Annotated in this window: 215 protein-coding genes, 3 tRNA genes and 1 riboswitch (1 of these 219 cut by a window edge); of the genes, 80 read left to right on the plus strand and 138 right to left on the minus strand. The window is 31.1% G+C overall.

The features are described 5' to 3' along the window. The first annotated feature begins 523 nt into the window (after positions 1-523). The 3 genes from J1D01_RS00005 to J1D01_RS00015 all read left to right on the plus strand — a co-directional run bounded on the left by J1D01_RS00005 (position 524) and on the right by J1D01_RS00015 (position 2,982). The gene (locus J1D01_RS00005) at positions 524-1,108 is read left to right on the plus strand and encodes a hypothetical protein (protein WP_421149433.1); all 585 of its coding nucleotides are present in this window, start codon (positions 524-526) and stop codon (positions 1,106-1,108) included. Positions 1,109-1,445: 337 nt separating this feature from the next. Continuing rightward, positions 1,446-2,045 (plus strand): hypothetical protein, encoded by a 600-nt coding sequence (locus J1D01_RS00010; RefSeq protein ID WP_372937961.1) that lies wholly within the window; start codon positions 1,446-1,448, stop codon positions 2,043-2,045. Positions 2,046-2,382: 337 nt separating this feature from the next. Then, on the plus strand, positions 2,383-2,982 hold the full coding sequence (locus J1D01_RS00015; RefSeq protein ID WP_372937962.1) for a hypothetical protein: 600 nt from the start codon (positions 2,383-2,385) through the stop codon (positions 2,980-2,982). Positions 2,983-3,251: 269 nt separating this feature from the next. Here the strand turns inward: J1D01_RS00015 and J1D01_RS00020 are convergent, their stop codons facing one another. After that, positions 3,252-4,325, minus strand: a complete 1,074-nt coding sequence (locus J1D01_RS00020) for a PA0069 family radical SAM protein (RefSeq protein ID WP_421149434.1) — start codon at positions 4,323-4,325, stop codon at positions 3,252-3,254. 191 nt (positions 4,326-4,516) lie between these two features. Here J1D01_RS00020 and J1D01_RS00025 point away from each other — a divergent pair, with 191 nt between their 5' ends. Further along, positions 4,517-5,203 (plus strand): hypothetical protein, encoded by a 687-nt coding sequence (locus tag J1D01_RS00025; RefSeq protein WP_421149435.1) that lies wholly within the window; start codon positions 4,517-4,519, stop codon positions 5,201-5,203. Positions 5,204-5,381: 178 nt separating this feature from the next. Here J1D01_RS00025 and J1D01_RS00030 read toward each other — a convergent pair whose 3' ends face one another. The 7 genes from J1D01_RS00030 to J1D01_RS00060 all read right to left on the minus strand — a co-directional run bounded on the left by J1D01_RS00030 (position 5,382) and on the right by J1D01_RS00060 (position 12,028). Continuing rightward, the gene (locus tag J1D01_RS00030; RefSeq protein WP_421149436.1) at positions 5,382-6,164 is read right to left on the minus strand and encodes an enoyl-CoA hydratase/isomerase family protein; all 783 of its coding nucleotides are present in this window, start codon (positions 6,162-6,164) and stop codon (positions 5,382-5,384) included. A gap of 58 nt (positions 6,165-6,222) precedes the next feature. Further along, positions 6,223-7,707, minus strand: coding sequence for a sensor histidine kinase (locus J1D01_RS00035; RefSeq protein WP_372935392.1), 1,485 nt, complete (start codon positions 7,705-7,707; stop codon positions 6,223-6,225). A gap of 176 nt (positions 7,708-7,883) precedes the next feature. Beyond that, on the minus strand, positions 7,884-8,432 hold the full coding sequence (locus J1D01_RS00040; RefSeq protein ID WP_076699033.1) for a CopD family protein: 549 nt from the start codon (positions 8,430-8,432) through the stop codon (positions 7,884-7,886). Positions 8,433-8,434: 2 nt separating this feature from the next. Then, on the minus strand, positions 8,435-9,787 hold the full coding sequence (locus J1D01_RS00045; RefSeq protein WP_421149437.1) for an MATE family efflux transporter: 1,353 nt from the start codon (positions 9,785-9,787) through the stop codon (positions 8,435-8,437). A 15-nt stretch (positions 9,788-9,802) separates the two neighbouring features. Further along, positions 9,803-10,822, minus strand: a complete 1,020-nt coding sequence (hemH, locus tag J1D01_RS00050; RefSeq protein ID WP_372935396.1) for a ferrochelatase — start codon at positions 10,820-10,822, stop codon at positions 9,803-9,805. A 60-nt stretch (positions 10,823-10,882) separates the two neighbouring features. Beyond that, positions 10,883-11,044: a hypothetical protein gene (locus J1D01_RS00055; RefSeq protein WP_372935398.1), complete on the minus strand. Its 162-nt coding sequence runs from the start codon at positions 11,042-11,044 to the stop codon at positions 10,883-10,885. A gap of 87 nt (positions 11,045-11,131) precedes the next feature. Then, positions 11,132-12,028 carry a helix-turn-helix transcriptional regulator gene (locus J1D01_RS00060; RefSeq protein WP_421149438.1) on the minus strand — a complete coding sequence of 299 codons (897 nt, stop codon included), beginning with the start codon at positions 12,026-12,028 and terminating at the stop codon, positions 11,132-11,134. Positions 12,029-12,218: 190 nt separating this feature from the next. On the opposite strand from J1D01_RS00060, the gene hemA reads away from it, so the two are divergent. The 15 genes from hemA (at position 12,219) to J1D01_RS00135 (ending at position 26,226) form a co-directional block, all read left to right on the plus strand. After that, on the plus strand, positions 12,219-13,484 hold the full coding sequence (hemA, locus tag J1D01_RS00065; protein WP_372935402.1) for a glutamyl-tRNA reductase: 1,266 nt from the start codon (positions 12,219-12,221) through the stop codon (positions 13,482-13,484). Continuing rightward, positions 13,477-15,054, plus strand: coding sequence for a hydroxymethylbilane synthase (gene hemC, locus J1D01_RS00070; RefSeq protein WP_372935404.1), 1,578 nt, complete (start codon positions 13,477-13,479; stop codon positions 15,052-15,054). Before hemA ends, hemC begins: the two co-directional genes overlap by 8 nt. A 68-nt stretch (positions 15,055-15,122) precedes the next feature. Further along, positions 15,123-15,488 (plus strand): four helix bundle protein, encoded by a 366-nt coding sequence (locus J1D01_RS00075; RefSeq protein ID WP_372935406.1) that lies wholly within the window; start codon positions 15,123-15,125, stop codon positions 15,486-15,488. A gap of 33 nt (positions 15,489-15,521) precedes the next feature. After that, positions 15,522-16,547, plus strand: a complete 1,026-nt coding sequence (gene hemE, locus J1D01_RS00080) for a uroporphyrinogen decarboxylase (RefSeq protein ID WP_372935408.1) — start codon at positions 15,522-15,524, stop codon at positions 16,545-16,547. A 152-nt stretch (positions 16,548-16,699) separates the two neighbouring features. Further along, positions 16,700-17,458, plus strand: coding sequence for an EI24 domain-containing protein (locus tag J1D01_RS00085; protein WP_372935411.1), 759 nt, complete (start codon positions 16,700-16,702; stop codon positions 17,456-17,458). Further along, on the plus strand, positions 17,448-17,984 hold the full coding sequence (locus tag J1D01_RS00090) for a GNAT family N-acetyltransferase (protein ID WP_372935413.1): 537 nt from the start codon (positions 17,448-17,450) through the stop codon (positions 17,982-17,984). The genes J1D01_RS00085 and J1D01_RS00090 overlap by 11 nt, the downstream gene beginning before the upstream one ends. Before the next feature lie 7 nt (positions 17,985-17,991). Beyond that, positions 17,992-18,675, plus strand: a complete 684-nt coding sequence (locus J1D01_RS00095; protein WP_421149439.1) for a hypothetical protein — start codon at positions 17,992-17,994, stop codon at positions 18,673-18,675. Then, a complete protein-coding gene (gene hemF / locus J1D01_RS00100) occupies positions 18,675-19,580 on the plus strand; it encodes an oxygen-dependent coproporphyrinogen oxidase (RefSeq protein ID WP_372935417.1) in 906 nt (301 codons plus the stop codon). Before J1D01_RS00095 ends, hemF begins: the two co-directional genes overlap by 1 nt. A 31-nt stretch (positions 19,581-19,611) precedes the next feature. Further along, positions 19,612-19,971, plus strand: a complete 360-nt coding sequence (locus tag J1D01_RS00105) for a four helix bundle protein (RefSeq protein ID WP_421149440.1) — start codon at positions 19,612-19,614, stop codon at positions 19,969-19,971. A gap of 24 nt (positions 19,972-19,995) precedes the next feature. Beyond that, on the plus strand, positions 19,996-20,979 hold the full coding sequence (hemB, locus tag J1D01_RS00110) for a porphobilinogen synthase (RefSeq protein WP_421149441.1): 984 nt from the start codon (positions 19,996-19,998) through the stop codon (positions 20,977-20,979). Positions 20,980-21,075: 96 nt separating this feature from the next. Next, on the plus strand, positions 21,076-22,161 hold the full coding sequence (locus tag J1D01_RS00115; protein WP_372935423.1) for a CNNM domain-containing protein: 1,086 nt from the start codon (positions 21,076-21,078) through the stop codon (positions 22,159-22,161). Then, entirely contained in the window at positions 22,161-22,634 is a 474-nt protein-coding gene (locus J1D01_RS00120; protein ID WP_372935425.1) for a methylated-DNA--[protein]-cysteine S-methyltransferase, read from the plus strand. The genes J1D01_RS00115 and J1D01_RS00120 overlap by 1 nt, the downstream gene beginning before the upstream one ends. Positions 22,635-22,692: 58 nt before the next feature. Then, positions 22,693-23,844 carry a serine hydrolase domain-containing protein gene (locus tag J1D01_RS00125; protein WP_421149442.1) on the plus strand — a complete coding sequence of 384 codons (1,152 nt, stop codon included), beginning with the start codon at positions 22,693-22,695 and terminating at the stop codon, positions 23,842-23,844. Next, entirely contained in the window at positions 23,834-24,547 is a 714-nt protein-coding gene (locus J1D01_RS00130) for a 3'-5' exonuclease (RefSeq protein ID WP_372935429.1), read from the plus strand. The genes J1D01_RS00125 and J1D01_RS00130 overlap by 11 nt, the downstream gene beginning before the upstream one ends. Then, entirely contained in the window at positions 24,547-26,226 is a 1,680-nt protein-coding gene (locus J1D01_RS00135; RefSeq protein WP_372935431.1) for an ABC transporter ATP-binding protein, read from the plus strand. Before J1D01_RS00130 ends, J1D01_RS00135 begins: the two co-directional genes overlap by 1 nt. On the opposite strand, the gene J1D01_RS00140 is transcribed toward J1D01_RS00135, so the two are convergent. Continuing rightward, entirely contained in the window at positions 26,221-26,373 is a 153-nt protein-coding gene (locus J1D01_RS00140) for a hypothetical protein (protein WP_157607934.1), read from the minus strand. The two genes, J1D01_RS00135 and J1D01_RS00140, sit on opposite strands and share 6 nt — an antisense overlap. A 246-nt stretch (positions 26,374-26,619) precedes the next feature. Here J1D01_RS00140 and J1D01_RS00145 point away from each other — a divergent pair, with 246 nt between their 5' ends. After that, a complete protein-coding gene (locus J1D01_RS00145) occupies positions 26,620-28,578 on the plus strand; it encodes an acetoacetate--CoA ligase (RefSeq protein ID WP_421149443.1) in 1,959 nt (652 codons plus the stop codon). A 3-nt stretch (positions 28,579-28,581) separates the two neighbouring features. Here J1D01_RS00145 and J1D01_RS00150 read toward each other — a convergent pair whose 3' ends face one another. The 5 genes from J1D01_RS00150 to J1D01_RS00170 form a co-directional block, all read right to left on the minus strand. After that, a complete protein-coding gene (locus J1D01_RS00150) occupies positions 28,582-30,936 on the minus strand; it encodes a penicillin-binding protein 1A (protein WP_372935435.1) in 2,355 nt (784 codons plus the stop codon). A 61-nt stretch (positions 30,937-30,997) separates the two neighbouring features. Further along, positions 30,998-31,519 (minus strand): gliding motility lipoprotein GldH, encoded by a 522-nt coding sequence (locus J1D01_RS00155; protein WP_076702355.1) that lies wholly within the window; start codon positions 31,517-31,519, stop codon positions 30,998-31,000. After that, entirely contained in the window at positions 31,506-32,696 is a 1,191-nt protein-coding gene (locus J1D01_RS00160) for a PSP1 domain-containing protein (RefSeq protein WP_372935438.1), read from the minus strand. The genes J1D01_RS00155 and J1D01_RS00160 overlap by 14 nt, the downstream gene beginning before the upstream one ends. Before the next feature lie 101 nt (positions 32,697-32,797). Next, on the minus strand, positions 32,798-33,028 hold the full coding sequence (locus J1D01_RS00165; protein ID WP_076699001.1) for a ferredoxin: 231 nt from the start codon (positions 33,026-33,028) through the stop codon (positions 32,798-32,800). Continuing rightward, positions 33,028-34,272 (minus strand): peptidase U32 family protein, encoded by a 1,245-nt coding sequence (locus J1D01_RS00170; protein WP_372935440.1) that lies wholly within the window; start codon positions 34,270-34,272, stop codon positions 33,028-33,030. Before J1D01_RS00170 ends, J1D01_RS00165 begins: the two co-directional genes overlap by 1 nt. Before the next feature lie 331 nt (positions 34,273-34,603). Here J1D01_RS00170 and recA point away from each other — a divergent pair, with 331 nt between their 5' ends. The 4 genes from recA (at position 34,604) to J1D01_RS00190 (ending at position 38,196) form a co-directional block, all read left to right on the plus strand. Continuing rightward, the gene (gene recA / locus J1D01_RS00175) at positions 34,604-35,602 is read left to right on the plus strand and encodes a recombinase RecA (protein WP_076698998.1); all 999 of its coding nucleotides are present in this window, start codon (positions 34,604-34,606) and stop codon (positions 35,600-35,602) included. A 112-nt stretch (positions 35,603-35,714) separates the two neighbouring features. After that, the gene (locus tag J1D01_RS00180) at positions 35,715-36,125 is read left to right on the plus strand and encodes a hypothetical protein (protein ID WP_421149444.1); all 411 of its coding nucleotides are present in this window, start codon (positions 35,715-35,717) and stop codon (positions 36,123-36,125) included. 31 nt (positions 36,126-36,156) lie between these two features. Continuing rightward, positions 36,157-36,702 (plus strand): RNA polymerase sigma factor, encoded by a 546-nt coding sequence (locus J1D01_RS00185; protein WP_421149445.1) that lies wholly within the window; start codon positions 36,157-36,159, stop codon positions 36,700-36,702. After that, on the plus strand, positions 36,703-38,196 hold the full coding sequence (locus tag J1D01_RS00190; protein WP_421149446.1) for a hypothetical protein: 1,494 nt from the start codon (positions 36,703-36,705) through the stop codon (positions 38,194-38,196). It begins immediately after the preceding gene. Between the two features lie 84 nt (positions 38,197-38,280). Here J1D01_RS00190 and J1D01_RS00195 read toward each other — a convergent pair whose 3' ends face one another. After that, complete coding sequence (locus J1D01_RS00195) at positions 38,281-39,018, minus strand: lysophospholipid acyltransferase family protein (RefSeq protein ID WP_421149447.1); 738 nt, start codon at positions 39,016-39,018, stop codon at positions 38,281-38,283. Positions 39,019-39,093: 75 nt separating this feature from the next. On the opposite strand from J1D01_RS00195, the gene trpS reads away from it, so the two are divergent. Then, positions 39,094-40,062, plus strand: coding sequence for a tryptophan--tRNA ligase (gene trpS, locus J1D01_RS00200; RefSeq protein ID WP_421149448.1), 969 nt, complete (start codon positions 39,094-39,096; stop codon positions 40,060-40,062). Here trpS and dprA read toward each other — a convergent pair. Further along, positions 40,059-41,162 (minus strand): DNA-processing protein DprA, encoded by a 1,104-nt coding sequence (gene dprA, locus J1D01_RS00205; protein WP_421149449.1) that lies wholly within the window; start codon positions 41,160-41,162, stop codon positions 40,059-40,061. The genes trpS and dprA overlap by 4 nt on opposite strands. A 148-nt stretch (positions 41,163-41,310) precedes the next feature. Between dprA and J1D01_RS00210 the strand changes: the two genes are divergently transcribed. Further along, positions 41,311-42,246 (plus strand): SPOR domain-containing protein, encoded by a 936-nt coding sequence (locus tag J1D01_RS00210; RefSeq protein WP_372937800.1) that lies wholly within the window; start codon positions 41,311-41,313, stop codon positions 42,244-42,246. A 12-nt stretch (positions 42,247-42,258) separates the two neighbouring features. Here J1D01_RS00210 and J1D01_RS00215 read toward each other — a convergent pair whose 3' ends face one another. From J1D01_RS00215 to J1D01_RS00230, 4 genes are all read right to left on the minus strand, one after another. Then, complete coding sequence (locus J1D01_RS00215) at positions 42,259-43,272, minus strand: acyl-CoA dehydrogenase (RefSeq protein ID WP_372937801.1); 1,014 nt, start codon at positions 43,270-43,272, stop codon at positions 42,259-42,261. Then, positions 43,253-43,858: a nicotinamide riboside transporter PnuC gene (pnuC, locus tag J1D01_RS00220; RefSeq protein ID WP_421149450.1), complete on the minus strand. Its 606-nt coding sequence runs from the start codon at positions 43,856-43,858 to the stop codon at positions 43,253-43,255. Before pnuC ends, J1D01_RS00215 begins: the two co-directional genes overlap by 20 nt. Before the next feature lie 46 nt (positions 43,859-43,904). After that, a riboswitch (TPP riboswitch) is annotated at positions 43,905-44,010 on the minus strand. Positions 44,011-44,213: 203 nt separating this feature from the next. Beyond that, the gene (locus J1D01_RS00225; RefSeq protein ID WP_421149451.1) at positions 44,214-44,330 is read right to left on the minus strand and encodes a cysteine peptidase family C39 domain-containing protein; all 117 of its coding nucleotides are present in this window, start codon (positions 44,328-44,330) and stop codon (positions 44,214-44,216) included. A gap of 57 nt (positions 44,331-44,387) precedes the next feature. After that, positions 44,388-45,269: a CPBP family intramembrane glutamic endopeptidase gene (locus J1D01_RS00230; protein WP_421149452.1), complete on the minus strand. Its 882-nt coding sequence runs from the start codon at positions 45,267-45,269 to the stop codon at positions 44,388-44,390. A gap of 751 nt (positions 45,270-46,020) precedes the next feature. Between J1D01_RS00230 and J1D01_RS00235 the strand changes: the two genes are divergently transcribed. After that, on the plus strand, positions 46,021-46,533 hold the full coding sequence (locus J1D01_RS00235; protein ID WP_372937489.1) for an acyl-CoA thioesterase: 513 nt from the start codon (positions 46,021-46,023) through the stop codon (positions 46,531-46,533). A gap of 78 nt (positions 46,534-46,611) precedes the next feature. Next, on the plus strand, positions 46,612-46,830 hold the full coding sequence (locus J1D01_RS00240) for a DUF6515 family protein (RefSeq protein ID WP_372937490.1): 219 nt from the start codon (positions 46,612-46,614) through the stop codon (positions 46,828-46,830). A gap of 45 nt (positions 46,831-46,875) precedes the next feature. Here J1D01_RS00240 and J1D01_RS00245 read toward each other — a convergent pair whose 3' ends face one another. The 19 genes from J1D01_RS00245 to J1D01_RS00335 all read right to left on the minus strand — a co-directional run bounded on the left by J1D01_RS00245 (position 46,876) and on the right by J1D01_RS00335 (position 64,877). Beyond that, positions 46,876-48,105: a murein hydrolase activator EnvC family protein gene (locus J1D01_RS00245; protein ID WP_372937491.1), complete on the minus strand. Its 1,230-nt coding sequence runs from the start codon at positions 48,103-48,105 to the stop codon at positions 46,876-46,878. Next, the gene (locus J1D01_RS00250; RefSeq protein ID WP_372937492.1) at positions 48,105-48,872 is read right to left on the minus strand and encodes a DUF4292 domain-containing protein; all 768 of its coding nucleotides are present in this window, start codon (positions 48,870-48,872) and stop codon (positions 48,105-48,107) included. The genes J1D01_RS00245 and J1D01_RS00250 overlap by 1 nt, the downstream gene beginning before the upstream one ends. Continuing rightward, the gene (locus J1D01_RS00255) at positions 48,872-50,233 is read right to left on the minus strand and encodes a tetratricopeptide repeat protein (RefSeq protein WP_421149453.1); all 1,362 of its coding nucleotides are present in this window, start codon (positions 50,231-50,233) and stop codon (positions 48,872-48,874) included. The genes J1D01_RS00250 and J1D01_RS00255 overlap by 1 nt, the downstream gene beginning before the upstream one ends. A 27-nt stretch (positions 50,234-50,260) precedes the next feature. Next, on the minus strand, positions 50,261-51,280 hold the full coding sequence (locus tag J1D01_RS00260; protein WP_372937494.1) for a sugar phosphate nucleotidyltransferase: 1,020 nt from the start codon (positions 51,278-51,280) through the stop codon (positions 50,261-50,263). A 35-nt stretch (positions 51,281-51,315) separates the two neighbouring features. Beyond that, the gene (gene dut / locus J1D01_RS00265; RefSeq protein WP_421149454.1) at positions 51,316-51,750 is read right to left on the minus strand and encodes a dUTP diphosphatase; all 435 of its coding nucleotides are present in this window, start codon (positions 51,748-51,750) and stop codon (positions 51,316-51,318) included. Position 51,751: 1 nt separating this feature from the next. Beyond that, the gene (locus tag J1D01_RS00270; RefSeq protein WP_421149455.1) at positions 51,752-53,212 is read right to left on the minus strand and encodes an oligosaccharide flippase family protein; all 1,461 of its coding nucleotides are present in this window, start codon (positions 53,210-53,212) and stop codon (positions 51,752-51,754) included. Between the two features lie 80 nt (positions 53,213-53,292). Then, the gene (locus J1D01_RS00275) at positions 53,293-53,745 is read right to left on the minus strand and encodes a hypothetical protein (RefSeq protein ID WP_372937497.1); all 453 of its coding nucleotides are present in this window, start codon (positions 53,743-53,745) and stop codon (positions 53,293-53,295) included. A gap of 189 nt (positions 53,746-53,934) precedes the next feature. Beyond that, entirely contained in the window at positions 53,935-54,795 is an 861-nt protein-coding gene (gene atpG, locus J1D01_RS00280) for an ATP synthase F1 subunit gamma (protein ID WP_372937498.1), read from the minus strand. Positions 54,796-54,866: 71 nt separating this feature from the next. After that, a complete protein-coding gene (atpA, locus tag J1D01_RS00285) occupies positions 54,867-56,444 on the minus strand; it encodes a F0F1 ATP synthase subunit alpha (protein WP_421149456.1) in 1,578 nt (525 codons plus the stop codon). Between the two features lie 27 nt (positions 56,445-56,471). Continuing rightward, the gene (atpH, locus tag J1D01_RS00290) at positions 56,472-57,008 is read right to left on the minus strand and encodes an ATP synthase F1 subunit delta (protein ID WP_372938703.1); all 537 of its coding nucleotides are present in this window, start codon (positions 57,006-57,008) and stop codon (positions 56,472-56,474) included. Positions 57,009-57,018: 10 nt separating this feature from the next. After that, positions 57,019-57,519, minus strand: a complete 501-nt coding sequence (locus tag J1D01_RS00295) for a F0F1 ATP synthase subunit B (protein WP_372938702.1) — start codon at positions 57,517-57,519, stop codon at positions 57,019-57,021. 86 nt (positions 57,520-57,605) lie between these two features. Next, positions 57,606-57,797 carry an ATP synthase F0 subunit C gene (atpE, locus tag J1D01_RS00300; protein ID WP_076698954.1) on the minus strand — a complete coding sequence of 64 codons (192 nt, stop codon included), beginning with the start codon at positions 57,795-57,797 and terminating at the stop codon, positions 57,606-57,608. 45 nt (positions 57,798-57,842) lie between these two features. Beyond that, the gene (atpB, locus tag J1D01_RS00305; protein WP_421149457.1) at positions 57,843-58,916 is read right to left on the minus strand and encodes a F0F1 ATP synthase subunit A; all 1,074 of its coding nucleotides are present in this window, start codon (positions 58,914-58,916) and stop codon (positions 57,843-57,845) included. 116 nt (positions 58,917-59,032) lie between these two features. After that, positions 59,033-59,419 (minus strand): hypothetical protein, encoded by a 387-nt coding sequence (locus J1D01_RS00310; RefSeq protein ID WP_421149458.1) that lies wholly within the window; start codon positions 59,417-59,419, stop codon positions 59,033-59,035. After that, positions 59,412-59,645: an AtpZ/AtpI family protein gene (locus J1D01_RS00315; RefSeq protein WP_421149459.1), complete on the minus strand. Its 234-nt coding sequence runs from the start codon at positions 59,643-59,645 to the stop codon at positions 59,412-59,414. The genes J1D01_RS00310 and J1D01_RS00315 overlap by 8 nt, the downstream gene beginning before the upstream one ends. After that, positions 59,605-60,018 (minus strand): bactofilin family protein, encoded by a 414-nt coding sequence (locus J1D01_RS00320; RefSeq protein ID WP_372936192.1) that lies wholly within the window; start codon positions 60,016-60,018, stop codon positions 59,605-59,607. Before J1D01_RS00320 ends, J1D01_RS00315 begins: the two co-directional genes overlap by 41 nt. 10 nt (positions 60,019-60,028) lie before the next feature. Then, the gene (locus J1D01_RS00325; RefSeq protein ID WP_421149460.1) at positions 60,029-62,590 is read right to left on the minus strand and encodes a tetratricopeptide repeat protein; all 2,562 of its coding nucleotides are present in this window, start codon (positions 62,588-62,590) and stop codon (positions 60,029-60,031) included. A 113-nt stretch (positions 62,591-62,703) separates the two neighbouring features. Next, positions 62,704-63,399, minus strand: coding sequence for an ABC transporter ATP-binding protein (locus J1D01_RS00330; RefSeq protein WP_421149461.1), 696 nt, complete (start codon positions 63,397-63,399; stop codon positions 62,704-62,706). Positions 63,400-63,404: 5 nt separating this feature from the next. Further along, positions 63,405-64,877: a DUF5687 family protein gene (locus J1D01_RS00335; protein WP_421149462.1), complete on the minus strand. Its 1,473-nt coding sequence runs from the start codon at positions 64,875-64,877 to the stop codon at positions 63,405-63,407. A 109-nt stretch (positions 64,878-64,986) separates the two neighbouring features. On the opposite strand from J1D01_RS00335, the gene J1D01_RS00340 reads away from it, so the two are divergent. Beyond that, positions 64,987-66,042 (plus strand): 2Fe-2S iron-sulfur cluster-binding protein, encoded by a 1,056-nt coding sequence (locus tag J1D01_RS00340; RefSeq protein WP_421149463.1) that lies wholly within the window; start codon positions 64,987-64,989, stop codon positions 66,040-66,042. Between the two features lie 8 nt (positions 66,043-66,050). Here J1D01_RS00340 and J1D01_RS00345 read toward each other — a convergent pair whose 3' ends face one another. Next, positions 66,051-67,067, minus strand: a complete 1,017-nt coding sequence (locus tag J1D01_RS00345) for a glycosyltransferase family 9 protein (RefSeq protein WP_372936202.1) — start codon at positions 67,065-67,067, stop codon at positions 66,051-66,053. Positions 67,068-67,131: 64 nt separating this feature from the next. Further along, positions 67,132-67,737 (minus strand): DUF4254 domain-containing protein, encoded by a 606-nt coding sequence (locus J1D01_RS00350; RefSeq protein ID WP_421149464.1) that lies wholly within the window; start codon positions 67,735-67,737, stop codon positions 67,132-67,134. Positions 67,738-67,805: 68 nt separating this feature from the next. Here J1D01_RS00350 and upp point away from each other — a divergent pair, with 68 nt between their 5' ends. Continuing rightward, complete coding sequence (gene upp / locus J1D01_RS00355) at positions 67,806-68,465, plus strand: uracil phosphoribosyltransferase (RefSeq protein WP_372936206.1); 660 nt, start codon at positions 67,806-67,808, stop codon at positions 68,463-68,465. On the opposite strand, the gene J1D01_RS00360 is transcribed toward upp, so the two are convergent. Next, a complete protein-coding gene (locus J1D01_RS00360; RefSeq protein ID WP_421149465.1) occupies positions 68,436-69,377 on the minus strand; it encodes a DUF6427 family protein in 942 nt (313 codons plus the stop codon). The two genes, upp and J1D01_RS00360, sit on opposite strands and share 30 nt — an antisense overlap. 39 nt (positions 69,378-69,416) lie before the next feature. On the opposite strand from J1D01_RS00360, the gene J1D01_RS00365 reads away from it, so the two are divergent. After that, positions 69,417-69,644, plus strand: a complete 228-nt coding sequence (locus tag J1D01_RS00365; protein ID WP_076698934.1) for a DUF6341 family protein — start codon at positions 69,417-69,419, stop codon at positions 69,642-69,644. On the opposite strand, the gene purD is transcribed toward J1D01_RS00365, so the two are convergent. After that, on the minus strand, positions 69,639-70,913 hold the full coding sequence (purD, locus tag J1D01_RS00370; protein ID WP_421149466.1) for a phosphoribosylamine--glycine ligase: 1,275 nt from the start codon (positions 70,911-70,913) through the stop codon (positions 69,639-69,641). The two genes, J1D01_RS00365 and purD, sit on opposite strands and share 6 nt — an antisense overlap. 84 nt (positions 70,914-70,997) lie before the next feature. Between purD and J1D01_RS00375 the strand changes: the two genes are divergently transcribed. Further along, positions 70,998-72,308, plus strand: coding sequence for a phenylacetate--CoA ligase family protein (locus J1D01_RS00375; protein WP_421149467.1), 1,311 nt, complete (start codon positions 70,998-71,000; stop codon positions 72,306-72,308). Here the strand turns inward: J1D01_RS00375 and J1D01_RS00380 are convergent. From J1D01_RS00380 to J1D01_RS00490, 23 genes are all read right to left on the minus strand, one after another. Then, positions 72,295-73,071, minus strand: a complete 777-nt coding sequence (locus J1D01_RS00380; RefSeq protein WP_372936214.1) for a glycosyltransferase family 2 protein — start codon at positions 73,069-73,071, stop codon at positions 72,295-72,297. The two genes, J1D01_RS00375 and J1D01_RS00380, sit on opposite strands and share 14 nt — an antisense overlap. 1 nt (position 73,072) lies before the next feature. Continuing rightward, positions 73,073-74,428 (minus strand): undecaprenyl-phosphate glucose phosphotransferase, encoded by a 1,356-nt coding sequence (locus J1D01_RS00385; RefSeq protein WP_421149468.1) that lies wholly within the window; start codon positions 74,426-74,428, stop codon positions 73,073-73,075. Between the two features lie 3 nt (positions 74,429-74,431). After that, entirely contained in the window at positions 74,432-75,418 is a 987-nt protein-coding gene (locus J1D01_RS00390) for a UDP-glucuronic acid decarboxylase family protein (protein WP_421149469.1), read from the minus strand. A gap of 9 nt (positions 75,419-75,427) precedes the next feature. Further along, a complete protein-coding gene (locus J1D01_RS00395; protein WP_421149470.1) occupies positions 75,428-76,828 on the minus strand; it encodes a UDP-glucose 6-dehydrogenase in 1,401 nt (466 codons plus the stop codon). A gap of 59 nt (positions 76,829-76,887) precedes the next feature. Further along, a complete protein-coding gene (locus J1D01_RS00400; RefSeq protein ID WP_421149471.1) occupies positions 76,888-78,090 on the minus strand; it encodes a WcaI family glycosyltransferase in 1,203 nt (400 codons plus the stop codon). Further along, a complete protein-coding gene (locus J1D01_RS00405; RefSeq protein ID WP_421149472.1) occupies positions 78,083-78,646 on the minus strand; it encodes a putative colanic acid biosynthesis acetyltransferase in 564 nt (187 codons plus the stop codon). Before J1D01_RS00405 ends, J1D01_RS00400 begins: the two co-directional genes overlap by 8 nt. Further along, a complete protein-coding gene (locus J1D01_RS00410) occupies positions 78,639-79,727 on the minus strand; it encodes a glycosyltransferase family 4 protein (protein ID WP_421149473.1) in 1,089 nt (362 codons plus the stop codon). The genes J1D01_RS00405 and J1D01_RS00410 overlap by 8 nt, the downstream gene beginning before the upstream one ends. After that, positions 79,720-80,733 carry an O-antigen ligase family protein gene (locus tag J1D01_RS00415; protein ID WP_421149474.1) on the minus strand — a complete coding sequence of 338 codons (1,014 nt, stop codon included), beginning with the start codon at positions 80,731-80,733 and terminating at the stop codon, positions 79,720-79,722. Before J1D01_RS00415 ends, J1D01_RS00410 begins: the two co-directional genes overlap by 8 nt. A gap of 211 nt (positions 80,734-80,944) precedes the next feature. Continuing rightward, positions 80,945-81,814: a hypothetical protein gene (locus J1D01_RS00420; RefSeq protein ID WP_421149475.1), complete on the minus strand. Its 870-nt coding sequence runs from the start codon at positions 81,812-81,814 to the stop codon at positions 80,945-80,947. 540 nt (positions 81,815-82,354) lie between these two features. Further along, complete coding sequence (locus J1D01_RS00425) at positions 82,355-83,581, minus strand: hypothetical protein (protein WP_421149476.1); 1,227 nt, start codon at positions 83,579-83,581, stop codon at positions 82,355-82,357. Then, entirely contained in the window at positions 83,574-84,794 is a 1,221-nt protein-coding gene (locus J1D01_RS00430; RefSeq protein ID WP_421149477.1) for a hypothetical protein, read from the minus strand. The genes J1D01_RS00425 and J1D01_RS00430 overlap by 8 nt, the downstream gene beginning before the upstream one ends. Positions 84,795-84,799: 5 nt before the next feature. Next, positions 84,800-85,963 carry a cytidylyltransferase domain-containing protein gene (locus J1D01_RS00435; protein WP_421149478.1) on the minus strand — a complete coding sequence of 388 codons (1,164 nt, stop codon included), beginning with the start codon at positions 85,961-85,963 and terminating at the stop codon, positions 84,800-84,802. A gap of 5 nt (positions 85,964-85,968) precedes the next feature. Next, on the minus strand, positions 85,969-86,838 hold the full coding sequence (locus J1D01_RS00440) for an N-acetylneuraminate synthase family protein (RefSeq protein WP_421149479.1): 870 nt from the start codon (positions 86,836-86,838) through the stop codon (positions 85,969-85,971). 26 nt (positions 86,839-86,864) lie between these two features. Next, on the minus strand, positions 86,865-87,914 hold the full coding sequence (locus tag J1D01_RS00445; RefSeq protein ID WP_421149480.1) for a GDP-L-fucose synthase family protein: 1,050 nt from the start codon (positions 87,912-87,914) through the stop codon (positions 86,865-86,867). Positions 87,915-87,920: 6 nt separating this feature from the next. Continuing rightward, on the minus strand, positions 87,921-89,039 hold the full coding sequence (gene gmd / locus J1D01_RS00450; RefSeq protein WP_421149481.1) for a GDP-mannose 4,6-dehydratase: 1,119 nt from the start codon (positions 89,037-89,039) through the stop codon (positions 87,921-87,923). Positions 89,040-89,056: 17 nt separating this feature from the next. Next, a complete protein-coding gene (gene rfbD / locus J1D01_RS00455) occupies positions 89,057-89,851 on the minus strand; it encodes a dTDP-4-dehydrorhamnose reductase (protein ID WP_421149482.1) in 795 nt (264 codons plus the stop codon). Next, a complete protein-coding gene (gene rfbC, locus J1D01_RS00460; protein WP_421149483.1) occupies positions 89,848-90,402 on the minus strand; it encodes a dTDP-4-dehydrorhamnose 3,5-epimerase in 555 nt (184 codons plus the stop codon). The genes rfbD and rfbC overlap by 4 nt, the downstream gene beginning before the upstream one ends. A 1-nt stretch (position 90,403) precedes the next feature. Continuing rightward, on the minus strand, positions 90,404-91,261 hold the full coding sequence (rfbA, locus tag J1D01_RS00465; RefSeq protein ID WP_421149484.1) for a glucose-1-phosphate thymidylyltransferase RfbA: 858 nt from the start codon (positions 91,259-91,261) through the stop codon (positions 90,404-90,406). A gap of 4 nt (positions 91,262-91,265) precedes the next feature. Beyond that, complete coding sequence (rfbB, locus tag J1D01_RS00470; RefSeq protein WP_421149485.1) at positions 91,266-92,273, minus strand: dTDP-glucose 4,6-dehydratase; 1,008 nt, start codon at positions 92,271-92,273, stop codon at positions 91,266-91,268. An 11-nt stretch (positions 92,274-92,284) separates the two neighbouring features. Continuing rightward, positions 92,285-93,358 carry a hypothetical protein gene (locus tag J1D01_RS00475; RefSeq protein ID WP_421149486.1) on the minus strand — a complete coding sequence of 358 codons (1,074 nt, stop codon included), beginning with the start codon at positions 93,356-93,358 and terminating at the stop codon, positions 92,285-92,287. 22 nt (positions 93,359-93,380) lie between these two features. Further along, the gene (locus tag J1D01_RS00480; protein ID WP_421149487.1) at positions 93,381-95,069 is read right to left on the minus strand and encodes a DUF6909 family protein; all 1,689 of its coding nucleotides are present in this window, start codon (positions 95,067-95,069) and stop codon (positions 93,381-93,383) included. A 38-nt stretch (positions 95,070-95,107) separates the two neighbouring features. Continuing rightward, positions 95,108-96,601, minus strand: coding sequence for a GH3 auxin-responsive promoter family protein (locus J1D01_RS00485; RefSeq protein WP_372938428.1), 1,494 nt, complete (start codon positions 96,599-96,601; stop codon positions 95,108-95,110). 7 nt (positions 96,602-96,608) lie between these two features. After that, a complete protein-coding gene (locus J1D01_RS00490; protein WP_372938430.1) occupies positions 96,609-97,469 on the minus strand; it encodes a M23 family metallopeptidase in 861 nt (286 codons plus the stop codon). A 115-nt stretch (positions 97,470-97,584) separates the two neighbouring features. Here J1D01_RS00490 and tatA point away from each other — a divergent pair, with 115 nt between their 5' ends. Further along, positions 97,585-97,767: a twin-arginine translocase TatA/TatE family subunit gene (tatA, locus tag J1D01_RS00495; RefSeq protein WP_421149488.1), complete on the plus strand. Its 183-nt coding sequence runs from the start codon at positions 97,585-97,587 to the stop codon at positions 97,765-97,767. A gap of 70 nt (positions 97,768-97,837) precedes the next feature. Here the strand turns inward: tatA and J1D01_RS00500 are convergent, their stop codons facing one another. The 3 genes from J1D01_RS00500 to J1D01_RS00510 all read right to left on the minus strand — a co-directional run bounded on the left by J1D01_RS00500 (position 97,838) and on the right by J1D01_RS00510 (position 101,826). After that, positions 97,838-98,845 (minus strand): DUF4837 family protein, encoded by a 1,008-nt coding sequence (locus tag J1D01_RS00500; RefSeq protein WP_421149489.1) that lies wholly within the window; start codon positions 98,843-98,845, stop codon positions 97,838-97,840. A 24-nt stretch (positions 98,846-98,869) separates the two neighbouring features. Continuing rightward, positions 98,870-100,450 (minus strand): LysM peptidoglycan-binding domain-containing protein, encoded by a 1,581-nt coding sequence (locus J1D01_RS00505; RefSeq protein ID WP_421149490.1) that lies wholly within the window; start codon positions 100,448-100,450, stop codon positions 98,870-98,872. A 188-nt stretch (positions 100,451-100,638) separates the two neighbouring features. Next, a complete protein-coding gene (locus tag J1D01_RS00510; RefSeq protein WP_372936282.1) occupies positions 100,639-101,826 on the minus strand; it encodes a phosphoglycerate kinase in 1,188 nt (395 codons plus the stop codon). A gap of 166 nt (positions 101,827-101,992) precedes the next feature. Here J1D01_RS00510 and J1D01_RS00515 point away from each other — a divergent pair, with 166 nt between their 5' ends. Beyond that, complete coding sequence (locus J1D01_RS00515; RefSeq protein ID WP_421149491.1) at positions 101,993-103,147, plus strand: ATP-binding protein; 1,155 nt, start codon at positions 101,993-101,995, stop codon at positions 103,145-103,147. 69 nt (positions 103,148-103,216) lie between these two features. Here the strand turns inward: J1D01_RS00515 and J1D01_RS00520 are convergent, their stop codons facing one another. The 5 genes from J1D01_RS00520 to J1D01_RS00540 all read right to left on the minus strand — a co-directional run bounded on the left by J1D01_RS00520 (position 103,217) and on the right by J1D01_RS00540 (position 110,617). Further along, positions 103,217-103,732 (minus strand): OmpH family outer membrane protein, encoded by a 516-nt coding sequence (locus tag J1D01_RS00520; protein WP_372936278.1) that lies wholly within the window; start codon positions 103,730-103,732, stop codon positions 103,217-103,219. 228 nt (positions 103,733-103,960) lie between these two features. Further along, positions 103,961-104,812, minus strand: coding sequence for a class I SAM-dependent methyltransferase (locus J1D01_RS00525; protein ID WP_421149492.1), 852 nt, complete (start codon positions 104,810-104,812; stop codon positions 103,961-103,963). Positions 104,813-104,887: 75 nt separating this feature from the next. Further along, positions 104,888-106,759 carry a tRNA uridine-5-carboxymethylaminomethyl(34) synthesis enzyme MnmG gene (mnmG, locus tag J1D01_RS00530; RefSeq protein WP_421149493.1) on the minus strand — a complete coding sequence of 624 codons (1,872 nt, stop codon included), beginning with the start codon at positions 106,757-106,759 and terminating at the stop codon, positions 104,888-104,890. 74 nt (positions 106,760-106,833) lie between these two features. After that, positions 106,834-107,244, minus strand: a complete 411-nt coding sequence (gene ybeY, locus J1D01_RS00535) for an rRNA maturation RNase YbeY (protein WP_421149494.1) — start codon at positions 107,242-107,244, stop codon at positions 106,834-106,836. Continuing rightward, a complete protein-coding gene (locus J1D01_RS00540) occupies positions 107,237-110,617 on the minus strand; it encodes a DUF4175 family protein (RefSeq protein WP_421149495.1) in 3,381 nt (1,126 codons plus the stop codon). Before J1D01_RS00540 ends, ybeY begins: the two co-directional genes overlap by 8 nt. 79 nt (positions 110,618-110,696) lie before the next feature. Between J1D01_RS00540 and gltX the strand changes: the two genes are divergently transcribed. Both gltX and J1D01_RS00550 read left to right on the plus strand, forming a co-directional pair. Further along, positions 110,697-112,208 carry a glutamate--tRNA ligase gene (gene gltX / locus J1D01_RS00545; RefSeq protein ID WP_421149496.1) on the plus strand — a complete coding sequence of 504 codons (1,512 nt, stop codon included), beginning with the start codon at positions 110,697-110,699 and terminating at the stop codon, positions 112,206-112,208. Between the two features lie 55 nt (positions 112,209-112,263). Next, positions 112,264-113,265 carry an alpha/beta fold hydrolase gene (locus J1D01_RS00550; RefSeq protein ID WP_421149497.1) on the plus strand — a complete coding sequence of 334 codons (1,002 nt, stop codon included), beginning with the start codon at positions 112,264-112,266 and terminating at the stop codon, positions 113,263-113,265. A 28-nt stretch (positions 113,266-113,293) separates the two neighbouring features. Here J1D01_RS00550 and J1D01_RS00555 read toward each other — a convergent pair whose 3' ends face one another. Both J1D01_RS00555 and J1D01_RS00560 read right to left on the minus strand, forming a co-directional pair. Next, entirely contained in the window at positions 113,294-114,409 is a 1,116-nt protein-coding gene (locus J1D01_RS00555) for a glycoside hydrolase family protein (RefSeq protein WP_421149498.1), read from the minus strand. A 25-nt stretch (positions 114,410-114,434) separates the two neighbouring features. Next, entirely contained in the window at positions 114,435-115,124 is a 690-nt protein-coding gene (locus J1D01_RS00560; RefSeq protein WP_372936261.1) for a hypothetical protein, read from the minus strand. Positions 115,125-115,197: 73 nt separating this feature from the next. Between J1D01_RS00560 and J1D01_RS00565 the strand changes: the two genes are divergently transcribed. Continuing rightward, positions 115,198-116,130 carry an SPFH domain-containing protein gene (locus J1D01_RS00565; RefSeq protein ID WP_372936259.1) on the plus strand — a complete coding sequence of 311 codons (933 nt, stop codon included), beginning with the start codon at positions 115,198-115,200 and terminating at the stop codon, positions 116,128-116,130. A 120-nt stretch (positions 116,131-116,250) separates the two neighbouring features. Here J1D01_RS00565 and J1D01_RS00570 read toward each other — a convergent pair whose 3' ends face one another. The 6 genes from J1D01_RS00570 to J1D01_RS00595 form a co-directional block, all read right to left on the minus strand. Next, positions 116,251-116,550, minus strand: a complete 300-nt coding sequence (locus tag J1D01_RS00570; protein WP_372937173.1) for a hypothetical protein — start codon at positions 116,548-116,550, stop codon at positions 116,251-116,253. A 103-nt stretch (positions 116,551-116,653) separates the two neighbouring features. Then, the gene (locus J1D01_RS00575; protein ID WP_372937174.1) at positions 116,654-117,286 is read right to left on the minus strand and encodes a response regulator; all 633 of its coding nucleotides are present in this window, start codon (positions 117,284-117,286) and stop codon (positions 116,654-116,656) included. Then, positions 117,273-118,871 carry an ATP-binding protein gene (locus tag J1D01_RS00580; RefSeq protein ID WP_372937175.1) on the minus strand — a complete coding sequence of 533 codons (1,599 nt, stop codon included), beginning with the start codon at positions 118,869-118,871 and terminating at the stop codon, positions 117,273-117,275. The genes J1D01_RS00575 and J1D01_RS00580 overlap by 14 nt, the downstream gene beginning before the upstream one ends. Positions 118,872-118,955: 84 nt before the next feature. Next, positions 118,956-120,122, minus strand: coding sequence for a GNAT family N-acetyltransferase (locus J1D01_RS00585; RefSeq protein WP_421149499.1), 1,167 nt, complete (start codon positions 120,120-120,122; stop codon positions 118,956-118,958). 68 nt (positions 120,123-120,190) lie between these two features. Beyond that, entirely contained in the window at positions 120,191-120,670 is a 480-nt protein-coding gene (locus J1D01_RS00590; RefSeq protein ID WP_421149500.1) for a DUF1761 domain-containing protein, read from the minus strand. 80 nt (positions 120,671-120,750) lie between these two features. Then, positions 120,751-122,757: a glutamine--tRNA ligase/YqeY domain fusion protein gene (locus J1D01_RS00595; RefSeq protein WP_372937178.1), complete on the minus strand. Its 2,007-nt coding sequence runs from the start codon at positions 122,755-122,757 to the stop codon at positions 120,751-120,753. A gap of 91 nt (positions 122,758-122,848) precedes the next feature. Here J1D01_RS00595 and folB point away from each other — a divergent pair, with 91 nt between their 5' ends. The 3 genes from folB to J1D01_RS00610 all read left to right on the plus strand — a co-directional run bounded on the left by folB (position 122,849) and on the right by J1D01_RS00610 (position 123,944). Then, positions 122,849-123,211, plus strand: a complete 363-nt coding sequence (gene folB, locus J1D01_RS00600) for a dihydroneopterin aldolase (protein ID WP_421149501.1) — start codon at positions 122,849-122,851, stop codon at positions 123,209-123,211. A 92-nt stretch (positions 123,212-123,303) separates the two neighbouring features. Next, a tRNA-Cys gene (locus J1D01_RS00605) sits at positions 123,304-123,375 on the plus strand. Between the two features lie 53 nt (positions 123,376-123,428). Continuing rightward, complete coding sequence (locus J1D01_RS00610) at positions 123,429-123,944, plus strand: ubiquitin-like protein (protein ID WP_421149502.1); 516 nt, start codon at positions 123,429-123,431, stop codon at positions 123,942-123,944. 39 nt (positions 123,945-123,983) lie between these two features. Here the strand turns inward: J1D01_RS00610 and J1D01_RS00615 are convergent, their stop codons facing one another. The 5 genes from J1D01_RS00615 to J1D01_RS00635 form a co-directional block, all read right to left on the minus strand. After that, the gene (locus J1D01_RS00615) at positions 123,984-124,664 is read right to left on the minus strand and encodes a LysE family translocator (RefSeq protein WP_372937181.1); all 681 of its coding nucleotides are present in this window, start codon (positions 124,662-124,664) and stop codon (positions 123,984-123,986) included. A gap of 129 nt (positions 124,665-124,793) precedes the next feature. After that, positions 124,794-125,465 (minus strand): head GIN domain-containing protein, encoded by a 672-nt coding sequence (locus tag J1D01_RS00620; protein ID WP_372937182.1) that lies wholly within the window; start codon positions 125,463-125,465, stop codon positions 124,794-124,796. Positions 125,466-125,549: 84 nt separating this feature from the next. After that, the gene (locus J1D01_RS00625) at positions 125,550-125,876 is read right to left on the minus strand and encodes a YbjQ family protein (RefSeq protein WP_421149503.1); all 327 of its coding nucleotides are present in this window, start codon (positions 125,874-125,876) and stop codon (positions 125,550-125,552) included. Between the two features lie 45 nt (positions 125,877-125,921). After that, positions 125,922-128,120, minus strand: coding sequence for a ribonuclease R (gene rnr, locus J1D01_RS00630; RefSeq protein WP_421149504.1), 2,199 nt, complete (start codon positions 128,118-128,120; stop codon positions 125,922-125,924). 250 nt (positions 128,121-128,370) lie between these two features. After that, positions 128,371-129,129 (minus strand): T9SS type A sorting domain-containing protein, encoded by a 759-nt coding sequence (locus J1D01_RS00635; protein WP_421149505.1) that lies wholly within the window; start codon positions 129,127-129,129, stop codon positions 128,371-128,373. A 711-nt stretch (positions 129,130-129,840) separates the two neighbouring features. Here J1D01_RS00635 and rpiB point away from each other — a divergent pair. Genes rpiB through J1D01_RS00650 form a run of 3 tightly spaced genes read left to right on the plus strand, consistent with a single transcriptional unit; the run spans position 129,841 to position 131,643 of the window. Further along, positions 129,841-130,275 carry a ribose 5-phosphate isomerase B gene (rpiB, locus tag J1D01_RS00640; RefSeq protein WP_372936913.1) on the plus strand — a complete coding sequence of 145 codons (435 nt, stop codon included), beginning with the start codon at positions 129,841-129,843 and terminating at the stop codon, positions 130,273-130,275. After that, positions 130,276-131,193, plus strand: coding sequence for a cation diffusion facilitator family transporter (locus J1D01_RS00645; RefSeq protein ID WP_421149506.1), 918 nt, complete (start codon positions 130,276-130,278; stop codon positions 131,191-131,193). A 3-nt stretch (positions 131,194-131,196) separates the two neighbouring features. After that, on the plus strand, positions 131,197-131,643 hold the full coding sequence (locus J1D01_RS00650; RefSeq protein WP_372936911.1) for a GNAT family N-acetyltransferase: 447 nt from the start codon (positions 131,197-131,199) through the stop codon (positions 131,641-131,643). Here J1D01_RS00650 and J1D01_RS00655 read toward each other — a convergent pair. From J1D01_RS00655 to J1D01_RS00675, 5 genes are all read right to left on the minus strand, one after another. Continuing rightward, entirely contained in the window at positions 131,640-133,049 is a 1,410-nt protein-coding gene (locus tag J1D01_RS00655; protein ID WP_421149507.1) for a T9SS type B sorting domain-containing protein, read from the minus strand. The genes J1D01_RS00650 and J1D01_RS00655 overlap by 4 nt on opposite strands. Before the next feature lie 3 nt (positions 133,050-133,052). Further along, positions 133,053-133,916 carry an OmpA family protein gene (locus tag J1D01_RS00660; RefSeq protein WP_421149508.1) on the minus strand — a complete coding sequence of 288 codons (864 nt, stop codon included), beginning with the start codon at positions 133,914-133,916 and terminating at the stop codon, positions 133,053-133,055. A 114-nt stretch (positions 133,917-134,030) separates the two neighbouring features. Beyond that, positions 134,031-135,665, minus strand: coding sequence for a S41 family peptidase (locus J1D01_RS00665; RefSeq protein WP_421149509.1), 1,635 nt, complete (start codon positions 135,663-135,665; stop codon positions 134,031-134,033). Continuing rightward, on the minus strand, positions 135,643-136,035 hold the full coding sequence (gene rnpA, locus J1D01_RS00670; RefSeq protein ID WP_421149510.1) for a ribonuclease P protein component: 393 nt from the start codon (positions 136,033-136,035) through the stop codon (positions 135,643-135,645). The genes J1D01_RS00665 and rnpA overlap by 23 nt, the downstream gene beginning before the upstream one ends. 100 nt (positions 136,036-136,135) lie before the next feature. Continuing rightward, positions 136,136-138,217, minus strand: coding sequence for a polysaccharide lyase family 8 super-sandwich domain-containing protein (locus tag J1D01_RS00675; protein WP_372936906.1), 2,082 nt, complete (start codon positions 138,215-138,217; stop codon positions 136,136-136,138). Positions 138,218-138,419: 202 nt separating this feature from the next. Between J1D01_RS00675 and J1D01_RS00680 the strand changes: the two genes are divergently transcribed. Both J1D01_RS00680 and J1D01_RS00685 read left to right on the plus strand, forming a co-directional pair. Further along, a complete protein-coding gene (locus tag J1D01_RS00680) occupies positions 138,420-140,270 on the plus strand; it encodes a CBS domain-containing protein (protein WP_372936905.1) in 1,851 nt (616 codons plus the stop codon). 3 nt (positions 140,271-140,273) lie between these two features. After that, a complete protein-coding gene (locus tag J1D01_RS00685) occupies positions 140,274-141,479 on the plus strand; it encodes a succinylglutamate desuccinylase/aspartoacylase family protein (RefSeq protein WP_372936904.1) in 1,206 nt (401 codons plus the stop codon). Positions 141,480-141,560: 81 nt separating this feature from the next. Here J1D01_RS00685 and J1D01_RS00690 read toward each other — a convergent pair whose 3' ends face one another. From J1D01_RS00690 to J1D01_RS00720, 7 genes are all read right to left on the minus strand, one after another. Continuing rightward, positions 141,561-142,775, minus strand: a complete 1,215-nt coding sequence (locus J1D01_RS00690) for a hypothetical protein (protein WP_421149511.1) — start codon at positions 142,773-142,775, stop codon at positions 141,561-141,563. Between the two features lie 104 nt (positions 142,776-142,879). Continuing rightward, positions 142,880-143,719 (minus strand): LytTR family DNA-binding domain-containing protein, encoded by an 840-nt coding sequence (locus J1D01_RS00695; RefSeq protein ID WP_421149512.1) that lies wholly within the window; start codon positions 143,717-143,719, stop codon positions 142,880-142,882. 226 nt (positions 143,720-143,945) lie between these two features. Continuing rightward, on the minus strand, positions 143,946-145,757 hold the full coding sequence (locus J1D01_RS00700) for a M1 family metallopeptidase (protein WP_421149513.1): 1,812 nt from the start codon (positions 145,755-145,757) through the stop codon (positions 143,946-143,948). Positions 145,758-145,868: 111 nt separating this feature from the next. Further along, entirely contained in the window at positions 145,869-147,479 is a 1,611-nt protein-coding gene (locus J1D01_RS00705) for a S8 family peptidase (RefSeq protein ID WP_372935565.1), read from the minus strand. Positions 147,480-147,503: 24 nt separating this feature from the next. Further along, on the minus strand, positions 147,504-148,364 hold the full coding sequence (locus J1D01_RS00710) for an MBL fold metallo-hydrolase (protein ID WP_421149514.1): 861 nt from the start codon (positions 148,362-148,364) through the stop codon (positions 147,504-147,506). 148 nt (positions 148,365-148,512) lie between these two features. Further along, a complete protein-coding gene (locus J1D01_RS00715; protein WP_421149515.1) occupies positions 148,513-150,714 on the minus strand; it encodes a SulP family inorganic anion transporter in 2,202 nt (733 codons plus the stop codon). Next, positions 150,711-151,559 (minus strand): universal stress protein, encoded by an 849-nt coding sequence (locus J1D01_RS00720; RefSeq protein WP_421149516.1) that lies wholly within the window; start codon positions 151,557-151,559, stop codon positions 150,711-150,713. The genes J1D01_RS00715 and J1D01_RS00720 overlap by 4 nt, the downstream gene beginning before the upstream one ends. A 100-nt stretch (positions 151,560-151,659) precedes the next feature. Here J1D01_RS00720 and J1D01_RS00725 point away from each other — a divergent pair, with 100 nt between their 5' ends. Next, on the plus strand, positions 151,660-153,486 hold the full coding sequence (locus J1D01_RS00725) for a cation:proton antiporter (protein WP_372935573.1): 1,827 nt from the start codon (positions 151,660-151,662) through the stop codon (positions 153,484-153,486). A gap of 14 nt (positions 153,487-153,500) precedes the next feature. On the opposite strand, the gene J1D01_RS00730 is transcribed toward J1D01_RS00725, so the two are convergent. From J1D01_RS00730 to J1D01_RS00760, 7 genes are all read right to left on the minus strand, one after another. Further along, on the minus strand, positions 153,501-155,900 hold the full coding sequence (locus tag J1D01_RS00730) for a glycoside hydrolase family 31 protein (RefSeq protein ID WP_372935575.1): 2,400 nt from the start codon (positions 155,898-155,900) through the stop codon (positions 153,501-153,503). 144 nt (positions 155,901-156,044) lie between these two features. Beyond that, positions 156,045-157,952, minus strand: a complete 1,908-nt coding sequence (gene glgB, locus J1D01_RS00735; protein WP_421149517.1) for a 1,4-alpha-glucan branching protein GlgB — start codon at positions 157,950-157,952, stop codon at positions 156,045-156,047. Positions 157,953-157,970: 18 nt separating this feature from the next. After that, positions 157,971-159,911, minus strand: coding sequence for an alpha-1,4-glucan--maltose-1-phosphate maltosyltransferase (locus J1D01_RS00740; RefSeq protein WP_421149518.1), 1,941 nt, complete (start codon positions 159,909-159,911; stop codon positions 157,971-157,973). Between the two features lie 37 nt (positions 159,912-159,948). Beyond that, positions 159,949-161,217 carry a glucose-1-phosphate adenylyltransferase gene (locus tag J1D01_RS00745; protein ID WP_372935581.1) on the minus strand — a complete coding sequence of 423 codons (1,269 nt, stop codon included), beginning with the start codon at positions 161,215-161,217 and terminating at the stop codon, positions 159,949-159,951. Positions 161,218-161,247: 30 nt separating this feature from the next. Then, positions 161,248-162,450: a glycogen synthase gene (gene glgA, locus J1D01_RS00750; protein WP_421149519.1), complete on the minus strand. Its 1,203-nt coding sequence runs from the start codon at positions 162,448-162,450 to the stop codon at positions 161,248-161,250. A gap of 280 nt (positions 162,451-162,730) precedes the next feature. Beyond that, a complete protein-coding gene (lepA, locus tag J1D01_RS00755; RefSeq protein ID WP_372935585.1) occupies positions 162,731-164,527 on the minus strand; it encodes a translation elongation factor 4 in 1,797 nt (598 codons plus the stop codon). Between the two features lie 72 nt (positions 164,528-164,599). Then, the gene (locus tag J1D01_RS00760; RefSeq protein ID WP_421149520.1) at positions 164,600-165,703 is read right to left on the minus strand and encodes a TolB family protein; all 1,104 of its coding nucleotides are present in this window, start codon (positions 165,701-165,703) and stop codon (positions 164,600-164,602) included. Positions 165,704-165,741: 38 nt separating this feature from the next. Between J1D01_RS00760 and J1D01_RS00765 the strand changes: the two genes are divergently transcribed. From J1D01_RS00765 to J1D01_RS00785, 5 genes are all read left to right on the plus strand, one after another. Continuing rightward, on the plus strand, positions 165,742-166,959 hold the full coding sequence (locus tag J1D01_RS00765) for a M20/M25/M40 family metallo-hydrolase (protein ID WP_421149521.1): 1,218 nt from the start codon (positions 165,742-165,744) through the stop codon (positions 166,957-166,959). A gap of 99 nt (positions 166,960-167,058) precedes the next feature. Beyond that, positions 167,059-169,491, plus strand: coding sequence for a hypothetical protein (locus tag J1D01_RS00770; RefSeq protein WP_421149522.1), 2,433 nt, complete (start codon positions 167,059-167,061; stop codon positions 169,489-169,491). Positions 169,492-169,593: 102 nt separating this feature from the next. Then, entirely contained in the window at positions 169,594-170,589 is a 996-nt protein-coding gene (dusB, locus tag J1D01_RS00775) for a tRNA dihydrouridine synthase DusB (RefSeq protein ID WP_421149523.1), read from the plus strand. A gap of 17 nt (positions 170,590-170,606) precedes the next feature. Then, positions 170,607-170,885 carry a SelT/SelW/SelH family protein gene (locus J1D01_RS00780; RefSeq protein WP_372935596.1) on the plus strand — a complete coding sequence of 93 codons (279 nt, stop codon included), beginning with the start codon at positions 170,607-170,609 and terminating at the stop codon, positions 170,883-170,885. A gap of 91 nt (positions 170,886-170,976) precedes the next feature. Beyond that, positions 170,977-172,101 (plus strand): aminopeptidase C, encoded by a 1,125-nt coding sequence (locus J1D01_RS00785; protein ID WP_421149796.1) that lies wholly within the window; start codon positions 170,977-170,979, stop codon positions 172,099-172,101. Between the two features lie 130 nt (positions 172,102-172,231). Here J1D01_RS00785 and J1D01_RS00790 read toward each other — a convergent pair whose 3' ends face one another. Continuing rightward, positions 172,232-173,446 carry an ABC transporter permease gene (locus J1D01_RS00790; RefSeq protein WP_372935873.1) on the minus strand — a complete coding sequence of 405 codons (1,215 nt, stop codon included), beginning with the start codon at positions 173,444-173,446 and terminating at the stop codon, positions 172,232-172,234. Further along, positions 173,447-173,842, minus strand: coding sequence for a 30S ribosome-binding factor RbfA (gene rbfA, locus J1D01_RS00795; RefSeq protein WP_372935871.1), 396 nt, complete (start codon positions 173,840-173,842; stop codon positions 173,447-173,449). 80 nt (positions 173,843-173,922) lie between these two features. On the opposite strand from rbfA, the gene mce reads away from it, so the two are divergent. From mce to J1D01_RS00815, 4 genes are all read left to right on the plus strand, one after another. Then, on the plus strand, positions 173,923-174,327 hold the full coding sequence (mce, locus tag J1D01_RS00800; RefSeq protein WP_421149524.1) for a methylmalonyl-CoA epimerase: 405 nt from the start codon (positions 173,923-173,925) through the stop codon (positions 174,325-174,327). A 50-nt stretch (positions 174,328-174,377) separates the two neighbouring features. Continuing rightward, positions 174,378-174,451: transfer RNA gene (locus J1D01_RS00805), tRNA-Ile, on the plus strand. Between the two features lie 147 nt (positions 174,452-174,598). Continuing rightward, the gene (locus tag J1D01_RS00810) at positions 174,599-175,321 is read left to right on the plus strand and encodes a DNA/RNA non-specific endonuclease (protein WP_421149525.1); all 723 of its coding nucleotides are present in this window, start codon (positions 174,599-174,601) and stop codon (positions 175,319-175,321) included. A gap of 369 nt (positions 175,322-175,690) precedes the next feature. After that, positions 175,691-175,900: a PID-CTERM protein-sorting domain-containing protein gene (locus J1D01_RS00815; protein ID WP_421149526.1), complete on the plus strand. Its 210-nt coding sequence runs from the start codon at positions 175,691-175,693 to the stop codon at positions 175,898-175,900. Positions 175,901-175,903: 3 nt separating this feature from the next. On the opposite strand, the gene J1D01_RS00820 is transcribed toward J1D01_RS00815, so the two are convergent. Continuing rightward, entirely contained in the window at positions 175,904-176,500 is a 597-nt protein-coding gene (locus J1D01_RS00820) for a riboflavin synthase (RefSeq protein WP_421149527.1), read from the minus strand. 65 nt (positions 176,501-176,565) lie between these two features. On the opposite strand from J1D01_RS00820, the gene pdxA reads away from it, so the two are divergent. The 8 genes from pdxA (at position 176,566) to J1D01_RS00860 (ending at position 183,215) form a co-directional block, all read left to right on the plus strand. After that, positions 176,566-177,606 carry a 4-hydroxythreonine-4-phosphate dehydrogenase PdxA gene (gene pdxA / locus J1D01_RS00825; RefSeq protein WP_421149528.1) on the plus strand — a complete coding sequence of 347 codons (1,041 nt, stop codon included), beginning with the start codon at positions 176,566-176,568 and terminating at the stop codon, positions 177,604-177,606. An 80-nt stretch (positions 177,607-177,686) separates the two neighbouring features. Beyond that, the gene (locus J1D01_RS00830; protein ID WP_372935860.1) at positions 177,687-178,229 is read left to right on the plus strand and encodes a YceD family protein; all 543 of its coding nucleotides are present in this window, start codon (positions 177,687-177,689) and stop codon (positions 178,227-178,229) included. 8 nt (positions 178,230-178,237) lie between these two features. Beyond that, a complete protein-coding gene (gene rpmF / locus J1D01_RS00835) occupies positions 178,238-178,438 on the plus strand; it encodes a 50S ribosomal protein L32 (RefSeq protein ID WP_076698813.1) in 201 nt (66 codons plus the stop codon). A 176-nt stretch (positions 178,439-178,614) separates the two neighbouring features. Next, a complete protein-coding gene (locus J1D01_RS00840; RefSeq protein WP_421149529.1) occupies positions 178,615-179,607 on the plus strand; it encodes a beta-ketoacyl-ACP synthase III in 993 nt (330 codons plus the stop codon). A gap of 36 nt (positions 179,608-179,643) precedes the next feature. Continuing rightward, complete coding sequence (gene accB / locus J1D01_RS00845) at positions 179,644-180,129, plus strand: acetyl-CoA carboxylase biotin carboxyl carrier protein (RefSeq protein ID WP_372935855.1); 486 nt, start codon at positions 179,644-179,646, stop codon at positions 180,127-180,129. An 84-nt stretch (positions 180,130-180,213) separates the two neighbouring features. Further along, positions 180,214-181,572, plus strand: a complete 1,359-nt coding sequence (accC, locus tag J1D01_RS00850; RefSeq protein WP_421149530.1) for an acetyl-CoA carboxylase biotin carboxylase subunit — start codon at positions 180,214-180,216, stop codon at positions 181,570-181,572. 83 nt (positions 181,573-181,655) lie between these two features. Further along, the gene (locus J1D01_RS00855; protein ID WP_421149531.1) at positions 181,656-182,765 is read left to right on the plus strand and encodes an NAD(P)/FAD-dependent oxidoreductase; all 1,110 of its coding nucleotides are present in this window, start codon (positions 181,656-181,658) and stop codon (positions 182,763-182,765) included. Continuing rightward, positions 182,766-183,215, plus strand: a complete 450-nt coding sequence (locus tag J1D01_RS00860; RefSeq protein ID WP_372935849.1) for a 3-oxoacyl-ACP synthase — start codon at positions 182,766-182,768, stop codon at positions 183,213-183,215. Here the strand turns inward: J1D01_RS00860 and J1D01_RS00865 are convergent. From J1D01_RS00865 to J1D01_RS00890, 6 genes are all read right to left on the minus strand, one after another. Further along, complete coding sequence (locus J1D01_RS00865; protein ID WP_372935847.1) at positions 183,208-184,122, minus strand: ABC transporter ATP-binding protein; 915 nt, start codon at positions 184,120-184,122, stop codon at positions 183,208-183,210. The two genes, J1D01_RS00860 and J1D01_RS00865, sit on opposite strands and share 8 nt — an antisense overlap. Positions 184,123-184,196: 74 nt before the next feature. Beyond that, positions 184,197-186,353, minus strand: coding sequence for a prolyl oligopeptidase family serine peptidase (locus J1D01_RS00870; RefSeq protein ID WP_421149532.1), 2,157 nt, complete (start codon positions 186,351-186,353; stop codon positions 184,197-184,199). Positions 186,354-186,436: 83 nt separating this feature from the next. After that, on the minus strand, positions 186,437-187,426 hold the full coding sequence (locus J1D01_RS00875; RefSeq protein WP_372935843.1) for an aspartate-semialdehyde dehydrogenase: 990 nt from the start codon (positions 187,424-187,426) through the stop codon (positions 186,437-186,439). 142 nt (positions 187,427-187,568) lie between these two features. Beyond that, entirely contained in the window at positions 187,569-187,970 is a 402-nt protein-coding gene (gene mscL, locus J1D01_RS00880; RefSeq protein ID WP_372935841.1) for a large-conductance mechanosensitive channel protein MscL, read from the minus strand. A 67-nt stretch (positions 187,971-188,037) separates the two neighbouring features. Continuing rightward, a complete protein-coding gene (gene alr / locus J1D01_RS00885) occupies positions 188,038-189,144 on the minus strand; it encodes an alanine racemase (RefSeq protein WP_372935839.1) in 1,107 nt (368 codons plus the stop codon). Further along, positions 189,137-189,784 carry a thymidine kinase gene (locus tag J1D01_RS00890; protein ID WP_421149533.1) on the minus strand — a complete coding sequence of 216 codons (648 nt, stop codon included), beginning with the start codon at positions 189,782-189,784 and terminating at the stop codon, positions 189,137-189,139. Before J1D01_RS00890 ends, alr begins: the two co-directional genes overlap by 8 nt. A gap of 109 nt (positions 189,785-189,893) precedes the next feature. Between J1D01_RS00890 and J1D01_RS00895 the strand changes: the two genes are divergently transcribed. From J1D01_RS00895 to J1D01_RS00915, 5 genes are all read left to right on the plus strand, one after another. Continuing rightward, positions 189,894-190,637, plus strand: a complete 744-nt coding sequence (locus J1D01_RS00895) for a hypothetical protein (RefSeq protein WP_372935834.1) — start codon at positions 189,894-189,896, stop codon at positions 190,635-190,637. 10 nt (positions 190,638-190,647) lie between these two features. Further along, entirely contained in the window at positions 190,648-191,223 is a 576-nt protein-coding gene (locus tag J1D01_RS00900) for a pentapeptide repeat-containing protein (protein WP_421149534.1), read from the plus strand. 9 nt (positions 191,224-191,232) lie between these two features. Next, positions 191,233-191,904 carry a 16S rRNA (cytidine(1402)-2'-O)-methyltransferase gene (gene rsmI / locus J1D01_RS00905; protein ID WP_421149535.1) on the plus strand — a complete coding sequence of 224 codons (672 nt, stop codon included), beginning with the start codon at positions 191,233-191,235 and terminating at the stop codon, positions 191,902-191,904. A 63-nt stretch (positions 191,905-191,967) separates the two neighbouring features. Then, positions 191,968-192,312: a HopJ type III effector protein gene (locus J1D01_RS00910; RefSeq protein WP_372935828.1), complete on the plus strand. Its 345-nt coding sequence runs from the start codon at positions 191,968-191,970 to the stop codon at positions 192,310-192,312. Between the two features lie 92 nt (positions 192,313-192,404). Beyond that, positions 192,405-192,980 carry a uracil-DNA glycosylase family protein gene (locus J1D01_RS00915; RefSeq protein WP_421149536.1) on the plus strand — a complete coding sequence of 192 codons (576 nt, stop codon included), beginning with the start codon at positions 192,405-192,407 and terminating at the stop codon, positions 192,978-192,980. 90 nt (positions 192,981-193,070) lie between these two features. Here the strand turns inward: J1D01_RS00915 and J1D01_RS00920 are convergent, their stop codons facing one another. Beyond that, the gene (locus J1D01_RS00920; protein WP_421149537.1) at positions 193,071-193,706 is read right to left on the minus strand and encodes a toxin-antitoxin system YwqK family antitoxin; all 636 of its coding nucleotides are present in this window, start codon (positions 193,704-193,706) and stop codon (positions 193,071-193,073) included. A gap of 304 nt (positions 193,707-194,010) precedes the next feature. Here J1D01_RS00920 and J1D01_RS00925 point away from each other — a divergent pair, with 304 nt between their 5' ends. Then, positions 194,011-194,169, plus strand: coding sequence for a hypothetical protein (locus tag J1D01_RS00925; RefSeq protein ID WP_372936082.1), 159 nt, complete (start codon positions 194,011-194,013; stop codon positions 194,167-194,169). Positions 194,170-194,194: 25 nt separating this feature from the next. Here the strand turns inward: J1D01_RS00925 and J1D01_RS00930 are convergent, their stop codons facing one another. Next, positions 194,195-194,785 (minus strand): carboxymuconolactone decarboxylase family protein, encoded by a 591-nt coding sequence (locus J1D01_RS00930; protein ID WP_421149538.1) that lies wholly within the window; start codon positions 194,783-194,785, stop codon positions 194,195-194,197. Between the two features lie 54 nt (positions 194,786-194,839). On the opposite strand from J1D01_RS00930, the gene J1D01_RS00935 reads away from it, so the two are divergent. The 3 genes from J1D01_RS00935 to J1D01_RS00945 are packed head-to-tail and all read left to right on the plus strand — an operon-like array spanning position 194,840 to position 198,228. After that, entirely contained in the window at positions 194,840-195,262 is a 423-nt protein-coding gene (locus tag J1D01_RS00935) for an OsmC family protein (protein ID WP_372936086.1), read from the plus strand. Between the two features lie 2 nt (positions 195,263-195,264). Then, positions 195,265-196,956 (plus strand): single-stranded-DNA-specific exonuclease RecJ, encoded by a 1,692-nt coding sequence (gene recJ, locus J1D01_RS00940; RefSeq protein ID WP_421149539.1) that lies wholly within the window; start codon positions 195,265-195,267, stop codon positions 196,954-196,956. 3 nt (positions 196,957-196,959) lie between these two features. Beyond that, positions 196,960-198,228 (plus strand): MFS transporter, encoded by a 1,269-nt coding sequence (locus tag J1D01_RS00945; protein WP_421149540.1) that lies wholly within the window; start codon positions 196,960-196,962, stop codon positions 198,226-198,228. On the opposite strand, the gene J1D01_RS00950 is transcribed toward J1D01_RS00945, so the two are convergent. The 5 genes from J1D01_RS00950 to J1D01_RS00970 all read right to left on the minus strand — a co-directional run bounded on the left by J1D01_RS00950 (position 198,225) and on the right by J1D01_RS00970 (position 201,946). Next, complete coding sequence (locus J1D01_RS00950) at positions 198,225-198,977, minus strand: UDP-2,3-diacylglucosamine diphosphatase (RefSeq protein WP_372936093.1); 753 nt, start codon at positions 198,975-198,977, stop codon at positions 198,225-198,227. The genes J1D01_RS00945 and J1D01_RS00950 overlap by 4 nt on opposite strands. Positions 198,978-198,999: 22 nt before the next feature. Further along, positions 199,000-199,800, minus strand: coding sequence for a hypothetical protein (locus tag J1D01_RS00955; protein ID WP_372936095.1), 801 nt, complete (start codon positions 199,798-199,800; stop codon positions 199,000-199,002). A gap of 44 nt (positions 199,801-199,844) precedes the next feature. Continuing rightward, positions 199,845-200,300, minus strand: a complete 456-nt coding sequence (locus tag J1D01_RS00960; protein WP_372936097.1) for a 6-pyruvoyl trahydropterin synthase family protein — start codon at positions 200,298-200,300, stop codon at positions 199,845-199,847. A gap of 108 nt (positions 200,301-200,408) precedes the next feature. Beyond that, positions 200,409-200,585, minus strand: coding sequence for a hypothetical protein (locus J1D01_RS00965; RefSeq protein WP_421149541.1), 177 nt, complete (start codon positions 200,583-200,585; stop codon positions 200,409-200,411). Positions 200,586-200,611: 26 nt separating this feature from the next. Beyond that, complete coding sequence (locus tag J1D01_RS00970) at positions 200,612-201,946, minus strand: MATE family efflux transporter (protein ID WP_372936101.1); 1,335 nt, start codon at positions 201,944-201,946, stop codon at positions 200,612-200,614. Positions 201,947-202,019: 73 nt separating this feature from the next. Here J1D01_RS00970 and J1D01_RS00975 point away from each other — a divergent pair, with 73 nt between their 5' ends. Both J1D01_RS00975 and J1D01_RS00980 read left to right on the plus strand, forming a co-directional pair. Further along, positions 202,020-202,814, plus strand: coding sequence for a universal stress protein (locus J1D01_RS00975; protein WP_372936104.1), 795 nt, complete (start codon positions 202,020-202,022; stop codon positions 202,812-202,814). A 70-nt stretch (positions 202,815-202,884) separates the two neighbouring features. After that, a tRNA-Ala gene (locus J1D01_RS00980) sits at positions 202,885-202,958 on the plus strand. Between the two features lie 49 nt (positions 202,959-203,007). Here J1D01_RS00980 and J1D01_RS00985 read toward each other — a convergent pair. The 8 genes from J1D01_RS00985 to J1D01_RS01020 all read right to left on the minus strand — a co-directional run bounded on the left by J1D01_RS00985 (position 203,008) and on the right by J1D01_RS01020 (position 215,836). After that, positions 203,008-204,312, minus strand: coding sequence for a TRAP transporter large permease (locus J1D01_RS00985; protein WP_372936106.1), 1,305 nt, complete (start codon positions 204,310-204,312; stop codon positions 203,008-203,010). After that, positions 204,309-204,803: a TRAP transporter small permease gene (locus J1D01_RS00990; RefSeq protein WP_372936108.1), complete on the minus strand. Its 495-nt coding sequence runs from the start codon at positions 204,801-204,803 to the stop codon at positions 204,309-204,311. The genes J1D01_RS00985 and J1D01_RS00990 overlap by 4 nt, the downstream gene beginning before the upstream one ends. Before the next feature lie 2 nt (positions 204,804-204,805). After that, positions 204,806-205,780: a TRAP transporter substrate-binding protein gene (locus J1D01_RS00995; protein WP_372936110.1), complete on the minus strand. Its 975-nt coding sequence runs from the start codon at positions 205,778-205,780 to the stop codon at positions 204,806-204,808. A gap of 72 nt (positions 205,781-205,852) precedes the next feature. Then, complete coding sequence (gene uxaC, locus J1D01_RS01000; protein WP_421149542.1) at positions 205,853-207,265, minus strand: glucuronate isomerase; 1,413 nt, start codon at positions 207,263-207,265, stop codon at positions 205,853-205,855. 170 nt (positions 207,266-207,435) lie between these two features. After that, a complete protein-coding gene (locus tag J1D01_RS01005; protein ID WP_421149543.1) occupies positions 207,436-208,278 on the minus strand; it encodes an alpha/beta hydrolase family protein in 843 nt (280 codons plus the stop codon). Continuing rightward, positions 208,278-211,040 carry a PD-(D/E)XK nuclease family protein gene (locus J1D01_RS01010; protein ID WP_421149544.1) on the minus strand — a complete coding sequence of 921 codons (2,763 nt, stop codon included), beginning with the start codon at positions 211,038-211,040 and terminating at the stop codon, positions 208,278-208,280. Before J1D01_RS01010 ends, J1D01_RS01005 begins: the two co-directional genes overlap by 1 nt. Positions 211,041-211,116: 76 nt before the next feature. After that, the gene (locus tag J1D01_RS01015; protein ID WP_372936118.1) at positions 211,117-212,505 is read right to left on the minus strand and encodes an OmpA family protein; all 1,389 of its coding nucleotides are present in this window, start codon (positions 212,503-212,505) and stop codon (positions 211,117-211,119) included. A gap of 199 nt (positions 212,506-212,704) precedes the next feature. Then, a complete protein-coding gene (locus tag J1D01_RS01020) occupies positions 212,705-215,836 on the minus strand; it encodes a UvrD-helicase domain-containing protein (RefSeq protein WP_421149545.1) in 3,132 nt (1,043 codons plus the stop codon). A gap of 124 nt (positions 215,837-215,960) precedes the next feature. Here J1D01_RS01020 and J1D01_RS01025 point away from each other — a divergent pair, with 124 nt between their 5' ends. After that, the gene (locus tag J1D01_RS01025; protein WP_372938858.1) at positions 215,961-216,569 is read left to right on the plus strand and encodes a superoxide dismutase; all 609 of its coding nucleotides are present in this window, start codon (positions 215,961-215,963) and stop codon (positions 216,567-216,569) included. Positions 216,570-217,120: 551 nt separating this feature from the next. Here the strand turns inward: J1D01_RS01025 and J1D01_RS01030 are convergent. The 6 genes from J1D01_RS01030 to purN all read right to left on the minus strand — a co-directional run bounded on the left by J1D01_RS01030 (position 217,121) and on the right by purN (position 222,595). Then, the gene (locus tag J1D01_RS01030) at positions 217,121-219,019 is read right to left on the minus strand and encodes an amidophosphoribosyltransferase (RefSeq protein ID WP_372938250.1); all 1,899 of its coding nucleotides are present in this window, start codon (positions 219,017-219,019) and stop codon (positions 217,121-217,123) included. Positions 219,020-219,130: 111 nt separating this feature from the next. Beyond that, positions 219,131-220,057, minus strand: a complete 927-nt coding sequence (locus tag J1D01_RS01035; RefSeq protein WP_421149546.1) for a PfkB family carbohydrate kinase — start codon at positions 220,055-220,057, stop codon at positions 219,131-219,133. 191 nt (positions 220,058-220,248) lie between these two features. Beyond that, the gene (locus J1D01_RS01040) at positions 220,249-221,004 is read right to left on the minus strand and encodes a CPBP family intramembrane glutamic endopeptidase (protein ID WP_421149547.1); all 756 of its coding nucleotides are present in this window, start codon (positions 221,002-221,004) and stop codon (positions 220,249-220,251) included. A gap of 57 nt (positions 221,005-221,061) precedes the next feature. Then, positions 221,062-221,253, minus strand: a complete 192-nt coding sequence (locus J1D01_RS01045) for a hypothetical protein (protein WP_421149548.1) — start codon at positions 221,251-221,253, stop codon at positions 221,062-221,064. Positions 221,254-221,394: 141 nt separating this feature from the next. After that, complete coding sequence (locus J1D01_RS01050) at positions 221,395-222,036, minus strand: viroplasmin family protein (protein ID WP_421149549.1); 642 nt, start codon at positions 222,034-222,036, stop codon at positions 221,395-221,397. Further along, positions 222,029-222,595 carry a phosphoribosylglycinamide formyltransferase gene (purN, locus tag J1D01_RS01055; protein ID WP_421149550.1) on the minus strand — a complete coding sequence of 189 codons (567 nt, stop codon included), beginning with the start codon at positions 222,593-222,595 and terminating at the stop codon, positions 222,029-222,031. The genes J1D01_RS01050 and purN overlap by 8 nt, the downstream gene beginning before the upstream one ends. 187 nt (positions 222,596-222,782) lie before the next feature. On the opposite strand from purN, the gene J1D01_RS01060 reads away from it, so the two are divergent. The 5 genes from J1D01_RS01060 to pyk all read left to right on the plus strand — a co-directional run bounded on the left by J1D01_RS01060 (position 222,783) and on the right by pyk (position 227,074). Continuing rightward, complete coding sequence (locus J1D01_RS01060; protein WP_076698750.1) at positions 222,783-223,016, plus strand: acyl carrier protein; 234 nt, start codon at positions 222,783-222,785, stop codon at positions 223,014-223,016. Positions 223,017-223,028: 12 nt separating this feature from the next. Further along, on the plus strand, positions 223,029-224,276 hold the full coding sequence (gene fabF, locus J1D01_RS01065; protein ID WP_372938196.1) for a beta-ketoacyl-ACP synthase II: 1,248 nt from the start codon (positions 223,029-223,031) through the stop codon (positions 224,274-224,276). Between the two features lie 69 nt (positions 224,277-224,345). After that, positions 224,346-225,029 (plus strand): ribonuclease III, encoded by a 684-nt coding sequence (gene rnc, locus J1D01_RS01070; RefSeq protein WP_372938197.1) that lies wholly within the window; start codon positions 224,346-224,348, stop codon positions 225,027-225,029. A 120-nt stretch (positions 225,030-225,149) separates the two neighbouring features. Further along, a complete protein-coding gene (locus tag J1D01_RS01075) occupies positions 225,150-225,632 on the plus strand; it encodes an IPExxxVDY family protein (protein WP_372938198.1) in 483 nt (160 codons plus the stop codon). Next, positions 225,632-227,074, plus strand: coding sequence for a pyruvate kinase (pyk, locus tag J1D01_RS01080; RefSeq protein WP_421149551.1), 1,443 nt, complete (start codon positions 225,632-225,634; stop codon positions 227,072-227,074). Before J1D01_RS01075 ends, pyk begins: the two co-directional genes overlap by 1 nt. A gap of 84 nt (positions 227,075-227,158) precedes the next feature. On the opposite strand, the gene J1D01_RS01085 is transcribed toward pyk, so the two are convergent. Both J1D01_RS01085 and J1D01_RS01090 read right to left on the minus strand, forming a co-directional pair. Beyond that, complete coding sequence (locus J1D01_RS01085) at positions 227,159-228,523, minus strand: hypothetical protein (RefSeq protein ID WP_372937650.1); 1,365 nt, start codon at positions 228,521-228,523, stop codon at positions 227,159-227,161. A 12-nt stretch (positions 228,524-228,535) separates the two neighbouring features. Next, a protein-coding gene (locus J1D01_RS01090; RefSeq protein WP_421149552.1) for a TonB-dependent receptor crosses the window boundary here: on the minus strand, positions 228,536-230,686 show its 3' portion. Its footprint extends 267 nt past the window's final position; 2,151 of the gene's 2,418 nt are visible here — the last part of the coding sequence; the start codon falls outside the window, past its right edge; it ends in the stop codon at positions 228,536-228,538.

The following is a 230,686-nucleotide window of genomic DNA, read 5'->3' on the forward strand; positions in this document are numbered from 1 at the left end:
AAGACAAACTCCATACGTGGACACAATGAAGTTTGCTTCATAAAAAAATATTAAATTTAATTTGTTTTAATCATAGAATACGGAATGATGTATCATTGATTCTTGATAAGCTTTATTGTTTAAAGCCTTTTTTAAGGCATCTATACAACCTTGTGCTGTTAAATCCATCCTAAAGCTGTAACCCATTATTTTTCTTGAATAAGCATCTGTTATTAAACTTAAATATTGACCCGTCCTAAAATAGTTATACAGATTATTACGTAAATTCTGATATTATTAGGTGCAAATAAACTATTTATACAATCTAAGGCTCAACTTTTGAGATTGACTCTATAAAAACCTTATTCACCAAAACTAGCATTAATATATGTGTTATTAACGCTGTTATATGTTATATTAACATTTAGAGTTCTTAACATTAACTTAACAGATAATTTAGCATATAAATTGGCAAATACACATGTTTTCTACATTGTATATGCGCCATAAATTTGCAGTGTAAATGAAAAAGAAATAATAAAACATGAGAAATATCATAGTAAACACAAAAAAAGGAATCTTAATGGTAGCATTATTAGCTACGGTTATAGGTTATGCATCTGAAAACAACATTATTAAAGATGTTAAAAAAACTGATCTTAGAATTAACAATGTAAAAGAAGGAAACTTACTTACTATTAAAGATGTAAATGGTCTTATTTTATATAAAGAGTTAATTGAAAAATCTGGAGTATATACTAAAGGATTTGATTTATCTGCTCTTCCTAATGGTGATTATTTTTTTGAACTTGATAAAGATGTTCAAATAAAAACAATTCCATTTTCAGTAACTAAAAATAAAGTAACATTTAATAAAGCTGAAGAAACTATTGTTTTTAAACCAGTGGCTGTTGTAAAAAACAATTTAGTTACAATCACAAAATTTGCCCCAAACTACGAATCTTTAAAAATAAGCATATACAGTGATAACGGTACAAATGAGTTGTTACATACCGAAACAATTAAAGGTAAGCAAGTTATAGAAAGAGCTTTTAAACTTAAAACTGGCAAATACAAATTAGTTTTAAATTCAAATAATAAAGAGTATATAAAATTCATTAATAATTAGTTTAATGTCTTATTTAGTTTAGTTGGTAAAGTGGGCTGTGGTGGCCCACTTTTTTTTGCATAAACTTTTCTGTATTCTTCTTAAAAGTTTACAACACTACTACATACTACAATTAAGTGTAGGTTATAATTTTAATTGTAAATAAAATTGAAATTGAAAAAGCTAGCGCATTATATGAAAATATATGTAATTAACCCAAATATATGGTATTTTAACTTAACACAAACTTAGCATTAATTTAATGGATAATTTAGCACACATATTAGTCAATATCAATGTTTTACACACTAAAAACCCACCATATATTTGTAGTGTAAAACGTTAAAAACACCAAATCATGAAAAACGTATTAACAAACACTAAAAAAGTAATCTTAACGGTAGCAATGATGGCTACGGTTATAGGTTATGCAAATGAGATTGTTATCAATAATAAAATTGATAAAGACTTAAGAGGAACAGAATTAACCATTGCTGATGCAGCAGAAGGTAATTTACTTTCTATTAAAGATGACTACGGTATTACATTATATAAAGAAGTTATAGAACAAACTGGTATATACTCTAACTATTTTGATTTAACCAAATTACCTGACGGAAAATATTTCTTTGAATTAGATAAAGAAATAAGCATTAAAACAATTCCGTTTACTGTAAAATCTAACAAAGTTACTTTTAATAAAGAGAATGAAAATATTATTTTCAAACCTTTTGTTAAAGAAGAAAACGGGTTAGTATACATTACTAAATTGGCTGCTGATTCTGAGCCTTTAGAAATTAGTGTTTATGGTTTATACGGTAACACTTCAGATCTATTATATTCTGAAACTATTGAAGGTGTTCAAAATATTGAAAGAGTTTTCAAAATAGAAAAAGGAAAATATAAAATTGTTTTTCATACAAATAACAGAGAATTTACAAAATTCATTAATTATTAGTTTAATGTCTTATTTAGTTTAGTTGGTAAAGTGGGCTGTGGTGGCCCACTTTTTTTTGCATAAACTTTTCAAGGTTTCTCTGCTAAAATTACAACTCTATTTACCAATGGAAATTGGCTCCAGATTATAATTTTTTTATTGTAAAAAATCAAAATTTTAAAAAACCCGCACTTTATAAAAATATATGGTATTAACCCTATAATATGGTATTTTAACTTAACGTAAACTTAGCATAAATTTAACGGATAATTTAGCACATAAATTAGTCAATATCAATGTTTTACACACTAAAAACCTGTCATATATTTGTAGTGTAAAACGTTAAAAACACCAAATCATGAAAAACGTATTAACAAACACTAAAAAAGTAATCTTAACGGTAGCAATGTTAGCTACGGTTATGGGATACGCTAATGAAATCATTATCAATAAAATTGGTAAAGATCTCAAAAGAACCGCATTAACTATTGTTGATGTAAAAGAGGGCAACCTACTTTCAATTAAAGACAACTACGGTATTACTATATATAAAGAAGTTATAAATCAAGCAGGTGTTTACACCAAAGGTTTTGATTTAACCGTATTACCAGACGGAAGCTACTTCTTTGAATTAGAGAAAGATATGGAAGTTAAAACCATTCCGTTTACCGTAAAGTCTAATGAAGTAACTTTTAACAAAGAAAAAGAAACTACTATTTTTAAACCTTTTGTAAGAGAAGAAAATGGGTTAGTTTACATTACACAACTAGCTGCAAACTTAGAGCCTTTAAAAATTAAAGTTTACGGACTTAACAATGGTAGTGCTGACATGTTACATAGCGAAACCATTAAAGGTGTTCAAACCATTGAAAGAGTTTACAAACTAGAGAGCAATGGTAGATATAAAATTGTATTTCATACAAACAACAGAGAATTTACCAAATACATAAATAATTAGTTTATTGGCAAAATGGGTCTTGTTTTAAAGACCCATTTTACCTAAACTCTTGTTACAACAAATAAAAACCCAATCACAAAAAAATATACTATGTTCATTTCCTCAACTTATTATTACAGAGAAATACAAAAGAAAAACATTTCTAATTCTAAAAATGAAATCACAAATACAACAGACTTTTTTAATTTTTTAAGAAACTTTAACTGGGGTATTACTAAAAGAAGAAAACTAAATCAAGCTTAAATTTAGTCTATACTTTTAAAGGTATTTCAAAATAATTTTAATTGTCCTTCCTTAAACTGCTCATGCAAATTGCAGTTAAGTTTGGGCATTTTTTTATGTTTAAAATACTTTTGTTTGGCTAATTTCATTAAGCTATTTATGTTATCTGCAATTTTCCCTTCACCATGCATTCTGGTTCCAAATCTACTATCGTTTAAACTCCCTCCGTGGCAACTTTGTATTTGGTGTAGTACTTTATCTGCCCTATCGGGCATTGTTTTTTGTATCCAATCTGTAAAAATTTCACCAATAGCACCATTAAGTCTAACAATAGTGTGCGCCACAGATAGTGCTCCATAATCTGCAGCTGCTTTTGCTAATGGCAAAATTTCATGACTATTAATTGCTGGAATAATGGGTGCTAGCATTACATTAACAGGAATACCGTTATCTGATAAAGTTTTTACGGTCTCCAATCGGCGTTTTATAGTAGCGGTTCTAGGTTCTAAAATACGCCTTGTTTTTTCTGATAATGAAGTTATTGAAATATTAACTCCTATTAAATCATCTTTAGCAAGGGCTTTTAAAATGTCTAAATCTCTAAGAATTAATGCGTTTTTTGTAATTATAGCAACAGGGTGCTTGTACTTTAAAAAAACCTCTAAACACTGCCTAGTAATACTATAAATTTGTTCTGCAGGTTGGTAACAATCTGTATTACCAGACATAACTATGGGGTGCGCTTTCCAGTGCTTCTTTTTTATTAAATTTTCTAACAATTTAGGCGCCTCTTTTTTAACCAAAATGCGCCTTTCAAAATCTAAGCCAGCACTGTAACCCCAATATTCATGTGTGTTACGGGCATAACAATAAACACACCCATGTTCACAACCTTGGTAGGCGTTCATGCTGTACATCATGCCTATATCGGGGCTTTTAACTTTGTTAACTATGGTTTTAGGAAATACCTCTAAGTAGCGGGTGGTATTCTTATCGGCTTTTTCTCCTTCTTTATGGCAATATTCTAGAAAATCATTGCGTATTTCTTGACTAAATTCTAAGAATTTATTTGGAACGTTTAGCTGTGCACCACGCCCTTTTAAAGGAGATTTGGGGTTCATAGTAATAATATTAGAAAGTTTTTGGAATACCTGACTTTATAAAACTACAAAGAATCTCAGCCCAAAAATGTTAAAGAACATATGGGTTATTAACAATTTGAATTTGTACGAAAATTTAACTAATTTCGTTTAACGTTGAATATAAATCTTTGAAAAGATGTACATATTTTTAAGGTGTGCAAAATTATACCATGAATGAAACTGATTCCATACTGTCGAATTTAAATATCAAGAATCAAATACTATCAGATTCGGGTTTAATTAAAATAGACAGTTTGCTCTTACATTTATCAAAAAATCAAGATGAAATTTTATCTGTTATTCATAAGTCTGATGAGAACCGAATTATAGAATTCATGACTAATGATTTATTCTGGGCTCTAGTTGGTGGATTTATAGGAGTTATTTTATCAATCATGATTTGGTTAGGAAAAAGGACAATAGAATCATGTATCTATAAAAAAAGATATGGTAAATATGATGGTTATTATGTTTCAAAAATTGCAAGTGACACTAATGACCCTCATTATGTTATAAAACTCGAACAGAAAAGAAACGAATTCAAACTTAAAGGAGTATCAATAAAGATAAAAAACGGGGAATTAGAGAAAAGATATGAAAATATTACAGGCCACATAACTATGAGTAATGCCTCTAAAATTTTTGGAATTGGTCAATACCAACATGTTCTGGACAAAAAAAATAAAATAAGATCAGGAGAATATCACATACAACTTACTCCAGAAAGGAAAATTATCGTAATTCAGGATATAATTGATAACAATTTGCAACAAAGCAACCCTAAATATATTTGGGAACCTATTTGTAAGAAGAAACATCTAGAGTATTTTGACATCTATAATTCATTGATTAAATAAACTGTTTCACAACATCACCTAAGAAAACACATGGCAAACAGTGATTTCTGGAAGGTTCGTTCTTCGTAGTTATCCTTATCACAGTTAGACAGGAAAATGCTTCGAGTTCCACGTTTCTTAACTGCAAACCGTTAGAAGAGCATACCTCCAGTCTGCACTTCTAACGCTCCCCAAAAACCTACCTCCCTGGAAACTCAGCTTTTCGTTTTTCTAAAAAGGCCGTAGTACCTTCGGTAAAATCTTCGGTTCCAAAGCATTTTCCAAAGCCTTTAATTTCTACGTCAAATCCGTTAACACCATCTTTACTGTTAGCATTTACCGCTTTTATAGCTTCTGCAATAGCCACAGAGGAGTTTTGAGTTATTTTTTGGGCTATGGTTTCGCAAAAAGGCAATAGTTCTTCTTGGGCTGTAACATTGTTTACTAAACCATAGCTTAGGGCTTTATTGGCATCTATCATAGTGGCTGTCATAATCATTTCTAAAGCGCGCCCTTTACCAATTAACTGTGGTAAACGTTGAGTACCACCATACCCAGGAATAACCCCTAGAGACACTTCGGGCAAACCCATTTTGGCATTATTACTTGCTACTCTAAAATGGCAAGCCATGGCTAACTCTAAACCGCCGCCTAAAGCAAACCCATTTACCGCAGCAATAACAGGCGTTGATAAATTTTCTATATAGTCAAATAAAATTTTATGTCCGTTAGCTGCTAAATGTTCACCTTCTTCAACACTAAAGTTTGCAAACTCACTAATGTCTGCCCCAGCAACAAAAGCCTTTTCACCGCTTCCTGTTAAAATAATAACTTTAGTATTAGTATCTAAATTGGCTTCTTTAAATGCATTATGCAACTCTTTTATAGTTTCTTGATTTAACGCATTTAACTTTTTAGGCCTATTAATGGTTATTGTTGTAATACCGTTGTTATAGTTGGTTATTAAGTTATTGTAATTCATTTTTTATGTTTTATAGGTTTTAACCATCACTTGGTGTAGTGGCAGCTAAAATAAATAGTTATTCTTTTGGAAATACAACTTTAAAAGTTGTGCCTTTATTTTTTACAGACTCAAAAGTTATAGACCCTTTGTAAGTTTCTACAATATTTTTTACCATGGCTAAACCAAGTCCCATACCACTGGTTTTGGTGGTAAATTTAGGCTCAAAAACTTTCTCTTTATTTTCTTCTGAAACTCCAGAACCGTTGTCTGCAATAGTTAGCACTACATTATCATTATTTGTGGTTACATGAATTGCCACGGTTGGGGTTCTATTTTCTGGCATTGCCTGAATACTGTTTTTTACCAAATTGGTAACCACTCTTATTAATTGTGTGCGGTCAAATTTAGCTATAATTTCATCATAATCTGAGGTAAATACAATGTAATCTTCATTAAAAATATCTAGCGCTAGTTTAACAATTTTAACCACATTAAGGGTTTCTCTTTGTTGTGCTGGCATTTTAGCAAAGTTTGAAAATGCCGATGCAATAGAACTCATAGTATCTATTTGCTGTATGAGTGTTTTGCTATATTCATTTAACTTAGAATGAATATTTTCATCATTAGGATCAAACTTTCTTTGAAAATTTTGTACTGTTAACCTCATGGGGGTTAACGGATTTTTAATTTCGTGTGCCACTTGTTTAGCCATTTCTCTCCAGGCTTGTTCGCGCTCACTTCTTGCTAATTGTACAGCACTATCTTCTAGTTCATCTATCATGCTGTTATAAGCATTTACAAGAATTGATATCTCTTCGCTAGTGTCATCTATTTCAATTTTTTTATTGCGTTTTTCTAGTCTTGTAGAAATAATTTTATCACTAATAGTTTGTAATGATTTAGTAATAAATTTTGATAACCAGTAGGCAATAGCAATAGCCATTAACAATACTAACATAAAAGCGAAACCAATACGCTTTAAAAACTCTTGAAGTTCATTAGTTAGAAAATCATCTTTCTCTAAATAAGGTAGATTAATAATGGCTATGGCTTTAGATTTATTATCTGTAATAAAAGAATAAGATGATTGAAATGTTTCTCCGTTTTCATTATGCTTATCTACAAACCTATGTTCTGCATTATTAGAAAGATTGTTTAGCTGTATGGTATTGTATATTGAATTTAGTATTTCTGCATTTAAACATTGAGCTGCTATATTATTTTGCAAACCTGCTTTTGATGATATTAGCAAATTGCCTTCTAAATCGTATAAATTAATTTGTAGTTTATGAATGTTGGCAATATTATAAATTTCATCTTTAAAAATTAGAGGAAGGTTTTCGGTTTTTACTTCCCAGGTATTATATCTGCCATTTAAAAACCGCTTTATATGAGCTTTAATGTTTTGTTCTTTACGTACTAAACGTGCTGTATGATAATCTTCACTCTGTTCTTTATATTGATATATAGCTACTGCCGAAATAAGTACCGATGCCATTAACACCAACATTATCATTGCCAAAAAAATACGGGTACGTAAGGAGAGCTTTTTTAATTTCATTTACAATTTTAATGCATTAAATATAGCAATAATCGAACCAAAGAGCTAAGACTGATTTAAAAAATAAATGCCTGTTTTTACGAGTTTTTTTGTGTTAGGGATTGAGTAATTGTTGAAGCTCCTTGAAAAGAGCGACTTACGAAAGCCCGACCCGATAGGGTAACACCCCAATAATTTTAAGCCTCTGGATTTTTTTCACGAATGCGTTTGTAAATTTTAAACCCAAGCATAATTAGCACCCCTAAAACCAGCATGCCTACAATACCCCAAATCCAATTAATACTGCTTTTTAAAATAACTAAAAAGATAACGGCAAACAGGATAAAGGTGGCACCCTCATTCCAGATACGCATATAACTAGATGTTTTTTTTACCACATCATTCTGTAATTGTTTGTAGTATTTATGTGTTATTAGGTGATAAATAAATAGTAAAACAACAAAAGCTAGTTTTACATGCATCCAGGGTTGTTGCAACCAATAAGGGTTAATTATAAGCAACCAAATGGCAAAAATTGTACACAAAATGGCAGATGGCCATGTAATAATATACCACAACCGTTTTGCCATTAGTTTTAGCTGTTTTCCTAAAATTTCCTTTTCTGGTGATGGTTTATGAAAGGCTTCTATTTGATATACAAAGAGTCTGGGAATATAGAATAAACCTGCAAACCAGGTAATTACAAATATAAGATGAAATGATTTTATGTAGTTGTAATATTCCATGATTATTCTGTTCTCAATATAAGGTTTTTTCTTATTTCTTTATTTAAAAAATATGCTGTAACAATGGTAGAAAGCACATCTGCTATAGGAAATGATACCCAAACCCCAAACTCGCCATAAAAATTTGGTAAAAGAAAAATTAATGGAATAAAGAAAAAGCCTTGTCTAGTTAATGTTAATAAAAGTGCCGATTTTGCTTTGCCTATGGCCTGAAAGTAAGCAGATCCTATAAGCTGAATAGCAATTATTGGTGTTGCAGCAAACACCCAACGCATTGCGCTTGGTGTTTGACTTATTACTTCTGCATCTGTTGTAAATAGTTTTGTAATGAATATAGGGAATATCATTAAAAATAAAAACACAATGGTTGCTAAAATAGAAGCATACTTTATGGCCGTATTTATACTTTTTCTTACCCTAGTATAATTTCTGGCACCATAATTAAATCCTGCTATAGGTAAAAACCCTTGTGTAACACCTAAAACAGGAAACATAGCAAACATTAACATGCGGCCAACAATGGCATAAGCCGTAACCGATGTGGCACCTCCTAAATTGAATAAAATATTATTCATGAGTAAATAGGTAACGCTTACTACAGCTTGTCTTGAAAGCGTTACAAAACCAAGTGATGCTATTTCTTTTACAAGGTTTAGGTTTAAACCAAAATGCGATACATTTATTTTTAATTCTGAGTTTTTTGACAGGAAAAACCATAAAAGATAGAGAAATGAAAAACCGTAAGAAATGGTTGTTGCCCAAGCGGCTCCTTGCATACCCCAATCAAATAAATTTATAAAAAGATAGTCTAAAACTAAATTACCTACAGAAGGCATCATCATGGCATACATAGAGAATTTAGGTTTACCTTCGGCACGAGCTACATTGTTACCAACCATACTCATTGCAAGTATGGGAGTTCCGTAAAGTACAATACGATAGTATATTTTGGCAGGTTCAAAAATAATTCCCTTACCACCAAATAGAGGAATTATATCGTCTATAAACCACAAACCAAAAATTACTAAGGTTATGGTTAAAAGTAGGGTTAACGTAATTTGATTTCCAAATGTTAAAAAAGCTTTCTCTTTATCATGAGCACCCATAGCTCTTGATATTATTGAAGAACCACCAATACCAATACTCATGCCTAATGCCGCAATAAAAAATGTTACAGGAAGTACCACATTTATAGCAGCAATGGCTGTTGAACCTATCCAATGTCCTACAAAAATTGTATCTACAAGAATATTAAGAGACATTACTAAAATGCCTATTGAAGCGGGTAATGCTTGCCTAACAAGTAGTTTATTTATTGGTAATACTCCTAAATCTTCAGATTGTATTTTTGCCATTTACAATAATTACATTTAGGCTATTACCCAATTATTAATCCAATTTGAGAGTAAATTCACAAAAGCATCATCATCATTCAAACAAGGAATGGTTGTAAACTCATTACCGCCCATTTCATGAAAAATTTCTTTTCCTTCCATGGCAATTTCTTCTAAGGTTTCAAGACAATCACTTACAAAAGCAGGGGTTACAATAGCCATGTTTTTTACACCTTGTTTACCTAAACGTTCTATGGTTCTATCTGTATAAGGCTGCAACCATGGGTCAAAACCTAAACGCGATTGAAATGATGTTGAATATGTGCCTTCTTTCAATTTTAATTTTTCTGCCACCAATCTAGTTACCTCTAAACATTGGTGACGGTAACAAAACTCATGCGCTTTACTTGGGGTTTTACAACAACTGCCATCTATTTTACAATGGGATTTTGTTACATCGCTCTTTCTTATATGGCGCTCTGGTACACCGTGATATGAAAATAGCAAATGTTCATATTTTTTACCTTCTAAATGGTTTTTTATTGAATTTGAAAGTACTTCAATATAATCTGGTTTATTATAAAATGCTGGAACCGATTCTATTTTTATATTAGGAAAATGCATTTCTTTAAGTTCTTCTGCTTTTACTAAAATAGTTTCGGTGGTTGCCATAGCAAATTGGGGGTACAAAGGAAACAGTAAAACCTCTTCTACACCTTTATCTACCAATTCTTGTAAACCTTTTAATATGGTCATACTACCGTAACGCATAGCCAAAGCCACAGGAACATCAACTTGCTTTTGAATTTTATCTTGAAGTCGTTCTGATATTACAATGAGCGGAGAACCTTCTTCCCACCATATTTTTTTATAGGCTGCTGCCGATGCTTTGGGACGTGTTTTTAAAATAATGCCTCTAACCAATAACGCTCTGGCAGTGTACGGGATATCTATAACCCGTTCATCCATTAAAAACTCGCCTAAATATTTCTTTACATCTTTCGGACTTGGACTATCTGGTGAGCCCAAGTTTACAAGTAAAATGCCTTTTTTCATGCTGTAAAAATACAACACAAATTCTTAACAAAAAGCTACAACTATAAATTTAAACTATGATTAGTCTTGCACTTTCTTATAAAAAGTAGGTGCTTTTTTTTCAGAATAATCACACTCTTGAAAAATTCCACAGGAAGCACTTTGCCTTACTAAAGATTTTTTATTTGTAATTCCATTATGAAGCTTATACAATGCTTCAATTTCTGGTGATAAAAATTTCATGGCTTTGGGGTTTTAAGATAACAATACTTACACTCAAAAATATAAAAAAAACGCTGAATAATAAAAACTTACATGTTGCAAAAAGGTTTAACTTAAAGACATTATATATTTTTTTGGTGTAGTACCATACTTTTTTTTAAAGGCTGCAATAAAATGACTGGCAGTACTGTAGCCTACTTTAAGCCCCACTTCATTTACATTATCATTTCCAGCCTCTAATAGTTTACGGGCTACTTCCATTTTATAATCAAATAAAAAACTAAAAACAGAATCGCCATAAATTTGTTTAAAGCCCTCTTTTAGCTTTTTTAAACTAAGTCCAATTTCATCTGCTAACTCCTGTAAACTAGGTGGCTCTGACATTCTTGACACAATAATATCTTTTGCTTGTCTTATTTTAATAACATTAGCTTCATCAACTAAAAAGGGACATTGTTCTATATCTGCATCTTCACTTCTGTTAAAGTATAAACTCAATAACTCATAAGCTTTTCCTTTAAAATAAATGTGTTTTATAGAACTATTTAAACTGTAATTGATGAGTTGATTTAACACAATTGCCATTGATGGCGTTATTACACCATCTTTATAATATTTTTTATCCTTGTTATCATCATTTAAAAATGAGATATGATCGGCTTCTGATGAAAACAACCCGTGAAATTTTTTAATAGATATTAAAATAGAAACAACCCAAGATTTTGGTTCTACATAAAGGTTAATAGGAAGTTCTCTTTGCGGATTATAAAGCAGTAAAGAACTTTCTTCATGAATATCTAAAGCATAACGCCCTTGATTAAACATAAACTTTGTGGCTCCTTTTACACAAAAATGAAATTGTATATAATCACTATCAATCTCTTTTGCAACGCTTTGAGCGACACTTTTTTCGTTTTTAAAAGTTAAAACTAGAAAACCTTCATCAACATTTGTTTCTTGAAAAGTACTTTTAGCGATACTTTTTACATCAATTTCTTTGTCCATTCTTTAATATTATTTAGATTCATTCTATATTACAATGCTCAAAACAGCCTATTTTACTGTAAAAGTATAACATTTAAACTTTTTATATGTGAAATTCTATTAAAAAACTCGTAACGACACTAAAAGTTCTTTTAGCGTTATTTTTTTCAATTTGAGGATTCTATTTTTGCTACCTGTAGTTAGGTACTAGATGCACAGATATAACATTTCAAGAAGTAAAAATTTTTACGCCATTGGTTTGAGTTATAAAAAAGCCGATGCTGTAATACGTGGTCATTTTAGTTTAAGTGACGACGCAAGACTTACATTATTACAACAAGCTAAAGCAAATGAAATTGAAAGCCTGTTAGTAACTTCCACCTGTAACCGTACAGAAATTTACGGGTTTGCAGAACACCCATTTCAACTTATAAAACTACTTTGTGATAATACTGAAGGTACTGTTGATGAATTTCAAAAAGTTGCTTACGTATATAAAAACAAAGAGGCTATTAGCCACATGTTTAAAGTAGGTTCTGGTTTAGACAGTCAAATTCTTGGTGATTTTGAAATTATAAGTCAACTTAAATCAAGCGCTATACTTTCAAAGAAAAACAATTTATTAAATCCGTTCATAGAACGTTTGGTTAATGCTGTTATTCAAGCCAGCAAACGCATTAAAACCGAAACCGAACTGTCATCTGGTGCTACCTCTGTATCCTTTGCTTCTGTCCAATATATATTAAAGAATATCGAAAATGTTTCTAATAAAAACATTTTGCTTTTTGGCACTGGTAAAATAGGTAGAAACACTTGTGAAAACCTAGTTAAACACACCAAAAACGAACACATTACTTTAATTAACAGAACTAAAGATAAAGCCGAAAAAATTGCTGGCAAGTTCAATTTAGTAGTTAAAGATTACGCCAATTTGCAGGAAGAACTTAGTAATTCTGATATCTTAATTGTTGCCACAGGTGCACACAGACCTACAATTGATAAACACATTATTCAATCTGAAAAACCGCTTTTAATTCTAGATTTGTCAATACCTAAAAATGTAGATGAAAACGTACAAGAATTAAATAATGTTACTTTAGTTCATTTAGATTATTTATCGCAAATAACAGATGAAACTTTAGAAAAAAGAAAAACATATATCCCTGAAGCCGAAACCATTATAGAAGAAGTAAAAGCAGAATTTAACAGCTGGTTAGAAACTAGAAAATTTGCACCTACCATAAAGGCTTTAAAACACAAACTTACAGATTTTGCATCAGCAGAATTAGATACACAACGCAAAAAATTATCAAACTTTAACGAAGAGCAAGCAGAGATAATTAGCAATAAAATCATTCAAAAAATAACCAATCATTTTGCGCATCATTTAAAAGATGATGATATATCTACAGATGATAGTTTAGAACTGATAAAAAAAGTATTTCAGTTAGAAGAACCTCACAAAACAAATGTCTAAAATCATAAGAATTGGAACGCGCGATAGTGAATTAGCACTATGGCAAGCCAAAATTGTACAAAGTTTACTAGAAAAAGAAGGGCATAAAACCAAATTGGTACCTGTAAAATCTACAGGCGATTTAGTATTAGACAAACCCCTATACGAATTAGGAATTACCGGCATTTTTACCAGAACCCTAGACATTGCCATGTTAAATCATGACATTGATATTGCAGTACATTCACTAAAAGATGTTCCTACTATACTACCAAAAGGCATTATACAAGCAGCCGTTTTAAAAAGAGGCAATGTAAAAGATACCCTTGTTTTTAAAGATAATGAAGAGTTTTTAGGTGCTAAAAATGCTGTTATTGCCACCGGAAGTTTGCGCCGAAAAGCACAGTGGCTTAACCGCTACCCAACACACACTGTTGTAGATTTAAGAGGTAACGTAAACTCACGACTTCAAAAGTTAAAAAACAACAATTGGAACGGTGCTATTTTTGCCGCCGCAGGCATTGGACGTATAGGTGTTAGACCCGATGAAGCCATCAATTTAGATTGGATGATTCCCGCACCTGCACAAGGAGCTATTATGGTTACCGCCTTAGAGGAAGACAATTTTATTAAAGAAGCTTGCGCTATACTTAACCACGAAGAAACCGAAATTTGCACCACCATTGAGCGCGATTTTTTAAATAAATTAGAAGGTGGTTGTAGCGCTCCTATTGGAGCCTTAGCCTACATAAAAAACGAAGAAGTACACTTTAAAGGCGTATTATTAAGTAAAGATGGTTCTAAAAAAATAGAAGTTACCAGGGTTGAACCGCTTGGAAAACACAATGATATTGCTACTTACGCTTCTAATTATATCATTGAACGTGGCGGTAAACGCTTAATGGACGATATTAAAAATGAAGGCAAACAAACAAACGTCTATTCAACTAAATCTTTAACTGAAAGCCAGCGCTTACTGTTTAATGAAAAAGTATCTGTAAAAAGTTCAGATTTTATAAAAACGAATCCAAACAGAATTCACAAACAACTAATAAAAGAAAAAATACAAAACGTAATAATTACCAGTAAAAATGCGGTTGATGCGTTGTTAATGAATTTTTCTCCAGAAGAATTACAGTTTAAAAATATTTATTGTGTGGGTAGGCGCACCAAACGCCTTATTGAGAACAAAATTGGTAAAGTGACCCATTCTGAAAAAAATGCTAAAGCCTTAGCCAACTATTTAGTAGAATATATGGAAGGCACCAAAGTCACATACCTTTGCAGTAATTTAAGACTTGATGATTTACCAAGTATACTTGAAACCAATAACATTAAAGTGAACGAAGTTGAAGCGTATCAAACCAAATTTGACGCTGTAAAGATTGATGACTCTGTTGAAAGTGTCATGTTTTTCAGTCCTTCTACCGTAAAGAGTTATAAGCAAAAAAATGATAAAGACGTGATTGCTTTCTGCATAGGAGAAACCACTGCAAAAGAAGCCAAAAAACATTTTAAAGAAGTGAAAATTGCTAAAGTGCCAACGGTAGAAAGTGTTATTGAGTTGGTAAATCAACACTACGTGTTATAGCCATTTGCCATTCACCTTTAGCTTTTGGCTCCATACATCCTATAGTTAAAGGCTATTATAATAACTATATGAGAGATTTTAAAAAATTAGATATTTGGAAAAATGGAATAGAACTTGTAAAGCAGGTCTATCAGTTATCTGATAAACTTCCTTCTGAAGAAAAATTTGGTTTAAAGAGTCAAATCACAAGAACTTGTGTTTCTATACCTTCAAATATTGCGGAAGGTTGTAGCAGAAATAGTGAAATTGAATTTAAACGCTTTTTAGAAATTGCAATAGGTTCTCTTTTCGAAGTAGAAACCCAATTAATTATTTCAAAAGAATTAGAATTTATAGAAGAAAAAGATCTTGAAATCATTTTTAGTCTCATTAATAAAGAAGCAAAAATGATAAATAGCTTAATAAGAAAAATTAAAAACAGTAATACTTTTTAGCTAACTGCTAAGAGCCAAAAGCCAAAAGCTAACATGATAAAAAACGATTTATTTTTAAAAGCATTAAAAGGTGAAACCGTAAACCGTCCGCCCGTGTGGATGATGCGTCAAGCAGGACGCTATTTACCAGAGTTTATAGCCATTCGTGAGAAGTACGATTTCTTTACACGTTGCCGTACACCAGAATTAGCAAGTGAAATTACCGTACAACCCATTCGTAGATTTGGTATGGATGCCGCTATTTTATTTAGTGATATTTTGGTAATTCCGCAAGCTATGAACATTGAGGTACAAATGAAACCTAATTTTGGCCCATACTTACCCAACCCAGTGCGTACCCAAAAAGATGTAGACAACGTAATTGTACCAGATGTTACTGTAGAACTAGATTACGTTTATCAAGCCATAAAAGCCACTAAGGAATTGCTAAACAATGACATTCCTCTAATTGGTTTTGCAGGCTCTCCGTGGACTATCTTGTGTTATTGCGTGCAAGGACAAGGTAGTAAAACCTTTGATAAAGCTAAAGAATTTTGCTTTACAAACCCCATTGCAGCTCACCAAATGCTTCAAAAAATCACCGATACTACCATTGCCTACCTAAAGGAAAAAGTAAAAGCTGGCGTTAATGCAGTACAGGTGTTCGATTCTTGGGGAGGCATGTTATCTCCTACCGATTATCAGGAATTTTCGTGGCAATATATCAATCAAATTATAGAAGCGCTAAAAGACGATGCTCCCGTAATTGCTTTTGGTAAAGGGTGCTGGTTTGCCCTTAATGAAATGTCAAAAAGTAACGCCGCAGCTCTTGGAGTAGATTGGACCTGCTCACCACAAAACGCAAGATATTTAACCGGTGGTAACATTACTTTACAAGGTAATTTCGACCCGTCACGCCTCTTGTCGCCACCAACAGATATTAAACGTATGGTACACCAAATGATTGATGCTTTTGGTAAAGATAAATACATTGTAAACCTAGGTCATGGCATTCTACCAAACATCCCTGTAGATCATGCCAAAGCCTTTATAGATGCCGTAAAAGAATACGGAAATTAAAATATTTTGGGCGTTACCTACTTTTTAATGTAACATTAGGTCTTAAAAACCAACTAATTGCTGTAAAAAGTAGGTCGGGCTTTCGGCAGTCGCTCCCTCCTACGTCGGGGAGCTTCAACAAATGCCTCAATCCCTAACGCAATAGTAACGTTATGATTAAAAACATCATTTCTGGAATAAAAGCCTATTTTGGTGCTTTTGGTTTAATTTCAAAACTTAAACTTTGGAAGTACTTCGCAGTTCCTATGCTAATTAGCATTATAACAGCTATAGCTATTTTTGGTTCTGCCTATGCCCTATCAGATAATATTGGTGGCTTTATTGCTAAAATATGGATTTGGGATTGGGGTCATGAAACCTTTGCCACCATTAGTAATTTTATTGGCGGTTTAATTGTAGTAGCCATTGGGCTTATTTTGTTTAAACATATCATTATGGCGCTTTCTGCACCTTTTATGAGCCCCGTTTCAGAAAAAATTGAAGCTCATTTAACAGGCACTAAACCTCACTCACATAGAAACACATCGTTTATGCAACAACTTTGGCGTGGTGTTAGAATAAATGTTAGAAATTTATTTATGGAGCTGCTTTTAACCATTCCTATTTTACTACTAAAGTTTATTCCAATAATAAATATATTTTCTACTATTTTATTGTTTATGGTACAAGCTTATTATGCTGGTTTTGGTAATATGGACTATACCCTAGAACGCCATTTTCAGTATAAAAAAAGTCTTCAATTTGTTAGGCAACGTCGTGGACTTGCTATTGGTAATGGTATTATTTTTCTATTGCTTTTATTAATCCCCGTAGTTGGTGTTATTTTAGTATTACCTCTATCTGTTACTGCTGCTTCTGTAAAAACGGTAGAAACTTTAAACGCAGAAAACAAACCTCAGCATGTTGTTTAATTCTAATAAATTTAAAATAGAACCCATTCAAACTAAAGACTCTTGGGGCATTTGCAATTTCGTAGCAGCAAACGAAGACCGATTAAAACGTTATTTCCCAAAAACTTTAGCACAAAATTTAAATCCAGAGCTTTCAAAGCTCTTTGTTGGTAAAAAAGTTAAAGAGTTTGAAAACAAAGAAGAATTTTTATTTACCATAAAACCAAAAGATTCTAACAAAATAATCGGGCTTATTTATTTAAAAGAAATTGATTGGAAATCTAAACAAGGGGAGTTTGCCTATGCTATAGACTATAATTTTGAAGGCAAAGGCATCATTACAAAATCGATAAATTATTTATCTCAATTTGCTTTTAAAAACCTAAACATCAAAACACTTCAAATTATAGTTCACAATAGCAATTTAGGTAGTATTAGAGTTGCTAAAAATTGTAATTTCACTTGGGTAAAAACTTTAGAAAAAGAATATATACCACCAAATGAAGTACCTTTAAATATGGAACTTTACGAATTATACAAGCCCTAAACTACAAATGAATATTATTGAAAAATACGATAAACCATTTCAATTTGGTGCTTTAGCCTTAAACTTATTAATGGCATATCAATTTCTTACGCTTTGGTACCAACCCACTCCTTTTGATGTTGATAAAATCACATCATTTATAGGACTCATGATTTTTGAGTTTGTTATGGTACACTCTGGCATTTTTATGGCTGCAATGCCTAAAAAAATCTCACTTTTTGTATTTGTGCCCTTATATGGACTTTTTGCTTTAGTATTTAATAGTTTTACCAACGATAATTCTATTTTAATACTCTATTGTATTGTTGTTTTTAATCGTATGCGATTTGCCTTTTCCGATGTATCATCACATGTAAAAGGAAGAATTCTATTTAATGCCATTATATCAATGATGGTTTATTTTGTTTTAATTTTTGTTGTTTTAATTTTTCAATCACTTATACCTAAACTAGGTTTAACAACCGAATTTTTAAACAATACCAACTTTTTTGAAAACATAGATGCCAGTGGAGAGTTTATAGAAAAGCCACATGTTACCATGTGCTTTGGTTTTTTATATTACATTGGTCTTTCTTTAGTTGAAGCCTATTTTTTAAATAAAAAACCGCCACAACAAACCGTTAAAAAATTAAAAACAATAAAAAGTTTAAACCCTTATAAAGCTTTTAAAAACAAAGAACGTTTTAGATAATGAAAAATAAATTCTATCAATACATACAAGATTTACAAAACACCATTACTTCTAAGTTAGAAGCTATAGACGGTAAAGCCAAATTTCAAGAAGATCTTTGGAAACGACCAGAAGGTGGCGGCGGACGCACACGCGTTATCCAAAACGGAAATGTGTTTGAAAAAGGTGGTGTAAACATTTCTGGAGTTCATGGTAAACTTCCAGATTCAATGCAGAAATATTTTGGTGTGAAAGATGCCAATTTTTTCGCCTGTGGCTTAAGTTTAGTGTTGCACCCCAAAAACCCTATGGTACCAACGGTTCATGCCAACTGGCGGTATTTTGAAATGTATGATAAAGATGGAAACATTGTTGACCAATGGTTTGGTGGCGGACAAGACTTAACCCCATATTATTTATTTGAAGAAGATGCTAAACATTTCCATCAAACATGTAAAACAGCTTGCGATAAACACAATGCAGAATTTTATCCTAAATACAAAGCGCGCTGCGATGAGTATTTTTACAACACACACCGTAATGAAGCCAGAGGCATTGGCGGCTTGTTTTTCGATTATTGTAAAGCCTCAGAGAGTATGACCATGGAAAATTGGTATAATTTTGTGACCGAAGTTGGTAATAGTTTCCTTGATGCCTATGTACCAATAGTAGAAAAACGCAAAGATTTACCTTATACTGAAACACAAAGAAACTGGCAGGAAATCCGTAGAGGTCGGTATGTAGAGTTTAATTTAGTGCATGATAAAGGGACGCTTTTTGGTTTAAAAACAAACGGACGCATTGAAAGTATTTTAATGAGTTTACCACCACATGTACAATGGGTGTATGACCATCATCCAGATGAAGGAAGCGAAGAAGAAAAATTATTAGACGTTTTAAAAACCCCTGTAGATTGGGTTTCTTAGTTAAAAGCTCTATGTTAAAAGTTATAAGCAAATGGTAGATTATAAAAATTATAAAGTATGGCAAAAATCTCATAAACTTGTCATCGCCATATATCACATAACTAATACATTTCCTAAATCTGAACAGTTTAACCTTGTATCACAAATCAATAGAGTTTGTTTGTCTATTCCAACAAATATAGTTGAAGGTTGTGGACGAGAAACTCAAAAAGAATTAGCAAGATTTCTTTATATTTCGTCAGGTTCAGCTCATGAATTAGAATATTTAATTTTAGTTTCAACCGAATTAAATTTTATTTCAAAAAAAGAATCTGAGAAACTACTTAAAGAGATTGATGTAATTAAGAAAATGCTTTTCGCATTAATAAGAACTATTAAAAAAACCCTTTAAACTTAAGGCTTTAAACTTATAACTATGTTAAAAAGAAACAGAAGATTAAGAACCAACGAATCCATTCGCTCGTTAGTACGTGAAACCGCAATAACTCCAAACGATTTTTTAGTACCACTTTTTGTAGTAGAAGGCAAAGGTGTTAAAGATGAAATTCCATCAATGCCTAACTACTTTCGTTATAGTTTAGATTTATTAGAAAAAGAGGTAAAAGAATTATGGAGTTTAGGTTTAAAAGCCGTACTTCTTTTTGTAAAAGTACCCGATAATTTAAAAGACAATAAAGGTACCGAAGCTATAAACCCAAACGGACTCATGCAACGCGCCATAAAAACGGTAAAAAATGCATGCCCAGACATGTTGGTTATGACCGATGTGGCGCTAGACCCCTATTCATCTGTTGGTCATGACGGTATTGTACAAAACGGCATGATTATCAACGATGAATCTGCTGAAGTTTTAGCAAAAATGGCATTAACGCACGCTCAAGCTGGAGCTGATTTTGTTGCACCAAGTGATATGAATGATGGAAGAACGCTACAAATTAGACAATTACTAGAAAACGAAGGTTTTAAAAATACAGGTATTATGGCATATACCGCCAAATATGCCTCGTCGTTTTATGGGCCGTTTCGTGATGCGCTAGATTCTGCACCTGTTGATTTAGTAAATGTTCCTAAAGACAAAAAAACCTACCAAATGGATTTTGGTAACAGATTAGAAGCTGTTCGTGAAACTTTAATTGATATTGAAGAAGGTGCTGATATTGTTATGGTAAAACCAGGACTTTCTTATTTAGATATTTTAAGAGAAATTAAAAATGAAGTAAATGTTCCTGTTGCAGTTTACCAAGTCTCTGGTGAATATGCCATGATTAAGGCTGCTGCCGAAAAAGGCTGGCTAAACCATGATCAAGTTATGATGGAAACTACTATGGCTTTTAAACGTGCTGGAGCAGATATTATAACCTCCTATTTTGCAAAAGATGTAGTTAAGTTAATTCAATAATTCAAATTTTCATTGTCTCCCTGAGCAAAGTTGAAGGGTTACTAAAGATGTTGTTAAATTGATTTCGTAAATTAGCCTTTAATTAAAACCTATTTAATGAGCGCACTATTTTTTTGGGCAACAATTTCAATTTTCTTTTCTTTTTTATGCTCCATACTAGAAGCTGTTTTGCTTAGTGTTACACCAACATTTATTAATGTAAAAAAACAAGAAGGAAAAGACTACGCTTTAACATTAGAAGAATTAAAAAAAGATGTAGATAAACCACTTATTGCTATACTTACCCTAAATACTATTGCACACACTTTAGGTGCTATGATGGTTGGCATTGAAGCCGAAAAATTACCTTATAAAATTGAACTTTGGGGTATTAATACCGTTGGTATTGTATCGGCTATTATGACATTCTTAATTTTAGTAGCTTCAGAAATTATACCTAAAACCATTGGAGCTACCTATTGGAAAGGACTATCTAATTTTGCTTCAAAAGCATTAGTCATCATGATTTTCCCTTTAAAATGGACGGGTATTTTATGGTTCCTACAGCTTACTACTAAACTTATAGGCGGAAAAGGTCATGGTAGTGTATTAAGCAGAGAAGGGTTTATGGCTATGACCGAAATTGCACATGAAGAAGGTGTTTTTAAAGAATCTGAAAGCAAGGTCATTAAAAACCTATTAACTTTTAAAGAAGTTAAAGCAAAAGATATCATGACCCCAAGAACGGTTATGAAAACTGAAGATGAAGACACCACTATAGAAGATTTTTTTAAAAGAAATTTAAACATTCGCTTTTCCAGAATTCCTGTTTATACAAATGATTCAGACAATATTTCTGGCTTGGTTTTAAAAGATGAAATTTTTAAAGAAATGGCTTTAGACAACAATAGCAAAAAGTTGTCAGAAATAAAGCGAAACATCATAGTTGTAAACAGAAGTTTAGCTATTCCTACACTATTTGAAAAACTAGTTGAAAGCAGAAATCATATGGCTTTAGTAGTAGATGAATACGGTTCTGTTAGCGGCTTAGTAACAATGGAAGATGTTATAGAAACACTTCTTGGTTTAGAAATTATGGACGAGAGCGATAACGTATCTGACTTACAACATTTAGCTAGAAAAAGTTGGGAAGCCCGAGCCAAAAAGCTTGGTATTATAGAAGAAGACAACCCCAAAGAATAATGGAATCTTGCATTATTAAATCGCCATTAGGTTTTACCAAAATAACTGGTGATGATGAGGGCATACAATCTGTAACCGTATTAAATTCCGAAGAAAAAATTACAGATATTATTCCCATTGAGTTAGAAGATTGTATTATTCAATTACAAGAATATTTTGAAGGTTCACGAAAACAATTCCAACTAAAACTCAATCCGCAAGGAACCAATTTTCAAAAGAAAGTATGGAAGCAACTAGAGCAAATTCCATACGGAAAAACACAATCATACTTAGAACTATCAAAACAATTAGGAGATATAAAAGCCATTAGAGCCGTAGCTAATGCCAATGGTAAAAATCCAATTTGGATTATCATCCCCTGTCACCGTGTAATTGGTTCTGATGGAAGCTTAACTGGTTACGCAGGTGGTTTACACCGCAAAAAGTGGCTGCTAGAACATGAAAGCCCATACAAGCAACAATCTCTTTTTTAATATTTCTTAAAGTATAGAATTTTCTTATATTTAGTTTCTACAAATTAATCATTAAACTATGAAATTTTTTAAAAAGCTTGTTAAGTGGCTTATCTCAATTATTGCTATTCTAATCATTTTACTTTATGTTTTTGATTATGGATATATTATTAGAGGCGCAAAAATTGTGTATTTTACAGGCCATAAAACAGCTTTTATAGATGATTATCCTTACTTTGAAAACGATACTATTAAAAAAGGATCTCATGTTGATGAATGGCCAATTCATAAAAATTATAATAGCAAAGCACCTACAAAAAAACTTAGTAAAGTAAATCAAGATTGGGGTACCATTGCTTATATTATCATTAAAAATGACAGCATTTGGTTTGAGAAATACTACGATGGTTTTAATAACACCTCTAAAACCAACTCGTTTTCTATGGCAAAAAGTATAACCTCTGCTTTATTAGGAAAAGCCATTATGGATGGTTATATAAAAAGTCTAGACCAACCCATTAGCGACTTTTATCCTCAATACAATTATGCTAAAACAACCGTTGGCGATTTATCATCAATGGCATCTGGTTTAGATTGGGTAGAACACTATACAAGTCCTTTTTCTGTAACAGCAAGAGCTAATTATGACGATAATTTAGCCGAAACCATACTAAACCAAAAAGTAGTAAAAACACCTGGAGAATCTTTTGAATACTTAAGCGGAAGCACACAATTACTGGGTATGATTATACAAAAGGCAACAGGTAAAAGTTTATCTAATTACCTTTCTGAAAGCTTTTGGAAACCTATGGGAGCCGCAAACGATGCCTTTTGGCAAGTAGATGATAAAGATAACCGATTAGCTAAAGCTTTCTGTTGTATTTCTAGTAGTGCCAGAGACTTTGCTAGGTTTGGTAAACTATACAAAGACAACGGAAAATGGAATGGCAAACAACTTCTAGACTCTACTTTTGTTAAAAAAAGTATTACACCACGTTTTAAAGAAAGTCCAGAATACGGTTATGGCTGGTGGTTAAAAGATGTTGGCAACAAACACTTTTTTATGATGCGTGGTCACTTAGGGCAATATGTTTTAGTAGAACCAAACGATAATGTTATTATTGTACGTTTAGGTCATAAAAAATCACCCGATGAAGGTGTTGGTAAATTTACAAATGATATTACCGTTTATATTGAAGAAGCCTATAAAATGCTAGACTATGATCTCTAAATTAAATTTAGAAAACATATTATTTTTAGACATTGAAACAGTTCCAGAGCAGCAATATTTTTCTGATTTAGATGAAGATAAACAGGCACTTTGGGAGAGCAAATCTCAATACCAAAGAAAAGATGAATTTACTGCCGAGGAGTTTTATGACCGAGCTGGAATTTGGGCAGAATTTGGTAAAATAGTTTGTATTTCTGTAGGGTATTTTAATTTTCAAGGCGAGCTTAGAAAGTTTAGAGTTACCTCTTTTTATGGCGATGAGATTACCATTTTAAACAATTTTAAAAATTTATTATCCACGCATTTTAATCAGGCCAAACATTTATTGTGCGCCCATAACGGAAAGGAGTTCGACTTTCCTTATATTGCCCGACGTATGATTATCAATAATATTGAGTTACCCTATAAATTAAACCTTTTTGGCAAAAAACCTTGGGAAGTACCACATCTTGATACTTTAGAGCTATGGAAATTTGGTGATTACAAAAACTATACGTCTTTAAAATTACTTACCAATGTTTTGGGCATACCTTCACCAAAAGATGATATTGATGGTAGTGAAGTATATAGCGTTTATTATGAAGAAAATAACATAGATAGAATCATTCAATATTGCGAAAAAGACACCATAGCAGTTGCTCAAATTTTTTTAAGATTACGTGGTGATGACATTTTAAATGACGATGAAATTATTCATATTTAATGCAGAAAAAACCTATTTTAACAGTTAAAGATTTAACCATTTCGTTTGGTAAAAATACGGTTATTCATAACATTTCGTATCATTTAAATAAAAACGAAATTCTTGGCATTGTTGGCGAATCTGGTTCCGGAAAATCTGTATCTTCTTTAGCCATACTGGGGTTACTTCCTAAAAATATTTCAAACATTTCTTCTGGAAGTATTCTTTATAACAACTTAAATTTAATTTCACTCCCAATAAAAAAATATCAAAAAATTCGTGGCAATAAAATAAGTATGATTTTTCAAGAGCCTATGAGCTCTTTAAACCCGTCTATGACCTGTGGTAAACAAGTTGAAGAAATATTATTTCAGCATACAACATTATCTAAACCTGAAGTTAAAGCAGAAGTTATTTCACTATTCGAAAAAGTAAAACTACCAGAACCTCAGCGCGTATTTAAATCGTATCCACATGAGATTTCGGGCGGGCAAAAACAACGCGTTATGATAGCCATGGCCATTGCTTGTAAGCCCGATATTTTAATTGCAGATGAACCCACTACAGCTTTAGATGTTACTGTACAAAAAGACATTATAAAATTGCTTAAAACGCTTCAAAAAGAAACTAAAATGAGTGTTATTTTTATAACGCACGATTTGGCTCTAATTTCAGAAATAGCAAATAGGGTTTTAGTAATGTATAAAGGTAATATTGTAGAGCAGGGTAAGGTTTCTAATATCTTTAAATCGCCTAAACATAATTACACTAAAGCACTTATTAATTCTCGCCCGTCTTTAGATGTTAGATTAAAAGTACTTCCAACTATTCAAGACTATTTAAATGATACTATTTCAACAGAAATAATAAGTGACGAACAACGAAAACTTCAACACAAAAACATATACAGTAAACCACCATTATTAGAGGTTGTAAATGTTGAAAAAACCTATTTTTCAAAATCTGGTTGGTTTACAAAACCAAAAAGTTTTAAAGCTGTAAACAATGTAAGTTTTAAACTTTATGAAGGAGAAACTTTAGGATTGGTTGGTGAGTCTGGTTGCGGGAAATCTACTTTAGGAAATGCTATTCTTCAATTAGACAAAGCTACGGCAGGACAAATTTTATATAACGGTGTAGACATTACAAAGCTTTCAAAAACTGAGATAAAAAAGCTTAGAAAAGACATTCAAATTATATTTCAAGACCCCTATTCATCATTAAACCCAAGAATTCCTGTTGGTGAAGCTATAATGGAGCCTATGCAAGTGCATAACCTTTTTAATTCTGACAAAGAACGAAAAGAAAAAGTTGTTGAAATATTAAATAAAGTGGGCTTATCTGAAGATTATTTTAACCGCTATCCACATGAGTTTTCTGGTGGTCAACGCCAACGTATAGGTATTGCCAGAACAATTGCGCTGCAACCTAAACTAATTGTTTGCGATGAATCTGTTTCTGCTTTAGATATTTCGGTTCAAGCACAAGTTTTAAATCTGCTAAATGAACTTAAAGCAGATTTTGGTTTTACTTATATATTTATTTCACACGACCTAGCCGTTGTAAAATATATGAGCGACCAATTATTGGTTATGAATCAAGGACAAATTGAAGAATTAGATGATGCCGATACCATTTACAACACCCCTAAAAAAGACTACACTAAAAAATTAATTCATGCTATACCCAAAGGGTTATAGCATGAATATTTTCTTAGTTAAATACAGCAAACTTTTAAAAAACCTAATGTTTTCTTGAAGGGTTTCTTTTAATTTACTTTCATTAAAAGGTATTTGTTCCTCTTCACTAGTTTCAACCGTAGGTAATTCAGGTAGATTTGGTTCCATATTTGTGTAGGTTAAGTTCATGGTAGATTTGGAATAATCTATTAAAAATTTGGTTTATTTGGGGACAGCTAATATCGTAACAATTTTTATTTTTAACGACAAAAAACATATTAAATCGTTAAAATGCATTTTATTTTAACATTTGTAATACAATTTATCTAATCGCAATTAAAATCAACCCTTCATTATGGTCTTTTTAAAAGTTCATATATTTATCTTTGAGAATAGAAACATACTTTTTATTAAATGGAAAAACTTTGGGAAGCTTCATATAATTTCAAAAACAATAGCCACTTAAAAAACTATTGTAATTGGCTAGCAAAACATTATGGTTTAAAATTTATAGACTACCAAGAATTATGGAAATGGTCTGCAGATAACACCGAAATGTTTTGGGAAAGTATCTGGAAATACTTCAATATAAAATCTCATAGTCAGTATTCTAGGGTATTATCATCATACAACATGCCCAACTGCAAGTGGTTTGAAGGCGCTACTTTAAACTATGCCGAACATATTTTTAGACAATCTAAACCCAAAGAAACAGCCATATTTTTTAGTAACGAAACTGGAAAACACATTCAAATTTCATGGGGAGAACTTGAACAAAAAGTAGCTTCCATGATAACCTATTTAAAATCTATAGGTATTAAAAAGAACGATTGTGTTGTAGCTTATTTGCCTAATGTACCCGAAGCTACCATAGCATTTTTAGCCGTAAACGCATTAGGAGCCATTTGGTCTAGTACGTCTCCAGATTTTGGTACAGAAAGTGTTGTAAACCGGTTTGCACAAATTAAACCCAAAGTTTTAATTGCTGTAGATGGCTATAACTACAATGGTAAACCTTATGATAAAACCAATACAGTAAAACAAATTATAAGCTCGCTTCCAACTTTAAAAAAGGTAATTGTATTGCCTTACTTAAATGAAAACGCACTTGATAGTTTTAGTGATGGTTGTATAAACATTAACACCATTTTCAGCACATATACTGGTAAACTACAATTTGAAGCAGTAGATTTTAACCATCCTATTTGGGTGTTGTATTCCTCTGGAACTACAGGATTACCAAAAGCCATTGTACACTCTCATGGAGGTGTTTTATTAGAACACTATAAATACATGGCGTTTCATAACGATGTTCATGAAGGCGAACGCTACTTTTGGTTTACTACCACAGGTTGGATGATGTGGAACTTTTTACAATCAGCACTTCTTATGGGTGCTTCTATTGTATTGTATGATGGCAGTCCAACATATCCTAAATTTGATGCACTTTGGGGCTTTTCAGATGATTTAAACATTAATCATTTTGGTACTAGCGCTCCTTATTTGGTAGCTAATATGAAAAAACAACTTGATATTAAAAACAAACACAATCTATCATCTATAAGGTCTATAAGCTCAACGGGAGCCCCTTTACCTGCCGAAGCTTTTGATTATGTTTACAAAAACATTAAATCTGATGTCTGGTTATGCTCTATGGCCGGAGGTACAGACGTTTGCACCGCTTTTGTTGGGGGTACACCTTTAAATGCTGTTTACTCTGGTGAAATTCAATGTCGTGCTTTAGGAGTGTCTTTATACGCTTTAGATGATTTAGGCAACCCTATTGAAGATGATTTAGGCGAAATGGTAATAGATAAACCTATGCCCTCAATGCCTATTTACTTTTGGAACGATAAGGATAATGCCAGATATAAATCAAGTTATTTTGAAGATTACCCAGGCAAATGGCGCCATGGCGATTTTATTAAAATTAACTCTAAAACGGGCGGACTTGTTATTTACGGACGCTCTGATGCCACTTTAAACAGGCACGGTATAAGAATTGGTACTAGTGAAATTTACAGAGCTGTAAATAAAATAAAAGCTATTGAAGATGCCTTAATAGTTAATCTTGAATTAGAAGGTGGCAAACATTACATGCCACTATTTGTTAAACTTAAAGAAGGAATTGATTTAACAGACGACATTAAACAAGCCATTAATAACCAACTAAAAAGTGATTATTCTCCGCGTCATGTACCCGATGAAATTTTTGAAGTAAAAGACATTCCTTATACCATTAGCGGAAAAAAAATGGAAGCACCCATAAAAAAGATTCTACTAAAAATGCCCATAGAAAAATCTATTAATATTGATGCTATGCGCAATCCAGAATCAGTAAAGTTTTTTATTGAATTTGCTAAAACTATTTAGAACTTAAAACTCTAATTCTTCTGGTATATCATCATCTAAATTATCATCAATAGGATTATCTTTTGACATTTTAGAACAATCAACCACTATTGATAAATCTTTAGGTTCTTCAAAATCTTCTTTTGAAATGTTAAGAGATTCATCAGCGTAACAGCTTTTCATATATAGCGCCCAAATAGGTAATGCCATAGCAGCTCCCTGCCCGTAGGTTATACTTGCAAAATGAGCAGCCCTATCTTCTGCACCAACCCAAACTCCAGTAACTAAATTAGGCACCATACCCATAAACCAGCCATCACTTTGATTTTGAGTAGTTCCAGTTTTACCTGCTATTGGGTTGGTAAATTCATAGGGATACCCTGTAACCACTTCTCTATAATCTGCTCTATAAGAATCTGCTCCCTTAGTTCTTAATCTAGCACCAGAACCATGTTCTGTAACACCTTCCATTAACTTAACAGCTACATAAGCCGTTTCTTCACTTAAAACATCACGAGTTTCTGGTTTAAATTGGTATAATACCGTACCATTTTTATCTTCAATTCTAGTTACCATAACTGGTTTGGTATAAACTCCTTTATTTGCAAAGGCCGAATAAGCTCCTACCATTTCATAAACACTAATTTCTGGAACGCCCAAGGCAATTGCTGGTACAGGAAGAATTTCAGACTCTACACCTAGTTTTTTTACCAAATCTACTACTGGTTGCGGGCCAACCTTATCAATTAACCTAGCTGTAATAGTATTTACAGAATTTGCTAATGCATTTTTTAAGGTTCTTGTTCCTCCGTAATCATTTTCTCCACCAGAGTTTCTTGGACACCATTCTTCTGGGTTTCCGTACTTGTTTGCTTCAATGCAAAATGGCGTGTCTGGAAATTCTTGACACGGCGAATAATGTAATTGATCTATAGCCGTGGCATATACAAAGGGCTTAAAGGTAGAGCCTATTTGACGTTTTCCTTGCATAACCATATCATACTGAAAATGCCTATAATTCATACCACCAACCCAAGCTTTAACATGACCTGTATGTGGATCCATAGACATCATACCTGTACGTAAAAAAGATTTGTAATAGCGCATAGAGTCCCACGGTTTCATAACCGTATCTACTTCGCTAGCTCTACCTTCTTTCCATTCAAAAACCGTCATTTTGGTTGGTTTATGAAAAGAGGCTTCTATTTCTTTATCAGATTTTTTTAAATCGTATTTCATATGCCTCCATCGTTCTGATTGCTTCATAGAACGACGCATTAAAGTGTCTATGGCTCCATGTGTTAAATCTAAAAACGGTGCTGTTGGGTTACGCTTTGGTGTATTTTGATGAAAAAATTCTGCTTGTAGCCTTGGCATATGTTGTTGTACAGCATCTTCGGCATATTTTTGCATACGAGAATCTATGGTAGTATAAATTTTTAATCCATCGTTATATAAATTCCATTTTGAACCGTCTGGTTTCGGATTTTTTTTAATCCAATCTTTCATAAACCCATCTAAATACCCTCTAAAATACGTAGCTAATCCTTCACGGTGAGACTCTGGTGTGTAATTTAAATCTAATGGTGTTTTTTGAAGTGAATCTTTAACTTCTTCTGTAATATAATCGTACTTATACATTTGTGCCAACACCACATTACGCCTATTTTTAACACCTACTGGATTTCTATGAGGTCTTGGATTGTAGAGTGATGAGTTTTTAAACATTCCTACCAACATAGCCGACTCTTTTACAGATAATTCTTTAGGCTCTTTACCAAAATAAATACGTGCTGCACTACGGATACCATCGGCATTATTACCAAAATCGTAAATATTAAAATACTGTGCTATAATTTCTTCTTTGGTATATTGTTTTTCTAATCTGGTAGCAATAATCCATTCTTTTACCTTTTGAAGAATTCTTCCAACTGTATTTTTAGATCCTTCGCCATGAAATAATTGTTTTGCCAATTGTTGTGAAATGGTACTAGCACCTCCGCCTTGACCCATTTTTACAACAGCACGAAGTGTTCCTCTGGCATCTATACCTGAATGGCTATGGAAACGTGCGTCTTCAGTAGCTATTAAAGCATCTACTAAATGTTTAGGTAAATCATCATAACTAACAGGAGTTCTGTTGTCATTAAAATAGAACTTCCCAAGGGTTTCCCCATCAGAAGAAATAATTTCTGTAGCTAAATTTGTTCTTGGGTTTTCTAATACGGTGTGGTCTGGCATATCACCAAAAACACCCCATGAGGCTAATAAAAAAATAAGTACTACAGATAAAATGCCCGCAGAAAACAACATCCAAAACCAACGAACGTATTTTGAAAAATCTGGGGCTGTGGTTTCTTTCTTTTTTGCTTTTGCCATTTATTCTTAAAATATTAAAAACACTTAGCCTAGGCTTAGTGTGACAATTGATTCTCTATTTTTATTTGGTGGTTACTGGTTTTTCAATTCTAAAACCCACATCGGTAATTCCTTCTAATTCAACAACTCCATTTACCTTACCACTTTCTCTCATAGCATGTTGAATATTTACCGTGTACTCTCCTGTTTCGTTAAAAACAACACGTTCTTTATACCAGAGTTTATTTTCTTTAACATCGGTATATCCGGTTCCTAGTAGCTTGCCACTAGGGTCTGCCATTCTATACTCTAAAGTATCTTTTATTGTTTTCCCATGCGGAAAAACCATTTCAACAATTAAAAACAAGTTATTGTATTTGTAAGCATTTGTATTTCTTAAATTAACAAATAAATTGTAGGCATTTGTTGAGTCTGGTGGATTTATTTTAAAGCTAACAATAGAGTCTTTATGCCATTTTTTGGGAATTGACTTATACGTATCAAATACCCTATTAGAATCACATGAAACCAACACAAAAGAAAAAATTAAAAAAAATAGCCAAATACCTGCCTTAAACACAGTCGAAAGATTATTTTGCCGCATTTTTACTGTTTTGAGGTTTTCTTTTGTTTTTACTTCTGTTTCGGTTATTCTTTCTGTTCCTATTGTTTTTACGTCTTTTTTTAGGTTTTGGATTATCAAAACGTGTTAAACTGTCTTGACCTACAACGTTCTCAAACTCTGTTTTAGTATCATCGGCAAGCTCTGCAGCATATTCTTCAAGACTTGCTATTTTTTGTTTTTTATTGTTCAAATCAATAATTTCATTAACCTGTTCTGTGGTTAATTTATACCAATTATTCCATTCGCCTTCGTAGGCAAACCACATATGTCTTTTAAAAATATCGGTTTTTTGGCAAACGGCAACACCTTTTTCTGTTTGTAGTTTGGTGTCTGATTTTGGGAAATCTTTTAAGGCATCTAAATAAGTGTCTAATTCATAATTTAAACAGCATTTTAGTTTACCGCATTGTCCTGCTAATTTTTGAGGATTTAATGATAGCTGTTGATAACGCGCTGCAGATGTACTTACCGAACGAAAATCTGTTAACCATGTTGAACAACACAATTCTCTTCCGCAAGAGCCTATGCCGCCAAGTCTTGAAGCTTCTTGACGGAAACCCACTTGTTTCATTTCTATACGAGTTCTAAACTCACGTGCAAATACTTTAATGAGTTCTCTAAAATCTACACGTTCTTCGGCTGTGTAGTAAAAAGTTGCTTTACTACCGTCTCCTTGAAACTCTATATCAGATATTTTCATTTGCAACTTTAAATCTATTGCAAATTGGCGGGCTTTTACCTTCATAGCCTCTTCTCTATCACGAGCTTTTTGCCAAATATCTATGTCTTTTTGTGATGCTTTTCTATAAATTTTAAGCCCTTCTTCAACATTATCAGAGATATTTTTGCGTTTCATTTGAACGCGCACTAATTCTCCTGTAAGGGTAACCATCCCAATATCATGACCTGCTTTTGCTTGGGTAGCCACAATATCGCCAATACTAAGTGAAATGTTATCTGGGTTATGGTAGTATTCTTTCCGTCCGTTTTTATAACGAACTTCTACCCAATTAAAGGGTTTCTCGCCGCTAGGAAGCGACATATTTGATAACCAGTCAAAAACAGTTAGTTTATTACAACTATCTGTTCCGCAAGTACCATTATTTTTACAGCCTTTGGGTTGGCCATCTTTTGTTGAACAGCTTGCACAAGCCATATTTTTTTATATTGAATTCGTTAATAATTAAATTATTACGAATGACGGTTCATATTTAAATTCGATTTGTAAAGATAAGATTATTATAATTACATTAAAAACTAAACATTTTTAACACTAATAATCTTTACAGGACATGCTTTGGCAGCTTTATCACAATCTTCAAAAATAAATTCATCTTGAGATTTTATAGTGTAAAAGCCTTTTTTTTCTTTTGAATGTAGCAACACACTTTTTCCATCTTTTTTAGACATTTGAAACTGGTTGGGTGCTAATTCTACACAATAATTACACCCAATACACTTTTCGCGCTGCAAAGTTACTACTACCATTAAGCCTCCACTTTGTTTTCTACAATTTTATAAAGCTTATCTGAAGGTCTTATCCTAAACCCTAAAGGAATAGTAACCGAGTCTCCTTTTGATGCTGTTGCTAGTTTTTCATCATTAACTAACATTTCTTCAATATTTAACTCTTTAACTCCTGTAGTAGGGCCTGTTATTAAAATAGTATCTCCTATTTTAAGATCATAAGCTTCTATTTTAAACTCGCCAATTTCTGGCTTTGGAAAATAGTGCATACCCTTGCCAATGTATACTTTCTTTTGGGTTGCATGAGAACCAGAACCTTTGCTCCATTCTCCTAGTTTTTGCCCTAGGTAATACCCACTCCAAAAACCACGATTATAAACGGTTTCTAAAGTTTGCATCCAAGAAATAACTTCCTCTTTATTGTAAGTACCGTTTGCAACACTGTCTATAGCTTCTCTGTAGCATTTAATTACTTTTGCTACATATTCTGGTGCTCTACCTCTACCTTCAATTTTCAAAACTTTAATACCTGCATCAACAACTTGGTCTAGAAAATCTATAGTACATAAATCTTTAGGAGACATGATATATTCATTATCTAGCTCCATTTCAAAACCAGATTCTTGGTCTATTACGGTATACTTTTTTCGGCAATTTTGTTTACAAGCACCTCTGTTTGCAGAAGAGTTATAAGAATGTAAACTCATGTAACACTTACCAGAAACAGCCATACAAAGTGCACCATGACCAAAAATTTCAATTTCTACCAATCTGCCTGATGGTCCTTTTATTTCTTCCTTTTCAATTTGCTCTGTAATCTTTTTTACTTGGCGTAAACTCAACTCCCTACTCAACACCATAGTATCGGCAAACATAGCATAAAACCTAACAGTTTCAATATTTGTTATATTTATTTGAGTAGAAATATGCACCTCCATACCTTGTTCTCTAGCCATACCAATTACTGCTTGATCCATAGCAATAACAGCAGTAATATCTGCCTCTTTTGCTCTTTTTATCAATGTTTTTACAATTGATAAGTCATGGTCATAAATAATGGTATTTAAGGTAAGATAAGTGCGTACATTTTTTTCTTTGCATCTTCTTGATATTTCCTCAAGATCATCCAAAGTGAAATTTATCGATGCTCTTGCCCTCATATTAAGTTGCTCTACTCCAAAATACACTGAATTAGCTCCGTTATCTAACGCAGCTTGAAGCGACTCAAAATTTCCGGCAGGTGCCATTAATTCAATCTGTTGCATAATTTTTTATTTGCTCTAAAAATACCTGACTTACTTTTTTTAGATTTTGCAAAGGTAAGGCTTTTAATACTATATTAATAGCATTGATTTTGTGGTAAGCTTAATTAGTGTTTTTAAAAATAAAAAGGAAAAAGCACTTTAGAGGCATAAAGTGCTTTCCAGTCAGAATTGAGTTAGTTTTAGTTATAACTTAGTAGGCTTATTTCATAGCAAAGTTTTTCCCACTTTAATACTAGATGCAAATTATACAAAAAGGTTGCGTAATAAAAATTGTATTGTGAAAAAAGAAGTAGTATTTTAGCATACAAAACTTCAGAAAAAAAACAGATAAATGAGTAGCGAAAAAGAAGCAAAATTAAAAGCATTAAAGCTTACATTAGATAAATTAGACAAAGCCTACGGTAAAGGCACTGTAATGAAAATGAGTGATGCCGCAGTAGAAGATGTTGATGCTATTTCATCAGGGTCTTTAGGATTAGACATTGCTTTAGGTGTTGGTGGTTATCCACGCGGTAGAGTAATAGAAATTTATGGTCCAGAATCATCGGGAAAAACCACACTAACACTTCACGCTATTGCTGAAGCTCAAAAAACTGGTGGTATTGCCGCATTTATTGATGCAGAACATGCTTTTGATAGATTTTATGCCGAAAAACTAGGCGTTGATATTGATAACCTTATTATCTCTCAACCTGATAATGGCGAACAAGCTTTAGAAATTGCAGATAACTTAATTCGTTCTGGTGCTATTGATATTGTAGTAGTAGATTCGGTTGCCGCTTTAACACCAAAAAGTGAAATTGAAGGCGAAATGGGCGACTCTAAAATGGGGCTTCATGCGCGTTTAATGTCTCAAGCATTACGTAAATTAACAGCATCTATTAGTAAAACTAATTGTACTGTTATTTTTATTAACCAGTTACGTGAGAAAATTGGTGTTATGTTTGGTAACCCAGAAACCACAACCGGTGGTAACGCCTTAAAATTCTATGCATCGGTAAGATTAGATATTAGACGTTCTACCCAAATAAAAAATACTGATGGTAGTATTGCGGGAAATAAAACAAGAGTAAAAGTGGTGAAAAATAAAGTAGCACCACCTTTTAAAATGGCCGAATTTGATATTATGTATGGCGAAGGTGTTTCTAAAGTAGGTGAAATTTTAGACATAGCTGTAGATAATGAAATTATTAAAAAAAGTGGTTCATGGTTTAGCTATCAAGACACTAAATTAGGTCAAGGAAGAGACGCCGTTAAAAACCTAATAAAAGATAATCCTGAACTTATGGAAGAACTTGAAACCAAAGTTAGAGATATTGTAACTTCATAAAAACCATATAAAATCCCGAAATTATCGGGATTTTTTTATTTTCGTACGCAACCATTCTACCTCAGTAGCATCTATAGGTTAAAACATGTATTTAACCCTAAAACCATTTGCTATGAAAAGAGTTATTGCACTGTGTTTAACACTATTGTTTTTTGCATCTTGTAGTGTTGACGATGATGGCGCCAATTATAGTTTTGAAATTTTACCTGTTGAGAGTGTAGATATGCCCACAGAGTTTGTATTAGGAGAAACCTATCCTATTACTATTTCTTATTTTAGACCCTCAACTTGTTATGCTTTTAGAGACTTTTACTATTTAAAAGAACTCAATGAAAGAACAGTGGCACCAATAAACTATGTATTTGAAGATGACAATTGTGAAACTCTTACAGATGAACTTGTAGAAGTTACGCTTAATTTTATAGTAACTAGTAATGGTTCTTATATCTTTAAGTTTTGGCAAGGTGATGACGACAACGGTGAAAGCCAATTCTTAACCATAGAAGTGCCTGTTGTAGAGTAAAAAAGAATAATTAATTAATGCATGTTTTAATTTGAGTTTAAACCAACTCATAGAAAATTGTAAAATTAATGATACTAAAGCTCAAGGAGAATTATACAAGCTTTTTTCAAGCAAACTATTTTCCATTTGCTTAAAGTATTCGCGTAACTATGCCGAAGCTGAAGATAATTTACAGGACGCATTTCTTACAATTTTCAACAAAATAGGGCAATATAAACATAAAGGTTCTTTTGAAGGCTGGATAAAACGCATTACTGTAAACACCGTTTTACAAAAGTACAGAAATGATAAAGTTTTTGATATAGTAAATGAAAACAACATTGAAGACGAAGCAATTGAAGTTGATGATGATGAAAACTTCTCTTTAGATTTTCTTTTACAAATCATTCAAGAATTACCAGATAGGTATCGGTTGGTTTTTAACCTCTATGTACTTGATGGATATTCACATAAAGACATAGCAGACATGCTAAACATAAATGTAGGCACTTCAAAATCTAACTTAGCGCGTGCAAGACAGATTTTGAAACAGAATATAAAAGATTACAAATTGTCTCAAAGTTTACAATCATTATAAATGAGTGATAAAAAACATATTGATAGGTTATTTCAAGAAAGCTTTAAAGATTTTGAAGCTACTCCAAGTGATGCTGTTTGGAAAAACATAGAAGCTAACCTAAACAAGAAAAAGAAAAAACGAGTTATCCCTATTTGGTGGCGCTATGCAGGTGTTGCAGCATTACTTTTGCTTTCACTTACAATAGGCGGTTTTTATTTTAATAAAAGTAGTAATACAGACCCTATTGAGGTAGTAACTGAAGAAGACAATAACACCCATTCCTTAGACTTAAAAAACTCAAACACACCCAATGAGTTAAACAAGAAAAATTCTGCTATTTCTAATTCTAAAGAAAATAATGAAGCCCTTGAAAAATTAGATGAAGCCCTAGCTCCTTCAAACAATTCTGTTCCAGAAAACAAAACATCTATTGCCAAAAGTTCAGAAACAAAAACAAAAAACAATAATGGTGTTGATAAAAAATTAAAAAGCAACTTCACCAATAATCAGAATAACAAAGCTATTGCAAAATCAAAAGAAACCAATAATCAGAATAAAACGCAGAACAACATAAATAATAATGCTTTGGCAAGTATTAAACCTAACGAAGAAATTGATGACGCTGATACTCTTCAAAATAAATCAACAAAAAACAACAGTTTAGCCCAAACAAAAAACAAAGTAACAGAAAAGCAAAACCAAACTGTTGCTGAGAATAAAGAAGAAAAAGCACCTCTTACTATTGAAGAAGCTTTAGAAGAAAACAATGAACTTTTAGAAGAAACCAAAAAACCTACACGGTGGGCAGTTACACCCAATGCAGCTCCTGTTTATTTTAATACCTTAGGGCAAGGTTCTTCCTTAGATCCACAATTTAATAACAACTCTAAAACTGGCGAAGTTAATATGAGTTATGGTATATCTGCTAGTTACGCATTAAATAATAAAGTAAGTATACGTACTGGTATTAATAAGTTAAACTTAGGATATAATACTAATGACGTTGTTATAGTTAATACAGCTGGTGTAGTTCAAAGTTCTTTAAGAAACGTTAAAGAAGGTACTAGTAGTAATAGCACAGCCTCTAATAATGTTTCTTTGGTAAGTGAAGCTACTATAAATAAAGCACCACAATCTTTAACCTCAACCAACACAACCATTAACCAAGCATTTGGTTACATTGAAATACCTTTAGAAATTCAATATGCTGTAATTAATAAAAAACTTGGTCTTAATGTTATTGGTGGGTTTAGTTCATTCTTTTTAAATGACAACGAAATATATTCTGAAACAGAAACTGGTTCTAGAGTATTCTTAGGTGAAGCCAATAACTTAAATAAAGTAAGCTACAGTGCCAATTTTGGTTTAGGACTTAATTATAAATTTACTAAAAAAATAGATTTGAATTTAGAACCCATGTTTAAATATCAATTCAATACATTTAATAATACATCTGGTAATTTTACTCCCTATTTTATAGGTGTATATACCGGTTTTGCTATAAAATTCTAGGTTTTTGGTTAGATCTGGGTAATGAGTTTTCAATTAAGCTCGGAAACCATTATCAAAAAAACTGCTCCTTCCCAGAGCAGTTTTTTATTGATTAAAAGTTTTTAACTGATTCAATATTAACATTCTAGCCTTTTCATTTAAGTACTTAGTATCTTCAACTGTTAAGCCATGAGTTAATAAGAATTTATGAATTTTAACCCGCATTCTACCAGGGCCACCACTAAAAAAAGTATAAGAAAATCGTTTTTTATTATCGGCAAACGTTAAAGGCACTATTGGAATTTGGTGATTTATAGCTAACCTAAAAGCACCATCCTTAAAGTTATCTAGCACAATATGTTCCTCTGGCACGCCACCTTCAGGAAAAATACAAATACTTAAACCCTGCTTAAGCCTTCTTTGAGCCCTTAAAAAAACTGCTTGTCTACTTTTAACAGAACTTCTATCTACTAAAATACAAGTGCGTTTATAGAAAAACCCAAACAACGGTATTTTTGCCAATTCCTTTTTACCTACAAATACAAAAGGATTTTTAACTGATGCTAACATCAACATAATATCTACCATAGACGTATGATTTGCTATAAACATGTAGCTTTTTCCCTTTACCGGAATTTCCTCTTTTATAAAAGAACATCTAAACCCCATACCTATTAAAATAAATTTAGCCCAAAAACGCGCCAATTTAAAAAAGAAAGGATACCATGATTCCTTTGAAATTGATAACAACAACAAAGGAAACAATACTATAATAGGTACCGCCACAAGAATGTAAAACCAAATGCGGTAAAGTGTCCAGAAAATATATTTAAAAACAATCATTCTGGTCAAAAATACACAATTGTATTGAGCATTTCTATTAAAAAAATTACCTTTGCCTGCACATTAAAATTAATTATGGCAAGAATACTAACTGGTATACAAAGTACAGGAACACCGCATTTAGGAAATATTTTAGGCGCAATTATACCTGCAATAAAAATGGCTGAAAAGCCAGAAAACGATTCGTATTTATTTATTGCAAATTTGCATACACTTACACAAATTAAAGATGCAGAAACATTGCGTAATAACACCTATTCTGTGGCTGCAACCTGGTTAGCTTTTGGTTTAGATATAGAAAAAACAGTATTTTACAGACAAAGCGATGTGCCTCAAGTTACCGAATTATCATGGTATTTAAGTTGCTTTTTTCCGTACCAACGTTTAACGCTTGCACATGGTTTTAAAGACAAAGCCGATAGATTAGACGATGTTAACTCTGGCTTATTTACCTACCCTATGCTTATGGCAGCAGATATTTTGTTGTATGATGCCGATATTATTCCCGTTGGTAAAGACCAACTTCAGCATATTGAAATGACTCGTGATGTTGCTTCTCGTTTTCATAATAAAATGGGAGAAACCTTTGTAATACCCGAAGGAAAAATACAGGAAAACATCATGCTTATTCCTGGTACTGATGGTGAAAAAATGAGTAAAAGTAGAAACAACACCATCAATATATTTTTAAATGATAAAAAGCTGCGTAAGCAAATTATGAGTATTCAAACAGATAGCACACCGCTTGAAGAACCTAAAGACTGGAGTACTTGTAATTGTTTTGCTATTTATAAATTATTAGCATCAGATGAGCAAATAGCCGCTATGAAAGCTAATTACGAAAACGGTAATTATGGTTATGGGCACGCTAAACAAGCCTTGTATGAGCTTATTGTTGAAAAATTTGCTAAACAACGAGAAACATATCACTATTATATGAATAACCTTAATGAGCTAGACAAGGTGCTTGGTGTTGGTGCTGAAAAAGCCAAAATAGTTGCTAATAAAGTTTTAAATAGAGTAAGAACAAAAATTGGGTATTAAAGCGCCTCAAACATTTTCCCTGGTAAAGGCCTAACAACCCCTTTTAACTCCATATTCAATAAGGTACTTGATACTTTAAAAATAGGTAGGCTACAATTTAACGCAATAATATCTAGTTGTTGTTTATTGTTTTCTTTTAAGTAATTATATATTAATTTTTCAGTAGCATCAAGCTCTACAAATAATTGTTTTTGTACGGTAGGTTTAGGTTTGTCTTCCAACTGCCAATTTAAAATATACGGAACATCTAAAGGGTTTGAAAGCAACAAAGCCTTTTGTTGTTTAATTAAATTATTACACCCAATACTTTGGGTATCTGTAACCCTACCAGGAACGGCAAAAACATCTCTGTTGTAAGAATTGGCAATATCGGCAGTTACTAAGCTTCCTCCTTTTTCGGCAGATTCAATAACAATAGTGGCTTCACTTAATCCGGCTATAATTCTATTTCGCTTTAAAAAATTATTTCTATCAAAAACATCTGTACTCCAAAAATCTGAGAAAAAGCCTCCGTTTTGTTCTACATCAACCATATATTTTTTATGAGATTTTGGGTAAATTTGGTTTAACCCATGCGCTAAACAGCCCACAGTTTGCAAGTTATTTTTTATAGCTGCTTTATGCGCTGTGATATCAGTTCCGTAAGCAAACCCAGAAACTATTACTGGGTTATAGGGTGTTAATTGTTCTATTAGTTTTTCGCAAAATGCTATACCATTAGTGGTAATTTTACGAGTGCCAACAATACTAATTATTCTATGATTTTTTAAATTAATATTTCCAGATTGAAACAATAAGATAGGTCCATCAATACAATGTTTTAGCCGTTCGGGGTAGCTTTCATCTTTAAAATAGGTAACTCTTATATTGTTGGCTTTAATAAATTCAATTTCGTTTTCAGCAGCCTTTAAGTGATTAGAACTATGAATTCCTTCTAATATTGATAAACCAATGCCATCAATTTTAATAAGATTTTGCTTTTTTTCTTTTAAAACGGCTTCTGCCGACCCACAAAACGAAATAAGTCTTTTAGCTGTAATATCTCCTATTTTAGGCACATGCTGAAGTGCTAGTATGTAAAGCAAATCATTTTCAGTCATTTGTGTAAATGTAATTTTGTAGCTACAAGAAAAGCAATTTTAATTAAAAAAGTAAACCCCAATCTATAAATGGTAAAATACTTGTGTTTGTTAATAAATAGTTTTGAGTAGGCTTTTAAGTAAAACTAATTTTTTTAACTTTGTTTTCATGCAACTTGAAACCTACATTAGCGACTTATTATACCGATACGAATGCGTTACAATTCCAGAATTTGGAGCGTTTTTAACGCAACGTAAATCGGCCTCTATTGATGATTCTACCAACACGTTTTCTGCTCCTAGCAAAAGTTTATCTTTTAATGAGCAAATTCAAAAAAATGATGGTTTATTAGCACATTATATTGCTGATATTGAAAAAATTCCTTTTGAAGAAGCTAATAAAAAAATAGCTAAACGTGTTAAAATATTAAAGTCTTTTTTAACTCAAGGTGAAACGCTTACCTTTAAAAATATAGGTGAAATAGCCTTAAATAATGAAGGTAAAATATTGTTTGAACCTAGTTATCATCTTAATTATTTAACAGATTCATTTGGGCTATCTCAGTTTGTGTCTCCATCTGTTAAAAGAGAGGTTTATAAAAAAGAAGTTGAAGCAATTGAAAAAGTTGTTCCTATTGCTATTACAACAGAGAAACGCAAATCTAAATCTTATTTAAAATATGCTGCTGTAGCTTTAATTGCGTTGACTTTAGGTGGTTTTGCTGCATCTAATTATTATGTAAATGATGTTAAAACGCATAACCAATTAGCGCAAGAAGAAGCCGCTCAAGAATTAGAAAACAAAATACAACAAGCTACTTTTAGTTTAAACCCATTACCTGCTATTAATTTAAAAGTTACTAAACAAACAGGCAAATACCATATTGTAGCTGGTGCTTTTAGAGTTGAAGAAAATTGCATTAAAAAAATTAAACAACTTAAAGCAGAAGGTTTTAAAGCTAGAAAATTAGGTGTTAACAAATATGGTTTACACGAGGTTGTATATGGCAGCTACGAAGACCGATTTGAAGCCTTACGTGCACTTCGTAACATTAAAAAAACACATAACCCAGAAGCTTGGTTAGACGTTAGAACCATAGATTAATTATTAGTTAATTTATTTTTTACTGAAAATGTGATGTTGGGTAGCTGTAAAGTAGTCTTTAAACACATAATGTAATCTACTATCTTGTTTGCACGCCTCAATTCCTAGAAAAGGGTATACTTCTATAATAGCATTTGAAAGTGCTTTTACAGAGTTTGAAGCCTCTTTATGTATTTTATTCATCCATGTTTCTGGTATTAATTTTTCTGAATAAATACAATTTTCTATCTGTAAAGCATATTGCTTTATTTCAGCATCGGCTTTTGTAATAATTGCTAATAATTTATCTAATAAAGCTATGTTTTCTTTAATTACATTTTGAGCTTCTTTATAAAACTGAGCTGCTATACCTAGATAGTTAACCCACAATGTTAAATCTGCAAATACAGCAAAATTAATTTTAAAAATAGGATGGTCATGATGTAATTCATTATATACAAAACTGAACTTTTTAGGCACCCATTTATTTTTCACCTTAAAAGAATGCGTAGCAGTAGCTTTTAAGCCCATAGAGTTCCAATCTTCAATAACCTCTACATCATCCTTACTTATTACAAAAGAACGGATTAAACAGTCTCCATTTTTATTTAACACCTCATTACCATCTTCCAGAATTTTTGCATTTAAAGTAAAATGAGTAAGATAGGGCGCTCCTGTTGCATATTTCCAGGTACCAGAAATAATATAACCGTTATCTTCTTTTTCGGCTGTTCCAAAAACACCTCCGCTACCACCAAAACACGCGGATTTTTCTGGATTTGAAAAAATAGCATTAACAGCATCACTTTTTAAGTTTCCAAAGAAAAAATTAGCACCACTACAAAGCGTAACTGTCCAACCCAAACTCCCATCAATTTCAGATAAAAACCTGAGTTTATTTAATCCTTCAGAAAAAGACATTTCTAATCCACCGTAAGATTTAGGAATCCATATATTCCAAAGGTTTTCTTTTGCAATCCAATTTAAAATGTCGTCTGGAAATACTTCCTGATTAAAACACCTTTTTTTAAGCTGTTCTATAGTCATGTTTGGTTTCGTTTTTAATAATTTTTTTCCACTTTATATATCCAGATATAGCAACAACAAACAAAAAGGTTGTTAAACCAGCGTATACGTATAAATCTTTGTAAATAAGTAAGGGTATAGATATTATATTACTTAGGTTTAAATACACCCAATTTTCTATTTTACGTTTTGCCATAAGCCACATACCAGCCCAAGCAAATGCGCATGCAATAGCATCCCAATAAGGTACATCAGAATTGGTATGGGTACTTAACCAATAAGCCATTAATAAAAAACATCCTAAAACAATACCTAAAGCCACTTTATGTTCTTTTTTATTGGCATATGAAATTGGGGTTTCCTTTTTTTTCTTACCCATTTTCCAGTAAAACCAACCGTAAATACTCATCACCAAATAATAAAGATTTAGCAAAATATCGGCATATAATTTAGATTGGTACAATACCCAAAGGCTAATAAGTATAGAAACTATACCAAATAAGTAGTTATTAATATTATTTTTTCTTGCTAAAAGCACTTGAGTTACTCCAAAAAGGGTTCCTACCCATTGTAGTAAAGTAAGTTGTGAAAGTAGTTCTGTTATCATCAATATTTTGGTTTAAAACATGAGATAACATCTGTGAGAACAGTTACTGCGTTTTCTAAAAAATCCCTACGTTGGCATTATCCAAATCAGGTACGGAGCAAAAACTCCTGGGTATTATCTCAGCCCTTTACAGAGCACCCCATGTTCTTGCAAATGTAAATAATTGTTTAATTAAAAACGCATCATTAAAGAATTTTAAGTAGTTTGAATAACCGTTAAAAACAAAGATTAACATTTCTTTGAACTTGTATTAGGTATTTGTTGCTGCCATAAGTTGAAATAATATTCTTTTTTATCATACAATTCTTGATGTGAACCCTCTTCTAACACCTCACCTTTACCTAATACCACAATTTTATCGGCATTTACATCTTATAATAGGCATTTGTAAATTGTAATGCGCTGCTATGGATGCTAAACAGGCTGCTCCGCAGTCTGTTATATCGTGTTGTTTTATTGTGATTTTTGCCATAATAAATTTTGTATGGCAATATTAAATGGGTATACTGCAAAAAGTTTGCAGTGGGGTTTAATTTTGAAGTTTTTTAGATTTTATTCGTTCGTAATATAAAACTATGACAACAATTAATAATACTTGAACTATAATAGAAAAAATTGAACCCTCAAAACCGAAATCACCACCATTTAATATGTTTTTCTCTTCTATCTTAAACTCTATCAAAGAGTAAAAATCTTGTCCACTTACATTAAAACCTAATAAGGTTTGAAAAAAATTCCAGCTAAAATGTAAAGCGATAGGAAACCATAAATTTCTTGTATAAACATAAGAGATACCTAATAAGATTCCTGCAAGAAATAGATCTAAATAACTAAACCAATCCATATTTGGATTAAACCCATGCGCTAGTGCAAATAAAATAGAAGAGATTATTAAAGCTAAAATATTATTGGATGAAGCCATGAAATTACGTAGGATATAACCTCTAAAAATTGCTTCTTCTACAAACGCAACTATAATATAAACCAAAATGGAGTACACTATTTCTTTAAAGTTATAATTAAACTCATAAAAACTAATTTCGTTTAGCATTAGGAGTGTTAAAAACCCTAATCCCATGATTAAAACACCAAGTAGAATACCCAAAATAATTTCTTTAATTTTATTTTGTATTGAAAAGCCAAGTTTAATAAACTTTTCCTTGTCAACATATTTCATAAAGAGCCACAATAACAAAAAATTACCTACAAAATCAAATAGAGATATAATTAAATGCTGTTCAGTTGTTTTTGAGGCATCTAAATTATTATAATCTACGTTAGAAACTAAAAGACCTATAAATTGAAAAATACCTACTATAAAAAAATAAGAAATCGCGAATAAAATTAAACGAAATATGGTATTAAGTGGTTTTTCAGTTTTATGCGAATCTATTTGTTTCAACCTATACATAGAAGTTTATTTATTATTTTTATTAAATTTTTATTTAGAAAAGCAATAAATTTTAAATGTAATTAAAGAACTTATTAATAAAGCTATTATATCTTTGAAATCGAAATGACCTGTAGGCTTCCCTTAAAACTGAGTATTACCTTCATTTTTAATACATTTTTCAAAATCTTTAATTGCTTCTCAGTAGGTTTTTGAAAAAATGCACTTAATAAAAGCTCTGTAACTTAACCAACTTTTTCGTCATAAAATATGGCATTATCCAAATATTTCATACCTACCTCGTATCTCTTAAATTTAAACTTTTTGTTGTCATAAGTATGTAATTGTAATGTCTTTTAAACCTTCATCAAGACAGGTTTGTTATTCTTGCATTTGGTATCTGTAATTATAGTTTTCGGCACAATATGTAAGGTGATTTTTTACTATTGAATCTTGTCTTTTTCTCTTAGATTCAACAGATTTTATGATTGAATTGTTCTGTCCATCACAATGAATAAAATAAACAGACATGAATATAAAAATTAAATTACACATCATTTAATAGAATTGAGTTTTATAAATTCTCTCAAATATTAAAAAAATAGAAAAATGACACAACGCTATAAATACAAAAAATGACCTATTTTATACTTTTATTAAAAATCAATTGTGGGTTTTCCGTAAAGCCTAAAATTAGAATATTTACACCGTAAAGTATTTTTCTTTCCCAAAACCTAAAAAGAGTACCTTTGCAAACATTAAATAACCTTAAATGAAAGCAAAAACACCAGAACAATCTAAAACAATATTAACTGATATGGTTTTACCCGGTGAAACCAATCCGCTAAATAATTTATTTGGTGGCGAACTACTAGCGCGAATGGATAGAGCTGCTAGTATAGCTGCTAGACGCCATAGCAGACGTATTGTTGTAACTGCATCTGTTAATCATGTAGCATTTAATAGAGCTGTTCCGTTAGGTAGTGTAGTTACGGTTGAAGCTAAAGTTACTAGAGCTTTTAACACCTCTATGGAAGTGTTTATTGATGTTTGGATTGAAGACCGAGAATCTGGTGAAAAAACCAAGGCTAATGAAGCCATATATACTTTTGTAGCTGTAGATGAAACAGGGCGCCCCATTACGGTGCCCGAAGTTATTCCTGAAACCAAACTTGAAAAAGACCGTTTTGATGCTGCTTTACGCAGAAAACAACTTAGTTTATTATTAGCTGGAAAAATAAAACCACACGATGCTACCGAACTAAAGGCTTTCTTTATGGAATAATACCGTTAATAACTAAATTTTAAACTTTTACCTTTTACACAAGTCTTAATAGCATATTAACCTAAATTAAATACTGCTATGAGAACTTTTTTTATTTTAATTTCGGCTTTTTTATTATTTAATTTATCATCTTGTGCAACACGTGTTACCACAACAAGACCTGTAACCAAAGTTACGATTGTAAAAACGCTACCAAAACATTACAAAATTGTAAGAGTTAAAGGTAAACGTTACTATTTCTGGAATGGGAAACATTATAGAAAAACTAGAAAAGGTTATGTTGTTGTAAGGGTTTAAAAAACACCATTCTAAAAATGTAGAATTTCTACACTTTCATAAATTTTACATTTTGTCAATCCAGTTGGCGGGATTTTCTTTATTAGCTCCTTTAGTTAATATAAAACTTAAAATGGTTTCTCCATTTGAGGGGTTTGTATAAATTTCGCCAATTGGTTGTCTAGTAGTAACCTTATCACCTTTTTTAACGTAGATTTTAGATAGGTTCTTATAAATGGTTACGTAATTACCATGTCTAATCATAACAATAGGATTTACGTTCTTCATTTTAAGTATACTACTTACTTCGCCATTAAAAACAGCTAGCGCTTTGGCGCCTTTATTTGTAGAAATACGTACTCCGTTGCTATTAATAATTAAAGATTTATCTATTGGTGAAGGTTGTTTACCATACCTTAAACTAACTCTACCTCGTTCTACAGGCCAAGGCAATCTGCCTTTATTTGCTACAAAATTAGAGGCCAATGCTTTTTCTGCCGGAGTTAAGGCAAAATTGGTTGATGATGCCGATTTACCCGCGGCTTTATTTGTTTTAGCTATTTCGGCTCTAATAATTTTGTCTATTTCTTTATCAATTCTATCGGCTTCTCTTTGCTTTTGCCTTATTTGAGAGGTATATTTTGATAAATTTTTTCTAATAGATTGCATTAATAGTTCATGCTGCTTTCGTTCTGCCGATAAAGATCGTTGTGTAGCTCTATTTTCTGCAATAAGCTTCTTTTTTTGCTCTTGCTGCTTTAATAATGTTTTATTTAATTCTTGTAACTCTAAGGTTTTGGCTTTTATAGTTTCTCCTTGTTGCCTTTGGTGGTTTGCATATTGCTTTATGTATTGTAACCTCTTGTAAGCTTGCTTAAAATTTGTAGATGATAGTAAAAACATTATTCTACTGTGTTGGTTTTTACTTTTATAAGATTTAACCACCATAGCCGCATAATCTTCCTTAAGTTGTGTTAATTCGTTTCTTAAGCTAGTTATTTCTTTTTGATTTGAACTTATTTCTCTGTTAAGGTAATTAGCTTGTTGGTTAGTAACTTTTATTAAGTTATCTAAAACATTAATCTTATAATTATATTCCTCAATTAATGTTAATTCAGACCGTTCTTTTGATTTATCTTGGGCTTTTAACTGACTTATTTTTTGAATTTCTCGCCTAAGTTCTTGTCTTCTAATTTCTAATTCCTTTTGCTTATTACTTTGAGAAAAACTCAACGAAGCAACAAGTAAAACAACTACAATAAAACAGATTTTATATGGTGAAAAGTCTTTAATCATTAAAGTTTTATCTCTTTATAACCTGATGGAATTTTAAACGGAAATCTTAAATCTTCATTTAAAGTTACGTTTTTAAACTCTAACCCTATGGTGAGTTCTTTGTTTTTTTCAACAGCTATGACTTTAACCTTTTCTGGTACTATTTGTTTATCCACTTCTTGGTGTGATAAATAATCAATTTGTAAGTGCCTAAACTCTTCAGGTTGCGATATTTGTTGAGATTTTACTTTAAAAAGTGCAGGATCTAACAAGAAGAAAATTTCAAAAAATTCTCGTTGTTTTTTAGGCTGAAGGATATAGGTGCCATCATTAACAGACACTTTGTAATGACCTTCTTTTAAATTGAAAATAGCATCGCCAAGTAATAAATTCTGAACCTTTTGAAAGTCTAATTCTGTACCCAACAAATCACTTAAATAATTATAATCTCCATCAAAATACGTATTGTCTAGCTTATTATAAAAACTCACCTTTTCTGGAGTTATTAGAGCTTTTACAACTGAAAATGTAGCGCTCATCCATATAGCTTCATCTTTCTTTGCTCTAAAACTAACGGTATGACTTTGAGAGCTTTTACCATCATCATAAGTTATTTTTAAAGTAGATTTTAAAGTTTTATAATTGGGGCTTTTTTTTAAATTCTCCTTTATTAATTGTTTTGAAGATAAATTATAATTAGCCTCTCCTCTGGTTACTGTTTTTGCTGATTTACAACTAAACATTAGCAGAACAAATAAAGCTATTAAGACTTGGGAGCGTACTTGCATTAATTTGTGTTTTGTAATTGTTTTGCCTTATCACTAAACGTTTTTGCCTTAGCGGTATTGTTTAAAAGTGTATAAGCTTTACTTAACTGATTGTAAAAATCTGATTCCATTTTTACATCATCAATAATATAATCTAAACCTATCTCTAACGCATCAATTGCTTTTTGGGGCTGGTTTAACTCATTAAATGACACCCCATTTATTAAATACAACAAAGGCTGTGACGGATAGTTATCTAGTGCTTTACTACTGGCTTCATTGGCTAAATTAAACTTTTTTAAATCTAAATATAAAAGCATAACGTTTTTTAAAACTCCAAAATTATTAGGCTCTAATTTTAAGGCTGCTTCAAAATTTTCTAAGGCTTTTTCTTTGTTGTTCTTAGCCAAATAATACTGTCCTAATTCTGTTAAGGTTTTGCTATTGTTAGTACCTTCTACCAAAGCTGTGGCTTCAACAAGATCTGTTTCATATTGTGGATTTTTACTAACAAATGCCACAAAATCTGTGAGTACTTTTAATTTAGCTTCTGGTTTAATTTCGCTACTTTTTACTACTATTTTCATAGACTCAATGGCTTTTTCGGCATCATTGTCATCTAAATAGAATTTATATAGAGCTAAGTGAACTAATTTTGAATTTGGTTTAATTTTTAAAAGTTCTTTAGCCGTTTCAAAGGCTTTTTCCTTTTGATTATTTTCACTATATCTGTAAATAAGCGCTAAATAGTTTGATTCCTTTTCGGGGTTGTCATCAACTCGTTTTTCTAGGTTTTTAATTTGATCTTTTTTCTTACCGGTGAGCTCATAAATTCTATTACGCATCATATCTCTGGTGATAGAAATACCATGTTCTTCATCTAATTCATCAAGAATATTTAAAGCATCGTCATACTTTTTCATTCTAAGGTATAAAGAGGCTAAATCTTCTTTATAATCAGGATGATACTCTACCAGCTGTTTAACCGTTTTAACAGCTTTTTCATATTCATTTTGAGATACGTAAAACCCATACAGTTCATCTAAAAACCACTCGTTATCTGGGTCTTTACTTACGGCTTTTTTAAAAGCATCTTCAGCAGAACCAAAGTTTTTAATTTTATTATAGCATTTACCTAATTCAAAATATAAAACAGGTATGCTTGCATCTAGCTCAATACATTTTAAAAGCGATTCTACAGCTCTATCATAGTTTTCAATACCTTTTTGTTTTAGGGCTTCGTAAAATGCTTCTTGAAATTGGTCTTCTACATCTCCTAAATCGTCATCTGGTGTTTTATTAAAGTTTACTTGGGCAAAAGTGAGTATAGGAATAAAGATTATCCCGAATAAAAATATTGTTATTTTATTGTTTTTACTCATTACAAAATACACTTAAACCTATAAATACTACTCTAAAACAGAGTAATCTCCAATACTAATGCTTGTAAATTTACCATTAAATTTAACGTTATTACCAATCATAGCATTATCTAAATTAGCATTTTTAATTGATGTATTGGTTTGAATTAAGCTGTTTTTAACAGTTGAATCTTCAATAATAGTGCCATTTCCTATAGAAACGTGAGGTCCTACCGTGGCATTTTTAAGCACTACATTTTCTCCTACAAAACAGGGTTCTATAATTTTGGCATTTTCTAAAGTTACTGAGTTAGCCACTAATTGCTCCTCTCCATCGGCTTTTAAAAAGTCTAACATTTTACCATTGGTTTCAACAGTTATGGCTTTATTACCACAGTCCATCCACTCATCTACAGTGCCTGTTTTAAATATTTTTCCATCGGCCATCATACGTTTAATACCATCATTTATTTGGTATTCACCACCATTCATAACATTTTCATCTAGTACTTCTTGTAATTTGTTTTTTAAAACGGCTACATCTTTAAAATAATAAATACCAATTACTGCTTGATTGCTTACAAAGGTTTCTGGTTTTTCAACCAACTCAACAATTTCTTGATTATCATTAAGTTTTACAACACCATAAGCTTCTGGATTATCAACTTGTTTTGTCCAAATAACACTATCTGCTTGTGGGTCTAAATCAAATTCTGCACGAATTAAAGTATCTGCATAAGCAATAACTGCAGGTCCAGAAAGTGATGGTTTAGCACTCATAATAGCATGCCCTGTCCCTAAGGGTTTATCTTGACGATAAATTGAAGCTTTAGCTCCTAAATCTTGGGCTAATTGCGTTAAACTTTCAACAACATCATCTCCAAACCAAGCGGGGTCTCCTAAAACAAAGGCTACTTCTTCAATAGGTTGTTTTAGTACTTTAGCAATATCTTTTACTAAACGGTGTACAATGGGTTGTCCTGCAACAGGAATTAATGGTTTTGGTACGGTTAAACTATGTGGGCGTAATCGAGAACCTCGGCCAGCCATTGGGACAATTATTTTCATTTTTTAAAGTTGGTTTATTTTATGTGTTTATTAGTTTATTTTGTTCCTGTACTTCCAAAACCGCCAGCACCTCTATCGGTTTCAGAAAGTGTTTCTACTTCTTCCCATTCGGCACGTTCATGTTTAGCAATAACTAATTGTGCAATGCGCTCGCCATTATTAATAGTAAATTCTTCATTTGATAGATTTACTAAAATAACTCCTATTTCGCCTCTATAATCTGCATCAATTGTTCCTGGTGCATTTAGTACCGTTATGCCCTTTTTAGCTGCTAAACCACTTCTTGGGCGTACTTGGGCTTCAACACCCACAGGAAGCTCTATAAACAATCCTGTACCTACAATAGTACGCTCTAATGGTTTTAGAATTCTAGCTTCGGTTAAACTGGCTCGTAAATCCATTCCTGCAGAGGCAATGGTTTCGTAGTGTGGTAATTTATGATTTGATTTGTTTATAATTTTTATCTGCATGTTATCTTTTTAATAATTGATTAATCTGCTGTCTTTCTGAAAAATAAATAACGCCCAAAAATACAATTAACATAGAGATTCCTATAATATAATTGGCTCTAAATTGATAGAAAGATAAACCTGATAATACAATGGATAAAATTAAATAAAGTCCTATCTTTTTTAAGTTGTATGGAATTGGATAATATTTTCTTCCGAAGTAATACGATAAAATCATCATAATACTATACGCCACCAATGTGGCAATAGCAGATGCTTTATAACCATACTGCTTAATAAACATAACATTAATTACTAATGTTACTACAGCTCCAACTATAGATATATAAGCCCCAAACTTGGTTCTGTCTGTTATTTTATACCAAACTGATAAATTATGATAAATACCTAAACAAAAATTTGCTAGTAGTATAATTGGAACCACCCACATAGCTTCCCAATAGGCTTCGCTTCTAACAATAATAGGTTTTAAAATATCTGCAAACACTACAACAGTTAATAAAATAACGGCTCCTAAGGCTACAAAAAACTCAAGTATTCTAGCATAATTTTTTTGTGGGTTCTCTGTTTTAGCATGACTGAAAAAGAATGGTTCTATACCTAAACGATATGCCGTTGCAAATAAGGTCATAAACAACGCCAGTTTATAACAAGCAGAATACATACCTATTTGAGTTTTAGCAACATTTTCGGGTAATAAATAATCTAACAGAATTCTATCAAAAGTTTCATTAATTGAAAAGGCTACACCTGCAATTAAAACAGGAAATGCGTAACGCATCATGCGTTTCCATAAGCTTTTATTAAATACATATTTAACTTTAAAATAAAACGGAAACATAAGTAATAATGTAACTGCACTTGCTACTAAATTAGAAATGAAAATATAGTTTATCTCATAGTTTGGCTTGTAAATAATTTTAAACAAAGAACTATTATCTGCTAGTTCTTTTAAAGCCAAAAGGAAGAACAAATTAAGCCCTAAATTAATAGCAACATTTAAAATTTTTATAATAGCATATCTTACGGGCTTTTGTGTTGCTCTTAGCCATGCAAATGGTATAATTACTAAGGCATCTAACAATAAAATCCAAATAACAAGGTTGATGTATTTTGCGTTTATATTTATGAGAGATGCTATTTGCTCTTGAAAAATAAAGGCTACAATAAAAAAGCCTAAAGAGGAGATTATTAATGAAATTGTAGAAGTACCAATAACAGTATTTTTATCATCTTCTTTATTGAAAAACCTAAAAAAAGCGGTTTCCATACCATAGGCCAGAACCACATTAAACAATACGAAATAAGAAAAAATTACAGAAACTTCGCCATACTCTGCCACGGAAGAAAGCACACCCTTTGTAGTATATAAGGGAACTAATAAGAAACTTAACATTCTTGGTAGCACTGTGGCTAAACCATATATAAATGTTTGCTTAAATAATTTTTTGAGTGCTCCCAATTTTTACCAATTAACAAGGTTAAAAATACGTTTTTAGTAAACGTTAGCCAAACTATGTGTTTATTGTAAATACGCTGTATTTATTTAGACGATTTATCTCCTAAAACGGTTTTATTTTTAGGTGGTGCACTTTGATAACGTTCTAATTCTTTTTTATAAACCTCATTAATTTTAAAATACTTAACCTCACCGTTTTCTGTAAAGCTAACTATACATTCGGTTTCGTTCAATTCAAATGGTGTTTTTTCAGGTAATTTAGGTGCCTTATTTCCATATTCAGCAAATGGTTTATTGCTTAAAATAATATCTTCTTTAGAATTAATATCTGATTTAAATCGGCCAATAAATAAATTATCTTGTTGTTCTAATTTAGCCTTTTTCCCTTTAAAATAAACACTATCTAGCACCGTTTTAGTAGGGTTTGACTTTATAGGAATATAAATATTATATCCAGAACCACCGCCTTTTACTCCAGAAACCCAATGCTGGTAATATACATTTCCGAATTGCATAGGGGGCTTTGTTTTAGCCATTTTAGCGCTTTTACATTGTAAAAAACAGGTTATGGAAAGCAACCAAACCAGCAAAATCGGTATTTTTTTTATTAAAATCATTTTATCAAACTTATTTTATAAAGATATAAATTCAAATTTGATGCCATAAAAAAAGCCTTACCAAAAAAGGTAAGGCTTATGCTTTATAGTAAATTTGATTATATCAAATTAATTGTTAAGTGCTTCTGCTCCTCCAACTATTTCTAAAATTTCGTTGGTAATAGCAGCTTGACGCGCTTTATTGTAAGTTAATTTAAGTTGATCTCTTAATTCTGTAGCGTTATCGGTTGCTTTGTGCATTGCAGTCATACGAGCACCGTGTTCACTAGCAAAAGAATCTCTAACTCCTTTAAATAATTGTGTTTTTAACGATTTTGGAATTAATTGCTCTACAATTTCGGCTTTTGAAGGTTCAAAAATATAATCTCCAGAAGTATTTCCACCATCTTCTACAGGTACAATTGGTAAAAATTGCTCTGTAACAACAATTTGAGTTGCAGCATTTTTAAATTTATTGTAGACTAATTCAATTTTATCAAACTCGCCTTCAACAAATTTATCCATTAAACTTTGAGCTATTTGAGCAACATTATCAAATGTTAAATCGTCAAAAACATCACTATGGTTTGCAATTACTTTTCCAGATTTTCCAAACGCATCATTTGCTTTTTTACCAATAGCCAAGTAAGACACGTCTTTACCTACGTACTTCTCATTAGCTAATCTTGTAACTTCTTTAATGATGTTAGAGTTAAATGCTCCACACAAGCCTCTGTTTGAAGTTATTGCTACAATAAGTACCTTGTTTACTTCGCGTTGTGTTGCAAATTTGCTTCCAGAATCTGCATCTAAAGTGGCGCTTAAACTTTGTAATAACTCAGTTAATTTATCTGCATAAGGACGCATTGCAGTAATAGCATCTTGTGCCTTCTTTAACTTTGCAGCCGATACCATTTTCATGGCACTGGTAATCTGCATGGTAGAAGATACCGATGATATTCTGTTACGTATTTCTTTTAAGTTTGCCATATTTTAGTTATTAGTATTGAGTATTCAGTAGTTAGACTTGTTACATCTTACTACTCAAAACTAAAATCTATTTACGCATATTTACTTGCTAAATCTTTACAAACACTAGTTAGTGTATCTGTAACCTCATCTGTTAATTTACCTGCTTTTAAAGTATCTAAAACATCTCTGTGTTTAGCGTTTAAAAACTCAATAAAATCTCTTTCAAATTCTTTTACTTTCTCTACAGGAACGTCTCTTAACAAGTTTTTAGACCCAGCATAGATAATTGCAATTTGATCTTCAACAGTAAATGGATCGTTTTGTGCTTGCTTTAAAATTTCTACGTTACGTTTTCCTTTTTCAATTACATTCATGGTAGCAGCATCAAGATCTGATCCGAATTTAGCAAATGCTTCTAACTCACGGAACTGTGCTTGGTCTAATTTTAATGTACCTGCTACTTTTTTCATAGATTTAATCTGTGCATTACCCCCCACACGCGATACCGAAATACCTACGTTAATTGCAGGACGTACACCAGAGTTAAATAAATCTGACTCTAAGAAAATCTGCCCGTCTGTAATAGAAATTACATTTGTTGGAATATATGCCGATACATCTCCTGCTTGTGTTTCAATAATTGGTAAAGCTGTTAAAGAACCTCCACCTTTTACCATTGGTTTAAGACTTTCTGGTAAATCGTTCATTTCTTTAGCAATAGCATCATCATTAATCACTTTTGCAGAACGCTCTAATAAACGTGAATGTAGGTAGAAAACGTCTCCTGGGTACGCCTCACGTCCTGGTGGACGACGTAATAATAATGATACCTCACGATATGCAACCGCTTGTTTAGATAAATCGTCATAAATAATTAATGCTGGACGACCTGTGTCTCTAAAATACTCTCCAATTGCAGCTCCTGCCATAGGTGCATATACTTGCATTGGTGCAGGATCTGATGCATTTGCAGCTACAATAGTTGTATAAGCCAATGCACCTTTTTCTTCTAAAACTTTAGAAATGTTTGCTACGGTAGATGCTTTTTGCCCTACAGCAACATATATACAGTATACAGGCTCACCTGCATCGTAAAATTCTTTTTGATTTAAGATGGTATCAATACAAACCGTAGTTTTACCTGTTTGGCGGTCTCCAATTACCAACTCACGTTGCCCTCTACCTACAGGAATCATGGCATCAATAGATTTAATACCTGTTTGTAATGGTTCTGTTACTGGCTCACGGAAAATAACACCAGGTGCTTTACGCTCTAATGGCATTTGGTAAGTTTCTCCTGCGATAGGTCCTTTACCATCAATTGGGTTACCAAGTGTATCAACAACACGACCAACAATACCTTCACCTACGTTAATAGATGCGATACGACCAGTACGTTTAACTGTAGAACCTTCAGCAACTGCTTTTGAGTGTCCTAATAATACAATACCTACGTTATCTTCTTCAAGGTTAAGTACAATTCCTTCTAAACCTCCTTCAAATTCTACTAACTCACCATATTGAGCATTAGAAAGTCCATACGCACGAACAATACCATCACCAACAGTTAAAACAGTTCCTACTTCTTCTAACGAAGCAGACGCCTCAAATCCTGCTAGTTGTTGCTTTAAGATTGCTGATACTTCAGCTGGTTTTACTTCTGCCATCTTTTAATTTATTTATAAAACTATCTTTTAGTTTATTGAAAATTCTCTTTTTAATCTATTTAGTTTGTTTTGAACACTTGCGTTATATTGCTTGTCTCCTATACGTAAAATAAAGCCTCCTATGATGCTTTCATCTACAATGTTTTCTAATTCTACAGCCTTACTTGTTAACTCTTTAATTTTTGTTAACACCTTTTTTTCAAGGTCTTTAGTAAGTGGTATAGCGGTAGTAACTTGTGCTATTTCTTTATTGTTAAGCACATCAAATAACTCCGTATATTTTTGGGCAACATCACCTAAAATACCAATTCTTTTATTGTCTATTAATAAATTAAATAGATCTGAACTGATTTTATTAAGTTTAGGAAAAATTTTAGACAAAGCAGCAGTTTTAACTTCTGTTTTAACTACAGAACTTTTAAGTACTTGGTCTAATTCTTCGCTATCAGAAATGGTTTTTGCAATAGCAATCATATCATTATTTACAGCTTCAGCTGCTTTTTGATCGCTAGCTAAACTAAGTGCTGCTTTTGCGTAACGTATTGCTGCTCTAGTTCCTGCCATTATATAATTATTAGTTTAAAGTTGCTTCACCTAACATAGACTCAACCAATTTTTCTTGTTTGTCTTTGTTAGATAATTCATCACGAACTACTTTTTCAGCTATCTCAATAGATAAGTTTGCTACTTGAGATTTTAACTCAGAAATAGCAGCTTTCTTTTCAGTTTGAATAGTTTCTTGAGCTTGAGTCATTAATTTAGCAGCCGCTTCTTTGGCTTCTTCCTTAGCATCTTCAATCATCTTATTTTTGATGTCTCTGGCTTCTTTTAACATAGCTTCACGTTCTGCTCTAGCTTCCTTCAATAACTTTTCGTTATCAGCTTGAAGATTTTCCATCTCTTTTTTAGCATTTTCTGCTGCTTCAAGAGCGTCTTTAATACCTTCTTCTCTATTGTTTACAGAATCTAAAATTGGTTTCCACGCAAACTTTTTTAATAAAAACACTAATGCTAAAAAAAGTACTGTTTGCCAAAAAAACAATCCTAAAGAAAAGCCTCCAAATAATTCTTCCATAATAATTTATATTTCTAAAAAAACTTTTTGTTTAATTTTAAAAGAACAGCTATAACCAACCGTTATAGCTGTTTCTTTGTTTTGTTTTACACTGCAAATAATGCAGCAAATCCAATACCTTCAATTAAAGCCGCTGCAATAAGCATAGCTGTTTGAATTTTACCAGTAGCTTCTGGTTGACGTGCAATTGCTTCCATAGCTGAACCACCAATCTTACCGATTCCGATTCCTGCTCCAATTACTACTAAACCCGCTCCTACGATAGCTGGAATTTCCATAAATATATATATTTAAAAATTAAACATTCAAGTTAAAAAAAGCGCTTAGTGATGGTCATGGTCTTCTACTGCCATTCCAAAATAAAGTGCCGATAATACTGTAAAAATATATGCTTGTAAAGCCGCCACTAGCAACTCTAATATTCCTAAAACAAAGGCTAATAAAAATGATAATGAGCTTCCTAACCAATTGTTAAAAATAAACATCATACCAATAATACTCATTAACACCACGTGACCTGCTGTAATGTTAGCATACAAACGAATCATTAAAGCAAAAGGTTTAATGAATGTGCCCAACAACTCTATTGGGGCTAATATAATTTTCATAGGCACTGGTACACCAGGCATCCAGAAAATATGTTTCCAATAATTTTTATTACCAGAGAACGTTGTAATAAAGTAAGTAATAAGCGCTAAGCATAATGTTACTGCAATATTATTTGTTACGTTCATTCCTATTGGTGTTAACCCAAATAAGTTAACAATCCAAACAAAGAAAAATACGGTTAACAAATAACTCATGTATTTCTTGTATTTCTTTTCTCCTATATTAGGAATAGCAATTTCATCTCTTACATAAAGTACAATTGGCTCTAGGAAACGCCCCATACCTTTTGGCATACCATTATTTTTTTGGTATGATTTAGCCATTCTACTAAACATAAAGAACATGATAGCAAAAACCATAGCAATTAAAACAACGTTTTTAGTGATTGAAAAATCTAACGGTTTTGCATTTGTTGGATGGTGTTCAGCATCATAATTAATGGTGCCTTCTGCATCTGTTTTATATATTTTGTTGTGGTATAGTTTATAATGATTCCCTCCAACTTCGGCTACAGCTTCTCCGTGGTGGAATTTAGATGAAGAAAACACCTTTAAACCATCATCCCAAAGAATTACAGGTAGCGGAAACCCAAAATGCTTTTCCCCATTCTCATATGAAAACAAATTAAAGTCATAAGAGTCTAGCAAGTGGTGCTGGATGTATTCTTTGATTTCACTTCTTAAATCGCCCTCAGGCTCACCATGTTGTTTGTCTTCTTTAGCAAAAGACGCAAAGGTTATTAAAAGTAGCAATAATGTAATCGGCTTAAAAGCTATTTTTCTACGCATATCACTTTAAATAATAGTGGCTTAAAAATCGGTGCAAAGGTAGCTTTTTATCTCAAAAACAAAAACTATTTTACCTTTTATTTCAATAGATGTATTTCAAGGAGTTATGAAGCGGTTTATTCTAATTTATTTAACCATTTACTTAGACTTATAGTTTCTATAATTAAACCCGTTAAATAAGGCACAAAAAACGAAGCAAATTCTAGTTTAGAAATAAGCTGATCTTGTTTAAAAAGAGGTTGAAAAACAATAAAAAAAACAGCAAATTTTACAACACTTCCTGCTAAAAACAAAAACCCAAGTTGACTTTTGTATTTATTTCTAAACAGATAAAGAACACCAAATACCAAAATTACAAGTACAAGATTTACAGCATAAGAAAGTACAATATAATCTTTAAACAGCACTTTGTTTAATAAACACAAAACCCCTAAATGCAACACAAAAGTTATTACAAATAGTGCCGTAGCTTTAATTATAAAACTAAAAAAAGGGTTAGTCATTATTTAATCGGTAAAGCTGTTTAACTACAGCGTATAGAGACACGCCAACTCCTGCAAGAGTAGTTATAATTATAAAAAGTTTATCGCCGTTATTATATTTAGAATCTAACCATTTACCTAAAAGTACAAACAAGTAAATAGTAATACCCATTTGAATGGCTACTCCAGAAAGTATTGCTGCGTTTTTAAGCTGTTTTTTCGGTTTCCGGTTTTCTTTTTCCGCCATTATTCATTTCTTTAACCGTTCCCTTCATTACACAAGTTACATTAAACGTAGCGCCGGGTTCAACAGCTAATTTGCCAGCAATAACTTCGCCTTCAATATACGCTGATGCCTTTAATGTTAAAGTGCCAGATAATGTTAATTTACCAGAAAATTTACCTTCAAAATAGGCGTCGGTTCCTTGTAAAGTTCCATTTATAAAACCTTCTTTACCAACAACTATTTTTCCTGAGGTTTTTACATTTCCCTCTACGGTACCATCTATTCTAAAATCGCCAGCACTACTTAAATCGCCAACAAATTTAGTGCCTTGAGCTATAATGTTTTGGTGTGGTGTGTTTTCTACCATTTTATTCTTTTTTTTTTCTGAAAACATAAAAATCGGTTTAATTATTATACATGTTTAAAAAAGTATCTAAGTTTTTATGAATTTGAATTATTTGATAGTTTGCTGATGCCATAGCAAAATAAGGTTTTTTTATTTTTTTACTATCCTCTTTACTCAAAAGCTGATTAAACGTTTTGGCTACTTGCCCATTTTTTAAACCATGTACTACTACAAAGGTAGTGTTTTGATTATATACATCTATAGACGATGTTAACTGATAGTACTTAATATTTTTAAGTACCTCATCTAAAGTTTTTTGAAATGCTTTAATGGTTTCAAGTTTTGTGTCATTAAACTTGAAAATAACTTTGTAATGTCCAGATACATCACTGTTTTCATCTACAAATTCTTTATTGGCTATTTTTGGTAAAACGTTAGTTTCTATATTTTGAGCCTGTAACCCTTCTGATGTATTAGCATAAGTTACCGCTACATGATTTATGGCTTTTTGGTACGCTTCAAAACCATATAAACGACCAGTGGCTGTTGCTTTTAAAAGTTCGAATTTTGAAACAATTGGTTCACCATCATAGGTATTTATATATTCTTCGCATTTTGAAATTACCTCGGCATATTCCTGATTTTCATGTTTAATATATAAAGCTTCATACAAACGCTCTGGACTGTTTTCGTCTTTATCTGAAATTAACTCTGGGTTACTTAAAATAGTAGCATATCTGGATTCTGGGTAGTTTTTAATTATCTCTTCTTTAGCTATTAACGCTTCATCATTTTCACCCAAAGCTTCATAAATTTTATACAAATTATATTTTGAAGGCAACACTAAGCGCTCTTCTGGATTGCTGTTTAGTAACTCTTGAAACTTGTCTTTAGCAAGGTTAAGTTCTTTAAACTTCTCTTTATAAATTAATCCTAGTTGATAATAAGCATAGTTTCTTTCTTTTGAAATGCTATCAATTTCTTTTTGTTCTGAAGGAATTTTAGAAATGTAAAAATCTGGATTGTACAATTCATCTTCAGTTGCTGTTGCCAAAACATTGTTTGCTGTTGTAACATTAGCTCCACTAGAATTATTTTTATTAGACCACCTCCAGTTATCTTCTAAAGCTCTATCTCCCCAAACTTTTAGAAATTCATTTTTACCATAAGCTACTGTTGTTGGGTTGTAAAAATAGAATAGTGTTGATTGCCCTGTGCCTCCTGTAGAAGATGTTCTTGCTGTATTATTACCAGTTATTAACCCTGCATTACGCTTTAGTGCCTCTTGTTTTTCTTGGGCTTCTTTTTCTTCTTCAGCTTTTTGTTTTAGTTTATTAATAAACGTTTCAAAATAGGCAACTCTATCGGCTTCTGATAAATTTACTAAGTGTAAAATACTATCGTTTACTTGGGCCACACCTTCATAATAAATAACATCTTCTAAGTTATCTCGCTTTCGTTTTATAATTCTATATGGTTTTGAGTTTAAAACCAAATTTGTCATAGTGCTATCATAATACAAACCAGCATTTCTGTACAAGGATTTGTCAAAATTCATGTCGCCAAGAATTTCATAATTTTTAGCATTTAGAGTTTTATCTCTTGATTTTTCTTGTAATGATTTATTAAAATATGCGGTTGCTAGAGAATCTGATTTATTTTTTAAATGAAAAACGCCTATTTGATGATAAATTTTATCTAGAAAAGGACGGTTTTCTCTGTTTTCTTCTAGCTCTGTAAGTAATTCTGTTGCTTCTAATTTGTTACCGTTTTCAAAATCGAAGTTTTTAATCTTTTCAAGGTGTGCGCTAATCATGTAAATTCTTGGGGTCTTTCGGTTTAATTCTATTACCCTGTCAAAAGCATAGTTAGCACTGTCTTTATATCCTAATTCATTATAAAGTTGTCCCTGAATAAAACGATAACGCCCGCGTTCATCATTACTTTTTGTTGCGTTTGAAGCAATTTCTAATTGTGTTATAGCACTATCTAGAGATTTTGTATTTATGTAAGCCTGCGCCAACATAGAAGTTGCATCTGCTAAATCTTGGCCTTTTAAGTCTTCTTGATATAATAAGCGTTTTAGATTTTTAATTGCAAGTTCGTTATTATCTAAACGAATATTTGTTTTTTCTCTCCAAACTTTGGCTTGATTAATTTTATCACTTGCCGGATATTTATAAAGTATGTAGTTAAACGCTTCTAAGGCAGGAATAAAACGCTGATCAAAATAACGCGCTTTACCTAAAAGCAAATAGGCTTCATCCATTTGAGGGTTTATTTCTTTCCCCTCAATATTCATACTGTGTTTTTGAATGGCTTTAACCGCCTTTTCTTCGGCCCTAGTGAAATCCTGATTTTTAGATTGCCCCGGAAGTACAACTTCATCTGATATTTGCATGCGCTCTATAGGTAGAATATTCCAGTAATCATCAAAATAATTTTGATTAAGATTATTTCTACCCTGTTCTAAAGCATTATATCCGTTATACAATGCATTAAATTCTGCAGTAACAGCATGGTAATTTCTGTTAATAAATTTGTCTTTTTTTCTAGAACAACTAACAATTAAAAAAACAGAAAAAAACGAAACAAATATGACTTTATATGATGTTTTCAAGTGCTGGTTTTTAGTCTATTAAATAACTAAAAAGTATAGTTATTATTATATACAGACGTAAAAATAAACATCTTTTCTAATATACCTATAAAATAGGATGGCTTTTAAGCAATCTATCCTGCAAAATGATCTTCAAGTTCTTTTAAAGTAGCATTACTTGTAATGAGGTCTTTAACAATTTCGCCTTTTTCTAATACCACTATACGTTCACAAACATCGGTTACGTGCATTAAATCATGACTTGAAATTAACACAGTAACGCCTTGTTTTTCGGCTAAATTTTTAACAATACCTTTTAACCTAATTTGAGTTGTTGGATCTAAATTGGCAAAAGGTTCATCTAAAATAATGACTTCAGGGTTTCCTATTAAAGCTGCTACTATACCTGCTTTTTTTTGGTTTCCTTTACTTAAATCTCTTAAATATTTTTTTTGATTTAAAATTTCGCCATGAAAAAAATCTTCGTATTGTGCTACGTGTGCATCAACATCGGCTTTGTTTTGTCCGCGTAATTCACCAATAAAATAAAAGTACTCTTCGGGTGTTAAATAGCCAATTAAAAAGCTTTCATCTATAAAGGCAGATGTAAATGGTTTCCAGTCTTCACTTTTATCTACTTGAACTTCATTATTTATAATGTGTCCTGTTGTGGGTTGAATTAAATCTAGCAACAAACTAAAATAAGTGGTTTTACCCGCACCGTTATTACCAACAAGCCCAAAACTTTGCCCTTTAGGAATCTCTAAAGATTCAATACTTAAAACTGTATTATTATTATATTTTTTTGAAAGATTAGATGTAGTAATCATAATGTTTAATCATTTTGTTTATAAGCTGCTAGCGTTTTGTACTTCTCAGATTTATATATTTTTTCAATAATGTTAAAGACTTTGTTTTTAAATAGTAAGCCAGCAATTCCTGAAATTGCCACTAGGGCAAACCCAAACACTTCACCCAAAGTAAAATGCCCAATAGCATAAATAACCATAGGTAAAACTAATTTTGGAATAGTTAGTAGTAACGTTTTTGCATTGAACGATTTTTTATCTCCAAACGCTTTTTTGTTAGAAGTTAAATCTATAGGTGTTTTAATGTATGCGCCTCCCCAAAGTACCATATGAGAATTTACACCAATGTTATAAATAGCCCCTACAACTACGGCTGCATAGGCTTGCCACCCAAAATATAAATAGAAGGCAGATAATATAGTTGAAACTACCGTAGCTATAACCATTAAATACCATTTAGAAGAAATGTATTCTTTGTATCTAATGTTCTGACTCATCATTAGCGGGTAATAGGCACTATCCCAACTAGGTACAAATTGCCCAAAACTAAACAAGAACCCACCTGAAACAAAAATGCCAGCAAAAATTCTCCAGAAGGGGCCTTTATAGGCTTCAATAGAGTCTGTAAAAAACAAGAGTCCATAAAATAAAAATAAAGCACTCATTAATAAAGTTGTTTTAGAGCGCTTATTTCGTTTTAACAACCTAATATCATTTTTTAAAAAGGTTGAAACACTACCAAACCTGTTTAACCACGCAAAATCTTCACTTTTAACAACGTCTATTTTTTTAGATAAACCCCCATCTAAATAAAAATTAGCCTTAAAATAATTGTAAGCTGTTTTGTAAAGAAATACCAGTAAAAGTATAGGTATTAACGCAGTGTATGGAATATTATAAAAAGCTTGAAAAATGGGTTTTGTGTATAATGTTACATCAAAAATTTCATAATATTTTAACCCTCCAAAAACTAGTAAAGTTGCTAAAACAGTGTAGAAAATACCATCTTTACTATTAACAAACACATTAATAAAATTGTTGCAAAAAATTAATGCCATTATGGCTAAATGCCAACCTAATACATTTAAAAACGGATACCCCTCAATGAGCAACACTACTGAAAATGGCACAAAAAAGAAAGCATGTACAATATTAAAAAAAGACAATACTGTTTTATTTAAAGCAAAGTGAATCACTTTTCCTTTTTTTATGGGTAAATACAGCAATGGCCTTATGTTTACTATAGGCATCTTTTGAAGAAAATACCTAAACAACAAATCTCCTACCACATAAAAAATCAAATAGTTATTAAGAAAAACTAAGGGATCTGTATTTAACTTATTTTTTATAAAAAAATAAGCCCCAACACCCATGCTCAAAAATGAAATAATCATCCATAATGCACTAAAACCTAAAAGAATTTTAAAAACAAGGTTGGTTTTAAATGAAGGTGATCTAAAAAAGGCTTTCCATTCTAAATTTATAAAATGTTTTATCATGGTTAATAGGTAGTGGTTACATTTTGATTAGTAATAATATTATTCTATTTGTTACACTAAAAGTTTAAATTTACAAATCAACTTCATTATTTTTGTCAAAAACATACACATGTCTTCATTCCATAAACTTAGCATTAAAAATATAAAAAGAGAAACAGAAAAAGCTGTTAGTATTAGTTTTAATTTGCCCGAAAATTTAAAAAGCGCCTTTGCTTTTAAAGCGGGACAATACATTACTTTAAAAACAACAATTAACGGCAATGAAGTAAGACGCGATTATTCTTTATGTGTATCTCCAAAAAGTGGTGAACTAAAAGTAGCCATTAAAGAAGTTGTTGATGGTACATTTTCTGCCTATGCAAATAAAGAACTACAAGTAGGAGATACTTTAGAAGTTTCTACCCCTAACGGTAGGTTTGTTTTTGAGCCTAACGATAAAAAAACAAAAAACATTGCCCTTTTTGCTGCCGGCAGTGGTATTACACCTATTTTAAGCATTATAAAATGCGCTTTAGAAGAAGAAGTTAACAGCCACGTAATTTTGGTGTACGGTAATAAAACCACCCAAGACACCATGTTTTTAAATGAACTACTAGAACTTCAACACACCTATAAAGACCGATTCTCTATTCAATTTGTGTTTAGCCAAAAAGATGAAGAAAACGCCATTTTTGGTAGAATTGAAAAAAGCACCGTTAATTATGTAATGAAAAACAAGTATAAACATATTGAAGTTGATGCTTGCTACTTATGTGGTCCAGAAGCCATGATACACACCGTTAAAGATGTTTTAACCGAAAATGGTATTGACGAGAACCGTATTCATTTTGAATTATTTAAAGCCGCAAAGCCCGATGAAATTAACAATGGTAACGCTACCGATGGTAAAACAAAAATAACTGTTATTGTTGATGACGAAGAAGCAACTTTTGAAATGTCTCAAAAACAAACCATTCTTGAAGCTGCCTTAGATGAAGATTTAGATGCCCCCTACTCTTGCCAAGGCGGTATTTGCAGTAGCTGTTTAGCTAGAATAAAAGAAGGCGAAGCTACTATGAGACAAAACAATATTTTAACTGAAAGTGAGGTTGCCGAAGGTTTAATTCTTACCTGTCAAGCACAACCAACAACACCAACAATTGTTGTAGATTATGATGATGTTTAAAATAAACATCAGATTACAGATTTAATTTTATTAATAATCGTTTCTGGAGTTGTACTGCCTGCTGCATCTTTATAACCTTCAGGGAATTTGTTACCATAAACCGATGTTGGTATTTCTGGGTATTGCGTTCTATCTGCCAATAAGCAAAAATCTTCTGGTTGGTTAAATGGTGCAAAACCAGCATACGGGTGTGTTACACCCCACATGGTTATTACTTTAATTCCTAACATAGCAGCAATATGTGCATTCCCAGAATCCATAGATAACATAACATCTAAATTTGAAACAACATCTAATTCTTCGTTTAAAGATAATTTTCCAGCTATATTAACTACGTTATCAAACGCATTTTCAATACCACTAAGAATTTCAATTTCTTTTTTACCACCACCAAATAAAATAATTTGATATTCCTTTGAAAGTTCATTAATTACTTCTTTCATCAAATGAAGCGGATACATTTTACTTTCATGAGCTGCAAAAGGCGCAATGCCTATTTTCTTTTTAAAAGAATCTCCTAAAAGCAACTGCAGTTTATTTGATAAAATACTTTTTTGAGGAAAAATTGGGTTTGACAAGTCTATAGGAAACCCTAATGTACCAAAAACATCAGCATAACGTTGATGCGTTGTTTTAAGTTGTTTAAAATTTTCTCCAGAAATTAGTGCTTTTTTTTCGGCACGTCCTTTATCTATTTGAAAGGTTTTTATTCCGAAGAGAAAGGTTTTTAAAATTTTAGAACGTAACACATTATGTAAATCGGCTACGGCATCTATATGTAATGCTTTTAATTCTTTTGAAAGTTTATACAACCCTAAAACGCCTTTATGTTTTGTTTTTACCTCTGCAGGAAACACCTCAACATTAGGTAAATCTCTAAAAAAAGGTGCAAAAAAGCCCCGAGTTAAAACGGTAATTTTAAGCTCGGGGTATTTTGTAATTAATGCTCTTAAAACAGGAACACTCATAGCAACATCGCCCATAGCAGAGAGTCTTATAACAAGTATGTGCTTGGGTTTTGCCATTTTGTAAATTATTAAAACGAAATATTAAACAACATTTCGGTTAGCTTAATGTATGACACGCTAATTACTTTTGAGAACGTAAAACAGGATTTAACTCGTTGTCGTTATACATTTTCATTTGCTTATACACTTTCATGTATTTATCGCCCTTTTCAATATCATTTAAAAGCGTATCTATGGCAGTAGATAAATCTACACGTTGCTCTAACAAAACATCTAATTTTTTTTGGCAGGCTTCTCTATGAGCATCAGAAGCATCGGTACGAGTAGCTTCTTCATTCATATGATAAATTTTTAAAGCTAAAATAGATAGTCTATCTATTCCCCACGCAGGACTTTCAGTGTTTATTGTTGCATTATCTTTTGGTGTTACATCTTTATATTTTTCTAAAAAATAGCTGTCAATGTACTCCACCATATCGGTTCTATCTTGGTTAGAGGCATCAATTTGTCTCTTCAATTTTAAAGCAGCAACAGGGTCTATTTGTGGGTCTCTAATAATGTCTTCATAATGCCATTGCACGGTGTCAATCCAACATTTTCTGTATAATAAATGCTCTATTAAATCGGCTTTATCATAAGCATTTTTAAAAGGTTGATCTACTGAATCAATTTTATGATATTCTTCAATAACGTCTTGAAATATTTTATTAGCTTTTTTGGTAAACATATTCTAAAAATTTAATGAACAAATATACTTTAATTTAATAACTTTACTTGTGAAATAATATCCTGTTTATGCAAGTTCACAACATTAGCCAGCAAAATTCTATTTTAAATACTTTTCTTTCTGAAATACGAAATATCCATGTTCAAAATGATGCTATGCGCTTTAGGCGTAATATTGAGCGCATAGGAGAAATTCTTGGATATGAAATGAGTAAATCTTTAGATTACAAAACAACCACAGTTGAAACACCTTTAGGAAATTGTAATGTTAATTTATTAGAGAATGATATTGTATTATGTTCTATTTTAAGAGCTGGTGTTCCTTTACATAACGGGTTACTAAACTACTTTGATAAAGCCGAAAATGCTTTTATATCGGCTTACAGACATCATAAAGATAATCCTGAAAGTTTTGAAATTATTGTTGAATATTTGGCTTGCCCCAATTTAGAGGGCAAAACCCTTATTTTGGCAGACCCTATGTTAGCAACAGGACAATCTATGGTTGCAACTTTTGAAGCATTAAAACCTTTTGGTACTCCTAAAGAAATTCATTTAGCTAGTGTTATTGGCGCTCAAGAAGGTGTAGATTTTGTAACAAATTATTTTAATGATAATACACATTTATGGATTGCTACCGTAGATCCCACTTTAAACAGTAAAGGTTATATTGTTCCTGGATTGGGAGATGCTGGCGATTTAGCTTTTGGAGAAAAATTGCAACATTAAAAGAACTATTGGAGTAAGCAATAAAATAGAAAGAAAAACTTCTTTAAACCATTTCTCATTTATAGTTTCAATATAATTAGTTATTATTATAGATAATGGTGCAAATAAAAATAGAAACTCACTACCCGTTTTATTAGGTACCTGAAACACAATAAAAAACGCAACAACTCCTGCAAAAATAACTATTTTAAAAGATGTTCTATACGCTTTTTTCTGTTTTTTAATATTTTGTAAATAAAACACAGAAGACCATACACCAAAAGACAACAGAAGTGTTATGGCAACAATAAATTGTAAAGAATTAAAACCACTAAAATCATAACTAAATGCTGTAGATATATTTAAAGTTTCAAAATAGTTGTTGTGAACAATAATTGAAACACCAACTGAAATTATAAAAACAGTTGCAACCGCAACAAATGGTATTATCCAATGCCTAATATCATTATCAGAATATAAGGCTAAGGCTAAAAGAATTAAAACGAAAAACAAAATAGCCCAAAAATAAAACAATGCGGCAATGGCTATCCAAAATGAGGCATCAAACAATTTTGTTTTTTCACTTTTATGAGATCTTAAACTCATTATACGCCTTAACCCCAGTAAAACGAAAAAATTAGAAAATAAAATATTTGCATTTAAGGTAGTTGCAGGAATAAGTAATAAAAATAAACTAAATAATAATATTTCGTAATTATTAAGCTTTGTTAAACTATTCTTACTAACAATAAAATTTAAAAGCAGTAGAGAAAAATAACAGGTAAAAAGCAATACCAATTGCTTTGAAACAAAGAGTAATGTTATAGGCTCTTTTGTTATGCCAATTCTAGCTGAAAAAAAAGCTAAAAGCATCACAAAAAAAACAATAACAAAATTTATTGGTCTAGATTTACTAAAAATACTTGTAATCATTAACTGTTTTTGTATTTTTGCCTTGTAAATATACTAACAATGAAAGATTTCTTTTACGCAATACAAGATTTATTTGTTGATGTTCTTTTTGCTCCGCTTGATGCATTAAGAGTTTTAGAACTAGATAATTGGTGGTTAGCCAATATAGTATCTTGGATTTTCATAGTAATAGGCTTTGTTGCTATCGTTTACTGGATGAAGCAACTTAAAATATTTAATGACAATAACGAAGAAGACAAAAGCGTTTCTTCGCATTCATTTTTATAAGTCGAAGCCTATATCTTTACGATAATACATCTTATCAAAATGTAGTTTTTCTATACTTTGGTAAGATTTTTTTATGGCCTCTTTATAAGTTTCGCCATACGATGTTATAGATATAACACGTCCTCCAGAGGTAACTACTCTACCATCTTTTAATTGCGCACCAGCATGAAATGGTATAGAGTCTTCAATAGTATCAATACCTGATATTTCTTTTCCTTTCTCATAAGCTTCAGGGTATCCGCCAGATACTACCATAATGGTTGTAGCTGCACGTTCATCAATTTCAATATCAATAGCATTTAATGTACCGTTAGCCATAGCTTGGAGCACTTCTACTAAATCATTTTTAAGTCTTGGAAACACGACTTCGGTTTCAGGGTCTCCCATGCGTACATTGTATTCAATAACTTTTGGATCGTTATTTTCAACTTTAATTAAGCCAATAAATACAAACCCTACATATGGCAAGTTATCTTTTTTAAAGCCTTCAATAGTTGGTTTTACAATGCGTTCTTCAATTTTATTTAAAAACTCATCAGTAGCAAATGGTACTGGAGATACGGCACCCATACCACCTGTATTTAAACCTGTATCGCCTTCGCCAATGCGCTTATAATCTTTCGCCGTAGGCAAAATTTTATAGTTTTCGCCATCGGTTAAAACAAAGCAACTTAATTCAATACCATCTAAAAACTCTTCAATAACCACTTTGGTGCTTGCATTACCAAACTTGGCATCAACCAACATGCTTTTTAATTCGGCTTTAGCTTCTTCTAAATTGTTTAAAATAACAACACCTTTACCAGCAGCTAAACCATCGGCTTTTAAAACATACGGTGGTTTTAAAGTTTCTAAAAAGGCATAACCTTGTTCAACAGTATTTTTTGTGAAGCTTTCATAGGCTGCAGTTGGTATATTATGACGCATCATAAACTCTTTGGCAAACTCTTTACTTCCCTCTAGTTGAGCCGCTACTTTTTGCGGACCAATAACAGGTATGTGTTTTAAGGCACTATCATTTAAGAAAAAATCATGTACACCTTGTACCAAAGGATCTTCTGGTCCAACAACAACCATGTTTATTTGTTTATCTAAAGCTAGATTTTTAATAGCTTCAAAATCTGTAACACCAATATTTACATTGGTTGCAACTTGTGCTGTACCCGAGTTTCCTGGGGCAACATATAAATTTTCACATAACGGACTTTGAGCAATTTTCCAAGCAAAAGTATGTTCTCTTCCGCCTGAACCTAAAATTAGAATATTCATAGTTAATTGAGTTTCCGCAAAAATAGAATTAATGTCTCTAAAACACGAATATTTTTTTCTTACTTTACAAATATTTATAAGCTTGTGAATTTATTTGATGTTTCTTTAAAACTTAAAGGCTTTCCTCTAAAAAAAGCTAAAGAACACTTCATTGATATTCAAAATATTGATGAAAATAGGTATTTGGAATATGTTGAAAGTAAAAAAAGAGACATTATTACTTATCATTTAAAAAACAACCTTTTTTACAAAAATTTTGCTAAAAATATTGATGTTACTAATTGGAATTCTGTACCCATACTCACCAAAACAGCGTTACAACAACCTTTAAAAAATAGACTTTCTCTTGGTTTTAATACTAAAAACATATATGTAAACAAAACTTCTGGCTCATCAGGAACGCCGCTTATTTTTGCCAAAGATAAATTTTGTCATGCCTTAACTTGGGCTAATTTTATTGATAGGTATGGTTGGTTTCATATTGATTTAAACTCCTCAAAACAAGCTAGATTTTATGGTATTCCACTTAACAAATCTGGCTATTATAAAGAGCGTTTTAAAGATTTTTTAGGTAACAGATTCCGGTTTTCGGTGTTTGATATGAGTGATGAAGCGTTAGACGCTGTTTTACAAAAATTCAGTAATACAAAATTCAACTACATTAACGGCTATACCAGTGCTATTGTACAGTTTTCTAAATTTCTTCAAAAGAAAAACATTGTTTTAAAAAACGTTTGTCCAACCTTAAATGTGTGCATTGTTACCGCTGAAATGCTTTTTGCTGATGACAAACAACTGTTAGAAACCCAATTAGGAGTTCCAGTAGTAAACGAATATGGCTGTGCCGAATTAGGTTTGATTGCTTTTAATAGCAAACAAGGTGAATGGGTTGTGAATTCTGAAGATGTATTTGTTGAAATTTTAGATGAAAATAATCAGCCATTGCCTAATGGAAAAGAAGGTAAAATAGTTATAACCGCTCTTTATAACAAAGCGCACCCATTTATTCGTTATGAACTTGGTGATTATGGGGTTTTATCAGAAAAAAGTACTTTAAAAAAACCTATTCTTAAAAATGTATTAGGAAGGACTAATGACTTTGCCATTTTACCAAGTGGAAAAAAAGCCGCTGGCTTAACCTTTTACTACGTTACCAAAAGTGTTATTGAAGATAATGCCAACGTAAAAGAGTTTGTAATTGAGCAATTAGAAAAAAATACTTTTAAGATTATTTACACAAGCATTGAACCGCTAACAAAAGGCAATATAAAGCGCATAGAAGAGACTATTGAAAAATATTTAGAATCTGGTTTAAAAATTATTTTTGAACGAAGAGACCGCCTTAAAAGAACCCAGGCTGGAAAATTAAAACAGTTTACATCTAGATTAAGGTAATTTTCTGTTTAGATTTTATAAAAAAGTGTTCAAACAAAAAGACAATTAAGTAATACACCGATTTTAAAACTGAAAAGCCTAAACCTTTTTTATACACCCAATAATTATACTTCACTAGGTTTAATTTATGTGACGAAATAGAACTTTCTCTAACCCTATAAAACGCTAAAGGCTCTTGAATACTTAGAGCTGGTTTGCCTGATTTTTTTACAGCTTGTAACCATATTAACCAATCTTGACGCTTACGTAAATTCTTAGAGGTTATTTTACCTAAAGTTTTAGCATTGTAAATACCAGTTAAATTGCCTATATAGTTACTTTTTAAAAGCTTTTTGTAGTTAACACTTGGTAACGCTTTTATTTGTTGGTTAAGTGGTTTTCCTTCTTCGTTAATTAAATTGTAGCTTGAAAAACAGACATCGCAATTATGTTGTTGCATGAATTTAAGCTGTTTTTTAAGTTTATTAGGCTCCCAAAGGTCGTCTGCATCTAAAAAAGCTATAAAATCTCCTTTGGCGGCTTCAATACCTTTATTCCTAGAAATAGCGGCTCCCCTATTTTTTGAATTCTGAAGTAAATAAATCTGTGAATTAGATTTAACAAACTGATTAATAATTTTAACCGTTTTATCTGTTGAAGCATCATCTATTAAAATAAGTTCCCAATTGGTATAGGTTTGATTAAGAATGCTTGTTATAGTTAGTTCAATAAACCTCTCAGAATTGTAAGTAGGTGTTATTATTGAAACTTTAAAAGCACTCATATTAGTATGCTTTTTCTTCGCCTTTTATAGCATTTAGAAACGTTTGAATAATTACTTTTAAATCAAGTAGAATTGACCAGTTTTCAACATAAAAAATATCATACTTAACCCTGTTTATAATATCTTTTTCAGTTTCAATTTCACCTCTATAACCACTGGTTTGAGCTAAACCTGTAATTCCAGGTTTCACAAAATGTCTTACCATAAATTTGTCTACACTACGCGCATATTTATTGGTATGACTTACCATGTGTGGTCTTGGACCAACAACAGACATATCGCCAAAAAGAACATTAAAAAATTGAGGTAGCTCATCTATACTTGTTTTTCTAATAAAGGCACCAACCTTTGTAATTCTATTATCACCTTTTGTTGCTTGATGCAAATGAGCATTTTTATTAGGCGTCATAGACCTAAACTTATAGCAATCAAATTCGTTATAATTAAATCCGTTTCTAGTTTGTTTAAAAAACACAGGGCCTTTAGATTCTAATTTTATAATAATAGCTAAAATAGGTGTTAACCAAGATAGAATAAAAACAATTACAAATGATGCGAAAATAATATCAAACAATCTTTTAGCAAATTTGTTTATTGGTTCTTCTAAAGGAATACTTCGTAATGATAAAACTGGTATATAGTCATAATATTCATACTTCAGTTTTTTAGAAAAAATATCTTTATTATCTGGTATGAATTTTAATTCTCTTAAATTGTTATCTGCAAAATCTATAAGTTGGTTTATTTGTTTATTAGATAACTCTGCTACTGAAAAATAGATTTCATGAATATCATTTTCAATCACAAAATTAAAACAATCTTGAAGTGAAAAATTGGCATCTTTAACGTTAAAGTTGGCTTTACATTTATAACCAAAGTCTAAACGTTTTTTGAAAGTGTTAATTAATTGTCTGGTTTTGTCATTTTTACCTATTACTACTATATTTCTTAAGTTACCTCCTAATACACTTCTATATTTGTTTAACAGAAAGAAAATAAAAAACTTAAAAAAAGTTAATAGCCCAAAAACCGTAAGTATATAATTTCCTAAGTTAAGTCTACTCAAATTAGGCTGTTTAAAAAACCCTATATAAGCATAGATTATAAAAGAGAATAAAGCAATTTGTTTTACCAAAAGAGTCATTACTTGTAGGACTCTTGTGTACCTATGAACATCATAAAATTTATTATAAAAAGATAAAATAAACCATAAAACCGTAATATAAATGTGAAAAGGATACTCATTTATAAGGTTTATTTTAAATAGATATACTGCACTATTAATGATGGTTAAGTCAACCAAATATGATAATGGCCTAATAAAACTAGAATATCTTCCGTGTTTAAACTTACTCAAAATCTATTTTTTTATATGGTTTTCAAACTTTTTGTGTTCACTTCTATAAAGTTCATCTTTGGTTAAACTTTTGAAGTAATCATATGTAATTTGTAAACCTTTATCTCTAGTTATTTTGGGCTCCCAATTTAATATTTTTTTAGCTAAACTAATATCTGGCTGCCTTTGCATAGGGTCATCTACAGGTAATTCTTTATATACAATTTTTTGGTTAGTTCCAGTTAATTTTACTATCTCTTTAGCAAAGTCATTAATAGTAATTTCATGTGGATTACCTATGTTTACTGGATGAGAATAATTACTTAATAATAATCTGTATATACCTTCTACTTGATCATCTACATAACAAAATGAACGTGTTTGAGAACCGTCTCCAAACACTGTTAAATCTTCACCTCTAAGTGCTTGCCCCATAAAAGCCGGAATAACCCTTCCATCATTTAATCGCATTCTTGGACCATAGGTATTAAAGATTCTAACTATTCTGGTTTCTAATCCATGAAATCTGTGATATGCCATGGTAATAGACTCCATAAACCTTTTTGCTTCATCATAAACACCTCTAGGGCCTATAGCATTTACGTTGCCATAATAATCTTCAGATTGGGGATGTACTAATGGGTCTCCATAAACTTCAGAAGTAGATGCTATTAAAATTCTAGCATTTTTTGCCTTGGCTAAACCTAATAAATTGTGAGTACCTAATGAGCCTACTTTTAGGGTTTGAATAGGTATTTTTAAATAATCTATAGGACTCGCAGGCGAAGCAAAATGAAGAATATAATCTAGGGTTCCTTCAATTTTAACAAACTCTGTTACATCGTGTTTTATAAATTGGAAGTTGGGGTTATTGTTTAAGTGTTCAATGTTTTTTTGGTCACCCGTAATGAAATTATCCATTCCTATTACAAAATAGCCTTCACTTAAAAACCTATCACATAAATGTGATCCTAAAAACCCTGCTGCTCCTGTTATTAAAACTCGCTTCATTAGGTATAATTATGCTCCTACCCCTATTTTATAATAAACAAATCCTATTTTCTCTAAAGTATTTTTATCTAGAATGCCTCTACCATCAAAAAGGAAGGCTGGCTTATTCATAGAATCATATATTTTCTTCCAATCGTATGTTTTAAATTCGTCCCACTCTGTTAAAACAGCTATGGCATGCGCTCCTTTACAGGCCTGATATGGATTATCTTCTGCCGTTAATAATTCTCTATTTTCTTCTGAAGAGCGTGTGTTTAAATACTCTAAATCTGCATACATTTTTTCCTCAGAAACCTTTGGGTCATAGGCCACCACATAAGCTTGTTCATTTAAAAGATTATCTGCTACTTTAATGGCAGCAGATTCTCTAGTATCGTTAGTATCTTTTTTAAATGCCCATCCTAAAAACGTGATTTTTTTACCAGAAACCGTGTTGTATAAAGTTTTTACTATGTTATCTGAAAATCTATTTTTTTGATGATCATTCATTACAATAACCTGTTCCCAATAATCTGCCACTTCATTTAGTCCGTAGGTTTTAGCAATATAAACAAGATTTAAAATATCTTTTTGAAAACAAGAACCCCCAAAACCAACTGAAGCTTTTAAAAATTTAGGGCCAATTCTACTATCCATCCCAATAGCTTTGGCTACTTCATTTACGTCTGCACCAGTTTTTTCACAAAGTTCGGACATAGCATTTATTGATGATACTCTTTGTGCTAAAAAGGCATTAGCTGTTAGTTTAGATAGTTCTGACGACCATACATTAGTAGTTAAAATTTTATCATTAGGCACCCAATTAGCATAAACATCTACTAGTGATTGTATGGCTTTTTTTCCCGCTTCAGAAGCGTTATCTCCTCCAATTAAAACTCGGTCGGGATTTAGCAGATCTTGTACTGCTGTACCTTCAGCTAAAAACTCTGGGTTTGATAAAATTTGAAATTGCACCCCGTTACCTGTATTATCTAGTATGCTTTTTATGGCTGATGCTGTTCTAACGGGTAGGGTAGATTTTTCTACTACAATTTTATCTTCTTTGGCAACTTTAGCTATTTGGCGTGCACATAATTCAATGTATTTCAAATCGGCCGCCATACCTTTTCCTTTACCATAAGTTTTGGTAGGAGTATTTACAGAAATGAATATCATTTCAGCATCATTGATGGCTTTATCAATATCTGTTGAGAAAAACAGGTTTTTACCTCTGGTTTCTTCTACAATTTTATCTAAACCAGGTTCAAATACTGGTAGCTTACTTAAATCACTGTCGTTCCAAGCATCAATTCGGTCTTGGTTAATATCTACAACCGTTACATTAATTGAAGGACATTTCTTGGCAATTACTGCCATTGTTGGTCCGCCTACGTATCCTGCACCTATGCAGCAGATGTTTTTAATTTTCATTTTAAAGATATTTAATGCAAATATAAGTTCTTAATAAGCAAAACAAATAAAACCCTAGACTATTTAACCAATTCAATAGCAAATTTATCTAGCACTTCCTTTTGAGAAAATTTTTCGTTTATATATTTTTTTGCATTGTTACCAAGTTCATTGCATAATTCATGGTTTTCCATTAGGTTCTCCAAACAATTTTTAACATCGGCAACAGATTGACCATCAAAATAAAACCCTCCCTTAGAGTCTTTGAAAACAGTAGCTACTTCACTCTTCATGTTACCTGTTACAATAGAAGGCTTTCCACTAGCCATCATACCCAGAAGTTTTGAGGGCATAACCGTATCTATAACATCTGATTTTTGAAACAAAACATGCACATCTGCACTTGAAAGCAATCTTGGTAGTTCGTTAAAAGGCACAAGGTTATAATGTTTAACAAAATGATACTTCTCTAACCTTTTTACAACCTTTTCTTTTTCGGCACCTTCACCAACTACTACAACTTCAACATCGAAACCTTTAATAGCTTCAATAAATTCAATAAAAAAATTCCAGTTTTGTTTTGCTCCAATATTTCCCGAATAAAGAATTTTGAATTTTTTAGAAGATAAATAACTATGACACTCGGTAATATTGTCAAACAAGGACACATCAACCCAATTAGTTAAATAATAACTTGGCACATTAGTTTTTTGCCTTAGCTTGTTAATCATGCCATGACTAATTGTAGAAACCACATCAGCCTTAGAGAGTACTTTTTTTTCAATCCAAAGTAAAGTGTTAATAATACGCTTTCTATTGCCTTTTAATAATCCAGAATCTATAGCTGCATCAAATTCAAAATCCTGAATATGAACCCATAATTTAGATTTATATCGTATTTTTAAAAACCAACCAAGTAGTGCCGAAGTTGTAAAAGGTATTATTGAAATTACTATATCTGGCTTTTTAACTTTAAACAAGTTTATAAAATTACCAAACGTAAAACTTATTAAATGCAAAATCCTTTTGCCAAAGGTGGGGTCTTTTGGAACATACTGCCGGCTTCTTAGAACTTTAACACCGTTAATTTTTTCTGATATTAAATATCCTTTTGTTTTATAACTATCACTAATTTCCCATTGTGGGTAATACGGAAATCCAGTAATTACCGTAACATCATGCCCTTTTGAAACTAAATACTCTGCTTTTTGTGTGGTGTATAATCCTATGGCACTGTCTTCTGGGTAATAATTAATACCAACAATTACAATCTTTTTAATCAATTTTTCTTTTTTTAATAAATCTCACTGGCGACCCTACATATACCGAATTAGCGTCCAAATCACTTAAAACAGTACTTCTTGCCCCTACAACAGTTCCCTTTTTAATGGTTACTCCTGGAGACACAAAAACGTCTGTGGCCAACCAACACCCATCTTCAATCATAATCTTTTTTGAGTATATAGGGAAATCTATTTTGGTATAATCATGAGAACCTGTACAAAGATAACTTTTTTGGGAGATTACTGTATTTTTGCCTATTTCTATTTCCCCTAAACTATATAACACCACATCGTCTCCAATCCAACTATAATCGCCTATTTTAACTTTCCATGGATATGTTATTTTAGCACTTGGTCTAATAATCACATTTTTGCCTATTTGCGCACCAAAACTACGTAACAAAAATCGTCGCCATCCATATAAAATCTGTGGAGATGACTTAAAAAACAAAGCGTAAACCAACCACCATAACTGTACAGTGATTTTTGATTTGCCCCTGAAGTGTTTGGGAGTTTTATATTTACTCAAATCTTGAGTTGTTCTAGAATTATTCATTTATAATTTTTATAAAATTATTTATAAAATTATCAACTCTGTATTTTTTTTTGGCAATTATAAAATTTTGTTTTCTTATCAATTCACTATTACTAAAATCTTGATATACCTTTTTTATTTTTAGGGCAATACTATTAGGGTTTTGTTTTTCAACATAAAAACCATTTACATTTTCTTTGAATATATCTGGAATTCCTGCATGATTTGTTGTTAAAACTAAGTTTCTTGTTGCCATAGCTTCTAAAATAGAAATTGGTTGTCCTTCCATAGTGTAATAAGTAGGTAAAATAAAAATATTACCCCAAGTTAACAACGCTTGCTTTTCATTTCCAGAAACCACGCCACAATAAGTTACATTTTTTAATAAACTAAAATATTCTTTCGTTCTTTTTTCATGTTTTACATCAATGTTTCCAGCAATTTTAGCTTCATACTCAAATCCTTCTTCTTCAAGAATTTTTAAAGCTTCCAATAAATCGAACACACCTTTTTCTTCCATTAAATTACTTAAAAAAATAATTTTGGGTTTTTGCTCAATTAAATTATTTAACAATTTCTCATCTTCAGAAAACAAATAGTCTTGAACAAAATTATATAGTACAAATATTTGCTTTTCATCTATGAATGGAGACATATTTCCAGTTAATGATTCTGATAAAACTATACCTTTGGTTGTTTTACTTAGCAACCATTTAAAAACAATTTTCTTTATCCCTTTTAATTGATGAAACTCTTTTCCGAGATAATTCCCGTGTACATGAATTATAAGTTCTTTACCTAAGAATTTGCTTAATATAATAAACAAAGCATATTTAACAACACCAAAAAAAGTTTGACCTGGGGTTATGTAGATAATATCGTTTTTAAATACTTTATGAGAGAAAAAATTTAATTTTAAGAAGAATAAAAATTTTTTAAATGAAAATTTCCCTAAATTTTCGTCAAATTTACTGTACGATGTATTTATAAAATCAACTTGACACCCCCTATTTTCTTTTAAATTTTCTAAAACCACTTTATTAGCTAAAGAAACCCCTGTGGTAGGTTTTGGTAAAGGACCTATTAATAATATTTTATTCATTAACTTGTTTTTGTTTTACTGCTTTGAACACATAAAAATTAATAAAAAAAGCAAATAGCAAAACTCCGTCTTGTCGTTCTAAAATATTTTCTGTCATTGACATAAAGAAAAACAAAAAAATGATAGAAAAAAACACAAAATCTGATGATTTTAAAGCTAACCTAAAACTGTTAAAAAAAATAAGCCCTAAAGAAATAACTCCTAGAAAACCAGATGATAACCAAGCACTTAAAAATTGATTATGAGAATTAAAGTAACTCATCTCTTTGAAGGAATAACATTGCTGTAAAACAGTTTTAACATCTCCAATACCATAGCCAAAAAAAGGTTTTTTAATAATTGCATCAAAAGAGCACTCATACACATTAAGTCTTATTGACGTAGATCCATTATGATTATAACCCACATTTAATACTATATTTATGAATTCCACAAACCTATTCCTTATTGGTTCAATTAATGTAATTAAAATAAAAAATAATGAAACTATTAGTGTATAAACTAAAATTCTTTTTTTGTTTTGAAATTTTATGAAATAAATTAAAAATATAATAAACGCTAACATTATTGGGCCTTTTCTTGCTAATAATAATAAAACCAATAATAAAAACAATAAGGATATTATCATTAAAACCTTTTGGTAAGTTTTTTTTGCGATAGAGTAAATTGGTATTGCAAATACCAAAGACAAAATTACATACATAGATGCGTATAATGGATGCATAGAATACTTCCCGTATTTAGAATTTAATCTTTCAGCATAATGAGTAAAAATTGTTTCATTAATAAAACCTCTATAATAATTTTGGATTAGGACTCCAATAAAAAACAAAACTGTTGACGCAAAGAAACTTATTTGTATAAATCTTTCTAGATTTAAAAAATCAATAGATTCTTTGCTAGATACTAAAAAAAAAGTGATGGGAATAACTAATAACGGTATTATGACCACAACCCTATTTAAACCATAACCTATATCATTTGTATAAATAATACTGAATGTCATTACAATAAAAAACAACGTATTTATAAATAATGTTTTTAAATAATATTTGCAACCTGGAAGTGATGCAAATAATGAGAATAAACTGGTTAGTGAAAAAATAAATATGGGTATATTTCTATAGTTAAAAGGAAATAAAAAAGATATAGAAAACAGAACTAACCCTATTACAAAAAGTTTACTAGAAATATTATTTATCAATTCTTGGCTAATTTTAAGTCTTACTTATTTTAAAAACTCTTATTAATAATTTTGGAATTATATAAACACCTATATAGGTTCCTATGAAATAAGCAAAACCATTGGTTAAATCTCCTCTGAGTAAAAAAATTAAATGTACAGAAAAATAAAAGGCTATAACTTCTTTTAAAACATTAGATGATTGTAACCAAATCATAAATTTAATTACAAAATAAGAAAGAAAAACAGCCATTAAAATAACCCCTACTAACCCGAAATTAATATACCCTTCAGAAACTAATGGATTTGATAAATTATTATAACTAAAGTTATAATCATTTATTAGAAAATTTCCTATAAACTCACCAGTTGATAACGGCTTTGAACTCCATAAACCTCGTGGAACAAAAAATAGAAGCGCACTAAGCAATTGGAATCCAAATGAAAATCCACCTTTACTAACATATTCGTCAGTAGCCATAATGTTTGCATAGGCATCATAATGTAATGTACTAAAAGCATTTATTAAACCTCCATGTTCTGAAAAATCATCAATAATAATGTTAGGGTTTTTTAAGATATCATCCAAATCGGCATCAACATGTGTTAGTGCAGAAACTAATGGGAAAAAAATAATCATAGACACAAATACAAACAAAAAAAACTTAGCATTTGTATTAATTAATCTAGGATAAAAAAGATAAATTAAAGTAATATAAATAGGTCCTAAAGCATTTCGCTTTTCAGTTAAAGGGTTTTTAAAAAATATCAGATTAAAAATCAAGAAGCCAATAATTATAAAAGCAACTAACGTATTAGTTGTTATTTTTTTCTTCTCCTTTAAATACCGCAACACAAGAGCAATACCCCCTAAAGGAATCATGAAAAGTACTTTTTTTCTCATTAACATCAAAGAAATGTTTTCTGCTTCCTTGGAATAAATTGATTTAGTTATTTCATTGATAATATAATTGTAATTTAAAAGCCATATTATAACACATAGCATAAATAAAGCCAATATTGCTAGTGGTAGAGAATAGGCATATCCATTAACTGTTTTTTTTTGAAACTTTACTTTTTTTTTGAATAAAATATAACCTAGAAAAAAAAATAAAATAAAGATTAAAATTAAAATATTACAAAAAATTACTTTACTGCTTTTATACGGGTAGTTATTTGGAAATAACATATTTTTTGATTCAAGACCCCCTATTTGAATGATTGGGGCAACAATAAAAAACAAAAGGACAAATACAATAAAAGAAGTTAAAAAAGGAGAAAAATATTTTTCGCGATTTAAATGATAGTAAGCTATATAAGTAATAAATATATAATTAATAAAAAAGGTTAACCAAACAAATATTTCAGCTTTAAAAAACAGAAATAATGGTAAACTTACCATTAGATACAAAAAGGTTGTAATTGTCTTGAGTTTCATTGAAAATTAGCTGGTAGTATTCATAAATTTTATTTTTGCATAAAAATATGATAAAAGGCCTTTTATTAAATGTATTAAAATTAAAAATATTATAAAGGTTTTGTATTCAAAATATAATCCAACAATTATAATTATTGCCCAAATAACATAAGAAATAATATTGATATAGTTATAATTATTGAATTTATTATTAACCATGTAAAATGGTTGGGAAACCCAATGAAAAACATTGAAAACATACAGTAAAACAGCAAAGGGTAGGGCGGAGGTTACTTTTACTATTCTATCATTAAAAGATAAATTTAGATTTTGAAACACCAAATAAAAAATAATTATAATAATCGCTATTGATAAGTAAATAATTAATGTTTTATTTTTAATTTTAATGACTTTATCCAAATTATTATTAGTTATGTTCTTTTTTATTAAGGGTCCATAAACAGAGTTAATTCCAATACTTATTAATAAAAACACGTTAAAGATATTTAAAACATAACCAATATCAGTCAACTGAGTAGGTGTTGAATAAATTTTAGCTAAATTCATGAAACCTAATCCAGAAATCCACCCTAAAGTGCTCACCGAAAATAAATTTAAAACCTGCTTAATTTCTTTTAAACTAAGAAAACCCATCTCAAACTTAAATTTTGTTAAATTCAAAGTTGTAACAAAAACTAAGACCAACAATAAACCTACCGATTTACCTAAAAAAAATGCAACTACTTTATCTTCTACGAATATAATGTGTAATAAAATTGAACCAAAGGAAATCATTAATAACCCCTGAATTAATAAAGCTTTTCCATGTTTTTCAATTAGCTTGTAATAATTAGTTAAATATGTTAGATAAGAATTAATAATCATACTTATAAATATGCTCATAAAAACTATAATCTTATGAGTGCCAAAATAACTATAAAAAAGTTCTTTTGTAACTAAAAAAACAACTATACATAACAACGTAATCAACAACGAACTTGATAATAGTTTGTTAGTTATTGATTTGTAATCTACAATAGTCTTTGAATAAATTACACTAGATTGGTTAAGTGGTAATAATAAACTTAAGATTTGCTCCATAGACATTAATAGTAAAATAGTTACATAATACTCTAAATATACACCAACAGCTAGGTATAATAATATTATGTAGTTAAACCCCTTAGATGCCCCTGAAACAAAAATGTAGGATAATGATTTGAAAAAACTATTATCTATTACATTTTTAATCATTACTAGTAATAATATTTATGATTTTTGGTATGGCATTTCCATCAACTTTTCCAATTGAATCAAAAAGATAATTTTTAATTGATTCTTCATTTACGTCTACATTAAGTAATTTCTGTTCAAAATCTAACTTATTATAATAATATGTAACTATACCCTCTGGGTATTTTTCTTCCAATCCTTCAGATAATCCCCACCTTGGTGACTTTACTATTTTATTTAAAAGTAGCGCATATATAATGACCGATGAAAAATGGCTTATTACAAATAGAGAATGATTAATTAAATTTTTAAAATCAATATCATAAAAATATTTAATATTATTGGCTTCAAAAAAACTAACACAATCCGTTATATCTCTCCTAGGATGTAGTTTAACAATTAGTTTTAAATTTTCCTTTATTAAAACCTCATTAAGGTCTTCCAAAAAAGACAGCCATTTTGATGTATCCCACCCATAAATTAAAGCTAACCCGTCATCAAAATAAGCCACATACTTATTTGATTCTATGTTTAAATGATTTTTTAAAAAAAAATCTCTGTCTAATATTTTTGCGTGAAAAAAATTATCTAATTCAGGGTTTCCCACTACCTCAACCATGTGTTCGGGAAAACCAAATTCATTAATCATTATTTCATAATCAGATGGATAATATACAAGTGATTTATTTACTTCTAATTCATCTGAAAACCTAGGGAATAAAGTATACTCCATAGGGTTTTTTATAGCCTTATTAATAAATTTAAAAAAATGAATAGGGTTTGGATATTCAGAAAAATAATTAAAGGCTGCAAACACGTTTTTTTTACTGATCTTAGATAATAACCCAAATTTATTTTCTTTCTCTACAATAGATTTTACAACACTTATACTGTCTTTTGGTATTAACTTTCCGTGAGATAAATGAAAAATTTTAATGTTTAAATCTTTACATATTTTTACAATTGCCCTATCAATTAAAAATGATAAATTTAAAATTATTACAATATCTGGTTTTTCATATTTAAATACCTTCTTTATTCTCTTAGTTTTATAAAAAGAAATATCTTTTAATTTTAATCCATCTATTTCTTTTTCTTTCTCAACATCATCAAATATTAATGAAGACGTATGCAATAATAATGTTTCAAAACCTTTTTCTTTAAAACCTAAATCTAATCTTAAAAAATTACGGTAACCTTTATCCCAGTTGTCAAAATAAAGTATTTTATTCATAATTATTATTTCAATAAAATATTCTCTACAAACTCTCTAACTACTCCTTCTCCGCCAAATTTAGACAGTAACATTATTCCTGGTATGGTTTTTATGGGGCCTGTTGCACTTTTAGGGCAAGCTGCTAAACCAACTTTACTTAATAATTCAAAACAGTTAATATCATCACCAATATAGGCTACTTGAGATAAACTAATTCCTTCCTTTTTACAAATATCCTTTACTGCTTCTAGTTTACCGCCATGGACTTTACCTTGATACAGATAATCTACCTTGAGTTTTTTAGCTCTATTTTCAACAATTTTAGTATTTTCAGAGGTTACAATTCCTGTTTTTATGCCTTGATTTCTTAGTAATTGAAATGCCATTCCATCATGTGTGTTAAATTTTTTTAATTCGTCACCTTTTTCACTATAGTACATCCCAGCATCCGTTAAAACTCCATCTACATCAGTAACAAAAAGTTTTATATCTTTTTGTAAGAGTGATTTATTATTAAACACAAATCTTTTCATTAAAGACTCTGCAACAATCCAATCTTCTTCTTCATCTATTTCTACAGCTGTATACTCTGGCATTTCAACTATTCCTATCTTACCAGATAGTCTATTTTTATGATTTAAAATATTACCTGCTGAGTTTATATAAAAAGCACCGTTTTCCATTAAAATCCCTTTAAAATCCTGTCTTCTAGGTCTTTCTTTAAAATTATAATTTATTGGTTCTCCATTGTCTGTCCAAAAAAACCTTTTTGACCTAACACAAGATAATACAGAATCATAGTTTAAAAATAACTTAAAACCTTTATTGATATCAGCAGTTGTTAACAAAGGGGATGTAGCCTGAATTAAAGTAAAGGTAGTATCATTAGAAATACTTTCATTATTAATAAACTCAAGCATAACACTTTCTGTTGACGAATTATCTTGCGCGTTGTCTTTACTCCTTCTATAAATTGATACTTTATCAAATCCAAAAGAAAGAACTGTATCAGAAATATCATCGTCATCAGTAGCTACAACTATTTTAGAAATATTTTCAGAACCTTGAGCCGCCTTAATACCCCAATAGATTAAAGGTTTACCACAAAATTCCTTGATGTTTTTTAAAGGTATAGATTTACTACCTCCTCTTGCAGGGATAAAGGCAATTGCTTCGTGTTTTATCATAAAAATTACTTTCTATATTTCAATTTATCCCTTTGTACCTGCTCAATTTCTAATATTTCAGAATCTTTATAATTTAAAGCCTCATATGTAGCCTTTAAGTCACGGCATAATTTTCTCATTCCAGCAGGTTCTAAGGAAGCTGCGTGGTCTGTACCTTTCCAAGTCCTATCTTTAGTAAAATGTCTTTCTACCCAGGTTGCCCCTAAGGCAAAAGCTGCATTATCGATAGCAATTCCTAAATGATGTCCTGAAAATCCAACGTGTTTAACTCTATCTCCATATTCTTTAATTAATCTAGATATTTCCAACAAACACACATCTTTAAAAGGAACTGGATAACCTGAAGTACAAGAATAAATCACTAATCTATTTTTCGCTTGACCAGCCTCTTCAAAAAACTCTACAATTTGCTTTTCTTCTTCTAAATTCGTCATTCCAAAAGATAAATGAACATCTCCTTTAAAATCGTCTCTAAGCACTTTTAGCATTTCAAAATTATTGTTACAAGCAGAAGGTACTTTTAATAAAGAGGGGGAAAATGTTATCATTTCTTTAGCAGAGGTAACATCCCAAACAGAGGTTGAATATTCAATGCCTATTTTATCACAATATTTTTTAAGTTCAGCATGTTGGTCAATAGAAAACTCTAAAAATTCACGGTGTTCACCATAAGTTTCTCCATATGAATTTGAAGGGTTTGGATGTGGTGCATTATATTGTTTTTCTGTTAGCAGTTCTTTATTGTTTCTTTTTTGAAACTTAGCAACATCTGCTCCACATTGTTTGGCTAAATCTAAGAGTTCTTTTGCAATTTTAAAATCTCCTTTATGATTACACCCAATTTCAGCAATAACTTTAGGTTTATTATATTCCATTTTTAATGATTTTTATCCTTAATATTTTATTTCTGTTTAAAGTAATATTTATACATTTTATTAATTCCATCTTTTAGTGCAACTGAGTATTTCCAACCTAACTCATTCAACTTACTCACATCTGTTAATTTTCTTAAAGTACCATCTGGCTTACTAGTATTATAAACTAAGTTTCCTTTAAAGCCTACAACGTCTTTTATCGTTTCTGCCAATTCTCTAATTGAAACATCTTTTCCTGTTCCAATATTGATATGGGTATTTCTAATTTCCTTTTCGCCATTTACATAAGTATCACAGAAGTTACGATTTTCCATTAAAAAAACACAAGCATCAGCCATGTCTTCACTCCAAAGAAATTCTCGTTTTGGCTTTCCAGATCCCCAAATTTCAACACTATTAGCGCTTACTCCAAATTTATTTAAATAGGTTTTTGCCTCTTCAATAGATCCTACACCTAAATCTTCAACAACAGTCTTTTCATTTCCTTCAAAAAGAAGTTTCGCTAAATGTATTTTACGCATTAACGCTGGCAAAACATGCGATTTTTCTAAATCGAAATTATCATTTGGCCCATATAAATTGGTTGGCATTACCGAGATAAAATTTGTGCCGTACTGTAAATTATAACTCTCACACATTTTTATACCTGCTATTTTTGCTATAGCATAAGGTTCATTTGTATACTCTAATGTATCTGTTAATAGATACTCTTCTTTCATGGGTTGGGGTGCGTTTTTAGGGTATATACACGTGCTTCCTAAGAATAATAATTTTTTAACGCCATGTAAATAACTCTGATGAATTACGTTATTTTGAATCATCAAATTTTCATATATAAAATCGGCTCGATATGTGTTATTTGCCACAATTCCACCAACCTTGGCTGCTGCCAAAAACACATATTCTGGCTTTTCTTCTTTAAAAAAGCTAGCAACGGCTATTTGGTTTGTTAAGTCTAACTCCTTATGGGTTCTGTAAATTATATTATTATAACCTTTACCTTGAAGACTCTTTAAAATGGCACTTCCAACCAAGCCACGGTGACCAGCTACATAAATTTTAGCATTCTTATCCATGGCTTCCTATTCGAAATAATTCATAATCTTATAACCACCTTCTTTAAGAAATTGCTCTTTTTTCATGAGTTTGATATCGCTCAGCATCATATCTTTTATTAATGCTTGTAAATCGTACTCAGGCACCCAACCAAGTTTTTCTTTAGCTTTTGTTGCATCACCAATTAACAAATCTACCTCTGTAGGTCTAAAATATTTAGGATCAACCGAAAGTACTTCTTTCCCTATAGGTAATTGGTATTCTGGCTTATTACAAGCTTTTACAAATGCTTTTTCATCTATCCCCTCTCCTTTAAACTCTAATTCAATACCTACTTCGGCAAAACTCATCTTTACAAAATCTCTTACGGTAGTGGTTTTGTTGGTTGCAATAACCCAATCTTCTGCTTCTTCAGCTTGAAGAATCATCCACATCATCCTTACATAGTCTTTGGCATGCCCCCAATCGCGTTGAGCATCTAGATTTCCTAAATAAAATTTATCTTGCAATCCTAACGCTATTCTTGAAGTAGCTCGTGTTATTTTTCTGGTTACAAAAGTTTCTCCTCTAATTGGTGATTCATGATTAAATAAAATACCATTACAAGCATAAATATCATAGGCTTCACGGTAGTTTACTGTAATCCAAAACGCATACATTTTTGCCACAGCATAAGGACTTCTTGGATAAAACGGTGTTTTTTCTGTTTGAGGTACTTCTTGCACTTTACCATATAATTCTGAAGTGGAAGCTTGATAAATTCTGGTTTTTTTCTCTAAACCAAGAAACCTTATAGCCTCAAGCAAACGAAGCGTCCCTATACCATCTGCATTAGCTGTATACTCTGGCATTTCAAAAGACACATGTACATGGCTCATAGCTGCCAAATTATAAATTTCATCTGGCTGTACTTCTTGAATAATACGAGTTAAATTGGTACTATCTGTTAAATCTCCATAATGAAGAAAAAAATCTCTATTATCTACATGTGGGTCTTGATAAAGATGGTCTATCCTATCAGTATTAAATAAAGACGATCGTCTTTTGAGACCATGAACTTCATAACCTTTTTTTAACAAGAATTCACTTAAATAAGCGCCGTCTTGTCCTGTAACGCCCGTAATTAATGCTACTTTTTTTGCCATTTGAATATATTGAAAATCTATATTTTGTCTAATTTTAAAACCGAATACTTAGGTCTCTGTGCAAAAGTAATATAATTACCTGTCTTAACAAGATTGACTTTGTTAATTAAATCATTTCCCGATAAAATTTGCTTAGTAAAATCGTACCATGTCATCACTTCATCGTCTGAAAAATGCCTTACACCCCAATAAATACTTTTGTTTGTAATTAATTTCAACAAATAACGCGAAAGATTTTCTGTATTGGTAGGACAACCTATTTGATCTGTAGTAATTTTTAATTTTTCACCTTGTTTTGCTTTTTTTAAAATATTTCTATAAAAATTATTCCCATACTTTTTACTGTATAACCACGAGGTTCTTACAATAAAATATTCTGAAAGTATTTCTTGGATATATTGCTCGCCCAACAATTTAGATTTTCCATACTCATTTATGGGGTTGGGTTTATCAAAAACGGTATATGGTTCTTTTTTTTCACCATCAAACACATAATCTGTTGAAATATGAATTAAAACAACCTGATGTTTCAAACACATTTCAGATAAATTTTTCACGCCTTCTGCATTTACTTTATAAGCAGGGTCTGGTGTTTTTTCTGCTTGTTCTACATTGGTGTAAGCAGCACAGTTAATACAATAATCAAAAAAATTTTGATTAAAATAATTATCTATTCCATCTAGTGTTGTAATATCTAGATTTTCCTTTGAAGCAAAGGTAAAATCTAGTCCTAAACTATTTATAGCATATAACTCTTCGATGGTTTTTCCTAACTGACCATTTGCACCTGTAACCAATACTCTTTTTGTCATTTAATTTTAAAATAATTTGTAAAAGTTGGTAACGCCTTGTCTTTTTCTGAGATAATTATTGATTTATTTGATATGCCTCCCCAATCAATATTTAAATATTTATCATTATAAAGAATACCTGCTTCTGATTGTTTACTATAAAAATTATCGCATTTATAAGAAAAAATAGTGTCCTCTTCCAACACATGAAACCCATGAGCAAAACCTCTGGGGATATATAATTGTTGGTGCTTTTTAGAGTCTAAAATTAATGAAAAGTACTTACCAAAAGTTTTAGAATTTTCCCTTAAATCTACACAAACATCTAAAACCTTTCCTTTTAAAACCTGTACTAATTTGGCTTGGGCAAATTCTCCTGTTTGAAAATGTAAACCCCTTAAAACACCTTTTGATGATTTAGACACGTTATCTTGAACAAAATTTACATCAAGATTAGTTATTTTCTTAAACGTATTAACGTTAAAACTTTCGTAAAAATAACCTCTATTATCTCGATATATTTTTGGAGTAATAATAAAACAACCTTTTAAATAGGTTTCTTCTACTTGCATATTACACTATTTGTTGAAGGTATTTACCATAACCACTTTTTAATAGTGGTTGTGCTAATTTAAGCAACTGTTCTTTATTAATAAACCCTTGGTTAAATGCAGTTTCTTCAATACATCCAATTTTTAATCCTTGTCGTTCTTCTATCACTTGTACAAATTGCGATGCCTGCATTAAAGAATTAAAAGTTCCTGTGTCTAACCAAGCGGTTCCTTTATCAAGTATTTTAACGTGTAATTTTCCCGTCTTTAAATAGGCTTTATTTACATCTGTAATTTCTAGCTCACCACGTTTACTTGGTTTAATATTTTTTGCTATGTCTATTACTGAATTATCATAAAAATAAATACCGGGAACCGCATAGTTTGATTTTGGCTTTATTGGCTTTTCTTCAATAGATATGGCTTTATTTTCTTTATTAAATTCAACCACACCATAACGTTGAGGGTCTTGTACGTGATAAGCGAAAATTATACCTCCTTTGGGGTTAAAACATTGTTTTAAGGTGCTTTTTAAACCTGATCCATAAAAAATATTATCTCCTAAAATTAAGGCTACAGCGTCATTTCCAATAAACTTTTCGCCTATAAGAAAAGCCTCTGCAAGCCCTTTAGGTTGTTCTTGAATAGCATATTCAAATTTGCATCCAAAATCACTACCATCTCCAAGTAAATCTTTAAATCTATTTACGTCTTGTGGTGTTGTAATTATTAATATCTCATTAATACCTGCCGATAACAAGGTTGTTAATGGGTAATAAATCATTGGTTTATCATAAACAGGCATAAGTTGCTTGCTCACCACTTTTGTAAGTGGATATAAACGTGTTCCTGAGCCTCCGGCCAATATAATACCCTTCATTTATTTAGCCTTTATATTTAATTATATACCAATTTATTGTTTTTTCAATGCCTGTTTCGAAATTCTCTTCGGCTTTCCAGCCTAATTCTTTTTCAATTTTTGAAGCATCAATAGCATATCTAAAATCATGTCCTGGTCTATCTTTAACAAAAGTAATTTGCTCTTTATACGATATATCTTTTGGAAACAGTACATCTAGTTTTTCGCATATTGTACGAGCTATATAAAGATTATCCTTTTCATTCTTCCCTCCTATATTGTAGGTTTCTCCGGCGCAACCTTTTTTAAAGGCCAAATCTATGCCCCGACAATGGTCTAATACATATAACCAATCTCTAATATTTTTACCTTCTCCGTAAATAGGAATATCTTTTCCTTGTATGGCCTTTCTAATAATAGTTGGAATTAATTTTTCATTGTGCTGCTTTGGTCCATAGTTATTAGAGCAGTTGGTTGTTACTACATTCATACCATAGGTATGAAAATAACTTCGCACTATAAAATCTGACGAAGCTTTTGATGCACTATAAGGGCTATTAGGAGCATAAGGTGTTTTTTCGGTAAACAACCCTGTTTCTCCTAAAGTTCCATAAACCTCATCTGTTGATATATGATGAAATCTATTATTTTCACAACCTTTTTTAACTTCGTGAGGGCTATTCATCCAATGGTTTTTTGCAACATCTATTAAATTAAAGGTACCTAAAACATTGGTGTTTATAAACTCGTCTGGCTTTTCAATAGAGTTATCTACATGAGATTCTGCTGCAAAATGAATTACGCCTTGAAAATTATATTTCTCAAATAACTCCTCTACCAGCTTCCTATTACAAATATCGCCTTTTATAAAAGTGTAATTAGGGTGTTTTTCTACGTCTTCTAAATTTGAAAGATTTCCTGCATAGGTAAGCTTATCTAAATTAACTATTTTAACTAGAGGATAGTGTTTAAGATAATAACCTATAAAATTAGATCCTATAAAACCTGCTCCTCCTGTTACTAATAAAGTCATTAATTTGTTGATTATTTATTTTTGTTTTGCTCTTTAAGGAATTTTCCTAAGCCTAAAAAAACAAAAACCAATAAAGCTATAGTAAAAAACACTATAGGTAATAAAAATTTCTTTTTATCATACCATTCTGAAATATCATAACCTGTTTTGGGAAAACTAGCTAAAACATTAACTACATTTTTTTTCTCAATCAAGTCCTCATTAATATCTCTTCTAATTTCTTCTAATTGCAATTTATTTTCAAGAACTTTTGATTCATCAACAATTAAACTAGTGCCTGCTTCAGTATTACCCATAAATAAATTGGTACCAGAACCTGCTATAGGTTCTTTTTTAGATTCATTTATTCTAATTTTTAAATACTCATCAACCAAAGAATCTGTTTTACTAATCTGCTTTGAAAGCGTTATATCCTGTCTTTTTAAATTTTCAATACCAACTTCCTTTAATTCATTTAAATACGCATTGTTAGAAAGTTGCTTTGTTAATCCTGCTTCAATCTTTTCATAAATCTGTTTATTGGTAGAAGCGACACCAATTCTATGAATTTTAAAATTATAAGGCGTTAATGATTCTTTATATCTGTCATAAGTCATTTCTATTTGTGAAAGAGAATCTAAACGCGTATAAAATTCTGAATACATTTCGGCTATTTCATTTTCATCTAAATCTGGCTTTATATAGAAACCTTTTAAAGTTGCGGCTAAACTTACCGGAATATTCAATTTCTTAGCAAGTTCTACGGAGTCTTTATCAATATTTGCCAACTGATGAAATTCCTTAACATTTTCATAGACTTGACGAGCAGAATTAAAATTAGTCTCAATAAACATATTGGCCCCATATAATTTTTTAGAGTTTAAATCAATTACAACTCCAACAATTACACCTAAAACTACAGCAGAAACATACCAAATTAAACGGTTATAAATATGAGATAGTAAAGCTATAATAGCGTTGTAAATTGTAATAAAAATACTAGCTATAAATTTAAACAGTCTATCAAAAGCATTCCCAATTAGCTTAAATAACTGCCCTAAATCTACTTCTTCAGATTGTTGTGGTTGCGGAGCTTCTTTACTCATAGTTCTTTTTGTATTATTTATGTTAGTTTAATATCTGTTTTAAAATTGTTCTTGTTATTAAATATGTTGGTTTTACACCTGTGGTTCCTAATCCACCCGAAGCTAATGTAGCTCCTGTTTCTAGGGGGTTATCACTAGCATAATATGCGTATCTTACTTTTACATTTGAGCATATACTTCCTCTTACTTTTGAAGCTGCCTGAATAGCTTTTTGATAGTGTGCTCCTTCCATTTCTAGACCTATAACCTTCCATGTTGATTTATGGAAAAATTTTAAAATGTCTTTGTTTTGCAAGGAGGTTCCTAATACCGTTATCATTGTACCTTCATAAATATCAACTCCATGTCCATCTAGATCTTCTTTTTTTAATTCGTTTTTAAAAGGGTAATTATCTGCGGTTCCTTCAAAAATGTGAGCCGATGGTATCATAATATCTCCTTTTCCTCCTTCTAAAATTCCGGCCTTCCCCATTATAGATATAGATTCAACATTTAGGTAGATATCTTTTTTGTTGCGTTTATATGGTTTTAATAACTCATCTATAGTTTCATAGGCTTGTTCTCCAAACGCATAGTCCATTACTAAAATAACAGGCTTGTTTTCTTTTAAAATAGATTCATTTACTTTAATATCTAATTTAGATGCATCTATTTTACTTGTATCAAAAATTTGAACATCAATGTTTGTTCCAGATGAATCTTTAATATACAACATGCCTTTTCGCAACGCTTCTGTATTTACTTTATTGCGTAATTCTTGATTTTCATTATTACTTAAAGACTCATAAACATTAAAAATGTCTTTTTTTGAAGGTAATGTTTTTAGAGCAGAAGGTGCAAAAAGGGTATTCATAACACTGTGCATGTTAGCACTAATAATATGAATAGGTCTATCTAATAAACTATTTTTAAAAAGAATTTCCTTTATATTATTTGCCCAAATTTCACCATGGATATGATGCCCTATTCGCTCTCTTAAAACTGGGCTAAAGGTTACGGTTCTTTTATTGTTATTAACTTGTTCTTCTATGGCTAATTTTCCTAACCAATAAACAATATGTAAAAGTCTTTCGGGTTGTTTTGGTGTTGAAAAATCCTGATAAACAGTTCTTAGTTCATCAAATGTTCTACCTAAAATATTAGCAGTATGTGTAATAGCTACCTCACGCTCCTCATTGGTAAGTTTTTTTTTGGATAAAACAGCTTTTTCAAGTTTTACCCAATCTCTGGTGGTGAGTCCTTCTTCATTAATAAGAACTCTGTTGCTTATTTTATGAGATTCTACAAAAAGGAAAGTAAGATGTGTTAAAATATCATAGATTTCAGATCGCCCTCTGGTAATCTCAATATTCATTTGTTCATCATCTATTCTATAACAATTTCTACGCCTTTTTTCTGGAATTATTGTTTTAAAATGTGAATTAGAATAGCCTTCATCACTTGTTAAATTAATAAACATACACTCTTCTATCCCCTCCGGAAGTCTATCTATAACATAAAGTAAGCCTTCTAACTCTGCCTTTTCTTCGCCAATAGAGCCATAAATTTCTGGTCTTAAAAACAGTAAAGAGTTACGTAACATTTCACCAGAGACCCCCATGGGTTTATAGAACCCACGTATAAATAAATGACGCATAGTAATATACATCCTTTCAATGGCATTAGAACTCTCTTGAGCCCTAGTTCTTTCATGGTGCTTTATATTACTCATTAGCATTTTTTTTATTGCCAAAGATAATACTATTTGCTTTAATTTATGTGCGGAAAATCCTCAACTATTTTTCTGTCGTTTGATAATCTTGGAAGTTTATTTTGCCCGCCTAACTTACCAATAGATTTCATATAGTTTTTAAATCCGTCTTTCTTAACGGGGGTAATTTTTAGTGTTTGAAGTACTTTACCTTCTATTAAATCAAAATAATAGGTGTTTTGTTTTTGAAGTGATTCATCTATTTTTTTTGCAAAAGCAGAAAGGTCTTTTGGTTGTTTTTCAAATTCTATAAACCATTCGTGATATGGCAATCCTTCTTTTGGATTAATTTGAGGAGCCACCGTAAATTCTGTTACGCTAATTTCTGTATTGGCAGTTGCTTCTTGAATGGCTTGTTCTACCTCCTTACCAATAACATGTTCTCCAAAAGCTGAAATAAAATGTTTTATTCTACCAGAAACAATAACTCTATAGGGTTTTGTTGAAGTAAATTGTACTGTATCGCCAATATTATAAGCCCAAAGACCTGCATTTGTAGAAATTATCATTACATAATTTACGCCTACTTCAACATCTTTTATGGTAATGCGTTTTGGATTTTCATTAAAAAATTCATCGGCTTTTATAAATTCATAAAAAATTCCTGAGTTTAACTGAAGTAGCATTCCTTTTTCATTTTGTTTATCTTGAAATGCAAAAAAACCTTCGCTGGCTGGGTACAACTCAATACTATCAACTTTTCGTCCTATTAGGTTTTCAAATTTAGCTCTATAAGGTTCATAATTTACACCTCCAAAAATGAAAAGGTTGAAGTTTTTAAAGATGTCTCCAACTTTTTTCCCTGTTTTTTGTTGTAATTTTTCAAAATACATTTGAACCCACGATGGAATTCCAGAGATGATAGTCATGTTTTCTGGAAGCGTTTCTTCAACAATGGCATCTACTTTGGTTTCCCAATCTTCAATACAATTAGTTTCCCAAGAAGGTAATCTGTTTTTTTGAAGATATTTGGGCACATAATGAGCTACTATACCAGAAAGTCTACCTAATTTTATACCGTTTTGTTCTTTTAAAATAGGGCTTCCTTGAAGAAATATCATTTTACCATTTACAAACTTTGTGTTTCCAGTTTCATGTATATACATTAAAATAGCATTTCTGGCAGCCTCTATATGACTTGGCATACTTTCTTTTGTGATAGGAATATATTTAGCACCAGATGTAGTTCCTGAAGTTTTAGCAAAATAAATGGGTTTTCCTGTCCAAAGTATATCTTCTTTACCAGCAACAACTTGCTCTACATAAGGTTTAAGTGCTTCGTAATCACGCACAGGAACACGCTTAACAAAATCTTTATGCGAGTTTATGCTAATAAAGTCATGATCTTTACCAAACTGCGTTTTTGTTGCAGTAGATATTAACTCTTGAAAAACTTTTTCTTGAGTTTTTACGGGGTTATTTGCCCACTTTTGAATGCTTTTATAAACGCGTTTTGCAAATGGTTTGGCTAAAGCAGATTTTAATGATATCATTTAATATTTATTTAAAATCTATAAAATTTGTTGGATTAATGGGATAACCATCATTCCAGAGTTCAAAATGTAAATGCGGTCCTGTTGAGAGCTCACCAGTATTTCCGGCCGTAGCTATTACTTCGCCTGCTTTTACTAAATCGCCCTGAGATTTTGTAAGTTCTGCATTGTGTTTATATACAGAGATTAACCCATAACTATGTTCTATAATAATTACATAACCTGTGTTGGCTGTCCATTCAGAAAAAATTACAATACCATCGGCTGTAGCTTTAACAGGTGTGTTTTTAGGCACAACCACATCAACAGCATAATGTTTTTCTTCTATGTTATAATGTTGACTAATGGTACCATTAACCGGAGGAAATAATACAAAATTAGTTGCTGTTGTAGCAGATTCAAATAAATTATATTTGTCTTCCTTATCAACTTTTTCTCTTAAAAGAGAATCTTCTGCTGTAGGTGCAAAATCTACTTCACTAGCTTCTAATTTTACGGCTTCAATAATAGAATCTTTATTAAAATTAGCAGCACTAACATCTCCTGTTAATACTTTTTTTATAGAGCCATAGTACAACTCATTCATGGCTATAACTTGTTGTAATGAATCTGTTTTAAAACTAAGCTCTGTGGCTTTCTTTTTTAATGCTGTTGATGAATATCCTGGAATATACTCTCTAAGCGGAGTAAAGGCTATTATTGTATAAGTAATAGTCATTAAAAAAATAGCCGATAAAGACGCAAAAACAAAAACATTAAGCCTTGTTAATTTGAAAGATAATCGTTCTTCAAAAGTAAGCTCGTTAAGTATTACTAACCTATACTTATCTAGTAGTTTCTTTTTTATTTTTTTAGGCTTTTTCTTCATGGAAAGCAAAAATAAAGAATTTATTAATGACTCTTTTTTTGTAAATGCTAAAGTTATGTTTAAAACGTTATTATTAAACTTTAATTATTAACTTTGTTTTTTTAAACGAATTATTATGAGCTTATATATATTACCATTAGCAATTGGACCTTGGCAAATAGCCTTAATTGTTGTAGTTGTTCTGTTATTATTTGGAGGTAAAAAAATACCAGAATTAATGAGAGGTTTAGGTAGCGGTATCAAAGAATTTAAAGATGCTAGTAAAGAAGAAGGTACTGATAGTGATAAAAAAGAATAACCATATTCTAATTATAGAAAAAGGGCAACTAATGTTGCCCTTTTTTATTACCTATGTCTTACTAAATTGCTTATTCAATTTTTACAGACTTAATAATAGCCTCTAATTCTAACATATAATTACGTTTTTCTACCGATGGGGCAAATATAAACCCTTCTACACCAACCCAACGTTTGTTTACTTTATCTTCAATGGTATAATTTACAAAAGGACCTCCCATAAAATCATTAGTTAATTCCCAAATGCCTTTGGTTTCAAAAGCGGGTTTATTATCAATAATGGTTTCTCCATGAAATGGCGTATAGGCATCTTCTGTAACCATATAAGAACTAATAGTTGTTCCATCAGCTTTAACAGTTCCATCTAAGCGCCCTTTAAAATAAGCCTGCCCTATAGAGTCTCTAATCTTAATTATTTGTGTTACAGTACTGTCATTTCTTTTTATGGCATTGTATGGTAGTTCATAAATCATTAAATGCGAATGGCCTGTTGTAATATCTTTTCTTAACCAAAAGAAATTATCGGTTTCTTTTGCAATTTCATAAATTGAAGGAAATTGAATGGTTAAGCCTAATTTTTCTTTAATCTGAGTTATTTTATGAGGCGATTTAGCTATTTGACGTTGTCTTTCAGCAATTTCCATAGCTTTAAAGGTTTCTACTATTTTATCGCCATTTTCGGTTACTAAATCTATAATATCTTGTTTTGTTTTTCCAGAAAGCACAATGACTTTTTGTGGTTTGGCATAAACGTTTTCTTTAATAGTTATTTCTGGAGCTTTATTCATTTCAACCTTTAAAATGGTTCTGTTTCTAGTAACAAAACCAGAAAATACTGAAGGCGGAATTTGACTTAATGTAAACATAGGTTCATCTTGCGGAAGCCCATAAATAGTTTGGGTTAATAGGTTTCTTATAGATTCTCCAACGCTTCCGTCCCACAGATCATTATCTATAACTACTGAGACATGGTTAATGTTTCCGCTTGAATCATAAAAGAATTTTTCAGTGGTTTCATTTTTTTTGTCTTTACAAGACATTACCACTAATAATAAGGCTAGTAGAAGAATTTTTTTCATCTGTTTGTTGTATTATTTAAGAAATTATCCTTTGGAAATTTTAAGTTTCATTCCTGGTTTTAATTTACTACCACTAATACCGTTCCAATCTTTAATATTTTGAACAGAAACTCCAGAAAATTTTTGAGAAATGCTCCATAAAGAGTCACCGCTTTTAACTGTGTAAATAATAACATCACCCGAAATAGGTTTTGCTGTTGTTGTTTTTTTAACTGAAGTAGTTGAAGTTACAGATGGTGTATAAGGTTTTCTTGGGTAAATAGTTAAGCGTTGTCCTATCTGTAAATTGTTACTTCTTAGTCCATTCCAGCGTTTTATTTGGCTTACTCTAACCCCATAACGTCTGGCTATTTTACCTAAATAATCACCCGATTGTACTCTATACCTTACTCTATCGGTAGCGTTAAAAAATTGTGGTAAAGGTTTTTCTCTTTTGGCAAACTCTTCTTTTGCAAAGGCATAAATTTTATCTTCATTGTTTACAAAAGTACCTACAACATCTCTTGGTAATCTTAAATAATAATTTTCTCCCTTAATAACTGGAATAATATCTAATTTATACGAAGGGTTTAAAAATTGAAGTTGCTCTATTGGTGTTCCCGTTACTTCTGAAACCTGATCTAAAGTAATCATACTTTTAACCAAAACTGTATCTGTTTCGGCTAAAGCAAACTCGGGTTTTGCTTTAATAAAACCATGTTCTTCTGCATATTCAAAAATATACATGTTTGCTAAAAATGCTGGTAAATATCCTGCGGTTTCACGAGGTAAATTATGCCTAATATTCCAATAGTTTTTATAGCCTCCAGATCTACGAATGGCTTTTGTAACATTACCCGGACCAGAGTTATAGGCTGCCAAAGCTAAATCCCAATCGCCAAAAATCTCATATAATTTTGCCAAATATTTGGTAGCAGCTTGTGTTGATTTAATTGGGTCACTACGCTCATCAACGTAACTGCTTACACCTAACCCATACATTTTACCTGTGCTAAACATAAATTGCCATAAACCGGTTGCACCTACTCTTGATTTTGCTTTAGGTTTTAATGCCGATTCTACAATGGCTAAATATTTTATTTCTAAAGGAATGTTGGCGTTATCTAACTCTCGCTCAAACATAGGAAAATAAAAAGCACTAAGGGTAATTAATTTTTGAAGCAGCTTTCTTCTATGTTTTAGATATGATTTTATTACACTTTCTAATGATGGATTGTACTCTACATTAAACGGCGTTTTAGCGTTAAGCGCTTCTAACCTTGCTTTTAGTGTATCTGTAGGCAGCTCTGGATAGTCTACTTCTTTAAAATCTAACTGGGTAACTGTTTTGTATATGGTATCAAAAAGATTATTGCTGTATAATTCTTCTTGCCATTTTGCATCAATTTTAGAAGCTAACTCATTGTCTTTTAGATTTTTAATACCAGTACTATCTGTAACTATACTATCCTTTATTGTTTTATTAATTAATTTTTCTTTGCCTGTTTTGTTATTAATTAATGTATCAATAACTGGTTTATTTGATGATGCAACTGCTTCTTGCGATTGCGAATAGCAAACCGAAGATCCTAAAAGTAATGTGAGTATAAAAAAACGAAAAGCCATAATATCTATTCAATAGTGAACGACAATATGGCTAAAATCGTATTTTTTAATGGGATTTAAAAACTTTATTTATTTTTCTTCCCTTTTATAACGTTATGTGTATTTGCGTCAGCGATTGTAGCAAGTTACCGTGTAACGCGAAAAGCGCGACCCTGAACTGGTTTCAGGGTAACGCCCAAATAATTATGTTAATCTAATATAGCAGCAATTCCAGGAAGTGTTTTTCCTTCTAAACTTTCTAACATAGCGCCACCACCTGTACTTACATAACTTACTTTATCTTGGAAACCAAATTGCTTAACTGCTGCAACAGAGTCTCCTCCTCCTACAAGTGAAAATGCACCGTTTTTAGTAGCCTCGGCAATAGAATTACCTAATTCAATAGTACCTTTTGCAAAACTTTCCATTTCAAAAACACCAAGAGGTCCGTTCCAAAGAATGGTTTTAGATTCCATTACAACTTTGTGAAATTGTTCTCTAGATTTTGGTCCTGCATCAACACCTTCCCAACCATCTGGAATAGCATTAATATCTACAATTTGTGTGTTGGCATCGTTACTAAAAGCATCAGCAGCAACAGTATCTACAGGAATATGTACTTGAACATTTTTTTCTTTAGCTTGTTTTAAAATATCTAAGGCTAATTCTTGTTTGTCATCTTCACAAATAGAATTACCAATACTTCCGCCTTGAGCTTTTACAAAGGTAAAGGCCATACCACCTCCAATAATTAAGTGATCTACTTTATCTAAAATATTTTCAATAATTGTAATTTTTGAAGATACTTTAGCGCCACCAAGAATAGCTAAAACAGGTTTTTCTCCAGTTTCCATTACTTTTTTAATGCTTTCTATTTCTTGTGCTAATAAATTGCCAAAACATTTATTTTCTGCAAAAAATTGCGCTACAATTGTGGTAGATGCATGTGCTCTGTGCGCAGTACCAAAGGCGTCATTTACATAAATATCTCCTAATTTTGATAGTTTTTCTGCAAAGTCTTTATCTCCAGCCGTTTCTTCTTTATAAAAACGTAGGTTTTCTAACAATAATATTTGACCAGGCTGTAAGTTTGCTGCAGCTTCCTCTACATCTGCGCCTATACAATCTGGTACAAATTTCACTTCTACTCCTAAAATATCTTCAACTTTTGCTGCTATATGTTTTAATGAAAACTCATCTTGAAATCCTTTTGGACGCCCTAAATGAGACATTAAAATACAACTTCCACCTGCTTCTAATATTTTAATAATGGTTGGTTTAGCTGAAATGATTCTGGTAGCATCTGTAACTTCAAATTTTTCATTTAAAGGCACATTAAAATCTACACGGATTAGGGCTTTTTTATTCTCGAAATTAAAATCGTTTAGAGTCTTCATTTTTATAGTTTTAACTTATTAATTACACAAAAGTAACTAATTAAACAGCACCAAAAAATGCCTTTTTTAACGAAAACGTTTGAAGCTTAAAATATTTTTAAAAAAACTTGTTTTACTAGTAATTAGAGTTGATTTTTAAATAAAAAAATTCACTTACTTTTGTTCAATGCTATTCTCTGAAATTTTAGGACAAGAACATATTAAAAAGCACCTTACTCATAGTGCAGAAAACGGTAGAATTGCACATGCGCAATTGTTTATTGGACCTGAAGGCTCTGGCACTTTACCAATGGCTATTGCCTATGCTCAATATATATTATGTAACAATTCTAAAGGCGAAAATAATAACGGTAACGAAGCTTGCAACCTAAAATTTAAAAACTTTTCACATCCAGACTTACATTTTGCTTTTCCTGTAACAACAAGCGATAAGGTTAAAAGCAAGCCTATATCTAATTTTTATTTAGAAGAATGGAGAGAACTACTTGAAAATCAACCATATGGAAATTTATTTGATTGGTACAAACTTTTAGGTGTTGATAATAAACAAGGGCAAATTGGTGTAGAAGAAGCGTATGAAATTGTTAAATCTTTATCTCTTAAATCTTATGAAGGTGGCTATAAAGTAATGCTTATTTGGATGGCAGAAAAGATGAATATTGCCTGTGCTAATAAGCTATTAAAACTCATTGAAGAACCACCTAACAAAACTATTTTTATTTTAATTGCAGAAGATGAACAACAAATAATTAACACCATAAAATCTAGGTGTCAAATATTACATTTTCCGCCTTTAGCCGAAGATGCTATAAAGCAAGGATTAATAAAAAACTACAATTTAGACGCTACTGTAGCAACCAAAATAGCAAGACAATCTAACGGAAATTATAACAAAGCCTGTGATTTGGTTTATCAAGATTCTGAAGATTTACAATTTGAAGAATGGTTTATTTTTTGGGTGCGTAGTGCTTTTAAAGCTAAAGGTAACAAAGCAGCTATTCATGATTTAATTTCTTGGAGTGAAAATATAGCTAAAACAGGACGTGAAACTCAAAAACAGTTTTTACTCTTTTGCTTAGATTTTTTCCGTCAAGCATTATTACTTAATTACAAAGCTCCAGATTTAGTTTATATAGAGCCAAAAGTTGAAAAATTTAAGTTAGAAAAATTTGCCCCTTTTGTACATGGCAACAATATCTTAGAGATTAGTAACGAGCTACAAGATGCTATTTATCATATTGAACGCAACGGAAACTCTAAGATTATTCTAACCGATTTATCTATTAAATTAACCAGATTGCTTCATAAAAAATCTGATTAATTAAATCAAAAAAAAACAGCCCATTAAAATAAATTAATGAGCTGCTTTAAAAATTTGTTTAAAAAGATACTATTCCTTTTTGTATTCTGCATTTAAAGCCTCTAAGATAGTTTCTGTTAAATCGGTTCCTTCTTTTCCATAAATAACAGATGAAGCACCATCGCTAGTACCTAATATAAATGTGTACTGATTTTTTTTAGCATAATCTTTAATAAAATCTTTAATTTTAAGAACTAAAGAATCACTTTCAGCTTGTGCTAATTGTGCTAATTGTTGTTGCTCAAATTGCATTTGTTGTTGCAGCAATTGTTGCTTTTGTTGTAAACCACCCATTAACTCTTGAGCCTTTTTTTGAGAAGATTTTTGAGCTTTAAGTTGGGTTTCTTGAACTTCTAATTGAAATGCTTGACCAATACTATCGGCTTTCTTTTTAAAAGCTTCTTCTTTTCCTTGAAACTCTGTTTCTAAATCTTTAGCTTCTTGATAATCTTTTAGTAGTGTTCCGTTATTTACATAACCAATTTTTTGTTGTTGGCATGAAGTGAATACCAAAACTACAAGTAGAAGATAAATTAAATTTTTCATTCTTTATATTTTTTAAGTCGAACAAATGTAATAAACAAAATAGATTATAATACTGAATTTTACTCAGAATTAACTCAATAAATATTTCTTATCGTAAACAAATTCTAAAATTAGAAATATTTATTAAAAACAAGCTCAAATAAGACGATTTAAGACGTTTTAACAAAAAAGCAACCCAAATACCTGGATTAAGATTTAAAACAGCACGAAAACTCGTTTAAATAAATATTATGTGTTTTTTATGATATAAATTAAAGAAGAAGCCTCTTTTGAAGTAAACGATTTAAAATTTGAAACAAAACCATTTAAAAAGGCTTTAATAAAGTTCATTTTACCTGTTTTATATTTTTCTGAAAGTAAGCACACATAAAACGCATCAAACCACATAGGTTTAATTTTTTCAACTTTCATTGATATTTTTGAAAATAATTTAGAGATTGATATTTTATTAAAATGCCAAAGATGTCTAGGAACATCATAAGCAGCCCAAAACTGTTTATAAAATTTGGCATCATAACTTTTATAATTTGGTACCGCAATTATTAAAACGCCATTTGGTTTTAATAGTTTTTTAAAAATACTTACGTGTTCTTCTAAATTAGGTAAATGTTCTAAAACATGCCATAGGGTTATTACATCAAAACTATTTTCTTTAAGTTGAAAAAATTGTTCGCTATCAAAAACTGAATTATTAGTTTTTATATTTGCTATGTTCCGGGCATCTTCATTTGGTTCAATTCCTGTAACTACCCAATTGTTTTTTTGAGCAGTTTGTAAAAAATCGCCTGTACCACATCCAAAATCTAAAAGGCTTTTATTCTCAGTTCTAAAAGAATTAATCAGCTTTAGCTTTTTATTTAAAGCTATCATTCTAACTAAATGATAGGCTTTTTCAAACAAATTTCGTTTAGAATCTGTGTGGGAAATATAATCTTCACTTTTATAATACTCTGGTAATTGTTCTTTAGCAGGTTGCGGATAGGTTTCTAAAAAGCCAAATTCTTTATTCTGTATTAATTCAAAAATTTCACCAGAAACCGAATGATCTTTTACAACTAAATGTGTTTTATTTTTATCCATTTAAAACAAATCCTATCTTTATTTTATTACTCAAAGAGCAAATTAAACTAACTTGTTCCACGTGGAACACAGAAATTATCTACCCATATAAACCAACAAAACAGAAATATCATTAGGTGAAACCCCACTAATTCTTGATGCTTGAGACACTGTTGTTGGTTGTATTTTTTTAAGCTTTTCACGTGCTTCAAAACTCATAGATTTAATTTTAGAATAATCAAAATTTGGTGGAATTTTAACGTATTCTAATCTACTTAATTTATCGGCATTATTTTTTTCTTTAGCTATATAACCAGCATATTTAACTTGAATTTCTGCCTGTTCTATTACCTCGGCATCTAAATTATTGTTAACAATATAATCATCTACACTTTTAACCTTTCTAATATCTTTCATTTCAATATTAGGTCTAGCAAATATTTTAAAAAGCTTTCCAGATTGTTTTACAGGCGATGAATTTTTACTTTCTAAAATAGGATTTATTTCTTCTGGCTTTACACTAGTTATTTCAAAAAAAGACACAAATTGTCTAGCAGATTCGTGCTTTTCTTCCATACGTTTTAAACGTTTTTCTGAAGCCAACCCTAACTCAAAACCTTTAGGTGTTAATCTTAAATCGGCATTATCTTGACGCAACAAGGTTCTATATTCTGCACGAGAAGTAAACATTCTATACGGCTCTTCTGTACCCTTTGTTATTAAATCATCTATAAGCACACCTATATACGCCTCATCTCTTTTTAATGTAAAAGCATCTCTTTCTTGCACTTTTAAACTAGCATTTATACCTGCCATTAAACCTTGAGAAGCAGCCTCTTCATATCCTGTTGTTCCGTTTATCTGACCTGCAAAATATAAACCATTAACTAGCTTAGTTTCTAGCGTATGCTTTAATTGTGTAGGTGGAAAATAATCATATTCTATAGCATAACCCGGTCTAAAGAATTTTACATTTTCGAAACCTTCAACAGAACGTAGTGCCTTAAATTGAACATCTTCTGGTAGCGATGTAGAAAAACCATTAATATAATATTCAACAGTATTCCATCCTTCTGGCTCTATAAATAATTGATGACGATCCTTATCTGCAAAACGATTTATTTTATCTTCAATAGAAGGACAATATCTAGGACCTAAGCTTTTAATTCTCCCGTTAAACATTGGCGATCTATCAAACCCTTCTCTAAGCAAATCATGAACTAACGGACTTGTATAAGACATATGACAAGAACGTTGTTTAGATAAAGGTTTAGTTATATCTAAATAAGAAAACTTTTCTGGATTTTCATCTCCTGGTTGTTCAACCATTTTAGAAAAATCTAAACTTCTACCATCAACTCTTGGCGGTGTTCCTGTTTTCATTCTTCCAGAATCAAAACCTAAATCAACAAGCTGTTCTGTAATTCCGGTTGCAGCTTTTTCTCCTGCTCTACCTCCTCCAAAATTTTTATCACCAATATGAATTAAACCATTCAAAAAAGTGCCATTAGTTAATACAACAGATTTAGATTTAATCTCTACACCTAATGATGTTTTTACACCTACAACACGATCTCCTTTAATTAATAAACCAGAAACCATTTCTTGATAAAAATCTAGATTTGGGGTTTTCTCTAAAAGCAATCTCCAATCTTCAGAAAAGCGCATTCTGTCACTTTGAACTCTTGGACTCCACATTGCAGGTCCTTTAGACTTATTAAGCATTTTAAACTGAATAGCAGAAGTGTCAGAAACAATACCACTGTAACCACCAAGCGCATCAATTTCTCTTACTATTTGTCCTTTTGCAATACCACCCATAGCAGGATTACAAGACATTTGAGCTATGTTTTGTAAATTCATTGTTACCAACAATGTTTTACTCCCCATGTTAGCAGCAGCAGCAGCTGCTTCACTACCTGCATGACCTGCACCAACAACAATTACATCATAAACTTCATTAAACATAACATATTAAATTTACATGTTCCACGTGGAACAATAGTGATTTAAATTTGCAAATATACACTGAACATTTGAATTTATAAGAGTTGACTTAAGTAGTGGTTTTCTTTGTCTCTCATAAGTTGTGCGTCTTCATCAGTTTTATCTTTATAACCACAGTAATGTAACACGCCGTGTATTATAACACGACTTAACTCATCTGAAAAAACTGTGTTAAATTCTTTTGCATTATCTACCACCCTTTCAACAGAAATAAAGATATCTCCCTGTATAATTTTACCAACCGTATAATCGAAACTAATTATATCAGTTAGAGTGTCGTGGTTGAGGAATTCAACATTGAGTTTATGTAGATATTCATCATCACAAAACACATAATTAATTTCTTCTAATTTGAAACCTTCAGAAGCAATAGCCTCTTGAACCCATTTAGAAATTAGTTCTTCATTATCTAAAACAAAATTAGTTTCGTAGTTAAAATTAATCATCTGTAGTATTAAAATATTCTTGCACCTTTTTTCTATAAATTTGTTGCAAAGGTAATGCTTGTTTATCTAAAATCTCTATAGTATTAAAGTATTGTTTAGCGGTTGGTATTTGGTTAATAGAATTATTATTAAATAAGTTTTTGTTTGTTTCAGATTCTCTTTTATCATCTTCTCCTTGTTGAAAGGTTGCATTTTCTAATTTTAATAATTGATGCTTAAGCTGCATCATTTTTTGAAGGGTTTGATTAGTGAATCCTTTATTTAATAAATCTAATTCTATATTGTCCATTTGTCTAACCAAATTATTTCCTTTAGCTCCTAAACCTTCTTTAGCTAGTTTTTCCTTTAAGGCATTCTTAAGTTCTTGTTGTTGCTGATAGATATGAAACAATAAACCGTTTAGTTCATCATTATCACCTTCTCCTTCTCCATTAGATTGACTACCATCTTTAAAATTTTCTTTGCCTTTATTCTCTCCTTCTTTTCCTTCCTTACCATCTTTACCTTTTTGTTCTTGTTGAGATTTTTTTAGACCTTCACCCATCATTTTATTAAGCTCTTCTTGACTCATTATGATGTCTGGTAATTGCATATCTCCTTTTCCATTTCCTTTACCACTAGACATACTTAAACTTTCTTGCATGTTATCTAATATATTACTTAAAAAATCTGCTAAATTATTTGCAGCGGTAATAGCAAATTGTTGATTAGATACTCCTTGATAAATTTGATTTTCTGCTAACAAATCAATTGCTTTGTCAATATTGAAATAAACTTCTGAAATTTCTTTATTAACGGTTTCTGATAGTTTTGGTTGACGTAAAGACAATGCGAATAAACTATCATCTACATGTTCAAAATGTTCTCTTAAAGTATGTTGCTTTCTAAGATAAGAGGCATACTTATTACTATTACTGGTTATGGTTTTAAAACCATCCATTAAATCTTCTTGATTAAAAGAAAATCTAACCAAATTATCAAGAATCTGTCTAAGCATCTCCATGTCTTCTTGCATTTGCTCACCTCCAGATGCGCTCATTGCTCCTTGCATACTGTTTGCCATTTGTTGCATTTTTTTAGCTGCATTCTTTTGGCTTTTTTTAGCATTTTGCTTGTTAGGGCTATTATTATTTAAGGGTTGTTCTTCAGATTCTTTTTTATTATTATCTTGACTTTGTTGTAATTCTTCTATTGCTTTTTGTTGTTCTTTTTTAATTTCATTTTCGGTTAACTTATCTTGAGGAATATCAATTGGCTTTTTTAATTCTTTACCGTCTTTTTTTAATTCCTCTAAAGATTTAATAAACGTTTCAAATTCTTTATTAAGTTTCTCTTGATTTTCTAATGAATTTTCTTCATTCTGATTAGATAGATTTTCTTGTTTATTTGCTAAATTTCTTAAATCATCAGTTAATTTTTCAAGTTTTTTTTCAACATAAAACCGTTTTGTTAATTCTATTAATTGCTCTAAACTGCGCTTTTTGTTTTTATTTTGTTTAGCAACTTCGTCTAGTTTTTTTACTAGTTCTTCGTTACTTATTTTGTCTTGAAGTTTTTTTAATTCATCAACTAATTTTTCGTCTTTCTCTAATTGTTCTTCATTATCTTTTAAACGCTTTTCTAAATCTTCTTTAAACCAATCTTTTTCTGTATTTTCATTTTGAAATTTTTCTAGATTATCTTTAAACTTTTTATTGAAGTTTTTCATCATTTCATCTTGTTGCTCTTGCCTTTTTAAAAATGATTCTAACTTCTTTTTTTCATTAAAATTTAAATTAGATTTTTCTTTCTGAGCTCTAGTAAGTTCTTTTAAAACTTTATCTTGTTCTTCAAATTTTTTAAGTGATTTGTTTAAATTTTTAATAGATTTATTCTGTTCATTTAATTGCCTATTAACTTCTTCATCTTTAGTACGTTTTCTGTAAGTATAAGTATTACTTTTTACACTTTTAAACTCATTAACTACATCATTATCAAATACGTGGAAGTAAAAACTATAAGGAATACCTTCTTGAATTTCTAAATTATTTGGGAAAGCAGTAATAAATTCAATAATACTAGAGCTTTTTATTGGTATGTTTACAAATTGTTTATCATTTTCTTTATTTGTAGGATAATAAACAAGTTGCAGTTTGGTAAATCCATAATCATCATTAGCTTGTCCAAAGAAATAAAGTGTTTGTTGATCTAAACTATCAACCTTCATTTTAATATTTAACTCAGGATATTGATCTTTAACAACATCAATTCTAAAGGCTAAATTCTCATAATCTAACAAGTTTTTATTACTTGTACTAATACTATAATCTAAATTCCTCAAAACGCGTTTAGAGGCTTTAAAAACGTCTTTGTCTTCTGTATTAAATCTTAATGTATCTTCAGAATACAAGTTAACAAACTCGGTAGATTTTGTATGTAATTGCCATGAAACTTTAGTTCCTTCAGGAACAATGGCATTACCTGTGCTTTTTAAAACAGCATCTTTCTTTTTAGTGTAATTAGGATAATCTAAAATCATTTCAAAACTTAATAAAGAAGGAGCTTCTACTATATTAAGTGTATAGGGTTTAGAAGTTACATTATTGGCTTTTAACTTAAAGTCAATTGATGTTTTAGGTTTATTGAAGGTATATTCAAACGCTCCTACTCCTGTTTCATGCAAAAAATAAGTTTCAGCATTATATTCTATTTGTACATTCTCTGGTATAATATCACCTAAAGTTTTTACAAAAATTGTAAAGTTTTTATTCTCTATGGTTTGTAAAGAATCATTAACAACAAAAAACTGAAAAGGTGCGGGTGGTTCATAAGCGGTTTTATAATGCACTACTCTTTTGTAACTATTAGTAAACCAATTTAAATTATCTGTTAAAAAAGTGATTAGAATAATTAAAACAGGAATAGCGGCATATTTTAAGTATTTTAAATTTTGTTTAAAGTTTATGGCTAGTTTAAACGGAACGGGTTTTAATGCAATAGACTTTTGTTCTATACTAGCCAGCAATAATTCAGATTGTTCTTTGCTTTCATGCAATTGAAGCACGTTTAGTAATTTATCATTTACCTCAGGAAAATGTCCTCCAATTATTTTAGATGCATCATGATAATTAATTCCCTCTTTTAATTTTAAAAGTTTAGCAATTGGTAAAACAATAAACTTTATCAAAAGTGCTAATTCTACCACTATAAATAACCAAAATAAAACTGTACGCGCACCAACACCTAACCATAATGTGTGCTCAACAAAAAGTGTAAATAAAAAATACAACAAACCAATAGCAAAAAACAAAATAATTCCTTTAAGCAACTCGTTGGTATAGTAACGCTTAATAAAAGCCTCTAGCTTGGTTTTTATAAATTTAAAATTTTGCATAATACTAAACTACAATTTTATTTAGTACACCCTTTATAATAATGTGTTAATTGTATCTTTGCACACAAATTTAACAAAGATGACGAAAAACGTTCGTGTGCGCTTTGCACCAAGCCCTACAGGACCTTTACATATAGGCGGTGTTCGCACTGCTTTATTTAACTATTTATTTGCCAAAAAACATGGTGGTGATTTTGTTTTACGCATTGAAGATACCGACCAAAACCGTTATGTTGAAGGTGCCGAAAAATATATTATTGATGCCTTAAATTGGTGTGGAATTCCGTTTGATGAAGGCCCAGGAAAAAACGAAAAATTTGGCCCTTACAGACAAAGTGAACGTAAAGCTTTATACAAACAATACGCAGAACAACTTATTGCAAGTGGTAATGCATATTACGCTTTTGACACAGCAGAAGATTTAGATTTTCATAGAAAAGACCACGAAGCCAAAGGAAAAACATTTATCTACAATTGGCATAACAGAGAAAAATTAAGTAACTCTTTATCTTTAAGTTCAGAAGAGGTTAAAGCAAAATTAAATGCTGGTGAAAACTATGTAATTAGGTTTAAAACTCCAAAAGATGAAACCTTGTATTTAAAAGATATTATTCGTGGCGACATAAAAATTGACACTAATATTTTAGATGATAAAGTATTGTTTAAAAGTGATGGTATGCCCACCTATCACCTTGCCAATATTGTTGATGACCATTTAATGCAAATTACACACGTAATTAGAGGTGAAGAATGGTTGCCTTCATTAGCATTACATTTTCAATTATACCAAGCTTTAGGTTGGGAAGCTCCAGAATTTGCACATTTACCCTTAATTTTAAAACCTACTGGTAAAGGAAAATTAAGCAAACGTGATGGTGATAAATTAGGTTTTCCGGTATTTCCACTTCAATGGGAAGACCCAAAATCTCATGAAATTTCTAGAGGTTATAAAGAAGATGGATATTTCCCAGAGTCTGTAGTAAACTTTTTAGCTTTTTTAGGATGGAATCCAGGTACTGAACAGGAAATTTTTAGCCTACAAGAACTTATTGAAGCTTTTAATTTATCAAAAGTTAACAAAGCAGGTGCAAGATTTGATCCAGATAAAATAAAATGGTTTAATCACCATTACATGCAAGAACAATCTAATATTGATTTAGCAAATGCTTTTAAAGAACAATATGCTCAATTGAGTGATATAGATGTAAATTATATTGAGATGGTTGTAGGTTTAGTTAAAGAACGTGCCACATTTATATCAGATCTTTGGGATTTAAGTTTTTACTTTTTCCAAACCCCAAAAAGCTATGACGAAAAAGCTTCAAAAAAAGCGCTTAAAGAAGATACAAAAGACATCTTAAATACAATAAAAGATATTATTAATAACATTGATGACTTTACTACCCAAACACTTCAAACAAATATTAAAGGTTGGATAACAAAAAACGAAATTGGTTTTGGCAAAGTCATGATGCCTTTACGTTTAGCCCTAGTAGGTGCTTTACAAGGACCTGATATTTTTGATATTATGTTTATGATTGGCAAAGTTGAAACCTTAAAACGAATTGAAAATCTCATTGAAACCATTTAATAGAAACAAAAAGCCTTGATTTAAAATTGAGGCTTTTCTTTTAAAAAAAACAATTATGAAAAAATTATTTTTAAACCTATGCCTTGTAATTTTAACAATTACTAACATTAACGCCCAAAACGATCAATTAGACTGGTTAGATATTGAATTATCAAATTACGAATATCCTTATCCTGTTAAAATATTAAAATTAAACATCCAAAATCAAAACTTAAAAATGGCTTATATGGATATTAAGCCTGTAGAATACAATGGCAAAAATATTGTGCTTTTTCATGGTAAAAATTTTAATGGTGCTTACTGGAAAACTACCATTAATAGTTTAGCAGCAGAAGGTTACCGTGTTATTGTACCAGACCAAATAGGTTTTGGTAAATCATCAAAACCAGATCATTTTCATTATACATTTCAGCAATTATCTCAAAACACAAAAACGTTATTAGATACTTTAAACGTAAAAAAAACAGCCATATTAGGGCACTCAATGGGTGGTATGCTAGCTACTAGATTTGCTTTAATGTATCCAGAAACTACAGAGAAATTTATTTTAGAAAACCCCATTGGTTTAGAAGATTGGAAACTAAAAGTGCCTTATAAACCTGTTGAATGGTGGTATAACAACGAGTTAAAAAAGAGTTACGAAGGCATTAAAAAATATCAGTTAGTTAATTATTACGATAATAAATGGAAACCAGAATACGACCAATGGGTACATTTATTAGCAGGATGGACCTTAAATTCAAATTACAAAACTATTGCGTGGAACAACGCCCTTACCTACGATATGATTTTTACACAACCTGTAGTTTATGAATTTAAAAATATAACAGCTCCTACCCTTTTAATTATTGGTACAAGAGACAGAACCGCTTTAGGAAAACCATTAGTTAGTGAAGAGGTTAGAAAAACCATGGGACTTTATGCAGAACTAGGTAAAAAAACACAGAAAACAATACCAAATGCCAAATTAGTTGAAATAGAAAACGTTGGGCATTTACCACATATTGAAAAGTTTGATAGTTTTATAAAACCATTAAAAGCTTTCTTAGCAGAATAAAACTTAAAAAGAAAAATTCCTTTAAAGCTTAATGCTTTAAAGGAATTACCATATTCCAAGTATTTTCAAAACTCCACGCTTTTGGTCCGCTACCAACAGCTGCAAATAAATGTGTTGGCTTACCATCTTCAATTAAAACAAACGGACGCTCAAAGTGATTTTGATGCGTTGTTGTGCCATCTTCCCAAAGAATATTTCGGCTGTAAGCTTTTACTTTATCAAATAAATTCCAGTTTACACCATCTTTAGACCAAATGTGAACACCACCACCCTCTTCTCCACAAATTTCTCCAGAGCGATCTTTAATAACACCTTCATACTTATCGCCTGCCCACCATATGTATGGGTCTTCAACATCAATATGGTTGTTATCTGGAGTTTCAAATCTAAATACAGGCTCTTCACTTAAACGTTTATATTCTCCTGTTGGGCTATCTGCCATAGCAACACCCAATAATAACGGTGGTTTTCGTGTTGCCGAAGATTTGTACATCAACAATATTTTTCCTGTTTTTGGGTCTACAGCTGGTGATGGGTTTGAAGTAATTGATGCATCCCAATGTCCTGGTCTTGGCTCAATAACAGGTTTATCTACTCGTTCCCATGGTCCAAAAACCGAGTTACTAATAGCTAAACCAACACGTTTATTCAACCAAGCTTCATTCCAATTATATCCTTCGGGTTTTGGATTATCTTTTGTTGGCATATCAAAATTATAAGTAGTACCAAAATGATATAATAAATATTTGTCTTTATATTTTACTATTCTTGGGTTATGGGTACACATACCATCAAAAAATTCTTTACCTCTTGGAGCTAAAACTACTTCTTGAAATTTATAAGGACCAACAGGTGTGTCGGCAACAGCACGAACAATTTCTGAGTTTGTAACCCAATTACCAAAACCAACATCTTTAGACCATCTTGAGGCAAACATATGGTATTTTCCATCTTCACCCTTTATAACAGAAGATCCCCAAATCCAGTAATTATCATCACGAAAACCGCCGTTTTTTGGAGCTGGTAAAATTTTATCAATAAATGCTTCTTCTTGTTTTGTTGCATCAACACAGTTTAATAAAGGAAGTGATGCTAATGCTGCTGTGGCTTTTAAACCTGTTTCTAAAAAAACTCTTCTTTTCATGGGTTAAAAATAAAGGATAAATTTTTTAAAAAGAAAGGGTGGCTCCTAAAACTAACATGTTCATATTTCCTTTAAATCTATTATTACCACCTGTAGTATCTAAATCTTGATTTTCTAACTTATTAAACATGTTTGTAAAACCATAAATATATTGTGCTTTAACTTTAAAGTTTTTAATACCTAAAGAAGCCCCTATTGTTCCGTTTATGTTAAATTGAGACACATCAGTTATGTCTGTTGCTAATAAGTTAGTATAGTTGTTTATATAGTAATTTTCTTGAGAATCATCTTTTAGCTCTAGCTTACTGTTATATTGTAGCATAGGGCCAACATCAATAGTAAAATGGTTTTCAATGACCTTAATATTCATTATTAAAGCTACTTGTGCCATAAACAATTTATAATCTATAAAATCATTTGAATTACTAGCACTCAACATAGTTGGTCTAGCAGAAATACCAATGGCACTTTCCGATAGTTGCATACCAAAACTAACATTGTACCACCTATGAGGTATATCTACCGTTGCTAAAAACCCACCGGCAAATCCTTTTCCTTTATCTGTAATAAAATTATCTGTAGAAATATCTAAAAAACTAATACCACCTGAAACCGAAATGCCATTAGTAATACGATAATTTCCATGTTGTGCTAAACTATTTGTAACAAAAGTTAGTAAGAATACTACTAATAGTGTAAGTTGTATTTTTTTCATACCGTTTTTGGGTTAAGGCGTAAATATAACTTAAATTAGTAACTCATTATTTTAACTAAATATTATATATACCATGAACTTCTTTTTTATTCCCATTATTATCTTCGGATTAATTGTATTAATATCCTCATTCTTTATTGTAAAACAGCAAACCGCAGCTATTATTGAACGCTTTGGTCGTTTCCAGAGCATTCGTCATTCTGGGCTTCAATTAAAAATTCCTTTAGTAGATAGAATAGCTGGTAAACTAAGCTTAAAAATTCAACAATTAGATGTTATTATAGAAACAAAAACACTTGATGATGTGTTTGTAAGATTAAAAGTATCTGTACAATACAAAGTTATTAGAGAAAAAGTATATGATGCATTTTATAAATTAGATTATCCGCATGATCAAATAACATCTTATGTGTTTGATGTGGTACGCGCAGAAGTACCAAAAATGAAATTAGATGACGTATTTGTTAAAAAAGACGACATAGCTATTGCTGTAAAAGCAGAATTAAATGATGCCATGTTAGACTATGGTTATGATATTATAAAAACCCTTGTAACAGATATAGACCCTGATGCACAAGTTAAAGAAGCAATGAATAGAATTAATGCTTCAGAACGCGAAAAAATTGCAGCCCAATTTGAAGGTGACGCACAACGTATTTTAATTGTTGAAAAAGCAAAAGCCGAAGCAGAAAGTAAGCGTTTACAAGGGCAAGGTATTGCAGATCAAAGGCGAGAAATTGCACGTGGTTTAGAAGAATCTGTAGAAGTGCTAAACAGAGTTGGCATTAATAGTCAGGAAGCCTCAGCTTTAATTGTTGTTACACAACATTATGACACCCTACAATCTATTGGTGAAGAAACTAATAGTAATTTAATACTATTACCTAACTCACCTCAAGCGGGAAGTGATATGCTAAATAACATGGTGGCTAGTTTTACAGCTAGTAATCAAATTGGTGAAGCCATGAAAAAAGCTGAAAAAAACAAAAATAAAGACAATGAATAAATTTTATAACAAACTAAATAAAGCACCATTAACTTTTCAGTTTTAAAAGCAAAAAAGCCCCTTAAAAAAGGGGCTTTTTAATAAATCTAAACACTACTTAAAATAATATCCTTATGGGTTTTAAATCGTTTTTTTTGGTCTGTAATTTTTATAAGCAGGTCCTTTTAGTTTAGAACGCTCTGTACCCACATTTATAGGATTATACGATTTTTTACTATTATCTTCCCAAACTTTTTGATTTTTGTACTCTGGTCCTGTTAACTTTTCTTCTTGTTTAACAGAATAAACTTCTGTAGGTTTAGCATCATAAAGCCAAGGTTTATAATTTTTGTATGCTGGTCCTTTAAAATCATTCCTTTTTTGGGCATATACACTAAAAGAAACTATTATAGCTAAAGAAGTAAATACCAATTTTTTCATATCAATTCTGTTTTTTAATTTTTTATAAAATTAAAGACAGATCAATACGTTTACATATACTTGAAATTACCTAAAATACATCCGTATAAATACGGAGTTTTTGTTAAATAAGATTAATTTCTGAAGCCTTCTTAATAAGTTCGGCAGTATTTTTTACTTCTAATTTTTTTATAACATTAGCACGATGGGTTTCTATAGTTCTTGTACTTACAAATAGTTTTGTAGCTATTTCTTTGGTTGTAAGTCCTTCTGATATTAAGCCTAAAACCTCTTTTTCTTTTTTAGATAAAATGTTTTCGCTAATAGTTTGTTCTGACATGTAGTTTATCATTTTTTCAGAAATCTTAGGGCCAAAATATTTTTTACCCAAACTAACCATTCTTATAGCTTTTATAAGCTCTTCTTGATCTGTATTTTTAAGCAAATAACTATATGCTCCTTTTTTAGCGCATTTGGCTATATAATTACCTTCATCATGCATAGAAATAATAATAGGCTTTATTGCTAATTTTAAGCTTTTTAATTGTTTTAATACTTGAAAACCATCCATTTTTGGCATTGTAATGTCTAGTAGAACAATATCTGTGTTTGGATGCTTTTTTAATTGAGAAAACAAAGCTTCGCCATTGCTTACTAAGGCTACTATATTAACATCTTTGTACTTTTTTAGAAGTTCTTTTAGCCCGTTTCTAAAGAGCTCGTGGTCATCAGCAATTATAAGTTTAATAGTCTTCATTATCTATTGGGAATTCAATTTCAAAGGTTGTGTTATTTGGTTTTGAATGTATTTTAATTTCGCCTTTACAAATTTCTACACGCTCTTTAATATTTGTAATTCCAGAGCCCAGTGTAACTGTTTTTATATTAAAACCTTGTCCATCATCAAAATAAAAAAGCGAGATAAAATCTTCAAATTCTGATAGGGTTATTTTAATATTTTTTGCCTTTGCGTGTTTTAGTGTATTATTAATTAATTCTTGGGTTATTCTAAAAATATTTATTTGCTGGTTTTTGTTAATATTACTTTTTGTTCCTCTGGTAATATCTTCAAAAGAGATATTAATATTTGTTGTGTTTTTAATGCTTTCAATAAAATTTAAAATGGCGGTTCCTACACCAAAATCATCTATACTGGTTGGCATTAATGCATTTGACATTAAGCGTATTTCTGAAATAGTATTGTCTATTATGGTTTTCATTTCGGTACGTTGCGTTTTACTTTCAATTTTATTATCAACATAAAATTTTAATGATGTTAACAGCGGACCTAAACCATCATGAAGTTCTCTTGCTAGCCTTCTTCTTTCATTTTCTAAACCATCAACTAATTGACGTTTAGTGCTTAGCCTGTGTTTGTTTTCATTATTTCTAAATTCTATAAGCTTATCTCTCATTTTTATTAAGCTTTTTCCTAAAGAATCATTATTACTTCTTGGGGTGTAATTAGAGCTTAAATTCATTTCCCCTATTTCTTTTGAGAATGTTACTGCTCCTTGTAACGATTTTTTTAAATCGTCTAGAGCTATAAACATTTCCTTTATTTCATTAGAATTTTTAGAATAGTTATTAGTACCGCTATAATTACCATCAACCATTTCTTTAAGGCTATTTTTCATGTTTAAAATAGGGTTGGCAATTATTTTTGTTAGAAATAAAGACAGTAAAACAGCAATAAAAATTATTAAAAACATTACTAAAAAAAGTCTTTTTTGTAGACTTTTTATTGGTGCTTCTACTTCTTCTTTATCAATTTCAGAAAGTATAACTAGGTTTAGATTTGGTATATTAATAGGACCGTAAACTCCGTAAACATCAATACCTCTATAGTCTTTATACAAACCTTTACCGCTTTTACCTGTTAATGCATTTTTTACACCGTTTGTTTTTACAACTATGCTGTATGGTAAAGAATCTTTAAGAAATCTTGATTGAGACCGCATTTTATAATCTTCTCCTACTAAATAAGATTCTCCGGTATCTCCCATTCCTGTTCGCTCTAAAAGAATACTGGTTATTTTTTTATAAGGTATGTATTTAATTTTATCATTGTTTTTATCTACCAATGCAATTGTAAGTTGATTATCTTCATTGTACTTGGTAAAATCATAAATACCAGATTGTAAGTTGTTAGGAATTTTAATACTTAAACTATCCTTACTATTATTTGTTGAGTTAATAAAGTTATCCCATTCTGATTGAATTAACTTTTCTACTTGATTTTGTTTTAAAGTTTTTATAGAATTTAATTGAAGTAGAATTCTATCTTTTAATTCCTTTGAAAATTGATTATAGAATGTTATTGATAGTGTAATAACTACCAAAAAAACGAGACCGTTTATTATAATTAATATGAGAGATTTTAAGCTAATTTAGTTAGAATTTTAATAACAAAATTAATGAAATATTTAAATTCTTTTGTTAAACGGATGCCGTTGTTCCCACGTTCTTATAGGGTTCATGTACTTAACAATACATTTTAAAACCGTATTTGCAATAAAGCTATTTGTGTGTTTTAAATACACATGCATAGTGTGTGGTTTAGCGCCTATAGAGCTTTTTATTTCCATAGCAGTTCTTGCATAAACTATGGTTTTAAAACCATTATCTATACCAAAACAAGCCATATTAAAAAGCATATTTAAGTATAATTGGTATTTGCGCTGTAGTGTTTTATTGTATCCTAAAAAATAAGTTTCTAAAAATGTATGATTTATTATTAAAGTGTAAAAACCAACCAATTCATTATTTAAAAAATATCCAAAAACTTTAAAATTGTCTTTTAGATTTTTCTTTAAGCTTAAAAAATGATTTTTGTGCAGTTTAAACGAATTTACTCTGGCATTATCTGATACGTTTTCATAAAGTGTAAATAGTTTATCAGAATTAGAACTTATATAATTAAAATCTAATTCTTTACAGCTTAAATTGGCACTTTTTTTTCTTGCTACTTTATAGCGTCTTTTATATTTTTTATTGAAACTATTTATGTAATCTGATGATGTTTTCCATGTGTTTAAAACATGAAACAACATATTGGGTTGCACCTGAATTTTATAAAGATTTTGACTTTTAAAATAAGTGGTGCTATGATGAATTGAATCTTCTTCAAAATAATCTTTAAAAGCAATTATTCTAATTTTTTTATTGAACTTTTCCTTTATTTCTACTGTTAAATATTCAATAGCTTTTTGAATGGTGTTTAAGAAATCATCTTGTGAAATTTTATTTAAATTAATATAAATACCATGTTGCCCTGTATGCATTAAATTACCAATAACCAGGGCGTTTCCTCTTACAAATAAAGACACCAATTGCTTTCCTATTTGTTTTAAAAAAGAATTTGAAACATCTCTAAAAACATCATCTAAATACATTTGCACCCGTTGAATAATAGCAATACCTACTAATTCATTCTGTTTAAAAACACCAACATAATATGAGGTTATATTGTTTGGAGAAGATGCTTCTAAGGCTTTTAAAAAAGAACTTTTTAAAAACACATCATTTACGGGTAAGTTATCCCATATAAGTAGAAGTTGAGACGTGTTTCTATATATTTTATAAGTTACCAAATAGTAAAGAAAAAAGACCGAAGTTAATCCCTTCAGTCTTTATTTGTATTTAAAAAAGTTAATAAATTTTATTTCCAAGCACAAATGATGCCGCCCATAATAGCTAAAGTTACAATCCAATACCCACTATTAATTAAAATGTATTTAGCACTTTTACGTTCAAATAAAGCATTGGTACCAAGAATAGGTAGAGCCACAAAAATACCTGCAATAGCACCATGAAAAGTACCGTGTTTAAAAGTTCTAAACTGGTTAGCATAATCTGCCATAAAAGCTTCATAAGAAGGTTGAACTCCTAATTCTCCTTGAGTTAAACTAAAAGCTCCCATTTGGTGAATAACCATTGGTATAGTTGACATAGCTAGTAAAACAGCAAAAATAAAAGCCATAATAAATATTTTAGCCATATTAGCACCTTGTATTTTCTCTTCGGTCATATCAGCAGCTTTCATCCAAGTTGTTCCAAATACTTTTGGATTATACCAAATAAAGCCTACAACAAGTGCTGAAATTGCAGCAACAAGAATTGCTAAAAAATTCATTTCCATGATAATATTAGTTTTAGTTAGTACTTAAATATAACTAAAAATAGAATACCAAAGTTATATTTACCTTATATCTATAATATTTATAATGCTTTAGCTTCAGTAACTAATATCTCGTTTTTATCTTCTAATGCTTTTGCTATAAAACTATTGATAGCTTCATTTTTTTCTAAACCATTATTTAATAGAACACCTAAGGTAATTGCCGTGGCAATTCTTGTTCCTACCTTTTTAACAGCAGTTGCAAAAAGTGGTTCTAAATCTTCATAACTAACACTATTTGCTAATTCTAAAATTTCTGCTTTAGCCTTTTCTTGTTTTACTTCGGGTAAATTGGTATACTTTTTACCCAATTGTTTAATTACATCAATAGGCTTACGTTGTGGTTGTTGCTGTTTAGGTTTTGGTTGATTTTGGTTATTTGTTTCTGGTTTCTTTTTAGCCCAAGTATCTCTTAATCCAACTGTTTTATTAAATACTAATTTATCAGTAGTGGTATCATCATCTACATTAAAATATCCTAAGCGTTGAAATTGAAACCTGTCTCCTACTTTTGCTTCTAGCAAACTAGGTTCTGTATATGCTTCAATTATTTTTAATGAATTAGGATTAATAAATTCCATAAAATCTTTGTCTTGGTGAGCATCTGGAGCTTCATCCATAAATAAACGATCGTATTCTCTAACCTCTGCTTTTATAGCATGTTGTATAGACACCCAATGTAGCGTTCCTTTTACCTTTTTTGCAGTATCTGTAGAATATGTACAGTGTATTTCTGTAATAGTACCTTTAGAATCTTTAACAACACGTTCTGCTTTAATTATGTAGGCATTTTTTAAACGTACCTCACCTCCTAGTTTTAATCTAAAAAATTTATTTCCTGCTACTTCTTTAAAATCTTCTCTTTCAATATAAAGTTCTCTTGAAAAAGGTACTTTTCTATACCCTGCAGTTTCATCTTCTGGGTTATTTTCAGCATCAAACCACTCTACTTTGTCTTCAGGATAGTTGGTAATAACTAATTTAACAGGATCTAAAACAGCCATTACTCTTGGCGCTGTTTTGTTTAAATCTTCGCGAATACAAAACTCTAAAAGCGATACATCTATAACATTATCTCGTTTAGCAACTCCAACAGTTTCTACAAACTTTCTTAATGCATTAGGGGTATAACCTCTTCTGCGTAAACCAGAAATAGTTGGCATTCTGGGGTCATCCCATCCATTTACAACACCTTCATTTACCAATTGTAGTAACTTACGTTTACTCATTATGGTATAACTTAAGTTTAAACGGGCAAATTCTCGTTGTTTTGGTGGTAATGGTAAAGTGTCTGAACTATACTTATGAACAATATCTCTAAACCAATTATAGAGTTTTCTGTGTGGTTTAAATTCTAATGAGCATAATGAGTGTGATACTTGTTCTATATAATCGCTTTCGCCATGCGTCCAATCATACATAGGGTAAATACACCACTTATCACCTGTTCTATGATGGTGTGCATACATAATGCGATACATAATTGGGTCTCGCATAAGCATATTGGGGTCTTCCATATCTATTTTGGCACGCAAAACATGGGTTCCTGCCGGAAATTCGCCATTTTTCATGCGTGTAAATAAATCTAGATTTTCTTCAACACTTCTATTTCTATAAGGACTATTGGTTCCTACTTGCGTTGGAGTTCCTTTTTGTACTGCCATTTCTTCGCTTGTTTGCGAATCTACATAGGCCTTACCATCTTTTATCATTAAAACAGCCCAATCATATAACTGTTGAAAATAATCTGAAGAATATAATTCTTTATCCCATTTATAACCCAACCAAGCTACATCTCTCTTAATAGCATCAACATATTCTTGTTCTTCTTTAGAAGGGTTTGTATCATCAAACCTAAGATTTACTGGGGCATTGTATTTTTCGCCTAAACCAAAACTAATACCTATAGCTTTGGTATGACCAATGTGTAAATACCCATTAGGTTCTGGCGGAAACCTAAAACGTAATTGGCTTTTCGGCATCCCATTTGCTAAATCTTCTTCTATAATTTGCTCAATAAAATTGAGTGATTTTTTTTCTTCAGACATTTTCTTTTGTTTTTCAACTAAACAAGCACCAAAATTACGGAAAATCAACTTATTTTCGCTTATTAAGTTTTTTGATTATATCTAATATAAAATGGGAATTATAAAAGTTGAAAATATAAAGGTTTACGCTTACCATGGTTGTTTAAATGAAGAAACAAAAATAGGAAGCGATTATAGAGTAGATTTAGAAGTAAAAGCCAATTTACAAACATCTGCTAAAACAGATGATTTAAAAGATACTGTTGATTATGTTTTTTTAAACAGAATTATAAAGGAGGAAATGAGTAAACCCTCTAAACTACTTGAAACAGTAGCTAAACGTATTTTAAATAGAATCTTTTCTGAAGATAAATTAGTAAAAAAAGCAACGGTTTGGGTTAGCAAAATTAACCCTCCAATTGGTGGCGATGTTAATTTTGTAACGATAAAAATGACTGATAAGCGTAAAAAATAATTTTTAGTAAGGAAAAATCACAATTTTTTATACATTTGCACCGAGTTCTTGAAACATAATTAAGAGAACGTTTTACAAATTTTACAATAAATGGCGTTGTGGCCGAGGGGCTTAGGCACAGGTCTGCAAAACCTGCTACAGCGGTTCGAATCCGCTCGACGCCTCTACAAAGCTTCCAATTAATTTGGGAGCTTTTTTTATAATTAAAACCAACCTTATGAAAAAATTTTACTCTTTAATTTTATTCTCTTTTCTATCATTAAATGCCATAGCTATGCAAATTTTTGTTAAAGATGAATCTGGCAAAATAATTACAATAGATGTTGAAGCTAATGATACTATTGATAATGTAAAATCTAAAATTGAAGATAAAGAAGGTATTGCTGTTAATAGTCAAATTTTAATTTTTAATGGTAATGAACTTGAAAATGCCAGAACTTTAGCAGATTATAACATACAAAAAGAAAGTACACTACTATTACAAGTTTCTACTTTAAATATTAGTGAGCATAAAGCTGTAAACTTAAAAGTGTATCCAAACCCTACCCAAAATTATTTATATATTTCTGGATTATCTCAAAATCAAAACTATAAAATATATAATTTAATTGGACAGGAAATTAACAAAGGTGTAGTTTACAAACATGGAAACATTGATATATCAAACTTTCCTAATGGATTATATCTTTTAAAACTAGAGAATAGCTTTCTAATAAAAATTATAAAAGAATAAAACTACTATTGGTTTTATTAACAGATTATATTTTAGTATTTAATTAATAGGACTAATACGTTCTAGTTTTTCTTTATTTTTTTCATAGGTTTCTGGAAACAATCCTTGAAATAATAACAAAATACCAAATCCTAATATTACTAAAGCAACTATTTTTTTTGTTTTAAAAATTAAACGTGGTGTTAATCTTTTTTTTATTCTTTTAGCTACTATAATTTTTACCAAATCAACCAATAAATAAGTAAGTAAAATAGTTCCTAAAAAAACTAAAACACCATGTTTTGATGTTGTTAAAGTGTTAGCTAAGGCTATAAATACAACCCAACCAATAAGTACACCTATATTTATAAAATTTAGTAGAAACCCTTTTATAAATAATTTTCCATAACCTTTTTTAAATTCTACAGCATGATATTCTCTAACAATGTCTCTGAATGATTTTGATGTTTTTATAAAAGAAATAATACCGTAAACTATTAATAAAACACCACCAAAAATTAAAAAATTAGGGTCGTCTTTTACCCTTTCTAAAAGCTTATTGGTACTAAAAAAAGCTACCATTATAAAAATGATATCGGCTAAAATAACACCTAAATCAAAAATTAAAGCACTTCTAAATCCTTTGGTAGCACCTGTTTCTAACAGAACAAAAAATACAGGGCCAATGGTAAAGGCTAGTACAATTCCGAAAGGAATAGCTGTTAAAATATCATCAAACATAACTTTTAGGAAGCTTTACACAAAGTAAAGAAATATTTAATGATTATTCTTATGGTTTTGTAATGATATTAAACAAAAAAACCACTAAGTTTAGTGGTCTTTTTATAAATTATCTTGATAAGAGACACTCTACATTCGTTTTACTCTACCTCCAAGAACTCTATCTTCATTAATAGTTTTAGGATTGCCATAAATATAAACATCACCTCCAGCTCTTATTTTTACATCAACTAAATCTGTTGCGTTTACATGAGCTTCTCCAGCAGCTTTAATAGCTACTTCTGTTTTATCGGTTTTAAGTTCTGCTCCTTTATAAATACCTCCTGTTAATAAGGAAACATCTTGACTTTTAGCTTTACCTGTAACTTTTACAACACCTCCTGTAACAGCTTTTATATTAGCATAAGTAACATCTAATTTTACTTCTATATTAGCGCCTTCTTGAGTTTTTAAATCTATTTCAAATTGCTTTATTTTATCATCTGAATATACATTAGCGCCTTCATTTACATCAATAATATCTACATGAGAATAGTAAAGTTTTACTTTAGTATCATTACCATTAAAAATTTCTTTTAACTTCATTTTAATTTTTAAGGTTCCGTTCTTGTTGTTTAGTATAACGTTTTGGGTATTCTTACCCGTAATAACTACCTTATTTTGTTTGGATTTTATGAGTTCTACATTAATTAAATCATATACTTTTAATTCACTAAATTCTCCTATTTCTTTCTCAACTGTATTTTGTGCTATAACTAAGGTTGATACTAAAAAAGCGCATATTACTAATATCCTTTTCATGGTTTACTTTTTATATATTGTTATTTTAACGCAAAATTATCAAGAATTATACCGTTATAAATTAACATTAAGAAAACTTTTTAATTAAATAGCTACTTTAACAGCTGTTCCAGTTATGGAAACTACTATATGAGATGAATTTACTAAAGGTTCTATGTCTACTTTTATGCCAACTACAGCATTAGCTTTAAGTTGTTGGGCATTTTCTTTTAATTTTTGAAAAGCTTCTTCTTTTATAGTTTCTAAACCTTCGGCATAAACTTTATAATATTTAGATACATTAAACATATCTTTAAAAGATAGTTTTTTTCCTTTATGGTTATAACTATTATTATAAGCTATACCACTTACTATCCCTAAATAATCTACTATTTTATGGTCTTCTATATATTGTGTTGTTGTTAATATCATAATAACATTCTGTTTAAAGTATTAGTAAATATTTAAACAAATTTGTTACAATACATCTTCTGGTTTTCCTATTAAATTAAAGTCTAAATGCTTTTTAACTAAATCTGTATTTTTAACTTTTACAACTACTTCATCTCCTAATTGATAAGTGTTTTTTGTGTTTCTTCCTACTATAGCAAACTGACTTTCATCAAATACATAATGATCATCTGTAATATCTCTTAAACTAACCATTCCTTCGCATTTATTTGAAATTATTTCAACATAAATTCCCCAGTCTGTTACTCCAGAAATAACACCTACAAATTCTTGATTTTTATGATCTTCCATAAAACGAATTTGCATATACTTTATAGAGTCTCTTTCGGCTTTAGTTGCTAAATATTCCATGTTACTAGAGTGCTGGCATTTTTCTTCGTAAGCCTCTTCACTTACAGATTTTCCACCATCTAAATAATGTTGTAATAATCTATGAGCCATAACATCGGGGTAACGACGAATAGGAGAAGTGAAATGCGAGTAATAATCAAATGCTAAACCGTAATGCCCTATATTATGGGTAGTGTATTCTGCTTTACTCATACTGCGTATGGTTAGCGTATCTACTAAATTTTGTTCTTTTTTTCCAACTACTTCTGTAAGAAGATTATTTAATGAAGCGGTTGTAGATTTTCTGTCTTTAAAATTAAGTTTATAACCAAATCTGCCAACAATATTTTGTAAAGCCGCTAATTTACTATCGTCTGGTTCATCATGAACACGATATACGAAGGTTTTTTTAGGATTTTGTTTACCTATAAATTCGGCTACTTTTTTATTAGCCAACAGCATGAATTCTTCTATAAGCTTATTAGCATCTTTACTGGTTTTAAAGTATACGCCTTCAGGATTATTGTCTTCATCTAAATTAAATTTTACTTCTACTTTATCAAAAGAAATTGCCCCATTTTTCATGCGTTTATTACGCATTATTTTTGCTAATTCATTTAATTTTAAAATAGCATTGGCTAGCTTTTCATCGGTTTTATAAGTTTTTCCTGTTAATGAAACATCTGCAGGAATTTCATTGGTTTTAGACTCTATAATGGCTTGTGCTTCTTCGTAAGCAAAACGTGCATCGCTATAGGTTACTGTTCTTCCAAACCATTGGTGTTTTACTTCGGCTTTATCATTTATTTTAAATACGGCTGAAAAGGTGTATTTTTCTTCATGCGGACGTAACGAACATGCATTATTAGATAACACTTCTGGTAACATTGGTACTACTCTATCTACTAAATATACTGATGTTGCCCGGTTATAAGCTTCATCATCTAAAACAGTACCTTCTTTTACATAATGTGATACATCGGCAATGTGAATACCTATTTCATACAATCCGTTTTCTAAAACTTTAAAAGATAAGGCATCATCAAAATCTTTAGCATCTTTTGGATCTATAGTAAAGGTAAGATCTTGACGCATATCTCTACGTTTGGCAATTTCATCTTTGGTAATAGAGGTATCAATTTTATTAGCATAATCTTCTACTTCATAAGGAAATTCAAAAGGTAAGCCATATTCTGAAAGAATAGCATGAATTTCTGTATTGTGTTCTCCTGGTTTACCTAATATTTTAACTACTTTACCATAAGGAGAATCTGCTTTTTCTGGCCAATCTTCTAGTTTAACTAAAACTTTATCGCCATCTTCAGCTTTAAATGTTTTGTTAATAGGTATAAAAATATCTTTATACATTTTATTACTGTCTGGTATAACAAATGCATATTTATCGTGTAGTTGAATAACGCCTACATATTCACTTTTAGCGCGTTTAATAATTTGTGTTATTTCACCTTCTAACTTACCACGTTTTCTACGTTTATAAACATAAAATTCTACTTCATCACCATTTAAAGCTTTGTTAATATTATTAGAAGCTACATATACATCATCATCAAACGCCTCACTAATAATATACCCAGATCCTTTTGCAGATAAATCTAAAATACCAGTATGGTATTCTGCAGTTACTACGGCTTTAAATTTACCTCTATCTACTTGTTCTATTTCTTGTTTAGCTGCTAATTTAGCAAGCGTTTTTATAATTTGGTTACGGCTACTAGCATCATTAACACCAAGTTTAGCTGCAATTTGTTTATAGTTAAAACTTTGATTTCTTTCTTTTTTTAAAATACTAAGAATAGTATTTGTAAGGTTGGAAATTCCTTTTTTTCTGGATTTTCCTTTTCGTTTTCTTGTCATTTAATGTAATCTATTGAATTTCTAAAGTTAATTGAAATTCTGTTATTCATAGCGTTGTGTAGTGGAGAAATTGCGCTATTTGTTTTGGCAAAGTTACAACATTTTAATTAAAGCTATGTTTCCTTAAGTTTAATTCATAAAAAAGCTTGTAACAACTTAGGTTTATTACAAGCTTTTTATTTAAATTAAAAAGACTCACAACCAATGTGAGTCTTTAATATTTTAAGTTTATAAAATATTAGTAAACTTTTTAATTTTTAATAAATTTAAAAGAACTTCTATCTTCTAATTCTATAAAGTACAATCCTTTTGTTAATTCTTTAATATTAATTTCTTTATCTTGACTAAGAGTTCCACTTATTACTTCTGAACCTAATGTATTATAAATTTTATAATTCTGTGATTCTGTGATTCCTGAAATTTGTATAAAATTAGTTGAAGGATTTGGATAAACATATTTATTAATATTATTTACTTTAACAACATCTGTAGATAAAGTACTTACATTAATACTTGCAGTAAAAATAACAGCATCAAATCCATGGGCCGTTGATGTTCTCCAGTTAAATTCATATTCGGCTTCTGTACTTGGATTTACAATTAAATTTGGTATTATAACTTCTATTGTAGACCCAGCTGGTATTGCTATAGTTTCAGTGCCAATATAAATACCAAAACCAAAATAAGAAACAATTCTATAAAAATCACTGTTATCTTGAACTACACCATCAATTTTTATAATAGCATCAGTAATATTATTAGGAGAATCAACTGAAGTAAAACTTGGAAAACCACTTGGTGTAGAAGATATAACAAAAATATCTGTTAATACTCCCTGATTAGCACCAGCTTCAGATAAAGAACCATAACCTAATGCTCTATCAGTTGTAAAGGTAAATGTATATGTTGCAGTAGCATTAGGGGTATGATCATCAACAGTAACTGTTTGGGCGTGTATTTTACTAATTGATAAAATTGATAAAATTGATAAAAAGTAAATTTTTTTCATGTGTAAAGAATTAGGATTAAATTATTTGTAATATTTTTTTATAAATAAATATCGATTAAAAACATTATTTATCGTTCAAATGTAATTTAATTATATTAGGATGAAGGGTTTTTTTATTTTTATTTTAAATTTTAACATTTTAATAAAACATAGCTAAGTTTAATGTTAATAATCAAAATAAAAAGATTATAATTTATAGACTAATATTTACTGTAGGTTACAATAAGTAAAATTCAACTTATCCACATTATATATTATATATATCTTTTTCTTTTAAAAATTTAAAAAAATAATAATGGTTATTATAGTGTGTTAATAACTGGTATAACTTTTTTAAAGTTTATTTTGATAAGTTATTTATATAAGTTTATTGATAAGAAATAAACAACCTCTTACTTTGTTAAGTAATTAGAAATTAAGTTATTTTAAATTTCTATTAACAATTGTTTATAACTAAAATTAACAGTATTTTTTAATAAAATTATTACTTAACATTGGTTATTAACATACTTTTTAGTGCTAATAACTTAACTAAAAATTTACATTAACTAATTTGGATGTTAACTAAACATTATGGATTGTAAAATAAGTTGAATTTTGCAAGTTTATTTTTTAGAAAGTAATGAACAGTTATTAACAAGTAATTAATAACACCGTTCACAATATTTTTAATTAGTACTTTTGTTAAAAGAAAAATAAACAAATTAAATTATGACTATTTCTATAGGAAACGACCATGCTGGTACAGATTATAAATTTGCTATTGTAAAATACCTTAAAGATAAAGGATATACAGTTATAAATCATGGTACAGATACTAGTGATAGTGTAGATTATGCAGATTTTGTGCATCCGGTAGCAGAAGATGTTGAAAATAACAAATCTACCTACGGTATTTTAATTTGCGGTAGTGCCAATGGTGTTGCTATGACTGCTAATAAACATCAAAAAATACGTGCTGGTTTATGTTGGAATAATGAAATAGTAGAGCTTATCCGCCAGCATAATAATGCAAATATTTTATGTATTCCTGCTAGGTTTACTGCTATTCCGCAGGCAGTTAAAATGGTTGAAACATTTTTAAATACAGATTTTGAAGGTGGTCGTCATCAAAAAAGAATAGATAAAATACCGTTATCTTGTTAAATGAGTCATTCTCACACTCATAATCACGCTCATTCTCATACCGATTTAAAGGGTAGAAATCTTTTTATATCTATCTTTTTAAATATACTAATTACAGCATCTCAAATTATTGGAGGTTTAGTATCTGGAAGTTTAGCATTATTAAGTGATGCTTTACATAATTTTTCTGATGTACTGTCTTTATTGGTTAGTTATATTGCTAACAGACTTACTAAAAAGAAAGCTTCAGCATACAGAACTTTTGGTTATAAACGCGCCGAAATTTTAGCAGCTTTTATTAATGCAGCTACATTAGTTATAGTAGCAGTTTTATTAATTATTGAAGCAATTAAAAGGTTTCAAAATCCACAAGAAATAGAATCTAACCTTGTTATTTGGTTATCACTTTTAGGTATTGTAGCTAATGGTTTAAGCGTAATATTATTAAAAAAAGACTCTGATGTTAATATGAATATACGCAGTGCTTATATACATTTATTAACAGATATGATGGCAAGTGTTGCGGTATTAATAGGAGGTTTGTTAATGAAGTTTTATCAAATTTATTGGGTAGATAGTATTTTAACTTTAGTTATAGCTATTTATTTAATTTTTATGGGATTAGATTTATTAAAAGAATCTACTAAAGTACTTATGTTATTTACACCAGATGATATTCCTGTAAAAAAAATTGTTGATGAAATAAATGCTTTTAAAAGTATTAAAAATGTGCATCATGTACATATATGGCAATTAAATGAAGAAGAAATACATTTAGAAGCGCATATAGATTTTAATAAAGATATAACTTTATCTGAGTTTGATTATATATTACAAGATATTGAAACATTGGTGTTTAAAAAGTATCAAATAAATCATGTAAATATTCAACCAGAATTTGGTAAAGATGATGCTAAAGATGTTATTGTACAAGATTAAAAAATGCTAGAAATAAAAACTAAAACATTTTTACAACTTACTACCCAAGAATTATATAGTTTACTTCAATTACGTAGTGAGGTGTTTGTTGTAGAACAAGATTGTGTATATCAAGATATTGATGGTAAAGACCAAAAAGCACTACATATTTTAGGATATCATAATAATGTTTTAGTTGCTTATACACGTATTTTTAAACCAGGTGATTATTTTGATAAAGCTAGTATTGGTAGGGTAGTGGTAGCTAAAAATAAAAGACATTATAACTACGGTAATGATATTATGAAGGCTTCTATAAAAGCTATTAAAATGTATTTTAATGAAAGTACAATTAAAATTTCTGCCCAATGTTATTTAAAAAAATTTTATAATAATTTAAGTTTTAAAGAAATAGGAGAGGAGTATTTAGAAGATAATATACCTCATATTGCTATGATTAAAGATAATTAGCGTTTTAAAGTAAAATGTCCCTTTATAGGAATATCTGCTTCACGGTAAATAACAAACCAATAATCATCTGTATACATTAATTTACCATTAAAAGTTCCGTCCCATTCAAAAGAACTAGGGTGTAACGTTTTTAATAATTTTCCGTGTCTGTTATATATGTAAATTTCTGTAAAAGAATTTGTGTTATCAATTACTTTCCAGGTATCATTTGTACCATCGTTATTTGGTGTAAAATATTTTGGAATAAAATATTCGCCTTCAAAAATGGTTACATAAAAACTGGTTTCATTACTAAAACATACTGTTTCATTGTATATATAAATGGTTTTAGATTCAGAAATAATATCTCCTGCATATAATGCTAAACCATTTGCATCAGGTTCTGTGTAATAATTACCGTTACTTAAAGTTGGTAAGGTGTAATTTGTAAAAGAAGTAACATTATTAAAATCATCAACAGCTACAAAATTATCACATTCATTTTCTGAAGATACATAGTTTAAAAACGTTGCTGGCTCCCAATTAGAGGGAATATTACTAGGATTATCAACAACCACACAACTTAAATTAGTATTACTTTCAAAATAAACATTATTTGTATTGTTATTATTACCATTATTAATATTGAGCAAACACAAATTATTATTAGAACAATTTAAAGTAGTTAAAGATGAATTTTGGCTAAGATCTAATTCTGTTAATTCATTTTCAAAACAAATTAGTGTATTTAATGATGTGTTTAGAGTAAGATTTAAAGTTGATATTTGATTTGAATTACATGAAAGATATGACAAATCTATATTATTACTAACATCTAAATTTGATAATAAATTACCACCACATTCTAACCTATTTAAAGAAGTATTATTACTAATATTTAAACTAGTTAAACTATTAAATCCGCATGTTAGAACATTTAAATTTAGGTTATTACTAACATCTAAATTTGATAAATTATTATTATCACAACGTAGTGATATTAAATTAGGATTTTGACTAACATTTAAGGTAGAAATAGTATTATTAAAACACCATAATATTTGTAAATTAGTATTATTAGTTACATCTAAATTAGTAAGGTTATTAACATCAACAAATAACTGTGTTAAGTTTAAATTATTTGAAATATTAATGTTAGTAAGTTGGTTATTAGTACATTCAAGTATAGATAAGTTAATAAAATCTTCAATACCAGTAAGGTCTAATATGTTTTTAGAACTTACATCTAATTCTGTTATACTAGTAATATTAGCAGTTGGTACATAATCATCTAAAGGAGCCGTATCATAGCCTAAATCTATAAGGGCTTGTTCAAAATTATCATCTGGAATAAATGTATTTTGAGAAGAGCAAGTTATACTTACTATAAATAAGAAAGCGAAAAATAAGAAAGCTTTATTACACATTGATTATTGGTTCTCATCACCAACATAAGTGATTAAAATTTCAACCCTTCTATCAAATTTTGGGTCGCCACCTAAAGGAAATTTTCTACGCATACCCATATAACGCATTCGCCTTTTATCTACACCTTTTTTTGCAAAATAATCATACACAAACTTTGCTCTAGCCTCAGAAAGGTTGCGTTTTTTTGTTCTTCTATCTACGGCATCTCTAGTATATTTAGTACAACAAACATGCCCTTGAATTGTAAAATAAATATTATTGCGTTCTACTAAAGCTTCGGCAATAGACTCTAAAGTTTTTTTAGACTCTGGAGTTATTCTAGCATAACCAGTTTTAAATAAAATATTTTCAAAAATAATTTTATCTCCTGCCTTTAGGTTACTTCTTATCTGTTCTGCTTCAGTTTTCTTTTCATTAACCTCAACAATTTCTTCTTTTGATTCAGGTTCTGGCTCTGGTTCTTTAGGTTTTACTATAATTTCTACTTTTCTATTTAAACCTCTAATTTTTAAAATATTTTCTTCATCAACAATTTTAAGTAAAACCTCGCCTTTACCATCAACGTTTGTAATAAGGCTTTCGCTAATTTCGTTATTAGAAAAAATGCTTTTTATAGCTTCTGCCCTTTGTTGCGATAGTTTTAAATTATAAGTATCTGCACCTCTATCATCACAAAACCCATAAATAGATATAGATTCAATATCTACATCGGTTAACGTTGAAATAAATAAAAGTAATCTGTTTTTTTCTGTAGAAGGAACGTCGTACTTATCAGTATCAAAATACACTTCATGGGTTAATTTTTGCGAAAACACTAACCCACAAGTAAATAAAAAAGATATTATAAATACAAGCAGTTTATTCATAGTAGGATTTCATAACTATTGGGATATAAATATACTATTTTTAAATAATTAGCCCCGAAATTGCCATTGTTTTAAGTTAAATTACAAATACTAAAGGTTAAAAAACAATTAATTTTAATTTAAATACCCTAAATATGTTGCTGTATTATTAAGTATTTCTGTTGCTTTTTTAATTTTAGGGTCATGTACTTTATAATATTCATATAAACCTTCTCTATAGGCGTAACGTTTTACAATTTCTTCGGTTAGTAGGTCTAATAAAAAGTTTTTATTTTCATTAATAATATCTTCTTTAGAACGATTTAAATTTGAAATTAAAGTATTAAAATCTTTTTCAATATTATCATCTAATTCTTCATTAGCAGCAGCTTCAAAAGCTTTATAAAGTGCTTTTTCGGTTTGAGTTTTAAATGAAAAATTATTGGTTTTTAAATATGTTTTAAAGTCTGAAAAATCAGCATCTGTAAGTTTAAAATCATTTAAATTGTTAATGTTGTGGTTGTAATAATAGTTAGTTGCATAATTAAATACTAAATCGTCATTTACAATGGCATTGGTAACTGTAGCATTTTTAGAAGCATCAAAAGCAACATCTGGAAACACGCCACCACCATCAAAAACTTTACGTCCGTTTTTGGTTTTAAATTCATTGTAATTTTCTTGTTTTACGCGTACCGCTTTACCGTTTTCATCTCTATTCCAATAGTCTAAAGATTGAATACATCTGCCAGATGGTGTATAGTATCTAGAGATGGTAATTTTAACCTGTGTACCATATGTTAGTTGTTTAGGGCGTTGTACTAAACCCTTACCAAAACTTCTTGAACCTACTATAACAGCTCTATCTAAATCTTGTAAAGAGCCCGAAACAATCTCACTAGCAGATGCACTTTTACCATCTATTAAAACAACTAAAGGTATTTCTGTATCTATAGGTTCAGATTGGGTGTAATAGGTTTTATTGTATTTTTTTACTTTAGATTTTGTGGTAACTACCAATTGGCCTTTAGGCACAAATAGGTTTACAATTTTAATAGCTTCATTTAATAAACCACCTGGATTTCCGCGTAAATCTAATATAATACGTTTAGCACCTTGAGCTTTTAAATCTCGTAGGGCATAATCAGTTTCTTTATGTGCTTTTCTATTAAATTTACTTAAAACAATATACCCAGTATTATCATCTATCATAGAGAAATGAGGTACTGCTTTAATTTCTACTTCAGCTCTTTCAATGGTGGCAGTTGCGGTTTTTCCTTGCCTTTTATAAGTTACTTCTACTTTTGTACCTGCGGTTCCTTTAAGTAAATCACTGCTATTTTCTTTATAGTCTTTAATTAGGGTATTGCCTACTTTTATAATTTCATCACCGGCTTTTAATCCTGCTTTATCTGCAGGATAATCTTTATAAGGTTCTACAATTACTAGTTTATCTTTAAATGTTTTTACTTTGGCGCCAATACCTGTATAGTCTCCTGTATTATTAATTCTTGCAGCTTCAACATCTTGCTCATTCATAAAATTTGTGTACGGATCTAAATCTGCCAACATGCTTTTAATGGCGGTATCCATTAAATCGCCGGGGTTGGTTTCATCAACATAATTCATGTTGAGTTCTTTAAAAAGTGTGGTAAAAATTTCAATTTGTTTAGCAATTTCAAAGAAATCATTTTTAAAAGCTGTTGTACTTATAAAAATAGTAGTTGCTAAAGTTATAAGGACGAATTTATTCTTGACTATTTTTTTCATAAGAAATCTTGTTTAAAAACTTTTCAAACACTTTATTCATACTTGTTTCAACTTGCAAAAAAGTTGGTTTCTTTTTGCCAATGTACAAAATCATAAACGCATATTGTGTTGTAATGTTGTTAAAATAAGTAGCTTTATTAAGTCTGTAAGATTCTCTTAATAAGCGTTTTATTCTGTTTCTATCTACAGCAGTTTTAAAATGACGCTTACTTACAGAAACACCGGTTTTAGCAACAATATTTTCTTCAAAAGTGGTTTCTAAATACACTAATATTAACGGAAAGGCAGAAACCGATTGACCTTCTGTAAACATTTGGTCTATGAGTTTTTTACTTTTTAGTTTTTCTTTTTTGCCGTAAGTAAAATTCAATGAAGTGTTTTTTAAAAACCAAAGGTAGCAAAATATAACCCTATAATTAATAAAATTGACTTTTTGAAGGCTGGTTTTATCTGCTTAAAAATAGATAGCTTTAATTATTTTTTATTGAAATTAATCGTAAAGATTGCTTTTTACCTTTTTCATTAATATTACTAGGGAGGGTTATTTCAAATAAGGTTTCATTATCTATGGTATTCATTGTATTAGTGTTATGGGTTTTATATTTACCAGTAATTTTAAACGAAAGGTTTTTAAGTTGCTGTGTGGGGTCTACAGCTTCTATAAACCATCCATTTACAAGTTTAGTTAAATGTAATAAACAAGGAGATTTTATGGTAAGTTTTTGTTTGTTTTCAATTTCAACTTCACAGGGTTTAAAAGCACTAATAGCAATAGTTTTACCTTTATTAAAACTTATAGCATGCACTTCTTTTTTATGAGCTATTATTTTACCTAATTGTTTTTTATTAATTTTTTTAACTTCTTTTTTAGGTAAGCCAACTACACTAACATAAGCGTATTTTCCGTTTTTTGGTTTTGTACCATGGTTAATTTCAATATCAAAAATATTTTTAGTAATTAAGCTATCTGTATGCCATGATAGTATTTTTTTCCAACTACCAGTTTGAGGTGCTTGTTTAACATTTAATTTTTGGTTTTGTAAGCTTATATATGCAATACTATCATGCCATACAGTAGTAATTTCACCTTTATTTTTTTTAATGTAAACATTACCTTTTTTATAACATTGGTTAATAGTAGTTACCACATTAAAGCTTCTGTTTGTATTAATTGCAGAGCCTAAAGCGTAAATTTTGTTATCAATAAAAAAATATGATTTATTGGCTTGTAGACTATCTCTACGGTATTTAAATGCTGTAATTCCCACTTTTTTTCCTTTTAAACCACCTGTAAAGTGTGAGTTGTTTTTATAGCCATCCCAAGTTAAAGTAGGTAATTTTGCTGTATCTTGAACCGTGGTAGTACCGGGTAACTTTTTCCAATTCCAAACAGGGTAAATTTCATGGTATTCATCTCCTCGCCTGTAAATAAGGTTTGTTCCATCACCTAAATAATATCCCATTAGGTTTTCGCCATTACCAGCTTCAGCACCAATTACTCGTTTAGAAGACATTCTAACTGCAGAGAAAAATGTATTTGTTCTGTACAAGCTATAATCAGAATTTCTAAAATGAACATATTCATTAGGAGCTGTTTTTGGGTTAATTTTAGTATCAAATAGATTGAATATCTTTTCTAGATTTTTATAGAGTTCATATTTTGATATAGGTCCACGATATTTTTCACCGTTTACCATTTCAGGGAAAATTTGCCTACCAGTTGCTAAAATTTCATATTTGCCTTTATAATTAACTTTTTGCTGGCCTTTAAACATAAGGTTTCTCATTAAATCAATCTTTTCTTTAGAAAAAGCAATATCGGTATTGTTGAAAATAAACATCCACTTAATAATGTCTTCGGCAAAATGTAAACCATAGTTTCCAAACTGTGGTTGCGGCCCATGTTGATGAAAAGAATAATCTGGTTGGATGCCTTCTTTATAAGGTTTTGAAGCAACTACTACAGATTTAATAGTATCTGCGGCACTTTTTATTAAAGTATTATTTCCGCGTACTAATTCTCGCATAAAAACATTTCCACTTAGCCATATTTTATTTTGTCCGGTCATATAAATTCTTGATTTATCCATAACCTCTAAAGATTTGGTCATTGTAGAATCTGGAATAATAGACTCGCAAATAATAAGAGTTGGCCCTAAACTTTGAGGAATTCCTATTTCTTGATGCCACCAATTATCACTGTAAAAATTGTTATAACTCCAATAGTTTAATCCGCCAACAATTACTTTGGCTATTTTTTCAGATTGGTAGTATTTACTCTGTTCATCTTTATATGCAGTGGCAATTTTAATAAGTCTTTTTAAGTGTGTTCTTGGTTTCCAGTTGCTTCTTCTGTGCATATTGTAATCAATATCAGAAAAAGAAAAATCATCATTCATAATTTCAAGCAACTGTTGTATGTCTTCATCATTAGCTTTTTCAAGTAAATAAAAATCTCTAAAATTTTGTTTAAGCTTATCTAAATTAAGAGCATAACTTAATTGATTTGAAATAATAATTATAATAACTAAAACACATTTAGAAATTTTCATATTTAGTAATGGTTTGGTTTAATACAGTTAAAATTTTTTTAAAAAGAACTATAAATTAGCAAACTAAGTTATAATTTTTCTATAGCAACCCCAAGCCTTTTTAAAGTTAAACCCAGCTGTTGCATACATGATAAAAATCATAGTTTAAACTCCTATTCAAAATTAACTTAGCTAAGTTAAAGCAACTTAAAAACATAGGGCTATGGGAGATTTAAATGTAATAGAATTAAAGGGTAAAAAAGATAGAGCAAATTACGTTCATCATTTATTAAATGATATAAAAGCACTAGATTTAATAATAGAAAGAGGTCTTATTGAAGAAGCCCCTATTAGGGTAGGTGCAGAACAAGAGTTTTGTATAGTAAATGAACAATTTTTACCAGAAAATAAATCGTTAGAGATTTTAGAAGATATTAATGACGACCATTTTACTACCGAAATTAGTAGCCATAACCTTGAAATTAATTTAGACGCCCAAGAATTAAAAGGTCTTTGCTTTTCTAAAATGTATGAGCAATTAGAATCTTTATTAGAAAAAGCAAAAAAATCAGCAGCTAAAAAAAATGCAAAAATTATACTAACAGGCATTTTACCTTCTATAACGGTTAAAAATTCTGATGAAAAAAACATGACCGAAGAAGAACGCTACGCGGTTTTAAATGATGCTATAAAAGGCCATAGAAGACAAAATTTTGATATACATATTAAAGGCGTTGATGAACTTAATTTATTGCATGACTCGGTAATGTTAGAAGGCTGTAATACCAGTTTTCAAATGCATTTACAATTAGGCCCTAAAAATTTTGTAGATAATTATAATTGGGCACAGGCTATTTCGGGGCCTATTTTAAGTGCTTGTACAAACTCTCCTATTTTATTTGGAAAAGAGCTTTGGAGTGAAACTAGAATTGCTCTATTTACACAAAGTGTTGATACTAGAGCTAGTTCATTTTTATTAAATGAAAAACAATCTAGAGTTAGTTTTGGTACCAAATGGTTAACAGGACCAGTAACCGAAATTTTTAAAGACAACATTTCTAGGTTTAGAAGCATTTTAACTACAAGATTTATAAAAGATAGTGTAGAAATGCTTAATAACGGAGAAATACCTAAATTAAGAGCATTAGGCTTACATAACGGCACTGTTTACCCTTGGAACAGAGTGTGCTATGGTATTATAGATGGCAAACCAAACTTACGTATAGAAAATAGATACCTACCATCTGGACCAACAACAAAAGATGAAATTGCTAACTTTATGTTTTGGGTTGGTGTTATGTTAGGTAAACCAAAAGAGTACAATGATATTCATAAAAAATGGGATTTTAAAGATGTAAAAAATAATTTCTTTAACGCTGCCAGATACGGTATGGGAACCCAATTTTATTGGAATGGAAAATACATTTCTAGTTATGATTTAATCTTGAACGAATTATTACCAATGGCCTATAAAGGCTTATACAAATACGGTATTTCACCACAAGACGCAGAATACTATTTAAGAATTATAAAAAATAGAGTACATAACAATAACGGTTCAGAATGGTTAATAAGAAATTATAGAAGTTTACTAAAAACCCATAAACGTTATGAAGCAATGCAAGTGCTAACCGCTAATTTATACGAAAAACAAGAAAAAGGCTATCCTGTTTCTACATGGGGTATGTTACACCACAGTACAGAATCTAGGTTTAAAGACCAACGAGTTATTAAACATATTATGAGTTCAGATATTTTTTCAGTTGATAAAAAAGATAGTGTAGAATTAGTTTTAAACATTATGAAATGGAAAAATATTCATCATATGCCAGTAATTAATGGCGATAGAGAACTTGTTGGTTTATTAAGTTGGAATGATATAAAAGATTTTTTTGATAAGCCTAAAAAACTCAACAAGAGTATTAGCACTATTATGAAAACAGATATGGTTACTATTGATGAGTACGCACCTGTAGATGAAGCTAGAGACTTAATGATAGCAAATAATATAGGTTGTTTACCCGTAGTAAATAAAAAAGAGCTAATAGGTCTTGTTACCGTAAATGATTTATAAAACATGGTAAATGTTTACAGTAAAGCCTTAAATAAAACAATAAAAGTAGAAAGACAAATTGGCATCATTAAAGGAAAAAACCTAGGACCAACATTTGTTATTTTTGCTGGTATTCATGGTAATGAAACATCGGGTATTTTTGCTGTAAACCAAGTTTTAAACACTATTAAATCTGGAAATGTAAACGGAACCATTTACGCTATTGCAGGAAATTTAAATGCGCTTAGTGCTCATCAACGTTTTATAGACCAAGACCTTAATAGATTATGGACTCTAGAAAATATTGATGCTATTCAAAAAAAAACACATTTAAACTCTGATGAAAACCAATTAGTAGAACTGCTAGATATATTAAACAATATTATAACTACAAATAAACCGCCATTTTACTTTATAGATTTACATACAACCTCTAGTAAAACCCTGCCCTTTATTACCATTAACGATGCGTTAATAAACCGAAAATTCTCAAAACATTTTCCTGTGCCTATTGTATTGGGTATAGAAGAGTATTTAACAGGTCCTTTACTTAGTTATATAAATCAATTAGGTTATGTGTCTTTAGGTTTTGAATCTGGTCAGCATGATGATGTTAATGCCATAACCAATAGTGTTGCTTTTTTAAATTTAGCATTAGTAAATGCGGGTGTAATTAAAAAAGATAGTAAAAAGTATAACGCTAATTATAATACACTAAAAGAGCAATCAAAAAACACTCAAAATTTTTTAGAAATCATTCATTTACATAAAATTAAAAAAGATGAAAATTTTAAAATGCTAAGCGGTTTTAATAGTTTTCAAAGAATTAAAAAAGGAGTACCATTAGCAGTTAGTAACGGCGTTAATCTTTTATCAAAATATACAGGCTTTATATTTATGCCATTGTATCAAAAACAAGGAGCAGATGGTTTTTTTATTATAAGAATTATAAAACCATTCTTTTTAAGACTATCAGTATTTTTAAGACGTATTAAAATAGATGGTTTGCTAGTAGCATTACCCGGAATAACATGGTTAAACAAAACCGAAGGTACCTTAAAAGTAAATTTAAAAGTAGCTAAGTATTTTGCAAAATCTATATTTCATTTGTTGGGTTACCGAAGCAGATATTCAAATGAAATATATTTGGTATTAAATAACAGAGAACGTGTAGCTAAAACGCATATGTATAAAAAAGAAAAATGGTACAGAGGGTTTAAGTTCATTTAAAAATTTTGAGATTTTTAAATTATGTTTTAAATATTGACAATCAATTTATTAAATATAAATGATATGTGTTTTTAGGCCTAGTTAATTCTCATCAGGAACAATCCAATCTGCATTTCTAACAAATAAAATATATTGGGCATAATCAGTTGTTGAAGTACCATCAATAATATCGTAAGCATCCCAAATAGATATCAATTTCTTAACTTTAGTACCTCTTGTTGAGTTTAAATAGGGTGAATTTTCAGCATCTAATTTTAATAAACTTATAGTGTTGGGTTTTGTTACCTTTTTATAGTCTGCAATTCCTTGTATGTACATAAATAATCTATTGTCTTGAGAATACTTAAAACGAGTAAATGCTTTACCTTTATCTTGCATAAATTTTGGTAACGCTCTGCTATCTACAGTTAACCTAGAATCTACATATAAACTATTTAAACTAACCATTTTATTGGTGTACGGCAATGTGGTGTCTCTTTTTATTCGTCCAGAAAATGTATAACTGTATGCTTGTAAGGTGTGCGAAAAACCAAATCCGCCATAAATAGTCTTATCTTCCCATTGATTTTGGGTATACAACCTTTTAAAGTTTTGATACATAAACTTATCTCTACTTCTATTTTCTGTATAAGTATTTAAGTTGAATGCTAGGTTTTGTAATAGATAAAAAGTAGCCTCATTTAAATGTCCTTTTTCAATTTCTAATATGGTATTGAGTTTGTTTTTAGACCAAGTTATTAGGGTATCCGGATTACTAGAAATCTCCTGGTGATAGTTTTTAGGAAGTTTGTCTTTTAATAATTTGGCAACCAGTTCAAAATCTGCTATTCGGTCTACACCAACAAGTTTAAATCTTGATTGTTCAGGAAGCTGATTGTAATAGCTTCTCATTTTCTCCCATTTATTTCTATACTGTTTAGATATGCTTCCAATAAAAACAGGCCATTTTTTTAATATTTTTTTAAGTTCAAGTTCATCAGAACCCTTTATATATTCTTGTAGATAATACCCTTGAGCAATATCCATTTCAGCCAAATAGACGTCCACTTTTATTTTTTCATTAAGTTGAGTAAACATGGCAAAATCTATTCTTGGAGATGTTTCTACCTCGTGTACTTCACCTACTAAAAACAGTTTATTTTTATAAAAATTAGCATTTAATGAATTAAACTGAAGAGAATCTGTCATTTTTACTACTTCAGTATTTTCTTTTAAATAGTTAACATATTTACTTGAAGAACAGCTAGAAAATAGTGCTATTAAAATTACTAAGAGAATAAGAGAATGCGTTTTCATTTGTATAGTTTTTTAAGTTCTCTACAAATAGAAAACATAAAAACAATAACAAAAAAAGAGTGTGACTAACTTGAAATTTTTGGGGTAAAATTGAAGTGTGTGGGCTAACTTTGAAGCCCTAGGGACGAATTTGAAAGTCTGTTATTTAAGGATTTATAGTAAACTTGAGAGATTGGAATAATTTCTTCAGTTTCTGAAATACGCATAAAACGTTTTCTTGCATTACCTTCTACCGATGTAAGATAATCTAGGTTCACTAAATAAGAACGATGCACTTGCCAAGCATTAGGTAATTGTTTCATGATATTAGATAGTGTATTACGAAATGTTTTCTGTTTTACACCTTTTTCTGTTTTAAAATAAACATCTACATAATTCTGTTGTGCTTTTGCAAAAATAAAATCAGATTCTAAAATGGTTAAAGTTTCAGATTTATTGTTTCCTGTAATGGTAATTGTAACCTTTTCTTCAACATGTTTTTTACTGGGTAACGGAACCTCAATTAAGCCATATTTAGAACGTAAATAAAGCCACAAAGGCACCACAATAGGTGTAAATGGTAAACAGAATGTTTTAGCAAAACCCCATATGGCATGAAAAGTAAAAGCATGCAGATTACTAATTACTAAAAAATGATAAAAAAAAGCAAAAACAAATATTAAGAAAAGTGTTACGGCAATATATAGAAACTCATTAATTACAAACCAACGATTTGTTTGCTTATTGTAGACATAATTTTCAATAGGATGAACTAGTAGTAAAGGAATTATAATACAAAAGGCATAGCCTGATAGGATGATATATTTATAAGAAAATGTATTACTATTATCAAAAGGCTCTAAGGTTATTAATAGCAATGGTACTAAGGCTCCTAATATAACAGATATTAAAAAGGTATGATTCCATTTTTTTGTATAAGCAATAGTTTTATTTAATGAAATCATTATAGATTTAAAATATTTTTTGTTAATGCCTATTTGAAGCTATTATATACAGATATTAAATTTTTAATTATGCCTAACTATAGAATTTACGTTGTTTTTAATAACCTACAATCTGTGTTAAACGAAGGTAGCAAATTTTCATTCAAAGTCAATATTAATAGTATTCGGGATATAAAAAAACCGCTTACTAATAAGCGGTTTTTTTAAAGGTATAAATTAAAACGAGTTACTTTTTATTGTTTGTTTTGTTTACATCGGCCATAAGTTCACTGGGGTCTATTTTTACGCTTTTAACCTCCTTAGCGGCTTTAAATGTATAGGTTGGGTATGCCCAAGCCCAATCTTTAATTATAGTTGCGTTGGTGGGTTTTTCACCTCGCATCATTTGCAATGGTATATAAAAATCTTCTGTAGAGCCATCGGTATAAGTAACCGTTAAATCAATAGGCATTGGCATTAAACCAATACGTTCTAAAGTAATGGAATTTCCTTCAACCTGTTTAATAGCATAATCTATGGTATTGGTTGTTTGAGTAAAATCTGTTAAATACCAATCTAATTCTAACCCCGAAACTTTTTCGGCAACTCTAATAAAATCGTTTGGAGTGGGGTGTTTAAAGGCCCAATCTTTAAAGTATTGTTTTAAAGTTTTTTTTAGGTTTTCTTCGCCAATAACATAACCTAATTGAGCTAAAAACACTTCCCCTTTATTATATGCAGAAATACCATATACTTGGTTGTAATGATATCTATCGGCATGTGTTGTAAGGGGTTGTTGGCTATCTGAGTTAGCTAAATAAATGTATGCTTTGTAAGCGTTTTTAAATGGATTTGTTATGTTTTGTTCCATTATTTCGTTCATAGCTAAGTCACTAATATAACTGGTAAAACCTTCATCCATCCACTCGTGTTTAGCTTCGTTGGTTGCTAATAAAAATTGAAACCATGAGTGAGCCAATTCATGTGCAGTAACACCTACTAAACTACCATAACTACGTTGGCCAGTAATTAGCGTACACATAGCATATTCCATACCGCCATCACCACCTTGAATTACAGAATATTGCTTATAAGGGTATTTACCAATATGCTTACTATAATATTGCATTAATTCAACAACTTTTGGTTGAAATTTTTTCCAATCTTCTTTCTGTTTAGTAGATAACGTGTTTTTATAGTAAAAGTTTAATATGGGTCCGTTAGGCACTTGTATTGTATCATGAATATAATCTGGGTCTGCAGCCCATGTAAAATCGTGCACATTAGGAGCTGTAAAGTGTAATGTTTTTTTGTTGTTTTCAACTTTTGGTTCGCCATTTAGGTAGCCAGTACCTCCAACAACGTAGTTTTTATCAATAGTTAATTTAACATCAAAATTTCCCCAAACACCATGAAATTCTCTTCCAATGTAAGGGTCTGCATGCCACCCTTCAAAATCATATTCTGCTAATTTAGGGTACCATTGCGTCATAGATAAAGCAACACCTTCTTTGTTATTTCTACCAGAACGACGTATTTGAAGTGGCACTTGTGCGTTAAAAACCATATCAAAAGTTACTTTTTCACCCGGTTTAATAGGTTTAGCTAAATCTACTTCTAAAACAGTACCTACGGTTTCATGTTTTAAAGTAACACCGTTTTGTTTTAAAGAGTTAACTTTTATGTATCCAATTTCATTGGGTTTTAGTTTACTAATACGGTCTCCAACTCTTGGGTCTGGATCTGCAATGGTTCTTGAACGTACATCCATTTCACTACCCGGTTGAAATGCATTAAAGTATAAGTGATAATATACTTTGTTTAATATATCGGGTGAATTATTGGTGTATACTAAAGTTTGTTTGCCTTTATATTGATAGGTATTTACATCCATATCAATTTCCATCTTATAATCTACATGCTGTTGCCAATATGTTGTTACAGTTGAAGGCACTAATGGGGTTTGGGGTGTAGTAGGGCTTGCTACTACAACATTATTTGTGCCTCCACAAGACCATAATAATGTTACGCTTAAAAAAACAATAAGAAAACGATTCATAGAGTTAAATTTTAAACAAATGCCGAAATCTTAGTTTCGGCATTTTATTATTAATTTCCCAGAAAATACACATTAGCTAGCTTTGTGTGTACAAGTGAGACAAGGTTTTAATTAGTTTGTGCTAGACATTTTTGAAGCCATTATTAAGGCATTGTATGCATTGGCAATTTTACCAGATTTAACAATGTCTGCAAATGGACGAACATCATCACTATTACCACCAACAATAACTTTAGTGTGAATAGCTAAACCAGAGTCCATAATAATTTGTTTTACCTGAGCAGCACTTAATTTAGGATAATAAGAACGAATTAAAGCAGCAACACCAGCAACAGCAGGAGCCGCCATAGATGTTCCTCCTTTAGTCATATATTCATTTTCTGGAGTGGTAGAATAAACCGAAGCTCCAGGAGCAAAAATATCTACATTTTTCTTACCGTAGTTAGAAAAGCTTGCAACCATGTTAGATCCATATTTAGGTGCTAAAGCTCCAACTCTTATATATGTGTTAGATATTTCTACATAATTTACATTATCATCTGGGAAATTAGGTGCTGTATCTACATCTTTACTATCATTCCCTGCAGCATGTACAAAAACCACATCATTATCACTAGCATATTTTATAGCATCTCTAACCCAGTCACTGTGTGGAGAAAAGCTCTTACCAAAACTTCCGTTTATAACTTTTGCACCATTATCAACAGCATAACGAATGGCTAAGGCTACATCTTTATCGTACTCATCACCATTAGGTACAGCTCTTATGCTCATAATTTCAACATTATTAGCAACACCATTAGCTCCTAAACCATTGTTGCGTTCTGCAGCAATAATACCTGCAACATGAGTACCATGACTTTCACTTTTCTTAACGGGTTTTACATTACCGTTACCGTAATATTTAGTTGTAAAATCGTCTGGATCATCACCATTTACGCGTCCATTAAATTCTTTGTTTAGGTTATAATTTAAACGTTCGTTTATGCTTTCTAACCCACTGTTTAGTTCTTTTACTGCATCTTCTAAAGAGTCTAAATCATTGCTAAACATATATTTTGCTAACTGTACAGATTGTTTTAATCCTTCATCTTCAGTTTTAATAGCATTAACCTCTTCTTTGGTGTAATCTTTTTTACCAAAATGATTTGTTAAAGTTTCATGAGCACTTGAAACTTGAGCAAGTATTTGCTCATAGCGTGTTTTACGCTCCATCCATTTTGGGTATTCTTTGTTATATTCTTCTAAGGCTCTATCATAATCGGGGTTGGTTTTATCGCCTTTTGCTAAAATTCTAACATATTCTAATTGTTCATCATAACCATCTCCTAAAAAGTTCCAACCATGTACGTCATCAACATATCCGTTTTTATCATCATCAATTCCGTTGTTTGGTTTTTCATCTTTGTTAACCCAAATTACGTCATCTAAATCTTCATGGTCAATGTCAATTCCAGAGTCAATAACTGCAACTATTACTTTTTTTCCTTTTTTATTTTTAATTATTTCGGCATAGGCTTTATCTACACTCATACCAGGAATGGTGTCTTTTACTAAATCTAAATGTCCCCAGTTTTCTTTTTCAGCTTTTGTTAGTTCTGAAACTTTTAATGGGGTTTTGTCTATATTTTCAATGGGTGTTGAAATTATATTTGCGGTACCACAACCAGCCATAATTAAGGCAGAAAATGTTGTAGCGGTTAACATTTTAAATGTTCTCATATGTAATAATTATTTTAGTTTTTTTTAATTGAATATTTCTTGCGTTGTGTATGTGGCTTTTAGCCTAACTCCTTTTTCTGTTTGTTTTACTGTTATTATTTCGTTATGTGCATCATGCTCTAAGAATAGGTAATAGTTGTTTTCTGCTGCTAGGTTAAGAAATTTTTCTTTTTCATTTAATGTTAATAAAGGACGTGTGTCATAACCCATAACGTAAGGAATGGGTAAATGCCCAACGGTTGGCAATAAATCTGCCATAAAAACAATGGTTTTACCTTTGTAGTTAATTATAGGAATCATTTGTTTATCGGTGTGTCCATCAACAAAAAAGATATCAAAATTTAACTCTGAGTTTTTTAAGATATCGGTGTTTGGAACTGCTGTAAATTTTAGCTGTCCACTTTCTTCCATTGGTAAAATGTTTTCTTTTAAAAAAGAAGCTTTTTCTCGTCGGTTAGGTTTGGTAGCCCACTCCCAATGGTTTTTATTGCTCCAAAAGTGTGCATTTTTAAAAGCGGGTTCATAACCTGTTTTATCATTATTCCACTGAATGCTTCCTCCGCAATGATCAAAGTGAAGATGGGTTAAAAACACGTCTGTAATATCATCTTTGTGAAAACCATATTCTTTTAAAGATTTGTCTAACGAATAGTCTCCCCAAAGGTGATAGTATCCAAAAAATTTATCAGATTGTTTATTACCCATGCCATTATCTATTAATATTAGCCTATTGCCATCTTCAATAAGTAAACAACGCGCTGTTAAATCAATCATGTTATTGGCATCTGCGGGATTGGTTTTTTGCCATAAAGATTTAGGAACTACCCCAAACATGGCACCTCCATCTAACTTAAAATTCCCAGCGTTTATAGGGTATAGATTCATAACATATTATAAAGGAAAGTGCAAATTGAGTTATGTTTTTAATATATGTGTTTTGATAACTTTCACTTTGTGAGTAAAATTAAGAAATCTTATATAAATCTATAGAATTGTTAAGAGTTTATTAAGAAATTTAAAGTAAAAAATTGCATTAAACAGATGAAATTACATCTTTGAGGCGTTTTCCGAAATCGAAAAGGGCTTTAATTTCTTTAATACTAGCTAAACGTTCTTTACCAAAAATTAACAAAGATGTTCCGTTAGATTCTACATGGTAATAGGGGTTGCTTTCAAAAAAATGAATTAAATCATCATTAAAAAACGTTTTTATAGCCTGTTCATTATCTCCTAATAAATAAAAACGCCTTGAAAAATCAGTATGGTCTTGAATGGGTATATCTTTAAAGCCAGCAAAAGCGTAAACACGTTCTAAAAAGCCTTCTCTATCTAGTGTAAACTCGGGAATGGTAATGTTTAGTTTTATGTGTAGCATAGTAGACCTTATAACTTCTTTGGCAATAAATTCACCTTCAGAAAATTCAATATCAAATAAATTTATTGTGCCATCTTTAAAAAATAGTTGGTTGTAAATGCGGTTGATGTTTTTGGTGTTAAAAAATAAGAAACTGTTTAAGTAATCTACGTTTTTATGTTTTTTAGAACTGTATTTTAATTCATAGTCTGCAGCCAACTCTTCCATACTGGTTTGACGGCGCGTTAAGTTATTTTTTATAATGTTAGGCACTGGCAGTAACCTTCTTAAGGCAAAAGGGTGTTTAGAATCTGTATCATGCATATCTAAACCTATAACATCAAAATTACCACCACGCTTTTTAAATAATTCTTGGTAATCATGCATGTTTTCCATAACAGTATGATCTACAAAGCTACACATTGAAAAATCTACAATAACATCTTCATTTTCAGGAACAGCATCTAATTTATTTTTTAGTTTATAATAATTTAAAAAACTGCAAAAATGTTTTACGCTTACATAAAAATTATGATTACCTTGAGCTTCTTGATACATTAAAACATTCGGTTTTAATACGTTTCTTATAAATAATGAAATACTTTTATTAAGAATAATATGAATGATAAATGTGGTAACAACACCAGCCAAAATACCCGTTATTAAACCAATTTTAAGAGTTACAAACAACGTCACAAAAAAGATAACAAGTTGCTCTTTACCAATAGAGAAAATTTTAGTAATAACTTTAGGTGATGCCAATTTGTAGCCGGTATATACTAAAATAGCCATTAAAGCAGGTAAAGGAATGCGTGTTAATTGGGTGCTAAACAGTACAATGAATAACACTAAAAAAGTGGCATGCATAAAATTTGAAGATCTATTACTAGCACCATTATTAACATTTACAGAACTTCTTGCAATGACAGCAACTACGTTAAGGCCACCTAAAAAACCACTGCCAATAGTAGCTAAACCTAATGCTTTTAAATCTTTATTTACGTTAGAGCGTCTTTTTTCTGGGTCTAGTTTATCAACTGCTTTAATGCTTAAAAGTGATTCTATACTTGCAATTAATGTGATAGCTATTACGCTAGACCAAAATGATATTGTGCCAATTTTAGAAAATAAAGGCAATTTAATAGTGGCAATAATTTCTTGAATTTCAGGAATTCCAGAAATCATATATTGTTTAGAAATAGGGTTTTTTTCATGAAGTACTAATTCAAAATAATAACTAAACCCAATAGATAGAATAACAATCCACATAGGTGCTGGAACCAATTGTAAATACTTATTTCTAAGTTTGGCATAAAACATCATAATAGATAAACTGATAATTCCTGCTAGGGCTGCAAAAATGAGACCTTTATTTTCGTAATGAATAGCATCATTTATAGTATAAGGAATCTCAATAAGGTATTCTAAAGCGTCTTCTTTTGCAATTTTATGAGCAAGCATTATATGGAATTGTTTTCCAAGAATGATAAGACCAATAGCAGCAAGCATACCTTGAATGGCAGAAGATGGAAAAAAATCGGCTAATTTTCCCATTCTAAAAAAGCCTAAAGCCATTATAAGAACACCAGAACAAACTATAGCAGCATAGGCACTATCTAAACCAAGTGTAGTAATAGCTACTAAAAGCACACCTACCAGTCCGTTTCCAGGACCCGTAATAGTAACATGACTACCACCTAAAACAGAAACAATAATACCACCAACTATTGCTGCAATTATACCTGCTATGGGTGGCGCATCACTAGCCATTGCCAATCCTAAAGCTAAAGGTAGCGCAATAAGACTAACCACAAAACCAGAAAAAATATTTTTTGGTAGTACTTTAAAAAAGTCCTTTATTTTATTTCTTCTGGGGCTCATTGTAAGATTAACACATCGGTTGGTAATTCGGTTAAAATATGTTCAATATCATGAGGAAATAATCTATCCCAAAAAGTCATTTTACTTGGCGCATTCATTACTAATAAATCGGCTCTAGATATTTGCGCATAATGGCCTATAGAATAGCCTTGTTTTCCAAAAATAGGTTGAGATTTTATGGCAATATTTTTTGTGTATTTTTCAGGTATATGTTCAATAATTTCTTTTACTCTAGAGTTTTCACGCATTTTTATACGTTCTTTGATAATATTTGCTTTACGAAGCGATTTATCATCATCAATTTTCACAGAAACTTGTTCTTGGTTAATTTCTTCAACAATAGTTATTTTTTCTGCTTGTAGTTTTTTGGCAACATAAAAAGCAGCTTTTATGGTTTGTTCTGTTTTTGGATCTTTTAACCCATTTACAACAATATGCTGGCAACGAACCCGTTCTATTGAAGGTTTTATAAGTAATAAAACAGAGCATTTAGCTTTTCTAGTAATTTTTCTAGCAATAGAGCCTACATAGTATTTTAAGAAACGTTCGCGTTGAACGGCTCCAAGAATTAAAAGGTCTATATTTTTTTCTTCATTAACTGTTAATATGGCTTCAACCGGATTACCAGGTTTAAAAACTACTTCATATTCTAAGTTGTCTTTTTTAAACGGATTTAAAAATACTTTAAGCGTTTTAATTTTGTCTTCAGATTTCTCTCCAACATGAATTAAAAACAATTTAGCCCCAAAGAATAGAGATAGTCTAGCCGCTTCGTAAAGGTTGGCTTTTAAATTAGGTGAGAATGCTGCACCTATAGCAATACTTTTAAAAGGTTGTAACGACAAATGCTTTAACTTTTACTAAAGTTGAAAGATAGTATTTTTTTAAAAATATAAAATCGTTGGTTTTACTTAAATTAGTAAACTCATAAAACAAGATGATTATATGTTAGAGCTGTCAGGAATTATTATCCTAGGAATTTTAGCCCAATGGTTTGCATGGAAATTTAAAATTCCTGCTATTTTACCCCTAATTTTAATTGGGTTATTTGTTGGCCCTATTGCTGCCCAATATTTAAGTGATGATGGTTACAAGTGGATTGAGCCTATTTGGAACGGAAAAAAAGGCTTATTTCCTGGAGAAGGATTATATTATTTTGTCTCTTTAGCTATTAGCGTTATTCTTTTTGAAGGTGGTTTAACTTTAAAATTAAAAGAAATTAGAAATATTAGTGGTGTTATTACCAAATTAATTTCTTTAGGCTCCTTAGTTACTTTTTTTGCTGGGGCTTTTGCAGTACACTATATTTTTAATTTAGACTTTGAATTATCTTTTCTTTTTTCTGCATTAATAATTGTAACAGGACCCACTGTAATTACACCCATTTTAAGAAACATACCGTTAAAAAAAGACGTTTCAACTGTGCTTAAATGGGAAGGTATTTTAATAGACCCAATAGGCGCTTTGGTAGCGGTTTTGGTTTTTGAATTTATATTTGTTGGCGGTGGCGGAGGCTTTACTAAAACGGCTTTAATTGAGTTTGCTAAAATTATTCTTTTTGGTTGTACATTTGGGTTTGCTTTTGCGCACGCCCTTCATTTTTTAATTAAGCAAAAACTAATTCCGCATTATTTAATGAATGTATTTTCACTTTCTGCGGTGTTGGGTGTATTTGTATTGTCTGATAGTTTTGCTCATGAGTCTGGATTATTAGCTGTTGTGGTAATGGGTATGGTTTTGGGAAACAAAAATGGTTCATATTTAAAAGAAGTACTGTATTTTAAAGAGTCTTTAAGTGTGCTTTTAATTTCTGTGTTATTTATATTACTTGCGGCAAATATTAATTTTGATAACTTATTACTTTTAGCCAATTGGAAAACGGCTTTATTATTTGCTGTGGTTGTTTTTATAATTAGGCCTTTAGGTGTGTTTTTAAGTGCTTATGGGTCTTCTTTATCTTTTAATGAAAAGTTATTTATTAGTTGGGTAGGGCCACGAGGAATTGTAGCCGCAGGTATTGCATCACTTTTTGGCAGTAAACTTATGGCTGAAGACGTTGTAAACGCTAATTATATTACACCTTTAGTATTTATGATTGTTTTAGGTACGGTTTTATTAAATGCAACTACGGCACGTTATTTTGCTAAATTAGTTGGGGTGTTTTTAAAAGATTCTAGAGGTATCTTAATTGTTGGTGCTTCTCCTGTATCTAGGTTAATAGGAAAGTATTTGGTTGATAATCAAAGACATGTAGTATTAATAGATAGCAACCAAAATAATGTAAAAAAAGCCCAAGAAATGGGATTAGAAGCTTTTAATACAGATATTTATTCTGAAACTTTAGAAGATAATATAGAACTTAATGATGTTGGTTTTTTAATGGCTCTTACCGGAAGTGCAGATATTAATAATTATGCTATTAATAAGTTTAGTGAACAATTTGGTGAAAAGGGAACGTTTAGATTAATTACTGTTGATGAAATAAACGACCCAGAAAAGAGCCCGAAGGAAGGATTGTTTTCTCAAACAAGCGATTTTAATTCTTTAACTAAGGTTGCTAGAAATTATCCAATGATTCATGAGATTGAATTAAATGACAGAAAACATTTTGAAGAACTAATTGAGATAGCCAATACAGATGAAAACATTATTCCGTTGTTAATAAAAGACCATAAAGGCGTTCTTGAAATAATTTCATCTTATAATAAAAAGGATACTAAAATAGAAAAAGGCTTTCGTTTGGTATACCTAGGAAAGCCTTTAGTTAATTAGTTTATAGTTAAAGCTTAATCTGCTAATAACTGTAGGTTTGTAAATAGTTTTGTAACTACTAAAGAGTTATCTTTAAATTGCACATCTTTTAAATCTACATATTCATTATCTACCTTAATAGATTTTACTTTAAATGGTAAACCATAAACATTTATTTTAAAGGTATCATAAGATGTGTTAAACTGCCCCCTTTTATGAATTCTAATAATGATTTTATCTTCATTACCAGCAAAGTTAAATTTCTTTAAGCTGTAACGCCCTTTGGTATAATCATAACCATCATTGGCATCTTCATATAACTCAGAATCTTCTTTACCATTTTTATAGTAAACATCAAGTGTTAGCTGCTCTATTTCTTTCTCACCAACATATTGCTGTACTGGAAATTTTGGAATAATAGCACCTGCCTTAATAAATAATGGCATGCTGTCTAAATCTGCATCAACCCAAGTTTCTTTTCCGCCAACAGTCATGTCTTTGGTCCAATAATTATACCATTCTCCTCTAGGAATATACATGCGTCTTCCTTTAGAATTAGGCTCGTTAATAGGGCATACTAAAATTTGATTTCCGCAAATAAATTCGTCTGTTCTGTAGTGTGTTTGAGCATCTTCTTGGTCAAATAACACTAAAGATTTTAACATGGGGATATTATCATGGTAGTATTGGTAGAAAGTGGTGTATAAATAGGGTAATAGTTGATATCTAATTTCAATAAACTTTCTAACAATATCTGTAATTTCATTATCAAAAGTCCAAGGTTCTTGGTCTCCATGATCTCCAGAAGAGTGTGTTCTACAAAATGGATGGAAAACACCTAATTGAATCCAACGGGCATATAATTCGCCATTAGGTTGTTCTGCAAATCCACCAATATCAGATCCTGCAAAAGAAAAACCAGATAAGGCTAAACGTTGTGCTTGAATATTGGCTATTTGTAAATGCTCCCATGTAGCAACATTATCTCCCATCCAAGTTGAGGTGTAACGTTGGGTACCAGAATAAGCAGAACGTGTAATTACAAACGGACGTTTAGGGTAGTTAAAACGTTTTAAGCCATGATATGTGGCTCTAGCCATTTGCATACCGTAAATATTGTGTGCTTTTTGGTGTGAGCATGGGTTGCCATCGTAATCATGACGCACGTCTGGAGGGAATGATTTACCAGGAACATCCATAACAGCGGGTTCATTCATATCATTCCAAACCCCTTTTACACCAATTTCGGCAATAAGTTCTTTAAATAATCCTGCCCACCACTCGCGTACTTCTGGTCTTGTAAAGTCTGGGAAATAACACTCCCCTGGCCATACTTTACCTTTCATATATGGGCCATCGGCACGTTTACAGAAATAGTCTTTTTCTAAACCTTCACGGAAAACATCGTATTCCATGTCTATTTTAATACCTGGATCTATTATAACCACGGTTTTAAAACCATCATCGGCTAATTCTTTAACCATGCGTTTAGGATCTGGAAAGTATTCTTTGCTCCAAGTGAAACAACGGAACCCTTCCATATAATCAATATCTAAATAAATAGCATCGCAGGGAATTTTTAGATCTCTAAATTTTTTAGTTATTTCTTTAACGTTAGATTCTGGATAATAACTCCACTTACATTGGTGGTATCCTAGCGCCCATAAAGGGGGTAATTCTGGAGTGCCTGTTAAATCTGTATAACTAACTACTACATCTTCCATTTTAGGACCGTAGAAGAAATAGTAATTCATTTCACCACCTGATGCCCAAAAACTGGTTACGTTGCGTCTTTCTTGGCAAAAATCAAAATACGTTCTAAAGGTGTTATCAAAGAAAATTCCGTAAGATTTACCATTGTGTAAACCTGTGTAGAACGGAATGGCTTTATAAATAGGATCGGTATTTTTTCCAAAAGCATAAGAATCTGTTGCCCAATTTTCAAATCTGCGGCCTTTTAGGTTTATGTGTTCTGGTTTATCACCTAAACCATAATAACTTTCACCACTTTGGGCTATTTTACTCATTTTAACTATATCGCCACCTAATTCGTAGCTTTCTTCCCAATGAAATCCTAATTCGTCTTCACAAATAATTTTTTTGTCAATGGCATCAAGAATAGAAACTCTTAAGTCAACTTTATAAATATGGCAAATAAGTTTGGCGGTGGTTACTATGTATTTTTCATCGTCATCTGTAATTTCAAGATGATTATAGCCACGGCTAGCATCTTCATCAATGGCATAAGAAAAGTCTTTATTAAACTTTCCAACGGTTGAGTATCTAAACCTTAAAACGCTATCTCGTAATACGGTTAGTTGTAATATTACATTGTTAGATGTAGTAAATTGTAATATATCTACATCTTTAACGTAGTCTACTATATTTGAAGGAAATAAATTCCCTTTGTATTCTAATTCAGTACTTAATATCATAAAATCTGTAAGTCAGTTATTTAGGTGCCTAAAATAGTAAAATTAGTAAAATATAAAGGTTACTATTTATTAAAAATAAGGTTACATTTTTGTTTAAAATGCAAAAGTAATTATGTTAAATTTTCGATATTTATAAAATATAAATTATTTAATTTGAAAAACGGTGATGGCTAAGGGCGGAAGCGTTATTTCTGCTGAATAGTCTTTACCGTTCCATGGGTCTTTTTTAGCTGTAATTTGTCTTGGATTACTTACGCCACTACCTCCAAATTTTTTAGCATCACTGTTAAATATTTCTTTAATTTTAGCCTTATTGGGAACACCTATTTTATAGTTTTCTCTAACAGTTGGTGTTAAATTACATACTACAATTACGTTGTTTTCTTCTTGGTAGCCTTTTCTAATGTATGATATTACACAGTTTTCGTGGTCATCAAAACTTATCCATTCAAAACCTTCGCCGCTAAACCCTTTTTCGTATAAAGCAGGGGTAGTTTTATATAGTGTGTTAAGTTCTTTAAAATAGCTTTGAGTGTCTTTATGGGGTTTAAAATCTAACAAATTCCAGTCTAAACTATTTTGAAAATCCCATTCATTGTATTGTCCAAATTCGCCTCCCATAAACAGTAATTTGGTTCCTGGGTGCGTAAACATATAGCCGTATAATAATCTTAGATTAGCAAATCGTTGCCATTCATCACCAGGCATTCTGCCTAAAATAGAGTTTTTACCGTAAACTACCTCATCATGAGATAAGGGTAGCATAAAATTTTCTGTAAAAGCATAGGCTAAACTAAAGGTAATATCGTTTTGATGATATTTTCTATATATGGGGTCTTTAGCAAAATATTCTAGGGTATCATGCATCCAACCCATCATCCATTTCATACCAAACCCTAATCCTCCCATAAATGTTGGTTTAGATACCATTGGAAATGCGGTAGATTCTTCTGCAATGGTTTGCACATCTGGGAAGGAGGCGTAAACCTCTTCATTTAATTGTTTTAAGAAATCAATTACTGCAAGGTTTTCTCTTCCGCCATAAATGTTAGGTTCCCATTCACCGTCTTCTCTAGAGTAATCTAAGAAAAGCATTGAGGCAACGGCGTCAACTCTTAAACCATCTGCATGATATTGGTCTAACCAAAAAATGGCATTACTAATTAAAAAAGAACGTACTTCGTTTCTTTCATAATTAAAAATCAAGCTTTTCCAATCTTGATGATACCCTTTTCTTTTATCGGGGTGCTCATATAGGTGTGAACCATCAAAAAACCCTAATCCGTGAGCATCTTCAGGAAAATGTGATGGTACCCAGTCTAAAATAATACCTATATCGTTTTGGTGTAGTTTATCTACCAAATATTTAAATTCTTCGGGGTATCCAAAACGTGATGTTGGTGCAAAATATCCTGTAATTTGGTAGCCCCAAGAGGGGTCATAAGGAAATTCCATGATGGGCATTAATTCTACGTGGGTAAAATTCATTTCTTTAACGTAGTTTACCAAATCATCTGCTAACTCATAGTAAGACATATACCGGTCTTCTTCAAGATTTCTTTTCCATGAGCCTAAATGGACTTCGTAAACAGAAAAAGGCGCATCTATAGCATTGTTTTTTTTACGCTTTTTCATCCAAGATTTATCTTTCCATTTGTAGCTGTCATCCCAAACTATTGATGCAGTACTTGGTGGGTGCTCACAACGTCTTGCATAAGGATCTGCTTTTTCTGTTTTTATATCATTATGATGGCTTTGTATTTTATATTTATAAGTAGTGCCTTTACCAACTAAAGGAATAAACCCTTCCCAAATACCACTTTCATCCCAACGAACGTTTAGTTGATGTTCGCCTTCAATCCAATAGTTAAAATCTCCTATTACAGAAACTTGTTTTGCACTTGGAGCCCAAACAGCAAAATAGGTACCATCAATACCATCTACAGTAACGGGATGAGAGCCAAATTTTTCATAAAGCCTAAAATGTTTTCCGGCTTTAAAAAGGTTAATATCAAATTCTGTAAATAAGCTATAGGGTTTAACGTGTGCCATAGTTAATAGTTAGTTGTATTACTTGTTTATTTTAAATATATGAAATGGTAGGGTTGGGTGCAACTCTACAAAATTCCATTCATTACTCCAGTTATATTTGCTATCTGTAATTAAATCGTGCATTTCCATGGTGTGTCCTGCATTGATTTCTAGTTCATGCAATGGTACTTGTACGGTTCCTTGTTGAGAATTGTAGGCATCTAAACTTATAACTACAAAAATGTGATTAGTTTTAGCGTCATTCCATTTGTAAAACGCCATTAAATTATCGTTTTCTATGTAACAGAACTTTATGTTGTTTGTTTGCTGAAGCGCTTCATTAAAGTGCCTTATATAATTTACTTTGGCAATTATAGTAATGAGTTTATTTTTTATATCCCAGTTGTAATGGGCTATTTGGAATTTTTCAGAATTTAAATATTCTTCTTTTCCAAGTAACGAATCTGATAGCATATACTCAAAAACAGGTCCGTAAATACCAATACTAGAACTTAAGGTTGCTGCAAGTACGTAGCGTTGTATGTGTTTAGATTCGCCAGCACCTTGTAGGTGAAACGGATTGATATCTGGTGTATTTGGCCAAAAATTAGGCTGCATATATTCTTTTAACTCTGTTTTAGTGAGTTCTTCTACATATTCAATTATTTCATGCTTGGTGTTTCGCCATGTAAAGTAGGTGTAAGATTGTGTATAACCTTGTTTTGCTAATTGTTGCATGATTTTAGGAGCCGTAAAAGCCTCTGCTAAAAAGATAACATTTGGATGTTTTTCTTTTACTTTGGTGATAATCCAGTTCCAAAAGTAAAAAGGTTTTGTGTGCGGATTATCTACTCTAAAAATTTCTATACCACAATCAATCCAGTGAAGTAAAATACTTAGGCATTCTTCCCAAAGGGCTTTATAATCTTTAGTTTCCCAATAAATGGGTAATATATCCTGGTATTTTTTTGGAGGATTTTCGGCATACTGTACAGTACCATCAGGTCTCCATTTAAACCATTCTGGGTGTTCTTTTACCCACGGATGGTCTGGAGCAGCTTGTAATGCGTAATCCATTGCAATTTCAAGGTTGTTTTCTTTTGCTTTTTGGATGAGTGATTTAAAATCATCTACAGTTCCTAATTGCGGGTGAATATCTTTATGGCCGCCGTATTGCGAACCTACACCCCATGTAGAGCCAACATCATCTGCTTGTGCTTCAGTAGTATTATTTTTCCCCTTTCGGTTAACTTCTCCAATAGGGTGAATGGGTGGCAGATAAACTACATCAAACCCCATATTTTTAATTCTTGGTAATAAACGTTCACAATCTTTAAAAGTGCCGTGAACACCTTCGTGTTCTGATGCAGAACGTGGAAAGAATTCATACCAAGTGCTAAATCTTGCCTTTTTTCTATCTACATATACTTTATATTCTTTTGAGGTGTTTTCAAGAATTTTTACAGGATAGTTATAAAACAGTTGATATAACCTATCTGAAGTAGCTTCATTTATAGCTTCATCATATTTATTTTCATCTTTAAAAATAGTGTGAAGGTTTTCTAAATACGCTTTATCATCTTTTGATGATACTTTTTTAATAATGGCTTTTACATATTCAGCACCTTCTAAAAATTCTGATGTAACATGTTGTCCATCATCAATTTTTCTAATAATACCGTGTCTCCAATTAAGTGCATAATCTACCCAAGCTTCTACTTTATAACTGTAAAATCCTTGTTTTGTAACAGAAAAAGCTGCATCCCACTCATTGTTATACCCAAGAGACATTCTGGTTTCATGCCATTTTTTTTCATTTTGATGTTTGTAAAGTACAGAGGCTTCTAATACATCATGGCCATCTGCAAGTATATGTGCTCTTATGTTTACAATTTCGTTTACTACTCGTTTTATATAAAACTCACCACAATTTATACTTGGCGAGACATAATCAATTACAACGCGTCTTTGGTCTTGCATGGTTTTGGTTAATAAGAGAAATAATAATTATTTTTTGTTACTGTATAATTGTGTTTTTTGGAATTACTGCATCTTTTTTTAGAACAACAATGCCATCTTTTATACAATAAGTGTCTGTTTCGGTATCTTCAAGGTGTGGGCCGCCATTTATTTTAACGTCATCACCTATACGGCAGTTTTTATCAATTATACAGTTTTTAATAAAACAGCGTTCTCCAACACCCATTAACACTTCAATTTTATTATTTTCCATTTCTTCTAGGGTTTCATAATAATCATTACCCATCATGTAGGTATTGATTACTGTAGATTCTTTTCCTATTCTAGATCTAATACCAATTACAGATTTTTCAATTTTAGATGCGCTAATAATACAACCTTCTGAAATTACAGTTCTATCTAAGATAGTGTCTGCAATTTTTGTGGTTGGAAGCATTCTAGCATGTGTGTATATGCGTTTATGTTTGTCATATAAATCAAATTTTGGGATATCATCGGTTAACCCTAAGTTAGCTTCAAAAAAAGATTCTACGGTTCCAATGTCTGTCCAATATCCTTCGTATTGATAACTTAGAGTTTTATGAGAATCTATAGCTTGGGGGATGATTTCTTTACCAAAGTCCATGGTTTCTTCATTTTTCATTAACTTAACTAATAAATCTCTATTAAAGATATATATACCCATTGAAGCTAAGTAATTACGACCTTGAGCTTTCATATCATCACTTACTTCAGAGGTCCACTCTGGTAGTAAGCTAGCATCAGGTTTTTCAACAAAAGAAGTAATTATGTGTTCTTGGTTTGCTTTAAGAATTCCAAACCCTGTTGCGTCTTTAGCATTTACAGGAATGGTAGCAATAGAAATTTCTGCACCACTTTCTTCATGGGCTTGAATCATTTTATCATAATCCATTTGATATAATTGGTCTCCAGATAAAATTAAAGCATATTCAAAATCATTACCTAAAAAATGATGCATGCTTTGTCTTACAGCGTCTGCTGTTCCTTGAAACCAAGTTTTATTGTCTGGGGTTTGTTCTGCAGCCAAAACATCAACAAATGCACTACTAAAAAAACTAAAATGATAGGTGTTTTTAATATGTTTATTTAGACCCGCAGAATTAAATTGTGTTAGCACATAAATACGTTTAATATCTACATTTAAACAATTTGAAATAGGAATATCTACCAACCGATATTTTCCTGCAATAGGAACTGCAGGTTTAGAGCGTTTTTCTGTTAAAGGATATAATCTAGAGCCCTGACCGCCACCTAAAATTATGGCTAAAACTTTATTATTAATCATATTTAGTTACTTTAATAGTTTGTAATGGATTTATATTAATGACTTGTAAAGATCTTCTGTTTGTTTTGCTATGGCAACCCAATCAAAGTAATCTTCAACACGCTTCCTGCCTTTTTCTGCCATTGAAGTTCTTAAGGTGTCATTGTTTATTACTTTGTTAATTCCATTAGCTAAATCTCTTGAAAATTTATCAGGGTCAATAGGTTCAAAAGGTGCTTCTTTTTGTTGTTCTAAAGGCACTAAAATTCCAGTTTCACCATCAACAATCACTTCTTTAATGCCCCCAACGGCACTTGCTACAACAGCGGTATTACATGCCATAGCTTCAATATTTATAATTCCGAAGGGTTCATAAATAGAAGGACAGCAGAATACATCGGCATGAGAATATAGCTGAATTATCTCTTCTTTAGTAACCATTTTGTCTATCCAGATAACGTTGTCTCTTGTTTTTTTAACTTGGTCAACGGCTTGCTTCATTTCTTCACCAATTTCTTTGGTATCTGGTGCGCCAGCACAAAGTACAACTTGAGTTTCTGGATCAATATATTTTATGGCGTTTACTAAGTGAATAATTCCTTTTTGGCGTGTAATGCGCCCCACAAAAAGCACATAGGGTTTGGTTTTATCAATACCATAAACATCTAAGGTTGAGGTTTCTGAAGTTTGGATATATTGCTGCAGATTAATGCCATTGTAAATTACCTTTACTTTATTTTCATCAACATTAAAATGTTTAATGACATCTTCTTTGGTTTCTTCTGAAACGGCAATAAGCGCATCGGCCATTTCAATGGCTGTTTTTTCAACCCATGAAGAAGCGTCGTAACCACGTCCTAATTGTTCGCGTTTCCATGGGCGTAATGGTTCTAAAGAATGGGTTGTAATTACAAGTGGTGTACCATAACAAAGCTTAGAGATAATGCCAGCAAAATGAGCATACCAAGTGTGGCAGTGAACAATATCGGCATCAACTGTATTGGCATTCATATGTAGGCTTGTACTAAGTGTTTTAAATACCGATTTTAGTTTGTCATCAGAATTTTTAAAAACACCATCTTCAAAAGGAAATCCTTTTACACTTAAATTACCATCTTTTAAATCTTGATCGCCAAAACATCTCACTTCTAAATCCATTAATTTAGATAATTCATCGGCTAAATATTCAACATGTACGCCTGCTCCACCATAAACATATGGTGGAAACTCTCTAGTGTAAAAAAGTGCTTTCATATAGATTTCTCGAAAATTCTATTACAAATAATTTTTGTTGTTTAGTGACGGCTTAAACCAAAACAAGTATATGACCGTTATCACATAAACTTACAAAAATATTGTTAATAACTTTGTTGAAATCTCATTTTTGAAGAAAAAAAAGCATTATTAAGGAAAATGAATTTTTTTGTTAAAGAAATTTAACAAAAGTCTAAATTTTCTGATAATATTTTATAAATTTTAATGAAGTCTTTATAAAATGAAAAAAATGATTTTAGGTAATTAAAACAAGATTATATTAATCATTCAGTTTAAGCACTGCCATAAAAGCTTGTTGTGGAATTTCTACATTACCAACCTGACGCATACGTTTTTTGCCCTTTTTTTGTTTTTCTAAAAGTTTACGCTTACGCGAAATATCACCACCATAACATTTTGCTGTAACATCTTTACGAAGTGCTTTTACGGTTTCTCTAGCAATAATTTTTGCGCCAATAGCAGCTTGAATAGGAATATCAAATTGTTGACGTGGAATTAATTCTTTTAATTTTTCACACATTTTTTTACCAATGGTGTGTGCATTATCGGCGTGTATTAAAGCAGAAAGTGCATCAACAGATTGTGCGTTTAACAAAACATCTAATCTTACTAATTTTGATTGTTTCATACCAATAGGGTGGTAATCAAAAGAAGCATATCCTTTTGATACGGTTTTTAATCTATCGTAAAAATCAAAAACTATTTCTGCCAGTGGCATATCAAAATTAAGTTCTACACGTTCTGTAGTTAAATAGGTTTGGTTGGTTATTTGTCCGCGTTTTTCAATACACAAACTCATAACATTACCAACAAAATCGGCTTTGGTAATAATGGTTGCTTTAATATAAGGTTCTTCAACACGGTTTAAGGTTGAAGGGTCTGGTAAATCAGATGGGTTATTTACAATAATAACCTCATCGGGGTTTTTATTGGTAAACGCGTGGTAGCTTACGTTTGGCACGGTTGTAATAACAGTCATATCAAACTCACGCTCTAAACGTTCTTGTATAATTTCCATATGAAGCATACCTAAAAACCCACAACGGAAACCAAAACCTAAAGCAGCAGAACTTTCTGGTTGAAATACTAAAGACGCGTCATTAAGTTGTAGTTTTTCCATAGAGGCTCTGAGCTCTTCAAAATCTTCAGTATCAACGGGGTAAATACCTGCAAAAACCATTGGTTTTACATCTTCAAAACCAGCAATAGCATTTTGGGTTGGGTTTACGGCATCTGTAATGGTATCACCTACTTTTACTTCTTTAGCTTCTTTTATACCTGTAATAACGTAACCTACATCGCCCGCTTTAATTTCTTGTTTAGGCAGTTGTTTTAATTTTAGTGTACCAACCTCATCGGCACCGTAGGTTTTACCAGTTGCAATAAATTTTATTTGCTGATTTTTTTTAATAGAACCATTTATAACTCTAAAGTAAGTTTCTACGCCACGAAAAGGGTTGTAAACCGAATCGAAAATTAAGGCCTGTAAAGGCTCATTAGGGTCTCCTTTAGGAGCAGGAATACGTTCTATAATAGCTTTTAAAATATTGTCTACACCAAAACCGGTTTTACCACTAGCGTGAATAACTTCTTCGGGGTCACAGCCTAACAGGTCTACAATATCATCTGTTACTTCTTCAGGGCTAGCACTAGGTAAATCTACTTTATTAAGAACAGGAATTATTTCTAAATCATTTTCTAAAGCCAAGTATAAGTTAGAAATGGTTTGTGCTTGTATGCTTTGTGCAGCATCAACAATAAGTAAGGCTCCCTCACAGGCAGCAATACTTCTAGAAACTTCATAACTAAAATCTACATGACCTGGGGTATCAATTAAATTAAGAACATATTTTTCTCCCTCATATTCATAATCCATTTGTATAGCATGACTCTTAATGGTAATACCGCGTTCTCGCTCTAAATCCATGTTATCAAGAAGTTGGTCTTGTTTTTCACGAGCGGTTACAGAACCCGTATAATCTAATAAACGGTCTGCCAAGGTACTTTTACCATGGTCTATGTGTGCTATAATACAAAAGTTTCTAATGTTCTTCATACCTGTTTCTTACTACAATAGAGGCGCAAAGATAGTTTAAATATTGAGTTTTTCACTATTACTGAAAAGCAATCAATCTTGCCATTCTGCAATAAATAGATTAGTATCTCTTCCGCCGCCATTATTTCTGTTAGAAGAGAATGCTAAATATTTACCGTTATTAGAAAACACAGGAAAGGCATCAAAGGTTTTACTATGGGTTACGCGTTCTAGGTTTTTACCGTCAATATCAATTAAATATAAGTTGAATGGAAAACCGCGTTCTGATTCAAAATTTGAAGAAAACAGAATTTTTTTTCCTGATGGATGAAAAAACGGGCTCCAATTAGCATTTCCTAAATCTGTTAATTGGCGTAAATCACTACCATCTGCATTACAAATGTATAATTCCATTTCGGTTGGTTCTACTAACCCTTCTGCTAAAAGCTCTTTGTATTCTTTAATTTCTTGTTCTGTTTTAGGTCTTGATGAGCGAAAAATTATTTTGCTTCCATCTGGCGAGAAAAATGCGCCTCCATCGTAACCCAATTCATTAGTAATTTGTTTTACATCGGTTCCATCTAAATTCATGGTGTATAATTCTAAATCGCCACTACGGGTTGAGGTAAATACAATTTTGTCGCCTTTTGGTGATACGGTTGGTTCTGCGTCGTAACCAGGTTCATGGGTTAATTGCTTTACAATATTTCCTTCTAAATCTGCCACAAAAATGTCATAAGAGTCATAAACGGGCCAAATGTATTTTCCGTTTTTTCTTAATGGGGTATCAGGGCAGTTTTCATCTGCTAAATGGGTTGATGCATAAATTATATGCTTGTTATCTGGTAAAAAATAAGAGCAGGTAGTTCTGCCTTTTCCGGTACTAACCATAGGTGGTGCCACAGAATCAAAAGTGTCGTTAAAATTCATTAAAAACATTTGGTCGCAACTCACATTCCATTTACTAAAGTTAGATTGAAATACTAATTTAGAATCATCAAAACTCCAGTAGGCCTCAGCATTATCACCTCCATGTGTTATTTGCCTAATAGATTTAAAGTGTTTTTCTCCAGGAAAAATTAATGGATTGTTTTCTGTTTCGGTTTTAACTTCCTTTTCTAATTCTAATGGTTTTTTTGATTGGTTTTTACAACCTATTATAATTAAAACCAGAATAATAACATATATCTTATGCATTGTAATGACTAAATTTGTATAAACGTAAATTTAAAAAAATGAAATATAGTAGCCTATTAATTTTTTTGTTGGTTTTTGTAGCTTGTAAAAAATCAGAACCTATTTCTATAAAAGATGATGTTATTTTTCTGTCTGATGACAAACTTGAAGGCCGGCAAACCGGTACGGTTGGCGAAAAAAAAGCAGCTACTTACATTGCTAATAGGTTTAAAAATTTAGGAATTGAAGCAAAAGGCACTCAAAACTATTTACAGCCTTTTACATTTAAGCCAAAAACCAATCCGCATCAAAAAGTAAATTACAATGTTACGGAAAGTGATAGTACCATAACCGGATTAAACGTTATAGGATTTTTAGATAATAACGCAGAAAACACAGTTGTAATAGGCGCACATTACGACCATTTGGGTTATGGAGCAGAAGGGTCTTTACACCGAGGTGAAAAAGCCATTCATAATGGTGCAGATGATAATGCTAGTGGCGTTGCTGTTTTATTAGATTTGGCTAAAAAACTAAAAGAAACCAATACTAATAACAACTATTTGTTTATTACTTTTTCTGGCGAAGAAATGGGACTATTGGGTTCAAACTATTTTGTAAAAAACCCAACTATTAATACTAAAAAGGTAAATTACATGATTAATATGGATATGGTAGGCAGACTTAAACAAGATAGTACTTTGGCGGTTTATGGCGTAGGAACTTCGCCAATATTTAAACAAACTGTAACTAGTAACAATGCTAACTTTAAACTAATTCCTAAAGAATCTGGTATTGGTCCTAGCGATCACACATCGTTTTACAATGCCAATATACCAGTGTTGCATTTTTTTACTGGCCAACATGAAGATTATCACAAACCTACCGATGATTATGACAAGCTTAATTACAAGGGTATGCAAACCATTTCTAATTATATTTTTGAAATTATTACCGATTTAGATGATAATGGAAAACTACCTTTTAGAAAAACTAAAAATGAAAGTGATAATACGCCACGATTTAAAGTGGTTTTAGGGGTGATTCCAGATTATTTATTTGATGGAAAGGGTATGCGTATTGATGGTATTTCTGAAGATAAACCAGCCCAAAAAGCAGGATTAAAAAAAGGTGATATTGTAATAAAATTAGGCGATAGTACGGTTACAGATTTAATGTCGTACATGAAGGCACTATCTGTTTTTGAAAAAGGTAATAAAACCCAAGTAGTTGTAGATAGAAAGGGTGAAAAGGTAGAAGTAGAAATTGAATTTTAGATTTGATTTAGTTAGGGAGATTTTCATTTTAAACCATTAAAACTTTTTAAAGTCATAAAGTATATTATTACACTATAATTTTCAATCAACTAAACTACCATGTTAAAACCTTTCAGCAAAATTACTAAACATACAATAAAAAGTGTTTTAGTTTTTATTATTGCCTTCTCCCCTTTTTTATTAACAGCCCAAAACAACAATTTAAATTTAGACATTGAAAAAACATATATACATACCGATAGGTCAACTTATATTTTAGGCGAAACCCTATGGTACAAAAGCTATACTGTATACGCCAAAAACAATTTACTTTTTGATAATAGTAAAATTTTATACGTAGAGTTAATTTCTTCAGACTCTACAATAATTGCTAGGAATAATACCAAACTAGTTGCCGGATTGGGTAATGGAGATTTTAAGCTAACTAAAGAAAACGGTATTAAACCCGGTAAATATCAAATAAGAGCTTATACTAATTGGAGTCGTAATTTTGGTGAAGATTTTGTTTATAAAAAAGAGATTGAAATTTTAAATGTATTTGAAAAGATTTCTAATGAAACTAACCCGTCTGTAGCAAACAAGAGTAATAGTTCTGTAGAAAATCAAGAAACAAAGTTTAAAATTCAGTTTTTTCCAGAAGGCGGTTCACTCATAGAAAATATTCCAAGTGTAGTAGCTTTTAAAGCGGTAGATTTAAATGGAAATCCAATAAAAGTACAAGGACAACTCTTAGATGCAAAAGGCGAAATAATTACTTTTTTTGCCAGTACGCATGATGGTATGGGGAAATTTCAATTTAATCCAAGTGGCGGTCAACAATACTTTGCTAAGGTTACAACAACTAGTTATGGAGAAACCAAAGAACAGCTTCCAATGGTTGTTGATGAAGGGTTTAGCTTAGGCTACAAAAACATAAAAGGCACAAAAGTTATTTCAATACAAACCAATGCTAAAACCCTACAGAAATATTCAAATAAACCATTTACAATTAGTTACCGTTCTAGAGGAGTGACATATTTAAAAGAAACTATAGAGTTATCAAATCCTAAAATATTTATTGAACTCCCTTTAAATAATCTACCAGAAGGTATTATTCAAATAACATTAATTGATGACCAACAACGCCCACAAAGCGAAAGATTGGTTTATGTTGAAAAAAACCACGATGTTGTAGTAGAATTAAATACAGACAAAACAATTTACAAACCAAAAGAGAAGGTTGCTGTTACAGTATCTTCTAAAAACAGTTTGGGTGAAGCTGTTGCTGCAAGTTTTTCAATTGCAGGAATAGACCTTAATGGCACTAAAAATGTAGATAATTACGTAACAAACATTAGTTCATATTTTTTAATGGAGTCTGATATTAAAGGAAAAGTACACAATCCAGGGTATTACTTTAATGTTAGTAACCCTACCAGATTTCAGCATTTAGACTTATTACTTTTAACACAGGGCTGGAGAGATTTTTTATGGAAAAACCAGTATAATTTTGAAGATTCTCCTTTGTATGAAGTTGAAAAAGGCATCACTATATCAGGAAGCGTAAAAAAACTTTTCGGAAAAAAACCAGTTGTTGGTAATACAGTGTCTCTATCTCTAATAGGTAATAGAAAAATAGAGGCATTTGATACTGTAACAGATGCTGAAGGAAAATTTAAGTTTAAAAATTTAGATATTGTAGGAACAGCTAGAATAAATCTAAAAACAAAAAACAAAAAAGGTAAAGAAACCGGAGTGTTAGTTTTAGATTCTATATTTAAAGAACCTATGGTTGTTAATTATACAGCAACAAACAATGAATTAAAAGTTTTACCACAAAAAAAAGTAACAGCTCAAAACATCTATAAAAAACATGTTGAGTTTAATGTAAAACCAGAAAACGTATTAGAAGAAGTTGAAATAATTGCTAAGAAAAAGACTGTAAATAGCTATTACGGGAAATTAGATTATTCATTTGATATAGATGAGAATTCAATTGGTTATTCAAATGTTTATCAGTTAATTGAAGCTACAATACCAAATGTAGTTGTTGAAGATACAGGAATTAGATTTATAAGAAATTCCGGAAATGCATTATTAGTTATTAACGGTAAAAGAACAGATTATATTAGTGATTTAGACTTCCTGTTGCCTGAAGATATCCTAAAGCTGGAGGCCTCTAATGGGGCAGTGGCAACCATGATTTTTGGTAACGAAGCCTCTAATGGGGTTATTATAATTTATACTAAGAAAAACACCGTGGGGCAAGCAAAAGAAAACCTTCAACTAATAGAAAAACAAATTGAAGGCTATCATCAAGCACGTATTTTTTACACTCCAAATTTAAATGAGGGTATTACTGAAGAAAATAGTGAAGATGCCATACGAAATACCATATACTGGAACCCCTATATTCACCCAAATAAAACAGGAATTTTTCAAGGAACTTATTACAATACCGCAGTAGAAACCAATGTAAAATTAACCTTAGAAGGTATTACTGCTACAGGCATACCTATTGTAGTTAACAAATATTACACTATTGAAGAATAGACATTTTTAAAACTTTTTTTAAAGCAAATAGGTTATATCTATTCTATTCTATGTGTGTTTTCATTATAAAAGCTATAATTTTGCACACCAATTTAGAATACAGTGGTAAAAATAGACAACATAGAACTTCCTGATTTTCCGTTACTTCTAGCACCTATGGAAGACGTTAGCGATCCGCCTTTTCGTGCTTTATGTAAAGAACAAGGAGCCGATGTTGTATATACCGAATTTGTATCTAGCGAAGGTTTAATACGTAACGCCGCTAAAAGCGTAATGAAGCTAGATATTTATGAAAAAGAACGTCCCGTAGGTATTCAAATATTTGGTTCTAATCTAGATAGCATGCTACAAACCATTGATATTGTAGAGAAATCTAACCCTGATATTATTGACATCAATTTTGGTTGTCCCGTAAAAAAAGTAGTGAGTAAAGGCGCCGGAGCAGGCATTTTAAAAGATGTGTGTTTAATGGAAAAGCTAACAGCTGAAATGGTAAAGCGCACCAATTTGCCTATTACAGTAAAAACAAGATTAGGTTGGGATCATGATTCTATAAAAATTGTTGAGGTTGCCGAAAGATTGCAGGATGTTGGTTGTAAAGCCATATCAATTCACGGGCGAACCCGAGCACAAATGTATAAAGGTAATGCCGATTGGAAACCTATTGCCGAGGTTAAAAATAACCCAAGAATGCATATTCCAGTTTTTGGAAATGGTGATGTTGATACCCCAGAAAAAGCAGCAGAAATGCGAGATAGTTACGGTTTAGATGGCGCCATGATTGGGCGTGCTAGTATTGGAAATCCGTGGTTTTTTAAACAGGTAAAACACTATTTTAAAACCGGAGAGCATTTACCACCCGTTTCTCTAGAAGAACGCGTAGAAGCTGCACGCCGCCACTTGCAAATGTCTATAGATTGGAAAGGTGAAAAGTTAGGAGTTTTTGAAACTCGACGCCATTACACTAACTATTTTAAAGGCATTCCACACTTTAAAGATTATCGTATGAAAATGGTAACTAGCGATGATGCTAAAGATGTTTTTGCAACTTTTGATGAGGTGTTAGATAAGTTTTCAGGATACAAGTTTACAACGTAAATATTCATAGGTTGTTTATGAAAAACCATATTAAAATTATTTACTGTACACAATGTAAATGGCTATTAAGAGCCACTTGGATGTCTCAAGAGTTGCTAACCACTTTTAGTGAAGATATTGATGCTTTAACCTTAGTTCCAGGAACTGGAGGTGTTTTTGAGATTTATGCCAATGATGTAAAAATTTGGTCTAGAAAAGAAATGAATGGCTTTCCCGAAATTAAAACGCTAAAAATAAAAGTAAGAGATGTTATAGCGCCACACAAAAATTTAGGGCATACAGAACGCCATAAATAATTAGTTAACCCGTTTGCTTGTAAGTTAAAAGCATTTTTTAACTTAGTGGTTTCCTAAAGTTATTCTTTCATATTAAAAAGTATTCACCATGATAAAACAAACGTTTTTGTTAGTCGGAATTTTAGTTTCTATTTTTACGCTTCAAGCCCAAGAACCCTATCAATTCACTGAGGTGATTAATTTGCAAACCACACCTGTAATTAGCCAAGGAAGAACAGGTACTTGCTGGAGTTTTTCAAGTACGTCGTTTTTAGAATCGGAAATTATAAGGCTTACCGGAAAACAAATTGACTTATCTGAAATGTACACCGTTAGAAATACCTATCCTGAAAAGGCAAAGAATTTTGTAATGCGACAAGGAAAAGCGCAATTTAGTGAAGGCGGATTAGCACATGATGTATTAAACTCGGTGGCAGCGCATGGTTTAGTACCAAACAGTGCTTTTAGTGGTTTGTTTGAGAATGAAACTAATCATAACCATGCCGAACTTGTTGCGGTGTTACGAAGCATGGTAGAAACTTACGCAAGTAATCCTGGAAAAAAATTAAGTAAAAAATGGGATGACGCTATAGATGCCGTATTATCTGTTTACTTAGGAAGCAACCCAGAAACGTTTAAATACGAGGGGAAAACATACACGCCAATGTCATTTTTAGAGATGACCACTTTAAACCCTTCAGACTATGTTAGCATAACATCGTTTACACATAAGCCATTTTATACAAGTTTTATTTTAAATATTCCTGATAACTGGAGCAATGGCAGTTTTTATAATGTGCCATTAAACGAGTTTATACAAATTATTGACTATGCTCTAGAAAATGGTTTTACTGTTGATTTAGATTGCGATGTAAGTGAGCGCACGTTTTCTTCAAAACATGGACTAGCAGTTATTCCGCAGCAAACCGAGAATAACCAAAAGGCTTTGGAAGGTATTTACCCAGAAAAAAATATAACTCAAGTTTATAGACAGGAGGAGTTTGAAAATTTCACCACTACCGATGATCATTTAATGCATATTACGGGCATGTTAAAAGATCAAAACGGTACTAAATACTATAAAGTAAAAAACAGTTGGGGTACTGATGCCAATAGAAATGCTAACGGTGGTTATGTTTATTTTAGCGAAAGCTATATGCGCTTAAAAGCCATTAGTATTACAGTACATAAAGATGCTGTTTCTAAAACACTTGCAGATAAGTTGTACATAGATTAAGAAATTGCTTTTGCAAACACACCTGAAAGAAGGATTGAACGGTATTTCAGCTTCTTGAAAAGAGCGAGTAGTGAAATATTAACCAATTAGTAAAGCCTGTTAGCCACTTCTTTTGTGACAACTTGCTCTATTAAATGTTTTTAATTAAAGATTTGGTTATTCTTGCAGAAGCAATTTTTGATGCTACTATACCTAAAACTGAAATGGTTAAAAACACCAAAAAGAGGTTAATCATTTTAATTTTTACTGGATACGGAAGCGTAGGTGTAATATAAATTTTAAGAAAATCTGGACCATAAATTTGGTTGCTGATAAGTATTAAGCCCAAAATTACACCAATAAAACCGCCAACAATACTCATTAAACTACCTTGGTAAAAAAATATCTTTCTAACATCTTTTAAATGAACTCCCATATTAAATAACGTGTTTAGGCTTTGCTTTTTGTCTAACATCATCATAATAAGCGAGCCTATTACGTTAAAAAAGGCAATGATTAAAACTAGGGTAAAAATAAGGTAAACGGCAAGATATTCTGTATTTAGCATTTTGTAGAGCGCATCATTTAGTTGGGCTCTATTTTTAACAACTACTTTGTCTCCTAAAACGGCTTTTATGTTTTGTTTTGTTGCTTCTATATCTGCCCCTTCTTTTAGTTTAAATTCTAAAGCAGAGATTTGATTGGGCTTGTAATTAAGTAATTTTTTAGCTAAATCTATAGAGGTGTAAACATAGTTGTCGTTTAGTTTTTCATTAATATAAAATACACCAACATTAACAGATCTAACAGTATTAAAAGCATTGCTTGTTGAGGTAATTTGCTTTTTTCCTGGTTTAGGAACATAGATGTTTATTGGTTTTGTGAAATCTAAAACACCTATAGATAAACTCTTTGCAATACCCCAACCTGTAACTATTTGATTAGATTTTTGATCTAACCAACTACCGTGGTCTATTTCAGATTCAATATTAACTACTTTTTGAAAATGTTCATCAACTCCTTTTATGGTAGCTAAAGTCTTTTTTTCATCAGAAGTTATTAATACACGTTCTTCAATAATTTTAGAATAAAGCGCAATGTTTTCTAAGTTGTTGAGTTTAGAAATGTCTTCATTAGTAAGTATAAACGATTTACCAGATGCTACTTCAGCCTTTAAATCGGGGTCAACAACACTAGAAAATTCTAAGGTAAAATCTTTTAAACCAGCAAAACCAGATAGTACTACAAATAAAGAAGCAGAGCCTAAAATAACTCCAATAAGTGCAATATAGGTTATAAAATTTATAGCATTATTAGAGCTCTTAGAGCGTAAGTAACGTTTTGCTATATATAGAGATACATTCAATTAAGACTTTTTTCTTTTATCAAGTAAATCTGGGTTTTTTAGTGGGTTGTCTAGCCCCTTTAAAGAACGCTCAATATTATCAATGTATTCTAAAGAATCATCAATAAAAAAATCTAAAGTAGGCATTCTTCTAAGTTGGTTTTTGGTGCGTTGTGCCAATTCATGCCTTATTGCAGGTGTATTTGTTTTAATACCTTCAATAAGTTCTTGGGCTTTATCATTAGGAAAAATGCTTAAATACACTTTAGCTACAGACAAATCTACAGTTACTGATACTTTAGTAACAGAAATGAGTACACCTTTTAAACCACCTTCTGTGGCGGCTCTTTGCAGTACGTCTACCAAATCACGTTGTAAAACCGATGCTATTTTTTTTTGTCTTTGACTCTCTTCCATAATGCAAAAGTAACGGATATTTTATAGATAATCATGTTTTTTGATTTACAAATTTTGTACCTTTCTATGAAAGAAGAATAATGAATAAAATTGAACACATAGGAATTGCTGTTAAAAACTTAAATACATCTAATGAATTGTTTTCCAAACTATTTGGTGAATTACATTATAAAATAGAATCTGTTGAGAGTGAAGGAGTAAAAACAGCTTTCTTTAAAGTTGGAAAAAACAAAATAGAATTATTAGAAGCCACAAACGCCGATAGCCCAATTGCCAAATTTATTGACAAAAAAGGCGAAGGCATTCATCATATTGCATTTGATGTAGATGATATTGAAGCAGAAATTAAACGCTTAAAAGCCGAAGATTTTATTGTTTTAAATGAAACACCTAAAAAGGGAGCAGATAATAAATTAGTAGCTTTTTTACATCCAAAAAGCACCAATGGAGTGTTAATAGAGTTGTGCCAAGAGATAAAGGATTAATTTTTCTTGCTAGGAAATAAAAATAGTAGTAATATTGCACTCCAATTTCGGGTCCTATAACTCAGTTGGTTAGAGTATCTGACTCATAATCAGAAAGTCCCTGGTTCGAGCCCAGGTGGGACCACCTCTTAAAGCCTAAATTACAAATGTAGTTTGGGCTTTTTTTGTGTCTAATTTTTTCAAAAAAAATAAGTGGGGGTACTTATTTTATATAAAAATTAAAGTCTTTAACTTGAATGCTCATAATAACTTAAAGATTAATAACTTTAAAATGGATCATTCAAATTTAAAAAGAGAGACTAGATATGGCTTACCAGAGGCAGATCAAATTCTTTATAACAGACATTATGTTTTAGGATATTCATATTATTTTAGGCAGGCTAAATGGGCGCTAGAGATTGTAGACCCCAACTTTACTAATGTTGAACGAAAAGATTATTTTCGGTCTGATTACAGAATACCAGAAAAGTTTAGAGCAGATAAAGAAGTTTATGAAAACTCTGGTTTTAACAGAGGTCACTTAGTTGCTAGCGCAAACCAAATTGAGACTGCAATTCAAAACAGTGAAACCTTTTTGTTGTCTAACATGTGTCCGCAAGATCCAGAATTTAATAGTGGTATATGGAAAAGGCTGGAAGACGCCGTAAGGTATTTAGATAGTGATAAAAAGGTATTTGAAACGTATGTAATTTCTGGGCCATTATTTTATTTTGATCAAGAAGTTGTTATGATAGGCGATAATGATCCTAATATTAAAGTTTCGCTTCCTATCCCACATGCTTTTTTTAAATCTGTTCTTACAGAAAGAAATACAGGCACTATTTATATGTGGTCCTTCATTATTCCTAATAAAAAATCAAATGAACCATTAGAGAATTTTTTAGTTGAAACATCAAAAGTAGAGAAACTTTCAGGGTTGTTTTTATGGGAAACCTTAAAAGGAACTAAAATCATGAACCAAAAGAATAAAATAAAAAAGATGTGGAAACTTTAGTATTATTTTTGCTTAAAACATCAAAAACAAATTTAACTAGTAATAGTTTTCTTGTTTAAAATGTAAAGTATTAAGAGATTTAGCACCTTTATATTTAGTTAAATATGTAATAATGCTCTGATAATCAAATAAAAATCTAAAACAAATTTCAAATCATTTTATATATATTTGCATTGAAAGTTAAAAAAGAGGGATTGCTTTTTTAGTTTATCTATAATTTTTTGATAATAATTACGTTTCTTTGCTTGTGTAAATGAGTTGGATAAATGTTATTACGCCGGTGATTTTAAACGCTTTATAGATGTTTTTTTAATTAAAAAGAATTGTAATTATTTATACAACTCAGTTTTTTTATACATTTGTTATTAAATGACAATACAAAATAGAAGAATATTTGCCTCAATCTTATTTGTATTAATAAGTTTTGTATGTGTTGGTCAAGTGGATCTACCGCCACCATCACCACCATCACCACCACCTGGTTTCCCTATTGATGGAGGTGTTGTTTTTGGTGTTGTAGTAGCTATATTCTACGGGGTTAGAAAAATTCTTTTTTCATCAGGTAAATCAAACAAATAACAATTAGTTATTTGTATTCATACTAACCAATTTGGTTACGTATTTTCCTAAAACATCAAATTCTAAATTAACTATACTTCCTTCTTTAAAGGTATTAAAATTTGTATGCTCATACGTATAAGGAATAATGGCTACACTAAAACTATCTTTTTTTGAGTTTACAACTGTTAAGCTAGTGCCATTTACAGTAATAGAGCCTTTCTCTATTGTAAGATTATTTAAGGCAGAGTCATAGTTAAAAGTAAAAAACCAACTGCCATTTTCTTCTTTAATATTTGTGCAAACACCTGTTTGGTCTACATGCCCTTGCACAATATGACCATCAAGTCTATCGCCAAGTTTCATGGCGCGCTCAAGGTTAACTTTATCTTTTAGTTTTAACGTACCTAAATTACTTTTATCTAAAGTTTCTTTAATAGCTGTTACTGTATATTCATCTTTATCAATATCAACAACTGTTAAACAAACGCCATTATGAGCAACACTTTGGTCTATTTTTAATTCAGATGTAATATTGCTTTTTATTGTAATATGAAGATTAGAATTTTCTTCTTTTAGGTTAGATACAATGCCTATATCTTCAATTATTCCCGTAAACATAATATTCTCTGTTTATTTGGTTAAATTTGCAAAATCAAAATTACAAACAAAAGTTGTCATTTTTAATGAAGAAAGAAGAAAATATAATAGTTGGAATATCAATAGGAGATTTAAATGGCATAGGCGGCGAAATTGTTTTAAAAACTTTTGAAGATGCCAGAATTTTAGAACTGTGTACACCTGTAATTTTTGCTTCTGCAAAAACAATGAACTTTTTTAAAAGTCATTTTAAGTCTAGTATTAATTTTCATAACATAAATAATATAAATCAATTAGTACACGGAAAAGTTAATGTGTTTAATTGTTGGAATGAACCTGTTAAAATAAATTTTGGAAAAGAAGATATAAAAATAGGTGAATATGCTATAAAATCTTTAAAAGCAGCTACAAAGTCTTTAAAAGAAGAAGAAATTGATGTTTTAGTTACAGCACCAATTAACAAATATAATATTCAAGCCGATGATTTTAAATTTCCAGGACACACAGATTATTTAGCCCAAGAGTTACAAGGTGAAAGCCTTATGTTTATGATAACAGAAAATTTAAGAGTTGGCTTGTTGACAGATCATGTACCTGTTAAAGACATTGTAGAGCATATTTCTGAAGAATTAATAGTTAAAAAAATAAACACTATATATAAATCACTTCAAAAGGACTTTAGAATTTCAAAACCCAAAATAGCAGTTTTAGGTATAAATCCGCACACAGGAGATAATGGTGTTATTGGAAATGAAGATGATGAAGTTCTGCGTCCAACACTAAAAAAAATAAAAGAAGACGGTAAGCTGGTTTTTGGCCCGTATGCAGCAGATAGTTTTTTTGGATCAAACAATTACAAAAACTTTGACGCTATTGTGGCAACATATCATGACCAAGGTTTAATACCATTTAAAACCCTTTCCTTTGGGCAGGGAGTTAATTTTACTGCAGGATTAAATAGAATAAGAACCTCTCCAGATCACGGTACAGCCTATGAAATTGCAGGAAAAGGAAAAGCAGATGCGGGTTCATTTAAAGAAGCCGTTTTTGCAGCAATACAGATATACAAAAACAGATTTGATTATGAGCAACTTACAAGAAACCCGTTAAAAAAGGCTCAAAAATAGATATAAACAAAAAAATGTTTATAAGTAATGTTGTGTAATATAAAAATTCATATATTTGCAGGCTCAAAATAGATGTGATAATGAAGCCATTAAAAGACTTTATAATCCAATTTGTTGGATTAAAAATAGGAAAGCATCATTTTGAGTACAAAATTGAGCAGGCGTTCTTTGATTATTTTGAGTATAAAGAATTTAATAATGTTAATGTTGATGTAAACGTTCAGTTAGAAAAAAAATCAACATTACTTGAGTTAAAATTTAATGCTTCAGGATTTGTAAATGTTAATTGTGATATAACCAATGAACCCTACAACCAAGCTATAGAAAATGAGTTTGAGCTAGTGGTTAAATTTGGTGAAGAATACAATGATGAGTATGTTGATATATTAATAGTGCCACACGGTACATTTGAAATAAGTTTACAACAATACATTTACGAGCTAATTGTACTAGCAGTACCAATTAAAAGAGTGCATCCAGGAGTAGAAGACGGAACATTAAACTCAGATATACTAGAAAAATTAGAAGAATTAAGCCCAAAGCTTAATGAAGAAAAGAAAAAAGATGAGGAAATAGACCCTCGTTGGAATACATTAAAAAAACTATTAACGGATAATAAATAATATAGAAAATGGCACATCCTAAAAGAAAAATCTCTAAAACAAGAAGAGATAAAAGAAGAACACATTATAAAGCAACTGCGCCACAGATTGCTACTTGTCCAACAACAGGAGAAGCTCATTTATATCACAGAGCTCACTGGCATGAAGGAAAATTATATTACAGAGGTCAAGTTTTAATTGATAACTCTGAAGAAGAAAACTTAGCATAAATTTTATATGCGTACAGTATAAAACGCTCACTTGTGAGCGTTTTTTTTATGAAACACATTTAAATACAAAAACAAATTATTTGTGTGTTATTACGCCAAAATTTAGTAGTTTTCACCAAAATTTAGTTTTTTTTTGTTAAAATTTAGCGGTTTTTTAGTCAATTTAACTACACGTTATGAGTAAAACATCAGCGGCAATTACAGCTGTAGGGGCCTATGTGCCAGAGTATGTATTAACCAATCAAATTCTTGAAACAATGGTTGATACAAATGATGAATGGATAACCACAAGAACAGGAATAAAAGAGCGTAGAATTTTAAAAGAAGAAGGAAAAGGAACCTCTTTTTTAGCTATAAATGCCGCCAAAGACCTTATTAATAAAAAAGGCATAAATCCTAAAGATATTGAGTTGGTTATTGTTGCCACCGCAACACCAGATATGAAAGCCGCTTCTACAGCCGCTTTTACAGCATCAGAAATTGGGGCAGTTAACGCTTTTTCTTTTGATTTAGATGCTGCATGTTCTAGTTTTTTATTCGGAATGTCTGTGGCAGCAAAATATATTGAGTCTGGAACCTATAAAAATGTACTTTTAATTGGGGCAGATAAAATGTCATCAATGATAAACTACAAAGATAGAGCTACTTGTATTATTTTTGGAGATGGAGCAGGAGCCGTTCTATTTGAACCTAATAGCGAAGGTTTAGGTTTAAAAGACGAGTATTTAAGAAGCGACGGAACAGGCAGAGAGTTTTTACAAGCTACCTACGGTGGTTCTGTACACCCAATAACCCATGAAGCTATTGATGAAGGGGGACATTACGCATTTCAAGAAGGAAGAACGGTATTTAAAAATGCCGTATTTAACATGGCAGATGCCACTGTTAAAATTTTAGAAAGAAATAATCTAACAAAAGAAAATGTAGATTGGTTGGTAGCACACCAAGCAAATAAGCGTATCATTGATGCTACAGCAAATAGAATAGAGTTAGAAGATAAAAAGGTAATGATGAACATTCATAAGTATGGTAATACTACTTCTGCAACGCTACCATTACTTTTAAATGATTATGAAAATCAACTTAAAAAAGGAGATAATTTAATATTTGCCGCTTTTGGTGGCGGATTTAATTGGGGGTCCATTTTCTTAAAGTGGGCATATAATTAATTAAAGATACCTAACCAATAACTAATTAGTAAAATTATGGATATTAAAGAGATTCAAAACTTAATCAGGTTTGTTGCTAAGTCTGGCGCAAGCGAGGTTAAATTAGAAATGGACGACGTAAAAATCACCATCAAAACAGGTTCAGATACAGAAACAACCATAGTACAACAAGTTCCTGCAGCTCCGGTTCCACAAGTTACTCAAGTGGCAGCACACCCTGTAGCACAAGAGCCAGCAGCGCCTGTAAAGAGTCCAGCAGCACCTGAAAATGATGATTCAAAATACATTACTATAAAATCACCAATTATTGGTACTTTTTACAGAAAACCTTCACCAGATAAACCATTATTTGTTGAGGTAGGGCAAACCATAGCAGAAGGTGATGTGCTTTGTATAATTGAAGCTATGAAACTATTTAACGAAATAGAATCTGAAGTTTCTGGAAAAATAGTTAAGGTTTTAGTTGATGACGCTACTCCAGTAGAGTTTGATCAACCGTTATTTTTAGTAGACCCTTCATAACCTATTAAAAATTCCAATCTGCAAATCCCAAACCAAACCTATTGGAATTTGGTGCTTGGAAATTGAATTTTTAAAATTAAAGTTATGTTTAAAAAAATATTAGTAGCCAACAGAGGAGAAATAGCATTACGTGTTATTAGAACCTGTAAAGAAATGGGCATTAAAACAGTAGCGGTATACTCAAAAGCCGATGAAGAAAGTTTACATGTAAAGTTTGCCGATGAAGCTGTTTGTATAGGGCCTGCACCAAGTAGTGAGTCTTACCTTAAAATGTCAAACATAATAGCAGCAGCAGAAATAACAAATGCAGATGCTATCCATCCAGGATATGGTTTCCTTTCAGAAAATGCTAAGTTTTCTAAAATTTGTGCAGAACATGGCATAAAATTTATAGGAGCATCGGCTGAAATGATTGATAAAATGGGAGATAAAGCTAATGCTAAAGCTACCATGAAAGCAGCAGGTGTACCATGTGTTCCAGGAAGTGAAGGTGTTATTGAATCTTATGAAGAATGTGAAAAACTTGCCGAAGAAGTAGGGTATCCCGTAATGCTCAAAGCTTCTGCCGGTGGTGGAGGTAAAGGTATGCGTGGGGTTTTCAAAAAAGAAGACTTAAAAGACGCATGGGATTCTGCAAGACAAGAAAGTAAAGCCGCTTTTGGAAATGATGATATGTATATGGAAAAGCTTATTGAAGAGCCAAGACATATCGAAATTCAAATAGTTGGAGATTCTACAGGTAAGGCTTGTCATTTATCAGAAAGAGATTGCTCTGTGCAACGTCGTCATCAAAAATTAACAGAAGAAGTACCATCTCCTTTTATGACCAAAAAGCTTCGAAAAGAAATGGGAGAAGCAGCGGTACGTGCAGCAGAATATATTAAATACGAAGGCGCTGGAACAGTAGAGTTTTTAGTTGATAAACACAGAAACTTCTACTTTATGGAAATGAACACGCGTATACAAGTAGAGCACCCAATTACAGAACAAGTAATTGATTTTGATTTAATTAGAGAGCAAATTTTGGTTGCTGCAGGCGTGCCAATTTCGGGTAAAAATTATATTCCAAAATTACATTCAATAGAATGTAGAATAAATGCAGAAGACCCTTTTAATGGTTTTAGGCCATCACCAGGTAAAATTACAACGCTTCACGCACCTGGAGGTCATGGAGTTAGATTAGATACACATGTATATGCAGGGTATTCTATTCCACCAAATTATGACTCTATGATTGCCAAATTAATTACTACGGCTCAAACCAGAGAAGAAGCTATTAATAAAATGAAACGCGCTCTAGATGAGTTTGTAATTGAAGGCATAAAAACCACAATTCCTTTCCATAGGCAACTTATGGATCATCCAGATTATTTAGCAGGTAATTATACTACTAAGTTTATGGAAGACTTTAAAATGAAAGAAGTTTCAGAAGAACATGAATAAATAAAAAAACTCCGAAAGCAATTTCGGAGTTTTTTTATTTAACTATTTCATAAGGCTTAATACAAATAAAGTAAATTAGTACCATGAACTTGTCTTATTGGGAAATAAAAAGCTGGTTAACTAATGTAGATTTTACAATTGTAGGTAGTGGTATTGTAGGACTTAATTGTGCTTTACAGTTAAAAAATAGATACCCAAAAGCCAATATATTAATACTAGAAAAAGGTATTTTACCTCAAGGTGCTAGCACTAAAAATGCTGGTTTTGCATGTTTTGGAAGTTTAAGCGAAATATTAGATGATTTAAAAACACATTCTGAAGAAGAAATAGTAACATTAGTAAAAAAACGCGTAAATGGTTTACATCTTTTAAGAAATACATTAGGAGATTCAAACATCAATTTCATACAAAATGGAGGGTACGAACTATTCTTTAGTGAAGATGAATTGTTTCATGAATGTATTTCAAAAAGAGAGGAAATCAATAAACTGTTAAAGCATATTTTTAATCGAGAAGTTTATACCTTAAAAAGCAACAGATTTGGTTTTAAAAATATTATCAATCAGTATGTTTTTAATGCGTTTGAAGCTCAGATAGACACAGGCAAAATGATGACTTCTTTATTACGTTTGGTGTTAAAAAAAGGAGTTAAAATACTCAATAGCATTGCAGTTGAAAGTTTTTTAGAAGGTAATAATTTAATCAAAATAAAAACCAATCAATTTGAATTTCATTCATCTAAATTATTTATTGCAACTAATGGATTTGCATCTCAATTAATAAAAGAAAAAGTAAAACCTGCCAGAGCTCAAGTGTTAATAACTAAGCCAATAGAAAACCTTCATATTAAAGGCACATTTCATTTAGATAAGGGGTATTATTATTTTAGAAATATTGATAATAGAATTTTATTAGGAGGAGGGAGGAATCTTGATTTTAAAAAAGAAACTACAACAGAGTTTGGTCAAACTACATTAATACAAAACAGGTTAGAAGAACTTTTAAAACATGTTATTTTGCCCAAAACCAATTTTGAAATAGATTATAGCTGGAGCGGTATTATGGGCGTTGCAAACACCAAAGATGCTATTGTAAAACAGTTAAGTAATAATGCTTATTGTGGTGTTCGCCTTGGCGGAATGGGTATTGCAGTTGGAAGCTTAATAGGTAAAGAATTAGCCGACTTAGTTTAAATGAATTTAAAAGAAGAATTATACAAACAGTGCGAAGCATTTATTGAAAACAGGTTTAAAAACATTGAAGCTACCATAAATGAAATTCAAAAAGCTTTAACTGCAGAAACCAAAAGTACTGCAGGCGATAAACATGAAACAGGTAGAGCTATGTTACAGCTAGAAAGAGAAAAGGCAGGAAACCAATTAGCCGAAGCTCAAAAAATAAAAGAAACGCTTGTTAAAATTGACATAACTAAATCATCTAGTATTGTTAGTTTAGGAAGTATTGTATATACTTCTAACTTAAACTATTTTATTGCTATTAGCGCAGGAGAGTTAAAGATTGAAAATAAAATCTATTTTGCTATTTCACCAAGTACACCTATTGGGCAATTATTGCTTGGAAAAACAGTTGGAGATTTAGTAATATTTAGAAATCAAAAATTTATTATTAATAATATCATTTAGCTATTAGTAAAGAAACTTTAATGTTCTTTTCTAATTTATGTTGATGTTCAAAAAAAAATTTTTTCCCATTAAAATCAGCCTCAATTAAATAGAAGTTTCCTTTATAGTAAGATTGTTTAACTGTAGCTTTTAAATCTGATTTTTCAACTACTTTAATTTGGTTGGCATAAACAATACCATAAGGTTCAATGATATTAAATTCTCCAAAAAATGATGCAATTAGGGGTGTTTTAGGATTATTATATAATTGTTCTGGTGTACCACTAGCAATCACCTTATTATTGTTAATTACTATCATTTTATCTGAAAAAGATATGGCATCATCTTTATCGTGGGTAGCAACAATACAAGTAATATTTTTTTCTTTTAAGTATTTAAACAAACTTCTTCTTAAAGACTGTTTTTTAAAATTATCAATATGACTAAAAGGTTCATCTAATAAAATAATTTCAGGTTGTTTAGCTATAGCTCTAGCAAGTGCTACACGTTGTTTTTGTCCGCCACTTAACAATTTTACTTTGGTATTTGCCAAATGAGTTAATTCTACCACTTCTAATAATTCATTAACACGTTCTTGCTTTTCTTCGGGATAAAAATTAGAAAGAAATGTGCCTATATTTTCAGCTACTGATGTGTATGGCATTAAATCAAACTCTTGGGCTACATATTTCATAAAATCGTACCCTATAACCAAGTTGTAGGCAGGTCCTAAAATTTGTGTGTCTTTCCAAAAAATACTGCCTTTATTCAGGTCGTATTCACCATAAATTAGTTTAATAAGTGTACTTTTTCCTGAGCCACTTTCACCAATGATAGATAGATGCTCACCAGGTGCAACGTTAAAATTGATGTTTTTCAACGTTGGTTTATCACCATACCCAAACCATATGTTTTTTACTTGTAGCATATTTAAAGTGTAAAAATAGTATAAAAAAATCTGCCCAAATTTTGAGCAGATTTAAATATTGTTTTGGGTATAATTTATTCCTTTACTTTTTGCTGAGTTTTACTTGGCAGTACCTCAAAGCCCATGTTATAAAGTGTAAACCCAAAAATATCGGCATACTGCTCAATGATTTTGCTTACTGGTGTTCCTGCACCATGTCCTGCATCGGTTTCAATTCTTATTAATACGGGGTTATTTCCTGCTTGTTTGCTTTGTAATTGGGCAGCAAATTTAAAACTGTGAGCAGGAACTACTCGGTCGTCATGATCGCCAGTGGTTATTAAAGTTGCGGGATATTCAGTGCCTGCTTTTACATTATGCACTGGTGAATATCCTTTTAAGTATTCAAACATTTCCTTACTATCTTCGGCAGTACCATAATCGTATGCCCAACCTGCACCTGCGGTAAATGTATGGTAGCGCAACATATCTAAAACACCAACAGCAGGTAACGCTACTTTTGCCAAATCTGGTCTTTGAGTCATGGTTGCACCAACTAATAATCCGCCGTTAGAGCCGCCGCGAATGGCTAAGTAATCTGAACTTGTGTACTTGTTTTCAATTAAATATTCGCCAGCAGCAATAAAATCATCAAAAACATTTTGTTTTTGCATTTTCGTACCGGCATCATGCCATTTTTTACCATATTCACCACCGCCACGTAAATTAGGAACTGCGTAAACACCACCTTGTTCCATCCATACGGCCATAGCTATACTAAATGACGGATTTAAACTAATGTTAAAACCACCATATCCATAAAGAATTGTTGGGTTTTTTCCGTTTAACTCTATGCCTTTTTTGTGTGTAATTATCATTGGCATTTTTGTGCCGTCTTTTGATGTGTAGAAAACTTGATTACTTTCGTAATCATCACTATTAAATGCTATGGCTGGTTTCCAATAAAGTTCTGTTTCACCAGTTTCTAAATTAAGTGTGTAAATACTTGATGGTGTGTTGTAGTTTGTGAATGAAAAATAGTCTGTAGTTTCTTCTTTTTTACTTCCAAAACCACTAGCATTACCAATACCAGGAAGTGTAATCTCTCTAATTAGGGTACCATTATAATCATATTGTTTTACTTGCGAAACAGCATCAACCATATATTCTGCAATAAAATATTTGCCTGATGTAGAAACCGATAAAACGTTATTAGTTTCAGGAATAACATCTTCCCAATGTTCTGGTGTTGGGTTAGTAATATCAACTTTTACCAAGCGTTTGTTTGGAGCGTTTAAGTTTGTAACTAGGTATAGTGTTGAACCTTTAGTATCAATTACAGATGTATTACTATTAGTGTTATTTAAAACGGTAATTAATGCGCTATTAGGCTTGGTTAAATCTTTAATATAAAGTTTGTTGCCTGTAGTTGAAATACGTGGTGTAATTATGAGGTATTTATCATCTTCTGTTACGTTGGCATAAACATAACGATGTTTTTCATTGGGGGTACCGCCATAAATAAGTTTGTCTTGTTTTTGTGATGTACCAAGTTTGTGATAATATACTTTGTGTTGATCTGTTTTAGCTGAAAGCTCACTTCCTTCTGGTTTATCATAACTAGAGTAATAGAAGCCATTGTTTTTATACCATGAAATTTGTGAAAATTTTACATCAACTAAGGTATCTTCAACAATCTCTTTAGTTTCGGTATTCATTATGATTATTTTTCTCCAATCGCTACCGCCTTCAGAAATAGAGTAGGCTAAAATACTACCATCTTTAGAAAAACTTAAACCTCCTAGAGAAATGGTACCATCTTTAGAAAAGGTATTAGGGTCTAAAAATACTTCTTCATCTCCGTTTTTGTTGGTTCTATAAATTACATTTTGGTTTTGTAAACCATTATTTTTTGAAAAATACGTGTAGTTACCTTCTTTAAAAGGAGCACCTACTTTTTCATAATTCCAAAGTTGCTCTAGGCGTTCTTTTAGATCTTTTCTAAAAGGTATATTATCTAAATAACTAAATGTAGTTGTGTTTTGTGCTTTAACCCAAGCAGCAGTTTCTTCACTCATATCATCTTCTAACCAACGGTATGGATCTTTTACTTCTTCGCCAAAATAGGTGTCTGTGGTGTTTACGGTTTTGGTTTCGGGGTAATTCACTGATATTAATTTTTTTGTTGGAGTTTCTTTTTTGCAAGCTACAAATAAGGATAAGCTAAGTGTAGCAATTAGTAATTTTTTCATTGATTGTATTTTTAGTTCTACCAAAAATAAAAAAGCCTCTGTAAAACACAGAAGCTTTTAACAATCTTTTAATGAAAACGGGATTATACTAAATTATTTTCAATTAAATATTCTGCTATTTGTATGGTGTTAGTTGCAGCACCTTTGCGAAGGTTGTCTGCTACAATCCACATATTTAATGTGTTTGGTTGTGTTTCGTCTCTACGAATTCTACCAACAAAAACCTCATCTTTATCATGTGCATATATTGGCATTGGGTATGAATTGTTTGCGGTATCATCTTGCACTACAACCCCTGGAGTTTCACTAAGTAACTGGCGTACTTCATTTAAATCAAAATCATTTTCAAACTCAACATTTACAGATTCTGAGTGTCCGCCAGCAGTAGGAATTCTAACCGCAGTAGCCGAAACAGAAAATGTTCTATCATTCATTATTTTTTGTGGTTCTTGGGCTAATTTCATTTCTTCTTTGGTATAGCCATTTTCTAAGAACACATCGCAATGTGGTAATGCATTTCTACCTATTGGGTAAGGGTAAGCCATTTCACCTTCAACACCTGCAATTTCGTTTTCTAACTGTTGTACGGCTTTAACACCTGTACCAGAAACTGATTGGTATGTTGAAACAACTACACGTTTCATGTTGTATTTTTTGTGAAGCGGATTTAATGCCATAACCAACTGTATTGTTGAACAGTTAGGGTTGGCAATAATTTTATCTTCTTTTGTTAGTTGGTCTGCATTTATTTCTGGAACTACTAATTTTTTGGTTGGATCCATTCTCCAAGCAGAAGAATTATCAACTACCTTAGTGCCAACTTCAGCAAATTTAGGAGCCCATTCTAAAGATGTACTACCACCAGCAGAAAATAACGCAATGTCTGGTTTCATAGAAACAGCAGTTTCTAAACCAACAACCGTGTAATTATTTCCTTTATATGAGATTGTTTTACCTACAGAGCGTTCAGACGCTACAGGAATTAATTCTGTTACAGGGAAATTACGTTCTGCAAGAACTTTTAGCATTACTTCGCCAACCATACCAGTGGCTCCAACTACAGCTACTTTCATTTTTTCTTTTTTTACTGTTATACTTTAGAGGGCACAAAATTAGGCATTAATTATACTTTTAAACCAAAAAAAAGACCTCAATTTTTTGAAAACGAGGTCTTTTTAACAACAAATAACAAGTTGTTATATATTTAACACATAGTTATTTCTTTAATAAATCTCTAATTTCTGCCAATAAATCTTCTTGACTTGGTCCTGCAGGAGCTTCTGGAGCTGGTTCTTCTTTCTTCTTCAATTTGTTAACGCCTTTAACAACCATAAACATTACAAATGCTACAATAATAAAATCAATAACGTGGGTTAAAAAAGTACCGTATTCTAAGTAAACATCTCCTACCACTTCTCCAGCATCATTTAGTGTACCATCTTTAAGTTTGTATTTTAAATCTTTAAAGTCTGCGTTGAAAATCAACCCAATTAATGGAGATACGATACCTCCTGTAAATGATGTAACAACTTGTTTAAAAGCTGCTCCCATAACAAAACCTACTGCAATGTCTACAAGGTTACCCTTCATTGCAAACTCTTTGAATTCTTTAAGCATAATTATAATATATTTATAGTTAGTGAGACGCTAAAAATATGAAAAAGTCACCAAAAACTATGTAAAACTATTTTAAAAAAGTACGTTTTACACGTTTAGAAATCCCAGTGATTAATTCATATGAAATGGTATTGGCTGTTTCTGCTAAACTTTCGGCAGTGTTATTTGCATCAAAAATAATAGCTTCATCACCTTCTTTACAATCAATATCAGTTATGTTTACCATAATCATATCCATACATACATTTCCAATTATGGGAGCTTTTTTCCCGTTTATAATTACATAACCTTTACCGTTTCCGTATTGACGCCCAATGCCATCTGCATGCCCAATGGGTAAGGTGGCGGTTTTAATATCAGCATTACTTTTAAATGCCATGTTGTAGCCTACGGTGTCTCCTTTTTTAATGGTGTGAATTTGAGAAATAATGGTTTTTAGTGATGCTATTGGGGTTAAGTTTTTGTTTTCTTTTTCTGAATTTCCAAAGCCATACAACCCAATACCACTACGAACCATATCAAAATGAGCCTTAGGATAATTTAAAATACCAGAAGTATTGCACATGTGTAAGATGGGGTTGTACCCAACACAACTAATAAAGTTTTGAGCAATAGTTTTAAAGGTGTTAATTTGGTTTAAGGTGAATTCTTTTTCATTTAAATCTTCGCTAGCAGCTAAATGAGAAAAGATAGATGTTACTTTTATGGCATTAGTTTCCTTTAATTTTGAAACAATATAATTTATATCATTTATCCCAAATCCTAGGCGATTTAAACCTGTATTAAATTTTAAATGTACGGGATAATTACTTAAATTTTTTGAAGTTGCTACTTTAATAAATTCATTTAAAACTTTGGCATTATAAATATTGGGTTCTAAACAATTATTAATAATAGCATTAAAATTAGCAGGAAGTGGGTGCAGTACTAAAATAGGTAAAGTAATACCAGCTTTTCTTAATTCAATCCCTTCACTAGCATAGGCAACGGCAAAATAATCGGCTCCTAAATTTTGAAGATAATTAGCAATTTTTATGGAGTCATTACCGTAACTAAATGCTTTTACAACTGCTAAAAATTTAGTGTTGGGTTTAAGTTTTGATTTTAAATACTCAAAGTTATGTTTAAGTGCTTTTAAATCTATTTCAAGTACAGTTTCTTGCGCTTTAGGCATTTTGATCTTTAGAGTTTTTGGTGATTTCTTGGGGGTCATTAACATTCATATTTCTTACTTTATCACGCATCATGGCTTTGTAAAATGCGGCTCTACTTAAAGGTTCATATTCATCTACCTCACCAAGCATAACCAAATTATCGTTTTTAGCTTTACGGTAACTATATTGGGCTAAATTTCCGGTACGTGTACATACAGCATGCACCTTTGTAACATATTCTGCAGTAGCCATTAGGTTGGGCATAGGACCAAACGGATTGCCTTTAAAATCCATGTCTAAACCGGCCACAATTACTCTAATGCCTTTGTTTGCCAAATCATTACAAACTCTAACAATTTCATCATCAAAAAATTGGGCTTCATCAATACCAACTACATCGCAACCATCTGCCAAAATGGGTATGTTTGCAGCAGCAGGCACGGGTGTAGATCTAATTTCGTTGGCATCATGAGAGACTACCATATCTTCATCATAACGTACATCAATAGCGGGTTTAAAAATTTCAACTTTTTGTCTTGCAAATTGGGCACGTTTAAGTCTTCTAATTAACTCTTCGGTTTTACCAGAAAACATAGATCCGCAGATAACCTCAATCCATCCAAATTGTTCTTTATGATTTACTGTATTTTCAAGAAACATTTCGTAATTTTAGCACTAAAACAAAGCAATTTTTCGTTTTGTATAAAGGTGGCGTAAATTTATTAAAAATCAAAAGCCCACAACGCATTAATTTTAAAATTGTAGTAAGATGAAAAAGAAATTAGAATCTGAGTTAATAAGTATAGCCCATAAGATTCTTAAACTTAAAGGAAAAGAAGATGTTGTAAAGTTGCATGAAGAAGCTAGACTTGTTTATGAAAAACTCTCTGTTTTAAAATTTGCTCATGAAAATTTTGATGAAGCTATTCCAACTATTGGCAGTAATTCATCATTTTTTGGTATGCTAGATACAGCTTTTAACAATAAAGTGAGTGATAATATTGAAGTTGAAGATAAAATTTACATTAATCTTGATGATGACAATGAAGAAGCCATATCAGAGCCTTTAATGGAAACTATTAAAGACATGGTAGCCCAAATGCCTCATGAATCTCAAGAAATTGATACTGTTTTTGAAGAAGCTATTCCTGAGCGTATTGCAAAACATAATGATTTAGATGAAATAACTAAAGACTTTAAAGAAACTCCTGTTTTTGAACCAGTTTCTAAAGTTAAAAATGGCGCGCAAGAGAATAAAAAATCTTTAAACGATAAATTAAAAAGTGGCGGACTTAACATAGGGCTTAATGATAAACTAGCTTTTATAAAACATTTATTTGATGGTAAACCTGAAGATTATGACCGCGTAATTTCTCAAATAAATACTTCAACATCTTTATCAGAAGCTAAACGTTTTATACAAGATATTGTGAAGCCAGATTATCAGGGTTGGCAGGGAAAAGAAGAGTTTGAAGAACGCTTTTTAGAGATTATAGAAGCTAAATTTATATAGTACTGCATTAATGGAGGAAAGGTTTATTGGTGATGAGGTTTTTAAAAAAAATAATTACACAAAAAACCGTCTAGAAAAAGGAGAATATGATGCTTGCACATTTGTAAATTGTGATTTTTATAATTCTGATATATCAGCAGTTAGATTTATAGATTGTGAGTTTATAGATTGTAATTTGAGTTCTGCAAACATTTATAATACAAGTTTTCAAAATGTCATATTTCAAGATTGTAAAATGTTAGGTATTAATTTTGAAAAGTGTTCTGATTTTGCTTTCTCTATAAAAATAGATTCTTGCCAACTTAATCATGCTTCATTTTATAAAAAGGTGTTATCAAAAACATCATTTATAAATTCTAAATTAAATGCTGTAGATTTTACTGAAAGTAATTTAAGTGATTCTATTTTTGACAATTGCGATTTATTAAACGCTACTTTTAAAAATACAAATTTGAAAGGCGCAGACCTTGAAAACTCTATAAATTTTATTATAGACCCAGAAAATAATAATATTGAAAATGCTAAATTCTCATTACAATCTGTTATTGGGCTTTTAACTAAATACAATATTAAAATAACAGATTAGCATTTATTTATGAGTAAACTTTACCTTGTTCCCACACCAATAGGAAACTTAAAAGACATCACTTTTAGGGCTATTGATGTACTTAAAGATGTAGATTTAATTCTTGCTGAAGACACCCGTACATCGGGTAAACTTTTAAAACACTTTGAAATTAGTACCCCAATGCAATCGCATCACATGCATAATGAACATAAAACAGTAGAAAGTGTTCTTCAAAAATTAAAAGCAGGAACCACCATTGCCTTAATTAGTGATGCAGGAACTCCTGCCATTTCAGACCCTGGATTTTTACTATCACGCGCTTGTATTAAAAATGATATTGAAATAGAGTGTTTGCCTGGTGCCACAGCCTTTGTACCCGCTTTGGTAAACTCAGGCTTACCAAATGATAAGTTTGTGTTTGAAGGTTTTTTACCTGTAAAAAAAGGTAGGCAAACCCGCTTATTACTTTTAGCAGAAGAAACCAGAACCATGATTTTTTATGAAAGTCCGCATAAATTAGTAAAAACTCTTGGGCATTTTTGTGAGTATTTTGGTGAAGACAGATTAGTTTCTGTATCAAGAGAACTTACCAAATTATATGAAGAAACTGTTAGAGGAACAGTAAAAGAAGTTTTAGAATATTATACAAATAAACCACCAAAAGGTGAGATTGTAATTGTGGTTAACGGAAAAAAATAAGTTTGTTATTTCATTCATGATATTTCGAATATATTTGAAGCAGAAGCATATAAAAAATATAAAATGAACTTAAAAGATTTTAAGGAAAAACTAAAAAATACCCCTAGAGCTATTGAGTTTTCTGAAACTATGGAAGTCATAGATTCTAACTATACATTTACGCCAACAACATTTAAAAATGGTGATATTGATAATGCCGAAGGACAAAACTCAGGGTCTTGCAAATTATTTGCTTTTGCAAAAAAACAAGGTTTTACAAAAGAAGAAACATTAGCTTGTTTTGGGCAATACTATTTTAGTGATGTTTTAAAAGACCCCAACGGAACGGGGCATCAAAACATTAGAAATTTTATAAAAACAGGTTTTGATGGTTTAAGTTTTGATGGAAATCCGTTAACAGAAAAATAAAGCTTTGTAATTGTCGTTCAGAATTCTTTTCAGAATCTCATATTAGGGCTTTCTTAAACAGGAATAAGTGAAATTTTACGGCTATAGTTTTTATGAAAGACTTACTTCAAAACATAAAACAATGCACCATTTGTAAAGAGCATTTGCCATTAGGCCCTAAACCTGTTGTATCTGCACATCCAAAATCTAAAATTGTAATCATTGGGCAAGCACCAGGAACTAAAGTACACGCTTCTGGCATTCCTTGGAATGATGCCAGCGGAAAGCAACTAAGAACGTGGTTAGATGTTTCAAATGAAGACTTCTATAACGAAACCAAGTTTGCCATAATTCCTATGGGGTTTTGTTACTCAGGAAAAGGAAAAACAGGCGATTTGCCACCCAGACCAGAATGTGCTCCGCAATGGCATAAACCGTTGTTTAATGAATTGAAACATATTGAATTAATTCTTTTAATAGGTATGTATGCTCAAAATTATTATTTAGGTAAAACAGCAAAAAAAACGCTCACAGAAACGGTTAAAAACTATAATGAGTATTTACCTAAATTTTTACCATTACCACATCCCTCACCACGTAATAGATTTTGGCTTACTAAAAATTCTTGGTTTGAGGTTGAGGTGCTGCCAGAGTTGAGGAGGCGGGTTAATAATTATGTAAATATATAAAAGAAAACCTCCCAAAAAATAGGAGGTTTATATAAAACTTTAGAATATAAAAACTTAAAATTCTCAACTAATCTAATATCTATTTATAGTTTATTCTCTATCAATATCATTTATGCTTATAGCCTTATTTACGCTACTATAGTTTGGTATAGTTTCTTCCGAAAGTAATTTACCGTCTTTAAATTCTTGGATAATTTTTTCATTATTTTTAACGTAAATTTTAGATATCAGATCACCAGTTTCATTAAAAATTAAAGAAGAAGTAATTTCGCCATCTTTCATTCTAGATTCAGAACGTACTTGACCGCCTTCATAATATTCAGTGACTTTTCCAATAAGATTTCCTCTGTCATAAGCAGAAAATTTCTTTAGTTTTCCAGAAGAATAATATAACAAGTCTTCACCATGAAGTTTCCCTTTAAAATACTTAGAATGAGTGAATTTTTTACCATTGTTATGGTATACAATATAATCCCCGTTTAAAAGGCCTTCTTTTACAGAAAACTCTTCCCATTTTTTAGATGAGTCACCAACAATATAGTAACCATTCATGACCTTTTTAGAAATTTTATCTCTATATATTGTAACACCGTTACGGAAATCAACAATATAAGAGTCTCTTGGAATAAATTTAATTCCGTTATCACTTGTTTCATTTTTGCAATTAAAGAAACTTAATAACGTACAAAATAGTAATGCTATAACAGCAATTGTAGTTTTTTTCATATATAATTGGCAATTTGGTTACTACGAATATAATAATAAATGTTTAAAAAACAAGATGTTATGCAGAAAAAACCGATGAAATGTATTTTTTATATAGGTCTTTACTTATAAAAAATGATGTTAAATAAAACTCTGGGTCTTGTAAATTATTTGCTTTTGTAAGAGAACAACAACGGAACAGGGCATGAAAATATTAGGAATTTTATAAAAACAATTCTTAAATATTTAAGTTTTGATAGAAATTTGTTAGCTGCAAATACAACTTACAATTGTCGTAATGAATTTATTTCAGAATCTCAAAAAAATGCATGATTCATTTAGAAATATAAAAGCAATGCATGATTTGTGTGGAGTATTTACCATATCATCACGATGTAATAGATTTTGGTTAACTAAAAACCCTTGGTTTGAGGTTGAGATGTTGCTAGAGTTGAGGCGTCAGGTTGATGCATTGATTTTATAATTGTCACCCTATGTTAGCAAAAGGTTTACCCATGTTTCCCTTTATCCCAACCATGTTTACCTAAGTATTGTTCGCCACTTTCAACAGCTCCATCTTCAATACTTGTTCCCATAGAGTCATTCCAACGGTTTAGGTAACCAAATAATGATATTACACCTAGCATTTCAACAATTTCGCCTTCATTCCAATACTCATATAACCGTTTTTTAATGGTTTCATCAACAGCATTAGGAACTTGGCTTGCTGCCAAACTAAAGTCTAAAGCAGCACGTTCTGCCTCACTAAATGCAGGGTGCGTTTTATACTCCCAAATATTATCAAGTTGTTCTTGTTCTGCACCGTAACGTTCGGCAGCTCTAATAGCATGTGCCTGACAATAACGGCAACCAGTAGCATTGCTACTTACCCACGCAATCATGCGTTTTAAGGCAGAAGTTACACGTCCTTCGTTAGCCATTACAGCTTTGTTTAGATTTATAAAAGCTTTGCTTATAGCAGGTCTGTGCTGCATGGTAAGTATAGAGTTTGGGCAAAATCCTAAGGTTTCATTAAAGAATTCTGCTAATTTTTTGGTTTCTAAATCGTGGTTGGCAGATAATGGTGTTACTAAAGGCATATGTAATTTTTAAGTAGTATTTTTGACTACTACAAGAAACAAAATAATTTAGATATGGCAGTAAAAGTTTCTACAAAGTGGTTGGGAAATATGCGATTTGAAAGTACCAATCCGTCAGGACATAATTTATTTATTGATGCAGGCGAAGAAAACGGAGGTAAAGGTGAAGGCTACAGGCCAAAAGCCTTAATGCTTTCTGGTTTAGCGGGTTGCTCTGGTTTAGATGTAGCTTCATTAATTAAAAAAATGAAGTTGGATGTAGATGATTTCAATATTGAAATTGAAGCAAATTTAACCGAAGAGCATCCAAAATATTACGATAAAGTGGCAATGCATTTTCACTTTTACGGAAAAGATTTAAGCGAAAAGAAATTACAACGCGCTGTAGATTTATCAATTGAAAAATATTGCGGTGTAATGGAAATGTTTCGCCAGTTTTCAGAATTAAATATTGAAACCCATTTTCATAAGTCTTAAACATGCGTTGGACGCTTAAGCCAAAACCAAATCAAGAAAAAGTTGAAGCTTTACAAAAAGCTTTACAAGTTAGTGAACCTATTGCAACTTTATTGGTACAACGTGGTATTGAAACCTATAACCAAGCAAAAGCGTTTTTTAGACCTAGCTTAAATGATTTACATAACCCATATCTTATGAAAGATATGGATAAGGCTGTTGAACGTATTGAAAAAGCCATTGCCAACAAAGAAAATATTTTAGTTTATGGCGATTATGATGTTGATGGAACCACGGCTGTAGCTTTAATGTCATCTTACCTAAAAACAAAACACCCATTAGTTTATACCTATGTGCCTAATAGGTATGATGAAGGTTATGGCGTGTCTAAAAAAGGCATCAAATTTGCCCAAGAAAATGATTTTTCACTTATTATAGCTTTAGATTGTGGCGTTAAAGCCATTGAAAAAGTAGCGTATGCAAAATCTTTAGGTATTGATTTTATTATATGTGATCATCACAGGCCAGGAGCAGAAATACCTAAAGCAGTTGCCGTTTTAGACCCCAAACGAAAAGATTGCGAATACCCATATAAAGAATTATGTGGTTGTGGTGTGGGGTTTAAACTCATTCAAGCTTTAGCTCAAAAAGATGGACACACTGTTGAAGATTTAGTACCATACTTAGATTTAGTAGCCACAGCAATTGGTGCAGATATTGTTCCCATTAATGGCGAGAACAGAGTGTTGGCGCATTTTGGGTTAAAAGTTATAAACTCAAACCCAAGACCCGGAATTAAAGCCATACTAGATCAGATTGAAAAAACAGAACTTACTATAACAGATGTTGTTTTTATTGTGGCTCCAAGAATAAATGCTGCAGGACGTATGAAACATGGTAACTATGCTGTAGCATTGTTAGCCGAAGAGGAAGCAGAAAAAGCCAAAAAGTTTGCAGCAGAAATTAACGAGTATAATTTAGACCGACGTGAAACAGATAAAGACATTACAGAAGCAGCTCTTAAACAAATTGAAGAACAAAAAGAACAAGAACGCTTTACAACTGTTGTTTATGACCAAAATTGGCATAAAGGCGTTATTGGTATTGTGGCTTCTAGATTAACAGAAACCTATTACAGGCCAACACTAGTATTTACCAAAAGTGGTAATAAATTGGCAGCTTCGGCACGTTCTGTTAGAGATTTTGATGTTTACGAAGCTATTGGAGCTTGCAGTGAATATGTTGAACAATTTGGAGGACATAAATATGCAGCAGGTTTAACGCTTAAAGAAGAAAATTATGAAGCTTTTAAACAAGCTTTTGAAGATTTTGTTTCTAAAACTATTGATAAAAACTTGTTGATTCCAGAGATAAAAGCCGATGTTAAGATAGACTTAAAAGATATCACGCCTAAATTCTATAGAATATTAAAACAATTTGCGCCTTATGGACCAGAAAATATGACACCTGTTTTTATGACCGAGGATTTGATTGATACAGGTTATGGAAAATGTGTAGGGCAAGATAAAACGCATTTAAGAGTTACAGTTTCTCAATCAAACTCAAACACTTTTGTTGGAATTGGCTTTGGAATGGGAGATAAATTTGATATTATTTCAGATAAAAAACCTTTTAAAGCGGTGTATTCTATTGATGAAAATGAATGGCAAGGAAACGTATCACTTCAACTTAAATTAAGAGATATTAAAGCTTAAACAATGGCAAAGAATGATCCTTATGCCGCTCTACGGATAAAAGAATTCAACATCTTTTTATTGCTCCGATTTTTATTAGTATTTGGGTGGTCTATACAATTTATTGTTATAGAATGGGAGGTATATAGTTTAACTAAAGACCCCTTAAATCTTGGGTTAATTGGTTTAATGGAAATTATTCCCGCTTTTACCATGGCGCTTTTTGCAGGTCATATTGTAGACCAAAATGAAAAACGCAATTTGTTAGCAAAATGCATTGCTGCCTTTTCTTTTATAAGCTTGGGATTATTTCTGTTAACTTCTAAAAAAATTGTTGCTAACTGGACAACCCAAAATATTTTAATAGGCATTTATGCTTTGGTTTTTTTGGGGGGATTTTTAAGGTCTTTTTTCGGCCCTACCATTTTCTCATTGGTGGCTCTAATAGTACCTAAAAAAGTGTATCCAAACGCAGCAACTTGGAGCACAAGTACTTGGAAAGCAGCAGGTGTTTTAGGAGCTCTTTTTGGCGGGTTTTCTATTCACTGGATGGGAGTACCCAAAACACTTTGTTTGGTGTTTATTATGGTAATGTTATCATTAATAATAACATTTAGAATTAAAAAGAAGCCTATTTTAAATCCAAATATTGGAGAATCTGTAAAAGAAAGTTTAAAGGTTGGTGTACGTTTTGTGTTTAGTAATAAAGCTATTTTAGGGGCATTAACTTTAGATATGATTGCAGTGTTGTTTGGCGGAACAGTAGCGCTTCTTTCTGTATTTGCTCAAGACATTTTACAGGTGGGCTCTAAAGGTTTTGGTATTTTAAACGCATCTATTTCTTTGGGGAGTATTTTATCTATGTTTTTAACTACATATTTGCCAGTTAACAGAAATACAGGCGTTAAACTATTAGGTTCTATTTTTGTTTTTGGACTTTGTATTATTGCATTTGGACTATCTTCAATATTTTGGGTTAGTATTTTGGCCTTGTTTTTAAGTGGTGCTGCAGATGGTATTTCAATGGTTATCCGTCAAACGATTTTACAATTAAAAACACCCGATGAAATGCGAGGCCGCGTATCATCAGTAAATTCTATGTTTGTAGGGTCTTCAAACGAATTGGGTGCTTTTGAAAGTGGATTAGCAGCAAAATTACTTGGTCCTGTAACTGCTGTGGTTTTTGGAGGAACAATGACTTTGCTTACTGTGGTTGCTGTTGGAATTAAAAATCCGGTACTAAGGACTTTAGATTTAACTAAAGATATTGAAGAACATGAAAATGAACCTTAATAGGTTTTTAGTTCCATGTTTTCTCCATCAAAAACGGCATAGGTATAGTAGTTTATCCAATCTCCTAAATTAATGTATTTTGAATTTTCGTTGAGTTTTATATTCAAAGGAAGGTGTCTATGCCCAAACACAAAATAATCTCGATGTTTATCTTCTAATTTACGCTTACAGTATTGTACTAACCATTCGTTGTCTTCACCCAAAAATTTGGCATCTTCTTCACCAGAAATAAGTTTATTTTTAACCGATAGGTGTTGTGCTAATTTTACGCCTAAATCTGGGTGTAACCAACGGAATAACCATTTGCAAAACGGATTTGTAAACACCTTTTTCATGCGTTTATAGCCTTTATCTCCTGGACCTAATCCATCGCCATGACCAATAAAAAATGATTTATTATTAAAGGTAAATTCTTTAGGTTTATAAAAAACAGGTATGTTTAGTTCTTCTTCAAAATAACCATTCATCCACAGGTCATGATTACCAACAAAATAGTAGATTGGAATTCCAGAATCGCTAATTTCTGCCAGTTTGCCAAGGGTTCTTGTAAATCCTTTAGGAACTACCCGTTTATAATCCATCCAGAAGTCAAATAAATCACCTAAAAGAAAAATGGCAGCCGCATCTTTTTTTACCTCATCTAACCAAGCTACAAACTTTTTTTCTCTTGGTAATGAAGCCTCTTTGGTGGGAGCTCCTAAATGATTATCAGAAGCGAAATATATATTTTTTCCTTTGGGAATTTGCATGTGTAAATATAGTATATTCTATTTATGCGCTAACTTTTTTATAATATACACTTCGTAATTTTCTGTAAACCAACAAATAAATGGCGGCCATTGCAAATGAAATTAAAGTGCCTAAGTATATGCCATATAACGGGTAAACTAAGGAAACAGATAAGGAGTAAATAATTAGAGAAAACATACCAATTGGCACGTTTTTAATTACTGTATGCACCTGTTTTTTTGAATATGTAAAATGAATAATGAGTATTAAAGGAAAAAGCGTTGTTGGAAAGGCAGAAAAAAGACCTGCCCAAGTAGAACCAACAAGCTTAGGAATACTAGTAATTAATAATATTATTGAGGCAGCAAATATGGCTCTTATAAAAAGTGTTTTATAATTAAGTTTTACTTTATTTTCAATTTTTACATTTTCAATTTTTTTAAAAAGATAGAGGTATATAAATGAAAATGAAACAGGAATTAAAATGGCAATATATCTGTTGAGTTCAATAAAATGAAGTAGCCAAACAATGATAAAATAACCCAAAATTGAAGACAAAGAAGACAACAAGATGTTGTATTTATTAAAATACGATGAGGCTAAGTAATAAATATAAACAAAAGATAATTGCGCTGTTAAACCAACCATATTATAAACCGCACTCTTTGAAGCAAATTCTGAACTTATTTCTAACCCAAAAAAGAATAAAGTTATTGCAGACCCTGTTGGGAAAGCAGATAATACTCCGGCAACTTTAGGGCTTACATTTTCTGCAAGAAGAGATAAACCAACTACAAAACCTATAGCAATAACTAATTTAATTAAGAATAATAGTTCTGGCATGCTTTTATTGATTTTTGTATCAAACTAAATTTTAATATTAAAGTTTAAATATTATCATAAGCAAACCATTCTGCAAAACTGGTAGTTGTTTCTTGTAGTTTTAATGAATGTAATTTTATGTTTTTGGGTAAACGCGGTTGAATTTTTTTAGCAAAATCAATGACCATCATTTCGCTGGTTGGTTGGTAATCTACCAATAAAACGTTGTGCCCGTGTTCTTCTAAATTTTTTGCCAATTCTACATGAGGTGTATTTTTGTTAAATACGGTAGCGTGGTCAAATACATCAACTATTTCTTCTTCTACAATTTTTTTAAGGTCGCCAAAATCTATAACCATACCGTATTTTACGTTGGTTTTATCTGCAATTGGTTGCCCAATAACAGTTACATGTAATTGGTAGCTATGACCATGTACGTTTTTGCATTTTCCATCATACCCATAAAGAGCATGACCTGTTTCAAAAGAAAATTGTTTTGTGATTCTTATATTGTTTCCCATTATCTTCGTTTTCCTCGGTTTCTGTTTATAATGTAAACTACAATTAAAACAACGGCTAATAGTAAAAATAACCCGTTGCCTGTTAAAAAGCCTAATATATTCATAATGTTAATCTTTGTTCATTCTTTTTTTATTGTATCGGTAAATTACATAGGCTAATAATACCAAAATAACAAAAGGCAGCATAGAGCCAATGAATACCCCAATTTCGTAACCTTTATCGGGAGCGTTTTTTATTTTTTCTTCAATATCTACCTGCTGTAAAAGTGTAGTTAGCAATAGCATGTTAGGTTATAATCTAGACCACAAATTTAAGAGTTTTTAGCTAGCGGAATGAATTGTTTTCTAAAATTAATTAGCAAAGGCAAACTTCTGGCAATCATCCAAAAAGTTAAGGCTATAAAAATGCCGTTTAGTTTAAAATTAAAATAATCTAACACATAAAGTACGGGTAAAAAAATTATGAATGTTGATAGCAATAAAACATTTCTAAGTAGTTTCATTTTTCCCAGCCCTTTAAACACACCATCAAAAATAAACGCTATAGAACAAATGGGCTGCATGATGAGTACTATCCAAAAAACAGAGTAAAATTCACTTAAAACATTGGCTTCTTTTGTAAATAGTAGCCCTATAGGTTTGTAAATTAAAACACCAACAATAGTTAAAGTAACTCCTACTAAAACTCCAATTTTTATTAGTTTTTGGTTTAACAAAACCAGTTGTTTATAGTTTTTAGCTCCAAATAATTTACCCGATAAAATATTGCCTGCGCTAGAATATCCATCAATAATAAATGCGCCTAAAAACCAAAGGTTAATAGCAATTGTATAGGCAGCAATATAATTTTTGCCATAACCAGTAGCAAATCTTGTGGCAAAATAAAGCGTAATGTTTAACGCCAATGTTCTAACAAACAAATTAAGAACCATTCCAGTAAATCGTTTAATTTCTTTATTAAAAGGGAAACTTAATTTTAGTGGAATAGAAGTTTTAGTAAGTAAAAAATAAACCGATAATAAAGCCATTATAATTTGAGCAGTTACACTTGCATATGCAGCGCCTTTAATGTGCATAGGGTTAATAATACCATTAACTCCGTAAACTAAAATAAAATCTAAAATAATATTTGCAAGTGCACCAATTATTGCAATTATCATGGGGTAATATGTGTTTTGCAGACCCCTAAAGGTTCCAAAAACAGCTATGGTGAATAGAGTAAAAGGGAATCCAAAAACTCTAATTTGGTAATAGGTTACACTGTAATCTAAAATTAAATTAGAGGCATTATAAAGTTTAAAAATTTCCTTAGCATACGGGAAAGTAGTAACAATTATAAGTAAACTTAAAGAGGTAACAATAAAAATAGCTTGCGCAGGAAGGTTTTTTACGGCTTCTAAATTGTTAGCACCTACATATTGTGATACTATAGATGAAATGGCACTTCTGGTTTGTCCCAATACCCAAATAAGCATAGACATAAATGTACCTACTATACCAACTGCTGCTAATGACTCTATAGCATTTATTGAAATATTGCCAATAATAGCCGTATCTGTAATTGATAAGATTGGTTCTGAAATACCCGATATTAAAGCAGGAATTGCTAGTTTATTGATGTATTTCAGATTAATGATATCCTTCAAAGGTGTATAATAATAGTTTATGCTTACTTTTGCAGCAAATTTATTGTAATTTTAACTATAAAACTTTCTAGATATGAAGAATATTTTAGTTCCTGTTGGATCTTCTAAAAATGCGGTGAGTCATTTACAGTATGCTGTTGATTTTGCTGAAGCTTTTAATGCTAAATTGTTTATTGTTCAGATTTATAATGTGTTTACCAAAGCAGGAACCATGAAAAATGTGGATAAAATTATTGAACGTGAAAGTTTAGAGTTTTTAAATGGATTAGTATCTAAAATTGATAAAAAAGGTGTTGATATAACCGTAAGAAGTTTAAAAGGGAATTTAGTAGACACATTAGAATTAGCTAGTAAAGCAGCCAATATAGACTTAATTTTAGTAGAACCCAGAACTACCTCTGTAAAAGATACCGTGTATTTAGGGAAAACATCTGGTAAAATTATTAAGCAAACACAAATACCAGCACTTATAGTGCCAGAAGGATATACGTTTAAACCTGTTACTAATATTTTAATGGCACTTAAATCGGCTATTATAAAAAAGGAAGGGGTCTTAAATCCGCTTAAAGATGTTCAGGATAAATTTAAATCTGTGGTGAATTTATTATTAGTTAAAACACCATACCATAAAGAACATGATTTTGATGTGAAAGAAGATTTAAAATCATTAGTATCTAATATTACAATTACTGAAAATGCCACTACTTTTCAAGGAGTATTAGAGCATTTTCAATCTCATAATCCAGATATGTTATGTGTAGTAAGACGCAAAAGAGGTTTCTTTGCTAAGAAATGGGAAAAAAACACTATTCTTAAAAAAGATTTTTATAGTAGTATACCTGTTTTAGTTTTAAGTGGGTTAAAATAGAAAGGCTTATAAGAAAAACTATCTTTTTTAATGCAAAATAATTATATACATTTGTATGCTTAATACAAATGGGGCATTAGCTCAGTTGGCTAGAGCGTTTGGCTGGCAGCCAAAAGGTCATCGGTTCGACTCCGATATGCTCCACAAAAAAAGGCTTTCATTTATGAAAGCCTTTTTTATAATATTATGGTTTTTATAAACCGAAAAGTCTAGGTAACCACATAGAAATTTCAGGAATATAAGTTATTAGCAATAATACCAGTACCATTATTAATAAAAATGGTAACAAGGGTTTGACGACTTGAGAAACAGTTACATTAGCTATACCACTTCCAACAAAGAGTATGGTACCTACAGGGGGGGTACATAAACCAATACATAAATTAAGAACTAGTACAATACCAAAGTGTACAGGATCCATTCCTAAAGCCATAACTACAGGTAAAAATATTGGAGTAAATATTAATACCGCTGGTGTCATATCCATAAAGGTTCCTATTATTAATAAAGTAATATTAATTACAAAGAATATAGCAAATTTGTTACTAAACTGTTCTAATAAAAAGTTACTAATAAGTGCAGGAATACTTTCAAAAGAAAACAGCCAACTCATAGCCATTGAGGTGCAAATTAAAAACATTACAACAGCAGTAGTTTTGGCACTATTTAGTAATATATCAGGAAAACTTTTAATGGTAACACTACGGTAAATTAAAGCTAGTACAGCAGCATATAAAACTGCAATTACAGAGGCTTCAGTAGCTGTAAAAATTCCGGCAACAATACCGCCTACAACAATAACAAGCATTAATAAACTAAAAAATGCTTTTCTAAAATGTTGCCAAACTTCTTTTAGAGTAGCTCTTTGTCCTTTGGCAAATTTTCTTCTTACAGCAACAAAAACTATATATCCAATTAAAGCTAAACCTAATAAAACACCGGGTAAATAACCTGCAATAAATAAGGCCGCAACAGAGGCAGCACCTCCACTAGCAAGTGCATATACAATTAAAATATTACTAGGAGGAATTAATAACCCCGTAGTAGAAGAAGTAATATTTACAGAAGCACTAAATTCTCTTGGGTAACCTTCTTCTTCCATTCTATCGGTCATTATACTACCAATTGCAGAAGCTGCGGCAATGGCAGATCCTGATATGGCACCAAACAACATTGATGCTAAAACATTTACATAAGCTAAGCCTCCAGGGAGACTAGCTACTAAAGATTTTGCAAAATTTATAAGCCGGTTTGCAATTCCACCTTGTTTCATTATTTCTCCAGCCAATACAAAAAATGGAATAGCTAATAAAGCAAAACTATCTATTCCAGTAGTCATACGTTGTGCAATGGTTGTTAACCCTGGTAGTTTGTCAATATTTAATAATAGACTAATTGTGGTTGAAATTCCAATGCTATAAGCAACAGGAACCTTAAGCATTAAAAGAATAAAAAAACTAGAAAATAAAACAACAATACTTAAAACTTCAATACTCATAGCTCAGTTATTTGGTTTTTAGAAATTTGAGAAATATGGATAACAGAAAACCACATAATTAGTAATCCGCTAAATGGCAAAATAGCATAAATATATCCTAAAGGAATGCGTAAAGTACCAGAGAGTTGCCCTAAATGTAATGTGGTATAAACAAGGTTAAATCCGCCAATAACCATAACAATTAATGCAAATAGAAAAATTAAAATCTCAATTATAATAGATACTTTCTTTTTTGTGGTATCTGAGAATTTTCTATATAGAAAGTCCATTGATAAATGGGCTCTTTTAGCATTTAAATAAGCCGCACCTAGAATAGACATCCATATTAATGAAAATCTAGCAAACTCTTCTGTCCAAGAAAAAGAAGCCTTTAAAACATATCTTGAAAATACTTGAAATAAAACATCAAAAACAAGTAATGCAAATATGACGATTAGAAAAATTTCCATGAATCTAACCACACTATTAAATAAAGAGTTGGATGGTTTCATACTTAATTAGATTTAATTTCTTTAACAATTTCAGCTAACTCGGGGTGTTCTTTTTGAAACTCTTCTAAAACAGATTTAGATTTTTCGGCAAACAAAGATTTTTCTGGAATAATGATTTCAACACCTGCATCTTTTACAATTTTCATGCATTCATCAACAGATTCTTTCCAGAATTTCTTTTGTGCTTGTGCAGATTCATCAGCGGCTTCTTGTACCCATTCTTTTTCTTGTTTAGATAGTTTCTCCCATTGTTTTGTACCAATTAAAAGAACATCTGGTACAGAAGAATGTTCATCTAGAGTATAATATTTACTAATCTCATAATGGTTTGATGATACAAAAGAAGGAGGGTTGTTTTCGGCCCCATCAACAACACCTTGTTGAATAGCGGTATATAATTCACCATAAGACATTGGTGTTGCAGCACCACCTAAAGCATTAACCATATTAATCGCCATTTGATTATTCATGACCCTAATTTTAAGACCACGTAAATCTTCTGGCGTTCTAATGGCTTTGTTTGAGGTGTAAAAACTTCTACTGCCAGCATCATAATAACACAAACCACGAAGCCAAAATTTTTCTCCTTTTTCTAATATAGATTTTCCAACAGATCCTTCTAAAACATCAAACTGGTGTTCTTTGTTTTTAAATAAGTAAGGTATTCCCAACACATGGTATTCTGGAACAAAGTTAGATAATGTTGCTGCACTTACTTTTGTAATGGCAACACTACCTATTTGTAAAAGTTCTAATACCTCTCTTTCAGAACCAAGTTGGCCGTCTGGAAATATTTTAATTTTTAAAGCACCTCCAGATTTTTTTTCTAGTGATTTTTGAAACTCTAAAATACCTTTATGTACAGGGTGTGTTTGTGGTAATGTATGTGCTAAATAAAGTGTTTTTGTTTCTTCTTTTTCTATGCAAGAAAATAAACTCATGCAAATTACAAGAGACAAAATAAGTTTAATTTTCATCTTTTTGTGGTTTTAGTTTAGTCTGAAACTGTTACAAAGATAATAAAAATACAATCGATTGTATTGTTTATTCTATTCAAAATTGAAATAGTTTTTTGCGTTATTATAACATATGTTTTGAATCATTTTACCAAGAAATTCAAGGTCATTTGGCACTAATCCTTGGTTTAAATCTTCAGCAATAATATTACATAAAATACGTCTAAAATATTCATGCCTTGGAACCGATAAAAAACTGCGGCTATCTGTTAACATACCAATAAACTTGCTTAAAAGCCCCATGTTTGATAGTACGTTTATTTGTTTTTCTATGCCATCTTTTTGGTCTAAAAACCACCATGCGGCTCCCCATTGCATTTTTCCTGCTATACCACCGGTATTAAAGTTACCCATCATGGTAGCAAAGGTTTCATTTTGTGCCGGATTTAAATTGTAGGTAATGGTTTTAGCTAGTTGATTGGTGCTGTCTAGAGCGTTTAAAAATTTTGATAAGCCTTCAATTATAGGATAATCTGCAATAGAATCGCAACCAGAATCGGCTCCTACCAATTTGTTTAATCTGGTATTGTTATCTCTTATTACCCCTAAGTGATATTGTTGAACCCAATTTTTTTCATGGTATTTTTTTCCTAAATATAGTAATAGGCTAGACCTGTATTTTTGAATTTCAAGTGTTGAAAGTTGTTCTTTATTTAAACCTTTATTAAAAATAGAAGCGACCTCCTGGGTGTTAAATTCTACATAAGAAAAAGCGCCACTAATACCGTAATCTGATAATCTACAGCCATTTTTGTGGAAAAATTCTATGCGCTCATCTATAGCCTTTAAAAGTGCTTCATAATTAGTTATTTCAAAATTAACACATGCACTTAGTTTATCTATGTATGAAATAAAGTTGTTTTCACTAATAAAAAATAAAGCATCTGGTCTAAAAGTAGGGAATACTTTTACTTTAAAATTACCTTCAGCAATTTGTTTATGATATTTTAAACTATCCGTGGGGTCATCAGTAGTGCAAACCACTTCAACATTCATTTGTTCTAATAATTGCGAAGGTGTTTTTTCGACTAAAATACTATTAGCTTTGTTATAAATGTCTGTGGCATTATTAGGTTGTAAAATATCATCAATATTAAAGTAGCGTTTTAATTCTAGCTGTGTCCAATGAAATAACGGATTTCTAAGTGTATTAGGAACCGTTTCTGCCCATTTTTGAAACTTTTCTTCTAATGAAGCATTGCCCGAAATATATTTTTCTTCAATACCATTGGCACGCATACCACGCCATTTATAATGATCACCTCCTAACCACGCTTCGGTTATGTTTTTAATAGGCTTATTTTCTGCTATTTGTTTTGGAGAAAGGTGATTGTGATAATCAATAATTGGCATTGATTTAGCATAATCATGATATAGAATTTCGGCTTCTTTAGATTGAAGTAAAAAATTGTCTGTTATAATGTTTTTAGACTGAATTATACTCATAAATTTAACTTTAGTTTAGTGTATGCGTTTATATAATTTGAAAAAGTATAATACAGAATTTTAGTGCGATTTTACGAGTCTAAAATGGCTTGCGTATACTTTTCGTGTGCGCACACGCAAATATAACAAATTCATTTCTCATTGGATGATTTAAGATTGGATTTTTTTAATTATTTGCGTAAGAAAAAGATAGTTTTATTAATAACTTTTTTTAGTGCTTTTGGCAGTTTGTTTGTATCCCAAGGATGACGTGCTTCAAATACATGATTAGCACCTTTTATAATTTCTAAAGTGCTTTTTGGATTCCATTTATGAAGATTTTTTGCCTCATCTATTAAAACGCTGGTATCATTGTCGCTATGAATAATTAAGTGCGGTATTTTTAGGTTTGATACAGCATGTTTTATGTTTAAGCGGTCTTTGTTGTTTACAGTATCTAAATAAAATTGATAATAGTGTGGCATTTGTTGTTTAGTGCGCCCATTTAAAACATATTTCACACCTGTTTTTTCCCAAGTTTCAACATCAACATTTGTTATGGTTCTACTTAAAAAATCAGACACACCCGCTAAACTAATTATAGCTTTTACTCTATTGTCTTCGTTGGCTTTTATTGAAACTATACCTCCACCACGGCTATGTCCCATTAATGTTAATTTATCTAAATCACCTATTTTTTTTATAGTGTTATTTTCAAAACACCAATCAATTACAGATTGTAAATCATCTAATTCTTTGGTGTAGTTGTTATTTCCAAAAGCTTCTAAATCTGGAAAATCAATAGGCTGTTCAACGGTTCCGCCATTATGAGAAAAGTTAAATTTAATGAAGCAAACACCCGTATTAGCAAAACGTTCTGCCATAATATTCCAAGCGCCCCAATCTTTAAATCCTTTGTAGCCATGACAAAATATGATTATTTGGTTATTTGTTGTGTTAGCTAAATAGCTTACATCAATTATTATGGGTTTATTATGCTTGCCGTTAATTATAAAATCTTTTTTCTTTAACATTATATTTCTTTTTCGGTAAATGGAATGTTGGGGTTACAAATTTCTATAATAAGGCGTTTTAATTCATTATTAAAATGATCAATTATTTCTTGAGTAATTAAGGTGTTTTTTTTTGCGCCTCGGCCTGCTTTATCTTTTTTGGCGAATTTTAAAAATCCGCTGTTTAAATTTTTAAAAGAAATGATGCCAGCTTCAATAGGTAATTTAACGTCTTTAGATTTTTGCATCATAAGGGCATAAGTAAGCACTTGAAAACTTTTACTGTACTTTTTATAATCTGTTGATATGTCTTCCCAATTTACAATTTCAACATCAGATTGTTCTACCTTTCCAGTTTTGTAATCTATAATTCTAGTTATGCCGTTGTATTCATCAATGCGGTCTACTTTACCTGTTATATTAATGGGAAAGTCTAATTCTGGAATTTCAATGCTAACTTTATTTTCAGCTTCAATAGCAATTATTTTTATTTGTTTTCCTGCTTTTAATTCTCTTATTTCTAAATCTAAAAAATTGTGCACATAGCGTTTTGCTATTTCAAAAATGATTAAGTTTTTTCCTGTTTTAATATCACCTTCTTTATAGATATCTTTAAAATGATGTGTAACAATTTCAGCTACCTCTTTTTTAAGATTTTGAACTATTTCAACAGAAATGAAAGAACCAACAAAAGGTTTATAAAAATCTTCAAGCGTGTTGTGCACTACAGTCCCTAAGGTGTTTGCAGCAACGGTTTCTTCTACTTCATCAAAAGCTTGTATTTTTAATATTTTTTGATAATAGAAATCGATTGGATTTCTAATATAGTTTGTGAGCGATGATGGTGAAAACCCTTTTTGTGCCACCGCTTTAAGTCTTTCAATAACATCATCGGTTTTTTTAATAACGTTAGGTTCTTGTTTAATAACGGGCACCTGTGGCGTTATAATTTGATGGTTTATTTTATGAATACCTTCTAATTCTAACTGGGTTATAAATCGGCTTTTTTCTCCTCCTGTAAGTACATCGGTTTCTGTGTTATAAAGAATGTAAATATTTTTAGCCCGCTGTAGTAATCTATAAAAATGATAGGTATAAACCGCATCTTTTTCTTTGTAGGTTGGTAATTTGTTTTCAATTTTAACATCAAAAGGGATGAACGAGTTGTTACTTTTTCCGGAAGGAAGAATACCTTCATTTACGCCAGAAATAATAACGGTTTCAAAATCTAAAACTCTAGATTCTAACATGCCCATAATTTGCAAACCTTGTAGGGGTTCGCCTTGAAAATCTAAGGTTTCTGTGGCTAATAGTTCTTGATAAACATCATACAATGCGGTTATGTCTTTAATATGCTTATATTCTGAGTTTAGCCGTTTTAATTCATTGAATAATTCATTAAAACGGAACAAATATTCTAATGAAAGCAAATTTGAATCTTTGTCTTCATCTAAATAATCTTTAATAGCAAGAATTAAATGGGAACAATTGTTTAAAGCTACATTAACTTTATCCCAATTAACAAATAAAATATCAATAATTTGTGAAGATTCTTTGGCAATGTCTTTTAATCTATTACTTGTAATATAAATAAGGTTATTACTATCAATAGTTTCAATAATTTTAGAGGCATAATCTGTAGCGTTTATATTAAAAAGAGGTCTTATAAACTGATGCGAAATAATATTGATTATGTCTTTATAATAATATGATTTTGAAGGTTTTTTATGTAAATGAAACAATGCTTTAAAGAGTGATGCTAAAGGAATTGATTTTAACGGAAACCCCATGGTTATATTCAGAGATTGAATATTTTTTGGTAAAGAATTAAGGGTAGGAATGAGTAAGTTTTCATCACCTAAAACCACTGCTGTACTTTGTAACGAGGTATTCTTGTTTTTTAGCTCATTTAAAAGATTGCCAATATATTTTGCTTGTCCAATATTTTTAGGCACTCCAAAAACAGATATATTTTTATCTTTAGAATAGGTATTAGTTATCCACTTAAAGGGCTGTTTTTTAAAATACAACCAATTAGATTTATGTTGTTTTGTAAATAAAGCAGCATCATGTTTGGGGTTGTTAAAGAACACTTTATCTATATCCCAGTAAATTTGTGCTATATCATTTTGAAGTAACTCTTGTATAATTGTTTCTTCTGCAGTATTAAGGGCGTTAAACCCTAAAAAAACATGTTGCTTTTTTTCGTTAGCTTGAATGTAAGATTCTATATTTTCAACAGCTTCTCTGTAAATTAAACCTTGATAACCAATTTTTCTCTTTAAAAGTCTTTGTGTAAAGTGAGAGTAGTATGTGTTTAGTTTTTTCCAGAATGATAAATATTTCTTAATGAATTCTGTTTGGTTTTCCTCTAAAGACCAATGGTTGTGTTCTATTTCCTTTATGGCGCTTAAATAGTTGAAAATATTTTTTTGAGGTATAAGATAGCGGTCTATTTCATTGAAATCTTGAATTAAAATTTGTGCCCATTTTGAAAACGACTCGAAAGAATCCTTTTCATTCTCATTTGTAAGCTGAAGGTAAACTTCATAAAATTCAAAAAGAAGTTCTGTATTAGTAATATTTTTTAGTTCAGAGAGATTTTCAACAAACTCTTCAATACTATGAATTGCAGGAGAAAAAATAACTTTATCTGTTACCTTTGAAAGTTGATGTTTTAAAAATATTCCTGCGCGTTTACTGGGTAATATAAAGGTAAGGCTAGAGAAATCTGCGCCTTTTTTTTGTAAATCTTTTAAAACATCAAAAATAAAAGTTGTCATTGTATAAAAATAAAAAAACGCCTCGGGAATCCCGAAGCGTTTTTTAAAAAGTTATTTAGAGAATTAACTATATAAATTATTTTACTAAGTTAATTTCAACTCTTCTGTTTTGAGCTCTACCAGCTCTAGTTTTGTTACTAGCAATTGGTTTAGATTCTCCATAACCTTTAGATGATAATCTGAATTGATCAACACCATGAGAAGTTAAGTAATCTTTAACAGAAGCCGCTCTAGACTCAGAAAGACTTTGGTTTAATTTTTCGCTACCAACACTATCAGTGTGTCCTTCAACAGTAAATTTAGCTGTTGGGTATTCGTTGATAATTTTAATGATATCAGCTAATACTTTTTCAGATTCTGCTTTGATAGAAGATTTACCAGTATCAAATAAGATAGTTTTAGCGTACTCATTTAAAGTTTTTTGAACTGCTTCAGTTACTTCAGGACAACCATTGTTTGCAACAGTACCTTTAACTTCAGGACATTTATCATCTTTGTCTAATACACCGTCACCATCAGTATCTGGCCATGGGCATCCACTGTTTGCAGCAGGTCCAGCAGTGTTAGGACATTTATCATCTCCATCAGCAACACCATCACCATCAGCATCTGGACAACCGTTTAAAGCTTTTAAACCAGCTACTGTAGGGCATTTGTCATCTTTATCGGCAATACCATCACCATCAGTATCAGGACAACCGTTTAATTCTGCTAAACCAGCTTCATTAGGACAATCGTCTTTGCTATCTTCAATACCGTCACCGTCAGAATCTGGACATCCGTTAAATGCTTCTAAACCAGCTACGTCTGGACAAGCATCGTCTTTGTCATAAATACCATCTCCGTCAGTATCAGTTCCTCCAAATCTAATAGAAATACCAGCTGTGTGTTGGAAGTGAGTATCTAAGTAATCTTCAAAAGCATGTTTATATGCAGTTTGAAGTGTTAAACCAATATTATCGTTAAACCAAACGTTTAATCCAACAGTTCCGTTTAAAGTACCAGCACCAACTTCGTCAATCCAAGTGTAACCACCACCTAAACCTACGTAAGGGTCTATAGTAGTACCTTCTAAAAAGTTGTACTTAACGGTACCATCAATACCATAGTAAGATAAATCATCTACTGATGAAGCATCAGGAGTTCCTGCAACCTCACCCCAGCTTTCAATTTTGTTTAAAGATCCAGTTACTCCAAAAGAGAATCCATCACCTAAATATTTAGAAACAGCAATTGATGATAAAGAAGGTAAAATGTTGTAGTTGTCTGTGTCTACAAATTTACTAAAGATAGACTCTGAAGCTTCTCCTGTTCCTGTAAATAATGCGCCATCTCCAGAAGGGAAGGCATCTACTGCATTTACCGCTATGGTAATTTGCCATGGATTGTTTTTGTCTTGTGCATCAGCATAATTGTAACCAAGTACAAGTACGAATGCTAACAATAATCTGCTAAGATTTTTCATATTCAAAAGTTTAATTTTTAAGTGTTAATTGTAAACAAAAGTAAGTTGTTAAATGTTATTAACAAAGACAAATATATAAAAAAATCGTACAAAAGCACCGTTCGCCGATTGTTCAGAACGATTTTAGATAAAATATTTTGTCTTTTCTTCTAATATAGACACTTTTATAATAAAGAGGTCACATTAATTTTATATTTTTTTATAATATTTTAATTTTTACGTCATCATCTATATACACTAAAACTTTATGTTTAACTATTAATTGCATGTTTTCTAATACATTTTGGTAATCTTGTAGTTGTTGTGCGTGTTTTTTATTTTCACTTCCTGTTTTATAATCTATAATGGTAACTTCATTTTTATAATTTATATTAATTCTATCGGGTCTAAGTATCATGCCTTCTTTTGTAATGATATCTCTTTCATTATATATGGTATCATTTGAAGTAAAATATTTTTCTAAAAACGGATGATTTACTATTTGATTAATAATTTCTTTTAATTCATTTGCTTGTTCGTTATTTATTATAGATGCATTTAAAAAATCGTTAATTACAAAATCAACATCATTAATAGTTTTTATTTGAGACATTATATTATGAACAAGATTTCCTTTTTCAATGGCTTTATGTTGATTAGTATCCCATAAAAATCCAGATTTTGTAACCATTTTAATATTGTGCTCCTCTTTTGCTGTAGAAATAAATATTTTTTGGGTTAGTATGTTATCTTGCAGAACAACATTTTCTGATGTTTTTGTTGGGTTGCCAAAGTGGTATTTGAGTTGTGAATTGTTCCATAAATTAGCATGCTCTAAAAAACTAATGAATAATCCCGAATATCTTTTCTTATTAACGTCTCCTTTTGCTGAAATATCTTTTTTTGATATAATATAAAGTTGTTCAACAGCACGGGTTAATGCTACATATAAAAGGTTGATGTTGTCTAATTCAAGTTCAGCTTTGTGTTGATTATAAATTTGAAATCCTTCTTCACCAAAATGTTCAAAATCTTTATTGTAATTTAACAAGATGTGAGTAAAACCTTGATATTGCTTAGAGTTTAATTCATACCATTGTTTAGCATCTACCTCGGCATAAATGTCTAAATCTGCATAAGGAAAAATAACTACCGGAAACTCTAAGCCTTTTGATTTATGAATGGTCATGATTTGAACCGCATTTTTACCTTTTGGTGAAACAATGCTTAAGCTGTCTTTTTTCTTTTCATAAAACTCAATAAAGGCAGGAACATCTGATCCTTTTTTTTGTGAAAACTCTAAAACAAAGTCTAAGAAAAATTGAATATAGGCGTTAGATGTTTTACTTAAATTAAAGTTTCTTATAATAGTTTCAACCAAGTCATAAAGCGGAAGTTGTAGTAAATTGTTTTTTAATGAGATATTATAATTTTCAAAGCTTTTAAAAAGTTTATGCAATGGCAATTCTAAATGCGTTGAAAAAAATTGATGTTTATCTTTAATACTTAACAATGAAGTTAAATAATTTAAGACTAATACTTTTATTTCAAGGTTTTTAGGTTGAACTAATAGTTTTAAAAAATTAATTATAAAATTTACCTCTTGTGAATTACTAATTAGTAATGTTTCTGATGATACAATAGGTATTTCATTTTCACTTAAATAGTTTGCAATAGCTACTCCTTCTTTTTTCTTTCTAACCAAAATGCAAATATCTTTAAGAGAGTAACCGCTATTTATACAAGTGTTAATTTTTTCTAGGGTAGCTGTTGTAAAGCAAATATCTCTATCATCGGTTTTGTCAAAATCTAAGAAATCTATTTCTACATAACCTATATCTTCTAAAAAGGTGTTTTGGTGTCCGTTTTCGTATAACGTTGCATAATCTTTATTGTTGAAAACATGGCTTGAAAGAAATTTAAAAAAGCTGTTGTTAAACTTTACAACTTCTTTAAAACTACGGTAATTAGTTGGTAGGTTTTCTACATGTTTTTTAATGTAAAACGGGTTATCATTATTAAATAGCCCTATAAATTGTTCTGCTTTTCCTCCGCGCCATCGGTAAATAGCTTGTTTAGCGTCTCCTACTAACATGGTGCTGCCACTTTCTGTAGATAGTGAGTTGCTTAATAGTGGTATTAAATTTTCCCATTGTTTAATAGATGTGTCTTGAAATTCATCAATAAAATAATGTTTAAATTTTTCACCAAGGCGTTCATAAATAAAAGGGGTGGGTTGTCCTTTTATTTGGTTACTAATTATTGTATTAAATTCAGAAATAAGCATTTTGTTTTGTTCTTCCTTTAACAATGCTAATTCATTGTTTATAGCGTTTAAAACCGATAATGGTGTTATGTTTTTGTGAAAATTCTTTAAGAATAGAAGGTGATAAACTTGTGCTTTTATTGTTTTGTAGGTTATTTCAATTTCAGGTAGAATGGCTTCAATGGTGTCTGCTAAAGCAGCCTTTAGCTTTTTGGTGTATATATTTTTTCTTTCAATAATATTTTCTTCTAGCTTATTATCATATAATTTATTCAATTCTAGTTTAGCTGCTTTTTTAAAATGGTTGGGTAAAGTGCCTCTAGAAAAATCTGAATGTTCTAAACCCGCTTCACTAATTAAGTTAAGTATGCTTTCAGCTTTTTTAGTTATACTATTTTCGGTTAATTTTATATCTTTTTTTAGTTGTGCTTTTAAAGTTATAAAATCTTTAAAGGTTTTCTCTTTTAAAGTTTCTATAAAAGGTATATCATTTTCGTTTACTAAAAGCTTAGAAATTTTACTTAAATCTAATGCAATATCCCAGCTTTTATCGTCATCTGCTTTTTCAATAGCAAACTCAACCAAAATATTTGTAAGAGCTTCGTTGGTTCCGGCTTTAGCTATAAGGCTATCTACAGCTTCATTTAAAAGGGCTTCTTGGTCTAACTCAACTTCAAAATTTAATGGCAGTTTTAAATCATGAGCAAAAGTTCTAATGAGTTTATGTGTAAAACCATCAATAGTTGAAATATCAAAAGCAGCATAATTAAAAATTATGGAATCTAGAATAATTTTTGATTTATCATGAATTACTTTAGGAGCCATTTCTAATTCTTCACAAATAGTATTAAACATGCTATTTGGGTTTTTTAAAATGGCATCTTCAGAAAATAATTTAAGTGCCTCTATAACACGTTCTTTCATTTCAGCTACTGCCTTGTTAGTAAACGTAATAGCAAGAATATGTTTGAATTTTTCGGTGTTGTTAGATGTAAATAAAACTTTTAAATACTCTTTTACAAGTGTAAACGTTTTTCCGCTACCTGCAGAAGCATTATAAATGGTGAATGAAGGATTTTTAATCATGAATGTTAATTTTATACAAGATAAAAACTATCAATGGTTTCATAACAATATATTATTTTTAATTGCCCCCTTTTATGCGTAAATTTGAAATGAAATTAATTAATAATAGATAAAATAAGAAATTATGGCTTTTGAATTACCAGATTTAGGTTATGCATATGATGCATTAGAACCACATATTGATGCACGTACAATGGAAATACACCATACTAAGCATCATGCAGGATATACAAACAATTTAAATAATGCAATAGCAGGAACAGATTTAGAAGGAAAATCTATTGAAGATATTCTTACTAATTTAGACCTAGACAATGGAGCTGTTAGAAATAATGGAGGTGGATTTTACAATCACTCTTTGTTTTGGACGGTTATGAATCCAGAAGATAGAGGATATTTATCTGGAGAATTAAAAGATGCTATAGAGTCTACTTTTGGTTCTAAAGATGAATTTATTGCCGAATTTAGTAAAGCTGCAGCAACACGTTTTGGTTCTGGTTGGGCTTGGTTATGTGTTCATAAAGGTGGTAAAATAGAAATTTGCTCTACTGCTAACCAAGACAATCCATTAATGCCAGGTATTGGTTGTGGCGGAACTCCAATTTTAGGATTAGATGTATGGGAGCATGCTTACTATTTAAACTATCAAAACAGACGTCCAGATTATATTAAAGCATTTTTTAATGTTGTTAATTGGAATGAAGTTGAAAAACGCTACGCAGAAGCAAAGTAGTCAAATATAATTTTAAGTGTTATAAATTAAATCGTCTAGATTTTTCTAGGCGGTTTTTTTTATGCCTTTAACTAAAGAAATTGAGATTTAAAATTTATAAAAAGTATTACTGTTTTTTTTTTAAAGAGAGGAAAGTACATAAAATGAAAAAGGTGAGCTAGAACGCTCACCTTTTTGCCCCAAATCTACCATAAACTTAACCTACTTATGTTATGGTGATTCAAAGATATATTTGTGCTAAAGACTGGTAAAATATTTTGGGTGAACTACTAATAAATTGGCTTAACAGAGATAAGGTTTAAAAATTAGGATGAAATGAAATGAAGCGCTTTTTTTGAAAGAATTCTATGTAATTAAATTGCATAAAAAAAGGCGAACGAGAGTTCACCTTTTTTTGCCCCAAATCTACCATGAACTTAACCTACTTATGTTATGGTGGTACCAATTTATATGTATTTTAGATAACAGGATTATTTATTAGATAAAAAGCGTATTTAATAGATGAAATACGCTTTTTACGGTTTAACCGCAAGATTTTTAAGGACTTAAAATTAATAAGCTCGTTCTTTATTTCCTTCGTAAAAATTAATAAATGCTCTGTTTACAACTCTATTTCCTCCTACTGTTGGGTAATTACCTGTAAAATACCAATCTCCTAAGTTTTTAGGACAAGCTTTGTGTAAATTTTCAATGGTTTGGAAAATTATTTTAACTTCAGCATTTATACTTTCATCACTTAATAAGTGTGCTATTTTATTAGAGATTTCTTCTGCAGTAAAAGGATTGTATATTTCTTTTACAAAGTTTTGAACGTCTTTATCTTCTAAGTCTTCTTGAGCCTTACATTTATTATACACATCTTCAACAATGTGGTATTTGTTATTGTCTTTAAGTAATTCTAATGCAGCTCTAAAGGCTATTAAGCTTTCAAGGTTTGCCATGTCAATGCCATAACAATCTGGATAACGAATTTGAGGAGCTGATGACACGACTATAATCTTTTTAGGATTTAATCTATCAAGCATTTTTAAAATACTCTTTTTTAATGTGGTGCCGCGAACTATACTATCATCAATAATAACCAAATTATCATTGGGTTTTACGACGCCATAGGTAATATCATAAACATGGGCTACTAAATCGTCTCTGCTACTATCTTCTGTAATAAAGGTTCTTAGTTTTACATCTTTAATAGCAATTTTTTCAACCCTAATTCTTTCAGATAAAATTTCGGTCACTTTTTCTGCCGATATGTTACGTTGCCCAGATAGAATGGTTTTGGTTTTAGTTTTATTAAGTTCATTTTCAGCAGTTTCTATCATGCCATAAAATGAAGTTTCTGCTGTATTTGGTATGTATGAAAAAACGGTATTTTTAGTATCATTATTAATAGCCTGCATTACTTTGGGCATTAATAACCTACCTAGCATTTTTCGTTCTTGATAAATCTCGGCATCACTTCCTCTAGAAAAATAGATGCGTTCAAAAGAGCATGCTTTACGTTCTAAAGGTTCTAGTATTTGTTTAAATCTTACTTCTCCAGATTTTTTAGTAATTATGGCTTGTCCTGGTTCTAATTCTTTTACATCTTCAAATTTTACATTAAATACGGTTTGAATAACAGGACGTTCTGAGGCTACAACAACAACTTCATCATCTTTATAGTAATATGCAGGACGTATACCTGCGGGGTCTCTTAGTACAAATGAATCACCATGACCTATAAGTCCAGCCATAGCGTAACCACCATCCCAATTCTTTGCAGCGCGCCTTAAAATTTTAGCTACTTTTAATCGTTCTGCTATCTGTGGAGAAGCATCTCTTTTATTGTAACCTTCTTTTTTTAAGTCTTTATATATTTTACTAACGGCATCATCTAAAAAATGCCCAATTTTCTCCATTACAGTAATGGTATCTGTATATTCTTTTGGGTGCTGCCCTAATTCAATTAGGTTGCTAAATAGTTCTTTAACATTAGTCATATTAAAGTTTCCGGCCATAATTAAGTTACGGTGCATCCAGTTGTTTTGTCTTAAAAACGGGTGAACACTTTCTACACTATTTTTACCAAAAGTGCCATAGCGTACATGCCCAAGAAGCACTTCTCCTATATATGGAATATTTCTTTTTTGGGCAGCTACATCATTAAGGTATTCTGGGTGTGCTTTAAACTCATTATTAATACGATCATTAATTTGAGAAAAAATGTCTTGAATAGGTTGTTGAGCAATAGACCTAACTCTACTTATATAACGTTGCCCTGGTTGTGTGTCTAGCTTAATGCTGGCAAACCCTGCGCCATCTTGCCCACGGTTGTGTTGTTTTTCCATCATTAAATACATTTTATTTACGCCATAAAATGCACTACCGTATTTTTCTTTATAATATTCTAAAGGTTTTAAAAGTCTTATAACGGCTATACCACACTCGTGTTTAAGAATATCACTCATTACATAAAAGTTTTCGCTTTCGCGGAAATATTAATCTATTTTTATATTTATTCCTAACAGCTGTTAGGTTTATATTTAATTAAAAACGCGCTCTATTTTGAGCGCGCTGTTTTATTCTAATTCTATTTCAAATTGCGTTAATTGCTTAAATTGTAATAATCGTTTATGCACTTCTTCGTTTGATAAATTTTGCATACGCTCAGTTCCAAATTTTTCAACACAAAACGATGCTAATGTTGATCCGTAAATAATAGCATTTTTCATGTTTTCAAAAGATGTATCATTTGTTTTTGCTAAGTAACCTGCAAAACCGCCTGCAAAGGTATCGCCAGCTCCTGTTGGGTCAAATACTTCTTCTAAAGGTAGTGCTGGTGCATAAAATACATTGTCGTCATGAAACAATAACGCACCGTGTTCTCCTTTCTTTATTACTACATATTTTGGCCCCATGCTATGAATTTTTCTTGCTGCAACTACTAAGGAATATTCTCCTGTTAATTGTCTAGCTTCTTCATCGTTTATTGTGATTACATCAACACGTTTTATAACATTGTGTAATTCTTCTAGAGCAGAATCCATCCAGAAATTCATGGTGTCTAAAATAACTAAATCTGGCTTTGTTGTCATTTGATCTAGAACACTAGATTGGACGATAGGATGTAAATTACCTAACATAACCACACCAGCATCTTTATAATTTTCTGGAACTACAGGGTTAAAATCTGCAAGTGTATTTAGCTCTGTAACTAGAGTATCTCTAGAGTTCATGTCATTGTGGTATTTACCACTCCAGAAAAATGTTTTTCCTTCTTTTACAATTTCTACACCTGTAAGGTTAATATTTTTGTTAGATAGTAAGTCTAAATATTTTTGAGGGAAGTCTCCACCAACAACAGATACGGCTGCAGTATCTACATTAAAATGAGATGCGGCTAAACCAATAAAAGTTGCTGCACCACCAAGTATTTTATCGGTTTTTCCGAATGGCGTTTCAATAGCATCAAATGCCATAGTGCCAACTATAACTAATTTACTCATAAAAAAGAGCGATATTTTTGTGCAAATATAAGTCTTTTATAGAGGTATTCAAGAATAATTTTGTGTAGGTTAAAACTCTTTTTCGAGTAGAAAAAGAGACTTTTAAAATAAAGCGAAGTCTTCCAATTGCAATTATCAACTTAATTGAGCTTGGAGTCTAATTTATTTTAGGCTTTTTAATTATCTTCTTATTAAAACACTTTTTTAGAAATTAATCTGTTAATTAAGTAAGCAAATAAAATTAAACATAAACAGTAAAAATAAACAGAGAAGTTTTCGTATATATAGGTTAAGAAGCTTTTTTTGTGATGGTTGACATGATGCTGTAATAGGTTCCCTAAAATAACTAAACCGTTATTAAGTGCATGAAGAATAATTACCATTCCTACACTTCTGGTTTTAAAATACACATAACCTAAAAACAAACCTAAAATTAAGGCCCATAATATATTTAGTGAAGATCCAATAAGGTTTGTGAAGATTAAGTGTTCTAATGAAAATAAAACAGAAGATATTATTATGGATTTATTAGGTTTATAGCTTACTAAAAGCCCTTTTAAAATAATACCTCTAAATATAATTTCTTCAAAAACAGGTGCAAGTATTATAATTGAAATAAGCCTTGTTTTTGAAGGTATAAAATTTTTATGAAATAAGTTAGAAATAGGTAAGGTGATTACTAAATATGTTAATAAGATTAAAGATAAGATAACTAAGCTTTTATCAATTTTGAAGTTGAACTTCACTTTAATATTATTTTTTTTATTGACTACATAATATATCCCTAAAGTGAAAATGGAAGAACAAATATTGGTAATTAGAGCTGATTTTTCAATTGATAATTTTAGAAAAAAAGTATTTAATGCAAATAGCGGGAAATAAGGAACCATATCAATCCCCATTATAGCAATTACCTCTAAAATGTTTGAAGGAAAGTGTTTTTTCATGTTTAACAGAGTATAAACCCCATAATATATTAGCACTATGGGGTTTAATAGGGTTAACTAAAATAGGCTGTTAATGCCATAGGCTATTAAATTCCAATTTACGGCAAAATGAAAATAGGCAGTACGGCCACCTAAAATACTATCTCCATCGAATCCATTGGGGTCTAAATAGGGAATTTCTGTTCCGCCATTAACATTGGTCTTTTCTTTAGCATTTAGTTCTTTAGTATTGAACTTTGTTAAAGTCATAATCTTTTAGATTTAAAGTTATACAAAAATTTAAAAAACAAAAGAATGCGCATTATTTGTTTAGTTTTTGCAAGATAAACCCATTCACTGCACAAACCTTGCAGTGAAATATTCTTTAGTAAGTTTTAATGAAAAAGTCTATTATTTTCTGCCAAAATCTGCAGGAATCTCTCCCCAAGCTTTGGTTTCCCATTTTACAATAGTTGTTGTGTAAGTGTTGGTTTTAAGCCAGTTTTCGGCTCTATCTACCAATTCAAAAAGCGCCTTATTTTTGTCTGTGCGTTCTAATTTGGTATTACAGTTTTTTTTGCGCACCCAACTCATGGCTGTTTTAGAGTCTGTATATATAATACGGTCGCTATTATGTTGTTTTAAAAAGGCTAATCCGTGAACAATGGCTAAAAACTCACCAATATTATTGGTGCCTTCTTCAAAAGGTCCTTGATGAAAAAGCTGTTTTTTTGTTTTGGTATCTACACCGCGGTATTCCATAATGCCAGGGTTGCCACTAGAAGCGGCATCAACAGCAATAGAGTTGAGGTTGGGTTGTCCAATTTTTTTGAGTTGCTCGTCAGATAGTTCACTTTTAAAGGTTTTTTTCTTTCCTATATAGTTTTTGTAGTTGCTATTTAAAGCTTTTTTGGCAGCGTCAAAACTGTCAAATGATTTGTAAACAGCACCTTGGTATTCTTTAATTTGGGCTTTGCAATCATCCCAAGATTCAAAAACACCTGTTTTATGACCTTTCCAAACGGTATAATATTTTTTCTTTTTTTTACTCATTTAAAAGTTTTTCTACCACTTTTGGAAAATATTCCATCTCTAATTCATGAATTTTTGCGGCTACATCTTCAGCAGTGTCAGTAGGAAGCACATCACATTTAGCTTGAAAAATAGTGGCACCTTCATCATAATTTTCGTTTACATAATGTATGGTAATGCCTGTTTCGGTCTCTTTATTAGCCACAACAGCTTGATGTACATGCATACCATACATGCCTTTTCCTCCAAATTTTGGTAATAAAGCAGGGTGTACATTTATTACCTTATTAGGAAATTCATTTAAAATAAATTCTGGAAACTTCCATAAAAAACCTGCTAATATAATAAGGTCTGGTTTTGAAGATTTTAACAGGTTTAATACGTCTTTGGTTTTAGTAAATGCTATTCTGTTAAAAGACAAAGCGCTTACTTTAAGTTTTTTGGCACGTTCTAAAACTTTGGCATGAGGATTGTTGGTAAGTACCTGAATAACAGATGCATTATTTCTATTTTGAAAAAACTTAATTAAATTTTCAGCATTAGATCCGCTTCCGGACGCAAAAATTACCACACGTTTCATATTACAGATTATAATGTTAAAGATTGTTCAACAAAAAAAAGAATAATTATTAACATTTAGTAGGTAAAATTATAATACTTAAAAGTTATTTTAGTAAATTACAAACACATTTTTGAAGTAAACATGTGTTTTAAAAATAAAGTTTTTTATTTTTGCCAACTGAATTAAAACTTAAAATTAAAAGATTATGTCAGACATTGCATCAAGAGTTAAAGCTATTATCGTAGACAAATTAGGAGTTGATGAAAACGAAGTTGTTGCAGAAGCTAGCTTCACTAACGATTTAGGAGCAGACTCATTAGATACTGTAGAGCTAATTATGGAATTCGAAAAAGAATTCGATATTCAAATCCCAGACGATCAAGCTGAAAATATTGCAACAGTTGGTCAAGCTATTTCTTATATAGAAGCTGCAAAATAAGCACGTTATTTTATGGAATTAAAGAGAGTTGTAGTCACAGGTTTAGGGGCTTTAACACCTATAGGTAATACCATAGATGAATATTGGGAAGGCCTAATTAATGGTAAAAGCGGTGCTGCGCCTATAACATATTTTGATGCTGAAAAGTTTAAAACCAAGTTTGCATGCGAGGTAAAAAACTTTAACGTAACCGATTTTATAGATCGAAAAGAAGCCCGAAGAATGGATAAGTTTGCACAGTATGCTATGATAGCTTCAGATGAAGCCATAGCAGACGCTAAACTAAATCTAGATGAGGTTAATAAGTTGCGTGTAGGTGTTATTTGGGGAGCAGGTATTGGCGGTTTAGAAACCTTTCAGCAAGAAGTATTAAACTATGCAGCTGGTGACGGAACTCCAAGATTTAACCCTTTCTTTATTCCAAAAATGATTGCTGATATTGCGCCAGCAAACATCTCCATAAAACATGGTTTTATGGGACCAAACTACACAACAGTTTCTGCATGTGCATCTTCTGCTAATGCTATTTTTGATGCCTTAAACTCAATTCGTTTAGGATATACAGATGTAGTTGTTACCGGAGGAAGTGAAGCTGCAGTAACCATTGCTGGTATGGGTGGTTTTAATGCAATGCATGCACTATCAACTAGAAATGAAAGCCCTGAAACAGCTTCAAGACCTTTTGATGGAACCAGAGATGGTTTTGTTTTAGGCGAAGGTGCAGGTGCTTTAGTTTTAGAAGAATATGAGCATGCCAAAGCAAGAGGAGCAAAAATTTATGCTGAAGTTGCAGGTGGAGGATTATCTTCAGACGCATATCACATGACAGCGCCTCACCCAGAAGGACTTGGTGTAGTAGAGGTGATGAAAAATTGTTTAGAAAATGCGGGACTAAACCCAGAAGATGTAGACCATATTAATACACATGGAACCTCTACTCCTTTGGGTGATGTGGCAGAACTTAAAGCCATTTCAAAAGTGTTTGGTAGTCATGCAAAAAACATAAATATTAATTCAACAAAATCAATGACGGGGCACCTGTTAGGTGCAGCTGGAGCTATTGAGGCCATCTCAAGTATTTTAGCTATAGAGCATGGTGTAGTACCTCCAACAATTAATCATACTACGGTTGATGAAAATATTGATCCAGAATTAAATTTAACTCTAAACAAAGCTCAAAAGCGCGATGTTAAAGTAGCAATGAGTAATACATTTGGATTTGGCGGGCACAACGCTTGTGTATTATTCAAGAAAATATAGACAGAATCCCGAGTGAAAAACATTCGTAACATATTAAATTCCCGTTTTAAACGCAACGGGAATTTTTTTATGGAAATAACTAAAATTGTAGGATTCAAGCCTAAAAATATTGAATATTTCAAAACAGCATTTACACATCGATCTATGAATATAAAAGACGATGAAGGAAATGCTATAAATTATGAACGTTTAGAGTTTTTAGGTGATGCTATGCTAAGTGCTGTTGTAGCCTCGCATTTATATCAGGAAGTGCCTGGTGGAGATGAAGGTTACCTAACAAAAATGCGCTCTAAAGTGGTAAGTAGAGAGCATTTAAATGAATTGGGAAGAGAATTAAAACTAATTGATTTAGTAGAAAGCAAAATACCTGCCGGACAATTTGGAGATAATATTCACGGCAATTTATTTGAAGCTTTAGTAGGCGCCATATTTTTAGACCGAGGTTATAAGTATTGCGAGAAATTTATCTTTAAACGCGTTATCATCCCTAAAGTAGATATTGAAAAACTAGAGGGAAAAGTTATTAGCTATAAAAGTTTACTTATAGAATGGTGCCAAAAAGAAAAGAAAACTTTTGGTTACAATGTATATGAAGATACAGGGAACGATGATGTAAGACATTTTTCAGTAAAATTATCAATAGACCAAAAAGTTGTAGCAAAGGCCAGAGCAACATCAAAGAAAAAAGCCGAAGAGAAAGCATCAAAACGCGCCTTTTTTGCTTTTCAGAATAAGATTTCTAAAACGTTGTAAAAAATTACTGTTAATTTAAAGTTAACTACAACGTTTTAGTTACTTATCTTTTCAAGATTAACTAAATCCTATCTCAATTCAATATTATAAATATTATATTTACGCCTACAAAATTAGGGTATGGCAATTCATAAACTTGTTTTTGATGATATTGAAGAAGACCTATTTACTTTAATTGCAATACATTGCACTCTTGAAGATTATAGGATAGCTTATCTCTTAAATAAATTTTTAGGAATTACTCTAGTTAGAAAACCATTAGATTTAGATTTTCAAAATGGAGAATTAACCTATTCTATTTATGAGTGGGAAGATTGCAAACAACAAACCATTTGGAATTTAGTATCTAATGTTTGTAAAACGGAAGATTATAGACAAGGCAACAGTAATTCATTATTTAGTTTGCAAGAAAAAACAACCAAAATAAATTACTTATTACCAGAATATAAAACCGTTAATTATTTTTTAAAAATAGATAACGAGTTCAATTTTAATAAAGAAAAATATATTATAGATAGTATATTAAAAATACAACAGGTAGCAACTGCCTACAGTATTAAACCTGATAAATTGAAATCTAAAGATCATTTAATTTTTAGCTAATGTCATTAACAAAAAAGACCAAAATAGTAGCCACATTAGGACCCGCAACAAGTAGTAAAGAAGTTTTAAAAGGCATGCTTGAAGAAGGGGCTAATGTTTTTAGGATAAATTTTTCTCATGCCGATTATGAGGATGTTGCAGAACGTGTAAAAATGATTCGAGAACTAAACGAAGAGTACGGTTTTACTGCTGCTATATTAGCAGATTTACAAGGCCCAAAGCTTCGTGTTGGTGTTATGAAAGAAGAAGTAGTTGTAAATCCCGGAGATGAGATTGTTTTTGCAACAGGAGAGCGTTTTGAAGGTACCAAAGAGCGTGTTTACATGACTTACGATAGGTTTCCGCAAGATGCTAAACCAGGAGAACGCATTCTTTTAGATGATGGTAAACTTATTTTTGAAGTAGTTTCAACAGATCAAAAATCTGAAGTAAAAGCCAAAGTAATTCAAGGCGGACCACTTAAATCAAAAAAAGGTGTAAACTTACCAAATACCAATATATCACAGCCGGCATTAACCGAAAAAGATATACAAGATGCTATTTTTGCCATTAGCCTTGATGTAGATTGGATAGCCTTATCCTTTGTACGTCATGCAGAAGATTTAATGCAATTAAGAGATTTAATTAATGAGCATTCAGAGCATAAAATTCCTATTGTAGCCAAAATAGAAAAGCCAGAGGCTATAGAAAACATTGATAAAATAGTAACTCATTGTGATGGTATTATGGTAGCACGTGGTGATTTAGGTGTTGAAATTCCTGCAGCCGATGTACCCTTAATTCAAAAGCAATTAGTATTACGTGCTAAAAAAGCCAGAATACCGGTAATTATAGCAACTCAAATGATGGAAACCATGATTTCTAGTTTAACACCAACTAGAGCAGAGGTTAATGATGTTGCAAACTCTGTTATGGATGGAGCCGATGCTGTAATGCTTTCAGGTGAAACCTCTGTTGGTAATTACCCGGTACAGGTAATTAGCCAAATGGCTAGCATTTTAAAAAGTGTAGAGAATTCACCTTTAATTAAAGTACCACAATTACCGCCGCATATTCGTACTAACAGATATATTACAAAATCTATTTGTTATCACGCAGCAAATATGGCTAATGAAATTGATGCAAAAGCTATTTCAACTTTAACAAATAGTGGTTATACAGCGTTTCAAATTTCGGCTTGGAGACCATCATGTCATATTTTAGTTTTCACATCAAACAAACGCATATTAACCCGTCTTAGTTTACTTTGGGGAGTGCGTACTTTTTATTATGATAAGTTTGTGAGTACAGATGAAACTATTGAAGATGTTAATAAAATAGCTTGCCAAAAAGGATATGTAGATGTTGGTGATATGCTTGTAAGTTTAGCAGCAATGCCAATACAAGATAAAGGTATGGTTAATACGTTGCGTGTTACAGAAATTAAAAGCTGTAGTTTTTAATTTAAATTATAACATAGTTTAATAAAAAAAGAGGGACAAAATTTTGTCCCTCTTTTTTATTGTAGTTATAAAATGCTTTATTTACTACCAAGCACCAATAAAGTGGCTGCCTTCAGCATTTATTAACTCGGCTCCTTTTGTTACGGTACCTGTTTCTGTATCTACAATATAAATGTTACCATTTTTACCAACAGCAGCAGCAGTTAAGTAAATATCATTTCCATCAACTGCATAACCTTGATATTGGAACATTTCCATATCTACTTCATAAGGAATGCTTTCTATTTTAGTGGCGGTTTTAGCTTCTAAATCTATTAAAGCAAAGTAACTTTCTCCTCTTCCAGAAATGCCTTCTTGAGAACCATCATGACGATAAGCTAAAACACCTTTGCCATTTGCAGCAGGTCTCCAAGCTAAAACATAAGCACCAGTAACACCTAAGGCTTCATCTAAATTAAAATTATAAGTATCATCATATTCATTATCAGCGTCTATTTTTAAAATATAAGAACCTTCTGGGTCACTTTGGTTAGCTTGATATACAGATCCGTTATATTCAAAAGCATTAATGCTACGGTAGCCATTTGTATTTCCATGACCTACAGTTGATGTTATTATTGTTGGGTTTAATAATGATGGGTAATCTAGAACAATTGTTTTAGAACCTAAAATTTCGTAATCGCTGTCGCTCTCTAAAGTACTTGGGTCTATTTTACTAATGCGTGCACCAATGTATAATTTATCTCCAGCAGTATTTAATGTTGGCATATCTATACGAGAAATATAGTATCCGTTTGCTGAATCTTCATCATTTAAAGTAATAGTGTGTTCTTGGAAATTTTTAATTGAAGAATTTACTAAATCAAGTGTTACAATACCAATGGTAGAGTTTGTATGTGTATAGTAATCGTCGGTAACATCTTCTGGAGTGTCATTGTCATCAACTTGATGCTCTGTTGATACGTAAACGGCAGCTCCGGTTTGGTCGCCATCAAATAATTTAATCCAACGTGGTGCTGTACCAACATAAGGCTCTATACTAATTTCAGAACCCGTTTTTACAAAGTTATTACCACCTTCAACGGTGTATTTTGTGTAAACACCCCCAGTATCGCCAGCATAACTAATATTAAATATTGTGCTTCCATCTTCAGATGCTTGTAAACGTGCTGTACGGTTTGATGGGGCAACAAAGCCATTGTTGAATGGATCGATTTGTACGGTTTGGTCTTGTGCATCTTCTTTAGTAACCGAGTAAATTAAGGTACCACCGTTACCATCTCCTGGGTCTGTTCCCATTAATGCACCTGCTATGGTTATCCAGCGGCTGTTGTCTTCATTGTCTTCTTCAATAATATTTGTTGGATCATCATCCGAACAGCTAAAGAATATTGCTAAAGAACTAAATAATAGTGCTAAAGTTTTAAGGTTTAGAATAGTTTGTTTCATTTTATACTTGTTTTAAAATTTATTGATTGAATAATTTAATTTTACATAAAAAGAACGTCCTGGTTTTTGTACCGACATGTTATCGTAGGCCGCTTTATCAAATATGTTTTTGGCATCAAAGCTTAATACCAGTTTTTTATTAGGAAATATGTAACTACAACCTAAATCTTGAATAAACTGACTAGGGATTACAAATTCATCATACCCCGTATTACTATCTCCTGGTGGATTTAAATACAAAAACTCATCAGTAAAATAGTTGCTGTAATAAAGATTTAATCGAGATTTATTTTGGATGATATTTTTAAATGAATAGCGTAAGCTACCATTCATAGTAAATAATGGTGTATTGGGTATATTTACGGTATTACCGTATCTGTTGGTGTATTCTAAAGTTAAGCGAGATAGGTTAAAATTAAGCCCAAAGTTATTTTTAAAATTATAGCTTAATTGAAACTCAATTCCCTTAGATCTGGTTTTATCATCAAAATTTGCATATTGTACTAGTTCATCGTTTTCCCAACTATCCTCACTGCTAGCGGGTAGCCCTATTAAATCTTCTATGTTTCTGGTAAAAAGATTGGTAGAAATAGTAAAGTCATGATTTTTAAAAGTGTATTTCCCAAAACGAAACCCTAAATTAAAATTTTTACTAATTTCTGGTTTTACTGTAAGGTTAGCAATAACGTTATCACCTGCATCACCAAAAACTTCTATTTCACTGGGCAGTCTAATTGCTTTTTCGGCCGAAGCTAACAAGGTAAATGTTGGTTTAAAGGTATAAGACCCTGCTAGTCCAAAACCATTGTAGTTTTTATCGCTTTTATAAACTGTTTCAATAACTTCTGTTTCGTCATCGTTAAATTCGGGTGCAGTGTTTAATACTTTTTGCCTGTAATGTTTACCAAAAACATTTAGTTTAAGTTTATTTTTAAGTGCATTTAGTTCATAACTTAATGAGGTTATATTTTTGTATAAATCGCTGGTTTGCTGAAATGTATTTTCAAGTAAAGAAATCATTTCATCAGAATCTTCACGATCTAAACCACTATAAAAATGGTTCACTAAAATTTTATGGTTGCTATTTATTTTATAAGAAACACCAGCTCTTATAGATGATACATTTCGTTTTATATTAAGTAGTGTTGGTCCTTGTTCACTTTGCGAGCCCCAAGTATATTCATATTCATCACCTTTGTAATCTATAGCTCTATTACCTGTCCAACTATAAGCAATGGCTGTAGTATCATTAACTATTCTGTTTCGTTTACCAAATAACCCTGTAACATTTACATCTAAACCGTTAACAAATAAATCTTTTTTTAAATAAACCAAATTGGCTAATAAGGCATCAGACTCTAAAAACCGGCCTTTGTAAGGGCGTCTGGTTACAAAAGCACCATGTTGTACTTGTTTATAATCATCAGATGCAGTTACCCCAATAAAAAATTGGTCGGCCCATTTAACATCAGTATATCCTAAGTTTAATATACCTCCTGTTGAGCGATAAGCGTCATAAAAGCGTCTTGCTGTAATAGGAGTTTCAACCCCTCCAATACCTATATCTACAATAGTTGGTCCTGAAATTTTATAATCGTTATCAGAATAATTATGAAAAGCAGAAGCTTTTATTGTAAATCCAGATTTTTCAAAACGATATAAACCATTTATGTTAGCCTGAAAGGTGTTGAATGAACCATAAGAAACCGATGCATTTAAACTTGTTTTAGTTCCTTTTTTTAAAACAATATTTATAGCACCGCCTAGTGCATCATCGGCCAAATGCCCAGGAATAACACCTTTATAAACTTCAACACGCTCTATTAGTGCAGGAGGAATACTGTTTAAGTTAAATGATGACCCGTACATAGACATAGGAATGCCATCTATAAAAATGGTTACAGAGTTACCAGACAAACCATTTAAACTGTATTCAACATTAGAACCTAAACCGCCATTTTGCCTAAGTTTTACACCAACTGTTGAGTTTAAAAGTTCATTGGTTTGAACGTTTCTTAAACTTGCCTCTTTGGTTTCAATAAGATTTACAGAAAAACCTTTGGTTTCCGTTTTTCTTTTTTCTGTTTCTGTTTGTATTAAAACTTCGTTTAAGGCTTGATAATCTGTTATTTCTAGTACAATATTAACAGATTTTGTAGTGCT

It is taken from the genome of Seonamhaeicola sp. NFXS20 (genome assembly GCF_049132085.1).
Lineage (GTDB): Bacteria > Bacteroidota > Bacteroidia > Flavobacteriales > Flavobacteriaceae > Seonamhaeicola.

Excerpts from the sequence above, each read along its gene's own strand:
- atpG (WP_372937498.1), bottom strand. The coding sequence starts at position 54,795 with ATGGCAAACTTAAAAGAAATACGTAACAGAATATCATCGGTATCTTCT.
- rnc (WP_372938197.1), top strand. The coding sequence starts at position 224,346 with ATGGAAATAACTAAAATTGTAGGATTCAAGCCTAAAAATATTGAATAT.
- J1D01_RS00090 (WP_372935413.1), top strand. The coding sequence starts at position 17,448 with ATGTTGTTTAATTCTAATAAATTTAAAATAGAACCCATTCAAACTAAA.
- J1D01_RS00365 (WP_076698934.1), top strand. The coding sequence starts at position 69,417 with ATGAAAGATTTCTTTTACGCAATACAAGATTTATTTGTTGATGTTCTT.
- rfbB (WP_421149485.1), bottom strand. The coding sequence starts at position 92,273 with ATGACTTTATTAGTAACAGGAGGAGCAGGTTTTATAGGATCTAATTTT.
- J1D01_RS00555 (WP_421149498.1), bottom strand. The coding sequence starts at position 114,409 with ATGAAAAGAAGAGTTTTTTTAGAAACAGGTTTAAAAGCCACAGCAGCA.
- J1D01_RS00760 (WP_421149520.1), bottom strand. The coding sequence starts at position 165,703 with ATGCATAAGATATATGTTATTATTCTGGTTTTAATTATAATAGGTTGT.
- rnr (WP_421149504.1), bottom strand. The coding sequence starts at position 128,120 with ATGACAAGAAAACGAAAAGGAAAATCCAGAAAAAAAGGAATTTCCAAC.
- upp (WP_372936206.1), top strand. The coding sequence starts at position 67,806 with ATGCAAGTTCACAACATTAGCCAGCAAAATTCTATTTTAAATACTTTT.
- J1D01_RS00350 (WP_421149464.1), bottom strand. The coding sequence starts at position 67,737 with ATGTTTACCAAAAAAGCTAATAAAATATTTCAAGACGTTATTGAAGAA.
- J1D01_RS00655 (WP_421149507.1), bottom strand. The coding sequence starts at position 133,049 with ATGTGTAATAAAGCTTTCTTATTTTTCGCTTTCTTATTTATAGTAAGT.
- J1D01_RS00675 (WP_372936906.1), bottom strand. The coding sequence starts at position 138,217 with ATGAAAATTTCTAAATGTGTTTTAGTTATTATAATTATTATTTCAAAT.
- J1D01_RS00215 (WP_372937801.1), bottom strand. The coding sequence starts at position 43,272 with ATGACTATAGAACAGCTTAAAAAAAGGTGTTTTAATCAGGAAGTATTT.
- J1D01_RS00340 (WP_421149463.1), top strand. The coding sequence starts at position 64,987 with ATGTCTTCATTCCATAAACTTAGCATTAAAAATATAAAAAGAGAAACA.
- atpE (WP_076698954.1), bottom strand. The coding sequence starts at position 57,797 with ATGGAAATTCCAGCTATCGTAGGAGCGGGTTTAGTAGTAATTGGAGCA.
- J1D01_RS00195 (WP_421149447.1), bottom strand. The coding sequence starts at position 39,018 with ATGATTGTTTTTAAATATATTTTCTGGACACTTTACCGCATTTGGTTT.
- J1D01_RS01075 (WP_372938198.1), top strand. The coding sequence starts at position 225,150 with ATGGCAATTCATAAACTTGTTTTTGATGATATTGAAGAAGACCTATTT.
- J1D01_RS00505 (WP_421149490.1), bottom strand. The coding sequence starts at position 100,450 with ATGGCTTTTCGTTTTTTTATACTCACATTACTTTTAGGATCTTCGGTT.
- J1D01_RS00165 (WP_076699001.1), bottom strand. The coding sequence starts at position 33,028 with ATGGTAGTAGTAACTTTGCAGCGCGAAAAGTGTATTGGGTGTAATTAT.
- J1D01_RS00010 (WP_372937961.1), top strand. The coding sequence starts at position 1,446 with ATGAAAAACGTATTAACAAACACTAAAAAAGTAATCTTAACGGTAGCA.
- J1D01_RS00345 (WP_372936202.1), bottom strand. The coding sequence starts at position 67,067 with ATGGCAAAACCCAAGCACATACTTGTTATAAGACTCTCTGCTATGGGC.
- J1D01_RS00005 (WP_421149433.1), top strand. The coding sequence starts at position 524 with ATGAGAAATATCATAGTAAACACAAAAAAAGGAATCTTAATGGTAGCA.
- J1D01_RS00595 (WP_372937178.1), bottom strand. The coding sequence starts at position 122,757 with ATGTCTGAAGAAAAAAAATCACTCAATTTTATTGAGCAAATTATAGAA.
- J1D01_RS00900 (WP_421149534.1), top strand. The coding sequence starts at position 190,648 with ATGGAGGAAAGGTTTATTGGTGATGAGGTTTTTAAAAAAAATAATTAC.
- dut (WP_421149454.1), bottom strand. The coding sequence starts at position 51,750 with ATGCAGATAAAAATTATAAACAAATCAAATCATAAATTACCACACTAC.
- J1D01_RS00935 (WP_372936086.1), top strand. The coding sequence starts at position 194,840 with ATGGCAGTAAAAGTTTCTACAAAGTGGTTGGGAAATATGCGATTTGAA.
- J1D01_RS00040 (WP_076699033.1), bottom strand. The coding sequence starts at position 8,432 with ATGGAATATTACAACTACATAAAATCATTTCATCTTATATTTGTAATT.
- J1D01_RS00700 (WP_421149513.1), bottom strand. The coding sequence starts at position 145,757 with ATGAATCGTTTTCTTATTGTTTTTTTAAGCGTAACATTATTATGGTCT.
- J1D01_RS00945 (WP_421149540.1), top strand. The coding sequence starts at position 196,960 with ATGGCAAAGAATGATCCTTATGCCGCTCTACGGATAAAAGAATTCAAC.
- rsmI (WP_421149535.1), top strand. The coding sequence starts at position 191,233 with ATGAGTAAACTTTACCTTGTTCCCACACCAATAGGAAACTTAAAAGAC.
- J1D01_RS00115 (WP_372935423.1), top strand. The coding sequence starts at position 21,076 with ATGAGCGCACTATTTTTTTGGGCAACAATTTCAATTTTCTTTTCTTTT.
- J1D01_RS00840 (WP_421149529.1), top strand. The coding sequence starts at position 178,615 with ATGAGTAAAACATCAGCGGCAATTACAGCTGTAGGGGCCTATGTGCCA.
- J1D01_RS00390 (WP_421149469.1), bottom strand. The coding sequence starts at position 75,418 with ATGAAGCGAGTTTTAATAACAGGAGCAGCAGGGTTTTTAGGATCACAT.
- hemC (WP_372935404.1), top strand. The coding sequence starts at position 13,477 with ATGTCTAAAATCATAAGAATTGGAACGCGCGATAGTGAATTAGCACTA.
- J1D01_RS00045 (WP_421149437.1), bottom strand. The coding sequence starts at position 9,787 with ATGGCAAAAATACAATCTGAAGATTTAGGAGTATTACCAATAAATAAA.
- fabF (WP_372938196.1), top strand. The coding sequence starts at position 223,029 with ATGGAATTAAAGAGAGTTGTAGTCACAGGTTTAGGGGCTTTAACACCT.
- J1D01_RS00890 (WP_421149533.1), bottom strand. The coding sequence starts at position 189,784 with ATGTTTCTTGAAAATACAGTAAATCATAAAGAACAATTTGGATGGATT.
- J1D01_RS00410 (WP_421149473.1), bottom strand. The coding sequence starts at position 79,727 with ATGAATAAAATATTATTAATAGGTCCTTTACCAAAACCTACCACAGGG.
- J1D01_RS01050 (WP_421149549.1), bottom strand. The coding sequence starts at position 222,036 with ATGAGTAAAAAAAAGAAAAAATATTATACCGTTTGGAAAGGTCATAAA.
- folB (WP_421149501.1), top strand. The coding sequence starts at position 122,849 with ATGGGAATTATAAAAGTTGAAAATATAAAGGTTTACGCTTACCATGGT.
- J1D01_RS00910 (WP_372935828.1), top strand. The coding sequence starts at position 191,968 with ATGAACTTAAAAGATTTTAAGGAAAAACTAAAAAATACCCCTAGAGCT.
- J1D01_RS01035 (WP_421149546.1), bottom strand. The coding sequence starts at position 220,057 with ATGAGTAAATTAGTTATAGTTGGCACTATGGCATTTGATGCTATTGAA.
- hemH (WP_372935396.1), bottom strand. The coding sequence starts at position 10,822 with ATGAAAAAAGGCATTTTACTTGTAAACTTGGGCTCACCAGATAGTCCA.
- J1D01_RS00145 (WP_421149443.1), top strand. The coding sequence starts at position 26,620 with ATGGAAAAACTTTGGGAAGCTTCATATAATTTCAAAAACAATAGCCAC.
- J1D01_RS00620 (WP_372937182.1), bottom strand. The coding sequence starts at position 125,465 with ATGAAAAGGATATTAGTAATATGCGCTTTTTTAGTATCAACCTTAGTT.
- pyk (WP_421149551.1), top strand. The coding sequence starts at position 225,632 with ATGTCATTAACAAAAAAGACCAAAATAGTAGCCACATTAGGACCCGCA.
- hemA (WP_372935402.1), top strand. The coding sequence starts at position 12,219 with ATGCACAGATATAACATTTCAAGAAGTAAAAATTTTTACGCCATTGGT.
- J1D01_RS00395 (WP_421149470.1), bottom strand. The coding sequence starts at position 76,828 with ATGAAAATTAAAAACATCTGCTGCATAGGTGCAGGATACGTAGGCGGA.
- hemB (WP_421149441.1), top strand. The coding sequence starts at position 19,996 with ATGTTAAAAAGAAACAGAAGATTAAGAACCAACGAATCCATTCGCTCG.
- J1D01_RS00015 (WP_372937962.1), top strand. The coding sequence starts at position 2,383 with ATGAAAAACGTATTAACAAACACTAAAAAAGTAATCTTAACGGTAGCA.
- J1D01_RS00540 (WP_421149495.1), bottom strand. The coding sequence starts at position 110,617 with ATGCAAAATTTTAAATTTATAAAAACCAAGCTAGAGGCTTTTATTAAG.
- J1D01_RS01020 (WP_421149545.1), bottom strand. The coding sequence starts at position 215,836 with ATGATTAAAAATCCTTCATTCACCATTTATAATGCTTCTGCAGGTAGC.
- J1D01_RS00260 (WP_372937494.1), bottom strand. The coding sequence starts at position 51,280 with ATGAAAATAATTGTCCCAATGGCTGGCCGAGGTTCTCGATTACGCCCA.
- J1D01_RS00170 (WP_372935440.1), bottom strand. The coding sequence starts at position 34,272 with ATGCAACAGATTGAATTAATGGCACCTGCCGGAAATTTTGAGTCGCTT.
- accC (WP_421149530.1), top strand. The coding sequence starts at position 180,214 with ATGTTTAAAAAAATATTAGTAGCCAACAGAGGAGAAATAGCATTACGT.
- hemE (WP_372935408.1), top strand. The coding sequence starts at position 15,522 with ATGATAAAAAACGATTTATTTTTAAAAGCATTAAAAGGTGAAACCGTA.
- J1D01_RS00995 (WP_372936110.1), bottom strand. The coding sequence starts at position 205,780 with ATGAAAATTAAACTTATTTTGTCTCTTGTAATTTGCATGAGTTTATTT.
- J1D01_RS01045 (WP_421149548.1), bottom strand. The coding sequence starts at position 221,253 with ATGACTTTAACAAAGTTCAATACTAAAGAACTAAATGCTAAAGAAAAG.
- J1D01_RS00550 (WP_421149497.1), top strand. The coding sequence starts at position 112,264 with ATGAAAAAATTATTTTTAAACCTATGCCTTGTAATTTTAACAATTACT.
- J1D01_RS00685 (WP_372936904.1), top strand. The coding sequence starts at position 140,274 with ATGGTAAATGTTTACAGTAAAGCCTTAAATAAAACAATAAAAGTAGAA.
- rfbA (WP_421149484.1), bottom strand. The coding sequence starts at position 91,261 with ATGAAGGGTATTATATTGGCCGGAGGCTCAGGAACACGTTTATATCCA.
- J1D01_RS00920 (WP_421149537.1), bottom strand. The coding sequence starts at position 193,706 with ATGAAAAAAACTACAATTGCTGTTATAGCATTACTATTTTGTACGTTA.
- hemF (WP_372935417.1), top strand. The coding sequence starts at position 18,675 with ATGAAAAATAAATTCTATCAATACATACAAGATTTACAAAACACCATT.
- gmd (WP_421149481.1), bottom strand. The coding sequence starts at position 89,039 with ATGGCAAAAAAAGTAGCATTAATTACGGGCGTTACAGGACAAGACGGC.
- rpiB (WP_372936913.1), top strand. The coding sequence starts at position 129,841 with ATGACTATTTCTATAGGAAACGACCATGCTGGTACAGATTATAAATTT.
- J1D01_RS00875 (WP_372935843.1), bottom strand. The coding sequence starts at position 187,426 with ATGAAAGTAGCTGTAGTTGGAGCCACTGGTATGGTTGGCGAAGTAATG.
- J1D01_RS00420 (WP_421149475.1), bottom strand. The coding sequence starts at position 81,814 with ATGAGAAAAAAAGTACTTTTCATGATTCCTTTAGGGGGTATTGCTCTT.
- J1D01_RS00255 (WP_421149453.1), bottom strand. The coding sequence starts at position 50,233 with ATGAGTAAAAACAATAAAATAACAATATTTTTATTCGGGATAATCTTT.
- J1D01_RS00405 (WP_421149472.1), bottom strand. The coding sequence starts at position 78,646 with ATGAATAATTCTAGAACAACTCAAGATTTGAGTAAATATAAAACTCCC.
- J1D01_RS00830 (WP_372935860.1), top strand. The coding sequence starts at position 177,687 with ATGAAGCCATTAAAAGACTTTATAATCCAATTTGTTGGATTAAAAATA.
- J1D01_RS00895 (WP_372935834.1), top strand. The coding sequence starts at position 189,894 with ATGAAAAAGAAATTAGAATCTGAGTTAATAAGTATAGCCCATAAGATT.
- J1D01_RS00190 (WP_421149446.1), top strand. The coding sequence starts at position 36,703 with ATGAGTGATAAAAAACATATTGATAGGTTATTTCAAGAAAGCTTTAAA.
- rpmF (WP_076698813.1), top strand. The coding sequence starts at position 178,238 with ATGGCACATCCTAAAAGAAAAATCTCTAAAACAAGAAGAGATAAAAGA.
- uxaC (WP_421149542.1), bottom strand. The coding sequence starts at position 207,265 with ATGAGTATAATTCAGTCTAAAAACATTATAACAGACAATTTTTTACTT.
- J1D01_RS00155 (WP_076702355.1), bottom strand. The coding sequence starts at position 31,519 with ATGCGGCAAAATAATCTTTCGACTGTGTTTAAGGCAGGTATTTGGCTA.
- J1D01_RS00250 (WP_372937492.1), bottom strand. The coding sequence starts at position 48,872 with ATGCAAGTACGCTCCCAAGTCTTAATAGCTTTATTTGTTCTGCTAATG.
- J1D01_RS00975 (WP_372936104.1), top strand. The coding sequence starts at position 202,020 with ATGAAGAATATTTTAGTTCCTGTTGGATCTTCTAAAAATGCGGTGAGT.
- J1D01_RS00245 (WP_372937491.1), bottom strand. The coding sequence starts at position 48,105 with ATGATTAAAGACTTTTCACCATATAAAATCTGTTTTATTGTAGTTGTT.
- J1D01_RS00135 (WP_372935431.1), top strand. The coding sequence starts at position 24,547 with ATGCAGAAAAAACCTATTTTAACAGTTAAAGATTTAACCATTTCGTTT.
- J1D01_RS01010 (WP_421149544.1), bottom strand. The coding sequence starts at position 211,040 with ATGACAACTTTTATTTTTGATGTTTTAAAAGATTTACAAAAAAAAGGC.
- J1D01_RS00035 (WP_372935392.1), bottom strand. The coding sequence starts at position 7,707 with ATGAAATTAAAAAAGCTCTCCTTACGTACCCGTATTTTTTTGGCAATG.
- J1D01_RS01025 (WP_372938858.1), top strand. The coding sequence starts at position 215,961 with ATGGCTTTTGAATTACCAGATTTAGGTTATGCATATGATGCATTAGAA.
- J1D01_RS00715 (WP_421149515.1), bottom strand. The coding sequence starts at position 150,714 with ATGAGCCCCAGAAGAAATAAAATAAAGGACTTTTTTAAAGTACTACCA.
- J1D01_RS00445 (WP_421149480.1), bottom strand. The coding sequence starts at position 87,914 with ATGGATAAGAATGCTAAAATTTATGTAGCTGGTCACCGTGGCTTGGTT.
- J1D01_RS00105 (WP_421149440.1), top strand. The coding sequence starts at position 19,612 with ATGGTAGATTATAAAAATTATAAAGTATGGCAAAAATCTCATAAACTT.
- J1D01_RS00180 (WP_421149444.1), top strand. The coding sequence starts at position 35,715 with ATGAAAAGAGTTATTGCACTGTGTTTAACACTATTGTTTTTTGCATCT.
- J1D01_RS00425 (WP_421149476.1), bottom strand. The coding sequence starts at position 83,581 with ATGATTAAAAATGTAATAGATAATAGTTTTTTCAAATCATTATCCTAC.
- J1D01_RS00490 (WP_372938430.1), bottom strand. The coding sequence starts at position 97,469 with ATGAAGAAAAAGCCTAAAAAAATAAAAAAGAAACTACTAGATAAGTAT.
- J1D01_RS00520 (WP_372936278.1), bottom strand. The coding sequence starts at position 103,732 with ATGAAAAATTTAATTTATCTTCTACTTGTAGTTTTGGTATTCACTTCA.
- J1D01_RS00745 (WP_372935581.1), bottom strand. The coding sequence starts at position 161,217 with ATGATTAATAATAAAGTTTTAGCCATAATTTTAGGTGGCGGTCAGGGC.
- glgA (WP_421149519.1), bottom strand. The coding sequence starts at position 162,450 with ATGAAAGCACTTTTTTACACTAGAGAGTTTCCACCATATGTTTATGGT.
- J1D01_RS00635 (WP_421149505.1), bottom strand. The coding sequence starts at position 129,129 with ATGAAAAAAATTTACTTTTTATCAATTTTATCAATTTTATCAATTAGT.
- glgB (WP_421149517.1), bottom strand. The coding sequence starts at position 157,952 with ATGGCACACGTTAAACCCTATAGCTTATTTACAGAATTTGATATTAAC.
- J1D01_RS00320 (WP_372936192.1), bottom strand. The coding sequence starts at position 60,018 with ATGTTTTCAGAAAAAAAAAAGAATAAAATGGTAGAAAACACACCACAC.
- atpB (WP_421149457.1), bottom strand. The coding sequence starts at position 58,916 with ATGCGTAGAAAAATAGCTTTTAAGCCGATTACATTATTGCTACTTTTA.
- J1D01_RS00915 (WP_421149536.1), top strand. The coding sequence starts at position 192,405 with ATGAAAGACTTACTTCAAAACATAAAACAATGCACCATTTGTAAAGAG.
- J1D01_RS00275 (WP_372937497.1), bottom strand. The coding sequence starts at position 53,745 with ATGGCTAAAACAAAGCCCCCTATGCAATTCGGAAATGTATATTACCAG.
- J1D01_RS00225 (WP_421149451.1), bottom strand. The coding sequence starts at position 44,330 with ATGGCAAAAATCACAATAAAACAACACGATATAACAGACTGCGGAGCA.
- J1D01_RS00310 (WP_421149458.1), bottom strand. The coding sequence starts at position 59,419 with ATGACTAACCCTTTTTTTAGTTTTATAATTAAAGCTACGGCACTATTT.
- J1D01_RS00095 (WP_421149439.1), top strand. The coding sequence starts at position 17,992 with ATGAATATTATTGAAAAATACGATAAACCATTTCAATTTGGTGCTTTA.
- J1D01_RS00430 (WP_421149477.1), bottom strand. The coding sequence starts at position 84,794 with ATGAATAAAATACTTTATTTTGACAACTGGGATAAAGGTTACCGTAAT.
- J1D01_RS00240 (WP_372937490.1), top strand. The coding sequence starts at position 46,612 with ATGAGAACTTTTTTTATTTTAATTTCGGCTTTTTTATTATTTAATTTA.
- accB (WP_372935855.1), top strand. The coding sequence starts at position 179,644 with ATGGATATTAAAGAGATTCAAAACTTAATCAGGTTTGTTGCTAAGTCT.
- J1D01_RS00475 (WP_421149486.1), bottom strand. The coding sequence starts at position 93,358 with ATGAGTAAAGAAGCTCCGCAACCACAACAATCTGAAGAAGTAGATTTA.
- J1D01_RS00960 (WP_372936097.1), bottom strand. The coding sequence starts at position 200,300 with ATGGGAAACAATATAAGAATCACAAAACAATTTTCTTTTGAAACAGGT.
- J1D01_RS01060 (WP_076698750.1), top strand. The coding sequence starts at position 222,783 with ATGTCAGACATTGCATCAAGAGTTAAAGCTATTATCGTAGACAAATTA.
- J1D01_RS00575 (WP_372937174.1), bottom strand. The coding sequence starts at position 117,286 with ATGAAGACTATTAAACTTATAATTGCTGATGACCACGAGCTCTTTAGA.
- J1D01_RS00485 (WP_372938428.1), bottom strand. The coding sequence starts at position 96,601 with ATGATATCATTAAAATCTGCTTTAGCCAAACCATTTGCAAAACGCGTT.
- J1D01_RS00650 (WP_372936911.1), top strand. The coding sequence starts at position 131,197 with ATGCTAGAAATAAAAACTAAAACATTTTTACAACTTACTACCCAAGAA.
- J1D01_RS00770 (WP_421149522.1), top strand. The coding sequence starts at position 167,059 with ATGTTAAAACCTTTCAGCAAAATTACTAAACATACAATAAAAAGTGTT.
- J1D01_RS00990 (WP_372936108.1), bottom strand. The coding sequence starts at position 204,803 with ATGAAACCATCCAACTCTTTATTTAATAGTGTGGTTAGATTCATGGAA.
- J1D01_RS00565 (WP_372936259.1), top strand. The coding sequence starts at position 115,198 with ATGAACTTCTTTTTTATTCCCATTATTATCTTCGGATTAATTGTATTA.
- J1D01_RS00810 (WP_421149525.1), top strand. The coding sequence starts at position 174,599 with ATGGATCATTCAAATTTAAAAAGAGAGACTAGATATGGCTTACCAGAG.
- atpA (WP_421149456.1), bottom strand. The coding sequence starts at position 56,444 with ATGGCAGAAGTAAAACCAGCTGAAGTATCAGCAATCTTAAAGCAACAA.
- J1D01_RS00120 (WP_372935425.1), top strand. The coding sequence starts at position 22,161 with ATGGAATCTTGCATTATTAAATCGCCATTAGGTTTTACCAAAATAACT.
- J1D01_RS00645 (WP_421149506.1), top strand. The coding sequence starts at position 130,276 with ATGAGTCATTCTCACACTCATAATCACGCTCATTCTCATACCGATTTA.
- J1D01_RS00415 (WP_421149474.1), bottom strand. The coding sequence starts at position 80,733 with ATGACATTCAGTATTATTTATACAAATGATATAGGTTATGGTTTAAAT.
- J1D01_RS00660 (WP_421149508.1), bottom strand. The coding sequence starts at position 133,916 with ATGAATAAACTGCTTGTATTTATAATATCTTTTTTATTTACTTGTGGG.
- J1D01_RS00870 (WP_421149532.1), bottom strand. The coding sequence starts at position 186,353 with ATGAAAAAATTACTAATTGCTACACTTAGCTTATCCTTATTTGTAGCT.
- J1D01_RS00780 (WP_372935596.1), top strand. The coding sequence starts at position 170,607 with ATGAAAAACCATATTAAAATTATTTACTGTACACAATGTAAATGGCTA.
- J1D01_RS00360 (WP_421149465.1), bottom strand. The coding sequence starts at position 69,377 with ATGATTACAAGTATTTTTAGTAAATCTAGACCAATAAATTTTGTTATT.
- rfbD (WP_421149482.1), bottom strand. The coding sequence starts at position 89,851 with ATGACAAAAAGAGTATTGGTTACAGGTGCAAATGGTCAGTTAGGAAAA.
- J1D01_RS00865 (WP_372935847.1), bottom strand. The coding sequence starts at position 184,122 with ATGCTACAAGTAAAAAACATATGGTTTGGGTATGGTGATAAACCAACG.
- J1D01_RS00025 (WP_421149435.1), top strand. The coding sequence starts at position 4,517 with ATGAATGAAACTGATTCCATACTGTCGAATTTAAATATCAAGAATCAA.
- J1D01_RS00930 (WP_421149538.1), bottom strand. The coding sequence starts at position 194,785 with ATGCCTTTAGTAACACCATTATCTGCCAACCACGATTTAGAAACCAAA.
- J1D01_RS00950 (WP_372936093.1), bottom strand. The coding sequence starts at position 198,977 with ATGCAAATTCCCAAAGGAAAAAATATATATTTCGCTTCTGATAATCAT.
- ybeY (WP_421149494.1), bottom strand. The coding sequence starts at position 107,244 with ATGATTAATTTTAACTACGAAACTAATTTTGTTTTAGATAATGAAGAA.
- gltX (WP_421149496.1), top strand. The coding sequence starts at position 110,697 with ATGACGAAAAACGTTCGTGTGCGCTTTGCACCAAGCCCTACAGGACCT.
- J1D01_RS00955 (WP_372936095.1), bottom strand. The coding sequence starts at position 199,800 with ATGCCAGAACTATTATTCTTAATTAAATTAGTTATTGCTATAGGTTTT.
- J1D01_RS00525 (WP_421149492.1), bottom strand. The coding sequence starts at position 104,812 with ATGGATAAAAATAAAACACATTTAGTTGTAAAAGATCATTCGGTTTCT.
- rfbC (WP_421149483.1), bottom strand. The coding sequence starts at position 90,402 with ATGCAAGTAGAAGAAACCTATTTAAAAGGTTGTTTTATTATTACTCCA.
- J1D01_RS00710 (WP_421149514.1), bottom strand. The coding sequence starts at position 148,364 with ATGAATCTATACCCTATAAACGCTGGGAATTTTAAGTTAGATGGAGGT.
- J1D01_RS00085 (WP_372935411.1), top strand. The coding sequence starts at position 16,700 with ATGATTAAAAACATCATTTCTGGAATAAAAGCCTATTTTGGTGCTTTT.
- J1D01_RS00695 (WP_421149512.1), bottom strand. The coding sequence starts at position 143,719 with ATGATTTCATTAAATAAAACTATTGCTTATACAAAAAAATGGAATCAT.
- J1D01_RS01040 (WP_421149547.1), bottom strand. The coding sequence starts at position 221,004 with ATGAAAAAACACTTTCCTTCAAACATTTTAGAGGTAATTGCTATAATG.
- purN (WP_421149550.1), bottom strand. The coding sequence starts at position 222,595 with ATGAAACGTGTGGTAATTTTTGCGTCCGGAAGCGGATCTAATGCTGAA.
- lepA (WP_372935585.1), bottom strand. The coding sequence starts at position 164,527 with ATGAAGAACATTAGAAACTTTTGTATTATAGCACACATAGACCATGGT.
- J1D01_RS00615 (WP_372937181.1), bottom strand. The coding sequence starts at position 124,664 with ATGTTTGATGATATTTTAACAGCTATTCCTTTCGGAATTGTACTAGCC.
- J1D01_RS00500 (WP_421149489.1), bottom strand. The coding sequence starts at position 98,845 with ATGAAAAAAATTCTTCTACTAGCCTTATTATTAGTGGTAATGTCTTGT.
- J1D01_RS00160 (WP_372935438.1), bottom strand. The coding sequence starts at position 32,696 with ATGGCTTGTGCAAGCTGTTCAACAAAAGATGGCCAACCCAAAGGCTGT.
- J1D01_RS00820 (WP_421149527.1), bottom strand. The coding sequence starts at position 176,500 with ATGTTTACGGGAATAATTGAAGATATAGGCATTGTATCTAACCTAAAA.
- J1D01_RS00680 (WP_372936905.1), top strand. The coding sequence starts at position 138,420 with ATGGGAGATTTAAATGTAATAGAATTAAAGGGTAAAAAAGATAGAGCA.
- J1D01_RS00335 (WP_421149462.1), bottom strand. The coding sequence starts at position 64,877 with ATGATAAAACATTTTATAAATTTAGAATGGAAAGCCTTTTTTAGATCA.
- J1D01_RS01015 (WP_372936118.1), bottom strand. The coding sequence starts at position 212,505 with ATGAAAAATCTTAGCAGATTATTGTTAGCATTCGTACTTGTACTTGGT.
- J1D01_RS00150 (WP_372935435.1), bottom strand. The coding sequence starts at position 30,936 with ATGGCAAAAGCAAAAAAGAAAGAAACCACAGCCCCAGATTTTTCAAAA.
- J1D01_RS00590 (WP_421149500.1), bottom strand. The coding sequence starts at position 120,670 with ATGGAAATGAATTTTTTAGCAATTCTTGTTGCTGCAATTTCAGCACTT.
- J1D01_RS00610 (WP_421149502.1), top strand. The coding sequence starts at position 123,429 with ATGAAAAAATTTTACTCTTTAATTTTATTCTCTTTTCTATCATTAAAT.
- recJ (WP_421149539.1), top strand. The coding sequence starts at position 195,265 with ATGCGTTGGACGCTTAAGCCAAAACCAAATCAAGAAAAAGTTGAAGCT.
- J1D01_RS01085 (WP_372937650.1), bottom strand. The coding sequence starts at position 228,523 with ATGAAACAAACTATTCTAAACCTTAAAACTTTAGCACTATTATTTAGT.
- J1D01_RS00740 (WP_421149518.1), bottom strand. The coding sequence starts at position 159,911 with ATGCAAGACCAAAGACGCGTTGTAATTGATTATGTCTCGCCAAGTATA.
- J1D01_RS00570 (WP_372937173.1), bottom strand. The coding sequence starts at position 116,550 with ATGAAAAAATTGGTATTTACTTCTTTAGCTATAATAGTTTCTTTTAGT.
- J1D01_RS00295 (WP_372938702.1), bottom strand. The coding sequence starts at position 57,519 with ATGGAAGAATTATTTGGAGGCTTTTCTTTAGGATTGTTTTTTTGGCAA.
- J1D01_RS00815 (WP_421149526.1), top strand. The coding sequence starts at position 175,691 with ATGACAATACAAAATAGAAGAATATTTGCCTCAATCTTATTTGTATTA.
- J1D01_RS00860 (WP_372935849.1), top strand. The coding sequence starts at position 182,766 with ATGAATTTAAAAGAAGAATTATACAAACAGTGCGAAGCATTTATTGAA.
- trpS (WP_421149448.1), top strand. The coding sequence starts at position 39,094 with ATGGCAAGAATACTAACTGGTATACAAAGTACAGGAACACCGCATTTA.
- mscL (WP_372935841.1), bottom strand. The coding sequence starts at position 187,970 with ATGCTTAAAGAATTCAAAGAGTTTGCAATGAAGGGTAACCTTGTAGAC.
- J1D01_RS00625 (WP_421149503.1), bottom strand. The coding sequence starts at position 125,876 with ATGATATTAACAACAACACAATATATAGAAGACCATAAAATAGTAGAT.
- J1D01_RS00690 (WP_421149511.1), bottom strand. The coding sequence starts at position 142,775 with ATGAAAACGCATTCTCTTATTCTCTTAGTAATTTTAATAGCACTATTT.
- mce (WP_421149524.1), top strand. The coding sequence starts at position 173,923 with ATGAATAAAATTGAACACATAGGAATTGCTGTTAAAAACTTAAATACA.
- J1D01_RS00210 (WP_372937800.1), top strand. The coding sequence starts at position 41,311 with ATGCAACTTGAAACCTACATTAGCGACTTATTATACCGATACGAATGC.
- recA (WP_076698998.1), top strand. The coding sequence starts at position 34,604 with ATGAGTAGCGAAAAAGAAGCAAAATTAAAAGCATTAAAGCTTACATTA.
- mnmG (WP_421149493.1), bottom strand. The coding sequence starts at position 106,759 with ATGTTTAATGAAGTTTATGATGTAATTGTTGTTGGTGCAGGTCATGCA.
- J1D01_RS00315 (WP_421149459.1), bottom strand. The coding sequence starts at position 59,645 with ATGGCGGAAAAAGAAAACCGGAAACCGAAAAAACAGCTTAAAAACGCA.
- J1D01_RS00075 (WP_372935406.1), top strand. The coding sequence starts at position 15,123 with ATGAGAGATTTTAAAAAATTAGATATTTGGAAAAATGGAATAGAACTT.
- J1D01_RS00765 (WP_421149521.1), top strand. The coding sequence starts at position 165,742 with ATGAAATATAGTAGCCTATTAATTTTTTTGTTGGTTTTTGTAGCTTGT.
- J1D01_RS00235 (WP_372937489.1), top strand. The coding sequence starts at position 46,021 with ATGAAAGCAAAAACACCAGAACAATCTAAAACAATATTAACTGATATG.
- J1D01_RS00985 (WP_372936106.1), bottom strand. The coding sequence starts at position 204,312 with ATGAGTATTGAAGTTTTAAGTATTGTTGTTTTATTTTCTAGTTTTTTT.
- J1D01_RS00925 (WP_372936082.1), top strand. The coding sequence starts at position 194,011 with ATGCATGATTCATTTAGAAATATAAAAGCAATGCATGATTTGTGTGGA.
- J1D01_RS00730 (WP_372935575.1), bottom strand. The coding sequence starts at position 155,900 with ATGATATTAAGTACTGAATTAGAATACAAAGGGAATTTATTTCCTTCA.
- pdxA (WP_421149528.1), top strand. The coding sequence starts at position 176,566 with ATGAAGAAAGAAGAAAATATAATAGTTGGAATATCAATAGGAGATTTA.
- atpH (WP_372938703.1), bottom strand. The coding sequence starts at position 57,008 with ATGGCAGGAACTAGAGCAGCAATACGTTACGCAAAAGCAGCACTTAGT.
- J1D01_RS00510 (WP_372936282.1), bottom strand. The coding sequence starts at position 101,826 with ATGAAGACTCTAAACGATTTTAATTTCGAGAATAAAAAAGCCCTAATC.
- J1D01_RS01030 (WP_372938250.1), bottom strand. The coding sequence starts at position 219,019 with ATGAGTGATATTCTTAAACACGAGTGTGGTATAGCCGTTATAAGACTT.
- J1D01_RS00140 (WP_157607934.1), bottom strand. The coding sequence starts at position 26,373 with ATGGAACCAAATCTACCTGAATTACCTACGGTTGAAACTAGTGAAGAG.
- rbfA (WP_372935871.1), bottom strand. The coding sequence starts at position 173,842 with ATGGAAGAGAGTCAAAGACAAAAAAAAATAGCATCGGTTTTACAACGT.
- J1D01_RS00330 (WP_421149461.1), bottom strand. The coding sequence starts at position 63,399 with ATGATTACTACATCTAATCTTTCAAAAAAATATAATAATAATACAGTT.
- pnuC (WP_421149450.1), bottom strand. The coding sequence starts at position 43,858 with ATGATAACAGAACTACTTTCACAACTTACTTTACTACAATGGGTAGGA.
- J1D01_RS00855 (WP_421149531.1), top strand. The coding sequence starts at position 181,656 with ATGAACTTGTCTTATTGGGAAATAAAAAGCTGGTTAACTAATGTAGAT.
- J1D01_RS00435 (WP_421149478.1), bottom strand. The coding sequence starts at position 85,963 with ATGATAAAACACGAAGCAATTGCCTTTATCCCTGCAAGAGGAGGTAGT.
- J1D01_RS00130 (WP_372935429.1), top strand. The coding sequence starts at position 23,834 with ATGATCTCTAAATTAAATTTAGAAAACATATTATTTTTAGACATTGAA.
- J1D01_RS00725 (WP_372935573.1), top strand. The coding sequence starts at position 151,660 with ATGTTAGAGCTGTCAGGAATTATTATCCTAGGAATTTTAGCCCAATGG.
- J1D01_RS00965 (WP_421149541.1), bottom strand. The coding sequence starts at position 200,585 with ATGCTATTGCTAACTACACTTTTACAGCAGGTAGATATTGAAGAAAAA.
- J1D01_RS00060 (WP_421149438.1), bottom strand. The coding sequence starts at position 12,028 with ATGGACAAAGAAATTGATGTAAAAAGTATCGCTAAAAGTACTTTTCAA.
- tatA (WP_421149488.1), top strand. The coding sequence starts at position 97,585 with ATGAGCTTATATATATTACCATTAGCAATTGGACCTTGGCAAATAGCC.
- J1D01_RS00560 (WP_372936261.1), bottom strand. The coding sequence starts at position 115,124 with ATGAAAAAAATACAACTTACACTATTAGTAGTATTCTTACTAACTTTT.
- J1D01_RS00440 (WP_421149479.1), bottom strand. The coding sequence starts at position 86,838 with ATGGAATATAATAAACCTAAAGTTATTGCTGAAATTGGGTGTAATCAT.
- purD (WP_421149466.1), bottom strand. The coding sequence starts at position 70,913 with ATGAATATTCTAATTTTAGGTTCAGGCGGAAGAGAACATACTTTTGCT.
- alr (WP_372935839.1), bottom strand. The coding sequence starts at position 189,144 with ATGCCTAAAGCGCAAGAAACTGTACTTGAAATAGATTTAAAAGCACTT.
- J1D01_RS00125 (WP_421149442.1), top strand. The coding sequence starts at position 22,693 with ATGAAATTTTTTAAAAAGCTTGTTAAGTGGCTTATCTCAATTATTGCT.
- J1D01_RS00020 (WP_421149434.1), bottom strand. The coding sequence starts at position 4,325 with ATGAACCCCAAATCTCCTTTAAAAGGGCGTGGTGCACAGCTAAACGTT.
- J1D01_RS00230 (WP_421149452.1), bottom strand. The coding sequence starts at position 45,269 with ATGTATAGGTTGAAACAAATAGATTCGCATAAAACTGAAAAACCACTT.
- J1D01_RS00030 (WP_421149436.1), bottom strand. The coding sequence starts at position 6,164 with ATGAATTACAATAACTTAATAACCAACTATAACAACGGTATTACAACA.
- J1D01_RS00665 (WP_421149509.1), bottom strand. The coding sequence starts at position 135,665 with ATGAAAAAAATAGTCAAGAATAAATTCGTCCTTATAACTTTAGCAACT.
- J1D01_RS00055 (WP_372935398.1), bottom strand. The coding sequence starts at position 11,044 with ATGAAATTTTTATCACCAGAAATTGAAGCATTGTATAAGCTTCATAAT.
- J1D01_RS00380 (WP_372936214.1), bottom strand. The coding sequence starts at position 73,071 with ATGAGTGCTTTTAAAGTTTCAATAATAACACCTACTTACAATTCTGAG.
- J1D01_RS00480 (WP_421149487.1), bottom strand. The coding sequence starts at position 95,069 with ATGAGTAATATAAAGCACCATGAAAGAACTAGGGCTCAAGAGAGTTCT.
- dprA (WP_421149449.1), bottom strand. The coding sequence starts at position 41,162 with ATGACTGAAAATGATTTGCTTTACATACTAGCACTTCAGCATGTGCCT.
- J1D01_RS00515 (WP_421149491.1), top strand. The coding sequence starts at position 101,993 with ATGCTATTCTCTGAAATTTTAGGACAAGAACATATTAAAAAGCACCTT.
- J1D01_RS01005 (WP_421149543.1), bottom strand. The coding sequence starts at position 208,278 with ATGTTAAAGAAAAAAGATTTTATAATTAACGGCAAGCATAATAAACCC.
- J1D01_RS00705 (WP_372935565.1), bottom strand. The coding sequence starts at position 147,479 with ATGAGAACATTTAAAATGTTAACCGCTACAACATTTTCTGCCTTAATT.